The 230686-nt window shown below is 41.0% G+C and carries 216 protein-coding genes, 3 tRNA genes, 1 pseudogene and 1 riboswitch (1 of these 221 cut by a window edge); of the genes and pseudogenes, 106 read left to right on the forward strand and 114 right to left on the reverse strand.

Annotated elements, in window-relative coordinates:
- The 3 genes in view from KA713_19625 to KA713_19635 are tightly spaced (at most 52 nt apart) and all read left to right on the forward strand, a layout consistent with a single transcriptional unit that may run on beyond the window.
- Positions 1–560: the 3' portion of a DUF4097 family beta strand repeat protein gene (locus tag KA713_19625; protein ID UXE66621.1), read on the forward strand. Its footprint begins 205 nt before the window's first position; only the last 560 of its 765 coding nucleotides appear in the window; its start codon lies off the left edge, out of view; its stop codon occupies positions 558–560.
- Positions 557–883, forward strand: coding sequence for a hypothetical protein (locus KA713_19630; GenBank protein ID UXE66622.1), 327 nt, complete (start codon positions 557–559; stop codon positions 881–883). The genes KA713_19625 and KA713_19630 overlap by 4 nt, the downstream gene beginning before the upstream one ends.
- Positions 884–935: 52 nt before the next feature.
- Positions 936–1286: a hypothetical protein gene (locus KA713_19635; GenBank protein UXE66623.1), complete on the forward strand. Its 351-nt coding sequence runs from the start codon at positions 936–938 to the stop codon at positions 1284–1286.
- A gap of 76 nt (positions 1287–1362) precedes the next feature.
- On the opposite strand, the gene KA713_19640 is transcribed toward KA713_19635, so the two are convergent.
- On the reverse strand, positions 1363–2499 hold the full coding sequence (locus KA713_19640) for an ABC transporter substrate-binding protein (GenBank protein UXE66624.1): 1137 nt from the start codon (positions 2497–2499) through the stop codon (positions 1363–1365).
- Between the two features lie 53 nt (positions 2500–2552).
- Positions 2553–2760: riboswitch (cobalamin riboswitch) on the forward strand.
- 128 nt (positions 2761–2888) lie between these two features.
- Between KA713_19640 and KA713_19645 the strand changes: the two genes are divergently transcribed.
- Genes KA713_19645 through KA713_19655 form a run of 3 tightly spaced genes read left to right on the forward strand, consistent with a single transcriptional unit; the run spans position 2889 to position 5407 of the window.
- Positions 2889–5024, forward strand: a complete 2136-nt coding sequence (locus KA713_19645; GenBank protein ID UXE66625.1) for a TonB-dependent receptor — start codon at positions 2889–2891, stop codon at positions 5022–5024.
- 10 nt (positions 5025–5034) lie between these two features.
- Positions 5035–5274: a hypothetical protein gene (locus tag KA713_19650; GenBank protein ID UXE66626.1), complete on the forward strand. Its 240-nt coding sequence runs from the start codon at positions 5035–5037 to the stop codon at positions 5272–5274.
- Positions 5234–5407: a hypothetical protein gene (locus tag KA713_19655; protein UXE66627.1), complete on the forward strand. Its 174-nt coding sequence runs from the start codon at positions 5234–5236 to the stop codon at positions 5405–5407. Before KA713_19650 ends, KA713_19655 begins: the two co-directional genes overlap by 41 nt.
- Before the next feature lie 22 nt (positions 5408–5429).
- Here the strand turns inward: KA713_19655 and meaB are convergent, their stop codons facing one another.
- Entirely contained in the window at positions 5430–6410 is a 981-nt protein-coding gene (gene meaB, locus KA713_19660; protein ID UXE69201.1) for a methylmalonyl Co-A mutase-associated GTPase MeaB, read from the reverse strand.
- Positions 6411–6612: 202 nt separating this feature from the next.
- Here meaB and KA713_19665 point away from each other — a divergent pair, with 202 nt between their 5' ends.
- A complete protein-coding gene (locus tag KA713_19665; protein ID UXE66628.1) occupies positions 6613–7803 on the forward strand; it encodes a CHASE2 domain-containing protein in 1191 nt (396 codons plus the stop codon).
- Positions 7804–7860: 57 nt separating this feature from the next.
- Positions 7861–8769: a hypothetical protein gene (locus tag KA713_19670; GenBank protein ID UXE66629.1), complete on the forward strand. Its 909-nt coding sequence runs from the start codon at positions 7861–7863 to the stop codon at positions 8767–8769.
- A gap of 73 nt (positions 8770–8842) precedes the next feature.
- Here the strand turns inward: KA713_19670 and KA713_19675 are convergent, their stop codons facing one another.
- The 7 genes from KA713_19675 to KA713_19705 form a co-directional block, all read right to left on the reverse strand.
- On the reverse strand, positions 8843–11389 hold the full coding sequence (locus KA713_19675; GenBank protein ID UXE69202.1) for an ATP-dependent Clp protease ATP-binding subunit: 2547 nt from the start codon (positions 11387–11389) through the stop codon (positions 8843–8845).
- 120 nt (positions 11390–11509) lie between these two features.
- Entirely contained in the window at positions 11510–12145 is a 636-nt protein-coding gene (locus KA713_19680) for a WbqC family protein (GenBank protein ID UXE66630.1), read from the reverse strand.
- 38 nt (positions 12146–12183) lie between these two features.
- A complete protein-coding gene (locus KA713_19685) occupies positions 12184–13023 on the reverse strand; it encodes an acetyl-CoA carboxylase carboxyltransferase subunit beta (GenBank protein ID UXE66631.1) in 840 nt (279 codons plus the stop codon).
- A gap of 72 nt (positions 13024–13095) precedes the next feature.
- Entirely contained in the window at positions 13096–14169 is a 1074-nt protein-coding gene (locus KA713_19690; GenBank protein UXE66632.1) for a class I fructose-bisphosphate aldolase, read from the reverse strand.
- A 122-nt stretch (positions 14170–14291) separates the two neighbouring features.
- Positions 14292–14660, reverse strand: a complete 369-nt coding sequence (gene rplS, locus KA713_19695; GenBank protein ID UXE66633.1) for a 50S ribosomal protein L19 — start codon at positions 14658–14660, stop codon at positions 14292–14294.
- Between the two features lie 88 nt (positions 14661–14748).
- Complete coding sequence (trmD, locus tag KA713_19700) at positions 14749–15423, reverse strand: tRNA (guanosine(37)-N1)-methyltransferase TrmD (GenBank protein ID UXE66634.1); 675 nt, start codon at positions 15421–15423, stop codon at positions 14749–14751.
- Between the two features lie 7 nt (positions 15424–15430).
- Entirely contained in the window at positions 15431–16573 is a 1143-nt protein-coding gene (locus tag KA713_19705; GenBank protein UXE69203.1) for a DUF1016 family protein, read from the reverse strand.
- Between the two features lie 31 nt (positions 16574–16604).
- Here KA713_19705 and KA713_19710 point away from each other — a divergent pair, with 31 nt between their 5' ends.
- From KA713_19710 to KA713_19725, 4 genes are all read left to right on the forward strand, one after another.
- Complete coding sequence (locus tag KA713_19710) at positions 16605–16742, forward strand: hypothetical protein (protein UXE66635.1); 138 nt, start codon at positions 16605–16607, stop codon at positions 16740–16742.
- 78 nt (positions 16743–16820) lie between these two features.
- Positions 16821–18320 (forward strand): C10 family peptidase, encoded by a 1500-nt coding sequence (locus KA713_19715; GenBank protein UXE66636.1) that lies wholly within the window; start codon positions 16821–16823, stop codon positions 18318–18320.
- A 10-nt stretch (positions 18321–18330) separates the two neighbouring features.
- Positions 18331–18774: a hypothetical protein gene (locus tag KA713_19720; GenBank protein ID UXE66637.1), complete on the forward strand. Its 444-nt coding sequence runs from the start codon at positions 18331–18333 to the stop codon at positions 18772–18774.
- Between the two features lie 16 nt (positions 18775–18790).
- Entirely contained in the window at positions 18791–19966 is a 1176-nt protein-coding gene (locus KA713_19725) for a hypothetical protein (protein ID UXE66638.1), read from the forward strand.
- 12 nt (positions 19967–19978) lie between these two features.
- On the opposite strand, the gene rimM is transcribed toward KA713_19725, so the two are convergent.
- On the reverse strand, positions 19979–20488 hold the full coding sequence (gene rimM / locus KA713_19730) for a 16S rRNA processing protein RimM (protein ID UXE66639.1): 510 nt from the start codon (positions 20486–20488) through the stop codon (positions 19979–19981).
- Positions 20489–20554: 66 nt separating this feature from the next.
- Positions 20555–21082: a 30S ribosomal protein S16 gene (locus KA713_19735; GenBank protein ID UXE66640.1), complete on the reverse strand. Its 528-nt coding sequence runs from the start codon at positions 21080–21082 to the stop codon at positions 20555–20557.
- Positions 21083–21470: 388 nt separating this feature from the next.
- On the opposite strand from KA713_19735, the gene KA713_19740 reads away from it, so the two are divergent.
- From KA713_19740 to KA713_19765, 6 genes are read left to right on the forward strand one after another with little or no spacing between them, the layout of a single operon-like run.
- Positions 21471–24191, forward strand: coding sequence for a 2-oxoglutarate dehydrogenase E1 component (locus tag KA713_19740; GenBank protein UXE66641.1), 2721 nt, complete (start codon positions 21471–21473; stop codon positions 24189–24191).
- Positions 24192–24202: 11 nt separating this feature from the next.
- Positions 24203–25735 (forward strand): 2-oxoglutarate dehydrogenase complex dihydrolipoyllysine-residue succinyltransferase, encoded by a 1533-nt coding sequence (gene odhB / locus KA713_19745; GenBank protein ID UXE66642.1) that lies wholly within the window; start codon positions 24203–24205, stop codon positions 25733–25735.
- 8 nt (positions 25736–25743) lie between these two features.
- Positions 25744–26715: an AAA family ATPase gene (locus tag KA713_19750; protein UXE66643.1), complete on the forward strand. Its 972-nt coding sequence runs from the start codon at positions 25744–25746 to the stop codon at positions 26713–26715.
- Positions 26712–27176 carry a hypothetical protein gene (locus KA713_19755; GenBank protein UXE66644.1) on the forward strand — a complete coding sequence of 155 codons (465 nt, stop codon included), beginning with the start codon at positions 26712–26714 and terminating at the stop codon, positions 27174–27176. Before KA713_19750 ends, KA713_19755 begins: the two co-directional genes overlap by 4 nt.
- Before the next feature lie 2 nt (positions 27177–27178).
- Positions 27179–28579, forward strand: a complete 1401-nt coding sequence (lpdA, locus tag KA713_19760; GenBank protein UXE66645.1) for a dihydrolipoyl dehydrogenase — start codon at positions 27179–27181, stop codon at positions 28577–28579.
- A 23-nt stretch (positions 28580–28602) separates the two neighbouring features.
- Positions 28603–29001 carry a GxxExxY protein gene (locus KA713_19765; GenBank protein UXE66646.1) on the forward strand — a complete coding sequence of 133 codons (399 nt, stop codon included), beginning with the start codon at positions 28603–28605 and terminating at the stop codon, positions 28999–29001.
- A gap of 30 nt (positions 29002–29031) precedes the next feature.
- On the opposite strand, the gene KA713_19770 is transcribed toward KA713_19765, so the two are convergent.
- Entirely contained in the window at positions 29032–30204 is a 1173-nt protein-coding gene (locus KA713_19770; protein ID UXE66647.1) for a DUF4105 domain-containing protein, read from the reverse strand.
- An 84-nt stretch (positions 30205–30288) separates the two neighbouring features.
- On the opposite strand from KA713_19770, the gene KA713_19775 reads away from it, so the two are divergent.
- The gene (locus KA713_19775; protein ID UXE66648.1) at positions 30289–31311 is read left to right on the forward strand and encodes an SPASM domain-containing protein; all 1023 of its coding nucleotides are present in this window, start codon (positions 30289–30291) and stop codon (positions 31309–31311) included.
- 1 nt (position 31312) lies between these two features.
- On the opposite strand, the gene KA713_19780 is transcribed toward KA713_19775, so the two are convergent.
- Entirely contained in the window at positions 31313–31471 is a 159-nt protein-coding gene (locus tag KA713_19780) for a FeoB-associated Cys-rich membrane protein (GenBank protein UXE66649.1), read from the reverse strand.
- Positions 31472–31673: 202 nt separating this feature from the next.
- Positions 31674–32996 carry an IS1380 family transposase gene (locus KA713_19785; protein ID UXE66650.1) on the reverse strand — a complete coding sequence of 441 codons (1323 nt, stop codon included), beginning with the start codon at positions 32994–32996 and terminating at the stop codon, positions 31674–31676.
- Between the two features lie 94 nt (positions 32997–33090).
- Here KA713_19785 and KA713_19790 point away from each other — a divergent pair, with 94 nt between their 5' ends.
- A complete protein-coding gene (locus KA713_19790; protein UXE66651.1) occupies positions 33091–35505 on the forward strand; it encodes an ABC transporter permease in 2415 nt (804 codons plus the stop codon).
- Between the two features lie 126 nt (positions 35506–35631).
- On the opposite strand, the gene KA713_19795 is transcribed toward KA713_19790, so the two are convergent.
- The 5 genes from KA713_19795 to KA713_19815 all read right to left on the reverse strand — a co-directional run bounded on the left by KA713_19795 (position 35632) and on the right by KA713_19815 (position 40588).
- Positions 35632–36387: an ABC transporter ATP-binding protein gene (locus KA713_19795; protein ID UXE66652.1), complete on the reverse strand. Its 756-nt coding sequence runs from the start codon at positions 36385–36387 to the stop codon at positions 35632–35634.
- 13 nt (positions 36388–36400) lie between these two features.
- On the reverse strand, positions 36401–37639 hold the full coding sequence (locus KA713_19800; protein UXE66653.1) for an ABC transporter permease: 1239 nt from the start codon (positions 37637–37639) through the stop codon (positions 36401–36403).
- An 11-nt stretch (positions 37640–37650) separates the two neighbouring features.
- Complete coding sequence (locus tag KA713_19805; protein ID UXE66654.1) at positions 37651–38796, reverse strand: HlyD family efflux transporter periplasmic adaptor subunit; 1146 nt, start codon at positions 38794–38796, stop codon at positions 37651–37653.
- 7 nt (positions 38797–38803) lie between these two features.
- Positions 38804–40120, reverse strand: a complete 1317-nt coding sequence (locus KA713_19810; GenBank protein ID UXE66655.1) for a TolC family protein — start codon at positions 40118–40120, stop codon at positions 38804–38806.
- An 81-nt stretch (positions 40121–40201) separates the two neighbouring features.
- On the reverse strand, positions 40202–40588 hold the full coding sequence (locus KA713_19815) for a hypothetical protein (protein UXE66656.1): 387 nt from the start codon (positions 40586–40588) through the stop codon (positions 40202–40204).
- A gap of 8 nt (positions 40589–40596) precedes the next feature.
- On the opposite strand from KA713_19815, the gene KA713_19820 reads away from it, so the two are divergent.
- The 3 genes from KA713_19820 to KA713_19830 all read left to right on the forward strand — a co-directional run bounded on the left by KA713_19820 (position 40597) and on the right by KA713_19830 (position 42687).
- Positions 40597–40749: a hypothetical protein gene (locus tag KA713_19820; GenBank protein UXE66657.1), complete on the forward strand. Its 153-nt coding sequence runs from the start codon at positions 40597–40599 to the stop codon at positions 40747–40749.
- A 97-nt stretch (positions 40750–40846) separates the two neighbouring features.
- The gene (locus KA713_19825) at positions 40847–41767 is read left to right on the forward strand and encodes an EcoRV family type II restriction endonuclease (protein ID UXE66658.1); all 921 of its coding nucleotides are present in this window, start codon (positions 40847–40849) and stop codon (positions 41765–41767) included.
- Positions 41764–42687 (forward strand): Dam family site-specific DNA-(adenine-N6)-methyltransferase, encoded by a 924-nt coding sequence (locus tag KA713_19830; GenBank protein UXE66659.1) that lies wholly within the window; start codon positions 41764–41766, stop codon positions 42685–42687. Before KA713_19825 ends, KA713_19830 begins: the two co-directional genes overlap by 4 nt.
- 20 nt (positions 42688–42707) lie before the next feature.
- Here KA713_19830 and KA713_19835 read toward each other — a convergent pair whose 3' ends face one another.
- From KA713_19835 to KA713_19860, 6 genes are read right to left on the reverse strand one after another with little or no spacing between them, the layout of a single operon-like run.
- Positions 42708–43469: a response regulator transcription factor gene (locus KA713_19835; protein ID UXE66660.1), complete on the reverse strand. Its 762-nt coding sequence runs from the start codon at positions 43467–43469 to the stop codon at positions 42708–42710.
- Entirely contained in the window at positions 43466–44443 is a 978-nt protein-coding gene (locus tag KA713_19840) for a histidine kinase (protein UXE66661.1), read from the reverse strand. The genes KA713_19835 and KA713_19840 overlap by 4 nt, the downstream gene beginning before the upstream one ends.
- 33 nt (positions 44444–44476) lie before the next feature.
- Entirely contained in the window at positions 44477–45265 is a 789-nt protein-coding gene (locus KA713_19845; GenBank protein ID UXE66662.1) for an inositol monophosphatase, read from the reverse strand.
- Complete coding sequence (locus KA713_19850; GenBank protein ID UXE66663.1) at positions 45262–46032, reverse strand: hypothetical protein; 771 nt, start codon at positions 46030–46032, stop codon at positions 45262–45264. The genes KA713_19845 and KA713_19850 overlap by 4 nt, the downstream gene beginning before the upstream one ends.
- Entirely contained in the window at positions 46016–46705 is a 690-nt protein-coding gene (gene rsmI / locus KA713_19855) for a 16S rRNA (cytidine(1402)-2'-O)-methyltransferase (protein UXE69204.1), read from the reverse strand. The genes KA713_19850 and rsmI overlap by 17 nt, the downstream gene beginning before the upstream one ends.
- 57 nt (positions 46706–46762) lie before the next feature.
- Positions 46763–46996 carry a 4a-hydroxytetrahydrobiopterin dehydratase gene (locus KA713_19860; protein ID UXE66664.1) on the reverse strand — a complete coding sequence of 78 codons (234 nt, stop codon included), beginning with the start codon at positions 46994–46996 and terminating at the stop codon, positions 46763–46765.
- A gap of 106 nt (positions 46997–47102) precedes the next feature.
- On the opposite strand from KA713_19860, the gene KA713_19865 reads away from it, so the two are divergent.
- The gene (locus KA713_19865; GenBank protein ID UXE66665.1) at positions 47103–47297 is read left to right on the forward strand and encodes a hypothetical protein; all 195 of its coding nucleotides are present in this window, start codon (positions 47103–47105) and stop codon (positions 47295–47297) included.
- A gap of 48 nt (positions 47298–47345) precedes the next feature.
- Positions 47346–47552 (forward strand): type II toxin-antitoxin system RelE/ParE family toxin, encoded by a 207-nt coding sequence (locus KA713_19870; protein UXE66666.1) that lies wholly within the window; start codon positions 47346–47348, stop codon positions 47550–47552.
- A 7-nt stretch (positions 47553–47559) separates the two neighbouring features.
- Here KA713_19870 and KA713_19875 read toward each other — a convergent pair whose 3' ends face one another.
- The 8 genes from KA713_19875 to KA713_19910 form a co-directional block, all read right to left on the reverse strand.
- Complete coding sequence (locus KA713_19875) at positions 47560–47823, reverse strand: DUF493 family protein (protein ID UXE66667.1); 264 nt, start codon at positions 47821–47823, stop codon at positions 47560–47562.
- A gap of 67 nt (positions 47824–47890) precedes the next feature.
- Positions 47891–50029: a peptidylprolyl isomerase gene (locus KA713_19880; GenBank protein UXE66668.1), complete on the reverse strand. Its 2139-nt coding sequence runs from the start codon at positions 50027–50029 to the stop codon at positions 47891–47893.
- Positions 50030–50194: 165 nt separating this feature from the next.
- Positions 50195–51472, reverse strand: a complete 1278-nt coding sequence (locus KA713_19885) for an HlyC/CorC family transporter (protein ID UXE66669.1) — start codon at positions 51470–51472, stop codon at positions 50195–50197.
- Between the two features lie 2 nt (positions 51473–51474).
- Positions 51475–51633, reverse strand: coding sequence for a hypothetical protein (locus tag KA713_19890; GenBank protein UXE66670.1), 159 nt, complete (start codon positions 51631–51633; stop codon positions 51475–51477).
- Between the two features lie 83 nt (positions 51634–51716).
- Entirely contained in the window at positions 51717–52244 is a 528-nt protein-coding gene (lptC, locus tag KA713_19895) for an LPS export ABC transporter periplasmic protein LptC (GenBank protein ID UXE66671.1), read from the reverse strand.
- A 133-nt stretch (positions 52245–52377) separates the two neighbouring features.
- A complete protein-coding gene (locus KA713_19900; GenBank protein UXE66672.1) occupies positions 52378–53724 on the reverse strand; it encodes a hypothetical protein in 1347 nt (448 codons plus the stop codon).
- Between the two features lie 13 nt (positions 53725–53737).
- Positions 53738–55006, reverse strand: coding sequence for a hypothetical protein (locus tag KA713_19905; GenBank protein ID UXE66673.1), 1269 nt, complete (start codon positions 55004–55006; stop codon positions 53738–53740).
- Complete coding sequence (locus tag KA713_19910) at positions 54996–55712, reverse strand: type III pantothenate kinase (GenBank protein UXE66674.1); 717 nt, start codon at positions 55710–55712, stop codon at positions 54996–54998. Before KA713_19910 ends, KA713_19905 begins: the two co-directional genes overlap by 11 nt.
- Positions 55713–55858: 146 nt before the next feature.
- On the opposite strand from KA713_19910, the gene KA713_19915 reads away from it, so the two are divergent.
- The 7 genes from KA713_19915 to KA713_19945 all read left to right on the forward strand — a co-directional run bounded on the left by KA713_19915 (position 55859) and on the right by KA713_19945 (position 61814).
- The gene (locus KA713_19915; protein ID UXE66675.1) at positions 55859–57121 is read left to right on the forward strand and encodes an amino acid dehydrogenase; all 1263 of its coding nucleotides are present in this window, start codon (positions 55859–55861) and stop codon (positions 57119–57121) included.
- Positions 57122–57278: 157 nt separating this feature from the next.
- Positions 57279–57995: a DUF4197 domain-containing protein gene (locus tag KA713_19920; protein UXE66676.1), complete on the forward strand. Its 717-nt coding sequence runs from the start codon at positions 57279–57281 to the stop codon at positions 57993–57995.
- Positions 57996–58008: 13 nt separating this feature from the next.
- Entirely contained in the window at positions 58009–58242 is a 234-nt protein-coding gene (locus tag KA713_19925; protein UXE66677.1) for a hypothetical protein, read from the forward strand.
- The gene (locus KA713_19930; protein ID UXE66678.1) at positions 58239–58649 is read left to right on the forward strand and encodes a type II toxin-antitoxin system VapC family toxin; all 411 of its coding nucleotides are present in this window, start codon (positions 58239–58241) and stop codon (positions 58647–58649) included. Before KA713_19925 ends, KA713_19930 begins: the two co-directional genes overlap by 4 nt.
- On the forward strand, positions 58642–60312 hold the full coding sequence (gene paaN, locus KA713_19935) for a phenylacetic acid degradation protein PaaN (GenBank protein ID UXE66679.1): 1671 nt from the start codon (positions 58642–58644) through the stop codon (positions 60310–60312). Before KA713_19930 ends, paaN begins: the two co-directional genes overlap by 8 nt.
- A 230-nt stretch (positions 60313–60542) precedes the next feature.
- Positions 60543–61406, forward strand: a complete 864-nt coding sequence (locus KA713_19940) for a sigma-70 family RNA polymerase sigma factor (protein UXE66680.1) — start codon at positions 60543–60545, stop codon at positions 61404–61406.
- A gap of 216 nt (positions 61407–61622) precedes the next feature.
- Entirely contained in the window at positions 61623–61814 is a 192-nt protein-coding gene (locus KA713_19945) for a cold shock domain-containing protein (GenBank protein UXE66681.1), read from the forward strand.
- A gap of 88 nt (positions 61815–61902) precedes the next feature.
- Here the strand turns inward: KA713_19945 and KA713_19950 are convergent, their stop codons facing one another.
- The 4 genes from KA713_19950 to msrB all read right to left on the reverse strand — a co-directional run bounded on the left by KA713_19950 (position 61903) and on the right by msrB (position 65464).
- Positions 61903–62943, reverse strand: coding sequence for a hypothetical protein (locus KA713_19950; GenBank protein UXE66682.1), 1041 nt, complete (start codon positions 62941–62943; stop codon positions 61903–61905).
- Positions 62944–62961: 18 nt separating this feature from the next.
- Positions 62962–63411, reverse strand: coding sequence for a DUF2147 domain-containing protein (locus tag KA713_19955; GenBank protein UXE66683.1), 450 nt, complete (start codon positions 63409–63411; stop codon positions 62962–62964).
- A gap of 135 nt (positions 63412–63546) precedes the next feature.
- Positions 63547–65013 (reverse strand): glycoside hydrolase family 32 protein, encoded by a 1467-nt coding sequence (locus KA713_19960; GenBank protein ID UXE66684.1) that lies wholly within the window; start codon positions 65011–65013, stop codon positions 63547–63549.
- A gap of 1 nt (position 65014) precedes the next feature.
- The gene (msrB, locus tag KA713_19965; protein ID UXE66685.1) at positions 65015–65464 is read right to left on the reverse strand and encodes a peptide-methionine (R)-S-oxide reductase MsrB; all 450 of its coding nucleotides are present in this window, start codon (positions 65462–65464) and stop codon (positions 65015–65017) included.
- Between the two features lie 84 nt (positions 65465–65548).
- Between msrB and KA713_19970 the strand changes: the two genes are divergently transcribed.
- Positions 65549–66907, forward strand: coding sequence for a hypothetical protein (locus tag KA713_19970; protein ID UXE66686.1), 1359 nt, complete (start codon positions 65549–65551; stop codon positions 66905–66907).
- Here KA713_19970 and KA713_19975 read toward each other — a convergent pair.
- The 9 genes from KA713_19975 to KA713_20015 form a co-directional block, all read right to left on the reverse strand.
- Positions 66904–67110, reverse strand: coding sequence for a hypothetical protein (locus tag KA713_19975; protein ID UXE66687.1), 207 nt, complete (start codon positions 67108–67110; stop codon positions 66904–66906). The two genes, KA713_19970 and KA713_19975, sit on opposite strands and share 4 nt — an antisense overlap.
- A gap of 3 nt (positions 67111–67113) precedes the next feature.
- The gene (locus KA713_19980; protein UXE66688.1) at positions 67114–67269 is read right to left on the reverse strand and encodes a hypothetical protein; all 156 of its coding nucleotides are present in this window, start codon (positions 67267–67269) and stop codon (positions 67114–67116) included.
- A gap of 69 nt (positions 67270–67338) precedes the next feature.
- The gene (locus tag KA713_19985) at positions 67339–68142 is read right to left on the reverse strand and encodes an SDR family oxidoreductase (GenBank protein UXE66689.1); all 804 of its coding nucleotides are present in this window, start codon (positions 68140–68142) and stop codon (positions 67339–67341) included.
- Between the two features lies 1 nt (position 68143).
- Positions 68144–68524 carry a hypothetical protein gene (locus KA713_19990; protein ID UXE66690.1) on the reverse strand — a complete coding sequence of 127 codons (381 nt, stop codon included), beginning with the start codon at positions 68522–68524 and terminating at the stop codon, positions 68144–68146.
- Between the two features lie 12 nt (positions 68525–68536).
- Positions 68537–69040: a dihydrofolate reductase gene (locus KA713_19995; GenBank protein ID UXE66691.1), complete on the reverse strand. Its 504-nt coding sequence runs from the start codon at positions 69038–69040 to the stop codon at positions 68537–68539.
- A gap of 137 nt (positions 69041–69177) precedes the next feature.
- The gene (gene fmt, locus KA713_20000; protein UXE66692.1) at positions 69178–70116 is read right to left on the reverse strand and encodes a methionyl-tRNA formyltransferase; all 939 of its coding nucleotides are present in this window, start codon (positions 70114–70116) and stop codon (positions 69178–69180) included.
- A 27-nt stretch (positions 70117–70143) separates the two neighbouring features.
- Positions 70144–70779, reverse strand: coding sequence for an endonuclease III (gene nth / locus KA713_20005; protein UXE66693.1), 636 nt, complete (start codon positions 70777–70779; stop codon positions 70144–70146).
- An 88-nt stretch (positions 70780–70867) separates the two neighbouring features.
- Positions 70868–72934, reverse strand: coding sequence for a cellulase family glycosylhydrolase (locus KA713_20010; protein UXE66694.1), 2067 nt, complete (start codon positions 72932–72934; stop codon positions 70868–70870).
- Between the two features lie 113 nt (positions 72935–73047).
- A complete protein-coding gene (locus KA713_20015; protein ID UXE66695.1) occupies positions 73048–74301 on the reverse strand; it encodes a DUF1343 domain-containing protein in 1254 nt (417 codons plus the stop codon).
- A gap of 11 nt (positions 74302–74312) precedes the next feature.
- Here KA713_20015 and KA713_20020 point away from each other — a divergent pair, with 11 nt between their 5' ends.
- On the forward strand, positions 74313–75698 hold the full coding sequence (locus tag KA713_20020) for an ABC transporter permease (GenBank protein UXE66696.1): 1386 nt from the start codon (positions 74313–74315) through the stop codon (positions 75696–75698).
- Between the two features lie 40 nt (positions 75699–75738).
- Here the strand turns inward: KA713_20020 and KA713_20025 are convergent.
- Positions 75739–75811, reverse strand: a tRNA-Lys gene (locus tag KA713_20025).
- A gap of 72 nt (positions 75812–75883) precedes the next feature.
- Here KA713_20025 and KA713_20030 point away from each other — a divergent pair.
- Complete coding sequence (locus tag KA713_20030; protein UXE66697.1) at positions 75884–76603, forward strand: hypothetical protein; 720 nt, start codon at positions 75884–75886, stop codon at positions 76601–76603.
- Positions 76604–76606: 3 nt separating this feature from the next.
- On the opposite strand, the gene KA713_20035 is transcribed toward KA713_20030, so the two are convergent.
- Positions 76607–79336 carry a gliding motility-associated C-terminal domain-containing protein gene (locus KA713_20035; protein ID UXE66698.1) on the reverse strand — a complete coding sequence of 910 codons (2730 nt, stop codon included), beginning with the start codon at positions 79334–79336 and terminating at the stop codon, positions 76607–76609.
- A 71-nt stretch (positions 79337–79407) separates the two neighbouring features.
- Here KA713_20035 and rlmD point away from each other — a divergent pair, with 71 nt between their 5' ends.
- The 10 genes from rlmD to ilvA all read left to right on the forward strand — a co-directional run bounded on the left by rlmD (position 79408) and on the right by ilvA (position 92192).
- Complete coding sequence (rlmD, locus tag KA713_20040) at positions 79408–80829, forward strand: 23S rRNA (uracil(1939)-C(5))-methyltransferase RlmD (GenBank protein ID UXE66699.1); 1422 nt, start codon at positions 79408–79410, stop codon at positions 80827–80829.
- Between the two features lie 129 nt (positions 80830–80958).
- Positions 80959–82260, forward strand: a complete 1302-nt coding sequence (locus KA713_20045) for a pyridoxal phosphate-dependent aminotransferase (protein UXE66700.1) — start codon at positions 80959–80961, stop codon at positions 82258–82260.
- Positions 82261–82325: 65 nt separating this feature from the next.
- Positions 82326–83504 carry an ATP-binding protein gene (locus tag KA713_20050; protein ID UXE66701.1) on the forward strand — a complete coding sequence of 393 codons (1179 nt, stop codon included), beginning with the start codon at positions 82326–82328 and terminating at the stop codon, positions 83502–83504.
- Positions 83505–83801: 297 nt separating this feature from the next.
- Positions 83802–84695, forward strand: a complete 894-nt coding sequence (ilvE, locus tag KA713_20055) for a branched-chain-amino-acid transaminase (protein ID UXE66702.1) — start codon at positions 83802–83804, stop codon at positions 84693–84695.
- Between the two features lie 80 nt (positions 84696–84775).
- A complete protein-coding gene (ilvD, locus tag KA713_20060) occupies positions 84776–86455 on the forward strand; it encodes a dihydroxy-acid dehydratase (GenBank protein ID UXE66703.1) in 1680 nt (559 codons plus the stop codon).
- Between the two features lie 236 nt (positions 86456–86691).
- Complete coding sequence (gene ilvB, locus KA713_20065; GenBank protein ID UXE66704.1) at positions 86692–88443, forward strand: biosynthetic-type acetolactate synthase large subunit; 1752 nt, start codon at positions 86692–86694, stop codon at positions 88441–88443.
- Between the two features lie 115 nt (positions 88444–88558).
- Entirely contained in the window at positions 88559–88849 is a 291-nt protein-coding gene (locus KA713_20070; GenBank protein UXE66705.1) for a hypothetical protein, read from the forward strand.
- A 299-nt stretch (positions 88850–89148) separates the two neighbouring features.
- Positions 89149–90219, forward strand: coding sequence for a ketol-acid reductoisomerase (gene ilvC, locus KA713_20075; GenBank protein ID UXE66706.1), 1071 nt, complete (start codon positions 89149–89151; stop codon positions 90217–90219).
- Between the two features lie 69 nt (positions 90220–90288).
- Entirely contained in the window at positions 90289–90867 is a 579-nt protein-coding gene (locus KA713_20080; GenBank protein UXE66707.1) for a class I SAM-dependent methyltransferase, read from the forward strand.
- Positions 90868–90941: 74 nt separating this feature from the next.
- Entirely contained in the window at positions 90942–92192 is a 1251-nt protein-coding gene (ilvA, locus tag KA713_20085; protein ID UXE66708.1) for a threonine ammonia-lyase IlvA, read from the forward strand.
- A 234-nt stretch (positions 92193–92426) separates the two neighbouring features.
- Here ilvA and KA713_20090 read toward each other — a convergent pair whose 3' ends face one another.
- The 6 genes from KA713_20090 to KA713_20115 form a co-directional block, all read right to left on the reverse strand.
- Positions 92427–93638 (reverse strand): GIY-YIG nuclease family protein, encoded by a 1212-nt coding sequence (locus KA713_20090; GenBank protein UXE66709.1) that lies wholly within the window; start codon positions 93636–93638, stop codon positions 92427–92429.
- Complete coding sequence (locus tag KA713_20095; protein ID UXE66710.1) at positions 93625–95592, reverse strand: DEAD/DEAH box helicase; 1968 nt, start codon at positions 95590–95592, stop codon at positions 93625–93627. Before KA713_20095 ends, KA713_20090 begins: the two co-directional genes overlap by 14 nt.
- 3 nt (positions 95593–95595) lie before the next feature.
- Entirely contained in the window at positions 95596–98313 is a 2718-nt protein-coding gene (locus KA713_20100) for a class I SAM-dependent DNA methyltransferase (protein UXE66711.1), read from the reverse strand.
- Between the two features lie 166 nt (positions 98314–98479).
- Entirely contained in the window at positions 98480–98653 is a 174-nt protein-coding gene (locus KA713_20105; protein UXE66712.1) for a KilA-N domain-containing protein, read from the reverse strand.
- Between the two features lie 229 nt (positions 98654–98882).
- Positions 98883–100043: an ATP-binding protein gene (locus KA713_20110; protein ID UXE66713.1), complete on the reverse strand. Its 1161-nt coding sequence runs from the start codon at positions 100041–100043 to the stop codon at positions 98883–98885.
- 115 nt (positions 100044–100158) lie between these two features.
- Positions 100159–100350, reverse strand: coding sequence for a hypothetical protein (locus KA713_20115; protein UXE66714.1), 192 nt, complete (start codon positions 100348–100350; stop codon positions 100159–100161).
- An 85-nt stretch (positions 100351–100435) separates the two neighbouring features.
- On the opposite strand from KA713_20115, the gene KA713_20120 reads away from it, so the two are divergent.
- The 3 genes from KA713_20120 to KA713_20130 all read left to right on the forward strand — a co-directional run bounded on the left by KA713_20120 (position 100436) and on the right by KA713_20130 (position 102019).
- Positions 100436–101209: an HAD-IIA family hydrolase gene (locus KA713_20120; GenBank protein UXE66715.1), complete on the forward strand. Its 774-nt coding sequence runs from the start codon at positions 100436–100438 to the stop codon at positions 101207–101209.
- A 53-nt stretch (positions 101210–101262) separates the two neighbouring features.
- Positions 101263–101499, forward strand: coding sequence for a hypothetical protein (locus KA713_20125; protein UXE66716.1), 237 nt, complete (start codon positions 101263–101265; stop codon positions 101497–101499).
- A 109-nt stretch (positions 101500–101608) separates the two neighbouring features.
- The gene (locus KA713_20130) at positions 101609–102019 is read left to right on the forward strand and encodes an OsmC family protein (GenBank protein UXE66717.1); all 411 of its coding nucleotides are present in this window, start codon (positions 101609–101611) and stop codon (positions 102017–102019) included.
- Positions 102020–102050: 31 nt separating this feature from the next.
- On the opposite strand, the gene KA713_20135 is transcribed toward KA713_20130, so the two are convergent.
- On the reverse strand, positions 102051–103007 hold the full coding sequence (locus KA713_20135; GenBank protein ID UXE66718.1) for a YafY family transcriptional regulator: 957 nt from the start codon (positions 103005–103007) through the stop codon (positions 102051–102053).
- A gap of 161 nt (positions 103008–103168) precedes the next feature.
- Between KA713_20135 and KA713_20140 the strand changes: the two genes are divergently transcribed.
- The 4 genes from KA713_20140 to KA713_20155 all read left to right on the forward strand — a co-directional run bounded on the left by KA713_20140 (position 103169) and on the right by KA713_20155 (position 105327).
- Positions 103169–103981: an AraC family transcriptional regulator gene (locus KA713_20140; GenBank protein ID UXE69205.1), complete on the forward strand. Its 813-nt coding sequence runs from the start codon at positions 103169–103171 to the stop codon at positions 103979–103981.
- 86 nt (positions 103982–104067) lie between these two features.
- Positions 104068–104442 carry a VOC family protein gene (locus KA713_20145; protein UXE66719.1) on the forward strand — a complete coding sequence of 125 codons (375 nt, stop codon included), beginning with the start codon at positions 104068–104070 and terminating at the stop codon, positions 104440–104442.
- A gap of 63 nt (positions 104443–104505) precedes the next feature.
- Positions 104506–104964 carry a VOC family protein gene (locus KA713_20150; protein ID UXE66720.1) on the forward strand — a complete coding sequence of 153 codons (459 nt, stop codon included), beginning with the start codon at positions 104506–104508 and terminating at the stop codon, positions 104962–104964.
- A gap of 9 nt (positions 104965–104973) precedes the next feature.
- The gene (locus tag KA713_20155; GenBank protein ID UXE66721.1) at positions 104974–105327 is read left to right on the forward strand and encodes a TfoX/Sxy family protein; all 354 of its coding nucleotides are present in this window, start codon (positions 104974–104976) and stop codon (positions 105325–105327) included.
- 154 nt (positions 105328–105481) lie between these two features.
- On the opposite strand, the gene KA713_20160 is transcribed toward KA713_20155, so the two are convergent.
- From KA713_20160 to KA713_20210, 11 genes are all read right to left on the reverse strand, one after another.
- Complete coding sequence (locus KA713_20160; GenBank protein ID UXE66722.1) at positions 105482–106480, reverse strand: ketoacyl-ACP synthase III; 999 nt, start codon at positions 106478–106480, stop codon at positions 105482–105484.
- Positions 106481–106617: 137 nt separating this feature from the next.
- Positions 106618–110199, reverse strand: coding sequence for an aminopeptidase (locus KA713_20165; protein ID UXE66723.1), 3582 nt, complete (start codon positions 110197–110199; stop codon positions 106618–106620).
- A 53-nt stretch (positions 110200–110252) separates the two neighbouring features.
- Entirely contained in the window at positions 110253–111143 is an 891-nt protein-coding gene (locus tag KA713_20170) for an ABC transporter ATP-binding protein (GenBank protein UXE66724.1), read from the reverse strand.
- Between the two features lie 109 nt (positions 111144–111252).
- Positions 111253–113697 (reverse strand): carboxypeptidase-like regulatory domain-containing protein, encoded by a 2445-nt coding sequence (locus KA713_20175; GenBank protein UXE66725.1) that lies wholly within the window; start codon positions 113695–113697, stop codon positions 111253–111255.
- 114 nt (positions 113698–113811) lie between these two features.
- The gene (locus tag KA713_20180) at positions 113812–114570 is read right to left on the reverse strand and encodes a response regulator transcription factor (GenBank protein UXE66726.1); all 759 of its coding nucleotides are present in this window, start codon (positions 114568–114570) and stop codon (positions 113812–113814) included.
- A gap of 14 nt (positions 114571–114584) precedes the next feature.
- On the reverse strand, positions 114585–115595 hold the full coding sequence (locus KA713_20185) for a histidine kinase (GenBank protein ID UXE66727.1): 1011 nt from the start codon (positions 115593–115595) through the stop codon (positions 114585–114587).
- Between the two features lie 88 nt (positions 115596–115683).
- Positions 115684–116319, reverse strand: coding sequence for a hypothetical protein (locus tag KA713_20190; protein UXE66728.1), 636 nt, complete (start codon positions 116317–116319; stop codon positions 115684–115686).
- A 66-nt stretch (positions 116320–116385) separates the two neighbouring features.
- The gene (locus KA713_20195; GenBank protein UXE66729.1) at positions 116386–118539 is read right to left on the reverse strand and encodes a TonB-dependent receptor; all 2154 of its coding nucleotides are present in this window, start codon (positions 118537–118539) and stop codon (positions 116386–116388) included.
- A gap of 119 nt (positions 118540–118658) precedes the next feature.
- Positions 118659–121631, reverse strand: a complete 2973-nt coding sequence (locus KA713_20200; protein UXE66730.1) for a choice-of-anchor J domain-containing protein — start codon at positions 121629–121631, stop codon at positions 118659–118661.
- A 124-nt stretch (positions 121632–121755) separates the two neighbouring features.
- Positions 121756–122022, reverse strand: a complete 267-nt coding sequence (locus KA713_20205; GenBank protein ID UXE66731.1) for a NifU family protein — start codon at positions 122020–122022, stop codon at positions 121756–121758.
- On the reverse strand, positions 122019–123113 hold the full coding sequence (locus tag KA713_20210) for an Mrp/NBP35 family ATP-binding protein (protein ID UXE66732.1): 1095 nt from the start codon (positions 123111–123113) through the stop codon (positions 122019–122021). Before KA713_20210 ends, KA713_20205 begins: the two co-directional genes overlap by 4 nt.
- A gap of 533 nt (positions 123114–123646) precedes the next feature.
- On the opposite strand from KA713_20210, the gene dnaG reads away from it, so the two are divergent.
- The 5 genes from dnaG to surE all read left to right on the forward strand — a co-directional run bounded on the left by dnaG (position 123647) and on the right by surE (position 129095).
- Complete coding sequence (dnaG, locus tag KA713_20215; protein ID UXE66733.1) at positions 123647–125617, forward strand: DNA primase; 1971 nt, start codon at positions 123647–123649, stop codon at positions 125615–125617.
- Positions 125618–125792: 175 nt separating this feature from the next.
- The gene (gene tnpA / locus KA713_20220) at positions 125793–126218 is read left to right on the forward strand and encodes an IS200/IS605 family transposase (protein ID UXE66734.1); all 426 of its coding nucleotides are present in this window, start codon (positions 125793–125795) and stop codon (positions 126216–126218) included.
- Positions 126219–126430: 212 nt separating this feature from the next.
- Positions 126431–127651: a bifunctional 3,4-dihydroxy-2-butanone-4-phosphate synthase/GTP cyclohydrolase II gene (locus tag KA713_20225; protein UXE69206.1), complete on the forward strand. Its 1221-nt coding sequence runs from the start codon at positions 126431–126433 to the stop codon at positions 127649–127651.
- Entirely contained in the window at positions 127648–128259 is a 612-nt protein-coding gene (locus KA713_20230; GenBank protein UXE66735.1) for a hypothetical protein, read from the forward strand. Before KA713_20225 ends, KA713_20230 begins: the two co-directional genes overlap by 4 nt.
- 59 nt (positions 128260–128318) lie before the next feature.
- Positions 128319–129095 (forward strand): 5'/3'-nucleotidase SurE, encoded by a 777-nt coding sequence (gene surE / locus KA713_20235; GenBank protein UXE66736.1) that lies wholly within the window; start codon positions 128319–128321, stop codon positions 129093–129095.
- On the opposite strand, the gene KA713_20240 is transcribed toward surE, so the two are convergent.
- From KA713_20240 to KA713_20250, 3 genes are all read right to left on the reverse strand, one after another.
- Positions 129096–130616: a HAMP domain-containing histidine kinase gene (locus tag KA713_20240; protein UXE66737.1), complete on the reverse strand. Its 1521-nt coding sequence runs from the start codon at positions 130614–130616 to the stop codon at positions 129096–129098. It lies immediately after the preceding gene.
- Positions 130617–130670: 54 nt separating this feature from the next.
- Entirely contained in the window at positions 130671–133178 is a 2508-nt protein-coding gene (gene priA, locus KA713_20245; GenBank protein UXE66738.1) for a primosomal protein N', read from the reverse strand.
- Positions 133179–133262: 84 nt separating this feature from the next.
- A complete protein-coding gene (locus KA713_20250; protein UXE66739.1) occupies positions 133263–135269 on the reverse strand; it encodes a thioredoxin domain-containing protein in 2007 nt (668 codons plus the stop codon).
- Here KA713_20250 and KA713_20255 point away from each other — a divergent pair.
- Complete coding sequence (locus KA713_20255) at positions 135224–135409, forward strand: hypothetical protein (GenBank protein UXE69226.1); 186 nt, start codon at positions 135224–135226, stop codon at positions 135407–135409. The genes KA713_20250 and KA713_20255 overlap by 46 nt on opposite strands.
- A 27-nt stretch (positions 135410–135436) precedes the next feature.
- On the opposite strand, the gene KA713_20260 is transcribed toward KA713_20255, so the two are convergent.
- Together KA713_20260 and KA713_20265 are read right to left on the reverse strand one after the other, a co-directional pair.
- Entirely contained in the window at positions 135437–136441 is a 1005-nt protein-coding gene (locus KA713_20260; protein ID UXE66740.1) for an alpha/beta hydrolase, read from the reverse strand.
- 156 nt (positions 136442–136597) lie between these two features.
- Positions 136598–136975 carry a DinB family protein gene (locus tag KA713_20265; GenBank protein ID UXE66741.1) on the reverse strand — a complete coding sequence of 126 codons (378 nt, stop codon included), beginning with the start codon at positions 136973–136975 and terminating at the stop codon, positions 136598–136600.
- A gap of 112 nt (positions 136976–137087) precedes the next feature.
- Here KA713_20265 and KA713_20270 point away from each other — a divergent pair, with 112 nt between their 5' ends.
- Positions 137088–138260 carry an IS4 family transposase gene (locus KA713_20270; protein UXE66742.1) on the forward strand — a complete coding sequence of 391 codons (1173 nt, stop codon included), beginning with the start codon at positions 137088–137090 and terminating at the stop codon, positions 138258–138260.
- 416 nt (positions 138261–138676) lie between these two features.
- Here KA713_20270 and KA713_20275 read toward each other — a convergent pair whose 3' ends face one another.
- The 13 genes from KA713_20275 to KA713_20335 form a co-directional block, all read right to left on the reverse strand.
- Complete coding sequence (locus KA713_20275) at positions 138677–138757, reverse strand: hypothetical protein (protein UXE69207.1); 81 nt, start codon at positions 138755–138757, stop codon at positions 138677–138679.
- Positions 138758–138781: 24 nt separating this feature from the next.
- Positions 138782–138952, reverse strand: a complete 171-nt coding sequence (locus tag KA713_20280; GenBank protein UXE66743.1) for a DUF4411 family protein — start codon at positions 138950–138952, stop codon at positions 138782–138784.
- Positions 138936–139178, reverse strand: a complete 243-nt coding sequence (locus tag KA713_20285; GenBank protein ID UXE66744.1) for a DUF4411 family protein — start codon at positions 139176–139178, stop codon at positions 138936–138938. Before KA713_20285 ends, KA713_20280 begins: the two co-directional genes overlap by 17 nt.
- Complete coding sequence (locus tag KA713_20290) at positions 139156–140316, reverse strand: ImmA/IrrE family metallo-endopeptidase (protein UXE66745.1); 1161 nt, start codon at positions 140314–140316, stop codon at positions 139156–139158. The genes KA713_20285 and KA713_20290 overlap by 23 nt, the downstream gene beginning before the upstream one ends.
- Positions 140317–140653: 337 nt before the next feature.
- Positions 140654–141928, reverse strand: a complete 1275-nt coding sequence (locus tag KA713_20295; protein UXE66746.1) for a peptidase — start codon at positions 141926–141928, stop codon at positions 140654–140656.
- Between the two features lie 150 nt (positions 141929–142078).
- On the reverse strand, positions 142079–143119 hold the full coding sequence (locus KA713_20300) for an IS5 family transposase (GenBank protein ID UXE66747.1): 1041 nt from the start codon (positions 143117–143119) through the stop codon (positions 142079–142081).
- Between the two features lie 608 nt (positions 143120–143727).
- Positions 143728–144021: an SDR family NAD(P)-dependent oxidoreductase gene (locus KA713_20305; protein ID UXE66748.1), complete on the reverse strand. Its 294-nt coding sequence runs from the start codon at positions 144019–144021 to the stop codon at positions 143728–143730.
- 228 nt (positions 144022–144249) lie between these two features.
- The gene (locus tag KA713_20310) at positions 144250–144906 is read right to left on the reverse strand and encodes a hypothetical protein (GenBank protein UXE66749.1); all 657 of its coding nucleotides are present in this window, start codon (positions 144904–144906) and stop codon (positions 144250–144252) included.
- Positions 144907–145304: 398 nt separating this feature from the next.
- Positions 145305–146180 carry an RNA polymerase sigma factor gene (locus tag KA713_20315; protein UXE66750.1) on the reverse strand — a complete coding sequence of 292 codons (876 nt, stop codon included), beginning with the start codon at positions 146178–146180 and terminating at the stop codon, positions 145305–145307.
- Positions 146180–146731, reverse strand: a complete 552-nt coding sequence (locus KA713_20320; protein UXE66751.1) for a DNA-3-methyladenine glycosylase I — start codon at positions 146729–146731, stop codon at positions 146180–146182. The genes KA713_20315 and KA713_20320 overlap by 1 nt, the downstream gene beginning before the upstream one ends.
- On the reverse strand, positions 146731–147345 hold the full coding sequence (locus KA713_20325) for a hypothetical protein (GenBank protein ID UXE66752.1): 615 nt from the start codon (positions 147343–147345) through the stop codon (positions 146731–146733). Before KA713_20325 ends, KA713_20320 begins: the two co-directional genes overlap by 1 nt.
- 258 nt (positions 147346–147603) lie before the next feature.
- Positions 147604–147837 carry a hypothetical protein gene (locus tag KA713_20330; GenBank protein ID UXE66753.1) on the reverse strand — a complete coding sequence of 78 codons (234 nt, stop codon included), beginning with the start codon at positions 147835–147837 and terminating at the stop codon, positions 147604–147606.
- Between the two features lie 665 nt (positions 147838–148502).
- Positions 148503–148790, reverse strand: a complete 288-nt coding sequence (locus KA713_20335; protein ID UXE66754.1) for an HNH endonuclease — start codon at positions 148788–148790, stop codon at positions 148503–148505.
- A 286-nt stretch (positions 148791–149076) separates the two neighbouring features.
- Between KA713_20335 and KA713_20340 the strand changes: the two genes are divergently transcribed.
- Positions 149077–149682, forward strand: coding sequence for a superoxide dismutase (locus KA713_20340; GenBank protein ID UXE66755.1), 606 nt, complete (start codon positions 149077–149079; stop codon positions 149680–149682).
- Positions 149683–149763: 81 nt separating this feature from the next.
- Here KA713_20340 and KA713_20345 read toward each other — a convergent pair whose 3' ends face one another.
- The 22 genes from KA713_20345 to KA713_20450 all read right to left on the reverse strand — a co-directional run bounded on the left by KA713_20345 (position 149764) and on the right by KA713_20450 (position 174812).
- Entirely contained in the window at positions 149764–151026 is a 1263-nt protein-coding gene (locus KA713_20345) for an OmpA family protein (protein UXE66756.1), read from the reverse strand.
- A 99-nt stretch (positions 151027–151125) separates the two neighbouring features.
- On the reverse strand, positions 151126–152091 hold the full coding sequence (locus KA713_20350; protein ID UXE66757.1) for a glycosyltransferase: 966 nt from the start codon (positions 152089–152091) through the stop codon (positions 151126–151128).
- 16 nt (positions 152092–152107) lie between these two features.
- Positions 152108–154012, reverse strand: a complete 1905-nt coding sequence (locus tag KA713_20355; GenBank protein ID UXE66758.1) for a RecQ family ATP-dependent DNA helicase — start codon at positions 154010–154012, stop codon at positions 152108–152110.
- Between the two features lie 40 nt (positions 154013–154052).
- A complete protein-coding gene (locus tag KA713_20360; protein ID UXE66759.1) occupies positions 154053–155258 on the reverse strand; it encodes a GTP-binding protein in 1206 nt (401 codons plus the stop codon).
- 78 nt (positions 155259–155336) lie between these two features.
- Positions 155337–155762, reverse strand: a complete 426-nt coding sequence (locus KA713_20365; GenBank protein ID UXE66760.1) for a hypothetical protein — start codon at positions 155760–155762, stop codon at positions 155337–155339.
- A gap of 123 nt (positions 155763–155885) precedes the next feature.
- Complete coding sequence (locus KA713_20370) at positions 155886–158093, reverse strand: carbohydrate binding family 9 domain-containing protein (GenBank protein UXE66761.1); 2208 nt, start codon at positions 158091–158093, stop codon at positions 155886–155888.
- Between the two features lie 71 nt (positions 158094–158164).
- The gene (locus tag KA713_20375; GenBank protein ID UXE66762.1) at positions 158165–159256 is read right to left on the reverse strand and encodes a succinylglutamate desuccinylase/aspartoacylase family protein; all 1092 of its coding nucleotides are present in this window, start codon (positions 159254–159256) and stop codon (positions 158165–158167) included.
- A gap of 12 nt (positions 159257–159268) precedes the next feature.
- Positions 159269–159904, reverse strand: a complete 636-nt coding sequence (locus tag KA713_20380; protein UXE66763.1) for a DUF1826 domain-containing protein — start codon at positions 159902–159904, stop codon at positions 159269–159271.
- Positions 159905–159930: 26 nt separating this feature from the next.
- The gene (locus tag KA713_20385; protein UXE66764.1) at positions 159931–161370 is read right to left on the reverse strand and encodes a DUF3526 domain-containing protein; all 1440 of its coding nucleotides are present in this window, start codon (positions 161368–161370) and stop codon (positions 159931–159933) included.
- A gap of 35 nt (positions 161371–161405) precedes the next feature.
- Complete coding sequence (locus KA713_20390) at positions 161406–162821, reverse strand: DUF3526 domain-containing protein (GenBank protein ID UXE66765.1); 1416 nt, start codon at positions 162819–162821, stop codon at positions 161406–161408.
- 13 nt (positions 162822–162834) lie between these two features.
- The gene (locus KA713_20395) at positions 162835–163533 is read right to left on the reverse strand and encodes an ABC transporter ATP-binding protein (protein UXE66766.1); all 699 of its coding nucleotides are present in this window, start codon (positions 163531–163533) and stop codon (positions 162835–162837) included.
- Between the two features lie 30 nt (positions 163534–163563).
- Positions 163564–164910, reverse strand: a complete 1347-nt coding sequence (locus KA713_20400; protein ID UXE66767.1) for a DUF3526 domain-containing protein — start codon at positions 164908–164910, stop codon at positions 163564–163566.
- A gap of 2 nt (positions 164911–164912) precedes the next feature.
- Positions 164913–166358, reverse strand: a complete 1446-nt coding sequence (locus tag KA713_20405) for a DUF3526 domain-containing protein (protein UXE66768.1) — start codon at positions 166356–166358, stop codon at positions 164913–164915.
- A gap of 5 nt (positions 166359–166363) precedes the next feature.
- The gene (locus tag KA713_20410) at positions 166364–168865 is read right to left on the reverse strand and encodes a TonB-dependent receptor (GenBank protein UXE66769.1); all 2502 of its coding nucleotides are present in this window, start codon (positions 168863–168865) and stop codon (positions 166364–166366) included.
- A gap of 13 nt (positions 168866–168878) precedes the next feature.
- A complete protein-coding gene (locus KA713_20415; GenBank protein UXE66770.1) occupies positions 168879–169574 on the reverse strand; it encodes an ATP-binding cassette domain-containing protein in 696 nt (231 codons plus the stop codon).
- A gap of 103 nt (positions 169575–169677) precedes the next feature.
- The gene (locus tag KA713_20420) at positions 169678–169995 is read right to left on the reverse strand and encodes a hypothetical protein (GenBank protein ID UXE66771.1); all 318 of its coding nucleotides are present in this window, start codon (positions 169993–169995) and stop codon (positions 169678–169680) included.
- 85 nt (positions 169996–170080) lie between these two features.
- Positions 170081–170230, reverse strand: coding sequence for a hypothetical protein (locus KA713_20425; GenBank protein ID UXE66772.1), 150 nt, complete (start codon positions 170228–170230; stop codon positions 170081–170083).
- A 74-nt stretch (positions 170231–170304) separates the two neighbouring features.
- Complete coding sequence (locus tag KA713_20430; protein ID UXE66773.1) at positions 170305–171078, reverse strand: enoyl-CoA hydratase/isomerase family protein; 774 nt, start codon at positions 171076–171078, stop codon at positions 170305–170307.
- Positions 171079–171105: 27 nt separating this feature from the next.
- On the reverse strand, positions 171106–173178 hold the full coding sequence (locus tag KA713_20435) for a ComEC family competence protein (protein UXE66774.1): 2073 nt from the start codon (positions 173176–173178) through the stop codon (positions 171106–171108).
- Positions 173179–173189: 11 nt separating this feature from the next.
- Positions 173190–173576, reverse strand: a complete 387-nt coding sequence (locus tag KA713_20440) for a type II toxin-antitoxin system VapC family toxin (GenBank protein ID UXE66775.1) — start codon at positions 173574–173576, stop codon at positions 173190–173192.
- Positions 173576–173779, reverse strand: a complete 204-nt coding sequence (locus tag KA713_20445; GenBank protein ID UXE66776.1) for a DUF2281 domain-containing protein — start codon at positions 173777–173779, stop codon at positions 173576–173578. Before KA713_20445 ends, KA713_20440 begins: the two co-directional genes overlap by 1 nt.
- 25 nt (positions 173780–173804) lie before the next feature.
- Positions 173805–174812, reverse strand: coding sequence for a glycosyltransferase family 9 protein (locus KA713_20450; protein UXE66777.1), 1008 nt, complete (start codon positions 174810–174812; stop codon positions 173805–173807).
- Between the two features lie 152 nt (positions 174813–174964).
- Here KA713_20450 and KA713_20455 point away from each other — a divergent pair, with 152 nt between their 5' ends.
- From KA713_20455 to KA713_20475, 5 genes are read left to right on the forward strand one after another with little or no spacing between them, the layout of a single operon-like run.
- A complete protein-coding gene (locus tag KA713_20455; GenBank protein ID UXE66778.1) occupies positions 174965–175366 on the forward strand; it encodes an EVE domain-containing protein in 402 nt (133 codons plus the stop codon).
- Positions 175367–175371: 5 nt separating this feature from the next.
- Positions 175372–176931, forward strand: a complete 1560-nt coding sequence (locus tag KA713_20460) for a hypothetical protein (GenBank protein UXE66779.1) — start codon at positions 175372–175374, stop codon at positions 176929–176931.
- Positions 176924–178447: a hypothetical protein gene (locus tag KA713_20465; protein UXE66780.1), complete on the forward strand. Its 1524-nt coding sequence runs from the start codon at positions 176924–176926 to the stop codon at positions 178445–178447. Before KA713_20460 ends, KA713_20465 begins: the two co-directional genes overlap by 8 nt.
- 37 nt (positions 178448–178484) lie before the next feature.
- Positions 178485–179027, forward strand: coding sequence for a bifunctional pyr operon transcriptional regulator/uracil phosphoribosyltransferase PyrR (pyrR, locus tag KA713_20470; protein ID UXE66781.1), 543 nt, complete (start codon positions 178485–178487; stop codon positions 179025–179027).
- A gap of 4 nt (positions 179028–179031) precedes the next feature.
- On the forward strand, positions 179032–179958 hold the full coding sequence (locus KA713_20475; protein UXE66782.1) for an aspartate carbamoyltransferase catalytic subunit: 927 nt from the start codon (positions 179032–179034) through the stop codon (positions 179956–179958).
- Positions 179959–180086: 128 nt separating this feature from the next.
- On the opposite strand, the gene KA713_20480 is transcribed toward KA713_20475, so the two are convergent.
- The 5 genes from KA713_20480 to KA713_20500 all read right to left on the reverse strand — a co-directional run bounded on the left by KA713_20480 (position 180087) and on the right by KA713_20500 (position 182393).
- Positions 180087–180332 (reverse strand): GIY-YIG nuclease family protein, encoded by a 246-nt coding sequence (locus KA713_20480; GenBank protein UXE66783.1) that lies wholly within the window; start codon positions 180330–180332, stop codon positions 180087–180089.
- Between the two features lie 10 nt (positions 180333–180342).
- Positions 180343–180437: transfer RNA gene (locus KA713_20485), tRNA-OTHER, on the reverse strand.
- Positions 180416–180661 (reverse strand): GIY-YIG nuclease family protein, encoded by a 246-nt coding sequence (locus KA713_20490; GenBank protein UXE66784.1) that lies wholly within the window; start codon positions 180659–180661, stop codon positions 180416–180418. The genes KA713_20485 and KA713_20490 overlap by 22 nt, the downstream gene beginning before the upstream one ends.
- A 10-nt stretch (positions 180662–180671) precedes the next feature.
- A tRNA-Arg gene (locus KA713_20495) sits at positions 180672–180746 on the reverse strand.
- Between the two features lie 60 nt (positions 180747–180806).
- A complete protein-coding gene (locus tag KA713_20500; protein ID UXE66785.1) occupies positions 180807–182393 on the reverse strand; it encodes an amidohydrolase family protein in 1587 nt (528 codons plus the stop codon).
- Between the two features lie 123 nt (positions 182394–182516).
- On the opposite strand from KA713_20500, the gene KA713_20505 reads away from it, so the two are divergent.
- Positions 182517–183941 carry an amidohydrolase gene (locus tag KA713_20505; protein UXE66786.1) on the forward strand — a complete coding sequence of 475 codons (1425 nt, stop codon included), beginning with the start codon at positions 182517–182519 and terminating at the stop codon, positions 183939–183941.
- Positions 183892–184308 carry a hypothetical protein gene (locus tag KA713_20510; GenBank protein UXE66787.1) on the forward strand — a complete coding sequence of 139 codons (417 nt, stop codon included), beginning with the start codon at positions 183892–183894 and terminating at the stop codon, positions 184306–184308. Before KA713_20505 ends, KA713_20510 begins: the two co-directional genes overlap by 50 nt.
- Positions 184309–184428: 120 nt before the next feature.
- Here the strand turns inward: KA713_20510 and KA713_20515 are convergent, their stop codons facing one another.
- Together KA713_20515 and KA713_20520 are read right to left on the reverse strand one after the other, a co-directional pair.
- Positions 184429–184755 carry a hypothetical protein gene (locus KA713_20515; GenBank protein ID UXE66788.1) on the reverse strand — a complete coding sequence of 109 codons (327 nt, stop codon included), beginning with the start codon at positions 184753–184755 and terminating at the stop codon, positions 184429–184431.
- Positions 184752–187187, reverse strand: a complete 2436-nt coding sequence (locus KA713_20520) for a penicillin acylase family protein (GenBank protein ID UXE66789.1) — start codon at positions 187185–187187, stop codon at positions 184752–184754. Before KA713_20520 ends, KA713_20515 begins: the two co-directional genes overlap by 4 nt.
- Before the next feature lie 55 nt (positions 187188–187242).
- Here KA713_20520 and KA713_20525 point away from each other — a divergent pair, with 55 nt between their 5' ends.
- From KA713_20525 to KA713_20715, 39 genes and pseudogenes are all read left to right on the forward strand, one after another.
- Positions 187243–187767, forward strand: coding sequence for a UpxY family transcription antiterminator (locus tag KA713_20525; protein UXE66790.1), 525 nt, complete (start codon positions 187243–187245; stop codon positions 187765–187767).
- Between the two features lie 75 nt (positions 187768–187842).
- Positions 187843–188349: an ArsR family transcriptional regulator gene (locus tag KA713_20530; protein ID UXE66791.1), complete on the forward strand. Its 507-nt coding sequence runs from the start codon at positions 187843–187845 to the stop codon at positions 188347–188349.
- A 186-nt stretch (positions 188350–188535) separates the two neighbouring features.
- A complete protein-coding gene (locus tag KA713_20535) occupies positions 188536–189318 on the forward strand; it encodes a polysaccharide export protein (GenBank protein UXE66792.1) in 783 nt (260 codons plus the stop codon).
- 7 nt (positions 189319–189325) lie between these two features.
- Positions 189326–191677, forward strand: a complete 2352-nt coding sequence (locus tag KA713_20540) for a polysaccharide biosynthesis tyrosine autokinase (protein UXE66793.1) — start codon at positions 189326–189328, stop codon at positions 191675–191677.
- Between the two features lie 145 nt (positions 191678–191822).
- Positions 191823–193217, forward strand: a complete 1395-nt coding sequence (locus KA713_20545; protein UXE66794.1) for a hypothetical protein — start codon at positions 191823–191825, stop codon at positions 193215–193217.
- 5 nt (positions 193218–193222) lie between these two features.
- Positions 193223–194185 (forward strand): glycosyltransferase, encoded by a 963-nt coding sequence (locus KA713_20550; GenBank protein ID UXE66795.1) that lies wholly within the window; start codon positions 193223–193225, stop codon positions 194183–194185.
- A 626-nt stretch (positions 194186–194811) separates the two neighbouring features.
- Positions 194812–195906 carry a DegT/DnrJ/EryC1/StrS family aminotransferase gene (locus KA713_20555; GenBank protein UXE66796.1) on the forward strand — a complete coding sequence of 365 codons (1095 nt, stop codon included), beginning with the start codon at positions 194812–194814 and terminating at the stop codon, positions 195904–195906.
- A gap of 2 nt (positions 195907–195908) precedes the next feature.
- Positions 195909–196979, forward strand: coding sequence for an aminotransferase class V-fold PLP-dependent enzyme (locus KA713_20560; GenBank protein UXE66797.1), 1071 nt, complete (start codon positions 195909–195911; stop codon positions 196977–196979).
- Between the two features lie 15 nt (positions 196980–196994).
- On the forward strand, positions 196995–197669 hold the full coding sequence (locus tag KA713_20565; GenBank protein UXE66798.1) for a hypothetical protein: 675 nt from the start codon (positions 196995–196997) through the stop codon (positions 197667–197669).
- Positions 197662–198354 carry a hypothetical protein gene (locus KA713_20570; GenBank protein UXE66799.1) on the forward strand — a complete coding sequence of 231 codons (693 nt, stop codon included), beginning with the start codon at positions 197662–197664 and terminating at the stop codon, positions 198352–198354. Before KA713_20565 ends, KA713_20570 begins: the two co-directional genes overlap by 8 nt.
- Positions 198355–200089: 1735 nt before the next feature.
- A complete protein-coding gene (locus KA713_20575; GenBank protein ID UXE69208.1) occupies positions 200090–200245 on the forward strand; it encodes a Trm112 family protein in 156 nt (51 codons plus the stop codon).
- Between the two features lie 86 nt (positions 200246–200331).
- Complete coding sequence (locus KA713_20580) at positions 200332–200526, forward strand: acyltransferase (GenBank protein ID UXE66800.1); 195 nt, start codon at positions 200332–200334, stop codon at positions 200524–200526.
- 1 nt (position 200527) lies between these two features.
- Positions 200528–201400, forward strand: coding sequence for an acyltransferase (locus tag KA713_20585; protein ID UXE66801.1), 873 nt, complete (start codon positions 200528–200530; stop codon positions 201398–201400).
- Positions 201401–201560: 160 nt separating this feature from the next.
- Positions 201561–203342, forward strand: coding sequence for an asparagine synthase (glutamine-hydrolyzing) (gene asnB / locus KA713_20590; protein UXE66802.1), 1782 nt, complete (start codon positions 201561–201563; stop codon positions 203340–203342).
- On the forward strand, positions 203342–204685 hold the full coding sequence (locus KA713_20595) for a hypothetical protein (protein ID UXE66803.1): 1344 nt from the start codon (positions 203342–203344) through the stop codon (positions 204683–204685). Before asnB ends, KA713_20595 begins: the two co-directional genes overlap by 1 nt.
- Positions 204657–205907 (forward strand): glycosyltransferase, encoded by a 1251-nt coding sequence (locus KA713_20600; GenBank protein ID UXE66804.1) that lies wholly within the window; start codon positions 204657–204659, stop codon positions 205905–205907. The genes KA713_20595 and KA713_20600 overlap by 29 nt, the downstream gene beginning before the upstream one ends.
- Before the next feature lie 51 nt (positions 205908–205958).
- Positions 205959–207053 carry a glycosyltransferase gene (locus KA713_20605; GenBank protein ID UXE66805.1) on the forward strand — a complete coding sequence of 365 codons (1095 nt, stop codon included), beginning with the start codon at positions 205959–205961 and terminating at the stop codon, positions 207051–207053.
- A gap of 291 nt (positions 207054–207344) precedes the next feature.
- Positions 207345–208415, forward strand: coding sequence for a glycosyltransferase (locus KA713_20610; GenBank protein ID UXE66806.1), 1071 nt, complete (start codon positions 207345–207347; stop codon positions 208413–208415).
- 28 nt (positions 208416–208443) lie between these two features.
- On the forward strand, positions 208444–209148 hold the full coding sequence (locus tag KA713_20615; GenBank protein ID UXE66807.1) for a methyltransferase domain-containing protein: 705 nt from the start codon (positions 208444–208446) through the stop codon (positions 209146–209148).
- A 287-nt stretch (positions 209149–209435) separates the two neighbouring features.
- On the forward strand, positions 209436–210320 hold the full coding sequence (locus tag KA713_20620) for a polysaccharide deacetylase family protein (protein ID UXE66808.1): 885 nt from the start codon (positions 209436–209438) through the stop codon (positions 210318–210320).
- 222 nt (positions 210321–210542) lie between these two features.
- The gene (locus tag KA713_20625; GenBank protein UXE66809.1) at positions 210543–211301 is read left to right on the forward strand and encodes an FkbM family methyltransferase; all 759 of its coding nucleotides are present in this window, start codon (positions 210543–210545) and stop codon (positions 211299–211301) included.
- A 58-nt stretch (positions 211302–211359) separates the two neighbouring features.
- The gene (locus tag KA713_20630; protein ID UXE66810.1) at positions 211360–212511 is read left to right on the forward strand and encodes a glycosyltransferase; all 1152 of its coding nucleotides are present in this window, start codon (positions 211360–211362) and stop codon (positions 212509–212511) included.
- A 43-nt stretch (positions 212512–212554) separates the two neighbouring features.
- Entirely contained in the window at positions 212555–213556 is a 1002-nt protein-coding gene (locus tag KA713_20635) for a polysaccharide biosynthesis protein (GenBank protein ID UXE66811.1), read from the forward strand.
- Positions 213549–214682 (forward strand): NAD-dependent epimerase/dehydratase family protein, encoded by a 1134-nt coding sequence (locus tag KA713_20640; GenBank protein ID UXE66812.1) that lies wholly within the window; start codon positions 213549–213551, stop codon positions 214680–214682. Before KA713_20635 ends, KA713_20640 begins: the two co-directional genes overlap by 8 nt.
- A 2-nt stretch (positions 214683–214684) precedes the next feature.
- Positions 214685–215812: a UDP-N-acetylglucosamine 2-epimerase (non-hydrolyzing) gene (wecB, locus tag KA713_20645; protein ID UXE66813.1), complete on the forward strand. Its 1128-nt coding sequence runs from the start codon at positions 214685–214687 to the stop codon at positions 215810–215812.
- 1 nt (position 215813) lies between these two features.
- Positions 215814–217040, forward strand: coding sequence for a glycosyltransferase family 4 protein (locus tag KA713_20650; protein UXE66814.1), 1227 nt, complete (start codon positions 215814–215816; stop codon positions 217038–217040).
- Between the two features lie 3 nt (positions 217041–217043).
- Positions 217044–217664, forward strand: a complete 621-nt coding sequence (locus KA713_20655; GenBank protein ID UXE66815.1) for a sugar transferase — start codon at positions 217044–217046, stop codon at positions 217662–217664.
- Positions 217661–218698, forward strand: a complete 1038-nt coding sequence (locus KA713_20660) for an ATP-grasp domain-containing protein (GenBank protein ID UXE66816.1) — start codon at positions 217661–217663, stop codon at positions 218696–218698. Before KA713_20655 ends, KA713_20660 begins: the two co-directional genes overlap by 4 nt.
- A complete protein-coding gene (locus tag KA713_20665) occupies positions 218695–219600 on the forward strand; it encodes an NAD-dependent epimerase/dehydratase family protein (protein ID UXE66817.1) in 906 nt (301 codons plus the stop codon). The genes KA713_20660 and KA713_20665 overlap by 4 nt, the downstream gene beginning before the upstream one ends.
- On the forward strand, positions 219581–220216 hold the full coding sequence (locus tag KA713_20670) for a metallophosphoesterase (GenBank protein ID UXE66818.1): 636 nt from the start codon (positions 219581–219583) through the stop codon (positions 220214–220216). The genes KA713_20665 and KA713_20670 overlap by 20 nt, the downstream gene beginning before the upstream one ends.
- Positions 220217–220293: 77 nt before the next feature.
- Positions 220294–221448 carry an aminotransferase class I/II-fold pyridoxal phosphate-dependent enzyme gene (locus KA713_20675; protein ID UXE66819.1) on the forward strand — a complete coding sequence of 385 codons (1155 nt, stop codon included), beginning with the start codon at positions 220294–220296 and terminating at the stop codon, positions 221446–221448.
- Positions 221449–221643: 195 nt separating this feature from the next.
- Positions 221644–222264 (forward strand): acetyltransferase, encoded by a 621-nt coding sequence (locus KA713_20680; GenBank protein ID UXE66820.1) that lies wholly within the window; start codon positions 221644–221646, stop codon positions 222262–222264.
- Positions 222265–222315: 51 nt separating this feature from the next.
- Positions 222316–222834, forward strand: coding sequence for an exosortase family protein XrtF (gene xrtF / locus KA713_20685; GenBank protein UXE66821.1), 519 nt, complete (start codon positions 222316–222318; stop codon positions 222832–222834).
- Positions 222806–223258, forward strand: a complete 453-nt coding sequence (locus KA713_20690; GenBank protein UXE66822.1) for a hypothetical protein — start codon at positions 222806–222808, stop codon at positions 223256–223258. Before xrtF ends, KA713_20690 begins: the two co-directional genes overlap by 29 nt.
- Positions 223252–223836: pseudogene (locus KA713_20695) on the forward strand (DegT/DnrJ/EryC1/StrS family aminotransferase). The gene KA713_20690 and the pseudogene KA713_20695 overlap by 7 nt, the downstream one beginning before the upstream one ends.
- Before the next feature lie 34 nt (positions 223837–223870).
- On the forward strand, positions 223871–225193 hold the full coding sequence (locus tag KA713_20700) for an IS1380 family transposase (GenBank protein ID UXE66823.1): 1323 nt from the start codon (positions 223871–223873) through the stop codon (positions 225191–225193).
- Positions 225194–225384: 191 nt separating this feature from the next.
- A complete protein-coding gene (locus KA713_20705) occupies positions 225385–227232 on the forward strand; it encodes a T9SS type A sorting domain-containing protein (GenBank protein ID UXE66824.1) in 1848 nt (615 codons plus the stop codon).
- A 9-nt stretch (positions 227233–227241) separates the two neighbouring features.
- On the forward strand, positions 227242–227430 hold the full coding sequence (locus KA713_20710) for a hypothetical protein (protein UXE66825.1): 189 nt from the start codon (positions 227242–227244) through the stop codon (positions 227428–227430).
- A complete protein-coding gene (locus tag KA713_20715; GenBank protein UXE66826.1) occupies positions 227424–229331 on the forward strand; it encodes a polysaccharide biosynthesis protein in 1908 nt (635 codons plus the stop codon). The genes KA713_20710 and KA713_20715 overlap by 7 nt, the downstream gene beginning before the upstream one ends.
- A gap of 456 nt (positions 229332–229787) precedes the next feature.
- On the opposite strand, the gene KA713_20720 is transcribed toward KA713_20715, so the two are convergent.
- Complete coding sequence (locus tag KA713_20720) at positions 229788–230669, reverse strand: outer membrane beta-barrel protein (GenBank protein UXE66827.1); 882 nt, start codon at positions 230667–230669, stop codon at positions 229788–229790.
- Between the last annotated feature and the right edge of the window lie 17 nt (positions 230670–230686).

The following is a 230686-nucleotide window of genomic DNA, read 5'->3' on the forward strand; positions in this document are numbered from 1 at the left end:
GCGCCATTAATAGTCTCGGCCTAGAAGACAACACAGGGCTGGGCATCAACGTGGCCGACAAAGGAAATGTGGTGGAAGTGTATCAATTGAAAAAGATGAACTCACCTGAAATCAAAATATTGGTACCCAAAGGTGTGATTATTTCTTACGAACATTCTTCTCAATATGGAAGCGAGGCAACCTTCAGGAATTTAGAAAATGAGATTGAAATATCGACTCACTATAACAGCGTGGAGCTAGAAAATGTTACTGGCCCAGTGACAGCAAAAGTAATATATGGGCATATTGATGCGAATTTTAGTCAAAATGTGAAAGGCCCCTTGTCGCTCATTTCCATCTACAGCCATGTCGATGTGACGTTGCCTTTGGCCACAAAAGCAAATTTGAAGCTTTCAACTTCATACGGGGAAATATTTGTGGCGCCCGAGTTCAAGATTGACATTGATAAGGATGGTGAAATGGTTCGCTATAGCGATAAAGTGAATGGCAAGATCAATGGAGGTGGAATGAGTATTGACATCCGCTCTGATTATAGCAAAGTTTATCTGCGCAAAAAATGAGAACGATTGTAATTTTATCACTGATTACTTGCTGTGATTTTGCACAAGCACAGAATGTAAGTAAGACTATCCCCGTTCAGCCCAATCAAAAGATATTCATGCACTTCGATTTTCCTGAGTTGATTAAAGTAAGCACGTGGGACAAAAATGCGATAAGCATTGAAGGCACAGTAGATATTAACGATGGCGAAAACAACGATGCGTTTGTGCTGGATTCAAAGGCAAATGGCAATACGGTAGAGATAAAAGGTTTTATTAAAAACATGGACGAGCTTCCTAAGCGGATGATGGTTATTCGCGATAACAAAAAAAATTACTTTTAAATCGAAGGAGGAGTACAGAAAGTACGTTCGAGAGCATGGTAAAGATATCAACGTGTATAGCCATGGCAGCGACATTAATATTACGCTTGAGATAAAAGTACCGAAGAACATGAACACGCGCGTAGTCTCCGTTTATGGAATGGTGGAGATAAAGAATTTTAATGCACCATTGGCAGTGGAAGCGACCTATGGCGGAGTGGATGTATCGGTTGCAGAAAAAAGTGTGGGCGAGCTATTAGCGGAAACTGATTATGGGCAGATTTATACCAACTTAGATTCAAAACCTATCGCTAGAGAAGAGGGTGATTTTCATAGAGAGATTTTGATGAAGCCGGGTGTGGGCTCGCGCTACAGTTTCGAATCAAAGTACGGGAACGTGTATTTGAGGAAGATAAGTCAGTGAGCAGTAAATGGTGATTGGTAAGTGGTTGTTGAAATAAAACCTGACCACTTACCCTTTACTTTTTACCTCCTACCACTTACTCTAGTTTCTTATGAAAGTATAGTTTGTAACTAGGCATCAGCTCTGGATGCGTAATCTTCACTAAATCTTTCAAAACCAAATCAGGACGGAGATAGCCCAACTCTAAAAATTCACTGCCGCCCTTTGCACCGTGGCGAGCATCGTACGAGTAAACTTGTTTTTGTTGAAAGGGTTTGAACAGCGAATAACGTTGCTCGGAATTCTGTAATTCTGTTAAACTTTTAAACGAAGCAACGCCAATCCAGAGGTCAGCAGATTTGGCTTTGGTGAACACCGTTTCAAAACTCAATTGTAGAAAGCCATTGGTTGAATCTGACGACCATAAGTAATCACAACCCGCATCGTGCAATATTTTAGCGGCATAGTTTTGGCCGCCTGGCAAAAACCAAGCATCCCCATACAAGACCCCGCTCAACACCGTTGACTTTTCGTCAAGTGATTTTGCAAGCGATGTAGTGGCGAGATATTCTTTTTCGATTTCCGTGAAGACGGAGTCAGCCTCTTTTTCTTTTCTAAAAAACAGTGCCATGAACTTGATCCATTCTGCTCTGCCCAGTGGATGTTTCTCCAGATACTCTGCATTGATGACTACGGGTATTTTTAATTCTTGAATTTTTTTAAGCTGGCCTAAGTCGCTACCCATCGTGTAGCCCATCACCAACGATGGCTTTAGTTTAAACAATACTTCAATATCCATTCCTTTATCGATGCCCAGTTCCTTTACAAAACCCGCATCGATGCGTTGACGCATTTTTTCTGAGCTGATGTAATCGGTGGTCGGGAAGCCAATGAGTTTAGCGGTCTCACCAATGTAATCGAGCAACGGAATGTGTGTGGTAGACGTACACACGATGCTTTCGAGTGGTGTAAAAATTACTTGTGTAGCATCATCGTGCGGTGGAACTTTCTCGCCTTTGGGCACTAATAAATATTGATAACCACTCTTTGCATTTTGATAGGGTTGCTTGACCTCTACCAGTTTTGAATTGCCAACAGAAGTAACAGTAAAGCCCACTGCATATTTGGTGATTGCGTTGCTTTCAGTTTGCGTATTTTTTTCCTTTTGGTTGCAAGACAGAAGGACGAAAACTGAAAAGGTTAAAATTCTTGCTACAAGAATCTCACATCTCACATCTAAAATCTTAAATCTTGTTAAATGCATGTGCAAGTTTACAGAATTATTTATGTTTGCACCCGTATTGCGGTTTTTCTTGTTGAGTTACATCATCAAGAAGATTAAAAGGGAATTCCGTGAAATACGGAAGCTGTTCCCGCAACTGTAATCCATTAAATGAACTAACAATCTGTGCCACTGTGCTGACCGATACTCAGCATGGGAAGGCGTTAGTGAATGTGGAGAGCCAGGAGACCTGCCGAGATACAACAACAATCAGTGCTTCGGGTAAAAAGCGTCTGTGATTCATTTGATGCGTGTGCTTTGAGATGCCTAAATTCTCATTACAACATCATCGTTTCATCTTCAGCCTTTTACTCTTTTTCAAACCATTAAACTTTTTCAAAATGGAAAAAAAGAGAAAAGTCTGGGCAATCACTCTAATTGTCCTTTGGTGGCTGGCGCCAAGTAAAACAACCGCCCAGCAAGATTCTACTAAATTCACTTTACAAGAAGTGATTGTGTCTGCTTCACGCCAAGATACCAAGCTTGAAGATACGCCTAGAAGCGTAAGTGTCATTGGCGGTAATCAGATTGTTGGTGGTTCGTACAATTCAGTGGCAGATTTACTGGCTCAGCAGGCAGGTGTTTATTTGATCGGGGCAAATCAGGTTCCTGGTTCAAATCAAAGTTTGTTCTTACGTGGCGCTAACTCCAATCAAGTAGTTGTAATGATTGATGGGGTACGCATCACCGATCCATCTACACCCAATAATGTAATCGACCTATCTGAGCTCTCGCTCACAAATGTTGATCGTATTGAAATTGTGTCTGGAGCACACAGTACTATGTATGGAGGATCTTCTGTTGGCGGTGTGGTGAATATCATCACTAAGAATCGTTTACAAGAAGGCGTACATGGAACCATAAGTGCTCAGGGGGGTACTTTTGGAAAAAGCACGAGTAATTATTTGCAACAAGTTGATTTTAGTTATGCCTCTAAGTCAGGTTTTTATGCAAACTATTCGCAAGTCGACCAAAGGGTCAATGGATTTTCGGCTGCCTCGGACACCGCCAAAAATAGCAAACAAAAATTCGAACCTGACAATTTTCAAAAGCAAGACCGCACAGTTAAACTAGGTTATCAGTTTGGTCAGTTGAATGCGCAAGTAAGTTACAAGCGTACAGATCAAGTGGCAGATATCGATAATGGTGCGTTTACCGACAAAACAAACAACAAATTATTTTTCGATCGGGATTTTTATTCCTACTCACTCAATTATCGTTTGAGTAGCCAATTGCAGATTAAAGCAATTGGTTCTTGGAGCAGTTCTCAAAGGGTGAATCAAAATGATTCTTCTCAACTGCCATCTGGCAGGTTTGACGGCAATTATTTTAAAGGTAATTATCGTGGTGAAATTCAAACCCACGAAATTCAAGCAACACATCAAAATAACTTACTTAAAAGCGTGATTGGTGTTGGCATTTATGATGAAGAAATGTCGTTCAATACATTTTTCTACAGCAGCGCATTTGGCGGATTTTCTTCACGGGTCAATTATGATTCGGTAAATAAAAAAAGTTTGACCAAGTATGTTTTTGGGCAGACTACTTTCAAATCTGGAAGCAGCCCCTTTGGATTTACACTAGGAGGGCGCATTAGTAATCATTCATTGTTTGGCACGGTGGGTACTTACGAGCTAAATCCCTTTGTTGCGTTTAAAAATTCAATCCTTTTTGCTTCCATTTCTTCGGCTTTTAATGCACCATCACTTTATCAACTTTTTGATCCAACGGTTCAGCTAGGCTACACATTCACCCGGGGAACAGGAGACTTGCAAGCCGAAAACTCAATTTCAATTGAACTAGGTTGGAAAAAATCATTCGACAAGGGCAATGTTACCCTTTCTGCTTTTAACAATATTATCAACAACTCGATTGAGTACTTTTATCTATGGAACAAGAACAAGCCTATCCCTAACCTTAATTTTTCAGATTATCGCGGTGACAAATACTTGAATGTAGCAAAGCAAATTGTTACGGGTATTGAATTGACAGGCCAGTATCAAATAACCCCAAAAATATTTACTAAGGGAAATTTTACATGGTTAAACGGAAGCTTGCAGTTTAAACCTTCTGATATTACTTCAACACAAAACTTGGTACAGACTCAGGTTTACAGCACGGGCTCTTTTGTAACAGAATCCGAAACAATCAATTCCTTGTTGAGAAGGCCAAACTTTACTGGCTTTATGTCTATTACGTTTCAAGTGCTTCCTAAATTGTCGGTATCAACAAATGCTCGGCTGGCGGCAAGCCGTTTCGATTCAGTCTATGACCCCAAACTCGGGCCCTTCGGTGCGTTGGGCAGAACCAATGTGCAGAATTATCAGTTGTTTGATTTTTTTTTCAATTGGAACATAAATCAAAATGTTACACTTGTTACTAGGATTGAAAACATCTTTGATTCCAAATATGAAGAAATCTCTGGGTTTACAACACGCGGAAGAAGTTTGTACTTAAAATGTATTGTTCGTTGGTAAGCCAATCGGCATGAAAAATTTTCTAACAAGTTGGAGTGGGGGCAAAGACAGTTGCTATGCACTGATGAAGGCACAAGAACAAGGCTTTGCGCCCACCGTGTTGCTCAACATGCTGAATGAAAATGGCGTGATAATTCGCAGCCATGCGATACCCAGACCAATTTTGGAAAAAACAGAATTAGAAACTATAATGAAAATAATTTTTTCAAATGAGAAACAAGAAAAAAGAAATAGATGCCGTTCAACCTGATTACTATTTAGAAAATGGATTAATGGTTTTTACAGAGACCTACCATTTAAAAAGAGGCTTTTGTTGCAAGAATAAATGTAGGCACTGCCCGTATGGATTGGCAAGCAAAGACAATCAACCAAATTTAAAATAGGATGAGAATTTGTTATGCCTCGTTAAATCGTTTTGGTAAATAAAATCTGAGCCGCTTGCAATGGACTTAGCTCTTTCTGATTTATTTTTTTAACTAATTCTTTTTTGGCAGACTGGATGTTTTTATTGGCTTGAAAGTTTTGTTGCCAAAGTTGCTGAAAGTAACTTTCAAACCATTCTAAATCTTGTCGGTCTCGCTGCGATTGTAAGAAACCATTGAAAGTTGTTTTTTCTTTAAATACAATTATCGACTCCCAAATTTCGCTGATACCTTTTTTAAAAAGAGCAGAGCAGGTCATAACAGTGGGCGCAACACCCGATTCGGGTTGTGAGAATAGATGTAGGGCATATTGAAAATCGGCTTGCGCTTGGTTGGCTTTTCTTTCATTCTCACCATCCGCTTTCGTAATCACCAACCCATCGGCCATTTCCATAATTCCTTTTTTGATCCCCTGCAGTTCATCCCCGGCTCCGGCCAGCATCAGCAGCAAAAAATAATCCACCATGCTGCGAACCGAAGTTTCCGATTGCCCCACCCCTACGGTTTCAACAATAATAATTTCGTAACCAGCCGCCTCGCATAACAGAATTGCTTCGCGCGTTCGGTTGGCAACACCCCCCAAGGTGTTTCCAGTAGCAGATGGGCGAATGAAAGCACGCGGGTCTTTTGCCAACTCTTCCATGCGCGTTTTGTCGCCCAAAATGCTGCCCTTGGTTTTTCCACTGCTAGGGTCAATGGCCAATACGGCTACTTTTTTGTTTTGGGCAGTTAAGTGCTTTCCAAAGATTTCAATGAAAGTACTTTTACCCACCCCTGGCACACCTGTTATTCCAATTCGTAGCGAATGCCCCGTGTGAGGCAAAAGGAGTGTTATTAACTCTTGTGCCAACAGTTGGTCTTCTTCCCGTTGACTTTCCACCAGCGTAATAGCCTGGCCCAGCACTGCGGTATTGCCTGCCAGTGTTCCCGCCTCAAGACCGGCTAATGAAAGCCTTTTTCGGATGATGTTTTTCAAAGCTCTTTACAAAAGTCCTGTAAATTCCTAAATTTAGGAATCAAGACCTCATAGTATGAAGAAATTTTGGATCCAGTGTACTGCCATTACTTTTTTTGTATTTGGCATGATGTGGGCGGTGAGTATTGTTTCGGACCTCAAGTTATTTAACAAATTTGATACTATTTCTCTTGCTTTTGCTGATTTTGAATTGACAGACTATGCTTTCAACCAATTGCGCGAGGATCCTAAAGTAGATGAGCGGATTGTTTTGGTGAACTTTGGCAAACTTTCAAGGAGACAGGTTGCTGGAATGGTTCAGAAGATCAATCAGCATAAACCAAAAGTTATTGCTCTCGATGCACGCTATATTTGCGAAGGTGGCCTGCGTGATTCAATAAATTGTCCCCAGTTGCGCGATACAATTGGAAATCTCTTGCTGAGTAATGCAATCATGGAAGCTGAAAATGTTGTGATGGGAGAGAAGCTAATGCAAACTGATTCCCTATCAAGGTTTGATAGCAATGTTTCAGATTCAATTGAAATTTCCGATGATATCTTTAGTGATTATTCATACGAGGGTTTTGTAAATTTTCCAACGAACGCTGCTTGGCAAGAGGACGTAAAACAGGTCCGTACATTTTGGCCATATTTTATCGTGAATGGCAAACGCGAGTTGGCATTCTCAACTCAAATTGCCAATCTATATGACTCAGCGAAAGTGAAAAAATTTCTTGCTCGTAATAAGGAAGAGGAAATTATTAATTTTTACGGCAATATCGATGTTGTTCAGTTGAAGGTAAAAACTTCAAAGGTGAATGATACCAATAGTACAAATTTTGGGACAGGTTTTTATGTAATTGATTATTTAGACGTTTATCAAGGAAATTTTGTGCCCGAATTATTCAAGGATAAAATTGTTATCGTTGGCTATTTGGGAGACCAATTGGGAGACACTGCTTGGGAAGACAAATTCTTTACACCGCTAAACAAGAAAATTGGGGGGCGGGCAAATCCAGATATGTTTGGACCTGTTGTACACGCTAATGCAGTTGCAATGATTTTAAACGAGAATTATATAGATGAAATTCCTCAATGGTTTCAATATATGATTGCGTTCATTTTCTGCTGGTTGACGGTTGCTTTGTTCGCATGGATGGATGCAAACCTACCGATCTGGTATGATGCGCTTTCTGTGATTATTCAGATTATTCAAATTTTCTTGATTATGATCGTAATCGTTCTTGCCTTTGCCTACTGGAATCTAAAGCTTGACCTTTCAATAACCCTTTTAGCTACCGCATTAGTTGGGCCATGTTACGATATCTTTAAATCTGTGCAAAATGAAATCCAAAACCGACTTACCAAGAGGAGAGAACTCGTATCTAAAACGGCAGTCTGAGTTGGCATAATTTTTTATTACATTTACTTTTAAGACGAAAAAACGAGCACCAAACACATGAAAAAATGTAGAATTTTAGTTTTAGTAGGCATTTTTGCCCTGATTTCAGGGATTAAGGCTCAAGATTATGCCTTTAAAGTCATGGCTAATAAGGGATCAAATGAAGTAAAATCAGGCAGTGTCTGGCAGGCGTTGAAGACTGGTGACAAACTCAATAAACAAGATGAGCTGAAAGTAGCCGAAAATTCATATGTGGCGCTTGTTCATTCCTCTGGAAAGCCAATTGAGTTAAAGGAGTCAAAAACTTACAGTATTGCCGATTTGGCAGCAAAAGTTAGCCCGGGTGCCAGTGTTGTGAGCAAATACACAGATTTTATCCTTTCCAGTAATTCTGCAGAAGCCAAGAAAAATAGGTTAAGTGCTACAGGATCTGTAGTGAGGGCATTGGACGGAGATATCAATGTTCTTTTGCCCCCAAGCCAATTTGGTGATACTTTTAATCCACTTGTTTATATAAAATGGGAGACTAAGGTGGCAGGACCATATGAAGTAGTTGCAAAGAATATGTTTGGTGATGAATTAATGAAAATTGAAACGCCAGAGAATGCTATTCAAATTAATAGAAATGATCCTAAGTTTATGAATGAGGATATTTTGATTGAGGTAAGATCAAAAGGTGACAAGAAAAAGACAGATAAATCTTATTTGTTAAGAAGGCTTTCGTCCGAAAGACAGAACCTAATTAAAAAATTGATTGCCGAAATGGGTGAAGATATTCAACAGGAAACAGCATTAAATAAATTTATTATGGCTGGCTTTTATGAAGAAAATAAATTATTCGTTGATGCGATTGGAGCTTACGAAGAAGCAATTAAATTGGCTCCAGATGTTCCAACGTATAAAGAAGCTTATGAAGAATACTTATTGAGAAACAAACTAAAAAAACCTGTTGAGCCATCTAAGTAAAAGCCAATAGGTTAAATAAAAATCCCCGCTGACTCAGTTAGCGGGGATTTTTATTTGGATGAAATTCTATAAACTATTCTGGCTTCTTTTCCTTTGAAGAGGCCTTTGCTTTTTTAACCTTGATGGTTAGCGTTTCACCAGTCCCTTCGTAGTCAGCCATAATAATACCGCCCTCCGAAATTTCACCCTTTAGGATCTCCTCCGCCACTGCGTCTTCTAAATATTTTTGGATTGCCCTGTTCAACGGACGAGCCCCAAATTGTTGATCGTAACCTTTTTCTGCCAAAAAGTCTTTCGCTTTTTCGGTAAGCTCAACGTTGTAACCCAAGGCAGCGATCCGGGTGAAGAGCTTGCCAAGAGTCAGGTCAATGATCTTATGGATATCCTCCCGTTTCAATGAGTTGAAAACGATCACATCATCCAAGCGATTTAAAAACTCAGGGCTGAAGGCTCGTTTCAATGCACTTTGAATCGTTGATTTCATCAACTCTTCTTCGTTATCGCGCTTAGCATTTGTGGCAAAACCTATACCAGCACCAAAGTCCTTTAAGTCCCGAACCCCAATGTTGGAAGTCATGATGATGATGGTATTTCTAAAATCTACCCTTCTACCCAACCCATCTGTTAAAATACCATCGTCCAAAACTTGAAGCAGAATATTGAATACATCGGGGTGCGCTTTTTCAATCTCATCTAATAATACCACCGAGTAAGGTTTGCGTCTTACCTTTTCTGTAAGCTGACCGCCTTCTTCATACCCAACATAACCGGGAGGTGCTCCCACTAATCGCGAAACAGAAAATTTCTCCATGTACTCACTCATGTCCATGCGCACGAGTGTATCGTCTTTGTCAAACAAGTAGGTGGCCAATACTTTGGCAAGCTCGGTTTTGCCCACACCTGTTGGTCCAAGGAAAATAAAAGAACCAATGGGTTTCTTTGGATCTTTCAAACCCACGCGCGTGCGTTGGATGGCTTTCACCAGTTTTTTAATGGCTTCTTCTTGACCGATTACTTTACCACTCAATTGCTCTGCCATGCCAAGCAACTTGTTGCTTTCTTTCTGGGCAATTCGGTTGGCAGGTATACCAGTCATCATCCCGATTACATCCGCCACGTTATCTTCCGTAACGGTATATTTTTCGGTACGGGTTTTTTCTTCCCAGCGGGTTTTGGCCAAATCCAATTGCTCAATCAATTTTTTCTCTTTGTCGCGCAATTGTGCCGCCTCTTCGTATTTCTGACTCTTTACTACTCGGTTCTTTTCTTTCTTTACGTCTTCAATTGCGGCCTCAAACTTCACAATCTCTTCGGGAACATGAATATTATTAATGTGCACTCTAGCCCCGGCTTCATCCAGCACATCAATGGCTTTGTCAGGTAAAAACCGATCACTTATATAACGATCAGAAAGTTTTACACAAGCCTCAATAGCTTCTTTGGTATAACTAACATGATGATGGTCTTCGTATTTTTCTTTGATGTTATCCAAAATCTGAATGGTCTCGTCCACGGTAGTAGAATCTACCATTACCATTTGAAATCTTCGCGCTAACGCTCCATCTTTTTCAATGTATTGACGGTACTCATCTAAAGTGGTGGCGCCAATGCATTGTATTTCTCCACGTGCCAAGGCAGGCTTGAACATATTCGATGCATCCAGCGAACCCGAAGCACCACCCGCGCCAACGATGGTATGCAATTCATCAATGAAGAGAATGACATCGGCCGATTTTTCCAATTCATTCATCACGGCCTTCATACGCTCTTCAAATTGGCCACGGTATTTTGTACCAGCCACCAACGATGCCAAATCAAGCGTCACTACGCGCTTACCAAAAAGTACGCGTGCGACTTTCTTCTGAATGATTCGCAATGCAAGGCCTTCTGCTATAGCGGTTTTACCAACGCCAGGTTCACCAATCAAAATAGGGTTGTTCTTCTTTCTACGGCTTAGGATTTGGGCTACACGTTCAATTTCTTTTTCGCGCCCCACGATTGGGTCGAGTTTATTGTCCTCTGCCAACTTCGTTAAATCTCTCCCGAAGTTGTCTAGAACAGGTGTCCGCGATTTTTCCGCACCCTTTTTTTCCTTGCCAGCACCAGCGCCTGAGGCTCCGCTGCTAAACATTTTTGATGAGTCGTCATCAGGATCGTCCGTATCGGATGAAGCAGTGGCCTGATCGTGCTGGTACTCCAGCATCTCTTTTACTACATCGTAGGCGACATCAAACTTGTTTAAGATTTGTGTGGCCAAGTTATCGGGATCTCTCAAAATAGAAAGTAATAAGTGTTCGGTTCCAATAAGTTGTGCTTTAAAAACCTTTGCTTCGAGGTAGGTAATTTTAAGAGTTTTCTCGGAAGCGCGTGTGAGCGGAATGTTTGCCAAGTTTTTGATTTCGTGTGTGGCCGTTCCTTTTGATATTTTTTCTATTTCTCCTCGTAGTTGATCAAGCGGCACTCCTAATTTTTTCAGCACGCTTACGGCCACTCCTTCGCCTTCGCGAATCATTCCTAAAATCAGATGCTCGGTGCCTATGTAATCGTGGCCCAAGCGCAAGGCCTCTTCCCGGCTCAACGAAATCACTTCTTTGACCCGGTTAGAAAATTTGGCTTCCATATGTGGCATAGTGTATTGAGATATGTAAATGTAAAGTTTTAGTAGGTAAGATTCAAAATTTGCTTTTTATGCTATTGATAACAAAATCTCTAGCTATGTAAGCCAAACGCTTTTTGGATTTTATTTGTTCAATAAGCTTGCTGAACTTCTAATCAAACGGAGGGAATTGGGACCTTCGCAAAACAACAAATCGAGCAGGCTCAAATTCTCTACAAATGAATTGCCAAATACCTGCGTATAGGGGACGGCTCGGTAGAGTTTTCTGGTTAAGTGCGATTTTTTAACTTCTACGGCATTTCTTAAATCAGCAATGTCACCATTTGGACTTTTCTCAAACGACAGACTTGCCGACAGTTTCACTTTCAATCCGATAGATCGCAGACAGAATGACAGCAAACCTTGATTAAGTTCAAAAAGTGTAGAGTGCGGTTGATAGAGAATTTTGTTTAAGTCAGCTGAGTAAAATTCATAGTAAGGTGCTTTGCGATAAGCAGCTTCAATCGTTCGCCAATGATTATTTCTCCATTTGATGCTCGGGTCAATCAGCACATCCTTCATTACCACTTTGCCATGATTTTCTAAAGTTGGCACCACCAAGCGAAAAGGACCCTGTGAAGTGTTGATGTAACACCTGCTTCGATAGCTTTGCTTCACAAAATGCTCGTGCTGTTCCAGGATGAGTTCATCAAACCCATGAAGGCAGCAGAAATATTCCAATGAAGGCAAATAATGAAGATCGATAAGCGCCTTCGGCATAAGGCTGGGGTAAAAAGCGAAAAAGTAGCAGCAAGCAGCTATTGCAGCATCTTCAATAAAGTGCTGAGTCGTTGCTTCAGACTTCTTCTATCGATAATGAAATCTAAGAAGCCATGCTCTAACACGAATTCAGCACTTTGAAATCCTGGAGGCAAATCTTTTCCGATGGTCTCTTTGATTACGCGTGGGCCAGCAAAGCCAATCAATGCCCCGGGTTCGGCTATGTTAAAATCACCCAGCATCGCATATGAAGCGGTTACGCCTCCAGTAGTAGGGTCAGTCAACAACGAGATGTACGGAATCTTTGCTTCGTCTAGCAATGCTAACTTGGCAGAGGTTTTGGCCATCTGCATGAGCGACAATCCGGCTTCCATCATGCGTGCACCGCCCGAGCGGGAAATCATTAAAAAAGGCGCTTTGGTTTTTAAACTTTGGTCGGCAGCACGTGCAATTTTTTCTCCCACCACGCTACCCATCGATCCACCAATGAAAGTAAAATCCATACAGGCAATCACCAGATCCAAGCCATTCAATTTGCCATAGGCTGTGCGAACAGCATCCTTCAATTTGGTTTTGGCCTGCGATTCTTTGATTCTTTTCGGATAGGCTTTGGTATCTACAAATTTCAACGGATCGCCCGATTCCATATTGGCATCGAGCTCGGTAAACTCGTTGTTATCAAACAAGATTTCGAAATACTCTTCTGATCCAATTTTTACATGCAGGTCTTCTTCGGGCACTACATACGCATTGTTTTTCAACTCACGTGTGTGCACAATTTTACCCCCAGGAGATTTAAACCAAAGGCCATCGGGCACTTCGCGTTTTGATTCAGTGGGGGTAAGAATTCCTTTATCAGTACGTTTAAACCAAGGCATAACAATTAATCAATTTGAAAATTTACCTAAGCTTTGTCAATGATTATGTTGTCAATTATCAACTTTTTTTGACTAGGCAATATCAATCGTTTTATCTAAGTACACATCTTGAATCGCCTGCAGGATTTCAACACCTTCTTTCAAGGGGCGCTGAAATGCTTTTCTTCCAGAGATCAAGCCCATGCCACCAGCGCGTTTGTTGATCACTGCTGTACGTACTGCATCGGCCATATCGCTTGAGCCTTTGCTATCGCCACCGGAGTTGATCAAACCTGCGCGGCCCATGTAGCAATTTGCTACTTGGTAGCGGCACAAATCAATAGGGTGATCAGTTGTTAACTCAGTATAGATTCTTTCATCCAATTTTCCATATGAGCTTCCACCCGTATTCAAGGCTTTGTAGCCACCATTGTTGGTTGCCAATTTTTGTTTGATGATATCGGCTTGAATGGTTACACCTAAATGATTTGCCTGGCCAGTTAAATCGGCAGATGTATGGTAATCAACACCATCTTTCTTGAAGGCATCGTTTCGAGTATAGCACCAAAGGATAGTGGCCATGCCGAGTTCATGAGCACGCTCAAAGGCTGCCGACACTTCTTGAATTTGGCGGGTAGCATTATCAGAACCAAAATAAATCGTTGCACCTACTGCCATGGCACCCAAGTTCCATGCGTCTTCAACTGATCCATACATGATTTGATCAGCCTTGTTAGGATAGGTAAGTAGTTCGTTGTGGTTGATCTTTACAATGAAGGGAATTTTGTGAGCATATTTTCTTGACATCATGGCCAAGCCACCAAAGGTGGTAGCCACGGCATTGCAGCCTCCTTCTATAGCAAGTTTTATAATGTTTTCTGGGTCGAAGTAAATCGGGTTTTTGGCAAATGATGCACCCGCGCTGTGTTCAATTCCTTGATCGATCGGAAGGATGGAAACATAACCGGTTCCACCCAAGCGACCTCTGTCAAACATGGCCTGTAAGCTGCGCAATGTTTGGGTGTTGCGATTGGAGATGGTAAAAATCCGATCTACAAAATCTGCTCCGGGCAAATGCAGTTGATCCTTTAAGATGGTTTTGCTTTTGTGGGTCAATAGCGATTCGGCATCTTTTCCCAATAATTCTGTTACAGTTTGTTTAGCCATAGATTTTTTAGTGAGGTGACAAATATAGTGTGATGTGCCTTAGTTAAAAAGTTAATTAAAAAGCAAAAAACCCACTTCAATCACTTGAAATGGGTTTTTTTGTATTTAAAACGGTTGCAAGATTATGCTTCTTGTGCGCTTAATTTTTCTTTGATCCGTGCAGACTTGCCTTGACGGCCTTTTAGGTAGTACAATTTGGCTCTGCGAACCTTGCCTATTTTCATTACCTCAATTTTATCAATGCTTGGGCTCAAAATCGGGAAAATACGCTCTACGCCCACACCGTTTGATACTTTTCTTACCGAAAAACTTTCACCATTGGTAGAAGTACCTCTGCGATAAATAACCGTACCTTGAAATTGTTGAATACGCTCTTTGTTTCCTTCGCTGATTTTAACATGCACGTTGATCGTATCGCCAGCCTTGAAACTAGGCAAATCAGCTCTCTTTGAGGCTAATTCCTGTTCAGCTATTTTCATTAAATCGGCCATAAACCTTATTTTTTAAAATGGACTGCAAATATAGCAGGAGAAGTGACATTTATGAATAAGCAAAAAGGAATTTTATTGGATTTATGCCTCATTTGACAAGTCCAGGCCTTCTTTTTTGAGTCCTTTTCAAAGACTCTTCGTGCTTCCAGTCGCTGATTTTGGCTTCGTGGCCCGACAATAACACTTCCGGTACTTTCCAGCCTTTGTAATCGGCTGGTCGAGTAAAAACGGGAGGCGCAATCAAGCCATCTTGAAAGGAGTCGCTTAGCGCGGAAGTTTCGTCATTAAGAACCCCCGGTAGCAGGCGAATAACCGAATCAGCCAGCACAGCTGCAGCCAATTCCCCACCCGAAAGCACATAGTCGCCAATGCTGATTTCGCGCGTGATGAGATGCTGGCGCACCCGCTCGTCAACACCCTTGTAGTGCCCACAGAGCAATATTAAATTTTGTTTTAAGCTCAATTGATTGGCGATGGATTGCGATAGCAATTCGCCATCGGGGCTCATGTAGATTATTTCGTCATAAGCTCGTTCGTCTTTTAAAAATTGGATGCAGCGGTCGATTGGCTCAATCATCATCACCATGCCGGCCCCGCCACCAAATGCATAATCGTCTGTTGTGCGGTGTTTAGTTGTAGAGTATTCGCGCAAGTCGTGCAGCTTTACCGTAACCAGATTTTTTTCTTGTGCACGTTTCAAAATAGAATCACCAAAAGGACTTTCCAGTAATTTAGGTAAGCAGGTGATGATGTCGATGCGCATTTGAATACTATTGATTGTTTAATTCTTTTCTGATGAATTCTTCAAGTTGCTTGGTAGAGGGTAAAGCCAGCACATACTTGCTTACAAATAAATGTTGGTCGGCATCGGCCATAGCATATTCTACAAGGGGTTTGTTGTTTTCCGTTACCAACAATAGACCAACGGGTGGGTTGTCGCCTGCTTGCACAATGTTCTTTTTGTAATAGTTGACGTAGGTTTTTAATTGCCCAATGTTTTCATGGTCAACTTCTTTCATTTTTAAATCGACCAAAACATGGCATTTTAAAATGCGGTGATAAAATACTAAGTCTATGAAGTAGTATTTTTCGCCAATCGTAATGCGTTTTTGTTTTGCCTCAAAGCAAAAGCCGTGACCTAGCTCTAAAAGAAATTCTTCTAAGTGGTCTATCAATGCTTGTTCCAAATCTGATTCGTAAACAACATCTTTGGCTTTTAAACCCAAGAATTCAAAGGTGAAAGGCGACTTGATTATATCGGTTGGGAATAAGGCCTCAGATTTGTCTTGCACCAAACGGCTAAGTTTTTCCGGATTGTCGCTCATGCCGCTGCGTTCGAAATATAAGGTCGTGATTTGTCTGCGCAATTCTTCGTGACTCCAATTGCCTTTCATGCACTCGATTTCATAGAATGTTCGCTTTAGCGAGTCAGCGATAGGGAGTAATAGTGTAAAATGTGAAAAAGATAAACGGCTGATGAGTTTATCTGGTGGCACTTGTATGCCACCTCTTGTTGATTTTTGTAATTGTGCAGATGGTGTCTGTAAAGTTGTAAGTAATTGATTTTCATTGTTTTGAAATTCGTCAGACAGCGTCTGACGAATTGTAAATCCCATTTTTTTCAATTCGTCAGTCAGCACCTGACGAATCTGGGGATAGATTTGAAAGAACTGCCGATTTAGCTTTAAAGATGTTTCCGAAAGCCCTCTTATGTTAATAGACTTTGCCAATTCGGGCAGTAGTTTATCACCATACTTCGCTCTATCCTCGCCATTTTGCTCAAACTCTACAATATAAAAACCCACCAACCAATTGCGAATGGTGAGGTGTTTGTTCACAGACTTTAGCGCGCTTTGTTGAAGTGTGCTGTGCGCCTGATGGATGGTTTTTACCAATAATGAAAAGTTCATAATTTATTCACAATGCAAGAGCTAGAGCTACGAAATGAACGAAATTTTGGCGAAAGGTAAAGGATTTGGCAACAAGCTAAACACCGGGATTGTTGGAAAGATCGGTGAAGCACCATTGTTTTATTCCCGATTTTTTTATATTTACATGACCAATAAAAGCGAAACAAAATGAAAACCAAAAATCTTCTCCCCCCCCCCCCCCCCCCGAGTTTTAGGTCTGGCAGCAATTGTTATTTTATTTTCTGTTTTTTTGCTTCGATGTAATGATGAGGGCTTACAACCAGAAGCAAAACTTAATCAACCAAATCTCACTGCTGAAGAGATAAAGCGGCTCGTATTACTAGACTCTACCTTTGTTTATACCATAGCCGAGGCTAGAAAGGATGCTCAACAGATAGCTACTGAACTTGACGTTGAAGATGCCCGAAAGGGGAAAAAGATTAGGCGCACAATTGTTGAAGAAATAACTGCGCCTGTACAAGATACCATCATGTACCCTAAAACCGACCGATTGAAGAGCAACGACCCTGGTTTTCATGTTTTCAATTTTTCTGATAATAATGGGTTTGCCATTATCTCTGGCGATAAAAGAGCTTTTGGCCGTTTGGGTTGGTCAGGCAAGGGGAGGTTGGAGAAGGAATCTCAAATTACTATGTTTTTGACAAGAGCCGCATACTATATCCAAGACAAAAGAAAGGAAGTGGAAGCCATGCGAGGGGATAGTGCTCATATTAGCTTGCTTGAAAAGCTATCTGGATACAGGATAAAAGAAAAAAGTAAGAATAGTGCCAACGGTAGGGAATCCATTGAATGCCAGATAGCGAGAAAGAGTGGCAGGGTTGCGATATGTGGTAACTGTGATTTGTATACCTATTCTTATTTGGTATCAACAGTCAATTTTACAAACACTATAGTACAGCCAATCCTCCAAACAGAGTGGGACCAAAGTGCTCCTTACAATAACAATTATGGCAGTAGTGCTTGTGGGTATAGGTGGGATTACTGCAGGATTAATCAAAATAACAATTACTATGCGGGGTGCGTACCTGTTGCTGCTTCTCAGGTGATTGCCCACTACTGGGGTAGAAATCCTTCAAGGGCTAGGTTCGGCACAGATTGGCCAACCATAGCAAATACGGCTCAGGCGTGTACCTTGACACAAAATCAGGTGAGCGATGTTGCCAACTTGGTAAGAAGTACCTATGGGAGCTACGGTTTAGGATTCAAAAATTGTAGTGGAATAGGAGACGATGGTACCTTCACCCTGCCTTATCCCGAAAATGGCATTTGCTCCAGTTATGGATTTGTACAGGGTGAATGGAGAAGTTATAACAAAGGTGATCTAGTAGCCTCCTTGAGAAATAGGAGTCCGGTTCCTGTTTACGGAACTAAACATCTTTGGTGTGTATGCTTAATTTGGCTTCCTTTTATAGGATGTGTTTGGGAGCCTTGCATTGGCGACCCAACTAACTACCATGAGTGGGTGATGGATGGCCTTCTTACGGTGGGCATTCAGTCTACCTACAGAATATTCCCTGTTGACTATTCTGAATGCACTAGCTTGCCTGGCTACGATGCTGTGTACACAACCATTACAAACACCTATGTGCACAACAACTGGGGTTGGGGCGGTAATAGCAATGGTTGGTACATTGAAGGTGCTTTTGGCGGCTTGAATTCAAGCGGGTCAAATCCTGTTTACTCCTATAATCACGATGATAACATAATCGCTTACGTAACTCCACTTTAATGAAATTGGTATGAGAAGAAATATGTCAATTGCCTTGATGTTGTTGGCTGGGTTAGCTATGACAGCATGCCCAGGGCCTTACCAAGGTCCGGGTATTACCTACAGAATCTTTATTTATTACAAAAACGGAAAAGGTGAAAATTTATTTGACCCCGCCACAAGTGGGCGCTTTGAGAGAAGCAAAGTAAAGTTGAATGGTGATGATTCTGGGTTTACAATAGATAGCGTCAGGTATAACAGTAAAATGCCCAAAGGTTTTGCGCTTTCGTTTATTCCCTCTAGAGGTGCAAATGGCAAAAGCGCATTGGATATTATTTCAATCAATGATGCAATCGAAGATACCCTCTCCAGTAAGTATTCTGGAGAAACACTAATCTCTTGCACCTACAGTGGAATGAATGTGCTTCCATCTCCTATGACCTCCCCTCTTTTTCCGGTAGTGATAGTAAAGTGAATAAATCGTTTGATGATTGCGGTGGATTAAATTTTTATTGGTTGTTTGGCTTACTGTCTTTTTCAATTTTGGATTTGCACAGCAATCTGGTAAGTTCAGGTTTACCATAGGGATGGGCACTTCTGAATCGAATAAGTTTTCGGTTTATCATATTGAGCCATCTAGGCGCATCCAAAAAAATGTAATATTAGGTGCGAGGTTTGAGTTGCACAATGTGCCAAACGTTGAGGAACTCTTTTCATACACGTTTGCGAGCCATTATTATTTTCCCAACGCACACATCATGAATATGTCAGTACGCTTTTTTGCGGGCTTAGGTTTAGGGTGCTATTCGGCTGCAAACAGAGCGACCGTAATAAGCTACTCGGCAAGTGGCCCTTTGCACACGTATGTCGAGGGTGTAGATGGAGTACGGGGCGGGTTCTATCCTCGCTTCGGCCTAGAATTCAATCGATTTGCCTTTTCGTTTGAATACAATTTTATTTATCGTAGAGAGGTTCGCACCACCTATTTTTTATACTCTTCCACTGGTTTGCAGACATGGTCGACCCCTTATGTTTTTAATACAGCTAACTATGCTTCTTTTAAGCTGAGTTATTATTTGGGCGCAAGAACGAATGATGATTTCAAAAAGGTGGAGTATGACGGGCAGAATTTTCGTAAGCTACGATTGGGGTTCGGGCTCGGGTATGCTGATCTTCACGCCAGCGATGGTCAGTCCACCAAAGGTGCTATTGTATTGTATGCAGAACCATCTTACCGAATCAGAAATGAAATAGCCATTGGCATTAGGCTTGAGTTGGTAGGCAGTTCATCCTACAAAATAAGTTCTCAGGGCATCGCGGGGCAGTATTACTTTTCAAATAGAAACTTCCGCCCTTTTGCGGGTGCGGGGATAAGCCTGTTCAAATCAAGATTCAATGATTCCAATTATGTTACTTACTTGAAATACTATTCGTCAAATGAACAAATGGCCATTGGCGTCTATCCGCGCATAGGCTTTGATGCAGGTCATTTTTCTTGCACCATTGATTGGAATTTTGTTTCCCCTACTCGGGCTACTATTAATAGCTTTGATATCCTTAATGGTATAAACAATCAATCATATGAAGGAAATATTAACAGCAGCTACCTCTCGATAAAAGGCGGTATGTTTATAGGCGGAGGCAGAAAAAAATTACGCTATAATTGAGTGATTAACAATTCAGATATCCAAAAATCCCTCTGGCAAATCTACCTTAATTAATTTCTTCGTCTTGTTGGTGCTGGTGATAAAGGGCCCGTTTACAGGAATTAAAACTTCTTTTGTATTGTAATTTAGGGTAAGCAAGCGGTTGGGGCCGGTGGGCGAAACTTCTGTAATGGTGCCGAGTAAGCCCAATGTTTTGTCTTCTACCTGAAAGCCCAACACTTCGTCATCATAAAATTCTCCCCGCTTAAGTTTGGGGCGAATCGTTTTGGGCAGGTAGAGGCTACAGCCTTTCAATTCGTTTGCGTTTTCAGTAGTGTCGATGTCTTCGAATTTGAAAAACGTTTTATCACCTCTATCGGAAAATGACTCGATAAAATGAGGAACCAAATCATTCCGCACTTCTATAAAAAGTGATTTGATTTCTTCCAAATCGATAGAATCGCTAAGAATAGCCGTTACCTCGCCTTTTAGGCCGTGGGTGCGTGCAACATATCCTATTTTGTAGCAAAGATTTTTGTCCATATCAATGTTAGAAACAAAAATGCCCCCGCGAATGGCGGGGGCATTTGATTATCAAGTTCTGAATTTTTATGCTTGTGTCTCTGCGGTAGGTGTTTCACCTTCGGTAGCTGCAGCCTCTGCAACTGGAGCGGCTTCTTTTACTTCAGCCTTCTTGCGGATGGCTTCTGCGCGCGCTTCTTTCACTTTTGTTTCGGCTTCTTTGCGTGCTTTGGCAGCGTCTAACTTAGCCTTGCCAACATTCGCAGTTTTGGCTTCGACTTTATCATTTTTTACTTTCAACCATTCTGCTAGTTTAGCATCAGCTGTCTCTTGTGAAAGAGCACCTTTGTTTACACCAATTTGAAGGTGACGCTTATACATAATGCCTTTGTATGAAAGCATAGCACGAACGGTATCTGATGGCTGAGCACCTACCATTAACCAATGGAATGCTCTTTCTTCTGCCAATTCGATTGTGGCAGGTACCGTGCCAGGATTATAAGTACCAATTTTTTCAATGAATTTACCATCGCGTGGTGCGCGGGCATCTGTCACTACTACATCAAACAAAGACAACTTTTTGCGGCCTCTGCGGGCTAATCTAATTTTTACCATTTTTTGTTACGTTTTTAATGTTGGAACACGTCCATTTTTAAAAGGATGGCAAAGGTAAAATTAATTTGTGATTAGACAATATGCTGATTGGAAAATGTGACAATTTGAAGAAAGAGGTATCTCTGCTAAGCTGGTTAGAAACAGTTCGGCAATAGCATAGCAACAGAAAGCCACAGCGATAGAGTGGCCATTGGTGGGGTAGGCCGAGGACCTGCAGTAGCCCGGTGGAGCTATGACCTGCATGGAGTGTTGGTGCGAAATGCCGCAAAGAATGCGAGAGACTAAAGGCTTTACTATCAAAATACAAAATCATAATATTTGTATAAGCGATTATTAGGTTTTTTTAATTTAAGGCCACTTTATACATTTACCTACTTTTAAATCAAGTATGGACAAGTACAGTTATATCTCCAATGCAGATACTGGTTATATTGACCAGCTCTACCAAACCTACAAACAAGAACCTGCTTCAGTAGATAGTTCGTGGCAAAAGTTTTTTGAAGGCTACGACCTTTCTTCACAAAGGTATGGTGAAAATGGCCATTCGGTGGGTGCTGTTGATGGCATTAATATCAAAGAGACGTATGTGCGCACCTTAATTTTTGCTTACCGTTCGTTTGGGCACTTAAAATCGAACACCAACCCGGTGCGCGAGCGCAGGGACCATGGGGTGCAACTGGACCACACCAAATTTGGTTTGACCGATGCGGATTTGGATACGGAGTTTAATGTGGCCGCTGAAATTGGTATGCCGAAGTCATCGCTTCGAAAGATTATTGAGCGATTGAAGTTTTTGTATTTGGGCACGATTGGTTTTGAATACAACTTTATTCGCAACGATGAAGTTAGAAGTTGGTTCTTTAATAAAATTGAAAAAGAGTTTTTTAGCTACAACCCTAATCAAGAAGAAAAGAAACGGATACTTGGTAAACTAAATGAGGCGGTTGTTTTCGAAAACTTTTTGCACACCAAGTTTTTAGGCCAAAAAAGATTTTCGCTGGAAGGTGGTGAAAATACTATCCCGGCTTTGCAGACCATTATTAATAAAGCAGCCGAGTTGGGAGTGAAGGAGGCGGTGATTGGCATGGCTCACAGAGGTCGGTTAAATGTGCTGACCAATATTCTTGGAAAAATTTACGAGCAGATTTTTACGGAATTTGAAGGAAACATCAATCCTGACTTGACCATGGGCGATGGTGATGTGAAGTATCACTTGGGTTACTCAAGTCATATCGATACACCATCGGGAAACAAAATTTACTTGAAGTTGACGCCCAATCCATCGCACTTAGAGGCGGTGAACCCGTTGGTGGTGGGTTACACTCGTGGACAAATCGATGATGAGTACGAGGGCGATTTGAACAAAGCAATGTCGATTTTGATCCATGGCGATGCTGCGATCGCAGGGCAAGGAATTGGGTACGAAGTGATTCAGATGTCGGGCTTGCCGGGTTATACCACCGGTGGTACCATTCACTTTGTAATTAACAATCAGGTTGGATTTACTACCGATTATGATGATGCGCGCACCAGTATTTATTGCACTGATATATCAAAGATTGTAGATGCGCCTATTCTTCATGTAAATGGTGACGATGCGGAGGCAGTAACTTTCTGTGCAAACTTGGCCGTGGAGTATCGCCAGAAATTTGGCAAAGATATTTTTATCGACATGTTGTGTTACCGCAGGCATGGGCATAACGAAAGCGATGAACCAAAATTTACGCAGCCAAAGCTTTATAATTTGATTGCGAAGCACCCCAATCCACGCGAAGTGTATGTTAAAAAACTAATTGAGCGTGGTGATGTTGATGCGTCTTTAGCAGATGAAATGGACAAGAGTTTCCGTAATCAACTGCAAGACCGTTTGAATGAAGTGAAACAGAAGCCACTTCCGTACAAGCCACAAAAAATTGAAAATGAGTGGGAGAAGTTGCGCAAATCAGCCCCTTCAGATTTTGACCAATCGCCTGACACGAGCATCAAACAAGCGGTGATTGATAAAGTGGCCAAAGCATTGACCTCCATTCCGGAGGGATTTAAGCCGCTGAAGCAAATTGAAAAATTATTGAAAGATAGAAGTGCCGCTTTTTTTGAAACAAAAATGCTGGGCTGGGCAGAGGCAGAACTCTTGGCGTATGGTTCGTTATTGGCCCAAGGCACACCTGTGCGTATGAGCGGGCAAGATGTGAAACGCGGAACCTTCAGTCACCGCCATGCTTACTTTTTTGATGCGAATACAAATGCGCCCTATTGTGGACTGGATAATATTGAGAAGGGACAATTGAAGTTCAACATTTACAATTCGTTGCTTTCTGAGTTTGGCGTGCTGGGTTTTGAATATGGATACGCGATGGCCACACCTCATGCGTTGGTAATTTGGGAAGCGCAGTTTGGAGATTTTGCCAATGGAGCACAAGTGATGATTGACCAATTTATTTCAAGTGCCGAATCGAAATGGCAGCGCATGAACGGATTGGTGATGTTGTTGCCACATGGCTACGAAGGCCAAGGGCCAGAGCACTCAAACGCACGCCCTGAGCGGTTTTTACAACTATCGGCTGAGTACAACATGATTGTTTGTAACCCTACCACGCCAGCAAATATTTTCCATTTGCTTCGTAGGCAAGTGGCGTGGGAGTTTAGAAAACCATGTATTGTGTTTTCACCCAAGTCGCTGTTACGACACCCTTTGGTGGTATCGCCCATCAAAGATTTTACAAACGGCTCTTTCCAGGAAGTGATTGATGATGGAATTGTGAACGCGAAAGAAGTGAAGAAGGTAGTCCTTTGCACGGGCAAGGTTTATTATGATCTGTTAGAAGCGCAAGCAAAAAAGAAAACCAAAGATGTAGCACTGGTGCGCGTGGAGCAATTGCATCCATTCCCCGAAAAGCAATTGAATGCTGTATTGAAAAAGTACAAAGGAGCAAAGCTCGTATGGACACAAGAAGAGCCTGCGAACATGGGCTATTGGTCATTTATACTAAGGTATATGACTGGTTTGGAATTGATTTCGCGAAAAGCAAGTGCTTCGCCTGCTACTGGCTATAGCAAAGTGCATAAAGCCGAGCAAGAGAAAATAGTTTCACAAGCGTTGGAAGTTTAATTTAGCCAGACATGCCACAACAAGTAAAAGTCCCCACAATAGGCGAGTCCATCACCGAAGTAACCATTGCCAATTGGCTAAAGAAAGATGGCGATGTGGTGAAGATGGATGAAGTAATTGCCGAACTAGAATCAGACAAAGCTACATTTGAATTGACGGCACCTCAACCGGGTGTTCTTAAAATCTCAAAACAAAAAGGCGAAGTAGTACCCATCGGAACGATTATCTGCGAGATAGCGGATGGCCAAGGAACAACGGCTACTTCTTCAACCTCATCAAAATCAACTTCTCTACCTGCATCAACTACAACCCCTCCTTCACAAACTATGAAAGCAACCGGAGCCATCAAAGAAATGAAAGTGCCCGCTGTGGGCGAATCTATCACCGAAGTAACCATTTCCACTTGGTTAAAGAAAGATGGTGACTTTGTAAAATTAGATGAGGTAATTGCAGAAGTAGAATCGGACAAAGCTACGTTTGAGTTACCAGCCGAAGCAAACGGTATTTTGCGGATTGTGGCTAACGAAAAAACAACATTGCCCATTGGTGGATTGATTTGTAAAATTGAGGTGACGGAAGGCGGAGAGGTAACTACTCCAACACCTCAAACTACTACTCCAACACCAACTCCAACCGTTACCACTTCATCTTATGCGGCAGGCACACCTTCACCTGCAGCCGCAAAAATTTTGGATGAGAAAGGTATCGCTACCAGTCAAGTTGCAGGAAGTGGAGTAGGTGGTAGAATTACCAAAGAAGATGCAGTGAAAGCGCAGGTATCATCACCAAAAGAAACGAAAACTGCACCAGTACTTGCACCTCCCGTTATTACGTCTGGAGGAAGCAGAAACGAGCGCAGAGAAAAGATGACTTCATTGCGCAAGACGATTGCCAAGCGATTGGTGGCTGTGAAAAATGAAACGGCCATGCTCACTACTTTCAATGAAGTAGATATGAAGCCTGTGATGGATTTGCGTGCGAAGTACAAAGAACAATTCAAAGAAAAATATGGTGTGGGATTGGGCTTCATGTCGTTTTTTACCAAAGCGGTATGTGCTGCATTGAAAGAATTTCCGGCCGTGAACGCGAGCATAGATAAAGATGAAATTGTATATCATGATTATTGCGATGTATCGGTTGCGGTCTCCACTCCACGAGGATTGGTGGTGCCTGTTATCCGAAATGCGGAGTCGTTGAGCATGAACCAAATTGAAAGTGAGATTGTGCGATTGGCTGGAAAAGCGCGCGATGGAAAACTGTCGATTGAAGAAATGACGGGTGGAACATTTACGATTACCAATGGTGGTGTTTTTGGTTCAATGTTATCAACACCCATAATCAACGCACCTCAATCAGCTATTTTGGGGATGCACAATATTGTGGAGCGGCCTATTGCATTAAAGGGTGAAGTAGTAATACGACCTATCATGTATTTGGCACTTTCGTACGACCACCGAATTGTGGACGGAAGAGAATCCGTTAGTTTTTTGGTACGCGTGAAGGAGATGTTAGAAGACCCAGGACGATTGATTTTGGGGGTTTGACCCATTTTATGATAAAGAAGCTATCCATTCAAAATTTCAAATCTATAAAAGACCTTCAGCTAGATTGCAGAAGGGTTAACCTGTTTATTGGCGAACCTAATGTTGGTAAGTCAAATATTCTTGAAGCCATATCAGTCCAAGCAATTCAGCAAACACTGAGCACAGAAGGACTAATAAGATTATTTGATTTTAGCAATTTGTTTTATGAAAATGACCCATCAAACAAAATAGTTGTCAAGACAGATGAAATGTGGACAGAGATTTCATATGATAAGGGCGTAATTGATTTTTCATTTTTTAAAGATGAGAATTTTAAACGCCAATGGAAGTCAAATTTTCCTCTTACGTCATTTGGAGCACAAGGCGTTCCATGGGACTTTGGAATACATCCTTACTATTTTAAAGTACTTAAGAGTCACCCATTACTAAATTTTGAATTTCTTTCATCCCCTCATGGAGATAATTTGTTCCTTATGCTTCAGACCAACAAAGTCCTTCGTCAGTTGGTTGGAGAATTTGTTCAAGAAAGGGGTTTTAAATTAAACTTGAAGCAGGCAAACTACGCGATTGAAATTTCGAAAGAAAATGGTGGATTCTTAACCACCTATCCTTATGAATTGATTTCAGATACGCTCCAGAGAATCATATTTTATATGGCAGCGCTAGAGACAAATAAGGATGGTTCTACCCTTTTGTTTGAAGAGCCAGAGTCAAGTGTCTTTCCTTATTATACTAAATATTTGGCGGAGAGAATAGCTTATGGAAATGGCCAACAGTTTTTTATGACCACTCATAACCCTTATTTTTTGCAATCACTTATTCAAAAAACTCCTATTGACGATTTGCAAATCAATGTGGTTTTAATGAATGAAGCTCTTCAAACAATAGTAAAGCCAATTAATGGAATTGAAAAAATTGAACAAATGATTGACCTCGATTCGAGTGTTTTTCTAAATCTTGATAAGCTCATTGACGAATGATTTATTTGGAATGTTATGCAGACGAGGCATTAGTTAAGTCGTTTGGTGTCACATCCAAAATGATAAAACATGCTTTCAACAAGGGTGAGGTTTGTAATCTTTTAAGTAAATCATCTAATAATATTGGTATAGTTGATGAAGACCCTAGCAGTGGGAAGCCTAAGTATGAGAGGCAAATGTTAACGAAAATAGTCTTTGAGAATCAGTTATTAAAAGTATGCGAGGATAAATCCACTAATAACAAACTTATTGTTTTAAGGCCTCGCTTAGAAGATTTTATCATTCGTATTGCCAGGGAAAGCAACTTGTTGAACGAAAGGATTCCTATGGAAGCGAGCAAGTTGTATGAATTTCTGACCCACAGAAGAAGCGTACAAAAGTTTGAGTTGTTCAAAGATTTTATTCAGCAATTATCGAAGGAAAACGACACAATGATTAAGTTTATCAATTTTATCAAATAGTTATGCAATACAACGTCATCGTCATTGGTTCTGGCCCAGGTGGATATGTAGCCGCCATTCGCTGTGCACAGCTTGGAATGAAAACTGCTATCATTGAAAAGTACAGCACTCTAGGAGGTACTTGTTTAAATGTAGGATGCATTCCCTCTAAAGCTTTGCTTGATTCTTCAGAACATTTTCACAATGCAGCGCACACTTTCAAAGAGCACGGCATCGATATTTCTGAGCCCAAAGCGAACATCAAACAGATGATAACACGCAAAGCAGGCGTGGTGAAAGCAAATGTAGATGGCATCGCTTTTTTGATGAAGAAAAATAAAATCGATGTGCATACTGGGGTTGGCTCTTTTGTAGACAAAAACACCATTGAAGTTACTGCTGCCGATGGCAAGAAGACTTCGCTCACTACCGACAACGTGATTATTGCCACGGGTTCAAAGCCAACGCCTCTTCCATTTGCGCCATTCGATAAAAAGAGAATTATCTCAAGCACCGAAGCATTGGAGCTTCAAGAAATTCCGAAGCACTTGATTATCGTTGGTGGAGGCGTAATAGGAATGGAATTAGGTTCGGTATATGCGCGTATCGGTTCAAAAGTTTCGGTAGTTGAATTTTTGGATAGCCTTATTCCTACCATGGACGGAACGATGGGCAAAGAATTGCAAAAGTCCACCAAGAAATTAGGAATGGATTTTTACCTCGGCCATAAAGTGACTGCGGTTGAAAACAAAGGCAAGGAAGTGGTGCTCAAAGCAGAGCCAAAAAATGGAGGAGCAGCCATTGAGCTGAATGGCGATTATTGTCTGGTGAGCGTTGGCCGCAGACCCTACACAGAGGGCCTTGGTTTAGAGAAAGTGGGCATTGAATTGGACAGAGGAAAAATTGTGGTGGACGACCATTTGAAAACGAAAGCGGATAACATTTTTGCCATTGGCGATGTCATTCGCGGAGCGATGCTCGCACACAAGGCTGAAGAAGAAGGTGTGTATGTTGCGGAGCGATTGGCCGGACAGAAGCCACATATCAATTATTTGTTGATACCTGGAGTAGTGTACACGTGGCCGGAAGTGGCCAGCGTTGGGTTTACCGAAGAGCAATTGAAAGAGCAAGGCCGTGCATACAAAGTAGGAAGTTTCCCTTACAAAGCGTTGGGTCGTGCACGCGCCAGCATGGATTTGGATGGTCTTGTAAAAATTTTGGCCGATAAAAATACCGATGAAATTTTAGGTGCTCACATTATTGGTGCGCGCGCTGCGGATATGATTGCGGCAGGCGTAGTGGCCATGGAGTACCGTGCTTCTGCCGAAGATGTTTCGCGCATGAGTCACGCCCACCCAACGTACATGGAAGCATTCAAAGAAGCCTGTTTGGCGGCTACAGCAAATAGGCCAATACATTTGTAGATTGGCTGCCACAGATTTCACAGATGGACACAGATGATAACAGCCTAGATAGCTATCCTCTCAAAGAAGAAACGTACGAGATAATCGGAATTTGCATGGCGGTTCACAATGAATTAGGTCATGGATTTCTTGAAATAGTTTATAAGGATGCAATTGAGATTGAACTTGATAAGAAAGGCATCAATTATCAACGAGAAAAGGAATACCCCATTAATTACAAAGGCGTAGTTTTAAATCATAGTTTCTTTGCTGATTTTGTAGTTTATGGCAATGTAATCCTCGAAGTGAAGGCAGTGGAAGGCGGAATTTCAAGTGATAGTATTGCACAAACAATTAATTACTTGCGAGCTTCTGATTGTAAAATTGGTTTGTTAGTAAATTTTGGTCGAAGAAAACTTGAATACAAAAGATTGATTTATTGAATCATCTGTGAAAATCTGTGTTATCTGTGGCTAGTTTTTCAAATTTCTGCAAATCACAATTGCCCTCACCAAAATTGAAAAAGCTAGTGGCAGCAAAAAAGGATTTAGCTGTTGTGGCCAAATGGCCCAAAGGCCAATCAATATTCCCGTCAACACCACCGCAAACGTGAAGTATTGGATGGTGCGGTTGCCAGGAGATTTTTGGAGTAACATAATCACACCAATGAAATGCAACGGAAATGCCCACAGCAAATTGAAATTCTTTGCAGCATCGTGATGGTCGGTGAAAGCCCAGAGGAACAACAGAAGAATGCCAATCAATCCAGTTACTCCAAAAAGAATAACATCCAACCATTTGCTGATTTTCTTTTTTCGCCAATCAAATACTGTTATAGCAACCACTATCAAAAACAATACCCCAAAGGCAATCCACGGATGAACAAAATTTACAGACGAAGTGGAAGGGGCTGGTTCAAAGACTATTTTCTTTTCGGCAACCAAGGATGTTACCATTGAGTCGGAGTGAATGGTACCATGTTGCACAAACGACTCAATGTAATCTGGCAGAAACATGTACTCATACGCACTCATTTTCCGATCGATTGGCAGTCCCAAACAAATATCGATGCCTAAATCGCCCCACGGTAAAGGGCTTAAATAATCATTTGTCTTTTCTCTAAAGGAATGGTGTGGTTTTAAGAATGAACTATCCCATTTCAAGTCGGCACCTAATTGTTGCGTTAATACATCTCTAATTTTTGTTGCGCAATTGTTGTGATAGTAATCGTACCGATAAGTTTGATTTTCGGGCAAAGCATTCCACTCTAAAAACGCAAAGATTTTTTGTTTTTGTTGAGAGGTCAATTGCAGTGTTTGCTCATGGATAAACCGGTTGTAATAGATGTACGCATTCTTAAAATCTTGATAGGAATACACGCCTAACTTATAATAGAGAAACCCTCTTGTGAAATTCAAATAGAAGTTGGGCTGGTCGAAATCAAAGACACCATAGTTATAAGCATAGTCGATTCCTTGTAAGGAATCGTAGACGCGGATGGCACTGTGCCCAAATGCGGCATACAGCTCGTTTGTGTCGGGGCCTAATGTGATAATGGAAATCTTGCTCGAGGGAGACAACACTATCTTTTGTGAAAAAGAAAGTGTGGTCATAAAAAAGCCAATGACAAATAATACTTTACTCATATTCCGATAAATTGACCTGAACTCTCGCTATTTTTACCTCCGAAAGATAGGCATTTACTTGCGATAGATTTTACTTTCAATAACATGAACCGAAACATCAACGATGGTCTGAATTTGCTTACCAAGCTCTCGCCCATTCGTGTTTGGAATGCTGGTCAGTTAATAGGTAGTTACATTACTTCTCGTGTTACGGGCAAACCGCAACATGCGGGCATGCCGATGAGTATTTCCATCGAACCTACAACTTCGTGCAACCTGCGTTGCCCCGAATGCCCCAGTGGCTTGCGTTCGTTCACCAGGCCAACGGGTATGCTGAAGCCCGAGTTGTTTGAGTCAACCATTAACCAACTTGCCTCACGACTTTCCTATTTGATTTTTTATTTTCAAGGCGAGCCGTATTTGCATCCGCAGTTTTTAGATTTGGTTGCCTATGCTTCCCTAAAAGGAATTTACACTGCAACCTCCACCAACGCACATTACCTCACTGATAAAAATGCAAAAGCCACCGTTAAATCAGGTTTGGACAGATTGATTATTTCCATTGATGGCACCACGCAAGAGACCTACGAGTCATACCGAATAGGAGGCAGTTTAGAAAAGGTGATCGAAGGAACAAAAAATATTGTGCGCTGGAAGCGCGAATTGAAATCAAGTACTCCACATGTGATTTTTCAGTTTTTGGTAGTGAAACCGAACGAACATCAGATTGATGAAGTGAACAAACTTGGGAAGGAATTGGGCGTTGATGAAGTGGCTTTTAAAACAGCTCAAATTTATGATTATCAACAGGGCTCCGATTTAATACCGACAATCGACCGTTACTCGCGCTACAAAAAAAGCAATGACGGCACCTATCACATCAAAAACGAATTGTTGAATCATTGCTGGAAAATGTGGCACAGTTGTGTGATTACATGGGACGGAAAAGTGGTGCCTTGTTGTTTTGATAAAGATGCACATTATGTGCTGGGTGATTTAAACCACCAATCCTTTGAAGAAATCTGGCGAGGGCAGAAGTACAATGATTTCAGGGCTTCTCTTTTGCGATCACGCAGCGAAATAGAAATGTGTAAAAATTGTACTGAGGGAACGAAGGTGTGGGCGTAAGTTAGCCCAAAGATTTTTTAACTTTCTCTAAATCAGCAGCACCACATTTGGCACAGCCACTACTGCACTCGTTTTTTGATTGAAAAGAACGAAAAACCATTCTGCCTAAATAAATGGCAGCGCCAAGAAATGTCAGGAAGATTAGAATTGTTTGGAACATAGATCAAAGATAGCTGTTCTTTTTTATTTTCTAGAATCTATTACACGTCCGATTGCGGACGGATGCGCTCAAATATGAACGTCTAAAGTATCTAAGTTTGCTCAAATTGAAGTTTTTTGCGCGATTTCACCTCTGGCACTCATATTGGCAAGCCTAACTTCAAAAGCAAGAAAAAACTTTTAACCCAGATTTTGCAGTAGAACTATCCAGTCAGACTTAGTGGCAGGTTTATTTTTTGGACATTTGAGAATAATCCATCATACCATTGCCTTCTTTTGAGTGGGACGGACATTTTCAGTACCCATTTTTGGGCTTCCTGCTCCACCCAACTTCCAACTGCAAAGCAGTTGAACCTTAATGTGGAAAGCTTGGGCTGTGGCTGTTTTTGATGGGTTATTTGGCGGAACAGGCTCATCAAATTATAGGCTACCATCACAAAGCGCATAGCTGTTTCAGTAGCACAAAAACTATCCATGCAAAAGCCTTCTGTACCGAAATCTTCTTTCAACTCCTTGATCCTGTTTTCGGCATCACCCCTGCGCTTATATTGTTCCCATATTTCTGTTGCCGGCAGGGCTTGGTTAGTGACAAAGGCATGGTACCTTTTGCGGTACACTTTTTCGTCCGCTATGCCCACGCTGCTGAATAATGTCTTGAGCTTCTTACCCGTTGCCCTGGCCCTGATTTCTTCACTTTGTTTGATGACCACAATCCTACGGGCTTTGCCCCAGCCGCCTTGCTGGTAGTTTATTTCCGATACCCATAAGCCTTCGCCTATCGCATTCCATTGGGTGATACCATAAATGCTGGCTTGTAAATTGGCATACAGCTTACAGGCAATGACGTAGGGGATATTTCTCTGCTCAATGAAATCCAAGACTGTACCGGTACAAAACCCACTATCGGCCCTGAACAACCCTACTGTTTTGTTTTTGAGGATGGCAAAGGTCTCTTCTAAAAAATGGATGCAGTTGCTGTTGCTCCCTGTATTGCCGCTGCGGTTCCAGCAATTGGCCACCATGCGTATGTCATTGACAAAAGCAAACAAGGGATGATGGCTGCCACGGCCAGGCTTCTTGGGGTTGTACCCTTTTTTGCTGCCCTCCTGTTCCCCGTAACGGGTGATCACACTGCTGTCCATATCCAACGTGTAATTGTCGAATTGGATCTGCTCAAAAAACCACGTGTACAGTTCAATGAAAATTTGGTGGTTCATTGAGGGCGTAAACTTTTTAAAGAACCGCCCGAAGGTGGTCCCCGAAGCAACCCGCTTCCATCCAAATATCTGGCGCAACACTTCATCAACCCGCACCACCGCTGTGTGACTAAAACGAAAGCAACCAATCCAGATGCCCACCCAAAAACTCTCTATTATACCCACGGCATCTATCCGGTTGTTACTCTTGCTCTCAGGCAAACCAAGCTCGGCCAACTTCTTGCTGATCCCAGTTTGGTCAATCAATATTTTCATCTCTTTCATCCCGCCCCACGCTGTTACTAATTTATCGGTATAGTGGTGTTCCATATTCAAATATAAGACACCTTGTCACTATTTCATTCTACTGCAAAATCTGGGTTTAATAGAGGTTACTCATCTAAAGACTCACAACCGATTTTATATGCTAAAAAATTATTTTACTACTGCTTTGCGAAATCTTTGGAGATCCAAAGGAAGTACCATTATCAATATCTCGGGCTTAACACTAGGCGTGGCCACCAGTTTGATTTTGTTCTTACTGGTACGAAACCAAACAAGTTTTGATAAGTATCATTCTAAGCTAGACAGAATTTATAGAGTGGTGTTGCAATCGGATGGCAACAATGGCAAAAACTATTCCGCAGGTGTGCAACCAGTGTTATGGGAAGCGTTTAAGAACGATTTTCCTGAAGCTGAGGAAGTGGTTTTTACTTCTTATCATGGAAGTGGAAGTTTAGTGACCATTCCACAACCGCAGGGTGAGCCGAAGAAATTTGGTGATGATAACAATTTAGTATTCACCCAACCCGAATTCTTTAAGATATTCGACAGAAAAATTCTAATTGGTGATGTGAATAAAGTATTGAAAGATCCAAACGAAGCGGTTATTTCTAAGAAAGCAGCCATCAACTATTTTGGAAAAGAAGATGCCATTGGTGAAGTGCTCAGTTTTGAAGATAAGGAGTATAAGGTCACTGCTATCATGGAAGATTATCCTGATAACACCGACTTTCCTTTTAACGTAATGCTCTCGTACGTCACCATTAAAAAGGCAAAAGACGAAGTAGGCTGGACGGGTATTTGGAGCGATGAGCATTGTTACTTTCTATTGAAGGAAGGTAGCTCAATTGCCGAAATAGAAAGACGCCTGCCTGATTTTTATAAAAAGCATTTGGGTGAAAAGAATGATGACCATGCTGAGTATCACACGCAGACGCTGGCCAGTATACACCACGATGAGCGATACGGTAATTATACCTACAATACTACCAGCTATGAGAAGATAGCTGCGATGAGCGTGATTGGTATTTTTCTGATTATCACGGCTTGTATCAATTTTATCAATCTGGTAACGGCAGAAGCTATTAAGCGCTCAAAAGAGGTAGGCATTCGCAAAACACTAGGAAGTTCTCGCGGTCAGTTGATTGCCCAGTTTCTAGGTGAGTCTACTCTTGTTACAATTTTTTCTGTGATATTGGCAATAGGGCTAGCGCAGATTGCATTGCCTGGGTTAAATGCTTTTTTGCATGCCAGTTTAAAGATCGACTTTTTGACTGATGGAACGTTTTGGTTATTTCTACCGTGCATAACATTGGTGGTTTCTATTTTATCTGGAATGTATCCCTCGTTCGTAGTTTCTGGTTTTAAGCCTGTGTTTGCCATCAAAAATCAAATTGGAAATAGAAATTCTTCTGGTTTCAATCTTAGACGTGGATTGGTGGTGCTGCAATTCATCATCTCGCAGTTTTTGATTATCGCTACTATTGTAATGGTAACGCAAATGGATTTTTTTAGTAATAAAGATTTAGGCTTTGTTAAAGAAGCGGTTGTTAACATTCCAATTCCAGAAACCGCAAGAGGTGGTTTTGAAGATGGCACGAGTAAAATGAAAACGCTACGCGAAGAGTTGGTTAAACTGCTGGGAATTGAAGATGCAACACTTTGCAATTTTCCACCATCATCGGGAGCCGTGATGTCCACCAATTTTTGGTTGGAAGGGAAAACCGATGACTTCGATGCACAGATGAAGTCGGTCGATGTAAATTACATTCAATTGTACGGAATGAAATTAGTGGCTGGCAAAAATATTGGAGATTCCGATACTGTACAAGGATTTGTAATCAATGAAAAATTGGCGAACATGTTTGGCTACGCTAACCCTACAGATGCTATTGGCCAACGCATGAGGCAGGGTAGTAGAAAGGTTTACTATCCCATTGTGGGCGTGGTTCAAAACTTTCACACAATGTCATTGCACGAGCCTATCGAGCCAACGGTATTGTTAAGTAATGCCAGAAATTTTTCCACGCTATCGATGAAAGTTGATGTTAGAAACTTTAAAGAAACCGTAAAGCAAATTCAACAGAAGTGGGAAGCTACTTATCCCAACCAAATTTTCTCTTATCAATTTTTAGATGAAGAGATAAAAGAGTTCTATGAAAGCGACACAAAGATGTCCACGATGATAACAGTATTCACATCCATTGCTATTTTTATCGGCTGCTTAGGCTTGTTTGGCTTGGCTACTTTTATGGCGAATCAAAAGACAAAGGAAGTGGGCGTGCGCAAAGTATTGGGCGCATCGGTGGAGAGTATCGTACTTCTTTTCTCAAAAGAATATTTAAAACTTATTTTGATTGGTTTTTTATTTGCCGCTCCGCTTGCTTGGTATATAATGAAAAGCTGGCTGGATAACTTTACATATAAAATCGAACTCGGCCCCAGCATATTCTTCATTGGCTTCGGGGTGGCTTTTGTGATTGCGATTTTAACGGTGGGTTACCGTTCGCTGCGCGCTGCGACTGCCAATCCGGTGAAATCTCTCCGGTCTGAATAAATATTGGGGATCAACTATAGAAAACCTTTGGCCTGTTATGCCGAAAGGTTTTCTTCTCTTATCAAATACCTTTCGTGTTTTCAGCCTATCACCAAATAACAGGTCAATCATCCAAATATGCATTTCTCAATCAAAATTCTTCTTGTCGTAGTTTGTAATTTTTCCATCCGCTAACTCAATTGTTCGGTCACTGGCTTTCGCAAAATCATTATCGTGAGTTACGGCTATGATGGTTTGGCCATGATCGTGTGAGATTTGCTTAAAGATGTCAAATGCGATTTGAGTGTTCTTGCTATCTAGGTTTCCAGTGGGTTCATCACACATAATTATTTGCGGATTGTTGATGAGCGACCTGGCAATAGACACGCGCTGTTGTTGACCTCCGCTTAATTTTGATGTCGGTTTTAGTGCTTGATCTTTCAATCCCAGCATTTCCAATTTGTGATAGGCTTGTTCCTCTACTTCTTCATAGGAATGTTTCCCCAGTTTTAAAGCTGGTAGCATTACGTTTTTTAGGCAAGTAAACTCGGGCAGCAAATAATGGAATTGAAATATGAATCCGATACTCTTGTTTCGTAAGGCAGCTAGTTCATCCGTCTTCTTACCCGTGATTTTTTCGTTCTCGATAAACAACTCACCTTCGTAAGTGGTATCCATCGTGCTGAGGCAATACAGCAAAGTAGATTTTCCACTACCGCTTTTTCCTACCAATGTTAGAAACTCTCCTTTGTATGCTTCAAAGCTGATATTATCCAATACTTTGAATTTGACAGGTTCATAAAAATATTTACCTATTCCTTTTGTGCGCAACACTACGTCACGATTTATTGAACCAGCTGTTTTTTCTTGCTCGGTTATATTCAAATTTTCAAATTGATTCATTTTCAAATTGGGTTTATTTTCTAAAAATTTCTACTGGATCTACTTTCGATGCCTTGCGGGCTGGAATGTATCCTGCACCCAATGTTGCCAATATGCCCAGCAGAAAGCTGCTCATAAAAAATTGGGGACTGAAGTAGATAGGGAAGTAGCCAACCGGTGGCCCCATCCAAACGTTTTGCATAATGGCTATCAAAATACCGCCCACTACTAGCCCCATCAAGCAACCCAAAAAGCCCATCACTAATGCCTCTGTTACAAATATTTTGATTACGTCTCCGCCAGAGAAACCGGTCGCTTTTAGAATGGCAATGTCATTTATCTTTTGCATCACAGTCATGTTTAGAATGTTGTAGATTCCAAAAGCAGCTACTACTAGAATAGACAATGATATAGCACCCATCATAGTATTTCGAACCAAGTCGCCAGAAAGGACATCAGCATTAGTTACTTGCCACGGATCTACTTTGTATTCTGTTAGCTGCTGCAAAACTTTTGCGTAATCAGGAGCCGCATCTGGATTAAGTGTATTTGCATAAATAGTGGTTACGTAGGAAGGACCTTCTTTCACAAACTGTTGAGCAGTACTGATGTTGATGTACGATTTTGATTGGTCGGATAGTGCACTGCCTGTACTGAAGATACCTTTTACTTTCAGCGTCTTTGTAATTCCATACGATGATGAGACGGTGATGTTATCATTGAGGCGTACGTTCAGTTTTTCCGCAATGCCCTTGCCAATTACAATGCCGCCAAGATTACCTTGTAGATCTTTGAGGCTGCCACCTACCATATAACTGCTGATGTTAAACATGGCATCTGCTTCTAAAACATTAACTCCATTGGCGGTTCCTTTTAATTGGGATTTTCCATTGTTGTAAAACACATCCACGTTTACTTGAGCGATAGCATGTGTTAAGAAGCCCTGCTTTTTCAGTTTATCAAGTAGACCTTGTGGATTTACAAGCGTTTTGGAGAGTGTGGTAATCTGAGGATTTACGATCGCCACTAACTCATTTTCATTGGAAGACTCCATGAACGGTTTGCTAATCTTGTCCTCCTTATAAATTTTTATGTGGGCTGAGTTCTTAAATATTTCTCCACGAGAATAAACACTAAATCCACCCGACAATGAGTTCATAAAGAGATACACCGCAACACCTAATGTAACGCCTAAGCAGGCCACTAGCGTTTGTTTCTTGCGTGTGAATATGTGCGTGAAAGCTATATCGATGTTTACACTTTTCTTTCTCATAGTTGTATAGTTTATGGTCGCATGCTTGCGCCTACTTCAGACGTATCAAGCTTGTTAGTGGAAATATTTTCTGTAACCAGTACCGTAGCTTCGGTGATGCCGCTCAGAATTTGTACCCAGTAAGTACTCACAAAATTGGTTACCACTTTGGTTGGTTGCTTTTCTCCTTTTATTTGCACTGTGCCATCAAAATTTAGATAGTTTCGAGGGATAAGCAGGGCGTTCTTTTGAAAGCCAACAATGATGTTTGATTGTAACTGCGTTCCGGAAATTTTAAAGTCGAGCGAATCAGTGAATACCAATTTGCAGTAAAAAGATTGCGAAGCCTCGTCAAAGGCAGGATAAACTTCTCCAACTATCGCTTTATACATTTTTTCTTTATCGGTGTTCAATTGAATCAATGCTTCTTGGCCCGTTTTGATTTTGCCAATATTGCTTTCATCTACATTTATTTTAGCGTAGAGGTTGTTCGCATTTCCAATTACTGCTATCACATCACCTTTCCTTACAAAATCGCCTTTCTGCTTCCTTTTTTCATAAACTCGTCCGCTCACCACAGCCCGTATTTCATTGTTTCCAAAAACCACACGGTTCACTTCTTTCAGAGTCTTGTTGTTGATGAGTGATTGCTCGGCCTGTTGCTTTTGTAGCTTGTAATTCTCTTTAGAGCTTTCATAGCTGGCTAGGGAGGTTTGGTATTTCAGTTGTGCGTTTTCAAAATCTACTGGCGCAACACTTTTCGTTTCCAATAGTTTTTTATATCGGTGCCATTGTAGTGAGTCTTGCTGTAGATTGCGCTTAGCTACCACCATCGTGTTTTTTGCTTGCATCAATGCTGGTGCATTGGGCGATAAATTGCTTTGCGCAATGTTGTAGAGTGCGGTACTACTTTCCGTGTTGTATTTATTTTCTTTATTGTCAACAACAGCCAACACACTTCCTTCTTTTACTATATCTCCTTCCTTAAAGTTGATTTGTAACAAGTAGCCATCGGTTTGTGCAGTCAAGTTATACGTGCCTTCAGCCTCCAGCACTCCCGATGCAAATACAGTTTCGGTCACATCCTTGCGAATGGGTTTGGTCTCTTCGCTCCTTTTTCCACAAGCTGCCAATAGCAAGGTGCAGGTGATGATAGTTGTCAATTGTTTCATTTTCATTTTGGCGTTATTTAATAGTGTTGTTGATTTCAATTTTAGCGTCCGCTAGTAAAAGGCTGATCGCAGAAGTAATGAGACTATAGTGACTGTTAACCATCGCATTGAAACTATCCAATGTTCTGTCAGTACTCAGAAGACCTTGTTCATATAAATTTCTGTTTTTGTGGTAGCTGTCGTTTTTTAGTTTATAAATCTCTTTGTTTGTTACAAACTGCGACCACGCTTTATTGTAGTCTGTACTCAACTGTCTATTGTCTAGTTCTGCTTTGACCCGCGCATGTTCAGTATTTTTTTGTGCCAGAAGGTGGTTGTATTTTGCCTCTGCGTTAGCGGATATTCTAGCTGCGCTGAAAGGCAAGGGCATTGCAATTTTAAACCCAATGGCAGTTGCATCATACCATTGCCAATTACTATCAAACAGGCCTGCACTTGTGTTATACTGTGTTAGAGAGTTTGAAAGAAAAAGAGAGAGAGTTGGATGTTTTGAAGACTTGTTTTTTCTAAAGTTGGTAAAAGCTACATTTTCTTTCGCAATCGTGCTGGCCAAATTAAGGTTGTTGAAAACTATTTCTGGAGCTGTTGCGGAGGGCTCAGTTGACACGAGATGACGTATGACAATGGAGTCTTTGTCGGAAATGTCTGCCAGTGCCTTGAGCGTTAAATATTGCTGTTCGATAATAAAAGTAATTTGTTTGGCGTTTTCTTGTGAGTTTAAATAGCTTACTTTGGTTTCATTTACATCTTGCTGTTTTAGAAGGCCTTGGTTGAATTTATTTAACGCTATTTGAAATAGCGTATCACTTACTTTTATGTTTTCCTTTGCGGATTCCAGCTGCTCTTGCAATTGCACAATATTGAAATATGTACTTGCGATGTTATCGTATAGTGTTTTTAGTGTCAGTTTGTTGTCGAAAGCAGTAGCATCAAGGTTTTGTTTGGAAGCCTTTAAATTATGCCAACCTTCCAAATTGAATAGTTTGATCTCCGCATAGTTACTCAACGTTGAATTGTATCGTACGCCTAGCCGTTGCGCTCTAAACTCATTTGCCGGAGCGTTTGGATCACTGAAATTGGCCGGGAAAAGTGTCACAGGTAACGTTAAATTATCAGTATAGCTGAATGATGCGCTTCCATTAGGATCAGGTATACTGGCGATTGCGGCAATCTTTGCTTTTTTTGCTTGATCCATTTTTATCTGACCTGACTGCAATGAAGTGCTTTTGCTATTGGCATATTTGAGAAACGAGTCGAGGTCGTTGAAAACCTGCTGGGCGCTACTGTCTATAAAATTGAGACAGAGCAGTAGAAAGAGTAGTTTTTTCATATTGAAGAATTGATTTGGAGAATTTGAAAATGGGCTAATTTGAAAATGAGAGTAAGACTAAACAGTTTGGCATTTTTAAAGTCATTTTATCCGCACCAGTTGAAGGGTTTTTGTCATCACAAATTTTTTGGCAACAATCTTTAACTTGTCTTGACCACTAAAGCTGATGGTGACGTTTAGCTCCAGTTTTGCATCGGGTGGAGACATCAGGCCTTTGAAGGTTTTGGTAGCCTCATCGAACTTTAATTTTTTCACCAATACCTTTCCGTTAATGGACTCTTTACTTTTGTCGTTGACAGCCTTGGCATAGTAGAGTCCATCTTTGTCTAGGTAAAATTCCATTTGGCGGTCGGGTTGCTCTATATCTTTCCACTGACCAATAATGGAAGACTCGGTTTGTGGAAAGGCCGCAAGCGTGATGAGCGCCAAGGCACAGGTTAGAAGGGTTCGTTTTACATTTTGTGTCATAATTCGTTTTGATTACGGCACAAAAATTCTACAAAGCCATCAGCTACAGAATGAGTTTTTGGGTGAAGTGGACAAAAGGAGAGGTGAAATGGACGGGAGGCGTGTTGCCAGTTGGCTTAAAGCCAGCTATTTTTGAATGGTTTGCGCAAGTTTCGTTGTGAGTTGTTTTGTGTATTTGGTAGTTATACCATATGGTATAAAGGCCCCAACGACCCAAAATTGACTGAGGAAAAAGGACGATTTTTTAGTTACATTTGAATGATGAATTTGAATGCGAGAAAGAAATACAAAGCTGATTTCAAAAAAGAGCTAGACAAGTTTGCTGACAAACTCGAAAAGTACGTTTCGTCTGACGATGGAGACTGGACTATAAAGGGATTTATAGATGTTTATAAGAATGTTTACACGATTTCCTCAGACACCAAAATAGTTTCAAAAATCATTGAAATTCACATCTTTCCCCAAATCCTACAGTTTGCTGACCGAATTGGTTATAAAATTATTCTAGCTGAAAAACAAAATTGGTATCCAGACCTGACATTTGTAAACAAGAAAAAAGAGGAAATAAAGTTTGCTCTCGACATCAAAACAACTTTCAGGCGAAATGATAAAACTGCTGGTTTTACATTGGGGAGTCATGGAGGCTATTTCAAAGAAAGAGATAAAGACAAAAATATCCAGTTCCCTTACAATCAATATACTGGACACTATTGCTTAGGCGTAATATACACACGAACGGATCTTTTGGACGACCTCGCTGAGACTGAAATTTTTCAAGTTGAAGAGCTTCAAGAAGAGTATGATACTCCAAACAGAAAAGTTGGAGAACGTTCGGTAACAACTGTAAAGAATTTAAAATCTATAACATCGGTTATAAAGGACTTTGACGTTTTCGCATCGGAAAAATGGAAAATTGCAAGTGATAAACAAGGTTCAGGAAATACAGCCAATATTGGTTCTGTTGTTGATATTGCTGACTTAAAAAACGGTAGCGGAATTTTTAGTCAATTAGGTGAAGAATGGTTTGACGAGTATTGGATAAATTATGGCTCAGCTACGATGGTAAAGGACGGCAAGCCAATAAAAATCACAACGCTAAAGGATTTCTTGGAGTTTAAAGGTAGAACTGACCTATGGAATAAAATCGTTTCTAAAATTTCTAACAAGAAAAGGAAATGAGAGTAGTTGTTCCACCAATAAAAAGTCAAGGCATAAAAACCAAGTTAGTACCTTGGATTATGGAACTTGCTCCAAAGGTTAAGGGTAAATGGATTGAGCCATTTCTTGGAACAGGTGTAGTTGCCTTCAATTCAGGATACAAAAAAGCAATCTTAAATGACACGAATCCACACATCATAAACTTCTATAAAGGCATACAGCAAAGGACAATTACTGCACCTTTAATGAAACATTATCTTGAGAGGGAAGGTGAGCTTTTAAGCAAAGCTGATAACAATGGGTACGAACATTATTTGAAAGTGAGAGCCCGTTTTAATAGTGGAGAATTTTCACCTTACGATTTTATCTTTCTTTCCCGTTCTGGCTTTAATGGAATGATGCGATTTGGTAGTAAAGGGAATTGGAATATCCCATTTTGTAAAAAGCCCGATAGGTTTGCGCAAGCATACACAACTAAAATAACAAATCAAGTTTCAATAGTTTCAAAAATCATACAATCTGAACCAAGCTGGACGTTTCACAATAGACAGTTCTCAGAGATTATCCCGTTGGCGACAGAGAACGATATAATTTATTGTGACCCTCCATATTTCGGTAGACATGTTGACTATTATAATGGTTGGACAGAGAAGGACGAAGAGCTTTTATTTAATTTGCTTTCTGAAACAAAAGCAAAATTTATTCTTTCAACATGGCATCACAACGACTGGAGAGAGAACGAAATGATTAAACGATTTTGGGGTAAATTCAACATTGTGACCAAAGACCATTTTTATCATAACGGAGGTAACATCGAAAACAGACGGACAGTTGTTGAAGCCCTTGTTTGTAATTTCGACACCGACAACTTTAAGTTGCATAATCACGGTGCGACTGAGAAAGTTAAAGTACAGCAATTAGAACTTCAGCTTGTAAGTTGAGAAAGCACTGGAACTAGCCGTTAGTTTTCCGCCAACCACTCCAAAAATTCTGTCACTTTTAATTTGCCTATTTGTATTTCTTCCTTGAACGGAACGATAAGGTTGACTGTAATCTTCCGATTGAAAGAATGAGCTGCGTCTTTCACCGCTTTACGATTGATCAAAAACTGACGATTGGCGCGAAAGAAATTTTGTGAAAAGGTTGATTCCAATTTATCCATTTTTTCGTTGACCAAAAACTTTTTTTGTTCGAAGGTGAAAGCATAGGTGTTCTCGTTTTCAATAAAGAACAAGGCAACGCTCGCGCCATCCAATGGAATAATCTTATCGCCTTGATAAATAACAACGGAGGGACTTTTTTTATAAATGCTTTTCTCTAATTCCTTTAGCAGGTTTGAAAAATCAGGAGAAGGTTTCGCCAACGTGGTTTTTAACTTTTGATATTTTTCCAACGCCTTTGTCACCGTGGCTTTGCTAAATGGCTTTAGCAGATAATCAATGCCGGCAGTTTTAAATGCTTCCAGCGCGTACTCGTTAAAAGCTGTACAAAAAATAATAGGTGCGTGATTGTTTACAGATTCATAAATTTTAAAACTTAGCCCATCGCCCAACTGAATGTCCGAGAAAATTAAGTCAATGGGCGGATTGGATTGAAAGTACTCAATTCCATCCTCCACCGAGTGAATCATTTTCACAATTTCCGCATCAGGCTCAATTGCCTGAATGGTCTTTGCTAAATCTTTAGCGGTAGGTTTTTCGTCTTCAACAATTACAATCTTCATGCAATCAAAGAGAGGGTGACGGAAAATGAATCTTCGGTTTCAGTAATTTGGATTTCTTTGCCAGTAATAAGTTTGTGCCGTTGGTTTAAATTGGCTAATCCTAAACCGCTTCGTTCGGTTACTTTGATGGATACCTTGTTGTTTTGTATTTTCAATTGGTTGTTGAAGTAATCAATGCGAATGTTCAATGGTTTTTTTTCTGTAAAGTAATTGTGTTTAAAAGCATTTTCAACTAATGTTTGAATGGAGTACACAGGTACTTTACAATTCAATGCCTCACTTGGAATAGAAGTGGAGAATGTAAAAGTATTTTCAAATCTTACTTTTTGTAATTCAATATAACCCGTTGTAAATTCTAATTCTTCACTCAAACTCACCAGCGTTTGTGCAGATGCTCTTGCCGAATACCTTAGAAAGTCTGAGAGTTTTATAGAATAATCTTCAGCTGTATCGGGCCTTTCTTTAATGAGTGATTTCAAAACACTTAATGCATTAAATAAAAAATGGGGGTGCAATTGGCGGAGCAATAGTTGTTTTTGTGCTTCGCTGTTCTGAAATTTCAGTTCCCGGTTTTCAATTTCTGCCACATTTTTCTTGAAGGCATTCTCTACTGAATTGCAGAGAAGGATGATGACGGCATTAAAGCTAATGGATATAAGTATGGGATAGCTAAGGTATTTTTCTGCAAGATCTTGCTTAATGGTGATGAAATCACTAATGAAGAATAAGGCAAGCTGAAATAACAATTGGAATAGATAGCTGAGAGAGTATCGCTTCCATTTTTCGAGATGCTGCAGTTGCAGCGTAATAAGAATATTGATAGACCATACAATGGAAATATTTACAAACATTCCGAGGATGAGGGTGGGCAGTTCTGGCCTAGGTGTCACTTCGAAAATTAGTACGGGTGACAATGCATAGATTGCCAGAATAGGTGTAGACAAGATTGCGTATCGCAGTAGACCCCTTTTCATTTGTGAGGATTTTTCTAAATTCTTATAAAGCACTCACCACTTGTCCTTAATCACCTTTAACATCTCTTCATGGACACCTCCTGCTGCACACAACTCTCCCCCAAACAAAAAATTATTTCCCCCAGAAAAATCAGTCACTTTTCCTCCGGCTTGCTGAAGAATGAATGCGCCACCGGCTACATCCCATGGCTTTAAATTGTACTCAAAGAAACCTTCCATTCTTCCACAAGCAACGTAAGCCAAGTCAATCGCAGCGCTGCCCAATCTGCGAATGCCGTGGGTTTGTTCCAAAAATAGTTTAATGATTTCTAAGTAATTATCTTTTTTCTCAGTATGATAGTACGGAAAACCAGTAGCCAATAAACTTTCTTGTAAAGTTTTTATAGGCGAGATGGAAATTTCTTTTTTGTTGCAATAGGCCTTCCCGCCTTCAATGGCATGGAAACATTCTTGATGGCTTACCTCATATACAATACCGAGGACGATTTCCTTTTTTCGCAACAGCCCAATGCTGATGGCATAGATGGGCAAGCCGTGTAAGTAATTGGTGGTGCCATCCAATGGGTCGATAATCCATTGATACTCATTTGTGCCTTGGGTATCGGTTCCCTCTTCGCCTAAAAAACCTGAACCGGGCAGAATAGCACTTAGTCCCTTCACCAATCTACTTTCACATTCCTTATCTACATAGGAAACCAAGTTGCTGAAACTTCCCTTTTGCTCAATTTTGGAGCGGTCAAAATTTTCACTTTCCGTTCGCATAAAATGAGCTACCTCTTCACATAGTTCAATAGTCTGTTTTTCAATGTGAGCTAAGTTCATTTTTTCTTTGTTTGGGTTTTTACAAACGACAATAATAAAATCACAACCGAAATCCACGCGCCCGTGCGGCTCACCAGTTCGCCATGCTTTGCGTAGGTACCAGTCACTTCGGCATGACTATACAACGCAATCATTTGCTCATGGTTGATGCCATCTGCCTTTAAATAATAATAGGAGTATACCACTGGGGCAATTAACGTAATAAGAGTTGCCACCAGCCAATAGATATTAAAGCCAGCGCGAAAGAAAGAAAAGTAGGCTAGCAGGTTCACAATTAAAATCCATAGCGTGATTCCAAGAAAGCCCGTATGCAACGTCCACCGAGTGTAATTGGAATGCGAACTCATTACTTCAGAAAGAAAGATGCTGTTACCTCTCCAAGGAAGTTTAAGCAGTAGGTATTCCAATCCAGCCCAAAAAAACAGAATAGTGAATTTTCCCAATCGCTCACCAAGTTGTTGATGGGCGAATGTGTATCCCAAAAAAGCCATTGCAAAAATAATGGCCTGCACGATTGATTTTATAATGGAATGGCCTTCGAATCCATTCGCTGCAAAGAATGATACGAACAAAGCCAATAATATGAATTCAATGTTTGTCCAGTAAGAGTGTTCTTGCTTTGTTTGGTCAACAATGGCAAACAGGGGAGCAAACCCAAAAAAAATCAATAATGGAAAAGGCTTCATCAACCATCCTCCACTGAGCATCGCGGCACTGATGAGGAATAAAACCCACGGTGCGATTGCTGCATTATTCTTTTTTACCATCGATGACGATTACAATTTCTCCTTTTGCTTCCTTTGACTTAAAATGTTCTAGCACTTCTTGTACCGTTCCTGTTTTCGTTTCTTCATAGAGCTTGGTCAACTCGCGCGAAACAGAGACCATTCGTTCACCACCAAAAAATTCTACGATTTGTTCCAATGCTTTTACCAACCGATGGGGCGACTCATATAAAATAATCGTGCGGTCTTCCTCTGCTAATTTTTTTAATAGTGTTTGTCTGCCTTTTTTGTGAGGAAGAAATCCCTCAAATACAAAGCGGTCGGTGGGAAAACCTGAGTTGACCAAAGCAGGTATCAATGCCGTGGCACCCGGTAAACTCTCTACCTTCAACCCCGACTTCAAACATTCGCGCACCAAAAGAAATCCTGGGTCGGAAATGCCGGGCGTGCCTGCATCGGTTATCAGTGCCATGGTTTCACTATCCTGCATTCTTTTGATTAGGCCGCCTAATGTTTTGTGTTCATTAAAAATATGAAAACTCTGTAACGGTTTAGCGATTTCGTAGTGTTTAAGTAGTGTGCCTGAAGTGCGGGTGTCCTCAGCTAAAATCACATTCACCGATTTCAAAACTTCCAACCCGCGCAGCGTGATGTCACCCAAATTGCCGATGGGGGTAGGAACGAGATAGAGAGAAGTTTTTGACACCGAATTAATTTGAAAATTAATTAATTTGAAAATTTGAAGATGTGATAATTTGAAAATAGTAACGCCTTACATTTTAACTTCATCGATGGCTTTGGCCAATGCATGGTCTTTGTCTGTAACAATATCTCCTGCATCATGAGTGTTTAGTTCAATGGTAACCGTATTGTAAACATTCGTCCAAAATGGGTGGTGATTTTGTTTCTCGGCTAGCAGGGCAACTTTCGTCATAAAGCCAAAGGCTTCTACAAAATTGCTGAACTTGAAAGTTTTGATGAGACGGTTGTTTTCTTCTTTCCACATATAAATCCTTGAATTTAATTTCGAAGGTAAGTAAAATTCAATTTATCGATTGTTCTTAATAATACCTTTCACAAAAAAGCTGTAAATTGAAAATTAATTGTACTTTATGAAAGGGGTTAATTATATAACAGATCAAAACCATAAGCGAAAAGCTGTTGTCATCGACTTGAAAACAATTCAAGAGGATGAAGAATCGATCCATGAACTTATCGATACATTATCGGTAGAATCCAGAAAGAACGATGAATTGATTGATTGGGAATTGGCCAAAAAGCAACTAAAAAAAGCTGGTAGATTGTGAGCTACCAACTTAAAATTCGAAAGCAGGATTTGAAGGAACTTTGTTGAGTTGCCCAAGCAAGCGAGTATAAAATTAACGCAGGCCATCGATTCATTGGCAAATAACCCAAGGCCTATTGGGTGTAAAAAATTGAAAGGAGAGAAGGAGTATTTATGGAGAATCAGAGTGGGAGATTATAGGGTGATCTATCAAATTGAAGATGTTGTGAAGATTGTGGAGATTCGTAAAATCGGAAACAGGAAAGATATCTACTAGAGACCAGCTATAATGCAATTATCCCCTCAATCTTAGCTGCCGCTATATACACATCAAGCACGGCATCGGTGGAGGGCATCATCATCTGCACGGTAATGCTGGTGTAATTTCCGTTTTTAGAAGCACGTTGTGTATGATCATGATTAGGAAACAAGTCAATGACTTCATGCTCTTTTCCTTTCGGTACAATAAACTTAAACGTGTACAATTCAGGCCACGCGTGGTGCTGGTCTAATTTTTCCCTCAACGATTTTGTCCACTCAGGATACATACCGGTTAGAAATAGAAAAGTCTTGCTAACGTGATTGTCAACAAGACTTTTATTGGAGTTTTATTGACTAAAAAAACTTATAACGCTGGTCTTCGATTTTAGCTGCCTCTTTGATGGCTTGCGCAATACCGAAGCTAGATTTTCCATTCAAGCCTTGGAGCAATTGATTTTTGAACATGGTATAATCGCCAATTTCAGGTGCAATGGTTTTATTTTGTGTCTCTACAATCAATACACCGTTCTCACCTGCAAATGGTTTGCTACGCTTTCCGCTTTCTAAAGAGAAGGCAACGCCCACCGCTTTTGGCTCGATGCCCACCGAAGCCAATGAATTTGAATTCAACTTGATATCGCTGGCAGAATTTACAGAAGCATCTTTACCGTAGGCAGCGGCTATCTCTTCCAATGTTCCTTTTTGGGCAGTTAACTTTTCAATAATTTTTTCGCCTTTTACCTGGTTCTTTACTATAGGCGTAATTTCTTCTTTCACTTTTTCGAATGGCTTAAAACCCTCGTCCATTTTTCCTGTCATGATGGCCACCACATACGTATCATCCAAATCAAATACATCCGATATTTTGTCCACTTTGCCATCGCGATAAAGCCATGTGATCATTTGACGAGCATCTCCCAAATTGCCGATCCTGCGCTCAGATGAACTCAGGTCGTTGGCCTCTTGCACAAACAAGTTTTCTTTTTTGGCTTTTTCTTTGAACTCGTTTACGTTGGCAATCTGTGCCAGAAAATTTTGGGCTTTCAAATAGGCTGCATTTTGCGTGTCATCGCTTGGCGTAATTTGCAACTCAATGGTGGCCACCGAGTAGGTAGCATTTTCTTTTACGCTGGTTACTTCAATGATATGATAACCATATTGTGTTTCGACTAAATCACCTATCAGGCCAGTTTTCTTTGCATCGAATACAGCTTTTTCAAAAGGCTTTACCATTTGTCCTTTTGGAAACCAAGGCAGTTCTCCGCCACGATTGGAATTAGACTTATCAGCACTAAACTCACGCGCCTTATCAGAAAAGCTAGCACCGCCTTTAAGGTCAGCCAATACCTTCCTTGCTTTCTCTTTTGCTGCTTTCTTTCCGGCATCTGTTTCATCATCCCATTTAACTAAGATATGATTTGCCTTGGCGAAATAAGTGGTATCGCTACCAATCTTTACAATCTTCACTACTTTGTATGCTCCGTTGTCTAAGTATGGGCCCATTACATTTCCAACCACAAGCTTTGAAGGCTCATTAAGACCAGCAGGTAATGTAGAAGCATTAAACTTTGTGAAGGCCTCTTTGCTGTCGCTATTGGAAATCGCAAAGGTTGAATCATCGGTAACGGTTTTGAACTCATTCGCAAAACGTTGTGCCTCGGTCAATAAGTTAGCAGAATCGGCAGACGATGCTACTACTGGAAATCCAACATAGCTCAAGCTTCGAGTTTCAGATGTCTTGAAGCGCTCTTTGTTTTTAGAATAGTAATCGCGCAACTGGCTATCGGTTGGCGTTACAACCGTATCGCTGATAGCATAGAAGGGCACGTACAAATATTTGGCTTCGGCTACATCGTTTTGCAAATGATAATCTCTTTCAGCCTCCGCGTTGGTAACGTAATTGGTTTTGATCAACAGATTTTCATACTTAATCCGCTCGCGGCCTGAGAACAAACTTTTTTTGAATGACTCCCATTGATATTTTCTATTATTGAACATGGCGTTCATTCTTGGTTCTATTGGAGCTGGTCCATCTAATTCCGTAATAAATCTACTAAGGCCTTGTCGGTCAAAATTTCCAGCTGAATCCAAGAAAGACTGCTTTACATTTTCATCGATATTTTTTCCGAAAATCATATCCGATTTCTCAGAGCCAGAAACTTCCACACCCAGTTTTTCGAATTCAGGCTTAATACCGTGTTTAAGAACTAAGAGCTCCCAAGCTTGCATTTGTAACGTAGGCCTTTCTTTCTCTCCAGGCTGGCGTCCGGTGCTTAGCTGATAGTTATTTTCTTGTTCTTGCACCAAGTTCTGATACTCTTCACGAGATATGCTAGTACCACCAATTTCGCCAACGGAGTCATCTTTTGTATTAAAAATGGAACGTGGACCGTTTCCAAAAAGATCGTTTAAGATAAATGAAAGAATGGCGATGGCCACAAAGCCCACAACCCATTTGGTCATCTTTTCGCGTAAAGTTCCAATCAATGCCATAATTAAAAATGCTTATAAGATTTGCTAACAGTTAATTTAGTTGGTAAGGCCAACTTGCCCATTTTAAAGAACGGCAAATTTAGTTTGTTATATCAATTCGCCAAAGGCGTACTGGTAAATAATGGTATTGATTATCAGGGTTTTAGATGAGCCAATGACCCCGCTTTAGGCTTCTGGGCTTGCAACCGCCAATTTCACGGTATCGATGCGTTTGTTTTCTGTTTTTTCGATCGTAAACGAATGCCCTTCAATCATAATGGTGTCGCCTTGCTTGGGAAAATCTTCGGTGTAGGCCAAAATCAGTCCAGCCAGCGTTTCATACTCCCCAGTGGGCAAATTGATTTTGAATTTTTCGTTTAGATAATCGACTTCCAATCGCGCGCTGAAGCGATAGAGATTATCTTCTATTTTGATCTCTACCAAATCATCGTTGTCGTGTTCGTCTTCAATCTCACCAAAAATTTCTTCAATCACATCTTCCATGCTCACAATGCCCGAAGTGCCACCAAACTCATCCACCACCAACGCCACGCTTTTTCGTTCTTTTATCAATTGAACCATCAAGTCGTTGGCCAACATGGTTTCTTGCACCAGTGGGATGGGAGTTAAAATATCTTCAATACGTTGCGGCTTTTTAAACAGTGCAGCCGAATGGCAGTAGCCGATTACATCTTCAATGGATTCTTTGTAGATCAAAATTTTGGAGTGGCCACTTTGGATAAATGTTTCTTTTAATTTTTCAATCCCATCTTCTACACTGATGGCTGTTACTTCCGTGCGCGGGATCATGCAATCGCGTATGCGCACCGTTTTAAATTCCATGGCGTTGGTCAATATCTTTTTATCCAACTCAATTTCTTCGTCTTCGTGCCGCACCTTCATCATGTTTTTGAGGTAATGATTCAAATCCGTGAGCCCGAAAATCGGTTTCTCTTCGGAGTATTCAATGCGCAACACATGAATGATGGTTTGTTTCGAAAGATAAACGATGGAGAAAGTAAGTGGTGCCAATAAAACGTAGATGATGCGAAACGGAATCGCCAAGGCTGCCAGCATGGCGTTGGGGTTGATGAGGAATAAACTTTTGGGCAAAAACTCTGCAGTGAACAGAATAAATAAGGTGGAGATCAACGTTTGAAAAACGAGAACAAAAATTTCATCGTTTATGCCGGATGGTAAGTTAGCGGTTAGCCACGGCTCAATGAGCTGCGCCATATAAATGCCGAAAAGCACCAGTGCCAGGGTGTTGCCAATAAGCGTTGTGCCAATAAAGGTGGAAGGGTTTTTCATGAACTTTGACATGATGGTGCCCCACAGCACACCTTGTTTGGCTTGCAACTCAATCTGCAGTTTATTGGCTGATAGAAACGCGATCTCGATCCCCGAGAAGAAAAAGGAAAAGACCAGCGTGGTAAAAATCATGAGATAGGCTCCGGAGTCCATGCTTATTTTTTCTTTTTGCGATAGTTGTAGAAGAAAAACAATCCGAGCGAAAGCATGACTGCCCAATAGGCCTCTCCAAATCCAAACTTCATTGCTTCATAAATGGCGATGATGGCGAAACCTGCTGCCAACGATAACAGCACTATATCAATTAATTTCATTCGCGACAAAGATACGAAATTGCAAGTTAGTAGCGGGTTGTTGGTAGTTGGTTTCCCAATCCCCAATGCCCAATACCGAATAATTACTGCTCCTTCACTTCCATCTGCCCTTTGGGGTTTTTCAAGGTGTAGGTAGACATATCTTGAGCTGCTTCTAGTCCAGTGCCGTAGGCCACATCGTTGTCATCTTTGATGGTCACAAATTTATCGGTGAAGATGCGCTGTGTGTCGGGCTTCCAAAACAATTCTTCAGTGTTTAGCTGTTGATTTTTTTGCATGTTTTTAACCACCACATCGCCACGGCCGCGCCATTTGTTTTCAACTTTAAAGTAAAAAGCTGAGTTTGCCCGCAAAGTAGAAGAAACGATGCCTACCGAATCAAAAAATTCAATGTACACACCTTCTGGAAATTCGCGATCGCCATTTTGAAATTCCAAAACTTTCTTGGCTTTTAGGAAGGCTTTTACTTTATCTTTTTCGGTGGTGTAAGTAGTAAAATCATACGCCTGCCGCAAGGGACCTTCATACACTTGGGGAAGCTGTTTTTCTTTTTTGCCACAGGCGGCAAAAAGAAAAAGGCAAACGGCTAGTTTAAAAAACACTTCCCGCATAATGGTAACTGGTTTTCTTTTTTTTTTGATTGGAGAGTACATCAAAGATAAGGCCTATCCAAGTAGTTTTAAAATGACTCTAAAAAAAAGAAGGCTGACTTTTCAGCCAGCCTTCGTAGAGAAATTACTTTAATTATTCTTTTCCGCGGGTGCGAAGCGTTACCGTTTCGCCTACCCAGCAACTGATGGTTTTTTTCTCGCCTTCTTTCCAGTTCAATTCAAACAACTCGGTAACGGAAGGGAACTGAGCACGAGCGGATGCCATTTTTTGTTGATTGCCAGCACGTGCATACATATCGTAAGCAGCTATGTAAATCAAACGGTCTTCTGCTTTGCTCACGCGCTTGCAGCACTCATCGCACGCATTCATGTACAAGTCACCAATTTTTTCAAAAGAGTCTTTGTTGGCAGGGTTAGCTGCTCCGGCCTGTCTAAACAACTCGCGCGCTCCTCTTGAATTATTCTTTTTGGCTTCTACAGCACCTAATAAAATCAAGATATCTGCTTTATCGTCTGGTAATGTACACAAGGTTTGCGCTTCTTTGAAGAAACCTTCTGCTTTTGCTAAATCGGTAGCGATAAAACGTTTACCCAAGTTCTTTGCCAAACCGCAATCTTTTTCTGTTTCGTGTATTACTAAGGCAGCGTCTAACCAAAGTGGGTCATCGGCACAATTACCTTCCAGCATAAACTTGAAAATTTTCTTTGCTAAGGCTAAATCTTTTGGATTGGCTCTGAATTTTGGCTCTAAGTTTTTCTTTACAAAATTACAATCCACTTTCACCATTTTGATCAGCTTATCATCGATGTTGGCTTTGATTTTTTTGTATTTGTCAACATCCGCTGTTTTGCCTTCTTGCTGCACTTTTGCAATTTTGGCATCAATGACAGCCATCAATTTATCGTAGCGAGTTAAGATTTGCTCGTCAGTTAATGAACCTTTGAAAGCGATGAAGTTGACATAGATAACAGAAATGTAAGCTTCCAATAAATTATCGTTCACATTGTTGCCACTGATTTCATACACGCGGTCGAACATCGCTAACAATTCTTGCGCTTTTTCTTTGTTGTTGATGTTGTGTTTTACATTGGCACCGGCCTTACGGTTCAAAACGTTCACTTCATCTCCACAATTTTGCAGACGCAAATCGTAAATGATCATCAGCGAATCGATGAATATCTTCTTTTTTGCAGGATCTTTTTCGGCTGTGGCCAAGCCATCATAGATGGTAGCAGCATCCACATAAAGTTTGGTATTCCACTTCGGTGCATTGATCAACATCCACCGAACAGCGCCTGTTACGTTATTATTGAATGATGCTGGGCCTTGTTTTACTGCATCACTGAATACAGCTACTTTTTCTTCAGCAGTTTTTTTATCCTCAGGCCATGTTTGTTGTTTACATTGTGCAAAAGCCGCAGAAATGGTGAGCGCTAGAGCAAAGCCTAGCAGAGTTACTTGTTTCAAATTCATGTTCATTTTCATAGATAGGTTAATCAAACTTCCTTTTTATAAACCAACGATCATTAAAAGTCATGCCAAAGTATAACTTATAATAATCTTCTTCAATGGTATTGGTCGAAATGCTTCCCCGCTTGCCAAATTTCAGGCCGAAATCAAGCGTAGAAAGCCCCAATGGCATTGAAACACCAAAAGTAATACCTAAATCCTTTACTTGGTTACCGTTTACCAAATAAGGATACACTTCGTAACTACCACCCGTTCGGTAGGTCATGCGCTTCAAATAATTGCCTATGCCAGTAGGGTCGGGGGTGATTTCGAAACCTAAACCTGCGCGGTAGCCTGTAGTAGATTGGGTGGCTCTGGAAAAACCAGAAAATTGTGTATAATCCAACACCATTAAATCGGCCGCGGCCATCCAGCGGGTTGGCCTACCAAACGATATACCCATTCCATACGATTGGGGAAGTACGGCAGCCCCTGAAAAGTTTGCAACGGTAGTGGAATCAATGATCGATTTATTTACTCTAGATTTTCTATCTAGCCGCTGGGTTGTTTGTGTAGTTAGATCAGAGCGAAAGTCATACACAAAACCAATAGACAATTTATAATCTTTTTTGAACAGGGAATCTTTTAGAAGGGTAACACCACCACCAAAGGTTAAATCCTTTACATATGATCGTTCATACAAACTGGTAAAAAAAGGTACCACGCTATTGATGGACAACACTTCGTTGCTCTCCTTTATAATCGATCCAAACAAATAATTGATTCTAGATCCGATGGCTACGTATTTATTTATCCTCACACCATTTGACCAATAGAATTGATTCACACCACCTGACCCGATTTCTTCTTGCAAAACCGTGCTGTTGCTGCCGATCACATCCGTGGGTGCAATCAACCTATAATTGACAGACGAGTAAGGCATCAAACCAACCGAAGTAGTCCATTTGCCCGGTTTTACGGGGAAGGCCCCCACTAAGTAATTCAAATTGCCACTGCCATTTTTTAAAGAAGTGAAACCATCGTTCACCGTTCGGTTTTCCAGTTGCATACCTGCTTGGAATGAAACCACATAGTTATTTACCAATAGCGCAGGGTTTAGATTATTGATGTACCACGAACTGCCATTGCTGATGCCTACTCCGCCCATTCCCTGGTTTTGAGATAAGCCCCGGTTGTAAATATCACCAAAGCCAAAAGCGGAGAAGTTGCTTTTGGCCACCTGACCAAAAAGGACAGAAGCGCCTAAAGCGACCAGCAAAAATGTGAGGGAAACCCTTTTTTTAATCTGCATTGTGTAGCAAAATCCTGTTCAATCCGCCTAAAACCAAATCGGGGGCTGCAAATATGGTGTGTTTCAGCCTGTTTTCAAAAAGAGAAGCGTTGCCACCGCACACCAATACCTGTATTTCCGGATATTTTATTTTGTATCTGTCGATAACGCCCTCTATTTCTGCCAATACCCCATACCATGCACCACTTTGCATGCCATGTTCGGTGCTGTCGCCTACCAAATCAACTTCCGTATTTGTATTGACTAACGGCAAGCGGGCAGTAAACGTATGCATCGCTTTTAATCTCATGTCCAATCCAGGTGAGATAGACCCGCCATAATAGTTTGCTTCCTTGTCCAACCACTCATAGGTGATGCACGTGCCCGCATCAATCACCAAGCAATCGCGCTGCGGAAATAAATCGAGCGCCCCACACACCGCTGCAATGCGATCGACACCCAAAGTATGGGGAGTAGCGTATTTTATTTTGATGGGCAATGGCAAGATGTGTGAGAGCGTGAGGCACAATCCTTTTGCATTGGCACTTTCTGCAATTGCGGTGGCCGAAATTCCAACCGAGCTAATGAGCACATTATCGAATGTATTTTCTGAAAGAAATTTTTTCAATTCTTCTAGGGAACTGAACGTACATTTTTCTTGCAGATCTTTTCCTAAAAAGACTCCCGCCTTTGCCCGTGTGTTTCCTGCGTCAATAACTGCGTTCATTTATTATTTCTAAGTGTAATTCCACGCAAAGTCGCCAAGACCGCAAAGAAATGCTAGTTTTTCAAACTTGGCGTTCTTAGCGACTTTGCTTACAATGTGCCAATCTCCAAGCTTATTCGTAATCTTGCACCGCTAATTTCAATACGATGCAAAACTTGTTACAAAAGTTTGAAAACAAACGCCCCGAAGTTGTTTTTGAGTGGAAAGACAGTGAAACCGAAGCAGAAGGATGGGTGGTGATTAACTCGCTTCGTGGTGGCGCAGCCGGAGGAGGCACACGGATGCGCGTGGGTTTGGATAAGCGCGAGGTGGAATCGCTAGCCAAAACCATGGAGGTAAAATTTACCGTGAGCGGCCCGCCCATCGGTGGGGCAAAATCGGGCATTAATTTTGATCCCAACGATCCGCGCAAAGCAGGTGTTTTGCATCGATGGTATTCGGCAGTAATGCCATTGCTCAAATATTATTATGGCACTGGTGGAGATTTAAACGTAGATGAAATTCATGAAGTGATTCCGCACACCGAAGATGTTGGCATTTGGCATCCACAAGAGGGCGTATTCACGGGTCATTACAAGCCAACCGAGCCACAAAAAGTCAACCGCATTGGTCAATTGAGGCAAGGCGTGGTGAAGGTGATTGAAGATTCAACATTTACGCCTGATCTGAACAAAAAATATACAGTAGCCGATATGTGCACCGGTTACGGAGTGGCCGAGGCGGTGAAACATTATTATGAACTTTGGGGAGGGCAATTAAAAGGCAAGCCCTCCTCCGCCAAGGCTATGGAGGGCAGGCGTGTGGTAGTGCAAGGTTGGGGTAATGTGGGCGCTGCCGCGGGATTCTATTTATCGCAGGCCGGGGCAAAGATTGTAGGAATACTTACACGCGAAGGTGGACTTATTAACCAAGCAGGATTTAGTCACGAAGAGATTTGCAAACTAGTGGTGGATAGAGATGGAAATCGGTTGGTCACTCCGGATTTGCTTTCGTTCGATACGGTGAATAACAAAATTTGGGATTTGGAATTTGAAGTGTTCATTCCCGCTGCGGCATCGCGGTTAGTGAACAAAGAGCAAGTGGATAAAATGATGGCCTCCAAGGTGGAGGTATTCTCATGCGGTGCCAATGTGCCCTTTGCAGACCCTCAGATTTTCTTTGGCCCCACGGGTTTGTATGCCGATGAAAAGATTTCAGTCATCCCCGATTTTATTGCCAACTGTGGAATGGCGCGGGTGTTTGCTTATTTTATGGAAAGCGAAGTAGCCATGGATGACGCCAGTATTTTTGGTGACATCTCTAAAACTATAAAAACAGCCTTGGAAAAAACCAAAAAGGCGAATCCTGGAAAAATAAAAATTGCCCAAGCTTCTTTTGAGATTGCGTTGAGGCAATTGGTGAAATCTTAGGATTAGGCATTGAGGATTTGGGTATTGGGAATTAGGTGTTGGGGCTTGGGGATTAGTGGTTGGGTAATGGTAAGAGGTAATTGGTAAGTGGTGGTTGGCTTTAGGTATTCTAACTTCTGACTTCTATTTCAAACTTCTATCTTTACAAAAAAAGAAAATGAAGAAATTTGTCTTATTGGCAACCCTCTTTCTGGGTGCTTGCACGTCCGCGCAAATCAATCAAGCCATTGGCGATGCCAATAAAATATTGAATACGGAGAAACCCCTTACTTCAGCAGAAGTAGGAGATGGGCTTAAAGAAGCGTTGATCAATGGAATTAGCAAAGGAGCCGACATCACTTCTCAACTAGATGGCTATTTCAAAAATCCCGAAATCAAAATCCCATTTCCTCCTGATGTGAAAAAAGTAGAAGATAAACTGAGGCAAATTGGATTGGGTGTGGAGGTGGATAAGTTTGTGATGACCTTGAATCGCGGAGCGGAAGATGCAGCCAAAGAATCCAAACCGATTTTTATTTCTGCCATCAAACAAATGACCATTGAAGATGCATGGGGAATATTGAAAGGTGAGCCCGATGCGGCCACCAATTTTTTGAAGCGAACCACTACTGCGCAATTGAAAGAAAAGTTTAAGCCAGTAGTTCAGAACTCGTTGAATAAAGTAAATGCCACAAAATATTATGGTGATATTGTTAATAACTACAATAAGATTCCGTTTGTTGATAAAGTAAATCCAGATTTGAATGACTATGCAACAGACATGGCCATTCAAGGCTTGTTTACCATGATTGCCAAGGAAGAATTGAACATCCGCAAAGACCCAGTGGCACGCACAACTGAGTTGCTAAAAAGGGTTTTTGGTTCACAGAAATGATTAAATTTGGGGTATGGTAAAAACTGATACTATCCGAAAAAAAATAATCAAGAGAGTGGAAAAAGCCTCGAGTTCGGAGCTTGACAGAATTAGCGATTACTTAGATAATCTTAAAGAAAGAGAAAAGAGGAGGAAAGAATTGCTCGCGTATTCCGGGCAATGGAAAGATTTGCCCAAAGAATTTTTTGAAGAATTGACTACTAGTCTTCATAAAAAGAGGAACAGCAGACGCAATATTCTTTCATGAAAGAGGCTCTCATTGATACGGACATCTTATCTTATTACTTTAGAGGCTATGCAACTGTAACCAATCGCTTAGCTACTTATCTTGATTACTTTGACAGACTTAATATTTCCATTATTACTTATTTTGAAATATTAAGTGGGCTGCTCATTAACGACTCTCGTAATCAGCTAAGAAAATTTGAAGAATTTTGTAGAACCAATACAATAGTCAACACAACGATAAGTTCTGTTGCCATTTCTTCTCAAATCGTTGCTCACCTTCAAAAGAAAGGCATGCTGATTGACAATCAAGATATATTGATTGCAGGAATTGCACTTGAGAATAATTTGGTATTGGTAACAAATAATGAGAAGCACTTTGCCAGAATCCCAAATTTGATAATTGAAAATTGGAAAAAATATGAATAAACTTTTCGAGAAACATCAACCCATTCTTACTAAAGCTATTGAAGCTTTGCATGCGCGTACTTTCTATGCTGCCTATCCAGAAAATCCATCTCCGGCTACTTATGGTGAAACGGCAGATGCGGATGGCCAAGCAAAGTTCAAAGCGTCACTTGGTAAAAAATTTGAAGAACTAAAACAAACCAATGCCGATGGCTGGGCAGGACAAGAAGAATCGCCTTACCTGCAAGAGCCACTGAAAATTTCTTATCCTACTTTTTCAACTGCTTCCTTGATTTCAAAATCGAAACTGGCTTTCCATCAATGGAGGAAAGTGAGCGCACAAGATCGTGCAGGAATTTTGATTGAATCGTTGGAACGAGTAAAGGCGCGTTTTTTTGAAATAGCCTATGCCACCATGCACACCACCGGGCAAGGCTACATGATGTCATTTCAGGCATCGGGGCCACACGCAGCCGACCGCGCGTTGGAAGCCATTGCCGCTGGCTTCGAAGAGTTACAGCGCTTTCCAGCTAAAGCACTTTGGGATAAACCCATGGGTAAGTTTACCATTCAACTGAACAAAGAGTGGAGAGCGGTGCCAAAGGGAATTTCCGTAGTGATTGGTTGCTCCACTTTTCCTACTTGGAATTCCGTTACTGGAATTTATGGTAGTTTGATGACGGGCAATTCAGTCCTAGTGAAACCTCACCCTGGGGCGATTTTGCCCATCGCCATTTTTGTGGCTGAAATTCAAAAGGTATTGGAGGAAAATAAGTTGGATGTAAACATCTGTCAGTTGGCAGCCGACACATTCGATAAAATGATTACGAAAGAACTGGCTGAACATCGGGATGTGAAGTTGATTGACTTTACAGGTAATTCTGTGTTCGGTTCCTATCTCGAAGCATTGCCCGGTAAAACAGTTTTCACTGAAAAGACAGGCGTGAATTCAGTGATTATCGATTCGGCTGAAGACGTGGACAAGGTAGCAGCAAATTTAGCGTTCTCGGTTAATCTTTATAGCGGACAAATGTGTACCGCTCCGCAAAATTTTTATATCCCCGCCAAGGGAATTGAAACCCCGAATGGCGTTGTTTCATTCGATCAGTTTGCAGAAAAGTTTGTGGCCAACATCAACGGATTGATTGATAATCCGAAAGCAGGACCATTCGTGTTGGGCGCGGTGCAAAATAGAAAAACAAACGAGCGCGTGTTGGAAGCGGAGAAACTGCCCGGCAAGGTTTGGTTGAAGAGCCGCGTGTTTGAAAACCCACTATTTAAAAATGCGCGCGTTGCTACTCCAGTGGTCGTTGAGATGGAGGCATCTAAAAAAGAAATTTTTAGCAAAGAACTATTTGGACCAATTGCGCTGCTCATCAAAACAAAAGACACAGACGAATCAATTGCATTGGCACAAGAGATGGCGATGCGGCATGGAGCCATTTCATGTGGTGCCTACACTACCAATACAATTGTGAAAGAAAAAATTGCCGATGAGATGGCACTGGCCGCTACTCCTGTTTCGTTTAACCTAACAGGTGGAATTTACATGAATCAAAATGCTGCGTTCTCTGATTTTCATGTTACAGGTGGTAATCCTTCGGGCAATGCATCGTTCACCAATCCAGAGTATGTGACCAAGCGGTTTACGTGGGTGGGCCATCGAGAGCCGGTGAAAGCTTAGTTTTGATTCAACATATAGGTTGTTCCTTCAGAAGGAACAACCTTTTTTTTTGTTTTCGGTGTTCATATAAAAATAAAACTTCACCAACTTAAATCGCTACCTTTGCGAAAATAATAGATGCCTTAGCCGCTCACTTGCTATTCGCTATTAGCGGTAATCCCTATCTTATATTTCTTTAAATGTTGGTTAGGGCAAATTTTCTACTTGGTAATTCATTAAAACAAAAATAAATGAGACAACTAAAGATCAGTAAGCAAATCACCAACCGCGAGAGCCAATCACTTGATAAGTACTTGCAAGAGATTGGAAAGGTAGATTTGATTACTTCTGAAGTGGAAGTAGAATTGGCCAAGCGCATCCGCGAAGGCGACCAAGTGGCACTTGAAAAACTAACGAAAGCGAACCTTCGCTTTGTGGTCTCGGTGGCGAAACAATACCAGAACAGTGGCCTTACGCTGGGCGATTTAATCAATGAAGGTAATCTTGGCTTGATCAAGGCAGCCAAGCGATTTGATGAAACACGCGGCTTTAAATTTATATCGTATGCTGTGTGGTGGATTCGCCAATCGATTATGCAGGCTTTGGCAGAGCAATCGCGTATTGTACGGTTGCCTTTAAATCGGGTGGGTTCACTCACCAAAATTTCAAAAACATTCTCTGACCTCGAACAGAAATTTCAGCGCGAACCATCTACGGAAGAGGTAGCAGAAGTAATTGGTGTCACCAATGAAGAAGTGCTTGCCAATATGAAAGTATCTGGCCGCCATGTTTCCATGGATGCGCCTTTTGTAAATGGTGAAGAAAACAGTTTGTTGGATGTTTTGTCGGATGCCAATGCCTCCACACCTGATTCTGAACTAATGAGCGACTCGCTGACACGAGAAGTACAGCGCGCCTTGGCAACGCTAACGGAACGAGAAGCGCAAGTATTGAGCTTGTATTTTGGATTGAACAGAATCGAAGCGATGACGTTGGAGGAAATTGGTGAAGAATTTAATTTGACACGTGAGCGTGTTCGGCAGATAAAAGAAAAAGCAACGCGCAGATTGCGTCATACCTCTCGCAGCAAAGGGCTTAAATCTTACTTAGGATAGGTCTCCGAAATTAAAAATAGGATACCGACTAAACTAGTGGTATCTTTGACGCGCATTTAAGTAAAAGTGTCTTTTCAACAAGCTTTCCTGCTTTTGTTTGCCTCCTTACTTTAAAACTTTCTGATTGCTTTAGTGCGTTGATTAGTTTTTGCGACCGAATAGATTAAAATCTATTCTTGAGAATGAGTTTTTTTAATTTTTAACAATTTATACACAATGCAAGGAACAGTAAAGTTTTTTAATGAGACCAAAGGTTTTGGATTCATTACACCCTCTAATTCAGGCGAAGACATCTTCGTACATGCTTCAGGTTTGGTTGACCAAATTCGCGAAAACGATAAGGTTGAATACGAAGAAGAAAGAGGCAAGAAAGGAATGAATGCCGTTAATGTTACCCTAGTGAACTAAGCGATTTCTTCTATAACATTAAAAAAAGAAAACCGTTGCGAGACGGTTTTTTTTTGCATTAGAAATAAGACAGAAGTAGAGATTCTTGTTAGGGACTAACCAAGTTTACAGAGAAATTTATAAAAAGTGAATTGCTCAACGAATTCTCAAACAAGTAAGGCTGGTCGCCAAAACCCCGGAAAAATTCATGCTGATCGACATGAAAGCGCGTGTTGTAACGCAGCCCCGCTTGCAACGAAAACCAGATGAAATCTTTGATAGATCGCTCGAACGTAAACCGAATACGCAATTCACTTCTACGCAATTCTAAGTTATCGAAGCCGGGCGTAAACTCGTTGCCACGGTTGCGGATTAAATAACTATTGCCTTCCAGTTCATACCCAAAAAAAGCGAGTGTTCTTGAATTGAATGTCCTGCGCAAATTTGCCCGAGCAGGAAACAAAGCCTCCACGCCCCACTTGCGACTGGGGAATGTGTAGTTGTATAGGAACACCGGCAGATAATTCAGTTCACCAATTCGGTACGTGCGCGCCAAACCAAAACCGTATTGAAGTCGGTCGTGTTTTTTCCAACCGTAAATTGCCGTGGCCGAAATTTTTGCAGTGCTCATCGATTGGAAATTTTCAAACGAATAATTTCCGTTCAAATCGGCCGAACCATTCACAATTAAAAAATTAATTTCATTGAATGGCTTGAAGAGCGTGAAATTGATACCCATGGTACGCAAGCCATACGCCTGAAGCGAACGTGCAAGCGGATGTGTGGCAGCACTGCCGAAACTGTAAAAGTTCTCCCAATAGGTGGCACCAACATTTAGCAATAAATTCGTTTTTGAAATAATGGGAGCATTGACTGCTATGCGTAAGCCATTGTTGTTTTGGTTTTGGATGGACTGAGGCGAAATGCTAGCCACTCCACCTAAATCAGCTTGATAACTGCCTTGAAAGTCGTAGCCAATCGAAATCAATTTATTCGGGCTGATGTCAAAAACTTTAGAGGTGCAAAAACGCTTGGCACCACCCGCCAATTCTGCTTCCCCATACATACTGTAATCTTCAACAGTATCTGCCTCTTGTGCCGACAAACCATAAGCTACAGACAGAGCAGTTACAAGTAACAACCACTTCATAAAAATATTTTTTAAGAATTATTTCTTCTTTAGTTGTATGCGTTTCCACACATCGGTGCGACCAAAGAGCGAAACTCCAATAAAGCCTCTCACATCAAGGGTATTTTCATCGGTCATTTTTATGGTGCAACTGTAAGTACTTCCGTTTTCGGGGTCGTAAATCGTGCCATCCTCCCAAGCTTTTTCACCTTTGAAAGAAAAATCTTTTATCAATTTGTATCCCAGCAATGGCACGGTACGAAGTTTTTCATCGGGATTATTTTTATCAACCTTGGGTTTCCCTTCTTCGTTTAGCGGCTCGCGTAGCCACACTACTTTTCCGAAAAATTTGTCCCCCACTTTGTCAATTTTTACCCGAGCTTTTCCACTGCCTGTTTCCCAAACGCCCAAAATAGCGTCTCCTTCAGACTGGGCAAAACAAATTACAGTTAGTAAGCAAAGAGTGTTTAAAAGAATAAGCTTTTTCATATCAATAGTATTAACAGTATCAGAAGATAACAGTAATACTATCAAATTGTTTAACCCAGGCCTTGGGTTAGAAAAAATATTGCTATTTCAAAATGACGAATCCTGACTGTAATCGTCAGGCTTGTCAGGGTAAACCTATTTCCAAATAGACTTCAAAAGCCACGAATTTTTAATGGTGGCTTTACCGAACGATTTGATATTGAATGACTTGGATTTAAAAAAGAATTGTTCACCAAAAGTAATTTCACCCCCGTTGGCAAATACTTCTACAATGGATTGATCAATAAAAATCTGAAGTGTGATGGTATTTTCAGAAGTCACCATAGCCTTTTCAAGGGAGCCAAAATCTTCCTGAAAATCAATGCGGCCCGCTTTGCTTCGGTCTATAAAAAGTTGATGCGAGGTAGCATCGTACCCAATCATCAACTCGTCTCCATCGGTTGATTGCAACTTGATACCTGCATCCGATTTTTGAAGTTCAACTTCCAACTCAATTGGTTCGGTAATATTTTCCAATGTTTTCAATTCCTCTTTTCTGAGTTCGGTAATGGATTCAAGGGGTTGCTGAATCAAAACAAATTTTCCATTACTCTTTTTTAGTGAGATTTCTCTTGGTAAGGAAAACGCCCCGCGCCAAGGCGAAGTGGGGATTTGATTTCCATATGTCCAGTTATTTAGCCAGCCCAACATTATTTTTTTATCGAGGTTGTTGAAGACGATGCCCGCATAAAAATCTTTTCCATAATCAACATAGTGAGCGGTGGTGTCATCTGCTTGGAAGGTGGTACCATCAAAATCGCCCACAAAATATTGCATGCCCACAAACTTTGGCCCTGCTGGATGGCTTCCTGAAAGGGATAACACCCATTTTGTTTTGTTTTCGTTTTCGATCGGCAGCTCGTACAGATCCGGGCATTCCCAAATTCTATTCCTGTCACCTGCATCACCAAACTCGCTTATTAATTTCCATTCTTTTAAATTAGTGGATGAATAGAATTGAACCTTGTATAAATCAGGCACCACCAACACCAGCACCCACTTTTGTTGTGGCTCGTACCAAAAAATTTTTGGGTCGCGAAAATCTTTCCGCTGAATGTCGAGTATAGGATTTTTATCGTAGCGTTTCCAACTTCTTCCTTTATCAGTGCTGTAGGCCAAGCTTTGGTGTTGCGTCACGGCTTGATTGTTTTTATGAACATGCGAAGTATAAATGGCGACCATCGCATTTGCACCAAATCCTGCCGTGTTGTTTTTATCAATGACAGCAGTGCCCGAAAAAATCATGGTGCTATCGCCCGTGGCGGGGTCTTGATATTCCTCTATTGCAATCGGCAAGTGTTTCCAATGCAACAAATCGTTGCTGACCGCGTGTCCCCAACTCATGTGGCCCCAGGTATCACCATACGGATTGTATTGGAAGAACAAATGATACTCGCCATCGAAATACACCAAGCCATTCGGGTCGTTCATCCAATTTTTTTCAGGGGAGAAATGAAGTTGGGGGCGGTATGTTTCTAAGTAAGTTGATTCCATTTTCTTTGAAGGAGAAGTGCAGGCTGTCACTACAGCCAATAAAAGAATGAAATGAATGAATCTATACATATTATGCCTTGTCTTTTAGTACCAAACTTGCAGAGTTAATACAATACCGTAGTCCACTTGGTGCGGGACCATCTGGGAAAACGTGGCCGAGATGTGCATCGCACACATTGCACAACACTTCTACACGTACCATGCCGTAACTTTTATCGCTGTGATAGGCGATGGCATTTTCTTCTACGGGCTGTGTAAAACTTGGCCAACCTGTGCCCGATTCAAATTTTACGCGCGAATCAAACAATGGAGTGCCACAGCACAAACAACCATACAAACCCGGCTCGTGCGCTTCACAGTATTCTCCTGTAAAGGCTCGCTCGGTTCCTTTGAGTCGTGTGATTTGAAATTGTTCCGCGGTCAGTTGTTTTTTCCACTCCTCATTTGTTTTTTCAACGCGATGGGTAGGTTTTGGATTTCCTTTTGCGCTAAATTGAAGTACTTCTTTCCAGGTGAGCATAGTAATTGGTTAGAGAAATTATATTACAGGGAAAGATACAGAAAAGTTTCGTTTGGCGTTTTAGAATACCAAACCTAATTATCTATGCCAAACCCCATAAGGCTAGTCTCCATTTCCCTTGCTATCCTTGTTATTAGCAAAGCATATCCTCAAAAAGGTGGTGAGCAAATCAAATCTTTTCAACTCTCCATTGCCCCTGCGCTCGGCACCAACGGCCTTCAGCCAGGCAGTTTCACCAATCATATTTCAATCAATCTTACCTCTGGATATTCTGCTAAGAATTTAGCTTTCGAATTAGCTACTTTTTCTAACCTAAATACAAATGGCACGCGCGGACTTCAGTTTGCAGGACTAGCAAACATAACTGGAGGAAATGCATTTGCTTCGCTTTCTAAAAAGGAAGTAGACCAAAAACTAAAAAGTGGTTTCAATTCACATTTGGCAGGAGCGCAATTTTCTGGCTTGACCAACATTGTGGTAGATGAAATTTTTGGGATGCAATTGACGGGCGGAATAAATTTGGGCAAAAACGCATTGTTTGGAGTTCAGGTAGCTGGCGTATCCAATATTGTTTATAAATATTCATTTGGTGTGCAACTCGCTGGGGTATCTAATGTTTCGGTCTCGTCCATGGATGGAGTGCAAGTGGCAGCACTTGCCAATCGCACCGAAGGGGGATTGTTTGGTTTTCAACTTGGGGCTTTTAATCATGCTGGCTATACGGAAGGAATCAACTCGTTTGAAAGTAAAAACCCTTGGGGTGTACAGATTGGACTTTTCAATTTTGCAGAGCGCATGAATGGGTTTCAAATTGGGTTAATCAATCGCGCCAAGCAATCGCAAGGAACGCAAATTGGGTTAATCAATTTTTATAGACGTGGCAAAGTAGTTGGAACCAAAGATGGAACTGCGATTGGTTTGCTGAATTTTGGAGAGGTGAATTATGGGGCTGTCTATTCCACTGATTTATTTGCTTTCAATTATGAAATAGCAACGGGTAACAGAAAAAATGGTCGCATCAAGCTTGATTCAAAAAATGTGTATTGGGTAAACTCATTGGTGTATTCTAGAAATGCGTTAAATCATGGAGCATGGGCGATGGGTTTCGGAATAAAGAAAATGTTTTTTAGTCGCTCAGATTTGCCGGGTATGATGGAATTTCGATTTTTAAGTTATGGAATGGATTTTCAACACGTGAGTTTTAGGGCAGGCCAAATTACAAAAAACTTGAGCCTACTTTCACGATTGAAAATGGAGATTGGAACCAGGCTTGCACCTAAACTATATGGCGTTTACCTATTTGGTGGACTCACCTACAATTGTTATTGGACAGACAGCGACAATACGCTTGCTCCTGCTTTTCTAAAACAGCAAACCCAACACAACAACCAAACTTTTGAATTTTGGCCAGGATTTATTCTTGGTGTAACGATACACGGCTAGCCATTTCTTTTTAACTCAATGATTAAATCTTCTGCGTTTAAAGAAAAGTTAACCGGTTGTGGATTGTAGCCATCCGTGGGGTAAAAGCTTTTGTTGTAGTTGCTGCACATCACGTTTTTGAAGGTGACGGTTTTTATCAAGTAGTTTTCCTCTGCATGAAAAACTTTCACTTTTAGATCTTTTCTGTCGGATGCGCCTCTCAAACATCAATCCAATAAAGATTGATCTACTTTGTTGCTTTTAATTCCCAAGCTAATGCTAACGCTGGCAATAATGTTTTCAGGTGTAGAGGGGACAAAAGAATAGTTCACATTGTCGAGCGGATATTCTTTTCCGTCTATTTCAATTTTAATTCTTATCATGAAAAGCAGTTTATAGGTAGCAAAAAGGAATGAAGTAAAAATGGTAAGAAAAATTTTATGGAATTGTTTTTATCTCACTTTTATTTTCCTCACCAATTTCGAAAATAACTTGGGAAAAAATCGTTTGGTATAAACGCCAAAAACCTCTTTCGCACCGCCAATGTATACTTCTTCTTTTTTGTGTTGGATGGCTTTGATGATTTGAGAGGCACAATAATCTGGTGTCAAACCTTTGTCGGTAGTTTTGTCCATCTCGTTCAGTTTGGAGCCATCGCCTGTAACTGCATTGAGGGTGATGTTGGTACGAATCCAACCCGGGCAAATTAACGTAACGAAAATGTTTTCTTTCCACACTTCCGCACGAAGTGAATCAAAGAATCCGTGCAGGGCATGTTTTGCAGCGGCATAACCGGAGCGATAGGGTGTTCCAATGATGCCCATTACGCTGCTAATGGTTACATAGTGCCCCGATTTTCTACTTAAAAAATGAGGCAACAAATATTTTGTAAGCGCTAGCGTGCCGAAATAATCAACTTCCATCACATACCGGTCTACTTCTATCAATGTATCTTTTGCCAAACTGCGCTGACTGATTCCGCCATTGTTGATAAGGATATCAACGTGGCCAAAAAATTGAATGGCCGCTTGGGTACTGAACTCTAATGTTTCTGATTTCGATAAGTCTAACGGCAATATGCGTATATCCGGTTGCACAGCCGTGGGGCAATTGCCTTTTACCCTTTCGAGCTCTTCTTTTCTGCGGGCCGAGAGAATGAGTTTGCAATTTTGTTTTGCTAGCGAATACACCAATGCCTCACCAATTCCAGAGGATGCGCCTGTAACCCAAACTACTTTTGATGTTAGTGATGACATGTTATGCCGTTTTTTCTGAAACACTTTTTTTATCCTCGGCATACACCCAAATAGTATAGATGCCAATGGCGGTGCCGATGGGGAAGGAGAACAGTTTGAAGCAACCTAAAATCAGCACGAGCGTGAGTGCCCAACTTTTACCTTGCAGCAAGGCTCCACCCCCAATAATGGATGGGATGGAGAAAAGCACAATAATAATAGCAACAATGATATTGATGAACGGAACAATCCATTCAAAAACCCATCGAGTATTCTCTTCTGCGCTGTCTGCGATAAATGGAATGAGCGATGAAATGAGCACACTCAACAAGAGCATTCCGATGAATTGCAGAATACCCGTAACAATGTAAAGGATACCGACTACTCGTTTGTGACTTTCCATACTGTTTAGAAGTTAGTTTATTTTATCGTACACGACAAAGTCAAAGGCATAGTGATGACGCTCATCAATGGGATGATGTTTCCGTGAAGTTTCTTTCCAGTCCTTTGACGAAAAGGACGGAAAAAAAGTATCGCCTGCAAGTTCTGTCTGAATCTCAGTTAAATACATGCACTGGGTGAGCGGGAATGCGAGTTGGTAGATTTCTGCTCCGCCAATGATAAAAAGTTCCGGTTCATTATTTTGTTTGGCGATGTTGATAGCTTCTTGCAAAGAATTTACTGTTAAACATCTTTCGGCCTTCCAGTTTGGTTGACGTGTAACAACAATATTGGTTCGGTTCGGCAGTGGCCTAAATTTTTCAGGTATCGAATCATAATTTTTTCTGCCCATCACCACATGATGCCCTTTTGTGGTTTGCATGAAATACTTCAGATCATCGGGCAAGTGCCAGGGCAAGTCGTTGTTCTTACCAATGACATGGTTTTTTGTGAGCGCTGCGATGAGGGAGATTATCATTTTTTGAATACAGGAGTTAGGATCTAGGAGTTAGGGATTGGGGATTAGGCATTGGGCATACAATCACTCACCACCTTTTACCACTTACTTCTTTATTACTAGTTACTGAATACCGAATACTGTTTACCGAACACCATCTACCACTTACCAACCACCAACTGATTTCCTCTAAAAAACTCATCTACCTTCATCCGTTTCTTTCCTTCGGGTTGGAATTCCTCAACTGAAATATAGCCATCCAGTGTTTTGATGTAAAGATACGTTTTGTTATCGGTTTCAAAATGGCCGACTGCCGACTGCCGACTGCCGATTGCCTCCTTCAAACTACACTTAAAGATTTTATATTGCTTTCCGTCAACAATCGTCCACGCGGCAGGATAGGGACTTAAGCCTCTTACGAAATCATAAACCTGCTCGCTGGTTTGGTTCCAATTTATGGCACACGTCTCTTTAAAAATTTTGGGAGCGTGTTTTAGTTCTCCAGATTCTCTTTGAGGTTCGTTTGGATAGAAACCTTTTTCGATTGCTTGTACAGTTTTCAAAACCAGGTTAGCGCCTTTTTTCATCAATCGTTCGTACAGCATACCCACATCATCCAAAGGATGGATGGTTTCTTTTTCTTGAAAGACAATGCTGCCCGTATCGATTTCATGTTTGAGAAAAAAAGTAGTAACACCCGTTTCTTTTTCACCATTGATAATAGCCCAATTGATTGGGGCGGCACCGCGATATTGTGGAAGCAACGATGCGTGCAAATTAAAAGTGCCAAAGGCAGGCATTGCCCACACCGCCTCTGGCAACATGCGAAAAGCTACCACCACTTGCAAGTTTGCTTGATAACTTTTTAGCTCAGTTATAAATTCTGGCGACTTTAAATTGGTGGGCTGCAAAACGGGGATGTTGTGTTGCAGGGCAAACTCCTTGACGGGCGAAGCACCTAATTTTTGCCCGCGCCCTTGCGGTTTGTCGGGTGCGGTAATCACGGCCGCTACATTAAATTGATGTTGAACGAGTATTGCCAAACTGGGTACAGCAAACTCAGGTGTGCCCATGAAGATGATGCGGAGGTTGTTCATAGGTGCAAAAGTACTTTTTGAATTCAATTATTCCCTTAACCCTTTCCGCATATACTTTTTGCATATTGGGCAGGCTTGCCAATCATGCCCGCGGGCGGGGCAATATTCACGACCGAAATAGATAATTTGAAGGTGCACTTTGTTCCATTTTTCTTCTGGAATGAGCCGCTTTAAATCATGCTCGGTCTGCTCTACATTTTTACCATTGGTCAACCCCCACCGATAGGCCAGCCGATGAATGTGAGTATCCACCGGAAAGGCAGGTTTGCCAAACCACTGCGTCATTACCACCGAAGCAGTCTTGTGACCAACCGCTGGAAGTTCTTCCAATTCTTCAAAAGTATTCGGCACTTGTCCGTTGTGTTTTTCGATGATGATTTTGGAAAGCCCATAAATGCCTTTCGATTTCATGGGAGAAAGCCCACAGGGTTTAATAATTTCCCTGATTTCTTCCACCGATAACTTTACCATATCATACGGATTATCCGCTAGCTTAAATAGGGAGGGAGTAGTCTTATTTACACGTTCGTCCGTGCATTGAGCAGACAGCAGAACCGAAATTAATAAGGTGTAAGCGTCTTTGTGATGAAGCGGAGTATTTACGGTTGGATAGTACTTGTCAAGTATGTTTAGTATGTCGGTTACTTTTTGGAATTTAGTCATTTTTAAATGAATATAGGAGTTAGTAGTTAGGAGATAGGGGGATGAAGATTGAAACAGTGAATACCTCTTACCAAATACCAACCACCACTCACCCCTTACCACTTACCAGCACCTGTTGTTCGCCCTCTGCATCCGGATAAAAAAGAAGCAGGCTGTTTTTCTTATCGAATAGAAGTTTTCCGTTCGTGTGCTTTACTTCAAACCCTTTTCCAAAATGAAAGTCAGGGAGAAAAATTTCTGTCGGTGCATTGATTGATTTCTCCGCATTGAACTTTAAATAAAATTCTTTCGAGTCTTTGTTAAAGAAATATTCAAGTGGCTCGCCCGCCACTTTGTAAGGGTACGGACGTATTGCAGCCGCCAACGCTCTTCCACCTGCATACACCCCCGATTTATTTTTTTGTTGCGACAAACTGAAAATCGAAAGGTCTTCGCCATTCCAATTGTCACCATACTCGTTGTTGTTATCTGCCGTGTAGTTCCATAAAGTGTAGTTCAATCGATTTGATTCCATCGCTTGAAAAGACCTGTCCAGACAATCTTCTTGGGCATTAAAATCATTGTTTTTGTACGACTGTTTTTCATTCAAATCAAATGGTATTCCAAATTCACCAATCAGCGTAGGTTGTTTTCCTATGTTTTGTGCAGTAGATTCCTTAGCCCCTTTCATGTTTTCATGAAAAGTTTCACGTATTGATTTTTTTCCAAAAACCGGTTTTGCTTTTCGCACATCAATGCCAAACCAAGATGAATATTGTTTTGTAAGCAAGGTTGCCGCATCGTACCAATGCTCAGCGTTCACCATTTGCTTGCTTTCTGCTTCCGAGAATTTTGGCAACTCTTGGAGCAATGCTGGTTCGGCAAAAATTGTCCAAGAACTATCGATGGAATGAATGGCTGCTGCATACTTCAATACAAATGATTTAAAATAGTCTTCTGAGAAATCAACCTCGTACCCATTTCTAATTTTGAAGTAATCGTTTTTCAAAATGACCGGTTTATGTTCTGCATCATAACCCCACACCCCCGCTTGTTGCCAAATGTCAAGCGCAGGGTTTTTCCAAACAGAAAGTTTGTTGGGGTTCAGTTTTATTTTTTCTACTTCTTTCGGTCCTGTTAATTCAAATTTATAACGACTCACTTCAATGGTGTTTCCTGCACCCGCCACCATACCTTCAAAATAGGTTGGCATTATTCCATTCTTTAAAAACCCGACTGTGTCGAGTCGAGATAGGCTGATGTAGCCTGTGGTGGGTTCATTAAATGTATCGAAGCCGATCACGTTCGGTAATCCTTTTAATTTTAATGCTACTTGCTTGATGGCATTGATGTAATGTGTTTGCAAGTAGTCTTGTGCCGACACACTGTCAACTTTTGCCTTCGGAGCAAAATCATTTCCGCCAAAGAAAAGCGTAAACATAGTGGCCGTGGCTAGCTTGGAATAGTTGGTTGGCCAAATCATTTTTGGGAACGGGTCGCCCTCAACATTGTGAATAACGGCTGCACCCGTTTCAGAAAATTTTAGTGGGTCAAAACCGACTTTCTCCAATGTCCAATAAGGAGCACCATCGCCACCTGTAAATCGACTCCATACATCTTGATGAGGATCGATAAACACATTGATGTTATGCTCACCAGCTTTTTTTACAATAGATTGAATGTAGTTCAGATACTCTTCATCGTACTTTCCGGGGCCGGCATGTTCAATGGCTTCCCAGGTGACCAGCAATCGAAGAAAGCGATAACCCCATTGGTGTAACCGTTGAAAATGTTGGTCAGCTTCCGCCAAGGGAAACGGCCTACCTATAAACGAAACGGTTTGAACTGTTTCATAAAAATCTTCTTTTTGATGGGTCGGGATTTTTGGGTCGAAAGGGATTTTGCTGCTACCACCTAAGTTGATGCCATGCAAAATCATGGTTCGCCCAGATGGGTCTTTGAACCAACCATCATGGGTAACGATATTTTTTTGGATGCTATCACCAATTGCAAACTGAGCTTCACCTGCGGCAATGTCTTTGCTTTGGGTAGCCATCAACCCATCCGTTTCAATATTGGGAAAAGGACTGTCGGTAAACAAGTACAAGTAAATCAACGGAATAGCAATGGCCATTACGATGACGATGACTTTCAATATTTTCTTTAGGGTCTTCATTTTTTTAGAGAAATCAGAAGGTTATGATATAGGAGTTAGTAGATATTCTATAATATTTCAAATCACAATCTGCTATTTTTGAACCATACCTTGCCTACTGCAAACTGCCTACTTTAATCATATAACAGATACTTCAACCGCATCTTTTTATACTCCTCCAGCTCCTTTTTCCAAGTTGCTTTTATCTGAGTCTCAGTCATGCCTTTTTTAATTTGTTCACGTACATTTTTGTTTCCTATCAGTTTGTCAAAAAATGGAATAAAGAATTTTTCTTTGTCCGGAAACCGTTGGTAAAGTTGGAGGAGGTGCTTCAACGAGATTTCTTTTTTAACTTTTTCATTTTCCAAATTGATGCCGTAGCAGATTTTATTTTCGTGAGGTGGATTTTTAGCCATGCCTTCAATACTAACAGGCGTAAACTGAAAAGGTTGATTTTTTAAATCGGGGTGACCAATCCATTCGAAGGGGTGTTTGGTGCCTCGACCCACGCTTAGCGATGTGCCTTCAAACAAACACGTGGATGGATAGAGTGCCACCGTTTGGTTGTTGGGGATATTGGGCGAAGGCTTGATGGGCAAGGGGTACTTCATTGAATGATGGTAGTTTTTCATTTTAATGACTTCAATTTCGCATTTCGCTTTTCCCTCTAGCCATCCTTGGCCGTTTATCATTTGCGCATATTCGCCCACCGTCATGCCGTGCGTGATGGGCACAGGGTGCATGCCTACAAAAGATTTCAGCGACATATCGAGCACAGGGCCGTCAACATAGCTACCGTTGGGGTTTGGTCGATCGAGGATAATAACTTTTTTCTTTTGTTCGGCACAGGCCTCCATCAAATAATGCATCGAGCCGATGTAGGTATAAAATCGTGCGCCTACATCTTGAATGTCAAAAATCACTACATCTACATCTGCCAATTGTTCTGGGGTTGGTTTTTTATGGCTGCCATACAAAGACACCAATGGTAGTTGTGTTTTCGAATCTATTCCGTCTTTCACGGTTTCGCCTGCATCGGCTGTGCCGCGGAAACCATGCTCAGGCGAAAATATTTTTTGAATGGTGATGCCCTCACTTAGCAATGTGTCGACCAAATGTGTTTTGCCGATAGTGGACGTATGGTTCACTAGCAATGCAATCCGCTGCGAATTTAGTTTTGGCAGCAACAAATCTAACTGCGCGGCACCCGTAAGGATGGTTTTGGGTTGGGCATGTAACTGAAAAAAATATAAGAATAAAATCAAGCATAAGACGAATCTTTTTGTGCCCTTGTGGCTTTGTGGCGATGATTTTTGCCATGAAGGCACGAAGGCACGAAGGCTATAACTCAGCGCTTTGCCTACAATTTTTTTAAAAGAGCCAATCATTTTTCTTTACTTTGTCTGTACCAAAATTAGCTTATTCTTTGAACCTTTCTTATTTCATTTCCAAAAGAATACGGAATGCCGAGCGCGGAAGTTTTTCGAGCATCATTCATAAAATTGCCATTGGCAGCATTGCTGTGGGGTTGGCCGCTTCCATTGTTTCGTTTTTGGTGATGTTGGGTTTTCAGCAAGCGGTGAAGGACAAAATCTACCGCTTCAGCAATCATTTATTGATTACCAAATTTACGATGAACAATGCGGTAGAAGAGCAGCCGTTTGATTATCGGATTGCGCTGTACCAGCAACCTGAAAAATTTCCGTTTGTAACGCACGTGCAAGAGTACAGCCACAAGGCAGGGTTGATAAAAACCGATGACGAAGTGTTGGGCATTGTGTTTAAAGGTGTGGGGAAGAGTTTTAGCGTGACGCGATTTGAAGAGGCGATGGTGGAGGGCAGGTTTATTCAATTCAACGACACTACCTATTCGCGTGAAGTAATTATTAGCCGTGTAATCGCCAACAAAGTAAGAGCTAGAGTGGGCGATGATTTGGTGTTGCATTTTTTTCAAAACCCTCCGCGTGTTCGCAAGCTGAAAGTGGTAGGAATTTATGAGACCAACTTGTCGGATTATTTTGATGGCAAGGTGCTGATGGGCGACATACGGATGGTGCAGCAATTGAATGGGTGGGAGCAGCATGAAGCAGGCGGACTGGAGGTGGCCATCGACCTAAACTATTTCCGTTCGTTTGATTTGTTGAAGAATGAAATGCGAAGCAATTCGTATTCACTTACCAAAGAAGAAGCGGGTGTAGACAGTGTGATGGTGGAGCCTGGAAATACCTCGGCTGTATTTGGCTTTGAGAAAGACAAAGCGGCCTTGGATGAAGCCTTGGTGCGCATCGGTGAATCCATCGATTATGATTTGAACATTGAAACTGTGCGCGACAAATTTGTGAATGTATTTGAGTGGCTGGATTTGATCAAGCGGCAAGTAAAAATTTTGTTGGTGGTGATATTGATTGTGATTTCGGTAAACATGATTTCGGTCATTTTGATTTTGGTGATGGAACGTATACCGATGGTAGGGATTTTAAAATCGATGGGCGGCTCGAATAAACTTGTGCGCACTATTTTTATGTACAGTGGCGGCAGCTTGGTGGCAAAGGGTTTATTGTTGGGCAATGCCATTGGCTTGGGTTTGTGCTGGCTGCAGTACCATTTCAAGTTGTTTAAATTAAATCCACACGACTACTACGTAAGCCATGTGCCGATTGAGTGGGACTGGGCCACGGTGTTGATCGTGAATGTGCTTGTTTTTGTTACCGTAGTGCTTGTGCTGTGGCTGCCCACAAGATTTATTACCAAGATAAGCCCGGTGCAAGCGATACGGTTTGACTAGGATAAAAACAAAAAACCACTCAGTTTAGAGTGGTTTTTTGTGATCCCGCTGGGATTCGAACCCAGGACCCTTACATTAAAAGTGTAATGCTCTACCGACTGAGCTACGAGATCTTTACCACGGATTTGCCACATTAAAAAGCATTTCCGTAATTGAGGTCGCAAAGGTAATGGAATCAAAAGATTATGCAAATCCGTTTTTTAAAAATTCTTGTCATTTTGTTAGCCCCTTCACTATGTGCGGCCCAATCCATAAATACCAAAATTTCACGTGCCGATTCGCTCTTTCGCGCTAAGCAATACACGCAGTCGTTTGCACTTTATAAATCAGTGTTAGAAACCAAGCAGTATTCTTCCGCTATGTTGTTGAAAATGGCCTACATACAAGAAGGGCTCGGCCATATTGGCCAATGTTTATTTTACTTAAATCTGTATCAAATCGCTTCTGGCGATGAGCAGACCATCACTAAAATGGAGGAGTTGGCTGAAAAAGGTAATTTGGAGGGTTACAAAACGGAAGAAAACAGTCCATTAGTGGAATGGCTCTCAAAGCATCGGTTTATACTTTCCTTCGGCATTTCTTTAATGGCTGTAGGAATGATTGGTTTGGCGGTTTTCCAAAAAAGAAAATCAATGAGTGTGCTGCCTCCGTTGATTGGGGCGTTTGTCTTTATGGCGTTACTTCTCGTCATCAATAACTTTTGGTATTCTCCCACACGGGTAATCATAGACGGCCCTCGTTCCTATTTGGTGGATGCACCCTCGGCTGGAGGTACGGTGGTAGATGTGGTAAGCAGTGGGCATCGCTTGGAGGTAACGGGCAAAAAAGACGTTTGGCTGAAGGTAAAATGGCGCGAGCGAGAGGCATACATCAAATCAAACCAAGTCCGCATCGTTGAACTTTAGAATCTAACGGATAACGGATAACGAACTTTTGTATTCGCGATTATTATATTTCACTACATAATAATACACACCAGCAGATTCTTGTGAGGCATACCATCTAAACTTTCGATCAGTACTTTCAAAAACCAAATCACCCCATCGATTAAAAATTTTCACCGATTGAAATTGTTGAACACAATTGTCTTTCGGCAGATTCACCTCGGCATCTAAGTTTGTTCCTTTTGGGGAAGTATCAATTCCGTCCAAAGCAAAATAATCATTGTATTGATCGTTGTTGGGCGTAAAGACGTTTGGCAGTTTAAACTTTTCATCGTTACCATTCACATCACTGATTTTCATATCAATGGTTATGGTATCACCTTTTGCATTCAGGCATCGATTGTCCAGGATATTAAATTTGAAAGAATAATTGTTGGTGTACACACTGTTTTTGAAAATAGAACAATCAGGTACCCAACTGAAAAGCGATTGCAAGCCGCTTATTCCTTTAACATTTTTGAAAGTATACCCTTCGGGTTTTAAATCGCCAGTGGCAGAAATCAAATTTAGCTGCAAGGAGTCTTTGGTGGGAATGACATCTGCATCCGAGCCCAGTAAATTGATTTCAATGGATTCTCCCAAAACAAAATTTAGATTTCCGTTTGAAACATTCTGCAACCCAGTTGTCAAAGCAGTTACTATCGGTTTGGCATTATCGGGCTTGCTGATTTTCACTTCCACATCTACGGTGTCAGCTTTATAAAATTTGCATTTGTTTAAGTTATCGACCACAATAAACTGAAATGTGTATTTATCTTTTTTGGCCAAATCGAGTTTATCACATTTAATATTCCAATTAAAATTGTTTGCTACGTTGCCGTTGCCCGTTGCGGTTGAAAAAGTGATGCCGTAGTCATTCATGTTGAAGCCTTGACCCTTTCCACTCAAAACCAAAAAATCATTGTCCACATCTTTGCCGGTAACTGTAAAATTTAATGGTTCGAAAATTTTTCGCTGCACAGAAATTTTTCGTGCTGTTGGCGATGCGCCCAAACCTGAAGTTGAAATGGTGGGAGGGGAGTTTTTTGGAAACTCTTGAAAAGTTAAGTCGAACAATAAGGTATCGGGTGGATTTAGTTTGCAGGGCAAATCATTGTCATCCAATAGAAAGCGAAGCCTAAAGTTACTTTGCTTGAAGAATGGATAGACATCGCATTTTGGATCCCACGTGAGTTGTGTTTTTATCGAACCGGGTTGTGGGGTGTAGGGTGATAAGCTAAAACCATAATCTTCTAGTTTAAATGCGTTGGTGGTATAGAGCAGGCTAAGGTCGTCTCTATCCACATCTACTCCTTCAATATCCCACGATCTAAAATCCCCTTCGCGAACAACTTCCGTTATTTTTTTTGATGTTGGTTTTACAAAGCGAGCACGATCATTGGTGGGCGGCTGTACGTTTACAACTACTTTCAGCGTATCCGATAGTGGTAATGTGCACGCATCATCAAAAGCAATAATACCTACTTGATAAGGGCCGTTAATGTAAGGGCATTGTGGAAAGCAAATTTGAAAATCGGCAGTACTGCCGATTTTCAACACCGCAGTAGTTTCGGCCGGTAAAATTTGATTTAAATTTGGTGATTTAAAATTTAGACCTACTACTCGAATGCCAATATTCTCAGTAAAATTTTGATCTGGTTTGGTTGAATCTAAATCGGAAACCCGCACTTGAATGCATCGACTGCCATCAGGCACCGAATTAGCAAACGCTACGTTCATGTTTCTTGTATAACCAAATTCAATTTCGCTTAACTTCTTTCCAGCAATAACTGGAGGCGATGCCACGGGGCATTTGTCGACTACAAAAAGTTGAAAATCGCGTCTGCTTTCACCAATTTTTTCTCCCTTTCTAAACTCTTCTACTTTTATGGCAAAAACAAAAAGGCCTTGGATGGCGGCCGGAGTACAAGTGAGCAACCCATCTTTGCTGATTTTTAAATCACGAATGCCATTGATAATATTATTGAGTGAAAAAGGGGGACGCCACAATACTTCTGGATAAGGCTTTGAAAGAGAAGGAGGCCCTGCTTGACTTGTTTTTGTAGATAAGGGTGTTACCATGGAATACACCAACGAATCACCATCGTTATCAATTCCGCCAAAATCTACATAGTAAGGTTTATACGGACATGCATAATCACTAAGGGGGGGAAATAATCTAGGAGTTGAATCGATGAAAGGTTTCCCGTCTTTTACTACTGCCGGAAACTCAAGGTAAAATGTTTGACCAGCATATTTGGTTGGATCAGAGGTAAGTGTAGGGGGAGGGGGCGGTTCTGGGCTATAAATATTCAAGATGGAATAATTGCGACAGCAACGCTCCCACGAAACGTAATAACCGGTCGGATCGGTATAAAGAGATGGTGATAAAAAAATATCTAATGAGTAAACGATTTTGGTCGTTTGTATGCTTCCATCCGAGCAGGCTGGTTGGGCATATTGTACCTCGGTTTCGCTCACCAAGGGCAGGGTGTAGGTGGCCATTCGGAAGTTGTCACTTTTTCGATAGATGCCCACAGTTGCATTGGGATCTTTGGCACCAGGGTCGCCATTCTTTTTATCAAAATACAAAATCATGTTGAGCTTATAACTATTGCCACTGATGTGTACCAGTTCAAACTCACCCCCGACAATGTGGGTGGCCAATACAGGAAAAGCGATTAATAAGAATAGAGTTAAAAATATTTTTTTCATTGCAAATTGAACTTAAATATACCCAATTTTTATTCACACCTAAAACCCAACTTTATGGTATTTTCGCCCCTATGAAAAAAGGCGACAAACTGGATAATATTGCCATCGAAACGATGGCGGCAGAGGGCAAATGCATTGCCAAACACAATGGATTGGTCATTTTTATTCAAGGCGGGGCGCCTGGAGACATCGTAGAAATTGAGCTCACCAAAATAAAAAGTAGTTTTTTAGAAGGGCGGGTAACGGAAATCCGTAGGCTTTCTTCTCATCGGGCGCAGCCATTCTGCACTCATTTTGGCTTGTGCGGTGGCTGCTCATGGCAACACATCAACTATAGCACACAACTGCAATACAAGCAGCAACAAGTTATTGATAATCTGGAACGGCTTGGTGGGCTACAACTTCCTGCCATCAGCCCCATCATTGCATCCGCAAAAACAGATCACTACCGCAATAAATTGGATTATACGTTCACGGCAAATCGCTGGCTAACCAAAGAAGAATTGGCGAAAGCCATGGAAGAAAGTAGGTATGAGGTTGGCTTGGGCTACCATTTGCCAGGGGCATTTGATCGCGTATTTGATGTAGCCGAATGTCATTTGCAATCCGACCCATCCGATGCACTTCGGTTGTTGGTAAAAAAGGTTTCGGTCGAAAACAATATTCCTTTTTTTGATCTGCGCAGGCAAACTGGATTTTTGAGAACCCTCACTATTCGCTCCAGCAATACCGATGAAGTGATGGTAATTTTGCAGGTAACGTCCGATAAAATGGAATGGACGGAGTTAATCTTAAAATCCATAGCAGATCATTTTCCCGGGGTAACATCGCTCAACTACATAATCAATAATAAACGCAACGACACATTTGCTGATTTGGATGTTATTTGCTGGAAAGGCAATCCGTACATCACCGAAAAGATGCCCTCTTCTGATGGATCAAAGACACTTCAATTCCGCGTGGGGCCAAAATCTTTTTATCAAACCAATTCCGATCAGGCATATGAACTTTACAAAGTGGCTGCGCAACTGGCCGACCTAAAAGGAGATGAGCTGGTCTATGATCTATATACTGGCACAGGTACCATCGCCAATTTTGTTGCCAGTCAATCCAAAAAAGTAATTGGGTTAGAATACGTAGCTGCAGCTATCGAAGACGCAAAAGCAAATTCCAAACTCAACAATATTAACAACACTGAATTTTTTGCGGGAGACATGAAAGATTTGCTCACCGAAGCATTTCTATCACAACACGGCCGCCCGGATGTCGTGATCACCGACCCACCTCGGGCAGGCATGCATGAAGATGTGTGCAAAATGTTGCTCAAGGCATTGCCCAAACGAATTGTGTACGTGAGTTGCAACCCTGCCACGCAAGCACGCGACCTAAAAATCCTTTCTGAAAAATATACTATCAATGCAGTGCAGCCAGTAGATATGTTTCCACATACAGTGCATGTGGAAAATGTGGTAAGGTTGGATTTAGTCTTGTAGTTTTAATGAATTCATAATCAAATTGCTCCCTTTTGGTAACCGCCCAACTAAACTTTACTTTTGATTTTAGTGGAGCATGCTTTCGACTAAACAATCGACTATCGACAGCGGACTATTGACTAATCTACTATGCGTCAACATCTATTAAGTGAAGGAGCCAACGAACTCAGTTACGAAATTCGGGAGATCGTAAAGAAGGCAGAGCAAATCAAAAACCTGGGCAAAGAAATTCAGTGGGAGAATATTGGCGATCCCATTCAGAAGAATCATTTGATTCCGGATTGGATGAAGCAAATTATCGCTGATCTCTCCATGCAGAATGATACCTACAGTTATTGTCCTTCTAAAGGTATTTTAGAAACACGGCAGTTTCTAGCTGAACTAACGAATCTCCGCAAGGGAACACAGATTACGCCAGATGATATTTGTTTTTTCAATGGCTTAGGCGATGCTATTGCTAAAGTCTATCAATACATCACACCCACTTCACGAATTATTGGACCCTCACCTGCTTACTCCACACACTCCAGTGCAGAAGCGGCTCATGCCAGTCACGAGCCATTGACGTATACGCTCGATCCCAATAACAAATGGTATCCTGATTTAGATGATCTGTATAACAAGGTGAAGTACAATCCGAATGTGGTGGGTATCCTTATCATCAATCCGGATAATCCGACTGGCATGGTGTATCCGTTGGAAACATTAAAACGAATTGTAGCCATAGCGAAGGAGTTCAACCTCTTTTTGATATGTGACGAAATCTATATCAACATTACCTATAACGGTGCAAGAGCGTATGCCTTGTCAGAAGTAATTGAAGATGTGCCTGGCATTGCCATGAAGGGAATATCAAAGGAGTTGCCATGGCCTGGCGCACGTTGTGGTTGGATGGAATATTATAACCGCGGCAAAGATGCTGACTTCAACAGACTTTGTCAGGCAATCGACAATGCCAAGATGATAGAAGTCTGCTCTACTAAGTTACCACAGTTGGCGATTCCTAAAATTCTGGGAGACTCGCGCTTCAAAGCATATCGGGAAGAAACGAATCGGAAGATTGGAAAGCGTAGCAAAATCATTTCTGATATTTTTAAGACAGTGCCAGAACTCACGTTCAACGAAACCTTTGGCGCGTTTTACAACACCATCATCTTTAGAGAAGGCACGTTGCAATCAAATCAAAAAATTGATATTCAAGATTCAAAAATACGAGCGTTGGTAGAGGCATGGACCGCTCACGAAATGCCAAACGATAAACGCTTTGTCTATTATTTGCTTGGCGCGAAGGGAATTTGCGTAGTGCCCATTTCTTCCTTTTGTTCAGAGCTGCAAGGATTTCGGGTTACACTGCTGGAAGAAAATGAGGAGTCATTGGTCAAAACTTTTACAGCGATACGGGATGGGATTGTGGAGTATTTGGGTTCGTAGCCGATTAAAGTGCACAAAATAAATGCTTATAGTATAACTTTATGCACTATATTTGTGCATAAAGTATGTTTGAAAGAACTCTCTATAAAGCCCTGAAAAGCCATCTTGCCGAAAAGCCGGCTACCGTTATTACCGGTATGAGGCGGGTAGGCAAGTCCACTTTATTGAAACAGCTTTTGGATAAAGTGCCAGGCAAGAATAAAATCTACCTCGATTTGGAGAGGATAGAAAATCGGCTGATTTTTAAGCAATCCACCAATAGGGAAATGGAACTCTTCCTAGAGACTATGGGTGTAGATGTCACCAAAAAATGCACCATCGCGTTGGATGAAATTCAATTGCTGCCTGAAATTGTAAGTGTGATGAAGTATTGGTACGACACCTATCGCACTAAATTTATTGTCACTGGCTCAAGTTCGTTTTATCTCAAAAACAGATTTTCGGAAAGTTTGGCTGGGCGGAAACAGATCTTTGAGCTAACTCCGCTATCTTTTGATGAGTTCCTACGGTTTAAAGGGATAGAGGTAGACAAAAAATTTTCGTTTTATTCCTACCTAGAAGGTTTTTACAACCTGTACAAGTCACACTACAATGAGTTTATTCGCTTTGGTGGCTTTCCAGAGGTAACGTTGATTGGAAAAACTGCTTCCAAAAAAGCAATGCTGCAAGACATCCTCAATGCATATATTGATATGGATGTAAAAATTCTGTCCGATTATTCACTGAATGATGAATTGTATAGGCTTATTCGTTTGCTCAGCGCAAGAGTAGGTAGTAAGATGGATGCGAGTAAACTGGCTTCAGTAGCGGGCATCAATCGGAATAAAATTGCCAACTACCTCAATCTATTTGAGCAGACTTATTTCTTGACAAAGCTTACGCCTTTCAGCAATAATACCGATAAGGAAATCAGTCAGCAGCCAAAGTACTATTTTTCAGATTCTGGATTGCTGAACTTAATGGAAGAACAAGAGACTGGGAAGATTTTTGAGAACACCGTGATTAACCAATTTATGCGGCTGAACAAATCAGTTAATTACTATCAAAAAAAATCAGGGCAAGAGATAGATTTGATTTGGAAAGAAAACTGTGCCGTAGAAATTAAAACGACTGTCACTCAGAGCGATGCCGCTTTATTGTCCAGCAGGTCGAAATCAATGGGTTTGAAGAAACAAATCTTAGTAGGCCTAAATCCCGCAGGCAATAACTTTAAGAATTTTGTCTGGGGTGGGAACGTATTCTAAACTCTTGTTCCATCTACCTAACACTCGTTTTTGAATTTTCAAAACTTTTTCTTGCACTTTCATTGATTACCACAAGAAAATTTTGCCATCTTGCACTACGGCACAACAAAATAAATGAACAGAACGGCTACATATCGACTCAACAATTTGATCAATACTAGCCTTGTGCTCATTAACGTCATTATTCTCCGAAAACCGGGGCAGTGACGATTTTGCAAAAGAAATTTTCAACCGCCCCGACAAAATCGGGGCGGTTTTATTTTATGGCAACTACAACAAACTAACGATTGTTCTATCATGATAGAGTACTACAACGATGAAACCATTCTTTTTATAGATGGAAAATTTGTTAAGGCGAGCGAAGCCAAAATGGATCTATTTGGCCAGACATTGCACTATGGCTACGGTGTATTTGAAGGCATCCGCTCGTATGAGACCGTAAATGGAATAAAAGTATTTAAACCGCGGGCTCACTTCGAGCGCTTACAGCGCAGTTGCGACTTAATGGGAATTCCTTTTACCTACAGCGTGGAAGAACTTATTCAACTCACCTATCAGGTACTGGAAAAGAATAATCTTTCGAACGCATACATCCGTCCACTGGTTTTCTGTGGACCCAATATGGAACTCACCGCACCTTCCGAAGTCTCGTTGATGATCACAGCCTGGGCATGCGAACAACATCCTAACTTGAAGCAGAAGCGAATTTGTATCTCCTCTTTTCAACGACCCAATCCCAAAGCTGTTACCGTAGAAGCTAAAGTTTGTGGATTGTATGTGAACTCAATTTTAGCCACTACCGAAGCAAGAAGACGTGGTTTCGATGATGGTTTGTTATTAGATCTGAATGGTTTTGTGGCCGAAGGCCCGGGAGCTAATTTCTTTTACGAGAAAGACGGGGTGATCTACACACCGCCTGCCAAAAGTATTCTTCCAGGAATCACTCGTAAAACAGTCATTGATATTTGTAAAGAGTTGGATTTGCCGGTAGAAGAAAAATACTTTAAGCCGGAAGATTTATTTGAAGCCGATAGTGCATTTTTCTGCAGTACGATGAACGAAATTGTTGCCATTGAATCTGTAGAAGGACAACCCGTAGCCAAACTGTGGAAAGATTCCATGGGCGCTTTGATTCAGGAGACCTACCGCAATATTGTGTTGGATAAGAGTTATAGTTATGTAATTGTGTAATCGTTGGTCGTTGCTGGTTGGTCGTTATTCGAAGCAACCAACCACGAACAACCAACAACGAGCAACCAACAACGAAATAAATGGAATTAAACAAATACAGCCGCACCATCACCCAAGACCCCACGCTTCCTGCCTCGCAGGCGATGTTGTATGGAATTGGTTTGACGGAGCAAGATCTAAAAAAAGGACAAGTAGGTATTGTAAGTACAGGCTACGATGGCAACACCTGCAATATGCATTTGAATGCACTGGCGCAAGAAGTAAAAACTGCCGTATGGGCTCAGGATCTGGTGGGCTTAATCTTTCATACCATTGGAGTGAGTGACGGAATTGCCAACGGCACGGAAGGCATGCGTTATTCGTTGGTTAGCCGGGAAGTAATCGCAGATTCAATTGAGACCGTTTGTGGTGCACAACATTACGATGGAGTCATTGCTGTTGTGGGTTGCGATAAAAATATGCCGGGCTCAGTCATGGCCATGGGTAGATTAAATCGCCCGTCTATAATGGTGTACGGTGGTACGATTGCTGGTGGCCATTACAAAGGCAAGGAATTAAATATCATTTCTTCATTTGAAGCCCTTGGCGAAAAAATGCAAGGCAAACTCTCGGAGGAAGATTACAAAGGTATTATCCAAAATTCTTGTCCCGGTGCAGGAGCATGTGGTGGTATGTATACAGCCAATACCATGGCCTCGGCTATTGAAGCACTGGGTATGGCACTGCCGTATTCATCTTCGAATCCTGCATTGAGCAAAGAAAAGTCCGCAGAATGCATAGAGGCCGGCAAGGCCATTCGAATTCTTCTTGAAAAAGATTTGAAGCCACGCGACATTATGACGTTTAAAGCATTTGAAAATGCGATCACCATAGTAATGGCGTTAGGTGGATCAACCAATGCTGTCTTGCATTTAATAGCGATGGCAAAATGTGTCGGCATTAAAATCACACAAGAAGATTTTCAACGTATTTCTAACAAAACTCCGCTGATTGCAGATTTAAAACCGAGTGGAAAATATTTAATGGAAGCATTGCACAAAATAGGTGGTGTGCCTTCGGTGATAAAATATTTGATTCAAAAAGGAATCATGCATGGTGACTGCATCACGGTAACTGGAAAGACCCTTGCTGAAAATGTTGCTAACGCCAATGATCTCGATTTCGAAAAACAAGATGTAATTGTTCCATTGGAAAAACCGTTAAAAGCAACCGGTCACATCCAAATTTTGTATGGCAATCTTGCTGAAAAAGGATCTGTTGCAAAAATCACTGGCAAGGAGGGAGAAAGATTTAAAGGAACTGCACGTGTATTTAATGGTGAGTTTGATGTGGTGGATGGAGTGAGAACAGGTAAAATAAAAGAAGGCGATGTTGTGGTCATTCGCAATGTGGGGCCGAAAGGAGCACCGGGCATGCCTGAGATGTTGAAACCAACAAGTCTGATCATGGGTTCTGGTTTGGGTAAATCCGTTGCCTTGATTACTGATGGAAGATTTTCAGGTGGGTCTCATGGTTTTGTCATTGGGCACATTACTCCGGAGTCTTTTGATGGAGGCCTGATTGGTTTAGTGGAAGATGGAGATTGGATTGAAATAGATATCAAAAAGCATCAGATCAATTTGTTGGTTGATGAAAAAACGTTGGCGATTAGGCGCTCGCAATACAAAGCACCGAAGTTGCGCGTAAGCAGTGGCGTGTTGTATAAGTATGCTAAGTTGGTTAAGACCGCGGCTGATGGATGTGTAACAGATGAGGATTAGGGAATAGTCCTCCTTCGCTAAAGCTACGGAGGATAAATAGGCAGTTGGCAGTAAGTAAATAAAAGTAGGCAGTCGGCAGTAAGCAGTTGGCAGGGTGAGAGGTGACAACAGGAAAATAAAAGTAAGCAGAGTTTAAAGAAGCGATTGAAAAGCAGACAACTATAGACAACGCTGAGCGGCTTGCAGCTTGAGGCTTGTAGCTTAAATTAGAAGAGCTAGAAATAAATGAAAAGGAAATGGTAGCAACAGAGATTGAAAAACGGGAAGAAGTGACTGCGAAGGCAGCCTTGAAGATCACGGGCTCTGAAGTGTTGCTGCGTTGCTTGGTGGAAGAAAAAGTGCAACACATTTTCGGCTACCCCGGTGGGGCGATTATGCCGGTGTACGATGCGCTCTACCACTATGCCGATAAGCTTACGCATTTGTTGGTGCGCCACGAGCAAGGCGCCATTCATGCGGCACAAGGTTACGCAAGAGTTTCGGGCAAGGCGGGGGTGGTGTTTGCTACTTCGGGGCCAGGTGCTACTAATCTAGTAACAGGTCTTGCCGATGCGTTGATTGACTCTACTCCCGTGGTGTGCATCACAGGTCAGGTGTTTGCGCATTTGTTGGGCACTGATGCCTTTCAAGAAATTGATGTGGTGAACACAACTATTCCAGTTACGAAATGGAACGTGCAAGTAACGGAAGCGAAAGACATTGCACCCGCCATCGCGAAAGCATTTTACATTGCCGCGAGCGGAAGGCCGGGGCCTGTGTTGGTGGACATCACCAAAAATGCGCAGAACGAGTTGATTGAAGAATTAGAATACGAACCTTGTCGCGCGGTGCGCACCTACAAACCGAAACCTGTTTTACAAGTATCACAAGTAGAAGCGGCAGCGGCTCTCATTAATAATGCGAAGCGCCCCTACATTTTAGCGGGACAAGGAATTTTATTGTCGGGGGCGACTGATGAGTTGATTAAATTCTCTGAAAAGACAGGCATACCCGTGGCGAGTACGTTGCTGGGCTTGGGCGGATTTCCCACCAATCATCCCAACTACGTTGGCTACCTCGGCATGCATGGAAACTATGGCCCGAACGTAAATACGAATCAATGCGATGTGCTGATTGCCGTGGGCATGCGCTTTGACGACCGCGTGACGGGCAATGTGAGCAAGTATGCGAAGCAGGCGAAAGTGGTTCATATTGAAATCGACAAAGCGGAGATTAATAAGATCATCAAAGCTGATGTAGCTGTGAATGCCGATGCAAAAGAAGCGTTGTCGGAGTTAATCAAGCATTGCAAACCAAATTCACATTCAGGATGGATTGACAGCTTTAAAGCATTGAACAAAGAAGAGTTTGAAAAAGTGGTGGAGAAGGAAATCAAAAACACCAACAGCCTGAAGATGACCGAAGTGGTGCACATGCTTTCCGAACTTTCCAACGGTGAAGCGGTGGTAGTGACCGATGTAGGTCAGCACCAAATGGTGACGTCACGTTATTACAAATACAAAAACCCGCGCACTAACATTACCTCGGGTGGAGCGGGCACGATGGGTTTTGCTTTGCCGGCTGCGATGGGCGCAAAGGTGGCCGCACCGCATCAGCAGGTGATTGCCATTATTGGCGATGGTGGTTATCAGATGACCATTCAAGAGTTGGGCACGATTATGCAATACAAAATCCCTGTAAAGATTTTGGTGTTGAACAATAACTTTTTGGGAATGGTGCGGCAGTGGCAACAGCTTTTCCATGGCAAGCGCTATTCGTTTACCGAAATGGACAACCCGGATTTTGTAAAAATTGCAGAAGCCTATCGCATCACAGCCGATAAAGTGACGGAGCAAAAAGATTTGGAAACCGCGCTGAAGAAAATGTTGGCAGCCGATACTTCTTATTTTTTGGAAGTGGTGGTGGAGAAAGAAGACAACGTATTCCCGATGGTGCCCGCTGGCGCGGGAGTGGCGGAGGTGATTTTGGAGATACCGAGTGGGAAGTAGTAGGCAGTCGGCAGTAAGCAGTTGGCAGGATGGTAAGAGCAAGTAGGCAATAAGCAAATGCAGTAGGCAAAGTCTCTGCGAAACTCTGCGGACTTTGCGGTTAAAAGATAAAGAGATGAAACAAGATTTCACATTGGAGGTGGCGGCAGACAATAATTTTTCTGTGTTGAACAGGATTATTAATGTACTTAACCGCAGGCGCGTGCGTATCAAAAAACTGATGGCGCATGAAAATGAAAATGATTTTCGCAGGGGCGGTGTGATTATGTTGCTATTCACTACGCCTGACATGATCGAAAAAGTATCTGCCCAATTAGAAAAACTGATTGAAGTGGATATGGTGCGGTCGCATGAGGGAAGTCATTTGTATTATGAATTGAGTGAAAGGATTGTGGACGTTGATTGAGAAGTAGGCAGTCGGCAGTAAGAAGTAGGCAGGGATGAATGAGAAGGTTGAGAAACAATATGTAAGTACAGTGCGGCAGGGATAGGAGCGGAAAGCCCGAAGCGTGATGATGAGTGGATGGACGGACTTGTAGCGGATAGCCCGGCTGCCGCCCAAAATAAAATAAGTAGTGAATGATGAACAAAATGGCAATGAAAAGTAGGCAGTCGGCAGTAAGCAGTAGGCAACTACTAACTACTATCTCCTGACTTCTAAATTCTAACTTCTGAATTCTTTTTTAAACATAAACAACAAATAAAATGGCTAAAATTAATTTCGGTGGAACAATAGAAGAAGTGGTAACACGCGAGGAATTTCCGATGGAAAAAGCACTTGACGTGCTGCGCGATGAAGCGATTGCAATTATCGGTTACGGTGTGCAGGGTCCTGCGCAGTCGCTGAACTTGCGCGACAATGGTTTCAATGTGATTGTAGGACAGCGCAAAGGCAGCAAGACGTGGGACAAAGCGGTGGCGCATGGCTGGATTCCGGGCGAAACACTTTTTGATATTGAAGAAGCGGTGAAACGCGGAACGATTATTCAGTTTCTGCTTTCGGACGCAGGGCAAATTGCACTGTGGCCTACTATCAAACCGTACATGACTAAAGGCAAGACGTTGTATTTCTCGCACGGGTTTGGCATTACGTTCAAAGAACAAACGGGCATTGTGCCTTCTGCCGATGTAGATGTGATTTTGGCCGCGCCAAAAGGTTCGGGCACCTCGGTGCGCAGATTATTTTTGCAAGGCAAAGGCATCAACGCTAGCTATGCTGTGTTTCAAGACGCAACGGGAAAAGCAAAGACAAAAGCGATTGCATTGGGCATTGGCGTAGGCGCTGGTTATTTGTTTGAAACAGATTTCAAAAAAGAAGTTTACTCGGATTTGACAGGTGAGCGCGGCACGTTGATGGGCGCCATTGCCGGAATTTTTGAAGCGCAATATGAAGTGCTTCGCTCCAAAGGACATTCGCCTTCGGAAGCATTCAACGAAACAGTGGAAGAACTCACACAAAGCTTGATGCCACTCGTGGCCGAAAACGGAATGGATTGGATGTATGCAAATTGCTCAACCACGGCACAGCGCGGTGCGTTAGATTGGAAAAAGAAATTCAAAGCAGCTACACTGCCGGTGTTCAAAGAATTGTATGAAAGCGTAGCAAGCGGTGCAGAGGCGAAGCGTACCATTGAAACCTGTAGCAAACCTGACTATCGCGAGAAGTTGGCAGAAGAATTGAAAGAAGTTCGTGAGAGCGAGCTGTGGCAGGCTGGCGCAGCGGTGCGTGCGTTGAGACCGGAGAAGGCAAGTGTGGAGGCGAGCATGATAAACTAGTAGGCAGTCGGCAGTAAGCAGTCGGCAGGTTTTTGCTTCGACTGCCTACTGCTGACTTTCTAAAGTAATATGGTTCAAACAGTCAACCAACAATTTCCTACTGCATACAAAAGTATCGATGATGCTACAAAGCTCTCGGGCTTTACGATGGCCTCGGATGTGCTGACAGGTTCTTTGTTGAGGACACTGGCGGGTTCAAAACCAAGAGGTAAATTTTTGGAGCTGGGCACGGGAACAGGATTGTCTACCTCGTGGATATTAGATGGGATGGATGAAGAATCAACGCTCACTTCTGTTGACAATGATCCTAAATTTCTAGAGATAGCTCAATCTTTTTTGGGAGATGATAAGCGATTGAAATTGATTTGCGTGGATGGAGGAGAATGGATAGAGAAGAATAGAAATGAAAAATACGATTACATCTTTGCGGATACATGGCACGGAAAATACCTTCTTTTGGAAGATGCTCTTTCGATGCTAAACAAAGGTGGATTTTACATTGTTGATGACATGCTTCCGCAACCCAATTGGCCAGAAGGTCATCAGGAAAAAGCAAGCAGACTCATTGATTGTTTGGAGCACCGAAAGGATTTAATGGTAACAAAACAAGTTTGGTCAACTGGAATAATTATAGCAGTTAAAAAATAGTAGGCAGTAAGCAGTCGGCAGGTTTTTGTTTCGACTGCCTACTACATCCTGCCTACTGCCGACTTTTCAAGAAAATGGTAACAACACTCCCTCAGCAGATCGACATTCACAAAGCGCACCTTGTTCTAAAAAACATTGTATTGAAGACGCCTTTGCAGTTTCACCGAAAGTTGTCGGAGAAGTTTGGCTGCGAAGTGTATTTGAAGCGCGAAGATTTGCAGGTGGTGCGGTCGTACAAAATTAGGGGGGCGTATAATTTGATTCAGAGCCTGAGTGAAGAGCAACGCCAGCGTGGGGTAGTGTGCGCGAGTGCGGGTAACCATGCACAAGGCGTGGCGCTTTCGTGCAAGCTACTCGATATAAAAGGTGTGATTTACATGCCGGCCATTACACCCAAACAAAAAATCAATCAAGTGAAGATGTTTGGTAGTGGGTTGGTGGAAATTGTGCTGATTGGTGATACGTTTGATGAATGTCAGATGCACGCGCTGAAGTTCACAGACGAAAGCGACAAAACATTCATTCCACCCTTCGACCATATCAAAACCATTGAAGGACAAGGCACCGTGGCAAAAGAAGTGCTGGACGAACAATCGGATATTGATTATTTGTTTGTGCCCGTGGGCGGTGGTGGTTTGTGTGCAGGCATGTCGCACTATTTTAGAACGTATTCGCCTAACACCAAAATCATTGGCGTGGAGCCAACGGGTGCGCCTTCGATGAAAGAAGCACTGAAGGCAGGCAAGCCAGTGGTGTTGGAAAAAATACAACGCTTTGTAGATGGTGCGTCCGTAAAAAAAGTAGGCGACCTGACGTTTGACATTTGCAAGGACACCCTCAGCGACATGCTATTGGTGCCCGAGGGAAAAGTGAGTTCCACCATTCTGCAACTTTATAATGAAGACGCCATTGTAGCCGAGCCGGCAGGCGCACTGACCATTGCCGCCCTCGACCAATATGCAGCACACATCAAAGGCAAACGTGTGGTGTGCGTATTGAGCGGTGGCAACAACGACATCGACCGGATGCAGGAGATTAAAGAACGCTCGTTGCTGTACGAAGGGTTGAAACATTATTTCATTGTTCGCTTTGCGCAGCGGCCGGGTGCGTTGAAAGAGTTTGTCAATCACATCCTCGGCCCCACCGATGACATTGTGCGCTTCGAGTTCATCCAAAAACACAACAAAGAAACCGGCCCGGCTTTGATTGGCATTGAACTAAAATCAAAGGAAGATTACGTATCCCTCATTGCCCGCATGGGCGAATACAAACTCAACTACACCGAGATCAACCAGAACGAGAATTTGTTTGAGTATTTGGTGTAGGTGACAAGAAAAACGTCAGGCGAGGTTATAAACCTGGCTTGACGCGATGCCGTTGTGACGTGCCCCTTCGCTGCGTTAGCCCAGTTTGCCACGGCATTTGGTAATCGAAAGATAAAGTTTTTTTATAAACACACCGAAATAAACCAGAACGAGAATTTGTTTGAGTATTTGGTGTAGGGGTTGAGCTTGAGTTTTGACTTGTGCCTTGCAAATGTGTTTGCACCAGTGAGACCGTTATTTAACTACAATTTTCTTAAGGTCCTTATCATACCGATAGTTAACTATTTGCTCATTCAAAATCAATTCAATAGCTTTTTCTATTTCATCAAACGGAACTACAAACCATTCTCTCGGTGTGATTCGTTTTCCTTTAATGATTTCAATGTCAACATTAAGGCAAGTTTCTGCAAAAAATCTATGAAGAAGTTGCTCTAGTTTCTCTGCGTTCCTGTTGTAGCACGCGTAACTTGCGACTTTAATTACCTCCGCATACAAATAAGTCGCTTCATTTTTTGCGTTTTTAATCCTTTGTTCAAGCGGAGAAGTTGAAAACCCTATTTTGTATAGGTCTTTGATTTTTGAAATTTCAGGATGAAGTGATTTTGATTTAAGTACATATATCCACCCGGTTTGAATATCTTCCTCTTTAACCATCCCTGAATTCACATAGAGTTCAGCATTTATTTCTTCGTAAGTATTCGTAATCAGTTTACCATTCTTTTGAATTTGCTTTCCTAGGGAACGAAAAAGCATATTACTATATGTTCCGTTTTCAAAGATTGTGAAAGTCCGACCTTCAATCCGTTCACGGCCTCCTGATGTCTCCCAAAAGGTCTTCTCAAGATTAGCTTCCTTTAAGTAAAGCATTACTCCGTCAATCAAGTAAAAATCGCCTACGTGTAAATTCTTTTCGGTATTTCTGAAAGGAAGAACCTTACGTTTCCCCTCCTTTATTTCCCGATGTACTTTTTGAAACATAGCTTCGTAGGGCTTAAACTCTGACTCTTTCAATGGCTTTCTTTGTGCAACAAAATCTGCTTCAGCTCTTTCATCTTCCTTCGAAATATGCTTGTATTTAAAAATTGACAAGTCACTATCAGTTTCTAGTAAGCCAAAGTCGTCATCACTTAAAATATCATCAATATTTGTTTTGAGAATTTCCACTTCTCCTAAAAGATTATGACGGTCAAATGGCTTTAAAATGACTTTCTGTTGTTCGTTTTGCCTAATGTTTTTAAGTCGAGCTAAAAGCCCATATTCAGACATGCTTGATGTATTCGGTTCTCTTCCGTTTTTATCAACAAAGCCATTAATTTCTTCAAACGAATCAACTAAGCGGTCATCTTCACTTTTCACGTTTGATGTTTTTGCCGTTGACTCCAGCAAGCCAAAATCATCATCCTGGAAGATGTCGTCTAATGATATTTTTTTCTTATTGCTGCTCATTCAATGCTCTTTGTCTTTTTAATTCACGTAAAAATATGACCGCCTCTGCCATTCGCTTTTCTTTTGGGTCATACGATTGAAGATTTGGCGCTTCCCCTGTTCGACCAATCCACTCTTTTATTTTAGGCCAAAGCATAATAGCTTCCTCTTCTGTCATTTCGATTTTGATGGATTGAATATGCTCATCAATCAATTTCAATATGTGAGTGGTTACTGATTTTGATAAAATCTCAAATGCCTTTTGAAATGGGTTTACCTGGTCAATCAAGTCAATATGAATGTCATCTATATTCACAAAGCTATTTGCCATGCGCACAAATTTCTTTCCGCCCTGTTCTTCAATAACACTGTTTTTAATTACTGAATCTACAACTACATGCTGGCGAACGGCTTCTACATCAGCCTCACTCAAATCAGGGTACACTTCCCGAATGATTTTTGGAATTAAAACTGTATTGATTACTTCGGGCTCAACATTGCCGGGCATTGCTTTCAACATTTGGTCGTCTTGCAAAATCCGGGCTTTCAAATCGTTTAAGTCACTTTCAATAATATCTTTTGCACGTTGAGATGTAGGCAACTTAAAACCTCTGATTCTTATCGTGCTTTCATCGTCATTTTTTTCGCCTTCAGGATTGTCGTCATCCTTCAATTTGAATTTGAAATTAGGCGCAAGTACTTGTTCCATTAATAGAGAGGCGGTAATGGCTTTCAACATATTATTTACCGCCACTTTCACCTCATCCGTTTCAGCTTCCGGTTGTGCAATTAGGTTCGTGAATTGTGCGTGCGTTTTGTTGTTGCTGTCTCGTGTTGCGCGGCCAATAATTTGGATTATTTCTGTTAATGAACCTCTGTAACCTATGGTTAATGCATGTTCACAAAATGGCCAGTCAAAGCCTTCCTTCGCCATGCCAAGGGCAATGATGATATCAATATCTTCCGGTGAATTTACTTTACGCAGATAAGCTGAAATCTTATCTCGCTCGTTTGGATTGTCATTTACCAAATCGGCAATTTTAAGCAGCTTTCCAGAGCGTTTGCTTTTGACAAATAGCACGCCTGTTTTTTCATCCTGATATTCCAAATCGCCTAAGGCATCCATAATGTGGCCTACCTCTTCATATTTTTCTCTTGATGATTCGGCAGAGTTCACACTCGGAATATGAATGATGGTTTTTTTCTTTTCATCTAAGATTTCTTCCAATGCCGACATTTGTTTGTCGGGCTGCTTTTTGAAATAACGACCTGTGTAAAAGTGGTAGCCAATTCCCAACGATTTTAAAAATTCATAGCCGTTTAACTGTTCATAATAGGTGTAGGTAACTTTTGTGAACTTGGCCTCAATTTCAGGAAGTAATACGGGCACATTGTCGCCTCGAAAATATGAGCCCGTCATGGCGACAATGTGAGCGTTTGATTTTGACATTATGCCCTTCATTACTTCGCCCAACCGATTATCACCATCAGATGAAACGTGGTGAAACTCATCAATGGCAATCAAGGTATCATTCAATTTCTTTTCGTCCAGCCCTTCAAAAGCAAAACGCAACGTGGCATGTGTACAAATCAAAATACTATCGCTGCTTTCTAAGAATTGCAGAAACGTTTTTACTTTGCTTTTGTCTGTGCCTGCCGTGCATAAATTGTATTTGGGGCTTACTGTCCAATCTTCATAAAAGCCAAACTTCTTTAGCTCGGTTGAACTAAATGAAGCACCAATTGATTTTTCAGGAACAGCAATGATGGCTTTTTTAATTCCCTGATTGTTGAGTTTGTCTAAGGCGATAAACATTAACGCTCTTGATTTGCCCGATGCTGGCGGTGCTTTTATCAACAGGTATTGGGCGGTGCGTGCACCATAAGCACGCTCCTGCATTTCACGCATGCCTAGTGCGTTCGTCTTTTTACTCTTACCAGTTTGGCCGTATTCTACTTTTATTAAATCGGGCATATCTTATTTTTTTGACTTCGTCACTGCCTTTTTCTGTTTCTTCTGTTTTTCAAACAACGTCCCTCTTTTGGTCATCTCCTCATACATTTTAAACAAATACTCAAGCCTTTCCGTATCTGATGTAAAGGGCTGAAGGCGGTAACATTGCTCTACGGCTCTGTCAAGTTCTTCATGCGCTTGTTTTAAGCCTTTGGGCATTTTATCTGGGTCGTAAAGTTGAGCCATTGTTTTTTCTGGATGTTTGGCCCGCTCATCCAATATGGCAAACACATACAAATTCAGATTTTCCTTTTGCTTGAGGGTAATGTCAGGAAATGGAAAAGTATTGTAACACAACTTGGCGGAATATCTGTAATCTGTTTTTAGTTTTCCACCAACTGCATCCACCCAAACCATGTGCATATTGGAATGGATAACTCCGAACAGCCAAGGTTGAGCTTCATAGATTGCAAGAGCAGAATCACCCATTATGGTTTCATCATTTAGAAATCCCAAAGGAATATATGTTCTGTTCTCCGAAGAATGTCTTGGAATCAAGATATAATCACCTTCTTGATGTTTATCTTCATCAAAAAAATGTGGTGTTTGAGCTTTTTTCCTAGTTGCTTCTTTGGTGCTTTTTAATCTAAATGTTTTAATTTTTTCAAAACGCTTTGCAAATTGCGGGATTTCATAAGCTTCTTTAACTGTTTTATGGGTTATATGGATACAAAATCTAAGGTGGCCATTTAAGAACTCATGAGCACCAATAAAATTTCTAATAAATTTTTGTGTAATACTGTTATGTAAAATGAGTTCTTGTTTCTCTTTTTCATCTAATAATAAATTCCCATCATCACTAATCTTACTTCCGCTGGTCATTTCAGGCAATCCAGAAATAGAATAACTTCTTCCTACAATGATGGCATCAGTAGAATCGAGAAGATATGCATTGATATTTTTAGCTTCTCTTCTGGAGTTGTTGTTAAATAGATATTTTGGTTTTGCACTTTTGTTTCGCAATCCTACAATAGTAACTGTAACGCCAGCATTACCTTTGGCATTATTTATCCACTTGAAGGATTGGTAGGCAAAATCAATTTCAATCCTTGAACTTAATAATTTCGTCCACAACAATGCAACTTGTTCACCTTGACAAATTGAGTTTGTTGAAACAAAGGCGAGTTTCACGTTTTGACTCTCAATGTATTTTACTCCTTTGTAAAACCAGATAGAGATATAGTCAAGATTTTTGTATCCCTCGAAAGAAGAAAAAACCAAATCCATATCATTTTTCTGCTCTTCTGCCTGTAGACTTTTTCCCAAATAAGGCGGGTTCCCAATAACATAAACTTCATCATCCTTTTCAATCGGGCATACAATTTTCCAATCAACACGTGCAGAGTTTCCCTGCACAATTTTTCCCGCTTGCTTTAAAGGCAAAATAGGTTTGCTCTTTCCGAAGTCAAACAGCATTTCTTCAAATACTTTATTCATTTGATGCTCGGCCAACCAAAGTGAAAGTATGGCCATTTCGTGGGCAAAGTCTTTTATTTCTATGCCATAAAACTGTGTTAGTTGTATTTGTGTGAATTCTAAACCTGGTGAAGGACTGAGGTCAATTATGCGCTGCAGGATTTTTATTTCTAACAAACGAATTTCTTTGTACGCGATAATCAAAAAATTCCCGCTACCGCAGGCAGGGTCAAAAAATTTGATTTTAGAAATCCGGTTAACAAGTTTTCGCAGTTGCGGAATGGTTTTGCTGTTTTCAAATTCTTCGTAAAGTTCGTCTAAAAACAGAGGCTTGATGAGTTTTAGAATGTTTGGAACGCTTGTATAGTGCATTCCCAAATCGCTGCGTTCTTCAGGATCGGATACCGCCTGAATCATTGAACCAAAAATGTCGGGATTGATGTCGCGCCAGTTGAGTTCTCCCAGTTCAACTAGAATTTTTCGTGCCTTAGCGGTAAATACTGGGGAGGCAAATTTCTTACCTCCAAATAAACCGCCATTTACATAAGGGAAAGGGGCAAAGTGCGCAGGAAAACCTTTTGCAGTTTCCGAGTTTAATCGCTCGAAAAGTCTATCAAGAAATACGTTCGTGTCGCTACCGTTTTCGTTGGTGTGTTGGTGGAGTGTGTTAGTAAAGATGCTGTCGCCCTCAAAAATGTCAGTGTCTTCAGCAAAGAAGCAAAACAACAAGCGCGATAAGAATATGTTCAAGTTGTGAACACTTTCTTTTGAGTTGTAAACGTTCGGATTTTGTGTAATGAGCAAATCATAGAGTTGTGCCATTTTGTAGGCTGCATTGCGGTCTGCTTCGTTGTCGTTGGTTGAATGATAGACTTCGCTACCAGCAAGCGGTAAAAAGAAAGCATAATGGCTCGGCAAATCTTTAAGCGGAATGTCTAAGTTCTTGCCAAGCTTTAAATCTTTTGCCACCAAGTTTGTGAAGTCGGTTACTATTGCGAACCGTGGTTGATGCTTTGAGATTCGTTCATCTTTTGCAACAGTCTCAATTGAACTTAAAAGCTTGTCGGCTTTTTCTTGTTTGAAGAACACCTTCTTTTTGTACAATATTTCTCCGTCCGTTTTAGATAGGTTAAAATCTCCATTTTTCAAACGGGTAATAGAAGTCTTAGAAATGCCATATGCCAAAAGCAAGTCAAACAGAAACTCGTCCTTCGAAAACCGCTCGAATATCTGCTTTACGTTATGTTCTATTTCGTGACTGCTCATTCTGTGAAGTTCATTGAATAATCCGTTAATATCGTGAATTTTTCAATTGAGGAATGAGGGTAGGAAACTGATGTTCTAAAGAAAGCAGTTTGGCTGGTTTGTGGCAAGGGCAGGCTGGATATTTTTTTGCGGTGCGGTACTTTCACTTTTGAAATCTCTTTAGGTATTAGATTTTCTTTGATGGCATCTCAATGGTACTTTTCAGGCTCAGCCATTTTATAATAATGGCTTCCTGCATTTGACTTTTCGACATATCCGTCAGAGAGATGAAGTCTTCGTCTTTATTCTTTAGAATAGTGATTTCAGCACCATCAACAATTATTTTTTTATTCTTTGCCATAACAGTCATGTAAGTCAGGTAAATTATCCAAATTTAAACCCATCGAATTCGAGGGGTTTAGTTTGAGATAACAAGCCAATTTACCAAATCAAAATTTCCGCAGTGAGTGTTTCTTCCAGTTTCTTTTGGTCAGTCGAAAATAGTTGGTCGAACACTTGGGCGTCAAATTCGAGTTTTTGCCTCCGCCCACACGCCCAAATCCGGAATCTGAATCCAGATTTGTCCAGTATCAGTTTTTGATTTTAGCTATATTCTTCCAGTTCAGAATCTTCGTTTTTTCAACTTGCCCATCTTTTCCATTGAAGACCAAGTAAGATGACTTCAATTTGGGATTCAATTTTTGCCAATAGCGGATGCCTTTTAGAAAATCCAAGTGAAACGTGGTAGATGACTTGATTTCAATAGGCACAACAGCATCCGACTGGTCGAGCAGCAAATCAATTTCGTTACCAGTTCGGTCGCGCCAGTAAAACAAGTTGCTTCGCAAGCCGCGGTTCAACCTACTTTTCAACAGCTCAATTATCATCAAGTTCTCCATCAAGGCTCCGCGCAGTGGATGGTTCGCCATCTGCTTTTCATTTTCTATTTCAAGCAACGAACTGCAAAGCCCGGTATCATAAAAGTAAAGCTTGGGCATTTGCAAAAGTCGCTTACCAAGATTGTTGTAATACGGTTGCAGTCGAAAGGCAATAAAACTCGCTTCGAGTATGCCCAGCCAGTTGAGTACCGTCTTTTGGTCGATGCCGCAGTCGTTGGCGATGGCGGAGTAATTCAGTTGCTGCCCGGTGCGTGTAGCGCAGATTTTCAAAAACCGCTGAAACAAGGCAAGATTGCTGATGTTTTTTATTTGCCGAACATCACGTTCAACATACGTCAATAAATAATTGGGATAGTAGTCAGTAGGTGCAATGCGTTGCTGGTACAAGCGCGGGTAGCCACCACGGAACAAAAAACCATCAAGCGTTTGTTTGCCGAAGTTTGTATCACGAAGTTCAGTCAAGCTAAACGGCAGTAATTGAATGAAGGCAATGCGGCCCGCCAGCGTTTGCGTAATGGTTTCGAGCAATAATAAATTTTGCGAACCCGTAATCACGAAAAGTCCTGCTTTCTTTTTGTGAGCATCTACCAATTCTTGCAGGTACGATAGCAGTTGAGGTGCACGCTGAATTTCGTCAAAGACAGCGCCATTTTTGTAGGCTGATAGAAATGCGCGAGGGTCGCGGATTGCCAGTAACACCGTATCTTGGTTTTCAAAGCTGACGTACGGCTTTTTTGGAAAGAGTTCTTTCGCTAGGGTGGTCTTTCCAGATTGACGTGGACCGAGCAACCCGACCACGGGAAACTTAGTGGCCAATTGTTTTAGTTTTTGCGAAGCGGCTCTTACTACCATTTTGCAAAGATAATGAATTTGACAAATCCGGAATCAGATTCCGAATTTGTCAAGTACGAATATGCCTTTTTAACCTAAAAACGGCTATTTGTACAGATTTTTAAAAAAATCTACTTCAAGGTTCTTGCAAAAAATATTTATCCCAGATAGCCAGCGCTGGCTTTGGTTGAAACGGAGTATCGACCATTCCAATCGTGGTAAACAAGAAAATATTAGATGGCGCAGCCGGTTCTTCTTTTTTACTACAAGCAAATAGAATAAGAAGACTTAATGGGAAAGTACTTTTTAACATGGTGGTAATAGCCATCGAAATCGGTTACGTTAAAATCAGATGGTTTGTTCAGTACTAGTCAACAAAATGATTAACTTGTCTCATAAAATTAAAAAGAAAAATGGCACAAGGTTTATTGATTGACATGGATGGTGTGATTTATGGTGGTGATACGATGATTGCAGGCGCAGATACATTCATCAATCGGTTGCTAAAAGATAACATTCCCTTCATGTTCATGACCAACAACAGTCAGCGCACGCGCATTGATGCCGTGCGCAAGTTGGCCAAGATGGGTATAAAAGTAAGCGAAGAGCACGTGTACACCAGCGCCATGGCAACAGGCAAATTTTTGGCCAGTCAAATTCCTGGCGGCACTGCGTTTGTGTTGGGCGAAGGTGGTTTGATTTCCAGTTTGCACGAAAATGGAATTTCGTTGGTGAATTCAGATCCTGATTTTGTGGTGTTGGGCGAAGGAAGAAATTTTACATTGGAGATGGTACAAAAATCGGTGGACATGATTTTGGCAGGTGCCAAATTTGTGATCACCAACCGCGACCCATCTCCTAAGAAAATGGGCTGGGATAATTTGGGCATAGCTGCCACCAGCGCCATGATTGAGGAAGCCACCGGCATCAAGGCATTTGTGGTGGGCAAGCCAAGCCCTGTGATGATGCGATCGGCACGCAAAGCATTGGCTTTGGAAACAGCCGAGACCACCATTATTGGCGATACGATGGACACCGACATCCGCGGAGGCGTGCAGATGGGCTACAAAACGATTTTGGTGTTGAGCGGTGTGACGAAAAGAGAAAATTTATCGCGCTTTGCTTTCAAACCTGATTTGGTGGTGGATTCTGTTAGCGATATTAAGTTGCCATTGATTTGGTGGTAGTTTTTTGTCTTAGTTAAATGCATTATTTTTAAGATTAAGATGTTAAAATGATTATGAAAGAAGCCATAGCCCTACGAAGAGAAACAAAAAAGTACATCGACCAAGCGGATGTTAAAACCATCAAAATGATTCATGCACTTTTAGAAGCTGAAAAGGAGAGTGATTGGTATGACGATCTTAGTGAAGGTGCGCGTACTTCTATTGAAAGAGGTTTAAAGGATGAAAAGGCGGGAAGGACAACACCTCATGAAGTTGTTATGAAACGTTATCAAAAATGGAGATTAAAATAATCTGGTCTGATAAGTCAATAAAGAAATTTTATGACAATTGTTCTCCTTTCATTTTGGAATGTGAAGCAGGATACATTAAAAATTAAATATCAATAAAACTTAAACACTTATGAAAAGAACAGCATCCGCGCACTGGGAAGGAGATTTGAAAACCGGAAAAGGACACATCACTTCGCAAAGCACTGTCCTCAACAACACACAGTTTTCATTTAAAACACGATTTGAAGACGGCATCGGCACTAATCCTGAAGAGTTATTGGCTGCCGCTCACGCTGGCTGCTTTACCATGGCAGTAGGTGCGGCACTTACACAAGTCGGCACTCCTGCTACTTCGCTCGATACCATGGCAACTCTCAATTTGGAAGGATTAGATATTACTGGTATACATCTTTCCATTAAAGGAAAAGTGCCGGGTATTACCGCTGCTCAATTTGAAGAAGTGACCAAAGGCGCAGAGAAAAATTGCATCATTTCAAAAGCATTGAAAGTGGCGATCAGCTCGGATGCTGAATTGTTGTAGCGATTTCTAGATTGATAAGAACTTCACGGACTCAGGCAATCACTTTGTAATGTTCGTGAAGTTCTTCTACCAAATGAAGAACGTGTTCTTTTAACTCTTCGGGGCTTTCTATTTCTACCGCTCGGCCGTACGATAGCAACCAGCGCGCCATCATGTTCAAGTCGGCCGTCAAAAATTTCATGCGCACACGGCCTTCTGCTTTTTCTTCTGACACATACCCAAAATAGTGACGTGAGTTTTGCACGAATTGTGCGGCTTCCATCTCAAAGCTAACCTCAGCCGATTTCATTTCTGTGTTCGTTTGTTGCAAGCTGTTGAGGTACTCTTGCAAGGTGGAGATACTGCGAGGTGCAAAAACCGTTTCCGTTGTTTTTAAGTGGCTGATGCGGTCGGTGCGGAAATCGCGAAAACCATTGCGCAGCCGGCACCACGCAATCAAATGCCACGCGGCACTGTAATAAAATAAACCGATGGGCTCCACCTCGCGTGTGGTGTGCTCGCTTTGGTTGTTGAGGTATTGAAATTGCACCACCTTCTTTTGTGCAACGACCTTTTGCAAGTCAGACAAATGGTTGCCGGCCTGGGCGGGCAACTGCATGTGCGGTTTTAGTACTTCGATGTGCGCTTGCAAATTTTCCAAGTGATCTTTTTGTGCTTCGTTGAGCACGGCCTTCACTTTCATCAACGCATTTTCAAATGCCGTGCGCACCGAGTGATCCGTCATGCGCTCGACCAACTTTCCAGCCATCATCATGGCGCTGGCTTCATCTTGCGTGAACATGACGGGCGGCAAATGAAAACCATCTACAATAAAATAACCCGTGCCTGCCTCCGAGCCAATGGGCACACCTGCTTCCATCAGTGCCTTCACATCGCGGTACACGGTGCGCAAACTGATTTCGAACCGATGGGCAATCTCCTCTGCTTTTACAATGCGCTTGGTTTGCAGTTGAATGAGAATGGCAGTAAGGCGATCGATGCGGTTCATGTGTGAAAGTTAACAAGAAGACGGGAGGTGGGCAAAGACCGGATACAAAAAAGCACAATTGCCTTCATGTTAAGAATGGGAATTTGTAGGTTTGAGGGCTACGTAAATGCAATAGTTGGCCGTCATTGTAAAAAGACACCGTACAAAAATTGACAATGGAGTTGAATCCGAAAACATATGAGCCGACTACCAAATTGAAAGAATTTGTCAAACGGTATTGGACATTAGACGGTGAGAAAGAAAATATACCTCTCAAAAACACCATCATACCAGACGGCACGATGAAATTGATTTTTCATTATGGAGAAACCTACAAACATCATTCACAAAATGGCGAGATAACAATTTTACCAAAATGCTTTCTAATTGGACAATTGACAAAGCCCTATGTGATTGAGCCCATAGGAGTAACAGGTAGTTTTGTTGTGCAATTCAAACCAAATGGATTTTTACCGTTTACATCAATCCCAATCAAAGAAATGGAAAACACTGCGGTGCCATTGACCATCTTGTATGGAGCAGAAGGCGTAAATCTTAGCAATCAAATCTTAAACGCAAACTCTACATCTGAAAGAATTAATCTTATCGAGACCTTTCTTTTAAAAAAATTAGCTGATAAACGCATAATCGACAAAATCGTAACATCAACAATTGAAACCATCTTCAGCACAAATGGACAGTTCTCGGTGAATGAATTTTCAAAGAGCAATAACATAAACCGAAGACAATTAGCTCGGAAATTTTCTTCAGCCATTGGGTTAAGTCCAAAACAATTAGCAAAAACAATTAGAATTCAGGCAACATTGAAAGTATTACTGAATGAACAGATTACAAGCCTAACTGACTTGGCTTATGAAAACGAATATTTTGACCAAGCACATTTTATTAAAGAATTTAAGGAATTTACAGGATTGACACCGAAGGAGTTTTTCGGAGACGACCTAAAAATGTCTTTGATTTTTGACAAAAAATAAGATTGTCCCATTTTTACAATTTTGCCGTTTGGATTGATTCTTCCTTTGCATCGCAACAGTGCAAAAAACTTAAAAATCACATTAAAATGGCAAATGTAAATCCAGTTGGTTGGTTTGACCTACATGTAGCAAACTTAGACCGAGCAAAAAAATTCTACGAAACAGTTTTCAATGTAAAACTTACTGACCTTCCTATTGAGTGGGGCAAGCAATCGCTTTTCCCTTTTAACCACGAAAGCCCAAACATTTCAGGTGCATTGGTTGAAAAAGTAGATTTTGTACCAGCTAGCAACAATACGGTTATTTATTTTGAAACCGAAGACAACATAACAGAGGAACAAAGAGTTGAAAAAGCTGGTGGAAAAGTTGTGCAACCTAAAATGAATATTGGTGAATTCGGTTTCATCTCCATTTTTATTGATACAGAAGGCAATACGGTAGGACTTCATTCTCGCAAGTAGTCTTCAGACCTGGCTAACATTTTTGACATTCTGAGTAAAAAAAAACCAATTAAGAATAAAAATATGAGCAATAAATTCTTTCATATAATCCTGCTTTTGTCCTTCACTTTTTTTCAAGCTAAATCGCAAGAAAAGGCAATATCAAAAAATGCAAGTGGCAACCCGGTAGGTTGGTTTGATGTTAACGTAGGAAACTTAGACCGAGCAAAGAGATTCTACGAAACAGTTTTCAATGTAAAACTAACTGACGCTCCCATGGAATGGGGGAAGCAATCATTTTTCCCTTTCAATCCCCAAAGCCCCAACATTTCAGGTGCTTTGGTAGAGAAAAAAGAATATCAGCCAAGTAGCAATAATACAGTTATCTATTTTGAAACCGAAGATATCATTGCAGAAGAACAAAGAATTGAAAAGGCTGGCGGAAAAGTTGTGCAATCTAAAATGAATATTGGTGAGTTTGGCTTTATCTCTATATTCATTGACACAGAAGGCAATACAGTAGGGCTTCACTCGCGTAAATAATTTTCATTTATGACCTACGACACAAACCTTGCTGATAGAGTTAGAGAATATCTTGCTGAAATACCTGGCATAGACATTGATGAAAAAGAAATGTTCAATGTTTTAAACTTTATGGTAAATGGAAAGACTTGTGTTTGTGTAAGTGGTGAAAATTTAATGTTGCGTTTTGACCCAAGCCGACAAGAAGAACTTTCGGAAAAAGATGGTTATGAGACAATGTTGATGAAAGGTAAAGAATACAAAGGTTATTGCTATATAAACCCAGACGGGTTTAAAGACAGAAAAGACTTTGAATTTTTCTTAAACTTATGCCTTGACTATAACAAAGTCGCCAAGTCATCAAAGGAACGAAAGACGAAATAAAACAAAGAACGGCTAAAAGCGGTTTTCCGTCAGGCGGGGTTCAGTGCTTCGTCTGATGCTTCTTGGTGTATTTGAGCTTTGTTACTTCGTATCAAGTGGGTACCAAAAATCTCGCCCGCACGCAAGGCCGCAAAACTTTACTGATCCCCTATCTCTACCACCTAATCAATGCTGAGGCCCACGTAAAGCCACTGCCAAAGGCAGCTAAGCAAACGATGTTGCCTTCTTGAAGTTTTCCTTCGGCCCAGGCTTCGCTTAAAGCAATGGGAATGGAACCTGCCGTGGTGTTTCCGTAGCGCATAATGTTGTTGTACACTTGGTCATCGCGCAACGCAAGTTTTTCTTGTATGTATTGGCTGATGCGCAAGTTGGCTTGGTGTGGCACGAGCAAATCAATTTGTTCTTTGGTCATGTTGTTTTTGGTGAGTGCCTCGTTGATCACTTCCATAAAACGCACCACCGCATGTTTAAAAACTTGGTTGCCATTCATCACCACTTTAAATCCCGTAGTATCTAAAAATTGTTCGGCCTGCCGCTCAGCATGTGGGCGGCTGCTGCCGGGGTCTTTTACATAAAGTTCTTCAGCAAAACGCCCATCGGCATGTAAATGCGTAGATAAGATGCCCGGCTTATCGCTCGCCTGTAAAATGGCCGCGCCTGCGCCATCACCAAAAATCACTGCCGTGTTTCTTCCACGGGTGGTAATGTCAAGTGCCGTAGATTGGATTTCGCCACCCACTACCAATATGGTTTTGTACATACCCGTTTTTATAAATTGATCGGCCACCGATAGTGCATAGATAAAACCCGAGCACGCATTTTTAATTTCAATGGCACCGATGCCTTCCAAGCCTAGTTCGCGTTGCATCAGCACGCCCGAACCAGGGAAGTAATAATCGCTGGTGATGCTGGCGAACACAATAAACTCCACATCTTTTTCGGTGAGGTTGGCGCGCTGCAAGGCCATGCGCGCGGCCTTTGCGCCCATGTTGCCAACGGTATCTACGGCAGGGTCAATCCATCTGCGCTCTTTAATGCCGGTGCGTTCCACAATCCACGCATCGTTGGTCTCCATTAAGGTAGAAAGATATTCGTTGGTGATTACAGTATCAGGCACATGGTGGCCAAGGCCAACAATTTTGGAATGGGGCATAGCAGCTTTTTTTGTGGCTGCTAAATTAAGGAATTGTTACCTAATGAGTGTTAGTTTACGAGTCCAAAAGTTTAAAGCTCTTGGGTTAGATTGGCTAGGCCATAAACCAAGAACTTTAAACCCTGAACTTCAAACCTTTAGCGCTTCACCAGCCCCTTCGAATTATCATTTGAGTGACGGTCAATCAGTTTGTGCAGTGGGTCGATGCCTGCCTTACGTGGTTTTGATTTCACCAAAATCTTGAACTCATTTTCTTTCTTGGTGATTTTGTGTTTTTTCAAATACAACAGACTGTCTTGGCCCGCTTTGTTTTTTCCATATATGCCAACGTCAATCCAATCGTTGATGGCCAGTGGTGTTTCAAGGCCCGTGCTATCGGCACGTAATTTTTCGGCCGAGGTGTAAAGAGTAACTTCAAATTCATCTTTACCTTTTTCTTTGTAGAAGGCTGAGTCGGTTTTGTTCTCAAATAGCGTTATAGTCTCAAACATATCTTTGATGATATACTTCATACTATCAGGCGTGACTTTTCTAATCTCTTTGAGTAAATCAGCCGAAGTGGGGTAAGGCGCATCTTTAAATCGCCATGTTTCATTAAATCTTCTGAAGGCAGCATTCACACTGTCTTCGCCAATGTAATCTTGCAATGCATAGAAGGCAAGCGAAGCTTTGTTATAATGTATGTAGCCTTGGCCTTCTACTAACTCTAACGGTTGCTCTTTTTTACTTTCACCGGCACGGCCTGATAGGTAACGATCCAATTCATATTTTAAGTACCGTTCTAAAATTTCAGGAGTAAACTTATGTTTCAATACCATTAGCGCAGAATATTGTGACATACTTTCGCTAAGCATCGCATTGCCCTTTACACCTGCCTCCATTACTTGGTGACCCCACCACTGATGAGCAACTTCGTGGGCGGTTACATAGTACACATAATCAATGTCCTTATCGGGATCGTCAATTTTGGCAATGAAGCCGATGCCCTCACTAAAAGGAATGGTATTGGCAAACGACTGGGCAAAGGAGGAATAGCGAGGAAACTCCATGATGCGTACCTGACGATATTGGTAAGGGCTGAAATTTTTTGAGTAATATGCGAGAGCATCTTTCATACCTTCCATCATTTTGTCAATGTTATACTCATGGCCTTTGTGATGGTAAACTTCCAAGTTGATGTCATTCCATTTATCGCGCTTTACTTCATACCGAGCCGAAATAATGGAGAAAAAGTTGCACATGGGTGCATCCATTTTGTATTGGAAATATTTACGGTTGCCCTCGTCCCAACTCTTTTGAAGGTAGCCCGGTGCAATCGCGATTTGGTCTTTGTCGGTGCTGAGTACAATTTCAAAAGTCACGTGGTCGGCATCATCCCCAAACAAACTTTGCGATAGTCCGCGTGGGTCGTTGCGCTCCATCATCCGTTCCTTGGCGGGAAGTTTCTTTTCTTTGCGGTCGTTGTCATCGCTCATTTCATAGTCTTCATTATAACCCAGTGTGGGGAAGTATAAATTATTGAAGAAGGTGCCGTTGTAAATCACGTCTGTGTTAGATGAATTGGTATCCGTAAATCCATTGGTTTTGAAAACGGTTTTAAAATCCATACGAACGCTATCGCCAGGTTGTAGTGGTTCACTCAATTGGTAAATCGTGTACTTGAACTTATCAAACTTTTCCTTTACACCGTTTTTTTTATTGAACTCCAACTTTTCCAATTTAATTAAGCTAGAGGCATTTTGTTGAATATGAATATCCGAAATAGGTGCGTTTGTTTTATTCTTAAGAATGAAATAGCCTTCTGCTGTGAAATCGCGCGAAACAGGAAAGACATCTACTTTTAAATTGATTTCTGTAATGCGCGGTTGGGGAACAAACTCAAACTTTTTTAGTGTCTTTTCATAATCCACTTGCAAGCCTTCACGCTCGTCTTTGTTGGTATATTCGTTTAGTACATTCGTGTTGTAAAAAATATAGAACCCTGTAGAAACAAAAGCGGCCACCGCACAGATAATCATGGCCACCAATGATCGAGACAAACGAAGCTTACCTGCTTTCCAACGCATGTTAATCACATCTTCCGAACCGCGCGAAGAAAAAATAACGGCTATCGCGAAAAGAAACACAACGAAAGCAAACCAATAAATCTGAAACCAACTGAAGGGTGTTACAAAGTGTCCGTATACATTCATATCAGAATAAGTACCCAAGCTACCATTACCAAATTGAAAAAGTGGATGCTCTAACCCTAACTGGCTAAAGAAAGAAGTCAAGATGAAAAAAACAATGGTTACGGCAAATCCTAAAAACTTATTATTAACCATGACTTGAATAAACATGGATAGCAGTGTGAATAATACCAACAAAGCTAATGTCTCAGTATACATTGTACTTAGGTAAAGCCCAATCTCAAAGTTGTAATACCCATATGCAGCTTGTATAAAAATCCCGGTAACAATCAATACAGCGATTAAAACAATATATACAAGTAAGAGCCCTAAGAACTTTGAAATTAAACCTATAAAATCTGGAATGGGCATGGCATCTAAGATGAGATTTAGATTAACGGATCTTTCTTTCCACACCAACTCACCTGAATAAAGAACTGCTATAATGATGAAGAATAATGTAAAGCTGGATAGCAAACCTAATATTGTATACGTGGTAGGGTACGAACTCGTGCCAAATAATTGATTGAGATTAAACGAATTGGCAATCAAGAGCAGCATCCCTGCTATTACTATCCCAATAAATGGAACCTCCTTAAAGACCATTTTAAAATAGAACAGAGTAAGTTTTACTAACTGCCCAAAGTGAGTGGAGAAATTGCTGAATTGATGAGCCAAAGGAATTTTTGTTTCCTCGGGCTTAATTCTTGCCATGTTATCTTTAGCTAATTTAGTTTTGAAAATAGAGCTGCGAACTACGTTGAAACTAAATGCAAAATGATTGATTGCTAGAATCAAAATCCCTGCCCCAATCCAAAGCAGTCGATTATAGAGGATGTATCCCTCTAAGGGGATTTGTAATGTGTTTCGCTCGCCAGGTGTCCAGTACTGGGTATGATAACTAAATGCACGTATTCCGAATGGGTCAAGTAAAGAAGCAATTTCTTTATGCTCCAGATCACTTAATAATGAACTAGTTCCGCTATAAAGAACAATCAATAAAATCCCTTGCATGTAAATGACAATGGATTTCCTCGATAGCGCACCGCTCGTGAAGAAAATAGCCCCTGTAAAAAACATATTCGGAACTACAAAAATTAGGAACGGCTGCCAGTAAGAAATTAAGTTAAAGGGAAGCATTCGTTCAGCTTCGCGGGTCGGCCAAAGATCGCCAATCATAAAACCTAAAGGCAAACTAGCAGCAACTAGTAGAAGAACAACAAATGAACCCCAATAGCGGCCCATTAGATAATGAAACTTTTTAATAGGAGTACTAAAAAGTATGGCCTCGGTATTGTGTTCAAAATCGCGAAGTACGGCTACTCCCATGATGGCAGACGAAATCAATGTCATGATGTAACTCATAATCACAATCATTTGTCCTATTACAAAGGGTGCATTCTCTTTTACCTGACCTGCTCCACCACCTATCTGTACGATGTCGGTTGTAACAGCAAGAAGGCACATGAGAAACATGAGGGCGAAGTAAATGTAGTTAGCCGCACGGGCTTTGCGATACTTTAACTCAAAGAGAAATATATTTTTAAACATATTGCAGTATTCTAGTTATTGGGAATTGGATACTTACGTGCCTGATAGTAGGATTAAGCAATTACTTCTTTTTTTGCGTTTCCGAAAATATGGGTGAAGTACACATCTTCTAAATCTGCTGGCACACGCTCAAAACTTTCATCGGGCTGCTCATCATTCAGTACCGAAATTACCGGACGTCCACCAATTAACCGTTCCGAAATAATATTGAACTTACCGCGATACGAATCTAATTCTGCTTTTACAATGCTCTTTTTCCAAACCTTGCCTTCTACTTCGGCAATGGCATCCATTGGGCTGCCTTTGTAAAGTACTTGGCCTTTGTTAATAATAGCCATATCGGTGCAAAGTTCTTTTACATCTTCAACAATATGGGTAGAAAGAATCACGATAGTATTTTCTCCAATCTCAGAAAGCAGATTCAAAAACCGATTTCGTTCAGCAGGATCTAACCCTGCAGTAGGTTCATCAACGATAATCAATTTCGGATTGGCTATCAATGCTTGTGCGATACCAAAGCGTTGCTTCATACCACCAGAGTATCCTCCCAAGTTTTTGTTTCGGGCTTGCCATAGATTTGTTTTTTGCAGAAGTGCTTCTACCAACCCTTTTCGTTCTCCTTTATTGCTGATACCTTTGAGTACTGCGAGATGGTCCAATAATGTAACCGCATCAATTTTTGGATATACTCCAAACTCTTGCGGCAAGTAACCAAGTATTTTCCTTACCTCTTCTTTTTGCGTGAGTACATTGAGATTGCCCAATTGAATCGAGCCACTATCTGCCTCTTGCAGTGTGGCAATCGTACGCATGAGCGATGACTTGCCCGCACCGTTAGGGCCGAGGAGCCCAAACATGCCTTGGTTGATGGTGAGCGATACATCTTTCAATGCTTGCACTCCGTTGGAGTACGTTTTGCTGAGGTTTTGAATGATCAGTTGCATAGTAATAGAGTGGGGGTTGATTTTAATTTGTGTTAGACGGGTTTGTTACCAGATTGTTTTTATTGGCCTCAAATTCAGTGATGTGTTTTGTAAAGAGGAGTTTAAAAGTTTAGAAAGTTAAACTGAAGGTAGTTCTAAAAAAAAGATTGTTACTAGTTTTTTCAAATTGATATGCCCCATGCCGATAGAAGACCGCGGCACCCAACCCAAAATAGGCAATGTTGACGTACTTAAATCGAAGTAAGTTATTGAAACCTGTGCCCGATTCGAAATACCCTTTGTCGTATGTCTGTAAAGAAAGTGACGTGCTTTGGTGTGCGCTCGCATTCTCTAATTTTCCAATGCCTGCGTTGTGATAAATCACCCATTCTGGTTTGCTGTAGCGGTTAGCGTAAAATACATTTCCAAAATTGTGGTTGAAGAAAATACTGCTATACTGAGAGGCGGTAAACTCATACAAACCCATGGTTTGAAAATATTCATCAATGAAAAGCCCTTCCACTTGTTTTGCGCCACGGCCGGTAAACAATTTTCCATAAGGGGCAACTCCCTCTACCCAGCCGGCATGAATAGACAAACGTGTTTTGCCTTTTGGCCGATGTTTGATCTGAAAGCGCGAAGAAAGCTCAAAGCGTTGGTAAGTGAAATTTTGTGCTTCAAAGAGATTGACACTGCGTGCATAGTTGATTGCAATCATCGGCCACTCTCTGCCCAACAACACTTTTTTACCTGCCAGTTGCATGTAGTTTTCACTGCCTGCGTAGCGAAGCGTGCCGCCTACTTCTGCAATTGAAAATTGATTAAGTGATTCACCCTTCAGCAGAAGGGTGTAATCATACGTGGGTTGAATAGTATTCTTTGAGATAAAACCCATTGCATGTAGTTGCGGAAAAAGTCGATAGCTAACCTCTGCACGATAGGCTTCGATGCGATCGTATTGCGAACTCGCCAATCTACGCAAGCCTTCGTTTGGGTTGGTGAAGTCGCGCTGCAGATTAGCGGTTGAGTAGCCCGTTTCATAAATATCGTTGAAGTACTGCAATGAAATTGCGAAGTCTTTGTTCGGATTGATGTTGAACCGCATTTCGCCACCGTACTTCCATTGCTGATCTTTAAATCCATAAGCAGCATAGCCACCTAATCGTAGCCATTTCGAAAATCGATTGTTTGTGTAAAGCCCTCCACCCAAACGAAACCCTTCGTATTGATTGATGCGCATCAAGCGGGTCAGGTCAAATTCAAATGCACCCAGGGGGATAGCATTGGTGGCCAAGGCTTCTATACCTTTGTCAAACCAAGCAAATTTTTTCATCACTGAATCAATCGTTACATAGGTTTTGCTTTCCTTGTTATCCAATGGTGTGATTCTATATTTTTCTAAATTGGCTTGATTGATGGCCGCAGCGGGGGGCGATAAATCTACTTTAATATCTCCAAATTCAGATTTGTTAAGGGGCAAATTGATTTGAATGTCTCTTAAAAAGCTTCGGTGTTGCGCTACTACATGACTTCCGAACGCACCAAAATTGTAGAAATCGATATCGGTGTTCAGTTGCACCGGAAACCATTTGCCATCCACTCGCTCGTAGTTTTGTTGTATGCGAATTCCCGTTAAGGCGAGTGAATCGGAGGATGCTGCGATGATATTTTTGATTGCGTACCCGTTGGTGCTGATGGAAACCATTCCTTTCAAGCCAGTGATCAATTTTCCTTTGCGCGGTTCGTATTGAATTACGTAGACGGTATCGTTTTCGAAAAACGTAGTATCGGTCAAATAAAAATCGTAGCGGTCTTCTGAGTGTTTGCTGATGGGATTCAGGAAGTCTTTTCCCAACAAAGAAATTTTATCATTGTAAAACGAAAACGGTTGATAGTCGGTGGCCACATTGGCGAACAGCGGGCTTTTAAATCCAGATGCCTTGAAGCCAATCAGTGTTTCTTTTTGTCGATTGGGGTTCATCACTTTTTTTTCGGTGACAGATTCTGTCATAAAAAAATGCAATCGACTGCTCAGGCTGTCCCACTCTAACAAATCTTTTTCGCTTTTTGTCTTCGTCCCCGATATGCTTCTCAAACTGTCTGACTTCCGTTTGTATTTTCCGCTCAATTCCGTAGGCTTGATGATAAATTTATTGTAGGAGAAATAGTGGTAGCTATTCAAATTCTCCGGATCGTTTTGCTTTTTGTTTTTTACAGCTTGGCGAATAATGCGAAAGGCCGGATTTTCCCCTGCCTTGATGACCACTTCGCCCAGCACCAAGTTGCTGGCCTTCAACCGAATGATTTTAGTGGTTTTAAAATAAGAGATGGGTAGCTTTATTTTCTGATAGCTTACGTGCGAGATGGTAATAAATTGGGAATAGCCTGCGGGCACGGGTAATTTGAAATTTCCTTCAATGTCGGTGGTTGTTCCGTGCATGCCATCGGCCAAAATCACATTGGCAAAGGCAATGGGTTCTAGTTTTAGGCTGTCAATAATTCTACCGGAAATGGTTTGTGAAAACGAGGAAAATGAAACGAACAAGCTTAAGATAAAAGACAGCTTTTTGAACATAGAAGACAGTTTGATGATGAGTTGCGTTGGCTGTAAATAAATTACAGGTTCAGACGATAAACTCACTATAAGGTTACAAAAGTAGTAACGCTTTTCGGCTTGTTTACCTTTTTGCTACCGATCTAACCAATCCTTAAACTCTTGCACCCGTTCGCGGGCCACAATTACATCACTATCGTCTGTGGTTTTAAGGATCAGTTTTAACCGCGAGTTGGTGTAAGTGATCATATCTTGAATGGACGATACCCCGACCAAATATTTTCGATTGATGCGAAAGTAATGTTGCGGATCTACGAGACTGTCGAGTTGTTCTAAGGTGAAATCTAAAATGTGTTTGCGCCCGTCTTTCGTGTGCGCAAAAGTTGTTTTTTCCAAGCTGTAAAAGAATAAGACATCGGTGGTCTCAATCGATTTTAAATGCTCACCTACTTTTACGACAAAACGTTCCTTGTATTTTTTGGTGAGCATTTGCATGGCGTACTGAATGCTTTCCATCATTTTAGCTTGAGGGGCAGGCGTTGTCAAGTGTTTAAGTTTATCTAACGCAGCTTTCAAATCGACCTCATCTACCGGTTTTAAAATATAATCGATGCTGTTGACTTTAAAAGCTTTGAGGGCGTACTCGTTGTAGGCAGTGGTAAAAATAATGGGAGACTTTACTTCTGTATAATCAAAAATTTCAAAGCTCAAGCCATCGGCTAGCTGAATGTCCATAAACACCAAATCAGGCTGCGGGTTATTTTGAAACCATGGCACAGAGCGCTTAACGGAATCAATAACTCCTACGATGAAGGAATCTGGTTGTAATTGCTTCACTAATTTGCTTAATCGCTCAGCGGCTAAGGGTTCGTCTTCTATAATGAGGATGTTCATCAATGGTGATAGGTTTAGGTAGCCAAAATGATTGGCAGCTCAACTTTAAACATCGAATCAAGTTCAGCGATGGTTACTTCCTTGTCCGTCAAAAACGCATATCGTTTTTTTATATTCTCTAAACCCAGTCCCGATGATTCCTCGGTGATAATTGTTTTCCGTTGTAGATTGTTCTCTACTACGATATAGTTATTTTGGAAATAGACCCGAATCGTTAAGGGCTGCTCTTCAGCAATCACATTATGCTTGATAGCGTTCTCAATCAACATTTGGAGGGCCAAGGGTGCTACTTGGCCTTGCTTATTTTCTAACTGAATATCCAACCTTAATTTAGCACCGAACCGAATCTGCTGAAGGAACAAATAGGAATCTAAAAATTTAACTTCTTCTTCTAATGGAACCAGTTCTTTTTCGTGCGTATCCAATACATATCGGTATACTTCAGAAAGTTGTTTGATAAACTTTGCAGCTTTGTCGGGGTCTTCATATACCAAATTGGTTAAGGCATTTAAGCTATTAAATAGAAAATGCGGGTTTACTTGATTCTTTAAACTGTCGTATTGTGCCTTTACACTTTCTTTTTGCAATCGTTCGGTATCTACTGCGGCTGCTCGCCAGGCAATTAAAAATCCTCGACCATGTAGGAAGAGCGAAATAAAAAAAGTGATGATGAGTGAAGAGGATACGATTTCAAGATAACTATCAAAACGGAAATTAAACGAGACCTCCCAACTTTTGGAAATCAGAAGGACGATACCCACCGTGTAAGCAACGGTGGCAATCACTCCTACAATCAATCGCTTAACCGGAAACTTTACCCATGATATTTTTTTACTGATCTGTTCTGTCAACTCCCCGTTACCAATCCATAAAAAAACCCACAGCAGCGTAGAAAAAAAAGTGACCCACGCGTATTTAGGTAGATTGGAGTGGCACCCCGTGCAGGTAAAGTAGGTGGTTGAAGCCGACCCTACCAAAGAGATGACAACTACAATGAGGTAGCCTTTTATTTTAGAGAAACTCATGATGTAAATATAGCATTAGGGCGTGGGAATTAGGTAGGGCGTTAGGACTTAGGTGGTAGAACTTATTTACCCAAGTCCTAATGCCTAATTACTGACATTGTTTCAGCAATCCCTCTGTCATTCCTTTGCCCCAACGCGGTGCCAGCAAATTTTCAGATTTGAAGGCGCTAAATTTTTCCAATGATTTTTTTGCGGTCTCGCAAGCCTCTGATGTAGAAGAGCCCAGAAATCGTGCAGTGCCCATCTGCATCTGTGCCATGAAAGCAAGTGCACGAGGATTTTCAGGATTCATGCCCACGGCCTTGCCAAATAGCTGAAAAGCCATCCCCGAGTATTGTTGTCCGCGCGTGGCAGGATCAACCGTTACCCGGATCATGTGCACAAAACCTTCAAGAGCCACCAATTCCGATTCGTTGCCATTGATTTTCTTTCCACTTTCAATGGCGGACAAGGCTTTATCTAAATAGCCATCTTTTTTGACTGACTCCTTTTCTTTGTTGGCCAGCATCACCCAACCAAAAGCGCTGTAGTAATACGGTTCCCATTTTGTTTTTTCTGCAGATGCGATTCGTTCAAAAGCATTCACTGCCTCTTGATATTGTTCTGGCGTTTCGGCATTATATACCGCCTCAATGTGTTTGCTCATCTGCTCGATGTATTTGTTATCGGTAGCGAATGTGCTTGTTGAAAAAAGTAGGGCAAAAAGGAAGATGATTGTTTTCATGGTTTTAATTGTTTAAGTGAAAGGGGATTATTGATACTGGATTTTTGACTCTGACTTCTATTTTCCTTATAAATTTGGCAACTGCCCGATGGATTTATTCTTTGAAATTGTAATGAATACTCCGACAAATAAAAACTGATCGGCTGCCTGCCTTGTAGCGCGACTGGCATACACACCATTTGCATCAGGGGTGCTGGCATATTGGTATCCGAAAATGTTATCGTGGCCTAATAGATTGGTGCAGGAAAAGTAGAAGATCAAATTGGGTTTAGGTAAGTACGCAATGTTCAAACTCAAATCTTGGTAAGAAGGCGTTCGGTCGCTGTTGAATTTATCGTTGTTTGGATTGTAGTAAGGTCTACCACTGGTGAAACTATATGTCATGCCTGCTTGCATCTTCAAAGCAGAAATAAAATGTTTGTACACCACCGATAAATTATGTTGCGAACCAAAACTAGGGGTAGCGGCCAATGGAAAATTCAGGTAATCGCGCTCCGTATCTAAGAAAGAATAAGATACCCAATAATCTACGTCTTTAAATGTTTGATTGTCGCGCCAAAACAACTCAATGCCTCGCGCATAACCATTGCCGGCATTGTTTAATTGGTTTGCATCGAAATTGATATATTTCACCAAATCAAAATAGCGTTTGTAATATGCTTCCACCCGAAATGTTTTTCGGTCGGTAATTACTTGATAGTTTAAAATAAAATGTTCTGCTTTTTCGGGATTGAGTTGTGTGTTGGTGCGCATGTACTGATTTTTGGCTGCCTGCCGAAACAGACCATACGCGAATGAAAACTGACCCTTGCTTCCCGGCTTGTAGGCCATAGAGAATCGCGGATCAATACTCCACTGATTGATTAAATTGTTTTGTTCGGTACGCGCTCCTGCTTTCAACACGATGTGTTTGTTGAAGATATATTCTGCTTCTACAAAGCTGGCAGCCAATCGCTCGCGGAAACCAATTTGTTCAGATAAACCCGAGGTGTTATTGATACGAAATGCATCGTACAAACGATCGTAGTATTCGGCCCCCATGCGCACATCCAGTTTTTCATTGGGAGAGTTTTCAAAAACCACTTTCGCGTGAATGCCTTTTTCGGTTTCCCCCACAGGCACTCCTTCTACTGTTAAATTGTTTTGATTGAAGGTGTAAGATGTACCTCCACGCATACTCCATGTTTTACCAAGCGCGTGCGAGTAGGCTACGTTTCCATAGTTGTAGTTATTGGTTAAATCCAATCGTTGTTTGATACTAGCATCTACAATATCATGATTGAACAGTGCGAAGGAAGAGCGATTAAAATTTCCAAACACTTTCAGCATACCGTCTTTGCCTACTTGCTGGCGAAATGCTGCGCTTCCTTCCATGGACACCGGTGCTTCAATCCAATCAATGCGTTGGCTGATTAAGCCCATGTACGGCTGTAAATTTGTATACCCAATTTTTCCTGAAGCCGAGCCACGATTCCAAACTTGCGTATGTGCCACATCGGCACCAACTGATAAAATGCCAATATCGGTTTGGTTCATCTCCGCTTTATCGCGGGAGTTTAAAACCAAAGCAGATGACAACGCTTGGCCATACTCGGCAGAATAACCGCCTGTGCTAAAACTGGTGCCTTTGAACATGAAGGGAAGAAACCGTCCACGAGAAGGGGTGTTGGGTGCAGCCGGACCATAGGCATCCAGCACGACTAAGCCATCGACAAACGTGCGTGTTTCATTGCCATCACCACCACGCACAAACAACCGACCGCTCTCGCCTACTTTTTGTGTGCCGGGCAATGTATTAAGTGCACCGGCAATATCTGCCGTGGCACCAGCGGTGGTGGCAATATCAAGCGGTTTTAAAATCGTTCTTCGTTTTTCTTCGCCAGCAGTAAAAGAGCCAGCCGAAATGGTTACGCCATCTAATTGGTTAACGGATTCTTGCAGTACGATTTCAACGAAAATATTTTTTCCGGTTAAGTCAACGGTTTGGTTAAATGTCTGATAGCCAACAAACGAAGCCAATATTTTTTTACCCCCAGTTTCAGTGGAGGTAAATGCAAATGTGCCGTCTAAGGATGTACTGGCACCATCATAACTTCCTTCAATCATTATGTTGGCTCCTGGCACGGGTTGGCCTGCTTCGTCTTTTACGGAGCCTGAGATTTTTGTTTGTGCCCAAGCAGAGGCGGAAATAAACACAAAGAAGAAAATCAATAGTCTCATAGCTTTTTTTCGCATTACACGACAAAGCTGTGCGGTGGAGATTAACTTTTTAAAAAGGAGTTACTCAGTTGTCGAGTGGTCCTACTGAAATGTTCTGGGCAATTGATGGGAAGGTTTTGCTAATCCCTGAAAAACACGCGTTGGGCGCTGAATTGACTCCCCACTTGTACGCGGGCAATATAAATTCCTGCAGAGCGCTCGGCAATATCTAACGGAAAGGTTTGGTTCAACGCATTGGGGTATTCAAATTCGCTTACTAATTGACCAACCGTATTGTAAAGCCAAACTTTGGCATTCGTCCGATCTTCTAAATTAAAACTAATTTTTACGCCCGTTGAAATGCCTCCATAAATGGAATAGGGAGTCTCGGGTACAACCGGGTTTAAATTATCATCGGAATAAAAGACAATGTTGTCCAAATAAAGATTGTTTCCATTGCCATTGTTTACCACAAAGGCAAGTCGAACATCCGTCTTGCCAACGTAATCATTTAAGACAATAAACTGTTTCTTCCAATCATTGGAGGTTAGTGGCTTCCACGATGAATTGCTAGTGGTGTTGCTCAATTCATTTCCAGATTGATTAAACAGCACATCTGAAAACGTTACCCCACAATCGGTAGAAGCAAGTACACGAAGTGTTTCGCTGCCTTTAATGGCTTTGGCATAGCTTGTTGCAAAAAAAATAGTGGCCTTTACTAGTTGACTAAAATCAATCACCGGGCTGACAAACCACGATTCTTCTCCTAAATTGGTATTGACGAAACCATTGTACACGAGCGAGTTTGAAAAATTAGTGCTGGCAAGTTGCCAATTGGCTTGCTGAGCTTGACTGACACTTACCCAATTGTTAGTAGCAGTGGATTCAAAACGTTGGCGCAACGGAACGATATCGCGTGCATCATTTACCACCAAAGTAAACGAACTTGAATTATTAAGTGGCGCTTGATCCGTTGCACCATTGGGCTGTGTTAAATGGATGGTTACATTGTTTGATCCAGCACTTAGATTGAGTGCATTAAGTGATATACTTTTTTCTTCGTTTACAGCTAAACTCAAATTTATTGTTTGGTTTGTACTTGCTTGGCCATTAACGGTAACCGAAGAAACAAAATTAGTGATGGGCACATTACCTAAGTTCTTTATGGTTACTAGTGTTGGTGGATTGGATAGGCAATTTACCGGAGAAGGACTTTCTAATTTCAAGAAAGATAAATCCAGAAAATTAGTGTTTACGATACGAACATTATCGATGTACAGATTATTTCCATTCGCATTCGTCCCTTCAAAAGCAATTTGAATGGTTTGCCCAACGAAGGCATCCAGTGGAATCACTTCGGTTACCCATTGGGTTTTTCCTATCGGTGCAAACGAGCTAGTGCTTTCGGGTGCGGTGCTTAGGTCATTATCCGATTTGGAGAAGACAACGGATGGTGATTGAAAATTGCAATTGCTGATAACCAGTACTCGAAGACGTTCACCCGAAACCCCTGGGTAAGTTGAATACGCCCGATCAAAAATCAAGGTGGCCTTTGATGAGCTCGTCAAATCAAATGTTGGGCTGCTCACGACATCAGAAGATCCGATTTCTGTATAATCATAAAAATTTAAAAATGCAGACGTTCTTCCATCGGGCGAGGTAGTGCCTTGCCAAGCCGTTAGTCCATCGGGGTTGAGCACATTCCAACTTCCCGGAAAGGAATTAAAGTCTTCCGTAAAAGGTAGCGTGGGGGCATTGGCAGGCACAACGGTTGTAACTGACTTGAAATCGTTGCTCGCGTTTCCATCAGTACCACCGTTGGTTTGCAAAATTTGAAATGTAAATTGATTGGTACTGCTTGCATTTAGTATTAGGGGAGAGAACGTTAGGTTTGTTTCCTGTGCAATCAATAAATTAAGAAGGAATGTTTTTGTTTCAACAACCACCCCATTTCTCAACAATTGAATTTGGGTGGACGTAATTAAATTGATTCCATAATTGCGAATGGTAAGGGACGGTGTAACCACACCACTGCACGTAAAAGTAAGGGGGTTTAGGATGGCCCTGATGCCAGTATCGTTGGGAGCGGTGCTGGGAGCGAGACTTCCGGGTGATACGAGCAGACTGGCTCTTCTCGGGCTGCTTTGGATAACGGTATTCATCCGGCTCACTTGCCCTTGCGTGAATAAGTTCATGCAGACATCGTTGGAGTAATCTAAATAATTTTGAAACATCTTAGGCGAACCGCAATCTTGCTGCGGATGGGTGGGGCAGCCCGTAGTGGATCTACTTTGCGTGGGGGTGTCGGCCACGTAATCGGTGCTGGTGCAATTTGTTCCGTCACCCCACACATGGCGAAGCCCAAAAAAATGCCCCATCTCGTGAGTGAGAGTTCTTCCTTTGTTGTAACGGGAATCCAAATCAAACGAACCATCGTCAATGCTTCCAAACTCGCGGTAGTTAACAACAATTCCATCCGTCAAACGTTCGTCTGATGAACCTTCTAATCCGGGCAAGTTAGAAACCGGGAACTGTGTGTAACCCAAAAATTCCGTATGGTTGCAAACCCACACATTCAAATAATCCTCTGTTGGCCAGTAGCTTTGTGATTTCAACAAAAAATTATCACTAAGGCTCCAGGCCGATTTTGAGCCTTGCACACGTCTGATTCCGTTGGTGGCCAATCCATTTGGATCTTGCTTCGCCAATACAAATTGAACATCAAAACTTCCGGCTACAGGCTGAAATAGGGCGGGTGTGTTTGTTTGGTCTTCGTTCTGGCGATTGAAGTCATTGTTCAAAACTTTTAGCTGCGAAAGTATTTGTGCATCTGAAATGTTCACGCCTGTGCCGATGGGTTCGCCATTGTGAATCACGTGCACCACTACGGGAATGGTGTAGGTTGCTTGTGTTTGCTGTTTTACTTGTGCGCCTTTTGCTTTTTGTTGGGGTTGCATTTTCTGCTGCAACCAATTTTCAAATTGCTCCTTCGTGCCGCGCTTAGGATTGCGCTGGTTCATCATTTTTTCGTATTGCACGGTTCCGCATCGCTCTTGTGCAAAAGCAGAACCAATGAATAAGGCAAATAATAAAGAAATTGCTACACGCACCATTTAACGGCAAGATACTACTTCAACAATAATTGCTATAAACATTTTGAACGCTACAAAACTGATTGGAGTATGTGGACTCGGAATCGTTTTACGGTTTGATGGAAAGAAGGAAAGTAGTGTAACCTTAATTAGCCGAAAGATTGATGACTTCAATGCTTTTAATTTCTGGAACGGCTTTTTTGATAGCTTCTTCTACGCCTGCTTTAAACGTCATGGTAGACATGGGGCAGCTCCCGCAGTTGCCTACAAATTCCAACTTTAAAATATACTCGCTATTCAAGTCCAAGATTTTTACATCGCCACCATCGGCTTGCAAGTAGGGGCGAATGGAATCCAGGGAGGCTTCAACTCGCACGGTCATCTCTTCGCGCTGGGTTTTAGTGGTGGTCATGCTATTACTTCTACTTTTTTCGTTCCAGCAAAGGTAGCATTTCTGATCGCAACTTGGCGTGCCATATTTTCACTCAGTTCCATAAAGGCATTCGCCATCACACCGCCCTTCATCACGGCAGGCAAACCACTGTCACCGCTTTCGCGGATGGCTTGCACCAGCGGTATCTGTCCCAAGAAAGGCACCTCGTATTTTTCGGCTAAGCTCTTGCCTCCATCTTTCCCGAAAATAAAGTATTTATTGTCGGGCAATTCTTCAGGTGTGAAGTAGGCCATGTTTTCTACAATACCAAGAATGGGCACATTGATGGCGGGCTGCTTAAACATCGCTACTGCTTTCATCGCATCGGCCAACGCTACTTTTTGTGGCGTGGTTACAATCACGGCACCTGTTACGGGCACGGTTTGAACCAAGGTGAGATGAATATCGCTGGTGCCGGGGGGCAAGTCAATCAACAGATAATCCAACTCGCCCCAATCAGCATCGCTTATGAATTGTTTAAGTGCCGAGCTGGCCATGGGGCCGCGCCACACCACTGCGCTATCGGGTGGGGTGAGAAAACCGATCGAAATCAATTTCACTCCGTACTGCATCAAGGGTTGGATAACGTTTTTTCCGTTCACCAACTTCACTTCGGGTTGTTCGCGCTCGCAGTTGAACATGGTGGGGATGGAAGGGCCATAAATATCGGCATCAATCAACCCCACTTTTGCACCCGATTGTGCTAAGGCCACTGCCAAGTTAGTGGTAACAGTCGATTTGCCCACACCGCCTTTGCCTGAGCCCACAGCAATTATATTTTTTACTCCGTGCAAGAGCGGAGCATTGTCGCGCTGGGTGGTAACACTTGAAGTCATGAAAATATCAATCACCACCGATTTGCCCACTACTTTTTCAACGGCTTCTAGGCAATCTTTTTTTATTTTTTCTTTTAGCGGGCAAGCCGGTGTGGTGAGCACCACGGTAAAATTTACCTTTTGCTCACTCACGGCCACGTCTTTAATCATGCCCAGCGATACCAAGTCGCGCTTGAGGTCGGGGTCGTTTACAGTGCCAAGGGCTTGGAGGATGTCTTCTTTGGTAAAACGCATATCAACTACTACAAAACTATTTTAGTGAGAAATGGTTCGCGAAAGTAGTCAAAATAAGGATTTGAGATTGGAGAAGGAAGATTTTAGATTTTTCGAGTGATGTCTCACTTTTTGATAGTAGTCAGAATAGATTTCCCAATTATGTCAAAGTACTGAAAGAACATCATCCGTGAAGTATTTTGTGTCGCAATTTGTTGATTGATGGTGTGATTTGGTGACTAAGGTTTTATCTTTGCAAGTGTTAATTGTTTCAGATTGACCAGAGATTTATTTCATCCGCTTTTTCCGCCAAATTCAAAGCTTTTTCTTTGTTGTGTGATTTTGGAATTTTATAAATAATGTCATTGTAGTAAAGGCTGAATAAATAGGTTATCAAAGTCCTAACCTCCCCTGAATTTCGCCATTGCATGGGTAGGCGAAAGGTGGCCGCCATAATCACCAATGAAGCTATTAAATCGCGTTAAATCTTAAATCAAACATCGTCAATCTTAAATCTCATTTCTGGTTATCTTTGCCCCCCAAACTGTACTGAATTGATTAGCCGCGAGACCATTGATGAAGTAAAGAACCGTGTCGACATTGTAGACGTGGTGAGTGACTTTGTTTCGCTCAAAAAATCGGGGCAAAACTACAAGGCGCTAAGCCCGTTTGCCAACGAAAAAACCCCTTCGTTTTTTGTGGTGCCCAGCAAGGGCATTTTCAAAGATTTTAGCAGTGGAAAAGGGGGCGATGCCTTCACGTTTGTGATGGAGCATGAGAAGCTGAGCTATGCCGAAACGATTCGCTACCTCGCCAAAAAATATGGCGTTGAAATAAAGGAAGATAAACTAAGCGATGAAAATCGCGCAGAGCAGAGTGAACGCGAAGGGCTTTACATCCTCATGAACTTTGCGAAGGATTTTTACAAAAACATTTTGCTCACCCACGAAGAAGGCCGCAGCATTGGCCTCAGTTATTTTCGTGAGCGCGGCTTCAACGACCGCACCATCGAAAAATTTGAGTTGGGCTACGCGCTGGAAGGCTGGGAGAACTTTAGCAAAGAGGCCGTGAGCAAGGGCTACAACAAAGAGTTGTTGGAGAAGACAGGCTTGGTTGTAAAAAAGGAGGATGGAAGCAGTTACGACCGCTTTCGCGGAAGAGTGATTTTTCCGGTACACAATATTTCGGGCAAGGTGCTGGCGTTTGGGGCGCGGATGATGGGCAAAGATAAAAATCAGCCCAAGTACATCAACTCGCCCGAGACCGAAATCTATCACAAGAGCGATGTGCTCTATGGTTTGTACCAAGGCAAGAATGCGATTCGCAACAAAGAGAATTGTTATTTGGTGGAAGGCTACACGGATGTCATCAGCATGCACCAAGCCGATGTGGAAAATGTGGTGGCGAGTTCAGGCACCGCCCTCACCGAAGGGCAAATACGATTGATTCATCGCTTCACTGAAAATGTAACGGTGCTTTTCGATGGGGACTCAGCTGGAATCAAAGCTGCGCTGCGCGGCATCGATATGATTTTGAAAGGCGGCTTGAATGTGCGGGTGGTGTTGTTCCCGGATGGCGAAGACCCCGATAGCTACTCGCGCAAGGTGGGCACTACAGAGTTTCAGAAATTTTTGAAGGAAAAGTCGCAAGATTTTGTTTCGTTCAAAACCAACTTATATGCTGCCGAGGCGGCTGGCGACCCTATTCGTAAAGCAGAATCGATAAAAGAAATTATCTCAAGCATTTCGTTGATACCCGACCCCGTGAAGCGGTCGGTGTACATACAAGAGACCAGCAATTTGTTAAAGATTGCGGAGCAGGTTTTGTTGACGGAGCTTAACAAAATTTTGATTCAAGAGAGGCGCAAGAATGAAAAAGAGAAACTACGCGACCTGCCAGCCGGTAGGCAGGACCAAGAAGAACCAGCGATTGCAGTAGACCCAGTTCAAGATGTAACCGATACCAACCTGCCTACCGGACAGGCAGGGATTGATACACAAAGCATGGTGTATTACCAAGAGCGCGAAACAATTCGGTTATTGCTCAATTATGCGAATCAGTCGATTGATGAACAAAAACTATCAAGTTTTTTGTTAAACGAGTTAGAAGATGTGGAGTTTGCCAATCCTGTGTTCAAGCAGATTTTTGAAGATTATAAAAATGGGTTGGCAACAGGAACTGTGCCGGACAATCAGTTTTTTTTGCATCAAGCCAGTGAGCCTGTGAAGCGTGCGGTGACAGATTTGATAACCAATCGTTATGAGACGAGCACCCACTGGGGCGATAAGTACAAAATATTTTTTCCGAAAGAGAACGATATTTTGAACCAGATGGCGTTAACAAATGTATTACGTTTGAAGTTTAGAGTAGTGCAAAAGATGATGGACGATAATTTGGCAAAGGTGAAAGTAGCCGAACAAAAAAGTGATTGGGATGAGTTGGACAAAGCCTTGGAAACACAGGCAGGTTTAAAAAAGGCAGAGAGTGAGTTGGCGGGGTTGTTGGGGATTGTGGTGGCGAAGTGAGTGGTGATTGCTGGTTAGTAATTTGTAAGAGGTAGTAGGTGTTCTGTAATTGGTAGGCTGAGAAAATAGTTGCCCTGCCCTTTAGGGCGGGGAAAGCAAAAAGATAAGGGATAAGATTAGGGCTTTAGCCCTTCATTAAAAAAAATTAAGAGTAAGATTAAAAGTTTTTTGGCATATGCCTTTTACTAAAATACTGATTCATGCGGTCTGGGCTACGAAAGATAGAAAGCCATTGATGAACAAAGAAAACAAAGACGCATTGTGTCAGCATATTCGTGAATATGCAAAATCAAAAAGCATTTATTTGCTAAATGTAAATGGATGGCTTGACCATTTACATTGTTTGATTTCGATGTCGTCTGACCAGAATATTGCAACAGTAATGGGACTTATAAAAGGAGAGTCTTCTTTTTGGGCAAGTAAGAATCTCAATTTTACTGAAAAGTTTGGATGGCAAGATGACTATTTTGCAGTTTCTATTGGAGAATCACGATTGCAGATTTTGAATAATTACATTGATAATCAGGAGGAGCACCACAAGAAGAAAACTTTTCAGCAGGAGTATGAGGAGTTTATTAAGAAGTATGATTTTAAAGATTGATTTATAGTGGGGATTTGATTTGGGTTAAAAGGGCTGAAGCCCTTCCCAATGAATAAGGAATAAATTTTAATCCCCGCCCTGAAGGGCGGGGCAACTGAACTGAAATTAACAAGTGATTATAAAGGAAACTGTGTGACAATGACAAGTGAGTTAGGGTATAGAACAACCTCCTAACTACTACGTCCTAAATTCTATATTCTTTTAATAAAATGATGAACGACCAGCTAAAAATAGACACAATCGAAGAAGCCATTGAGGAAATCAAAAATGGCAAAGTAATAATTGTGGTAGACGATGAAGACCGTGAGAACGAGGGCGATTTTATCTGTGCCGCAGAATGTATCACACCTGAAATCGTAAACTTTATGGCCACACATGGTCGTGGATTGATTTGCGCACCTTTAAGTGAAGACCGTTGTAATGAGTTAGGGTTAGAATTGATGGTCGGGAAAAATACGGCTGTTTACGAAACTCCTTTTACTGTGTCAGTCGATTTGATTGGACATGGTTGCACCACGGGCATCTCGGCACACGACCGTTTCAAAACCATCAAGGCATTGGTCGACCCTGAAACCAATCCAGAGGAGTTGGGAAAGCCAGGGCATATTTTTCCGTTGCGCGCCAAGAAGGAAGGTGTGTTGAGAAGATCCGGCCACACCGAAGCAGCCATTGATTTTGCAAAGTTAGCAGGCTTCCGTCCGGCAGGGGTGCTGGTAGAAATTTGTAATGAGGACGGCAGCATGGCACGCTTGCCCGATTTGGTAAAAGTGGCAGAGCGATTTAATTTAAAATTGGTAACCATCAAAGACTTGATCGCGTATCGTATGCGGACAGAGTCGCAGGTGAGGCGACAAGTAGATGTGAAAATGCCGACCATGTGGGGCGATTTTAAATTGATTGCTTACGAGCAGTTGAATACGAATGAAATCCACATGGCGTTGATAAAGGGAACGTGGGAAAAAGATGAGCCTGTGCTGGTACGTGTACACTCATCGTGTGTGACAGGCGACATTTTTGGCTCGTGCCGATGCGATTGCGGGCCGCAGTTGCACCATGCGATGAAGATGGTAGAGAAGGAAGGCAAGGGCGTGGTGTTGTACATGAAGCAAGAGGGGAGGGGCATTGGGTTACTGAATAAATTGAAAGCCTATAAATTGCAAGAAGAGGGACTGGATACAGTGGAGGCAAATTTGCAGTTGGGCTTTGATATGGACGGCCGCGATTATGGAATTGGTGCCCAGATTTTACATGATTTGGGTATTTGCAAAATACGATTGATCACCAATAATCCTAAAAAGCGGGTGGGCTTAATGGGCTATGGCTTGGAAATTGTGGAGAACATTCCAATTGAGATAACGCCCAATGAACACAACGAAAAATATTTGCTGACAAAGCGCGATAAGTTGGGACATACCATTTTAAAACCTGAATGAAACGTTATTGGATACTTATTTTTCTTTTTTCGATTGCCGGTATTTGCTCCGCGCAACAATTTCCGTTTGAGTTTTGGCACGAGGGCAAAATTGTGCTGGAGAGCAGCGATACCTTAAAAGGTTTGATAAAATACGATTTGCAAAATGATTTGCTTCAGTTGAAGAGAGCCAATCAATTGGAAAGCTATTCGGCACGTAAAGTTTTGTTTTTTGAAATTTTTGATCAGAGCGCTAAGCGTTATCGTGCCTTTTATTCTTTACCGTATTCGCAAAACAATACGTACAATACGCCTACATTTTTTGAGCTTTTGGCGGAAGGTAAACTCACGGTGTTGACACGCGAAAAACTAGAGTACCGCACGGTTCCTTCGTCCTTTTATTATTATGGCACCTACACGCGATTGGTGTTGGTGCATACTTATTTTTTACTAAAACCCAACGGCAAAATAGAAGAGCTTGCCAATCCGAAAAGAAATAATTGGCTTGAATTAATGGAAAATAAAGTAGACGAAGTGAAAGCCTTTGCAAAAGAGAATCGGTTGGACTTTGAAGATAAATATGAACTCATCCGAATCATTGAATACTACAACTCGCTTTTTCAGAAATGATTTTGATATTCAAGCCCTAACCCTTAAGTCCTTATCCCCAAAATTCAATTATTGTCTAGATGAAACCCTTGATACTTGTAACCAACGATGACGGCATTACCGCTCGTGGTATTTTGAATTTAGTTACCGTTATGAAGGAATTAGGCGAAGTGCTGGTAGTGGCACCCGATGGCCCACAATCCGGCATGGGTCATGCCATTACTGTTGGTGATACGTTGCGTTTGAAAGAGTCTTTTATTTTTGAAGGCGTGAAAGCATTCGAGTGCAGCGGAACACCAGCCGATTGCGTTAAGATGGCGCGCCATTTTGTATTAAAAAACAATCGCCAACCCGATGTGGTGGTGAGTGGCATCAATCACGGCAGCAATACCTCCATCAGTGTATTGTATTCAGGCACCATGTCGGCTGCGATTGAAGGTGCCATAGAAGGCACGCCTTCCATTGGTTTTTCGTTGTGCGATTACGGTCAGAAGGCTGACTTCTCACACACGCATGAGTTTGTTCGCAAGATTACTGATCAAGTGTTGAGGAAAAGTTTGCCAAAAGGGGTGGCGTTAAATGTAAACATTCCCGCCAAGCGACACGAAGCCATTCAAGGCATTCGAGTATGCCGACAGGCCAATGCCAAATGGGTAGAGGAATTTGATCAACGCTTCGATCCATATGGCCGCGATTATTTTTGGATGACGGGCAACTTCATCAATTTCGACAAAGCAGAAGACAACGATGAGTGGGCCATTGCCAACAATTATGTTTCGGTAGTGCCGTGTCAATTTGATTTAACCGCCCACCAAGCTATTTCGGTGCTGAACGAAGAGTGGGATATTTTGCAGTAACTAACTTGGTCTAACAAACACGCGAAAGGTAGTGCCCACATTTACTTCACTTTCAACTTCTATTTTTCCTCCAAGGGATTCTACTTGTGTCTTTACCATGTATAACCCTAACCCTTTGCCGTCTACATGATCGTGAAACCGACTGTACAGCGTAAATAATTTCTTACTCGAGGTAGATAGATCAATGCCAAGCCCATTGTCTTTTATGGTAAAGCATACAAAATTATTTTGCTGTGCAACGCTAACATGAATAAGCGGTTTTGTATCCACCTTGCGATATTTAATTGCGTTGCTAATCAAATTCATGATGATGCTATCAAAGTAGGGCTTTACAGTCCTCAGTTTGGGCATGTGCTCAACCTCAATTTGAATGGCGGCATTTGTTTCTAAAATATCTTTTTCAAGGTTAAGCAATATTAAATCAATTTCTTCTTTTATATCTATTTCGGTAATGATTGTATTAGAACGCTTGCGCACATCCAGAATAGAAGTTAAGTCTTTCACTACTCTATCCAGCTCGCGTGCCGAGTGAATTAAGTTTTTTTGAATAGTTAGTTCGTCTTCCTTGGTATGTTGCAGTTCGAGTAAATTACCCAGCCCTAAAATTCGTGCGATAGGGGACCGCAGGTTATGGGAGGAGATAAACGCAAACTGCTCCAATTGGTGATTGTAATCGACCAGTTCTTTGGTTCTACTCTGTATCTCTTGCTCTAGCCCTTCATTTTTTTTAATTAATGTTTGATGTTGGATTTCAATAATCTGCCGGGCTTGTTCTAAGTTCTCATTTTGTTGCGCCACCAAGTCTCGCTGAGAAGAAATCTCTTCTTGACTTTGAGTCAATTCTTCATTTTGTGTGGCTATTTCATTTTGTGTATACTTTAGATGGTCATTTTGAGATTCGATTTTTTTGATCAGCGTGTTTTGTTGCAAATCAAAAAAGTGTGTCAGTGTCAAAATCAAAAACAGTAGTCCAATATGAAGAGATGCTGTTAATAGGTTATTGTTTACCATAAGAAGATGAGGAGGAATGAAATCGCGTGGTTCAATGAAGACACAAGCCACCACGGTTACTGAGACTATTGCACTCCAAATCCATGCTACGCGCGCATTTACGAGCACTAATCCGAGAATAGGAATAAGCGATACCCAAGGTAAAACGAACGAATGTATTCCATCGGATGAGATGGATAAAAGAACGATAAGCAGCCAGCAGATAACAATGAAAATGTGCGATGAGGTTCGCAACGAAATCCATCCCAATTTATGGGCGAATAGCTGTATGATGAATAACACGATTGCAAGAATCATGACGTAGCGTGCCATCAAAAAACCGGTGAGGAATGAATTGGCAAAATAACCCACTGAAAACAAGATGGATATAAAGATAAATTTAATCTGTACCGTTTCAGTTCGAGTGGGAAGCTCAATTTCTGAGAGGGGTTTTTGCTGAGATGAAAAATATTTTAGAATACGCATAAAGCCAATCTCAAAAATAGGATAGTTTACTCCTTGAATTGACATAAAAATCAGCTTTGAAGAGCGATGTAAGAAAATTGATTGGAATAAAGAATTTGACTAGGCCGGATCGACATCAAAAACAATTTTTCCATTGCGGTATTCTTTTTTTTCTTTGAGTTGCTCCGCCAACTCCCGTAAGTAAAATTTGATTTCGCCCAGCTTGCCTTGATCGCGTGGGATTTTTATAACGATTGATTGCAGGTATTCATTTCTGATTTTGGAAATCATGGGCTCGCCAGGCCCGAGTAGACGAATTGTTTTCAGCCGTTGTTTAAATTGATCGGCCAGCAGGGTAGCCATTTCATAGGCTATCTTTTTATCGGTGTGTTTGAGCGTAACATCAATCAAGCGAGAATAAGGAGGATAAAAATGTTCTTGCCTATCTTCCAATTGTTTTTCCATAAAACCAATCACATCGTTGCTGAGCACGAGTTGAAAAAGCGGATGTTGTGGATTGGAAGTTTGAATGATCACTTTTCCTTTTTTGTTTCTTCGCCCCGCCCGGCCACTTACTTGCGTGATTAGTTGAAACGCTCTTTCGTACGAACGAAAATCCGGAAAGTGCATCATCCGATCGGCATCAAACACACCTACCAAGCTCACCTTATCAAAATCCAATCCTTTGGTCACCATTTGAGTGCCTACCAAGATATTAGTGCGGCCTGTTTCAAAACCTTCAATGATATTTTCATAACCTGATTTAGACCGAGTGGTATCTAAATCCATGCGCATGATTTGCGCTTCTGCAAATTGTAATTTCAATTCTTCCTCTAGTTTTTCCGTTCCATAGCCAAGTGTTTGAATCCTTTTGGATGAACAAATGGGGCACTGATTGGGCAATTCTTCTTTGTAGCCACAGTAATGGCACACCATGGCATGGCGATATTGATGATAGGTGAGACTCACCGAGCAATTGATGCACTTGGGCACCCAGCCGCAGTCTTCGCACTGAATCATGGGCGAATAACCACGCCTGTTTTGAAATAAAATCACTTGCTCTTTTTTGGCAATGGCATCTCCCATTTCAGTTAAAAGCAGCCGCGTAAAATCACCTTTCAGCGTTTTGTTTTTTCGTTCTTGACTGATGTTGGCAAAAACGATTTCAGGCAATTGAGCTTCACCAAACCGTTCAACCAAGCTCACCAGTTTGTACTTGCCTATTTTAGTTTGGTAATAGGATTCGAGTGAAGGTGTTGCACTGCCCAGTACCACCTTGGCATGATGAAGTTGCGCCATTACCAACGCTACATCGCGCGCGTGGTAGCGCGGGGCGGGTTCGTGTTGTTTGTATGAGGGATCATGTTCTTCATCCACAATGATGATCCCTAGGTTATCAAAGGGTAAAAAAATGGAGGAACGCACACCAATCACAAATCTAAATTTTCCAGAAAGCACACCGTTCCAAACCTCCACGCGCTCGTTATCCGAAAATTTAGAATGATATACGCCCATGGTGCTTCCAAAAACTTTTTTCAATCGCTGCACTACTTGAGTAGTGATGGCAATTTCAGGAAGCAGGTACAGCACTTGATTTCCCCCTTCCAAGGCACGCTTAATTAAGTCGATGTAAATTTCTGTTTTACCGCTACCGGTTACTCCATGCAGCAATGCAGTTCCCTTGGTTTCAAAGGCAGTTAAGATTTCATTGCGCGCTTTTTCTTGCGCCTCACTCAATAACAAAGGCGTGGCATGAATTGGGTCATCAAAACCAAACCGCGGAACAATTACCTCAAACTCTTCGAATACATTGTTTTTGATGAGTGTTGCCAACGATGAATCGGAAATCGTTTCGTCTAGTAATCTAGCTTTGGCAATCCCCGGTTGATTGAGATCTGGATCTGAAAAGACTGGAACGAGTTGCAAGTACTTCAACATCACGGCTTCTTGCTTTGGTTTAACAGCAAGCGAGTCAAATAACTTTTCCAGTGCTTTTTTTTCAACAAATGCTGGCTGCAACCGAATGTGTTTTTCGGTTTTTGGGCGATATTTTTCTTTTACCTGTTCAAACAATAAAATGGCCGACTTGCTGCTCAGTGATTTTAAAATGCTGTAGATACTTTTGGCTCCTAGTAGTTTTGATACTTGTGTGTAACTAAGTGTTTCATTTTTTAAATGATTGATGATCATCCTTTCCTTTTCTGAAAAATCGAAAGGAGAATCTTCTTCCTTGAACTGTGGATGAAGCTGCACCATCGATTCGCTCGATAATTTTAGCCCTGATGGAAGCGCGGCCGCCAACACTTCGCCCAACGTGCACAAATAATAATCGGCCATCCATTGATACAACTTAAACTGTTGTTCATAGATGATTTCGGTTTCGTCCAGTAATTCTAAAATATATTTGGCTTCGTACTCTTTGGGCGGCTGATCGTGAACGGCAACAATAATGCCGGTGAGAATTTTTTTCTGGCCAAACGGAACGATTACGCGTTGCCCCGGAAGCACTTTTTCGGTAAGCGGCTGCGGCACGCGGTAGGTAAAAAATTTTGGGATGGGTACGGGCAACAGAATTTCTGCAAACCGAGTTTGAGAACTATCTTCAAATAATGGTGCGGCACTTGTCATTCCAAATCACAATATCCGAGAAAACGGTTGGTTATCCAATTCGATGGGTTTGTTTTGGAAAGGTGAAGTAACAGGCAGGTGTTTCTATCTGTTTATGTGGTTAATTTGAGACAATGCTTCGCCAACCGAATGAACGGGCAACTGACAGGTTTGATTGTAGCAAACATAAATCGTGTCAACGGTTGATTCTCGTCCTTTGATCAAGGGCAAATCACTACTAGTGGATGTTCCCAAGGTGATTGAAAACGGAAGATATTGCTGATGCAACTCTTTTCGCAAAGTCTTGGCATTTTTGCCTACCACCACTATTTCAGCCAATTCATTTATCATTTCTAATGCCAACACGCCCCAATGCGACATGTACACCGGTTCGGATTCAATGATGTGGGCCAATTTGCCAGCCATACTTTCCGCCATTGTTCTCCATTCTTTGTTTGGTAACAAAACGCTTAATTGATAAAGATTGCGCGCCATAACTGAATTGGACGATGGGATTACGTTATCAAATATTTCTTTCTTGCGGGCAATCAGCGACTCTGATGAGCTGCCGGTATAAAAGAAGAAACCCTCCTTCGCATCATAAAATTCCTGCAAAGTAAAATCACACCAATGTTTTGCTTTGTCAACATATCCTTCATCAAATGTTACTTGATATAAATGTGAATAGGCTTGAATCAAATAGGCATGGTCATCTAAAAATCCTGTGGTGGTCGAATGCTTGCCTTTAAAAGACCGATAAAGTTTTTTGTTTTGGATAAGATGTTCTTCTAAAAAACGCATCGCATTTTTTGCCAGCCTAAGAAATACATCATCACCGAATGCTTTGTAACAATCCACCAGACCACTAATGGTCAGGGCATTCCAACTGGTAACGATTTTGTCGTCCAATCCAGGCCTTTCTTTTTTCTCGCGATATGCGATTAGTTTTTTATTGATGCCAAGAATTCGTTCGGCCATGTCGGCATCCATAAATTGATCATCAGCACGAATCAAAATGTTCCGTCCATGTTCCCAGTTTCCTGTATCTTCAATTTGATAAAATTCAGCCGCTACTTTAATATCATCCTTTAGCGCCTCTTGTAGTTCAGCCCAGGTCCAAGTATAAAATTTTCCTTCTTCACCCTCGCTGTCTGCATCCAGTGCTGAAAAGAATCCGCCTTGTGGGTGCATCATTTCGCGTTGCAGCCATTCTACCGTTTGATCAATTACCTTTTTATAAGCCGCATCTTTGGTTAGTTGATAGGCTTCTGCATACAAAGTCAGCAATTGTCCGTTATCGTAAAGCATTTTTTCAAAATGAGGGGCAAACCATTCGCCATCCACCGAATAGCGTGCAAAGCCACCGCCTATCTGATCATAAATGCCACCTTGCGCAATTTTTTTTAGCGTGAGGTTGATCATCTCCAATGCCTTGCTGTTGCGTGTCATCGTATGGTAGCGAAGTAAGAGCAACCAAGTAGCGGGCATGATAAATTTCGGTGCTTTATCGATGCCTCCCCAAACAAAATCGAATCTTGATTCAAGTGTTGCGAACATTTTATCAGCCATTGATTTTTGCAATGCACCAGCTTGTTTTTGCTGAAAGCGTTGCAGGTCGCTAATCGTTAAGTGCGCTCCCAGTTCGTTGGCTGACGTTTCAATTTCAATTCGCTTGTCCTTAAATGCCTTGCTGATTTGAATGAGCAATTGCGCCCAATTTTTTGGTGGAAAATAGGTGCCGCCAAAAAATGGTTTTTGGGTGGGCGTTAAAAAAACATTGAGCGGCCAGCCCCCATTTTGCCCCATGGCCTGAACGGCTTCCATGTAAATGTGATCGATATCGGGCCGCTCTTCACGATCAAGTTTGATGCAAATGAAATGTTCGTTCATTAAACCGGCAATGTCGGCATCTTCAAAACTTTGGTGCGCCATCACATGGCACCAATGGCAGCTAGAGTAGCCAATACTTAATAAAATGGGTTTGTCTTCTTTCTGGGCTTTTGTTAGTGCTTCTTCGCCCCACTCAAACCAATCGACTGGATTGTGTGCATGTTGCAACAGGTAAGGTGAGGTGGAATGGAGGAGGCGGTTTTTGGAAAAGGAGGACGACATGGTTAACCAATCAGTGGCTTTCAAAAATAGCAAATATTAATGAACAGCTTCCCAAGCAAATCGCGTGGCTGAGTTTTAGCTGGGGTGGTGCACTCAGCGAACAAGATGTGATCGTTGCCGCTGGCTGCATGATGGATTAGACGTCAACCCCGCTTGGCGTAAATATATTATTGGCGGCAGTTATTTTGCTCGTTTAAAAACTTTTGTATTTCTATTTTCATCGTAGTCAGACCAGGTTCTTCATACGGAGCATGTCCACAGTTTTCAAGTATAACTAGTTTCTTCTCACTTTTAATTTTGTCAAAAAACGGTTTACTGGTTTCAAGTGTTGTCCATGTGTCCTTTTCAGGTTGAAGGAACAAAACGCTGCAATCGTCAAACTGTTCAGGTTCTTTGGCGGGTTTGAAAGTCATATAAGTTCTTAAAAAGCGAAGTCTTACTTTGCTTCCACCTGCAAATCGGTCTTGTGAAAAAACCTTTGAGAAATCTTTATCGTTTGTAATTCTGTCCATCTTACTTAACCATTTAATTGGCAGACTTAAATGGTCAGAAATTGGTTTTGTAAAACTTCCAATAGGTAGCCCAATTCGACTCAAAAACTTATTCTTTGACAAGTCGTCTCTTACTTTTTGTTCTCTTGGGTCTGCCAATGTTGTTACAATTATTCCTTTAATTCTTGAATTTTTACTTGCAACTTGATAAGCCAACATTCCACCAACGCTTAACCCAAATAAAACGATTGGCTTTTTGTCCTTCCGATATTCTTCATCAACAAGGTCGGAAACACAATTTACCCATTCGTCATACTTAATATTTATTTTGTTTGGGTTTTTTGTAAGTCCATAGCCGATTAAATCGGGTGCTAAATACTCGTATCCAAGTTTATTCAGGTAATTACCAAAAAAGCCAATTACTCTGCCATTTCCGCCCGCACCATGTAGAATAATCACTTTCACAGGTGAGTCGTCTGCGTTCATTTTGTCTATGTGAATACTGAAATTTTTCCACTTCCAATATGTTTCAACCGGCAGGTTCGTGTCCTTATATTGTAAATCTTTAGGTAAATAGTCATTGTACTTTTTCCAGTATTCTGTTTGAGTATAAAGTTCTGGTCGTTTCATTGTTGAGCAAGAATATAAAAACATTGTCAAAAGTAAAATTTTTCCCTGCATACGGTTCGCTGTAATTGCCACCCATGTTTGTGTTTCTTCAGTGGTGCGCTTTCGAAGCCGCGTCCTTGCTCTGGCACCAAACGTGAAACGAAGACAAACCTTTAGACCAATTCGTCACGGCATCATTGCAGAAAGCATTTGGTTGTGGGTTCGTTTTTACTTTATTCTTAATTCGGTCGATAATGCTCGTCCTCTTGATAAAGTCAAAGAAATTTGTCCTGCGTGATGAGAGTTATGGAAAAGAATATGTGAGAAAAGTCGCATTCTGGAAACTGTTCCAAAAAATGGTGTGTCAGTCGTCAAAGACCAATCCTCATCTTTGGAAGTGTCTATTAAATTTTCAAGCATTTTATATCCTATATCAATATATAATTTACTTGTTTCAATTTCATAGTCCTGCCCTATGTCTTGCTGTCCCATCGTAGTATTTTGAATATTGGGCGGAACACCAAGAAAGTAGCCAAACAAATTCATAGTTTCTCCAATATGCCTATAAATAAATCCGATAGAGGCAGTTTCAGTATTTAACTTCATTAGTGGCCATTAAAAGCATTTAAAATGTTCTTTGAAATCTTGATTTACAAGGGTTTAGGCTCTTAAAATGACGGTGACGACTTGAGCCGTAGATTCGAGAAAAATCGAATTTATGTACTCTGGCAAATATGTTTTCTCTCAGATAAGTCTCTATTTGCCCTCGCGGATATTTGACCGTTGCGTGGACCGTTACAAAGGAAACCGATATGTAAAACATTTCACGTGTTGGAACCAGCTGATGTGTATGATGTTCGGTCAACTCTGTGGACGGGATAGCCTTCGGGATCTGCTCGTCAGCATAATCCCGCACAAGGCAAAGTTCTACCATTTGGGTTTTGGAAAAAGTGTGACCAGGTCAAACCTGCAACTTGCAAACGAGCAAAGGGACTACAGGATCTTTGAGGAATTTGCTTACGCGATGATCGATCGGGCAAGATCATGTCCGTTGCCCGATGCTGATTTCACTTTGGAAATCGCTGGACCTGTTTACGCCTTTGATTCAACGCTCATCGATTTATGCCTTAGCGTTTTCTGGTGGGCTGAATTCCGCACAACAAAAGCGGCTGTTAAAATCCATACCCTCATTGATGTAAAAACTTCCATCCCATGCTTTGTCCATATCACTGATGGTGCAACCCATGATGTCCATGGCCTGGATGTCCTAAAATACGAAACAGGCGGTTTTTACGTACTGGATCGAGGATATGTAGATTTTAAAAGGTTATTTAAGATCAATCAATGCGGGGCATACTTTGTAACGCGTGCCAAGGAGAACTTGGATTTTGTTCGCGTTAGTTCACGTAAAGTGAAAAAGAAAAAAGGTGTTCTCTGTGACCAGACCATCAATCTCAAAGGCTTCCATTCTTCAGAGAAATATCCAGTGCCTCTTCGCAGGATAAGGTTTATCGACAAGGAAACAGAAAAACGGTTCGTTTTCATTACCAACAATTTTACGCTTGCCCCAGAAGACATCGCGTTGCTTTACAAGTATCGATGGAAGATCGAACTTTTCTTCAAATGGATAAAGCAACACCTGAAAGTGAAATCCTTTTGGGGAACTTCACCTAATGCAGTAAAGGTTCAAATCTATACCGCCATCATCACCTATTGTTCAATAGTGATCGTGAAAAGCAAACTCAAATCAACTCGTTCGAATTACGAAATATTGCAAATTCTCAGCGTTGCCTTGCTCGACAAAATCCCTTTGAAGGAACTCCTGTCAAACCCAAATTATCAAGATGTCAAAGAACAAAACTATATTCAATTAAATTTCGACCTGTTTTAACTGGCCACTAATGATTTAACTTTTATCCTTTGTTCTCATTAGTGACTCTGTCCAAAGCATATGAGTTAGTAGTCATATTTTGAAATAACATTTGTCGAAGTAATTCCTTTTGACTATTCATATAGATATTTTAATGTCTACCAAAATGACGCACAACAATTGCATAGATGCAACTCCGTTGCACATGCACACCAAATATAAGGAATGCACGCAACATCTCTATTTCAAAATTAGGTGCAACCGGGTAAAGTGTAACGCCACTCGCAGTTTGCATTTCGGTAACAAAACCGCATCTTGGTCAGGTTTTTCCAGAGTTGTTTTTCTAAAGGTTCTTCTGTTATCGCTTTTTTTTGGCCATTTGCTTAAAATCAGTTTTCAAGTTAATTGCGGCAAGGCAATGTGTGCATTTGCCTTTTCTAAAAGCGTTCTCCGAGTTGTCTCAACATCTCAATAGTATCTACAAAATTGATGTTAAATGGAGCACAAGCTTCAGGGATTTTAACTTTGTTCTTTCGGTCGGGTTAACTTTTTTCGTGAGTCACAATTATTCTATTACCTCTATCTGCATGAGCATATGCGACCAACCAGGCATCAGCTTCATCGGCATCAAGAAATTCAGCTATAGCTGTCGGGAAATAATGACCACTTCTGGAATTTGCCCACGTTACGATTTGGCTATAATTCGTAACCACCCCCCGTAGTGTCTTTGAAAAAACCAACGGGTAAATTATTCTCACACCATGTTTTCAAATCGTCCTGATGGCGGTAGATTTCCTTTTTTACCTTGTCAATGCTTATTATTTTTTGTTTTTCAGCTAGTTGTCTCACTTTGTCCCAAAAGCTTGTAGCAACGTCCAATGGATAGTTAGCCCGATGCGCCTGAATAAAAAAGTTACTATCGACAAGGTAGACGCTCATCTACTAAAAAATGTTTATCGAAAAACCTTTTATAAGTATCTCCTTTCAAACTTGTGAGTTTATAAGCATCACGATATAATAATTGATTTGTTTTGACTGCTTGATTTATCCGAGCTGCAAATGAGAGACTCAATCTTTTCTTTGTAGTTGCATAGAAGTCTCCACCACCTACTTGACTTTCTTTTTTGTATTGCAGTTGATTGACGTAATTATTGTAAAAATTGAAGAAAGAAGTCTTATTAATCTTTCCCAAATCCAAAGCCCTACGCGCAATTACAATTTGACTTACTTTGAAATATTTTGCAACATATGCAATGTCAGCACGTTCACTCCAAATGCGACTGAAAGAAACCTCAGGAACCAAAAATTCTGCTGCTACTTTGTCACAAAGTATTTCTGTTGGATCATTTGCTGGAAGTAACTGTCTGAAGTCAAAACCAGCACTATGCCCAGTCCAGATGTGAGCAAGTTCATGAACCATCGTAAACAATTGAGCCGCTTTTCCGTCAGCATTATTTACAAACATAAAAGGGGCAGTTTTATCGACAAGCACAAAACCTCGACATTCATCTACTTTTATTGGGCGACTTGTGTTATTTTCCACTACTCCATTAAAGACAACAATTATTCCTGCATCTTCAATTTTTTGCGTTAAATGGTCAATTGCAGTTTCTAGTTTTTGGAAAGAACTTGCCCATTCATTTTCAAGTCCAAGCACTCTTCTAATGTCGGCAACGATTTCAGCAACATTCTGATTATTGGAATATTTGCCAACAAAAGGAAGGCTTTCATTGTCGTTATCTTCTAGATAGTCCCGAAGCCAACCTTGTCTTTGTTGCATTAGCATAATTGTGTCGTACACGTTTACACTAACATTTTCAGTAGGTCTGCCTTTTTGATTGGTCCTGAAGAACGGGATTGGGAGTCTTTCTATTGGTGGTTCGGCTAGAAAAAGGTAGCCAAAAGGTAAATGAACTTTGTGAGAGAACCTCTCCAATTGCTTCACAGTCGGTTGTTTTCGGTCTTCTAGCCAGTCAGTAACAGTCGGAAATTTTGCGATAAAGTCCTGCAATTCGTAACCAGCACGCTGGATAGCCCACGTAATGATGTCCGGTCTAATGTTTACCCCTGTGTTCATGAATGCTTAAAAATAGGAATTTTTAGAACCTTTTGACCATTTTTTTGCAAGTCCACAAGTCGCTCCTTTCTACACTGTAGTAAACACTGGGTTTGGCGGGAAGGTTTGGCTCTTGCCATTGCTGTGGTATCGGGGTGGGTTTGTTCGGCTATGGCATGTGCCAAGTACGCGGGCAAGTTGAAGCAAAAATCTTGCCCGAGCCATGTTGGTAACGGTTTGGGTAGTGCCAAAGGTGGCGATTTTTAGCACTGAACTTTAATAGAATATCAATGCTCAAACATAGCAGAGTGTTCAATAGAATTCCTTTAGCCTTGCTTTTGGCAATACCTTGTTAAAATCAGTTTTTATTTTTTCTTATTAAATCCAATGTAAAATTTATTTGTGTGTCAGTATTATTTAAGAAGTCGTCAAATGTTTGAATGACTTCATAGTCTGGAATAATTCCTCTGTCGTATTTTTGGTTTTCTTTTTTAGGAACATCTTGTTCTAAATTTACAACTGAAAATGTAATAAGAAGTCTTGATTTTGGTAGTTTATAACTCAAAGGCGTATGTCCGTTATGACCATAATATCCTCCCATTGTTTCTTCTCCAATTGTTATGGTGTTTTCATTTCCAGCAAGCATTGCAGCAAAAAGACTACCTGCCGATGCTATTCTCGGACTGGTTAATAAGTAAACATTTCCATTGAAGGCATTTTGATTTGGTTTTCTAATTTTATGGTCGTCCGAATTTTCATCTTGATAAAATTTATTGTTTTGCTCCTTTGGGAAAATAGTTTTAAATTCCTTATTAAATTTTCCAACAAATAATGGTCTAATTAATCTTGGGGCATTGTGGTCAATATATTTTAACATTGGGATTTTCTTGAAACTAATCCACGCTTCCTTGTTCTCTTGGAAATTTCTGTTAGTCAAGTAAGAGTATGTAATCAAATCATTGGGGTCAGTTCCGCCTCCATTGTTGCGGACATCAACGATTAAATTTTTAATGCCTTTTGTTTTAATTTCAACAAATGTGCTATCTAAAAATCTTTGATATAGGCTATGTTCGATTGTCGTTTCGTTTCCTAAATTAAAAGTATGAACAGTGAGAATTCCTGTAAGTGAATCCACTTGCTTGTATTTATACTTTTGATTTTCTTTCAGATCAGCAAAATAAAATTTGTCTAATGGTATTGAATGTATACTCCAAAAATTTTCATAGTATTTTTTGTAGCCAACGCTTTCAATATTTTTAGTTTCTATCTGTTTTGAATTTGGTTTAAAATAGCTTACCGTGAAATTTTGAGATAATCCAAAATTAAGTCGATAATACTTTGGGAAATTTTTCATTAAACCGACTCTTTTACCTGTTGAATTTTTTCCGTCAGTCGTGTAGTATTTGTAAAGTTCAGGGATGATTTTATAAACATCTATGTCGTTAATAGCCAAAATTTCTGAACCCAAAGGAATTTCTTTGCCATCAATATTTATAAGCCATTTTTCATCAATCCATTTTATCGGAAATGGAAAATATCCAAATTTTTCTTCTCGTAAGTAATCAGTATATTTTTTGGGTAAAGAAACTTCGTTGTGAAGACTTCCTTCAAAGTCTGAAATAGTACATATCAAATTATGGGCATCTCTAAAAACCCGTTTTAAATTTTTTCACTTCCTAGTTTATCGAATTTGTTCTTTGCAATCTTAAAAAATAGTGATTAAGGGCTCTTTTGACTTTTTCTTTTCACCCTTGGCAGGATGATGATTGACCATTTGGTCAAACTATCGGCCATTCAAGTTCACTTTTATCTGCGTTAGCCTGAACAAATTGTAGGTGAGGTTCATTAAACCAATCGTTGCTTTGGCCCTCACAAAGTTTCGGCATCGGATATACATTCGGTTCATCGAGTTGGTCATGAACCCAAAAATGTGCTCCACTCTTGCCCTTGTCTTTGATTTCTTCTTGTTGCGCTTTTGCTGCGCATTGGTAAGGGGTTTATTGCGGTATCCTTTTTCATGGATCATGGAGGTCATATTTTTTCCGTTCAACTCTTTTTCAATTTTCTCACTCCGATAAGCACTATCAGCATATACTTTTTGTCCGCGATCCCTTTTGTCAATCAATGGTCCAATCATTTCACTATCGTGAACATTGGCAGGGGTTACCTTATAACCCGTAATGAGTTTGGTGCGCGCATCGGCTTTCACATGGTCTTTATACCCATAGTAACTTTTTCCATTGTGCGTAACCCATTTGGCATCAATATCTTTCTGGCGTAGCTTGTTTTCTTTATCTTTCCAATCTGGGGGAATAATCCCCTCATTGAGTTGTTGGTTCTCATCGCGGCTGTTTCGTTGAATAGGGACTTCCACAATGGAGGCATCTATCATTCGGCCTTTGTTAAGAATTACACCCCGTTGGCTCAAGGTTTTATCCAGCAAGGAAAACAATTTCTCCACCATCTTGCCTTTGGCAAGTTCATTTTTAAAGTTCCAGATTGTTTTGGCATCGGGCACCGTATCAGATATGGTCAACCCTAAAAAACGCATGAACGATAAACGATCTAAAATCGCATATTCCGTGCCGTCATCGCTTAAATTATAATAGCGCTGCAAAATCAATATTTTGAACATCATCAGATAATCAAAGGAAGGGCGACCGCCTTGGCTTCTGTCTTTTCCCGATTCAAAATGTGCCTCCAAGGGTTTGCGGAAAATCCCAAAGTCAATGTGGGCTTGCAATTTTAACAATGGGTCGTTTTGCTTACCGATTTTATCCAACCGAAACTGCTCATCAAATAATCCTCTCGATTTATTTTTCATCTATTTTCTCCTTTTTCTCAAGAAACAAAATTTACAGATAATTTCGTAGGGTTTTTAGAGATACCCTTATAAAACTCTCTGTAAGATTTAATTTTTTCAATTTGAAGATTGCCCCAATTATAAATACTGTCAATCGATTGTGGGGTTCGGTATTTATAAAGTCCAGAATTGGCTTCCTTTGATATTTGTTTAAAAATTTCAAAATCTTGTCTTATCTTCTTGTGCGAAATAGGTTCATCAATTGATTGTCCATTTGCAAGAAATGAAATTAAAAGTATAAGAATTATTGAGATTATTTTATGCATCGTTCGGTTTTCCAAAATTGGTGCTAGCGATTTGTGCCCATGTCAATAGCGGGATTTTGAAACTGTGTCTTTGTCACACGTGCTGAAACGAAATGTAAAAACTAAACTTCAACTTAACGTGTATCCGCAGCTGGCATAGGACACATTGTTGCCAACAGTTGGACTTCACAATTGTCCACCGTAACTATTTCTTTGTTGAAACTGTCCAACTAATGAACTCTTGAAAAATTCCGTCCCAATTGTCTTGTGTCTTACCATATCATTTGGGCACTATAAAAAAAATTGCTTTTTGTTATGCCTGGCTCAATTATTTTTAACGCCAATACCAAGATGTTTAAGTTCATAGTTTAGACTCTCTGAAAATCCTTCAACAGCCCACTTTGTACTGTGAAATATACTGTATAAAGGATATGTCATTAGTCCTCCAATGGTAGAAACATTGATAATTAGGCCAGAATTATTTGATCGAAAATAAGGAAGGATTTCCTGAATAACATTCATCAGTCCAAAAATATTTACATCGAACATGCTTTGTCTTTGTGTGATTGTTGAGAGTTCAAATGCTCCGTAGCCCCCAAAACCAGCATTGTTTACCACACATCAATATTTTGGGTCATTGACAATACCAATGCAATACCATTTTCTATACTTTGATTATCGCTTCCATCAAGTGTTACTGGTATGATGTTTTCCGGGTGCTCATTTATGAGTCCTTTTATATTTCGCATAGTAGCAAATACTTTCCAGTTGTTTTTGGCAAAGTGGTTTACAGTTGCATTGCCTATGCCCGATTATGTACCTGTAATCAGAATACTTTTTGTCGTTTTATTTTTTTGCATTATTTAGCATTACAGGAATTTTAAACCAATCAAAATTATTTATTTTGTAAGATTTTATGAATGATTTTGCTTTAATTTTTGATTCAAAAAAAAGTATCAAACCACTTTTTTCTGATGTTTCAAGAAGCCAATATGCTCTAAAAAAAGTAGTTTGATGTGCATACAAATTGGAGGCTTGATTTTGCGTTAATCCATGTATAAAAACAGCTATACTTTTGGTGTTAAAATTAGTATAAGTTGTAGTTATAGGAAGTGACGAAAATTCAGATTTTACACTAAAATATTCGACAGTTGGCGTAACGCCTCTTTTTTTCTTCACGTCCTCAAACCATTGTGGGGTGAACCTTTTTTTTGCTTTGGCCTCTTCTCCCCATAGATAAATTCCGCCAAAGTTTTTTCCTTCTGTATTTCTATTGATTGAATAAGCTTTAAACTCTAGTCCATTTACTTTCTCATAGATTGGATTAACCTCTCTGAATTTTTTAGGTAATAAATAGTCGAAAGCATACCATGGTGCTTTTGATTTTACAATTGTTACAGTTTTTACACTCATGATGTCGTTTTTTAAATTGTTTTGAGCAAACATTGTTGTAGTGGATGATAAAAAGATTATAAACCCTAGACTGATTGATTTTTCTGTCATATTCTATTGTTTTTTAAAATTTATAGCGATTAGACAGAATTATTAAAATGTGTTACAAAACTGTCAGAAAGTAGCACTATGATGAGGTGTGTCCGACAAATTTAAAATACGGTTTATAAGAGTTGACTTTTCGTACTCCTTTTCTGTCCCTTTTGTTGTCGTGCCTTGGGTCGTCCTACGCTTGCCTGTAGTGGATACGTATTTGCGATGGTGGGGAATTAGAATTTCGTCAACCTGAAACCCAAGCCCAATATTGTTAAAAGTTGAAATTAAGAACTAAAAGCTAAATAGCGTTAGTCAAGCTGTATCGAAAGCAAAAAGGAAGTACAAATGTTGATTGCACCTCCGTCTGCCACACTTTTGCCAAACCGTATTATGCGTTCCCCTTTCTTAGTTATCTAATTGAGGTTAAATATGTCCTTTACTTTGTTGTCAGAAAGTATTGAATTAAGCAAATTGTCTGTATGGTTTTTTTCTTGAAATGGCTGATTGCGAAAAAGGTCTGCATATTTTGTTTCCAATTCGTTGTCAAGGTCTGCCGATTTTTCTTTTGCTAGTTCGTTGATTTTTGAAATGTATGAGGTGTTGAACTTTAATTTTTCTGAGTCAACCCAGCCAGCTTTAATAAAGCCTTTTGTTTTCCTGTCGCATCTGCATGGATTTACTTGATTAATTAATCCACATTTGCTATTCATAAAATTGTAAAGGTCACGCCTTGCCCTTGAAAGAATTTGGCGAAAGTTATCCTTACTTATTTCTAACAAACTTGAACCTAAATTATGGTCAGCACCGAATATTTCTCCAAGCACATAAACGAGCCTTTGCTCTCTATTTAAGCAAAGTAGCATCCCGTTCATACAGCCCAACTTTGCATCTTCAATAAATTCTTTTAGTTCAGCTTTTTCTAATGTTGTTAAGTCTTCATCCTTTATATTGTCCAATTGCTCTGCGTAATTGTCAAATGTGGTAATATTGTCTTCCAACCAGTATTTTTTCATTTGAAGAAAATGATTGAACGTAATGCGATACAGCCACGTTCTAAAATCACTTTCTCCTTTAAATTGAGAAAGTTTTGTAATTACTTTAATCAGCACCTCTTGGGTAATATCTTCCGCATCAAAAGGACTTAGAACCATTTTCTTTGCAACATTGTAAATATAATGTTGATGCCTTTTTATAAGTGCTTCCAATGCAGCTTTTGAGCCTAGTAAAGAAGCATCAATTAGCTCTTTATCTGATTTGTTAGGATAATTTAAAGAAAAGGGATTTTCCATTATTTACTCCAAGCTGGTTTAGTTGTTAATACTTTTTTTTGAATAGGACAGTTTGTGATATGTGCACCTTCTAAATAACCTGTGCTAACTAAAAACTCATTTACAATTTCTCCGCCTGTAAATTTAAATGTTTTTTTAAACAACTTCATCCACTCCTCTTTTGGTTTTGGGTGGTTTTGGTCGAGCCAATTTTTAAAAGAGCCAAAGTCATTTTGCAGTTGTAAAATTACGTTAGCATTATGTATAGTTGCATCAATTTTTAAACGATTTCGAATGATACCAGTATCGTTCAAAAGTCTTTGTCTATCTAATTCTTTATAGTTGGCTACTTTCCTAATATTGAAATGGTGGAAGGCATTTTTAAAATTAATCTGCTTATTTAAAATGGTTGTCCAACTAAGCCCTGCTTGATTTATTTCCAATACCAAACGTTCAAAAAGTTCATTGTCGTCTTCAATTGTAAATCCGTACGCAGTGTCGTGGTAAATACGGTGGACATTGGTTTTATCCAAATGTCCAACCGCTTCACAATATGATTTTGGTTTATCCATTATTCAAATTCAATGAAGTGTTTCATTACAATCACCTTTTCGACAATTGAAAACGCAGCCCCAAGTATTGGATTTTTTTGCATAGCCAATTCATTTTCTTTGGCTTCCGAAATACTGTCCCAAAACACTCTTTCTGCCCATACATTTTTATTTTTAGCTGATTGTAAAAGGACACGGTTATTATATCCTTTTGCATTTTTAATTTCAGAGTTATAGGTAGAAAAAAAATCTCCTATTTGATTGTTATTTTCTTCTTTCAGTTGGTAAATAACCAACTCTACTGTTTTGGTCTCTTTGTCTGCTATACTGTGCTGGTTACTAAAACTAAAATGCTCGAATAATTCAGTTTTTTCAATCAATTGAATGAAATCTCCCAATTCAGGGATTTTGCTCATATTTTTTGCCGCATTGATAGCATTTTCCAGAGTATCCCAAGCTACAAAGTCAAAAAGTAAGTTTGGGTCTTCAGTGGATTGATACACTTTCCTGTAAATGAATCCGTCTAGTTTTACAAGTCCTGCATTGGTTTTGTTAATGACAATTTGCTTGTTGTCAGTAGGGTTGCTTTTTACTCTGTAAACAACCAGTTCGATGATGTGATTTTTACTTTCCATTTTTTAAATATTAAATTGTTATACCGGTTAGATAACAATTTAATGAGGGTGTGACAGTTGTCTTGAATAAACTTTTTTTTGCGGTCTCATTGTCTTAGGGTGACGCATAACGGTGGCGGTAGGGCCAGCAAGAGAGCGTGGGAGATTGTCCTATCAAGGTTCACGAAAAGTTGAAGCGGACTACAAAGCTTCGAATACCCCTGAAACCCTTGTTGGCAATAGCGTGTGTTAGCGGCTTGGAATTTTTGTCATTGGTTGTCAAAGCCCAAATATTTGATGTTGTAAAATATAGATTAGAGCACCAGCAAAGTATCCGAGTAACGCAAGTAAACTGATTTTTTTAAGATACCAAAAGAAACTTATCTTCTCCATGCCCATTGCTGCCACACCTGCTGCTGAACCAATGATTAATGCACTTCCTCCTGTCCCAGTACAATATGCAAGGAACTCCCAAAAATAATGGTCTGTTGGATATTGGTTTAAATCATACATACCTTGTGCTGCTGCTACTAACGGAACATTATCAATGATTGAAGATAATTAACCGATTGAGATTACAATAATGTTGTCGTTTTGCAATGTTGCAGTCAGCCATTGAGCAAGATTTGTAAGTATACCTATTGATTGCAATGAAGCTATACTGACTAAGTACCAAGAAAAAAAGTATACTTGGTGTATCAATTTTACGCAAGGCATGAACAACTGATAAATTGTGTTTATCTTCTTCATCTTTTTTCCCATGTATGCTATGTATCCTAAAACAAAAATTGTAATTATAAGTGTTATCATAATGCTAAGAGCGTTTTTTTTGCGTGGCCGCTAACGTTTGTGTTTGCGCAGTGGCTTTCGAAGCCGCCACTGTCCACGTGGGCAAACGTTGATCGAAGATAACACTTTGAACTTACACCTCACCCACCATTGCGCAAACATTTTGTGGGTAGTTGTATGGCTCTTCTCCGAACTTTATTCGTAGCTCAATTTTTTGTCCCTGTTAATTGATACAAGTCAGTCGTGCTGTGGGGCATTTTTCATTTCTACTTAGTCCACTTAAGCAAAACTGAGCGCACTAATTGGCTGGCTTTGGATGTGGGTTGCATGTGTGGCCAGACAATGGGTGAGCGGCTTTAGTTGGGTCTAATAGTATTTTACCTTCCAGTCTAAAAGTCACGATTTACAAAGGTTGGAATCTCAATTTGTTTCGAAAGTTTTGCGTAATTATTTTTAGCTGATGCTGCTTCTGAAAGTATGAGTTCTCCTGATGGTAAAATCCTTAAACTATTGCTGTCAAACAATTGGTGAATGTCTGACCGTAAACAAAGTCCATTATGGTGTGTATCGTCCCCCCTGTACTCAACTGGTTTTATGTGAGTAGCCTCTAGCACATTTTCAATAGAAACGCCAGTCACAATGCAAGACGAACCAAAAGCATTCGTAGATATACGCACGTTTTAAAAATCAAAATGATCACTCGGTTTTACTAACTTATTCATAATCAACAAGAATAAAGAATACGCTATCATAGCGTATATTGTTTTTTTTCTATGCTTATGCACGCGCAAAATATCCCACATCGTTGTTTGACCTTCCAATTTTCAATCCACTTAATCCCTCCATTTTTCTTTCCCAAACTTTGTTCACTTTCAAACGGGCCATTTCCCCCGTTTGTTTTTGTTTGGTATATTTGATGGTTGAAAAAAATAATCATTCTAAAATCATAAATCGCAATTCATTATGGCCTTTACACTTCCTGCTTTACCCTATGCATTCAATGCATTGGAACCACACATCGATGCGCGCACCATGGAGATTCACCATGGCAAGCACCACAATGCCTACGTTACCAACTTAAACAATGCGCTCGCTGGCAAGCCAGAAGAGAATTTGAGCATTGAAGAAATTTGCACCAATATTTCCAAGCACCCCATGCCTGTGCGCAACAATGGAGGCGGCCACTATAACCACAGCTTGTTCTGGACCATTATGGCGCCTAACGCTGGCGGTGCGCCTACGGGTGCAGTGGCGGATGCCATCAACGCTGCCTTTGGAAATTTTGATGAGTTCAAAACTAAATTCAATACCGCGGCTACTACGCGCTTTGGTTCGGGTTGGGCTTGGTTAATTAAAGGAGCCGATGGAAAATTGGCCATAACCTCAACACCTAATCAAGACAACCCGCTGATGGATGTTGCCGAAGTAAAAGGTACTCCGCTGCTTGGATTGGATGTGTGGGAGCATGCCTATTACTTAAATTATCAAAACCGCAGGCCTGATTATTGTGCCGCTTTTTGGAATGTAGTGAATTGGAATGAAGTAGCGAGACGCTTTTCTGCCAAGTAAGTTGTTTTAGCAACAGCAAAAAAGGGAAGTCATCAATTGGTGGCTTCCCTTTTTTTACAGAAAAATATTTTAGTCACTACTTTATTCTTCATTTACTTCCACTTCCACCCGCACATTTCTGCGGGCATTCTGACTATTTTTATCGTGCAGCATGCGCGAGCCGCCCCATGCTTTTACTTCAATCCGATCGGTAGCTACACCTTGCGAAACCAACCAATCTTTGATTACCTGGGCACGTGCACCCGACAATTCTTTTGCAGATGCATTTTCAGAAACAATGTCATCGGCCGTTAGATTGAAAAAGTCTTTGCTTGCACCTACCCGAATGATTTTTCCTCTTCCGTTACCGTTGGTGTGGCCGTGCAGAATGATTTTATAAGTTGGGTTTTCTTTCATCATGGCAAGAAGTTTGTTCAACTCATATTTTGATTCGGGCAGCATGATGGCCGCATCGTTGTAGAAATAAACATTGTATAGCACGGCAATATCGCCTTTGTGCAGGCGTGTCATTTCAAAACGCACCATGTAATAATTGCCAATCAAAGAGATGTCGGGCTGCAGTGTATCTTTTTCTGTATAGTAATAGTTTATTTCATGTTGAATTTTCCGGTAGCCAAATGAATTGCCAATCAAAATCAATTTGCCTGATTTGTTTTTAGGATCGGGCAACACCAAGTACTCATTCGCTTTCGCTTTTAAGATCAAGCTACTTCTTTCGCCATCAATTACTTCAACTTCACCATCAATTATTTGGTTAGTGGTTGCATTGTATAGGCTTAGAAATGCTTGTGTATTTTTTAATGTTTGTGGAATATAAACAGGCTCTGCTTTTGGGTTCGGTACTACTTCCGTAGGGGTGGGTGCCTCTTGCTGGGTTGGTTCTTGAACGGGTTCTACTTTAGGGCTTTGAACTACCTTTTCGTCTTTTTGCAATGCTTCTTTCTTACTTTCTTCTTTCTTCAGTTCTTCTCTCTTACTTTCTTCTTTCTTAACCTCTTCTTTGGGTTCTTCTTTCTGAGCCAATGGCTCGCCACCTTCTTTTATAATCCGTACCCATGCTTCACTAAAACCAGCTTGCTTACGCACGTCCAGCATTTTAGCGATCGATTCATCAAAGTTGGTGTAGTAATCTACATATACATAGTGAAACTGCCGAGTTGCATCAAACCCATACTGTGTATGATGCCCCGCCTGATTCAATTCGCTGGAATATCTTTGGGCAAAACTTTCTTGATTTGAAAGATAAGCGGCAACCACAATATAATAGCCTTTTGGAAGAGGATCAGCAATCACAGATTGACTTACTGACGCCATAAAAATAACAACGGTACAGAGTTTTCTCATGTAAGGTTTGACTTTTAGATACTGCAATATTATTAAAATCTTATCCTTTTTCAAGGAAAATCAATAATAGTGAGTAACAGTGCTCTGGATGGGCTTTTTTCAACGTAAGAATTTTGTCATTTCATCAAAAAAACCAGCTCCATATCCTACCAATTGAACGATTGCGGCTGGTATTGAAAGAAAAGCAACTACTGCAGATTTGGTGGAGAAGAGGGCTGCCAAACCAATCAGGAGCAGATAGAAAATGTAACCTGCTAGCAGAAAAAACCCAAGCTTACCATTGATCAACAAAAGCACAGGTATCAAAATCAATCCTAGTAAAAACGAAAATGGAAACCAATGTACCCACTTTACCTCACCGCCATGTTGCTTGCCCACCAATACTCGCCCACGCCCAAAATTGTACACTTGCCTGAAGAATTGAGAAAGGGTAGCTCTTCTTTTATGAAAGACAAAAGCCTGTGGAATGAGCGCCACACGCAGCCCTAATTTTTTCATGCGAATGCTCAACTCAATGTCTTCGGCAAATCGATCGAAATGAAAGCCCTTTGTTTTTTCATAGGCTTGCCGCGAGAAGCCCATGTTGTAACTGCGTGGTTGAAAGTTGCCAATTCCTTTTTTGCTTCCACGAATGCCGCCTGTGGTAAAAAACGAAGACATGGTATAGGCCATGGCTTGCTGAAGGGGTGTAAATTTTTCGTGGCCCTGATCGGGGCCGCCCCAGGCATCCACTAGCTGTTGCTGTAAAAAATTATCTACTGATTCGAAATAGGTGGTGGGCAAAATGCAATCACTATCAAAAATCACAAAGTAGTCTCCTTTTGCTTTTTCAAAACCGAAATTGCGACTTGGCCCAGGGCCCGTGTTTGGTTTGGTGAAATAAGAAATGGTCAACTGGTCTGAAAATTCATTCGCCACTTCCTCACTCGATAAGGTCGAGCCATCTTCTACCACAATCACTTCAAAATTACGCAGGGTTTGCTCGGCAAGGCTTTGCAATAGTTCGCCCAATTCTTCGGGGCGATTATACACGGGAACGATGATGCTGTACTTCGGATTGGACATAGCTGCAAAATACCGATTACAAGGTTAAATGCAAGAGCCACTGTTCGTCATACATTAGTTCTCCGTTCTCCAACATTTCCTGAATTACTTCCATCAACAATTCCTTGTCGCTGGCGGCCACTTGGGTTTCCAGTTCTTCCACCGAAAGCGCGGTGGGCCCTAGTAGGTACTTGATTTGCTGTTGATAATCGCCATACAATGTTGAACTTTCTTTTTTCTTTTTGCGAATGCACACATCGCACACACCGCAAGTGGTGTAGGTTACTTCGTCAAAATATTCTTGAATCACTTGCATGCGGCATTTGGTTGATTGCTCTACGTAACCAATCATGGCTGCTGCTTTTTTTAAATGAAGCTGTCTTCGACTTTCTAGCAGGGGGACATCAATCGGTAAACGATCGGCATCTTGGCGGGGCAACACTAAAGTGATTTGAGGTGCGTCTTTGGTAGGTTGGTACACGAGTAATTGCAGCTCGTGCAATTGGTGCAATTGGATTTCTATCTCGCCTACCGATTGCCGAAGTGCAACCGCCAGTTGGTTTTCTGAAATCGGAATAAAGTCGGTATAAATTTCGCCACCGTATAAGCGCAAAATCATTTTTAACAGTGGGTCAAACCGTGCATGGGCTACTTGAAACTCATAAATCTTTTTTTTGTCGATCGAAAAATGAAGCTGGGAAGGGCGATAAAAACTTTCGTTGAATTGGATCAGACCTACCTCTTCTAATTTTTTCAAAGCGGGGTATACAGCAGTTGATTTAAAGGAAAATTGTTGGCAAAACTTTTCCAAATCAAAATCATAGCTTTCGCCTTGGCCACTGCCAATGGCCAACTGAAAGAAATTTGCCAATGCTTGATAAATCTTTTTTAAATATTCTAGTTTGGGTTGTGCCTGTTCTGTTTTGTGTTGGAGCGATTGGGCATCTGCCTCATGAAAAATGACCGTAGCAAAAGAGCGCTTTCCATCGCGGCCGGCACGGCCCGCTTCTTGGTAATACGATTCTAAACTTTCGGGTAAATCCAAATGAATGACCGTGCGCACGTTGGCCTTGTTGATGCCCATGCCAAAAGCATTGGTGGCCACCATTACACGGCATCGATCTTTCAGCCATTCCTCTTGGTGTTGCTGCCGTTGGGCATGGGGCAAGCCCGCATGGTAAAAAGTGGAAGCGATGTTGTTTTTCTTTAACAGCTTATCGATTGACACCGTGGCTTTGCGCGAACGCACATAGACAATGCTGGCCCCCGGCACTTTGGTTAAAATCTCCAATAATTTTTTTTCTTTCGTCTCGGTTTTCCGAATCACTAAAGAAAGATTGCTGCGGGCAAAACTGATTTGAAAAACAGATGGCTCGCGAAGTTCTAATCGTTGAATGATATCTTCTTTTACCAATCGCGTGGCCGAGGCGGTGAGTGCCGCAATGGGAACGTTCGGTTTTATCTTTCGAAGATCTGCAATCTTTAAATAAGGAGGACGAAAGTCGTAGCCCCATTGCGAAATACAATGAGCCTCATCTACGGCAATAAGGTTTACGTTCATCTTGGCAAAGCGGACTTGAAATAATTCGGTTTGTAAGCGCTCGGGCGACACGTACAGAAATTTTTGGTTTCCATATACGCAATTGTCGAGCAGGATGTCAATCTCTCGATGGCCTAACCCAGAGTGGATCGCGATGGCTGGAATTTCTTTTTGTTTGAGCTGTGCCACTTGGTCTTGCATCAGCGCAATCAATGGCGTGACCACCACACACAACCCTTCGCGGAGTAAGGTAGGCACTTGAAAGCAAACGGATTTCCCCGCTCCGGTGGGCAAAATCCCCACCACGTCTTTATTGTGTAGGATGGATTCAATCAACTCGCGCTGTGGTGTGCGAAATGAAGAATAGCCCCAGTAATGTTGTAAGACTTGTTCGGGTGTCACTCCTCAAAAATAATAGAAAAGACATCACCAAACAGGTATTTTACAGAGGCCACTCGTCTTTAAATTCTCTCTTCTGATGGAACGCCTCGATTTCAGCCGAGTCGAGTAAACATTTTTTCAAGGCGGCTGTAATGTTTTCTTTGTTCAAGTCTTGGCCGATAATAACAACCTCGTTCAGTCGATCGCCCCATTGCTTGTCCCATTTTTTTTGGATGTGTTCTTGGTCTTGTAAGTAAGCTGGGTTTTGCGCTCGTTGTTTAAAAGGCACACTTGCCCACCATCGGCCATAGATTTCAGCCTTTGATGAACCGCCTGCCTGGCTCCATAAAATAGCATTGTCAGGGCGCGAGGCCAGCCAGAAAATCCCTTTGCTACGAATCACATTTGATGGCCATTGGGTTTGAATAAAACTCCAAAACCGCTGAGGGTGGAAGGGGATAGGACTGCGAAACACAAAAGAAGAAATTCCAAACTCTTCCGTTTCGGGTGTATGTTCGTTGTTCAGTTCTTTAATCCAACCTGCAGCTTGTTGCGCCTTTTCATAATCGAAGAGTTTAGTGTTTAGAATTTCCTTGGGATTTATTTTCCCATTCGTAGCTTCAATCAGTTTTGCATCCGGGTTAAGTTTCATCAGCAAGCCCTTGAGCAGGTTCAATTGTTCGGTATTAATCAAATCTAATTTGTTGAGTACAATCACATTGGCAAACTCAATTTGATCTGTAAGTAAATTGACGATGCTGCGGTTATCTTCTCGGTCATCGGTCATTTTTCTGTCGAGAATGGTATCGGCACTGCCAAAGTCTTTGAAAAAATTAAACGCATCGACCACTGTTACCATGGTATCTAGCTGAGTGATTTTCGATAAATCGGTGAGCTCTTCACCCGTATCGAATGTAAAGGTTTGTGCCACTGGTATCGGCTCCGAAATCCCGGTGCTCTCAATCAACAAGTAATCGAATTTTTTTTGTTTGGCCAGCAATGCTACCTCTTTGATCAAGTCTTCGCGTAAGGTGCAACAAATACATCCATTACTCATCTCCACCAGTTTCTCTTCGGTGCGCGAAAGCTTGATTTCGTTTTTTACAAGCATCGAGTCGATATTCAATTCGCTCATATCATTGACGATAATCGCTACTTTTAAACCATCGCGATTGTGGAGCACATGATTAAGCAGGGTAGTCTTACCCACACCTAGAAATCCGCTCAGTACTGTTACCGGTAACTTTCTTTGTTTAAATAATTTCATTTTACGTTCGTTTTTTTTTGTCACTCGAATTTTGAACATAACAAATGCACAATAGTGCAAGACAGATTAAATGCTTCATCACTTATTATTCGTTATCAATTCGGCTTGGTCTAAAATGAAAGTCATGTGCTCTACGTCTTTATCGTTCAATCGAAGTTTCCCTTTTACAGTAATCACTTGATCGGGCTTGAGTTTTGGCGGCTTTTTTTTAAAATTAATCTCCGCTACTGTTTCGGGCCCCGCCCCTCCACAAAAAAAACAGGATGAGTAGGGATTTTTAGACAACACAATACTGCTGGCTGGAAGATCAAGGGGTATGTAATGACCTTGCAAGTCAATTTCTGTTCCTTGCAATTGCTTTAGCTTGGCGTCAAATTGTGGTACTAAAAAATACTCGTTGTATTGTTTGATGTAAGTTGAAACAAACTTCGTACGCGCAAAAAGTTGCCAACCCTCCGTTGATGGAGGAGCATTCAATAAGATAAGCAATAGAATGTTTTTCATGTGTTTATTTTTTTTAGTGGTCACATGCCTTCATGCCGTAGAGGCATTTCGGCACGCAGGCATGGAATGGCCACAATTATCATTCCGTTGGGTGTAAAACTTCTCAATGGCCATTTCATATCATCAAAACTGCTTCAAGTACGTAATCTTAAGAACGCCCTTTTGGTTCACCAACCGGCTGTTAATTTGTGTGTCTGGATTAGTAAAGTCCTGTCGGTTATCATTGAGCACAAGAAAAATGAATGACAACGGTTTGTATTCCCATTGCAACCGAGTGTTGAACGTGTTTCTGTTGATGGCTGAATTATATTGATAAAAACTAATCCATTGCACACGTGGATTTAAAGCCAGACGTATTTCTGCTGTGGCCAAATCTGTTGTTACGTTGGAAGATGAAATGCCTAAATTTCTTATTTCATTGTGCCGATAACTCAACGTTAGCGCCACATGTGGATCAGGGGCAATTCGTGTGCTAGCAGAAATAGATTGTAGCCTACCATTAAAATATCCTCCGTTGTTATACTCCGCTGAAAAGAAAAGCTTACGTGAGTTATCTGTTTGGAAATTTAAGGAGTGATTATTGTAAGCATAAACACCTGCCGCAATTTCAATGTCTAGTGGGCTAAACGACTCAATCAGGTTTTGCCAGTTGGTGACGAAACTGTACGACAATCTGCCACCGTTTTGAAAATTCAAACTAAATGGTCGGTAGGAAATAAACCCCTCGCGAAAACTGAGATCATTGTAATAGTGATAGAAATAGGCAGTTACACCCGGTGTATATTGGCGAATTATTTTTTTAGGCAACCAGCTGGGTCGCAGCTTTAAACTCACAGCCGGGCTGGTCAGTGCATAATTGGTTGCATCCACAAACCCGGAGCGTGGATCGTATTTATCTGAAACCACCGCTTGCACATGGCCTGCATAAATGTCGTTCGTATCATAGTACGCCCACATGGAGCCTGACCAACCCTTGTTGTTTATGAGTCCTGAATTATTAGATCCCGAAAGCATCCAAAATGCATTCAGTTTTTGATTGGGGCGATACAATCCATCTATGGTGATGGTGGAGTTCGCATTTGTTCGACCAGCCGTATCTGCTTCATCGTATCGGAAAGTTGCTAATCCTCCTATACGTGTACCTTGATCCGTGAGATTGTGTGAGTAACGCGCTACGGCAAAATTAGATGCCGGATCTACTCCCTGCACTCGCTGGCGAATGGCCAATGCACCGATATTTCGCTTGAGGCTTCGGTTGGTGAAACGAACTCCAGCTTCAATGGGTATTGGATTTCCGTTGTCATCTAATCCAATTCGTCTACTGAAAAAAGGTTGAAGCGCACCGAGCGCTTGCATGGTGTAAATTTCATTTCCTTCCAGAAAAAATTGCCTGCGCTCAGGAAACAAAACAGAAAAACGTGCGAGGTTTACTACTTGCCGATCTACATCCACCTGAGCAAAGTCGGTGTTATACGTAACATCTAAAACTGAATTGGTATTGAGCGCCCACTTGGCTTCGCCACCTACTTTCAAATCGCTGTTTTGTTTCGTTACCCTTTCTTTGGTTTCTCTGTCTGCGCTTACCAGCATATAAGGATTTAACTGAACGTTTACTCCGTTATCGGGCGGAAGCTCAAGTCCTGTAAGTATTGCTTCGTAGGGCATTTGATAAGGAGTAAAGACACGAGGAATTGCTGGGAAAGTCACATTTTGATTGAGCCTGCGCATGCACCGAAGCAAAATGATACCCATCCGATCACTTCCTGCTTTGTAACGAATCGATTTCCAGGGAATAGCAAACTCTGCCGTCCAACCCCAATCATGTATTTTGGTTTTTACACTCCACAACGAAATCCACTCGCGATTAAAATTGCTTCCATCGCTGATTAACAATTCCCGTTGCGCCCCGTATGGATTAGTTTGAAAGGCCGCAGCATTTCGCTTGTCAAGCAACCCATCAATAGCAATACCAAACAAATCATTTTCATCAAAGGAAAAATCGCGTTGCATATTGGGTACGCGAATACCTTTTCGGCCTGCCGAATCGAAACAAATTGCGCTTACATATAAATTTTTTTCATCGAATAAAATCCGTACTTCTGTTTTCAAGGAAGCGGCCTCCCCTTGGCGTGGTTCGTATTGTACCAAATCGGCAACCGGTTTAAGGTTTTGCCATGAAGGTTCATCCAGCACACCATCGATAGTGATGGAACCCCCAACTTTCTGACTCCGAATTTCAAGGGGTGTTTCAGGTGGCTGAAAGGTAGCTTGCGCGAAGGCAACGCTAGCAGAAATCAACACACAACCCACTAAAAATAGTCCAGATTTCACAAGTTTATGCTGGCTCTGATGTGCTTCTGTAAGCATGTTCTTCATTCAATTCATGTGCCCCGCTTCAGTTATTAGTCTAACTCAGAAATACTGAGCAACGTTTCTCCTTTGTTTATTGGAGGTGTGAAGCTCACATAAATGATGAATCCATCGAATGGCGCCCATATTTCTTGTATGACATTGCCAAAGAGATCTGTAACAAAACCCAGCTTTGCACCCTTCTTGAATAATGTGCCACTTCTGTAGTCGGTATAGAAGATTCCGGTTTGTTCACTTTTAATTGACGATCTCTTACCAATTTCAAAAGGCGTGTTGACGGCAACTGGTTTGCCTGACAGTATTCCCAAACTTCGCATCATATTCCTAAGCCGTTTATTGATGAAGTCCGCTTCTTCCGGCCGCACTTGTCCGAGTTTCCCATATTCTATTCCTACTACTGGTATATCTTTGGAGACGGCCTCTGCCGTGCAGTAGATCGTTGGTTGACCCTGCTTCGGTGCATTTTCGCTTGTTATTAGCCAAGGGAAATCAAGGGCCAACGCCATTTGTTTTGCTTTGGCTGTCTGTGTTCCATATTGATAGATAGCAATGTAGGGGTGCAAATCTTCACTGGCATCTCCGGCATGAATATCAACTACATATTGGCAGCGTAAAATAATTTTTTGTGAGATTGTATAAGCAAGTACCTCTGTAATTGTCCCGCTTTTGCTTCCAGGAAATTGCCTGTTCAGGTTTTTACCATCTTTGGGATGATAAAATACACTTCTTCCGAAAAAAGCATCCACATTGGCCAGGCGGACAATCAGAATCGTTCCGTGAACATCCTTCGGATCAATTTCCCCAGAAAGTTTTTGCATTGCAAGGATAGGAGGATATTCATAGCCATGGATGCCAGCAATTAGTCCTAACACTGGGCCTTTCGATAATCCGTTGATAATTGTTATTGGAATGTAGGTACTATCTTGTTTTTCTGTGACAACGGGAAGGATGAGAGATTTCACTTCCCCGGGTTGGATGACGTGCCCTTCAAAGTGAAAGCTAGTGTTTTGAGCTAAGAGGTGGTGCTCACAAAGAAACACAATGATTAACGCTAAAGCTGTCGCTAAAAATAACTTGGCCTTCCATAAGGATATTTGCCAGTAATGAACTAAGGTTTTTTTCATGCTAATTCTCATTTAGATATCAATCCTTAAAACCAATCTACGTGCGCCTGTCAGTTCGATCGCTGGCGACCGATGCACAACACCTTTGCCCGTTCTTTGATGCGGAAGTTCACCCTTTAATATTGCTACATCGTAGGAGTTGAGTTGATTGATGTAGCTCCAGTCTTTTATGATTTGCTCATTCTCCCCTAAACCTAAGTGCTTTCGGTTCACGTTGTCATTGTAGGTCCACTCCGTGCCAGGACCGGCATAAGAGCAAAGCAATCGTAAGTCATAGCCATCAATGTGAAACTTCCGGCAGGCATCTTTCGCAACTGTTTTTAAATGAACTCTTACGTACTCCGCATTGCAAATGGCTGCAAACTGATAAATCAATAGTTGCATGTCTTCTATCAAGGCACTTAACTCGTTAATAGGGTGAACGCTTTTCGATACAAACATTTTTTCAATCTGCGCACCTACTTCTGTATTAACTTTCACGGTTGACTCAAATCCGGTGAACGAGCTGTTTACAAAACTGTCCACCGACTGTTTTAGGCCAGTGCTGGGCATCCGCTGATGGATGGCAATATTGATATGTGGCTGCCGAATACCATCAAGCGATGAAAGAGTAGAAGCATTGTGAAAATGCTCTTTTTCTTTTGTCAAATTAAATAGTGATGTGAACGTCATCGTTATAGGGCTACCATTCTTTCAAAACGATTTCTTCGATACACCCACGCGCTTCCTGAAACCGTCAGTGTTAAAAAGAAAAGAAGGCCCATCAAATCTGCATTGTAGTGTGAAGGCACTTGAGCCGAAGAATAGCTGTGCGTTGGCAAAGAACTAAAGTCTTCTGCGCGCATCTTTTCATTGTTAAACATCCGTGGAATAAAATAGTGGCGCCACGTATCGGCAAATGCAATCACTTGATTCCGAAAGTCGGTGTAATGCGCTGGTGAAGTTCCGGCCAGATCATTCAACCCGTCTTGCAACAAAATAGCGGGCGACAAAAAACGAAGTCGATTGACCCAGCTTTGTTGTTTATTCAGCGCTTCATTATAATCATCCAACACAGGTTGTACCGACTGGTTGATTACATCGCTAGCAGCAAAGTTTCCCAGCCACCAACTATACTGGTTTTGCTCAGTCGTATCTTTCGGGGCATATTCCGGATGCTCCCGATAATACATTTTCAGTATTTCATCCGCCTTTTTCTCCGCCAATGCTTTTGCCTCCCGATACTCATGAATCATAATGGTGCGCGATGGCACTGGATAAAAGGAGTTTGTCGTTTGCGAAATAATGGACGGGATCAAAAGCACAAACACAACCCACACAGCTATTAATGTCACCGCATTGCTGCCGGATGAGTTCCCCAACAGGTTTATTAAAAACGAAATCAAGAACCAAAAAAAGATATACACGGTGACGAGCAGAATTAATTTCGTTGCTGCTCCCATATTACCCAACCAGTCAATATCAAAAATGGTCAATGAAATAAGAATAGAGACAACAACAATACTGGTGAGAATAAAAAAGCGGAGTAATAGCTTCCCAAATAGCCATTGGTACAAGGATATGGGCTGTGCCAACGTCAAGCGCAACACACCCGATTCTTTCTCGGACGAAAGCACGTTGTAACTAAACCCCAACACCAGCAACGGAAGCAAGTAGATGCAAACGAAAGCCAGATCAAAACTGCCAAACAAAAGTTGAACGGGATTTGAGAGTTCCGAGAAGCCGAGTGTGTATGCCTCGCCATAAATTTTTGGTTTTGCATAATGTGTAAACAAGTCGCTTTGGCCGGTAGAAACAACTGCCAGTGGCTGTGCATCCATGGCGACAACACGTGGAGCACTCCACCCAATGTTATCCAATGCACGTGGGTCTTTCCATGCCTCGGGTGCCGGTTTTAGATTTTTGTTAAGCGAGTCTATATCGGCCGCCATCTTCCGATCCAGCTTCACCATTTTTTCCTTTTCTTTGGTAATGCTAGCCATACGATCCCCCACTTTTTCCTTTCCATTGCGCACAGCAAACACGGTGATGCCCAAAAATAAAATCAGCAGAATCATCACCCATCTGTCGCGTAGCAAGTTGAGCCATTCGTATTTGATTGTATGGTTTAACATAATTTTTCGATTTACGATTTGAAGGTTTCTTGATGCTAGATTGTTTTCATTTTAGTAACCGCTCCGTACAATGCGGCAAAGGAGAGCAACAGCCATGCTAACAAGGTGATGAGATTACTCGTGTTCTGACGGATCACAGTGGTGTACGCAGCCGGCTCATATTGAAAGTCAGGCACCGAAGACCACAGTTTGTCATCGGCCAGATAATCCCAATCTCCGTATTTTGAATTGGCCGCCATATCGCCATTCATTTTTCCCACCAATTCAATGCGGTAGTTTTCAGCTGCGTTGGCGAAATCCCAATGCGAGGTGTAGTCTGTGCGGCAAATGGCCATCGACAAAAAGCGGGTAGGCAAAAATGGTGAGAGCGCAGCCGTGCTGCGATAAACGTTGGTTTGATTCACATACGTGTCTTTCAACAATTGATAATGCTTGAAATAAATATCAGCAGTATGCTTCTCGCCTTCCTGCATCAAAAAGCCATCCCAGTTGAAGGGCAATTGCTGCACACTGTCAACTCCATATTTTTTTAACGTTTCTTCTTCCAGCATCTTGGCTTCAGTGTTCCACGGATTGTGTCCATCCAATCCTTTCTTTTTGTCAACCGCAATCTGTTCTTCAAATTCCACTTGCGTGGGATACGGGTACAGTTTATCCGCAATGGCGGTTGAAATCTTGGGCATCGCTAAACACGATACCATCCAAATTCCCAGCAATGTCACGAACGCTACGTTTGATTTTTTAAAAAGAGAGGAAACAAACAGGGTGATGTTGATGAACACTGCATAATAGATCAGGTAAACGCCAAACAGGAGGGTGAGCGCCCAAAAACTAAACTGCCCGTAATCTTTGATGTTGGCTAAAAACAAAGCGGCCAACACATATACAGGAATAGCGATGAACAAAACTGGGAGAAATAGGCCCAACCATTTTCCCATTGTTAATTTCCACGTGCTCACGCCCTGACTTTTCAATAATCGTAACGTGCCACTTTCGCGCTCGCGCGTGAAGGCATTGAACCCGATCAGAATAATAAAAAGTGGAACGATGAAGATCAGCACGAAATCAGGTGTGAGATCACCAAAGCGCGACAGGGCGGTTTGATCTTGTGCGGCCGCATATTGTGCTTCGTTGCGTTTATGTGCTTCCAGATAAATGCTTACACCCGTGTATTTATCTACGCCATTATCGATCAACGAAAGCGGATACTTTGGTTTGAATGCATAGGTGCCGTAGTGCGCTGCCGAGTGCGGATTTTTTTGTCCCTGTTCCATCCACTCGCTGCGTGCATTTTTTTTGGCTTCGCTGTGCTGGGCATTGACCGATGTGTAGTAGCTTTTGCTGACAAACAAGGCGGCCAGCAACAAAGCAAAAAGGGTGATGGCCGTAATCCGAAAGCGTCCCTCCCGACCGATTTCTGTGAGCTCTTTGCGTGCGATTTTAAAAATCATAGTCAGTTACCTTTTAATTCATGTGTTTCAAATACAGTTTTTCTAAGTCCGTATGGTTGATTTGATCGGTGGTAAGTTGTTCTACTAAACTTCCTTCGCGCATCATGCCAATGTGCGTGCCCGTTTCTTTGGCTCGGAAAAGATCATGCGTGGCCATCAGCGTAGCCACTCCTTTCTTGCTTAGTTTGGTCAGCAATTCCGAAAACTCGTTGCTTGCTTTCGGGTCTAATCCGGAAGTAGGTTCGTCCAACAGCAGCACTTGCGCGTCTTTCGCCAGCGCCAATGCAATACCAACTTTCTGGCGCATCCCTTTGGAGTAGGTAGAAATTCTCTTGTCGTGTGCATCGGCTTGCAAGCCGGCTTCCGTTAAGAATTTCAGAAATTCCTCTTTCGGATATTTTTTGTTGGCAAGCCCGCTGAAATATTCGAGGTTCTCTAATCCCGACAAATTCGGATAGAGCATCAGATTCTCCGGAATGTAGGTCAGTAGTTTTTTAGTCTCAATCGGTTCTTTCACCACATCTTTTTCTCCAATCAATGCCTGACCTCCGGATGGTTGAATGAAATTGAGAAAGAGGTTGATCGTAGTGGTTTTACCTGCGCCATTCGCGCCAAGCAGGCAATAGATATCTCCTTTATTTACAGTAAAGCTGGTTGGCTTCAGTGCTTCTTTGCCTTGATACGTTTTGCTAAGTTGTTTTGCTTCTAGCATATCTTTATTTTTTTTGATTTATTTTCGATGTCATGCATCATTCGTTTTTCTAAAATTGAAAACACCCCAACTCGCTAATCCAAAGGTTAGCAAGAATAAGGGCAGCAGAGCGAACGTAATGTTTATATTGTTTTCTGCTCGTGTGTATTCGGGCTTGAACTTCTTCCAGTCTTCACTTTTCACGGGAGCATTTTCAAAGATTTTTGGGTAGAAATAAAGCCTCAGCCGTTCGTGAAATTCTGTAATTTGGTCAAGTAGTTGAAGGTGACTGCTCAAACTTGTGCGTGCAATGTCATTGAAAAGCAATTGGGTGTGCATGGTTGGTATGACAGTGGCCAACCACCTGCTGGCGTTTTCGCGCTGCTTGATTTTCGCCCGCATCGCAATACGCTCTTTCAACGATTCATCATCTCCCATTTGTTGCATGGCATAGTACCACGTCCAGTTAAAAGTTTCTTGTGGCACTCCGTATTTTTTAAACTGTGGGTAATGTGTATAAAACTTATCCATGGTTATCTTCTTATCCATGTCCCACTTTTCATGATACCCCTCACGCTGCTTCACCATCGCTGCGAGCGATTCGGGCACCGGATAAAGATTAGCTACATAATTGTTCACCGAGGCAGGCAATAGAACAGCGAGTATTAACCATGCTGAAAGCAAGGTGAGTGCATTGAAACTGGAATTCCGTTGAAAAGAAACAACCCAGAAGCAAAAGGCAAACCAAAATGCCGTGTAGAATATGGCTACCAAAATAAATGCGATCAGTTGCCTGTTGACCGGTAGCGACAAAATAAGATATGCGAGGAGTAGAATACCTCCTAGCATGCAATAGGTCAGCAACATCCTTACAGATAGTTTCATCCATAAAAACCGAAGGGTCGAATTGCTTTGAACGGCAATCAAACGCCAGGTTCCTGCTTCTTTCTCTTCGGAAAGCAAATTGAACACGAACGCAATGACGACCAATGGGAACAGATAAATGATTACAAACCCAAGATCCAAATTTCCTGATTGTAAGTTTGAAGGGTTGTTTAAATCCGTGTCATGTAATTGTGCCTCCAGCGTGCGAATAGTTACACTTTGTAAACTTGGGTTCACATCCCGTTGTCCAATCGACAAGCCGGCAATTCTATCAGGTTGGTCAATTAATGTAAACCGAAGATAGTAGAGCAACAAGCCCATCTCCGTATGCAGTTCAACGTTGCGCGCGATGTGCGCTTGTTGATGCTGTGTTACATTCGCCAATGTGCGTTCTTGTTTTTGTAAAAATTGTTTTCCAATCAATACACTCATAATGCCTAACGCCAATAGCAAGAGCAGAGATAGCTGCACTACTTTTGAACGAATGAATTGTTTTGCGATCAATACATACATACCTACAACGTTTTTACTTTTTTTGAAACGTAGACAATTAACATGAATGAAAATGCAGACCACATCAATAGAGCTGTTATTGTGAGGTATTCATTTCGGAGTGCGGATGAAGTGGTGACAAATCGATAGTTGAAGTCTGGGAACTCTTTCCAGTGTTCGTGACTAATAGTATAAGGTTTGTCGGTGGGACTTAATTTCACATTGCTGATATAGCGCATTTGTAGTTCATTCATTTTTTGCGCCAGTTGATAGCGGTATGCTTCGGCCTGTTTTTGAAAGTGGATATAAGATTCAAAATCCGTTCCCGACAAGGCCATTGATAGGTAATGAATAGCTGCGTAGGGATCGACAAAGCCCATGAAGCGGGAAAAGCTGTTTTGCATTTCATATACCTTCAATAAGTTTGAAAATTCTCGCGTGTAAATGGCTGAACTGATTCGTTCGCCCTCACGCATCACAAAACCACTGTAGTTGAAAGGTAGTTTATGAACAGAATCCACTCCGTGTGCGCGCAATACGGAGTCTTTTAAAGCAACATAGTGTGGGTCGTCTGGGTTATGGCTGTCACCTTCTTTTACCAACTGTTTCTCTATGGTCGTTTCAAATTCTATTTTAGAAGGTGACCGGTAAACATAACCTCCTATAGCTTGCGTGGTTTTGGGCAGGACGATGAAAAATACAAGCCATATTGCCAACAGCTTCATGAGTGCGTGGTTAGAGGTGTGGCTAGTAGCCGATACCAATACCGTGAACACACATAGAATTTGAAAGAACACCAAGTAGCTTGCCATCAAGACCAAGTAGCGTAGCCATGTATCGGTGGTCAAGGCAATTTCGGCACTTACTAGCAAAACAAGTGTTACTATGCCTAAGGGTATAAAAAAGAGCAATGCCAAACTCATCAGTCCCAGCGATTTCCCCACCAGCAACTCGCCCCAACTTACACCTTGCATCAACAGTACTTTCAGTGTTCCATTTTCTCTTTCTACAGCTACAGCAGCAAATCCTAAAAAGAAAACAACAAGGGGAACAATAATTTGCAAGATCATCGCTAGGCTGATCTCGCCAAAGCGCAATAACCCTGTAGAAAAACTTGCTTCCGAAAAGTTGACCGTATTTTGTTTGTGAGCTTCCAGAAAAACGGCATTGCCTGCATAGCTCTCCATCCCCACATCAAACATGCTGAGTGGATGCTTAAGGCGAAATGCAAAAGCGCCATAGTGCGCCATGCGATGCGGATGTTTATCTGGATTGTTCTCCCATCCTTGCCTTGCTTGTTGTTGATAATGAAGACGGATAGTGTTTTGAATTCGGTAGGTTTGCCAACCACTATAGGCAGCATAACCAGTTATTGTTGCCATAGCCAATAGCAACACATAAAAGGCTGTTGACTGAAAGCCATTTTTCCAAAACTGAATTGCCAGCAAGGATACTTTTTGACCCCTCATAGTAGTTAAAATTTATAAGTAGCGGTGAGCATAAAATTTCGAGGTGCGCCAGGAAACAAGCGCAAATAATTTTGGGCGCCAATCCAATACGTAGTATCTAACACATTATTGATGTTAAGGGCCAATTGCATGTTTGCTTTTACGGGTGTATAATAAATCGCCATATCCATAATTGTATATGCGGGCACTTCAAATGCGCGAGTAAACCAAGGTACTTTGCTACTGCTGTATTGTACCCCTAGCCCGATACCTAAATCTCGCAAAATGGTTTTTCGCGAAAAATTGTATCGAGTCCATAGATTGGCGCTGTTCGAAGGTGTATTTTCTTTGCGCTGATCGACCAGTGCTACATTGGCGTCATTAAGAATACGTGCATCAATGTAACTATACGAAGCGTTGACTTGCCAATTAGGTAATATGTACCCTGCCATCTCCCATTCAAACCCGCGGCTTCTATCCGCTCCGCGCTGCACCAACGAATCTGGAAAAGCAGGTACGTTGGCATTTATAAGAATATTTTTTTGGTTGATTTCGTATGCTGATACCGTCATGGTAATGCGGTCGTTGAAAAATGTCCCCTTGCCACCAACTTCTTTCAAATCACTGATAAGCGGCTTGAACCTAGATGCGGAGGTAGGAGTCCAAAAGAATGCGCTCGTGTTAGGCATGAGTGTAACTGTATTGCTTTGAGGCTGGTAGCCTTCCAAGTAGGTAGCATACACGTTTACCTGTTTAGTTACTTCATAGGTAAGACCAATTCGAGGAATTAAAGCCGTGTTGGTAAAAGACCTCTCATTCGGTGCTTTGTAATTGGTAATGTCTTCAAACCATTCGTTTCTTAAACTTACTAGTGCTGAAAATTTGCCCAACTTAAATTGTTCTTGAATATAGAGAGCACTGGTGGTCGTTAATGCTGAAGGTATTGCTGTTCTGGATCCAATTACATAGTCATTTACATTTCGGATAGTGTACGAAGGATTGCTGAGATTGAAATGGTTGACGTTGGGCCTTGGCATCGTGACACCGTCAATCACCACGGTTTGATAATTTGCAGCATTCGCCAAGACAAACGAATTGGCAACCGTGCCATTGTTTAGCAAAAATCCGCGTGCATCATTTTGACCACCTCCCTTCGTCTTATTCCAACTGCTGTAATCAAAGCCAACTAACAATTTATTGGATGCTTTGCCTGTATTGAAGTCAAAATTGAGATATGCATTCAGGTTATTGACATCCCAAAATTGCTGCCGTTGAATAAATCGCATAGCGGCCAGGTTATTGACGGGTTGATTGTTAATATCTACAGCAAAGGCATTCGTAGTACGGTGTTCTTGAAGATTTTCTGTCCAGGTTTGTTTCATGTAAGAAGCGTTGAAACTAATGCGGTCAGTAAACTTGTGCGCAAGGCTTGTCATAATAATAAGTTCTGTTGATTTGAAAAAATCATTAGAAGCACCTAAATTCAAACTAATCGGTGTGCTGTTTAAATTCGTAACACCAGCAGTAGCTCCGAAAATTGGTTGCCCCCTATCCAGTGTGCCATTGCTATTACTATAAATCATTTCTGCATTAATGGCAGTTTTGTTGTCAGGGATGTAACTGATGGAAGGCGAAATAAGAAAAGCATTGTTTTTCACTAAGTCCCGATACGATCGTGCCTCTTGCAGTCCTCCATTTATTCGGTAGAGCAATGTTTTGGAATCATTCAAAGAGCCGGTGAAGTCCAGCGTTGACCGAATTGTGCTGAAACTCCCCACACTCATACTTATTTCTTTGCGGTCGGTGGCAAGCGGTTTCTTTGTGACCATATTGATACTTCCACCTGGATCAACACTTGAGAATGTAACCGAAGCCGGCCCTTTTAAAACCTCCACACGTTCGATATTGGACGTGATAGGTTGCAGAAAATAGTATTGTCTTGTTCGCATTCCATTAATGATTTGGCCTTCTTCGTTTTGGCTGATGCCCCGTATATTGTATTGGTTGTAAAAACTGGAAGGAGCGACACCACTTACAATCTTCACGGCATCCGCCAATTGAAATGCCTGCCGATCGGCAATTAATTCTTTTGTAATTGTTGATAAGGATTGTGGTAAGTCCTTATTCTTGATGGCGGTTTTGGTTGCTGAAAAGGAATAATCGCTTGTGTAGTCACGATCCAGACGGCCGGAAACCTCTACTGTCTGCAACTCTTGTGTATACTCCGTCAGCGTTATAATCCCTAAATCATACACTTTGGCTGCTGAAAAAGAAAAGGACTTGATGTAAGGATCATACCCGATAAAGCGCACTTCCACATCATAAACCCCACCCTGTGGTATCTCTAACTTAAATATGCCTTCCGAATCAGTAGTAGTTCCTAGTGTATTGGTTCCGTCAGTTATCGATAGGTTCGCACCAACAATAGCATTTTGAGATTGGTCAATCACTTTGCCTGTGATACTTATTTGAGATAGCCCCCAGTGGCTATAAATAACAAAAAGAAAAAACAGTAATTTTTGTTTCATTGATATATAAGTTTTAAATGGTTTCTAAATAAAGTTGTTGTAGTTGGTTCGCGTTGATATCGCGCGTGGCTAGTGTGTGTACGAGCGATCCTTCTCTCATTATGCCAATGTGTGTACCTACATTGACTGCGTTGAATAGGTCATGAGTTGCCATGAAGATTGACTTACCTTCTGAAGCCAGTTCCTTGCAGATTGTAGTAAACTCAGCAGTTGCTTTTGGGTCAAGCCCGGAAGTGGGTTCATCCATAAAAATCACGTCTGCTTTTTTTGCCAAGGCAATGGCAATACCTACTTTTTGTCGCATACCTTTGGAGTAAGTAGATAGGCGACTGTTATGAGCAGATTGTGGCAGCCCCGCCTTCTTCAAAAAATGAGTCAACGCATCGGTTGAATATGCGAATCCAGCCAACCTGCTGAAAAAGTCTAAGTTTTCGATGCCCGAAAAATTTCCATAGAGCTGCACCACCTCTGGAATGTAAGCGGTCATTTTTCGCGTAGCAGAGCCATTCATCTTCACTTCTATGTTGTTAATCAAAGCTTGGCCTCCGCTGGCTTCTATGAAACCCAGAAACAAATTGATCGTAGTGGTTTTACCTGCGCCATTTGCGCCAAGCAGACAGTAAATGCTTCCGCGAGCTATTTTAAAGTTAATGCTATTTAGAGCTGTACGCCCATCATAGATTTTAGACAGATTGATTGCTTCTAACATAGAGTAAATTTTAGAAAATGAAATAAGGACAAAGTCAAATGTCTCAGAACAGCTGCTACATTGAGATTACTGCGCCCTTTAGTGGGCGATGAAGTAAAGGTGACTAGAGAACAGGAAGAGGTGGAGCCCTAGAACTTGAGAGTGTTAGGTCAATTTCGCTGAAGGAAGAAGCAAAACTGATGACAGCATTACTGGAATGGGCAGCAAAAAAGAAAGTTTGATTTTCTTGAAAAACTAGGCCATGTAAAAAATCAACTAAACAAACATCGCAATGTTCTCCGTGTGGAGAAAGAGTATCTTGATCCGAAGGTATCTGATTTAGGAGAGAATGTTCGCGATGATCGGTGTGAAAAAAATTCACCGCCACCTGACCGAAAAGCAGGGTTAATAAAAGAAATGCGGTTTGTAATTTTTGCTTCACTTAAAATTGAACGTAGGCAAATGTAACAAAGCTTCTTTAAAAACGAAAACCTACAATATGGACGATAAGAATGAAGATAGTAGTGTCACTTGTTAGCACACTGCAACAACTTCACGCCAATCTCACCCAAATGTTTTTTTAATATGCCTTTGTATTGCGAAGAGTTGGTATAGTCTCCATTTACTTTAAAAAACTCATCCAATAATCCCGTAAGCTGGCCGCCTTCTTTATACACGAATCCAAACGTTTCAACATAAGCAACCTATCACTAAGGTAAGACATATATTTACTTTCTTCTATCGGCTGAGATTACCACTTCAATTCTTCCTTATTCAAAAAAGCTGCAATCCCATTTTTACAGTCTTCAGATCCGCGTGAAAGTGCATTTAGTTCTGCAGCATATGCGAGCGCTTCAGCTAGTGGCATGGATTGTACATCAGCAATCATCCTTTTGGTCAATGCCATGGATTGCCCCGAATTATTTTTGATAAGGCGCTTGGCGAAGGAAGATACTTTGCTTTCGAGTTCATCTTTTGAAACTAAATAGTTAGCAAGACCATACCGGATTAGGTCCTCCCCAAGTAGTAAGTCCCCACTCAACAATAGATACTTGGCTTTTTGTTCCCCAATTTTCTTCAACAAAAAAACCGATACCAAAGCGGGGATGAAACCAATTTTCACTTCGGTGTAACCGAATTTTGCTTCCGGTACGGCAAACACAAAATCGCAAATAGTTGCCAAACCACACCCACCCGCCAACGCGTGGCCATGCACTTGGGCTATCACCACTTTTTTTAATTGATAAATTTGTACGAATAACTCTTTGAGGTGATTTGAATCCGCCAAGTTTTGTTCAAACGAAAAATTTTGTAGCTGTTGCAGATAAGCCAAATCTGCTCCCGCGCAAAACGCCTCCCCATTTGCTTTTAACACAATCACTTTGGCATCCTTATCATTTTCTGCTTGTAAGAATTTTTCTTTTAACTCGCTCACCATTTCATGACTGAGCGCATTTCTTTTTTCGGGCCGATTGAGCGTGATGTAACCGATGCGGTCTTGCGTGTGGTAGATGACTAAACTCATATTTCTAAATTCAATTTATTTCTTCCTTTAAAATTTTAGAACAAAAGCCCCTGACTCAGCTGTGGAATAAAACGGGATATGGTAGCGGGAAGCAAACATGCGCAACTGATTTAAATAATAAGTGGAGTTACTGCCATCGGCCACGAGTTGTTTTATTTTCCAGTGGCTGGCATCTGCTTTAGGAATGAATAGCGATTGATGACTGATTACCAAACAGTCGGCTTCCAATCGAGTAGGTAATACCCCAGTGGCCTGCAAATGTACAATGGTTTGTCCGTGCCAAACAGTGGCAGTTCCGTTTCCTATTGATTGTTGAAAGGGGATTGAATCATGAAGCGCAGCCACTCCGTGCATCAAACGATTGGGGCGAATGTGGAAGCGAATGCGTTCGTTGTCGTTACGCAGCGCGGTGTCACATCTAAAATACGATTGTCCGCGATCGATAAACTCACAAGCCATGCGTTGATTGATTTGGTAAACCGCGAATTGGCGTTGATTAACTTCTTTCATAAAATGTACCCATTGCAAAACGGTAAACCAAATGGCGCAAGCCGCGGAAAAATAAAGCCACTGAATATTCCGGAATTGAAAAAGAAATACAATGCCTGTTAAGATGCCCATCAATACCCAACATTGAAGCGTGGTAAAATAAATGTTATTGATGATGCTAAGAGGTAAATCTTCTACGACAAAAACAATTTTGTTAAGTGCCCAAATCAAGCCCCAGGTAATTTTACCGATGACAGAAGCGAGGAAGGTTAGCCCACTTACTGCCAGCAAGACAATTCCTGAAATCAATACAACGGTTGATAATGGAATTACAAAAAGATTCGAAATCAAAAAATACACGGGGAATTGATGAAAGTATAATAACCCCAGAGCAAACGTGGTAAGTTGTGCGGCAACAGAAACACAGGTGATTTGCCACACCCAGTCGCCTACTCGATTTTCGATTTCCCACAAGTGATACAGCGGACGCTGAATATAGACAATGCCCAACACGGCCAAGTAGGAAAGTTGAAACCCAACCGACATGATCAAATAGGGATTGTAAAGCAATAATACAAAAGCGGAGGCGGCCAATGTGTTGTAGATATTGGTGCGAACACCAAATGGTCGGGCGGCAGCCACAAACGAAAACATGGTAACCGCTCTTAGTACCGATGGAGATAGTCCTGTTACAAACGCAAATGTCCACAAGCAAAGCAAACTAACGATGGCTACTAGCCACCGGCTCCACGAAAATCTTTTCAACGGCTTTAATAAAAAAAGCAAGAGTGCGTAGATGATGCCTACATGCAAACCGGAAACTGAAAGCACGTGCAGCGCGCCACTGGCCGAGTAGGCACTTAATAAATCATTGTCGATGCCATCGGTAACACCTAATACCAGCGCTTGCGCGATGGCTTGTTGTTGGGCTCCATGAATATATTGGTTAAGCGTTTGAGCCGCCCATTTTCTGGCTTGCTGAGAATAATATACAAATCCTTTTTTTTCGGTGGAAGCGAGGAAAGCTACCTCGCCCTCTTTAATAAAATGTTGGTGGTAAATGTTTTTGAAACTTAAAAACCGCTTGAAGTTAAACTCACCGGGGTTGGCAGGAGATTTTAATTCTTGCGGAGATCCTTTTATCAAAATTTGATCACCGTAATTCCAATGTGGCTCTCCAACCTTTTTGCTGACGTATAACAACAATTTGCCGCGAGTCGGTTGCCAACCATTAGTCCTGACGGAAATAATTTCCGCTTCCACTTTCCAAGAGTTTACTTTTTCTTCTGGCACACTTCGGATGACGGCTACGTAAGCATTTACACTTTTTTTAAAATTTACAAAGGAGTCCGCTTGTCGAAAATCATTTCTTAACAAGACGTGCGCGTACCCAAAAAACAAAACAACTGTTAAGCCGAGCACTCCACTAGTGGTGGAAAGCGTTTTGCCGCCCCAAAAAAAGTAGCCTAAAAAGTAAGTAAGCGTAAAAATCAAACCCACCACCATGCTGTGCTGCTGTGAAAAAAAGGTTGGTTGATAAACACCCAGCAGAATGCCTGCTACAAAAAATAGCGTGATGCGAACAAGGGCATAGGGTATCCAGCGGAACATCGGTTATCTAGCTAAGCCCAACGTTGTTTGACCTTATATTTTTTTATGGCTTTATCTCGGCTAAGCAAGACTAATCCTTCGACTAAAGTTTGAGATAGTATTAGCCGATCAAAAGGATCATTGTGTAGCAACTCTAAATCAAGGAGTGTGATAAGATGCTCTTCTTTCACCGGTATAATTTCGATTTGATTCCGTTCGGCAAAACGGTACAACTCATCTAGACTGATTTCAATGGTTAGCTTTCCAATCTGCTTCTTAATGGCAATCTCCCAAAAACTAGCAACACTTATAAAACAGGGTTTAGTAATATCTTTTATTATTTGTTTTAGTGAAGTAGGAAGTTTTTTGTCACCGGCAACAAACCAAAGGAAAGTATGAGTATCCAAGAGATACGCCATCACATATAGTCTTTGAAAATTTCTAAAGGCTCGTCAAAGTCTTTGGCTAATTGAATCTTACCTTTTGCGAATCCAAATTCGCGTGATTTCAATTTTCTTGTTTTTTTGCTTTTACTTTTGAGGAATCCAACAAAGTCGGCCACCTCCTGTTTTAAATTAGCAGGAAGTGAATCTATTTCAACTAGTAAATCTGAAGTTGCCATCCTATAAAATTAGTGAATAGTTGCACTATGGCAAATAAAAATCAAACACCATTTCCTTCATACACTTAAAATGTCCTTTTGGGCACTTATCGAAGCCAATTTTAGAACATGGCCGGCAATCTAATTTTGAATTTTCAAAAATCGTAAACTTGGTGCGATAGGGGTACATGCCAAAGGCGGGGATGGTGCTGCCCCAAATGCTAAACACTTCCTTCTTCAACGCTGCGGCAATGTGCATCAGGCCGGTATCATGAGCAAACACATAACGAGCGCTTTTGAGTAAGCTGGCCGATTGGTTTAGGTTGTATAATCCGCAGGCATTGTAGATCATGGTTTTTTTGCCAAGCTCTTCCAATCCCTTTTCAAAATTTTTCGAGCCTTCATTGCGCTCAAAAAAAGATTTTATTTTTTCGCCATTTTCTTGGTCTTCTTTTCCGCCAAGCAAAACAATCGGTTTGTTGATTTTATCGCAAAGCTCAATCATCCGCTGTAGCGGAAGTTTTTTAGTTTCATGTTGCGCGCCAATCGCATACGCCACGTATCCGCTTCGGTGGGTTGCGGGAAGCCATTCCATTGGCACTTCATCTTTTTCGGGAATGAAATAATCCAGGCCCAATGCATCGTTTTTAATTCCCAGGGGCTTGGCCGTTTCTAAATATCGATCTACAATATGAACATTGGGCACCTTGTTGATTTTTAAATTGACCAACAACCATTTTTCAATATTCAACTTTTTAAAACTATAGGCTTTTACACCTAGTTTAATTTTTACAATCCGTGTCCGCAGGTTATTATGCAAGTCGATGATGCAGTCAAATTTTTCTTTTTTGAGCTCGTCTATCAATTTGTTCAAATCATTTTCCAACACATGCACCTTGTCCACATACGGATTGTCGGCCACAATGGCGTGGTATTGCTTTTTAATTGCGTAATGCACTTGCGCATTGTCTAGCTGCGTTTTTAATACCCTGACCACAGGACTGGTAAGCACAATATCACCAATGGAAGAAAAGCGAATAACAAGAATTTTCATCAGATGCAAATTGCAAAAAATTAAAATGAAAGTGGCCTCTGGCACATTATTTTGAATGGGAATACCGTACCTTATTTTTTTGAAAAATATCTACGTGAATTCATATTTCCGTGGCATTAAATTTCTTACTTTAGGAAGTTAAATTAAGCCGTATGAATTATTGGTTGGTTAAGAGTGAACCCGATGTTTATAGTTGGGACGATTTGGTAAAGGACAAAAAGACCACATGGGATGGTGTGCGCAACTTTCAGGCGCGTAACAATCTAAAAGCCATGAAGAAAGGTGACTTGGCTTTCTTTTACTACAGCAACGAGGGCAAAGCCATTGTGGCCGTCACTGAAGTTAGCAAGGAAGCTTTTCCAGATCCTAAAGATGCGAACTGGGTAGCCGTAGAGTTGAAACCGAAGGCAAAACTCAAAAAGCCGATTGACCTGGCGACCATTAAAGCTGATAAAAGGCTGGCCAACATGGTGCTGGTGAATAACTCGCGCTTATCCGTTCAGCCTGTAAAACCAGAGGAGTTTGATTGGATCCTTGCTTTATCGGAGAAATAGTATTTATGCCTAAGTTCTTTTTCGTTTTTGCCCTTTTCATTTTTACGAAAACCTATTCTCAGATTTCGCAACCTGCCCGGTGGGAACGTGAGCAAAAGAATAGTTCCCACAATTACACCGTTATCACCATGGGCAAGCAGGGTGTTGCCTTGGTGCACGATAAGCAAAAGTATGAAGCAGGAAAGCGGTTTTGGGAAATTATTGCCTTGGATACTCTTTTAAACGAAAAGTGGACGCAGGATATTTCTGTAGATAATCGATATAATTTTATTGGGCATGAATACCGCGATGGTGTTTTGTATTTTTTATTTCGATTTGGTGAAGTTGATATGGGTGATTTAAAAATAATGAAAATGAGTTTGGCCGATCGATCGGTAGAAACGCACACCTACGAACCGCAACTCGGTATCAAACTCACTCATTTTACAGTGGTAGAAAACAAAGCCATTTTGGCGGGCTACATCAGTTCCGAGCCAGCAATTTTACTTTTCGACATTAGTACCGACCAAGGTAAAATCGTGCCCGGTCTTTTTGTTAAGAACACCACACTTTTGGACGTGCGGGTGAACACCAACAACACCTTCAACGTTTTGTTATCTGAAAGCCCAAGCAAACTAAAGAAGAAATTGGTGCTTAAAGCCTTTGATCACTTCGGTACTCTATTGTTGGATGATGCCATTGAAGTGGAGAGCTCTAAATCGATTTTGAGTGGTGTTACAAGTACATTGGTGCGCGATGAATTGATGATTGCTGGGACTTGGAGCGAAGGCATTGGTCAGCAGGCGGCTGGTTTCTTTTCTGTAATGGTTGACCCCTACACCGAACAGAAAATAAACTACTACGATTTTCCGCAGCTCAATCATTTTTTAGATCATCTGTCGCCCAAGCGTGCAGCAAAGACAAAAGCGAAAGCTGACCATAAACGCACGCAAGGCAAAGTGCCCGACTTCCGAGCGATGGCTAATGCGTTGCGCATCGATGAAGCAAAGGAGGGCTTTTTGTTTTTTGTAGAAGCACATTCTAACTCAACATCGTTGAACAATAATTACCGAAACAGCTATCCGTATTACGGCAATCCTTATCCGTATGGTTATGGATTTGGCTCACCCTACCGATTGTACAACTCTCCTTATTATTCGCCTTACCCCATGTTTGGCAATTCGAATACAACGGTTGAAATAAAATTTCTGCAGGCAAGCGTTATCATGATGGATGCCAAGGGGATTCTTCAATCAGATCATGGACTCAAATTAGAAGAAATCAAAACGGTATCAACCGAGCAGGTCTCTGATTTTGTTTGGAGCAATGGTAAGCTCGCGCTCGTTTCAGCCAATGGGAAAGAAATCATTTTTCAACTCAGCCAATCCGATGGCGTTCCCCTAATCAATGAAAAGAAACCCATCGATATTAAATCTTCAGTTGAATCCATTCGTTCGGACGAGGAAAATATAACCGTGCGAAACTGGTACGAAAAAAATTTGTTCATGTATGGGTATCAAACAATAAAGAACCCAGAGAAAGGAAATCGCGATGTATTTTTTATAAATAAAGTAACCGTTGAGTAAATCATTTGCTTTGTTGATCGGCTTGATTCCATTAGCAGTCATGGCTCAAGTGGAGCAAACAGCTCGGTGGGAAATTAACACCGATCAAGAAGCGGAGGTTTATAAAGTGGCACCGGCAGATAGCTTAGGTGTGGTGGTATACAGCAAAGGGCAGGGCAAAGATGTAGATCAAATTGAATTAATTCGGCTTGATACTACCCTGAAAGAAATTTGGAAAGGCTATATACCCGTTCAAAAATCTCTGGTAATTGCCTTCGCTCACGTATTCAAAAGAAAAATGTATCTATTGCTCAACCATCAAACCAATCCATTGGTAGGGTTTGTGATGGTGGAACTAAGTGTAGATAAAGGCCAATACATTTCTCATTTCATAAAAAATATTATTCCCTTTAGGCCTACCGAATTTATTAGTTCACAAGGGGCTGTGATGATTGGTGGCTATTATAATTATCGGCCGTTAGTGTTGCATTATTCTCTGGTCACAAAAAAATCAAAAATTTTGCCTGGCTTTTTCAACGAACTTGGTGAATTGAATCAGATAAAAGTAAATAATGACTATTCGATTGACATCATTGTTAGTGCCCGCAATCAGCAAAAGAGAAAAAGTCTATGGCTGCGTAACTATAACCAAGAGGGAGATTTATTAAAAACAACTGTGTTGGAACCCCAAGAGAAGCGGAGCCTTATTTTTGGAAGAAGTGCCAAAACGCCAGACAATCAAATGCTGGTAGCGGGTGTTTACGGTCGATATACCGAATACTCACGCGGTATTTTCATTTCTTCTGTTTCTCCCTTTGGTGAGTACACCACACGTTACTATAATTTTGCTGACCTCCAGAATTTTTTTCGATTTATGCGCGTGAACCAAGAGAAGCGCGTGAAGAAGAGAATCGAGCGGAGAAAAATAAAAGGAAAGAAGATTAAGTTTAACTACCGTTTTTTGGTGCAAGAGATTATTCCTTATCAAGATCAGTTTATTATGCTGGGAGAAGCTTTTTACCCACGCTATGTGTATCGAACCCGAAACGCCACGGGCGGTGGTTTTTATGGATACAATAACCCGCTAGCTTACCAGAACTACACACCTTACCGGAATGATCAAATTTTTGATGGCTTCCAATATACGCATGCCATTGTGATTGGGTTTGATAAAGAAGGGAAAGTAAAGTGGGACAATAGTTTTGAGATCAACGATGCGAAATCTTTTCAACTAGAGCAATTTGTAAAAATCGCCCCCAGCGGAAGCCGTATTGACTTACTTTATTTTTATCAAAATCTGATCCGCACCAAAATCATACAAGGCAACGATGTGCTGGAGGGCAAGACGGCCGATGAAATAAAGATGCTAAGCCCTACCGACTTTGTAAATAAAAACGATGTGCAACCTAATCGGTTGCATTACTGGTACGGAAAGCATTTAATAGCCAGCGGCTTTCAAAATATTCGCACCTCCAAAGATCGGCTAGCCGAGGTGGAGCGAAGGGTGTTTTTTATAAATAAGATTGACTATCAATAATGGATTCGGGGTTTTTAGCTACCTTCGCGCTCGCGGTATGAAGAAAAAACTTGTTTTAGATTCTCACCTTCTCGATATCACCCTCAATCGCCTTTGCCATCAACTTATTGAAAACCACGGCTCGTTTGCAGACACCGTTATTCTAGGTCTTCAGCCCAGGGGCATTCATTTATCGGAACTGATTCATGACAAGCTTCAAAAGCTTACCAAAAAGCAGATCCCTTTAGGTTACCTAGACACTACCTTTCACCGAGATGATTTCAGAAGGCGTGAAATTCCTGCCAAGGCAAGTGAAACCAAGGTGCCATTTATCATTGAAGAAAAGAAAGTGATTTTGATAGACGATGTATTGTTTACGGGGCGAACTGTGCGGGCGGCTTTAGATGCCATGATGGCCTTTGGCCGACCTTCAAAGGTAGAATTACTCGTTTTAGTGGATAGAAAGTTTACACGTGATTTGCCCATTGCTGCTGATTACGTGGGTAAGTATGTGGATACACTCGATACACAACGGGTGTTGGTGGAGTTGGAAGCGCAAGGTCATAAACAAAATAAAATCTGGTTGATCAATACTATTTGAAGTCATGTCAAAATTAAGTCAACGCCACCTGCTTGGAATCAAAAACCTTACCCGCGAAGACCTTGAACTTATTTTTGAAACAGCAGAAAACTTTAAAGACGTTATCAATCGACCCATCAAAAAAGTGCCTTCGTTGCGCGATGTCACCATTGCCAATATCTTTTTCGAAAACTCTACGCGCACACGTCTTTCGTTTGAACTTGCCGAAAAGCGGCTATCGGCTGATGTGGTTAATTTTTCTGCTTCAACAAGTTCCGTAAAGAAAGGAGAAACGCTGCTAGACACCGTTCATAACATACTCGCCATGAAAGTGGACATGGTGGTGATGCGGCACGCCAGTGTGGGGGCGCCTCATTTTTTATCGCGACATATCAAGGCCAACATCATCAACGCAGGTGATGGCACACACGAACATCCTACGCAAGCATTGCTCGATGCTTTCTCCATTCGTGAGAAGTTGGGCGGTGTTTCAGGTAAGAAGGTTGCCATCATTGGCGATATCCTTCATTCACGTGTGGCCCTCTCCAATATCTTTGCACTTAAAAAACTAGGGGCTGAAGTGATGGTCTGTGCCCCGCCCACATTGCTTCCGAAATACATTGCCTCTCTTGGTGTGAAAGTGGAATTGGAAGTAAAAAAAGCGTTGGAGTGGTGCGATGTGGCCAACGTACTTCGCATTCAACTTGAGCGCCAACAGATCAAATACTTTCCTTCGCTGAGAGAATACACGTTGTACTACGGCATTACCAAACAAATGTTGGATGAGTTGAAGAAAGATATCGTACTGATGCACCCAGGCCCCATCAACCGCGGAGTAGAGTTAAGCAGCGATGCCGCAGATTCACACCATTCGATCATTTTAGATCAAGTAGAGAATGGGGTTGCCATACGGATGGCAGTATTGTATTTGTTGGCTGGTGCTGCGAACTAACTCAAGAAATATATAATCCAAAGAAAATCGTAGATCCACCCAGAATTGAACTGGGATCAAAAGTTTAGTCCCGATGCGAGGGGATCAAAAGTTTAGGAAACTTCCCTGCCTGCCGGCAGGCAGGTATTCTATCCGTTGAACTGTGAGACCGATTTAAGAAATTCTTTGCCTACTCCGCTTTTTAAATACTTCTCCCTCTTTCTTGCGTCAATTCTATTTTGACATTCTTCAAAATAAACAATTTTCCAAGGCCTGAACCCTTTGGTGGATTTTGTTTTGCCGCTGTTGTGTTGGCCAAGCCGGATGAAAATATCCTTACACATCCCAACATAAATTCGACCATCAACTTCACTTCGTATAGCGTAAACAAACATAGGGTTCTGTTGGTAGTCTCACCCAGAATCGAACTGGGATCAAAAGTTTAGGAAACTTCCCTGCCTGCCGGCAGGCAGGTATTCTATCCGTTGAACTGTGAGACCGATTTAAGAAATTCTTTGCCTACTCCGCTTTTTAAATACTTCTCCCTCTTTCTTGCGTCAATTCTATTTTGACATTCTTCAAAATAAACAATTTTCCAAGGCCTGAACCCTTTGGTGGATTTTGTTTTGCCGCTGTTGTGTTGGCCAAGCCGGATGAAAATATCCTTACACATCCCAACATAAATTCGACCATCAACTTCACTTCGTATAGCGTAAACAAACATAGGGTTCTGTTGGTAGTCTCACCCAGAATCGAACTGGGATCAAAAGTTTAGGAAACTTCTATTCTATCCGTTGAACTATGAGACCAAAAGCCCTCCTTGTTATTCTGGCCAAGAAGGTTGCAAAAATAGAAAAAAATTTCAGCTTTTAGTTCAACCCAGGCTGCTTCAATACAAAGCCTGCTTTGGCTTTTTCGTCATCTACAATCTTCTTTACATCGGCCAATAGTTTTTTGGCATCGTACACAATTCCGTCTTTTACCGTGTACTTTACTCCGCCCACCCGGGTTACTTTGTTGTCATCGGTGAGTTTTACCGCACCCATCCCATTCAGGGCTTGTAAATTTTCGAGTGGGTTAACTTCAGTGATTACAAAATCAGCCAGCTTTCCAATCTCTATAGATCCAATTTCTTTATCCATGCCCAAGGCTTGTGCTCCATACAAAGTGCCAGAGCGAATGATTTCCAGTGGGTGAAACCCAGCCTCTCGTAGCAGCTCCATCTCGCGCACAAAAGAAAATCCGTAGAGTTGAAAAATAAAACCTGAATCGGTACCGATGGTCACTCGGCCACCTCTGTTTTTGTATTCATTCACAAACGTCATCCACAATCGATAATTTTCTTTCCAGGCCACTTCTTGTTCCGTTCCCCAACTAAACCAAAACGAACCATGTGCTACTCTATTTGGTTGATAAAATGCCCACAGTTGGGGAAGGGTATACACTTCGTGCCACTCTTGTCGTCTTGCCTTGTGTAAATCGCGTGTGGCTTCATAAATATTAAAAGTAGGGTCGAGCGTAAAGCCCAACGCAAGCAATGAGTCCATCACCGCATTCCATTTAGGAGTAAAAGGTGCAGCGGCTTGTTTCCACAAGCGCCCGGCTTCTTCAAACCGATGTTGTTCGTTGGAGTAATTATAAGAGAGTGGATAATTTTGCAAAGTAGAATTTGCCAACAGCGCTTCGGGCAACCCATACCAATGTTCCATGGTGGTCAATCCGGCTTTCGCAGAATTCATTACATTCCATCGGGCGACACCTAGTTGAGCATGATGGCAAGCCGAACGCAATCCTAGTCTTTTGTTTTCCCGCAAGGCAGCCTCCATTACTTCAGGGGCAGCTCCAAAAAATTTAATACCATCGGCACCTTTCAGTTTGTTTTCGTTCACCCAAGCACGCGCTTGGGCAGCATTAGTAATCGGCTCTTTGCTACCTTGGCCAAAAGCGGTGTAGGCTTTGATGCGCGGGGCAGTGATCATGTTTTTTTCACTCAGGTTTTTTTGATCCAATACCCAATCCAATCCGTTTCCACACGATGGATCCCGAACGGTGGTAATGCCGTGGCTCATCCATAATTTAAAAACATATTCTGCGTTGGGGGCTTGACCGCCACCAATGTGGCCGTGCATATCTACAAAGCCAGGCATCAAGTACATGCCTTCACAATTCAATTCTTTGCCACCTGGTTCTAACTTGGGCCGGTTGCTATCACTGCTCATGCCGGGTGTGGGCAAACCAATACTTACAATGTTGACGATGCGGTTTTGTTTTACCACAATGTCAATTGGGCCAACAGGTGGTGCGCCCGTTCCGTCAATCAACATAATTCCGCGAATGATCAATTGGGTGTAGGGTCCGTCACCTTCTTTCACCACAGGTGCTTTTTTGATTTCGCGTTGGGCGGTTAGAGAAAATGAAAGAATGGCTGAGCAAAATACTAGTAATACTTTTTTCATATGAAATGGATTGATAAAAATAAAGCTAAGAAAATATTTGATAAACCGCTGATAAGATTTGATAAATGGTATGGTCTTTTATGCATGAATGGTTTATCTTTATCTAACCTAAACTCGTTACTAATGAAATCTATTCTGGCTTCTGTTCTGTTGGCAACAACAATTTTTGCTCACTCCCAAACTACCAAGCAAGCAGCAATCAAATCGATTGATGAAAAAAGTGAACTCTATGCTACCACGGCCAAAAAGATTTGGGGCTTTGCCGAAGTAGGCTATCAAGAAGAAAAAAGTTCTGCGTTGTTGCAGCAGACATTAAAAGATGCGGGCTTTTCCATTGAGGCCGGCACTGCGGGCGAGCCCACCGCTTTCATTGCGACCGCAGGATCGGGTAAACCCGTCATTGCCGTGCTGGGTGAGTTTGATGCGTTGCCAGGTGTTTCGCAAGAGGCCGTTCCAGAACTAAAACCAATTGCTGGTCAAAAGGCCGGACATGCATGTGGGCATCATTTATTTGGTACAGCATCTGCCGCTGCTGCCATTGCTGTAAAAAATTGGTTAGTGGCTACTAAAAAATCAGGGACAATTAAATTTTACGGCTGTCCTGCGGAAGAAGGAGGATCGGGCAAAGTATATATGGTGCGCGATGGTTTTTTTAAAGATGTGGATTTGGTTTTTCATTGGCATCCGGCTGCAACCAATTCAGCCAACTTTGGTAGCGCGCTGGCAAACAAATCAGGAAAGTTTCGTTTCTATGGTGTGGCCAGTCATGCTGCCGGCTCGCCTGAGCGTGGACGTTCTGCTCTTGATGCAGTAGAAGCGATGGATGGCATGGTGAACATGCTGCGCGAACACGTGAGCGAAAAAACACGGATTCACTATGTGATCACCCGTGGGGGAGAAGCGCCCAATGTGGTGCCGGCCTTTGCTGAAGTTTATTATTACGTCCGTCATCCCAATCGTGATGAAGTAAAATCCGTTTGGGAACGTGTATCGCAGGCCGCGCAAGGAGCAGCCATTGGCACGGGTACGCGCTACGAAGTTGAATTAACAGGTGGTACCTACGACTTATTATACAACGAGGTTTTGGCGAAAGTAGTCAATACCAATTTACAGTTGGTAGGAGGGTACACGCTAACGGAATCAGAGAAAGAATTTGCCACCAAAATACAGCAAACATTCTCTGCGCCACCTGCCATCACCTCCACAGCCGAGATTGAAAAATTCGGTTTGAAAGAAGAAAAATCAAGTGGTAGCACCGATGTGGGCGATGTGAGCTGGGTGGTGCCCACTGCGGGTTTATCTACCGCCACGTGGGTGCCGGGCACGGCCGCACATAGTTGGCAGGCCGTAGCTGCTGGAGGCACAAGCATTGGCAGTAAAGGAATGGTGATGGCAGCCAAAACATTGGCAGCCTCTATGATCGATGCCTTCTCCGATCCTAAAATAACAGAGGAGGCGTGGGCTGAATTTAAGAGGCGAGTAGGAGATAAGTTTGTGTATGAGCCTTTACTGGGAGATCGAAAGCCTGCGTTGGATTATAGAAAGTAGCTCCTTACGTATTAAATTTCAGAAGTCTTTATTAAACCGCCTTTTAGAACCAAGGCTACTTTTAGTCATTGTAGCCGGTGTTTTTATTTTCTGTGTTGGTTTAATTGCTTTTCTTTATGTAAGATTTGATTCTGAAAAGGCAGGACAAGTCGTTGACAGTTTTGGCATTTTAACTTCCTTCTTTTCAGGGATAACGGTTATTGGATTATTGATAACTATTTACCTTCAACGAAGGGATTTAGAGATTGCAAGAAGAAGTTTGAGAAACCAAATTCAGGAGTTGAAACAAACACGAAATCAAATAAAAATCTCAAATACTGAATTAGCGTTATCAAGAAAAGAATTCAAAAACAAAACCAGACATTAAAAAAACAACGATTTGAAAATACTTTTTTCAATATGCTTTCGATTCACATTGGAATGAGCAAAGATATTCAAACTAGACCTAACATACCTCTAGAACTGCAATTTTGAGTTGAATCTCTCCTTATCTCGATTTTACCAGCGCACCACTCAATGCACTCAGTCCACCCACCAGTCCGCCAACCAAGGTTGTCAAAAGAAAAGCATTGAGCGGGAGAAGCTTATTGATTTTTTCGGTGAGGATCGAATGTGTGCTGTAATCGATATACATGGCCATCGCCAGCCATAGGGTTCCTACCCCGATCAATCCTGCCAAAAAAGAATAGAAACTTTTGTTTCCAACAAAGTATGCTACCACAAAGGCGCCAATGCCCATGGTCCACCAGGGCAAAAATGATTGAAGCATAAAACATACAACACTCGTTGCAATAACTTGAATTATAAATTTCATTTTGATTCTGAGTTAAGAGTGATGATTGACAATTCTTTTCCTTTCATTTTTTCTGCGGCTTGCTCAAACGAAAAGGCAACGTATTTTCCTTCCGTCCACAGACCCAATAAACTATTGTAATAAGGGCTTCCCGGGTTGCCTGATTGTCCGCCAGGATACATGCCCCATGCACGCACGCCTTCCTTCTCTAAGCTTACTACCATGCGCCAACTTGGCCCGTGTGTTTTAGAATGAGCGTTTACCGCACTACTATTTCCACCGTGCCGAATATGATAACTGAATGCTTCCATCTTATTGAGCAAGTGACCCACCACACCATCTTTATAATCGGCCCAGGCAGGGTTTGATTTTTTTTCCGTTTTCCATTTTTCCATAGCGGCCACTCCTTCGCTAAACGATTTTCGGATAACTTCCTTGGCGGTTTCTTTTTCAGGCGTGGCTTGTATGTCGAAAAATTTCCAATTCGGTCTTTCTTTGATTAATCGAATCGTCATGTAAGTAGATGGCCGCGCCAAAGCAACTTTAGATTCCGTTATCTCATCCCACACCATGGGTAACAGGGCGCGCAACCACGCTTCATAATAAGAAGCTCCTTCCGATTCGATGGTGTTGAAATAATCCCACGACTTCAATTTATTGTAAGCCTCCAATTCTGCACCTTTTAAACTCATAGAATCCAAATGACTTAAAAATAGCGGAAGACTTTCTGCCGCCTTTAAGTTGTAGCTGTCCAATTGCAGCTTCATCATGTCTTGCGGAGTGATGTTTTTAGAATCTGATAAAACTTGGTTAATTCTTCTGTTCCGATAAGCTTCCCAATTGCTGGCGGTAATAAAATAGGGATAAGTCAAATCAGTTGGGTATTGGTTGGCAGAACTCACAAAACCGCGCTCCGGGTTTTTGTACATCACATTTTGCTCTACTGGAATAAACGCTCGCCATTCGGTGGCCGTACGTGTACCATCTAAAACAAACTTGCCCTCATTTTTTCTCCTTACAGGAAACTTGCCTTGAATGCGCATGGCCACATCGCCACCTACGCTAGCAAACACAAAATTTTGTGCTGGGGCGGTGTAATGATTTAAGGCCTCCACGTAATCGGCATGATTTTTTGCGCGATTCATTTTGTAAAAAGTAACAGCTTCTTCCGATGCATCGTGCGCAATCCATCGATAGGCGTAATGATTTTTTTCACTTTCTCCATGAAAACTTTCGTCAAAAGTGACCGGCCCATGATGGGTATAGGTAACGGTATCGTAAAAATCTTTTTTGCCCTTGATTTTGAACACTTCTATTTTTTTTCGGGTCGTCTTCCATTCGCCATCACTTTCGTATTCATTTTTGGTCTTGTCCTTAAATCGAACTTTGTACCAGTCAACTAAATCACGTTGTGCATTGGTAACGCCCCATGCAATCGAATCATTAAACCCACTGATCACATTGGGCGAACCTGGCAATGATGCGCCCATGGAGTTGATGCCGGGCGCATTAAGATGAACGATATACCAAATCGATGGAAGGCTTAGCTCAAGGTGCGGATCATTGCATAAGATAGGAGAGCCCGTGGCCGTTTTAGATCCACTCACTGCCCAGTTGTTGCTGCCCACGTCAAAGGAAGATTTTTCAATAGGAGAGAGTGCCACTAATTCTGCGGGAAGGGCAGGGGCCACACTATCAATTGTAACAGGTTTAAAATTCCATTTGCCAGCATTGTCGACTATTGGATCCCCAACCCCTTCGCTATCAGGGTAAAGTAAATCGAGGGTGTCTTTACCAAACAACTTGAGCGCGTTGGTCATCTCCAAATCTTTCTCTCCTGTGCAAAGGGTTTTGGCCATATACTTTAATAATAGTCCGGTCTTCAAAGCTGTCCATGGTTCAGGTCGGTAGCCAAGCAGTTTGTATTCAATCGGTAAATTTTCATTACTTAATGTAGCGATGTAGGCATTGATACCGCGCGTGTAGCTATCAACCATCGATTTTGCGATAAGATTGGTTTGCATAGCTTCCACCGAATTTTCGGCTGCAAAGATCATCCCAAGTCTGCGTTGGGTGCGGTCGAAGTCAAGGGCTTTCTCGCCAATGATTTCGCTAATGCGCCCCGCAGCCGCGTGGGTTTGAAACTCCATTTGCCAGAGTCGCTCTTTGGCTGTTACATAGCCTTGAGCGGTAAACAAATCTTCGTCATTGCCAGCATAGATGTGCGGTATAAGTGCACTATCATATACAATGGTAACTTTATCTTTCAACCCAGGTATTGAAACCTGCCCGGATTCAATTTTGTTGGTAGTAGCATTTTGCCAGAAGCCATGAAAAGGATCGAGAAAACTACCGAGTGGTGGGACTGGGCTACCGAAATTCCAGGCATTGTTTAAAGCATAAAGCAAAGAAGCCGTTACCAAAAAAGAAAAAGCGAACTTAATAATTTTCATGTGCACCAAATTAATTCCCTAATTTTCGCCATTTATTCTCAAAAAGCAATTTTTAATGAGTAAGGAATCTAGTAAAACTGAATGGTTTGTGTTTTATACTAAGAGCAGACAGGAGAAAAAAGTAAACGAACTTTTGTTGAAAAACGGGTTTGAATCATTCTTACCTACCCAAAAAGTAATGAGGCAGTGGAGTGACAGGAAAAAGAGGATAGAAGTACCCCTTTTTAACTCCTATATCTTTGTGAGGATAGAAGAATATCGGTTGGTAGAAGTTTTGAAAATCCCGGGAGTTTCGTGGACAATAACCCACAATGGAAAACCAGCTTTTTTACGACAGCAGGAATATGAGTTAATATGCCGCTACCTTCAAACAGGTCTTTTTATAGAATCCGTCATAAACCCGCAAAATTTTGAAATTGGCGAGAAAGTAAAGGTAATCGATGGCCCCTTAAAAGGCTTTTCGGGAGTGTTAACAAAAAAGAATTCAGACACTATTTTCAGCGTTTTCATTGATACCATGAACTATACGCTTTCCATTCAGTTGGATAATTCACTTTTGCAAAGGATTTACCTTACATGAGTAGTTTTTCTACTCTAAATGTGTAATTTTGCGCCAGTGCTGGAGCAATTAATTACCTCTAAAACCCGAATTAAAATGCTGTTGAAGTTCTTTTCAAACAGCAATTCAACGTCTTATTTAAGGGAAATGGCAGAGGAATTTGGGGAATCTACCAATTCCATCCGACTCGAGTTAAACAAATTGACAAAAGCAGGCTATTTGTTGGTAAGCTCTAAAGGAAGAACACTAGAGTACCGAGCCAATACCAATCACCTCTTGTTTCCTGAATTGAACCGTTTAGTGCGAAAGTATCTGGGGATCGATACGATTGTTGAGCATATTGTGAACAACGTTGTTTTGCGATTAGGCAATCTTAACAGTTGTTTTATTATTGGCGATTATGCCGCTGGGATTGATAGTGGAATGATAGACGTTGTGTTGGTTGGCGAAGTAGATAAAGAATACCTGAGGCTATGTGTTGAGCGCGCGGAGCAACTTATACATAGAAAAATCCATACACGGGTGCTGTTACCTATTGAATTTGAAGAGAATAAGGAGGCTTTGAATCCTTCCAAAGCCATCTGGCTTTGGGGTTCGAATTAGATAGGAATAGAATTCCGTGAATGAAATTCATCATTACCAGAATGGCTTCTGGGAGTGAAAGGGCGAAGCTATGTTCTCGATCGGATTTAAATTCAGTATTGCCTACCGAAAAAGTTAGCAAACGATTGAGATGTTTACTTTTGTGTTCGTACTACCTAATTAGTGATTAAATGAAAATGTGTTCAAATGAAAATATTTAAACTGTTAATTCTTTTCGGCTTATTTTGTTTTAGTTGTGTCTCCAACAGGCAATATCAAATTTTACAAAAGAACGATGTAAATAAACGGAGGATACACTCAGATTCCGTTTTCAGAAGTTACTCACTCTCCAATTTCGAGTATAAGATTCAGCCCAACGATATTCTTTCCATAACGTTTGAAAGCCTTACCGAAAAAGATTTTGATTTTTTATCCACTAAGGCACCCGTAAACTTCAATGCGGTAAATGTTGGTGGCGCTCTGCTTATCGGTGATGTGGTGGACAATAAGGGTGAAATACCCTTTCCAGTTTTAGGGAAGGTAAAGGTGGCAGGACAAACAATTTTTGAAATACAAGACAATCTGCAACAGATCGGTAGCAAGTACCTGGAAAGCCCTACGGTAAAGGTTAGGCTAGTAAATTACAGAGCCAACTTATTGGGGCAGGTTAACAAGGAAGGCGCAATTGTCTTCAATAATAATAGAGTAACCATTTTAGAGGCAATTGGGTTGGCCGGTGGATTTACGGAGTTAGCAGATAAGTCTAGTGTAAAATTGCTAAGGCAAAACGGAGACAAAGTGGACGTAATATATTTAAATTTATTGGACGAGGATTTTGTTAACTCACCTTATTACTACGTGTATCAAAATGATGTGGTTATAGTGCCCGCCTTACGCCAGAGATCATACCAAAAATATTTTTATCAAAATCTCTCCGTTTTGCTCTCTACAATTTCCATTGTGTTATTAGTATTAAATTATACCAAATAAGTTATTAGTGAAGAAGCCTATTCAAAAATTTTATTCCGAAGAAGACGCATTTTTTGTTAAGCGGGATCAGCTTGATTTGAAAAGAGTAATGGCCAAACTATTGGATATTTGGCCCTTCGTAACCATTTCCGTGGTGCTTGCCCTGTCAATTGCTTTTTTAATCAACAGATATAGTAAAAGCACCTATTCCATAGAAGCCTCAATAATTATCCGTACAAAAGAAGAGATCGGATCTGGAGCTGAATTAGTCTATGAAAATGTACTTGTGAGCAGGTACAGAAATTACATGAACGAGCCCTACAAAATCAGAGCATTTCCATTGGTAAAAAAAACGTTAGAAGATTTATGTTTTAACTCTGCCTTTTTTGTGGAGGGCAGGGTGGTAACAACCGAATCGTACAACAAACTGCCATTTAAGGTTACTTTTTTACAGTATTCCGAAAAGAGTTTAAACCGTTATTACCTTCAAGTTGTAGACGAAAACCATTTTAGGTTACGCTTTACAGAAAATGAAAATAGCGACTCTTCAGTTTTTAGGTTTGGCGAAATGGTGGATTTTGATTTCAGCAAATTCAAAATTGATTTAAGAAAGGATTCTCTACCAACTCAAAATGCAAACGATACTTATCTATTGGAGTTCAGTTCGTCTGATAACCTCGCCCAAGATTATATTTCAAGAATGGAATTTAAATGGGCCGAAAAAGGATCTACCTACATGAATATCTACATGACCGGAAACTCTCCGGAAAAGGACAAGGAATTTTTGCTAAGACTATTAAAAAACTACGAAAGAGAAGATTTAAGTCAGAAAAATCAAGTAGCCACCAAAACAGTCGAATTTGTAAGATCACAACTGCATGCCATTTCCGACAGTTTGAGACTGTATGAGGTGCAGTTGGAGCGATTTAAAAATTCAAATAACACATTAGGTGAGCTGGAATTTGAAAACGAACGAATACTAGTGAAGTTAGACGAATCCGAAAAGGAGAGAATGGAACTAGTAATAAGAAAAGAGTATTTCAAGTATCTGGAAAAATACTTGAAAGAAGATAGGGATTTAGATCAAGTCATCATGCCTTCTGTTTTTGGGATAGACGATCCTAACTTGAATTCAATACTTACAAAAATGATTGAATTACAACAGGAAATACGGCTTTTTATGTCCACTGAAAAAACGGCAGGTAATCCATTGCTTACGAATAAATTAACGCGATTGAAAGGCATCAAGAGCGATGTATCCGAGGCGGTGAGAACGTTGCAGGCTTCTGATGCGCTTAAATCCAAAGTAATAGATGACAAGACTAAGAAAATATTGTCGGAAATTCGCGCCATGCCTTCGGTTCAAAGCCAGTATGTTTCTATCCAACGAAACTTTCGTTTAATGGAACAACTGTTTATTTTTTTAATGAATAAAAAGTCTGAAGCGGAGATTTCTAAAGCAGCCAATATTTCTGATTTGATCATTGTTAACCCTCCCACATCCGGATCGATACCGATCTCCCCAAACAAGAAGAGAAATTATATGTTAGCTCTTGTTATTGGGCTTATGATTCCCGTAGCTTGGGTTGTTGTAGCGCAATCATTGGGTACCTTAGTTCAAAACAGGCAAGATATTGAAAGATTAACAGATGTTCCGATAATTGGTGGCATAGGACACGTGAGGAAACCATTAAAACTTGAAATATTGAATAACCCTCAATCCGTTGTTTCTGAGTCTTTTAGATCCTTGAGAGCCAACATCAGTTTTTTTGTGGGAAACACAACACCCGTTGTAGTAGTGGTTACTAGTTCCTTACCCGGTGAAGGTAAATCTTTTACTTCGATTAATTTAGCTTCAATCTTATCCTTATCTGGAAAACGGACGCTTATAATTGGCGCGGATTTGAGAAAGCCAACTCTACATCTTGAATTTGGCTTGCACAACAAAGTTGGATTGAGTTCTTACCTTGCTGGCCTATGTGAGCTTCCGGACATTGTCCAGCCATCAGGTTACGAGAATTTAGATTTTGTGCCCACGGGTGTAATTCCACCCAATCCATCTGAGCTTATTTTGAATGAGCGAATGGAGGAACTTATAAAAAAAGCCAAAGAAATGTATGATTTTATTGTAATAGATACACCTCCGCTAGGATTGATTAGCGATGCATACCAACTTTCTAAGTTCGCAAATCATATTGTATTTATCGTACGGCAAAATTATACCCCTAGGCAGATGGTAACGATGGTACAGGAGTACTACAGCTCAAAAAAGTTAAGAAATCTCAGCATACTCCTCAATGACATTGAAGTAGGAGCAGGATACATTTTTGGTGATCAATACTCTTATTCTTACCGGCATATTTCAAAATATTATCAGTAAGGAGTTATTCGAAATTGTATTTTTTTGTGAAGCAGGCTTTACTAGTAACCAAATAGTCGTTTGAGTCTTACAATTGCATCGTAAAAGCATCCTCAATAACCTTTTTTTTTCCTATGGAAACTTGCTCATCACTTTGCTAAGCGGTGTGGCGCTAGTTCCCTTTTACTTAAGTTATATAACGATTGGCGACTATGGTGCATGGCTATCGAGCCTAAGTTTAATTAACATCTTGTTTGTTGTGGGCGGAGGGCTTGACATAACGTTGACAAACTTACTTTCCTATCATGTAGCCGAGGGAGACAAACACTCATTTTCAACTAAGTTTACTTCCTTTTCTATGATCGGTATTGCTTCAGGTGTAATAATACTAGTAGTTGGCTTTTGTTTATCTTTTTATTTGAATCCAATATTAAACGAAAAACAATTGGCGAACGGATTCAGACTATCGTTTTGTTTATACCTCGGTGGTTTTATTTTGAATCAACTGTTTACGATTGTTAAGTGTATCCCGATTTCCTTGCATCATAATTTCCAAATTGGACTGCTTGAATTTAGCATAAAGCTAGTAAGTATCGGTATTTTAGTTTTTGGATTAATGCATGGTTGGGGACTAATAGCATTTGGAATACAGCAGCTTTTTTCTGGGTTAACTCAGTTGCTTGGTGGTTCAATAATCGCTTTCAATGTTTGCAAAAAAACAGGATATGGAATAAGCAACTTTGAATTAAAAGATGTTGCTGCGCAGACTAAATTGGTTTTGCCCATTTTTGCTGGCAGATCTGGCAGCGTGTTAATCCAAAATATGTCGCTACCATTGATATCGAATTTAATGACTACCGAACTTGCAGGTAAGTTTTCAATAACAAACCGCCTGTATGATGCAATGGTGATGTTTCTTAATCCCGTTGGTCGGTCGTTTTTTCCATCTTTTTCAAATTTCTTTGCTACTGGCAAAAGTGCCATCGAAAACAAATTCAATTTGGTATCAAAGCTGTTTTTATGTTTAACCATCATGTCTTTTTTTGTAATCTGCCTGGCAAACAAGTTGTTCGTTACCTTATGGGTTGGCGAAAGCAACTACGCTGGGGAACTCCTAAACTTTGCTTTTGCTGTTTGTGGTGTGATACAAGTGTTAAATGATTACTCAGGTTTGGGTTTGATCGCAATAGGCCAGCAGATGAAAACGGTTTGGTATGGTTTCATTGATTTGGGATTGAGAATTGTTTTATTATACCTTTTTTTTACTCTTGGGTTTGGCGCGGTGTCTGTCCCATTATCTCAGCTACTTTCAATTGGTTTTCTTACTTTTTATCTTTTCAAAAGACTCTATATAAGTTCAGATGTCGATTTGATTTTTAATGATTCTTTTCCGCTACAAAAGGTAGTACAATTCTGTTTTTTTTGTGGCATTCTACTGGTGTTTGATTTTTATCAATTTTCATGGTTGGTTAAACTTATATTTTCTATCCCGATATTATTATATATCATATTCAGTTTTAACTTAATAAGTCTAATCAAAGCACTAAACATAAAAGTTTAATATTCGTGAAACAGCCACTGGTTTATATAGTTATCGTTAGTTACAATGGCCGCCATAATTTGGAATATTGTTTACCAACGTTGGTATCGCAAGACTATCCAAACTTTAAAATTTTTATAGCCGACAACAATTCTACCGACAATACTCAGGAGTGGTTGAAACATAATCATCCTGAGGTTTATCTGATTAAACAAGATAAAAACATAGGCATGGCGGCTATGAATGAAGTGTTGACATGGCCTGCTGAAAACGGCCTTCCCGAAATACCGGACTATATTTTTGTGGCCGGGTGGGACTTAAAATTTGACAGGCGTTGTATTTCTCATGCAGTAGAATTGATGAACGAAAAAAAGGACATAGGTTTATTGGGGTTTGAAGTAATTGGATTGTTTGATTGGGCCGACCCGAGTGAGTTGGATTCCCGATCAGCCAATTGGAGAAAAACTGAATTTTTTGAAACCGATTGGGTTCCCGGAGCCTGTAGTTTTTATCGAGCGGATTTATTGCGCGCGGTTGGTTTCTTAGATCCGGCTTATTTTGCTTATGCCGAGGAGGATGACATGCAGTTTCGAGTAAAAGAAAGCAATTTCAAAAGAGTTATCATCAACACACCTTGTTGGCAAAATGTGCGCGAAAGCGCCATACCCTTAGCGGTGGCCTCATATCTTAGTATGCGGAATACGATAAGATTTCAAATTAAAAACAGAAGTCTTATGCAGGGGTTGCGCACCGCTCTATTAATTTTAAATAATGCGTGCAACCCTTTTGTTGCGCTAGATTTAAGTAAACGAGTCAACCAACGCATGAGGCCTTTTAGCTTATGGAGTAACTTTATGATTTGGGCAAAAGCATTTCTATGGAACTTGGTTAATTTAAAAGATACCTTGAATGCCTCGAGAGAGGTAGTTAACAGTATTAATAGAGGTAAACAACTTTTTGACAGATTGAATTCCGGAAATAACAAATAACACAAATTTTGTAACCTGTGCGGCTCATGCCATAATAGCATTACGCAAAAATTGCTAACCTAGTAAAAACCGGAAAGAGATAGAATTTTCAGATACGAAAAGAGCTTACGACATAAAAGTCACTATTTAAATTACAAGAATCTTAAATATAAAGTTGGTGACATAGAGATTCAGCAATGAACAATGAAGTAGTGCCGAAACAAGTTCCACCAATTGAGTACTCTGGTCTTGAAGCTGTTAAAGCCAACAGGCTAGTCGTTGAAAATGTAATTTGCTCGGCACTGAACTATCAAATTGAAACGTATGTTTAGGCTAAAGATAGAGCGGTTAAGCTACTTAATTAAATGTAATGAGGATGGCGAGGATTATAAAAAAGCGTTTGGTACTTAGCGTATTTATCTCGTAATAGTAAAGGCGCTCTGGCAACCGTAGTTCGATGAGATAGCGATGTGATCAAGAGAATGAGTAACACCTTTTTTCCAAACAGTGCCTTTGTTAGATAGGAATTTATCAATAACCAAAGAAGCAATGACGCGACTTTTGTTGACATTGATTCAAGCAAATGACCAACTGACGTCTACAACCAAACATGCTGAAAAGGTAGAGTTTGTCAAAGATATAGTTATATGAATATGATACCCCTGATTAAGCCTTTTGTTGCACCACCCGAAGAACTCATGCCCGCTCTGCAAGATGTTCTTTACAGCGGGTATATTGCAGAGGGTGAAAAGGTAAAGCAGTTCGAAGAACTTTTTGGTTCCTACATAGGTAACCCCTATTGCTTAGCCCTTAATTCCGGCACGGCAGCTTTGCATATCGCCTTAATTTTGGCAGGAGTAAAGCCAGAGGACGAGGTGATTTCTACTGCTATGACGGCAGAGCCAACTAATGTGGCCATTATGCAAGCGGGCGCTAAGGTTGTTTGGGCCGATGTCGATCCTGCAACAGGCCTTATCTCTCCTCAATCGATTAGAAGCAAAATATCAAAAAAAACCAAGGCTATAATGATTGTGCATTATGCCGGAATGGTGGCTCAGCTCGATGAGATTCAAAAGATTGCAAACCAATTTAATTTGCCAATTATTGAAGATGCAGCCCACGCATTAGGTGCCGTTTATCAGGGCAATAGGGTTGGTTCAATTTCAGATTATACCATTTTTTCTTTACAGGCAATAAAGCACATTACTACCGTAGACGGTGGCATGCTATGTGTGAAAACAAAGGAGAACTGGGACAAGGGTCGTTTAATTCGGTGGTTTGGACTCGACAAAACCAAATCGAGATTAGAAAACAACATAAAACTGATTGGCTACAAATACCACATGAACAATGTTAACGCCACCATTGGAATTGTTCAAATGAAGTTTGTTAAACGAGTGATTGATGCGTACATACAGAACGGTAAGTTTTTTGATGAGCAACTACAAGGAATAAGTGGCGTAAGTCTGATAAACTACTACCCTCACACGCAACCTTCCTATTGGTTGTATACTTTATTTGTTGAAAGACGTTCAGATTTTTGCAGGTACATGAGTGAAAATGGTGTCATGTCATCCGAACTTCACATGCGCAATGACAATCACATGATTTTTAACTATGCAAAAACAAAGCTAGAAGGCTTAGATTCCTTTTACGAACGATTTGTTCATTTACCCTGCGGCTTTTGGCTCACCGAAGAGGACAAGAGTAAAATCGTTAGGCTAATTAAAAACGGTTGGTAACCATGAAGCCTCTCTATAAAGTATTTATTCCAACCGACATCGCTCAGGACATTTCGCTAGTGCTGTCCTCTGGGCAGATTTCATCTGGAAAGTTGGCCAAAGAATTTGAAAAGGCAGTAGCTTCGTATATTGGATGCAACTATTTTTTATCCACAAACAACTATAACACTGCATCGCAATTAGTGTGGGAAACGATTGGAATTAATCCGGGTGACGAAATCATTGCCTCGCCTATGAGTTGTCTGGCTTCAAACCAGCCATTGGCGATGAAAAGGGCTAAACTGGTTTGGGCAGATATAGATCCTCAGGTAGGTTCACTCGACCCAAGTTCTGTAAAGAAGAAAATTACATCAAAAACAAAGGCCATTCTCCACTATCATTGGTGTGGATATCCCGGACATATTGACGAAGTGCTCCAAATTGCCAGCGACTATGGCTTACCAGTTGTCGAAGATGCCATTGAATCGTTTGGAACCTTATACAAGGGTAAATTAATGGGGAATACGGGTGCCGATTTTACGCTGTTCTCCTTCCAACCAACAAGGTTACCTTGTTCCGTTGATGGTGGAGGTGTAGTATTTAAAAGCAAAGAGAACTTTGAAAAGGCCACACTGATCAGGGACTTTGGAATTGATAGAAAAAGATTTAGAAACCATTTGAGCGAGATTGAAGAAAGTTGCGACATTTCACTTCCAGGATTTTCTGGTGGATTGAATGAGTTAAGCGCTGCCATAGGGCTGAAGAGCCTCCTGCAAGTACCATCGTTGTTGGGCCAACAGCGAACCAATGCCATCTCGAACAAGCAATATTTAAGCGATGAGTTTGGAATCAGCAATTATGTGGATAATCGAAACGGTGATCCGAACTATTGGGTGTTCTCGTTTTTATCGGACGATTCTTCTCAGTTACTGGTTGAACTAAGAAAGAGAGGAGTTTATGCCTCTCGAGTTCATTTACGGAATGATCGATATTCCGTTTTTGGAACTTTTGATCCGAAACTAGTGGGGGTCAACGATTTTGAAAAAAGACAGTTATCAATACCATCTGGATGGTGGCTTCCTGAATCCAATTAAACAATTTTAAATCCTATGAAAGTTATATTTTTAGCGTACCGTCAATGGTCACTTGATGTTTATCCTAGCGTTGCAAAACACCCTAAGATATCTGAAATCGTTTTATGTAAATCTCAAGAAGAGCTCATTAAACTTGATTTATCCAAATTTGATTTAATAATCTCATGTGGCTGGAGTGAAGAATTAGGCTCAGACATTGTGAGTAAGATTGAAGTGATTGGGGTGCACTGCGCTGAACTGGATCGATACTCATATGGAACCCCCATACAATTACAAATTATTGACGGAATTACAAAGTCTAAGCACAGAGTGTTTTCTTTTACTTATGATGAAAACTCCACAAGAGCTCATACCCATAATCGCCTTTATTCGCACGAAGTAGATTTGGATCTTACAGGTAATATGAAAGACATTCTTGAACAAATGACTGTAACTAGTAAAGCCTTATTCAATATGTTCTTGAATGACCACCCTAATATAGTATGGCTTGAATGGGCTTCAGAGACTATCATTCGGAAAAAAAGAAGTCCTGATGATAGTAAACTAAGCAAAGAAAACTTAATCAAAATGAATACTGAAGAATTGTATAACTTTTTCAGGTGCCTTGAATATCCTTATCCCAATGGATATATTGAGGATGAAATTGGAAGACTTTATATTGAATCTGTAAGATACAAAAAACATGATTAAAGTGATCTTATGCGGCTATCGCGATTGGGCATTCGAGACTTTCAATACTATTTCGAAACATCCCAGAATAAAAATTGTAGAGAAGATATCGTCAAAAGAAGAATTTGACAAAAAAATATCTCAATTAGACCCAAAAGAAGTTGACTTCATTCTCTTTGTTGGATGGAGTTGGATTATAAATAAAGAGGTAACGGATAGATATATTTGTTTAGGCATACATCCCTCAGATTTACCCAACTTTAGAGGAGGCTCACCAATACAACACCAAATCCTACAAGGCGTTAAAAAGAGTAAGGTTTCTTTAATGACTCTGTCTTCGGAAAAACTCGATGGTGGTGATATTTGGCTTAAAACTGACTTGCTTCTTTCTGGAGATTCTATGGAAGATATTTTTAGAAATTTGACTGAGAGTTCTATCAATTGTTTAAACAAATTTTTGGATATATATCCAAATATAAGACCGCTTCCTCAGAAAATAAGTGAAGGTTCCTATTTTGTAAGGAGAAAACCGGAAGAAAGCAAAATGAAAATTGAAGACTTTTCTACCAAATCGCTAGAAGAAATTTACGATTTTATTAGAAGCTTAACTGATCCCTACCCAAATGCGTACATCGAAGACGAGCTTGGCAATAGATTAATTTTTAAAAAAGTTAAATATGTCCAAAAAGTTAATCGAATTGAATAAACTGATATTATAATCCGATCAAACTACCAATTAAGGCTTACAACGCCATCTTTTACATAGGACTGAGAGTTACATTTTGGGCATTCCATATTTTTTACCTAAAAAGACATAATCTATACTTAGTTAGCAATACCCCATATTGTTCAAATGGGAAATACACCTTCAGAGTTCAAAGGATTTAATTCGAAAATTCCTTCAAACTCATAAATGTAAACTTGTTTAACCACTGCTTCATGGCTTACAATTTCAAAAGCAAAACTAAAAGCATGTTTAAATTTCAAGGTGAATTATTCTAAATCAACCATTCGTTTGTAGACTTTATTTCCTGAAGAAAAATATGACGGCAAAGAGTGCTGATAGTTATCTCACGGAAACCTTAGAGAATAGAGAATATTACCAGGGTTTTGATGGGTTGCGAGCAAATAGCTGAATTCTCTGTTATGGTATTCAATTCTTTTCCGCTTGGTCTCCTAAAAATTGGATGGATTGGAGTTGCTCTCTTTTTTGTCATCTCGGGTTTGTTGGTCACCAATATATCTTGATTTGAACTTGAGTATAGGTTTCTCGAAATACCTCCAAGACAGTGAGGAAACAATAATGGTCAATAAGAATTCAACGGGAACCAAAAGCACTGCACTGATTATCTAAATGAAATTTAACTATAAAAAAGCTAACGGCTTCAAAAGTTATCCAGTGGTATATATATTAAATACGCATAGGATTTCACGATGAGTAGCCTGTCATATCCTTATATAAATACAAGAATAGCGGACATACAGTGGAATGTGCTGTCGCACTTCAGTCTTCTATTAGTTCTTATTTGTTACCTAAACTTTGAAAACAATACTATATGGCAACTGACCAATTAAAATCGATTATTTACAGAAGAGGTACACCTCCTGAACCAAAAGGCTTTAACTCGAAAATACCTTGGACGGTGCAACATCAAATTGCAGTAACCACCGGCAAGGTATTCAACAGTATCGTTGGTAATATGACGGAGTATCCTACCTATAGCATACCTCTGCCAAAAACAGCAACACCTAAATTAATGCTCGATATTGGAAGCGGATGGGGAAGATGGTTGGTAGCCGGTCATGATCTGGGTTATATACCTGTTGGTTTTGATATACGTTTGGAGTTTTGTGAAACACAACAGCACATATTGAAGGCGACCAATAGAAAAGGATATTCAATTGTTGCTGATTTAGAAGAAATACCATTCATTGACTCTCTTTTTGATTTGGTTTGGTCTTTTATCACGCTGCAGCAAGTACACAAAAACAGGTTAGAGAATTGCCTTAAATGTGTTGATAAGTTGTTAGCCAAGGATGGATTTTCGTATCTCCAGTTTCCCAACAAGATGGGAATTCGGCATAGGTTTTGGAAATCAAATACCGATGGTGATGGCCCAGATGATTTCCTGACCAATCGGATGTACACCCCTGAAGAGTACCGTGAAATTTTTACCAAATACTTAGACAATTTCGAAAACTACAACCATTGTTTTATAGGCATCTCCATGCTCAAGGAAGATTTGAAATACCTGTCATTTCCGCAAAATACCATGTGGCTTTTGTCCTTGTTAGCCACTAACGTAACAAAGCCCTTTCCATTATTCGCTCCACTTGCAGATAGTATTTTCATTAAAAACACAAAAAAATCATCAATAAAAGAAGAAACTTTGTTACGCACGGAGTTTATCAAACTTCACCAGTCGGCTGATTTTGATAACCTGAATATCATCCGCTTAGCAAAATGCCCGATTTCCGGGGAAAGGCTAGAGTTGAGTAACGATCGAACAAAAGTTATTTCCAACGGTGCCGGTGTTTACTTTCCGGTTGTAAACGACATACCCATTTTGATAAGATCGGAAGCTGTGAGTCTGTAATTTTTTTAATCATATTTTCCAGCAACGAATTGACTATCTCAACAAATTCTAATGCATAAATTGGACTTAACTAACTGTTGAAAAAAATGATGAATAAGCGAATTGTTGGAATAGATTTTTTACGGGGGGTAGCCGTTATTCTTGTTATTTTTCGTCATATAACGTGGCCATCTATACCCTTTTTAACTAGGATAGGGTGGGCCGGTGTAGATCTTTTCTTTGTACTGAGCGGTTACCTGGTAACGAGCCTGCTCTTGGTAGAGTATCAAAAAAACAAGTAAGGTGAATATTCAACGATTTTTGATTCGAAGAGCTTTCAAAATTTACCCTGCTCACTATGTGATGATCATTATTACCATCATATCATTTCCAATTATCAATATATTCTTTCCCATTCAAATTGGGTATGGGGCTCACCCATACATCGGGGAGTTTTTTTATTTGCAGAATTACATCGGAGCGCTATGGAATCACACGTGGTCGCTGGCAGTGGAAGAACATTTTTACATTCTACTTTGTATTTTTGTCTACATTGTTATCCGCACAAAGCTAATAGAGAAAGGCACTGTTTTGGTATGGATATTTGCACTACTGCTGCTGCTTGTTTTAATTCTACGAATAACGCATTCGTATGATACTACCTCAATTGCTTTTTTATCACATTTTCGGATGGACAGCCTCATGTTTGGCTCTGTGATCGCATACATTCTTAGTTTCCGTGCTGATCAAAGTACCGCTTTTGTTCGCAAGCATAATAAGTTACTGGTGTTCATTGCGGCATTGCTTCTCATGCCGATACTTTTTTTGCACCCGTGGTCTACCTTTATGCTCACCTACGGGCTAACATTTACCTACATTGGTTTTGGCCTCTTGGTAGTTCTCATCGTGGTTTATGCCGATAGTGCAGGCATGGTAAAGATATCCCAACTGGTTTTAGTGAGGCAAATGGCAAATGTGGGTTTCTATTCTTATTCAATTTACCTGTGGCACATGTTTGTTATCAGGTTTTGCTCCCTGCTGCAAAAAAAATTAACATTCATTCATAATTCCGTCTTTGTAATACTAACGTTTGCTTTAGCAATTGCTGTAGGCATTGTTATGGCCAAATTAGTAGAGTTGCCAGCTTTAAAACTGCGCGACAAAATCACCCGATGACGATCGAAGCAAGTAGTAACTGCAACTTGTTATTGTTGGTTATTTGTGAATGCCAAGCCCTAAGATTTTTTCAGAAAAGTCGATGCAGGAATTGATAGATTAAATCCACGAACTTTCGGCTATAAAAATTCGAGACAAGTTTGTCTTAACGTAATTGAGTATGTGTGGCATAGTAGGTATATATTCTTCAAGAAATTCGGAAATTGAAAATAGACTTGTGGTAGGGCTTAAATCGCAAACCCACCGTGGGCCTGATGACCAAGGTGTTTTATACTTAAAAAACGATGGAGTTGGCTTAGCGCAAAACAGACTTTCGATTATTGATACAAGTTTCACTGGCCACCAACCAATGACCACCACACATCATGGCAACGAGTACGCCATTGTATACAACGGAGAGGTGTACAATTATCAGGAGTTAAAGAACGAATTAATTGCGTTGGGTTATTCATTCTTGTCAACGTCAGATACAGAGGTGATTTTGAAATCTTACATTGAGTGGGGTAAAAATTGCGTGAGTAAATTCCGAGGCATGTTTGCGCTTGCCATTTGGGACGGGAGGAATAAATTTCTCTTTATTGCGAGAGATCGTTTTGGCATCAAACCTTTTCTTTATTCCAATGATGGGGGAGAATTTATTTTTGCCAGTGAGGTTAGAACGCTGCTGAAAATGCGTGATACTGCTGGACCAATAGACTCAGCTGCTATTATCGATTTTCTTTTATTTGGATCAATTCGGCAACCTCGAAGTTTATATAAAAGTATTAAGTGGCTACCGAAGGCGCACTATGGTATTGTTACAACAGAAAGCGTGCAATTGGTTAGATACTGGGATTTATCGGAGGCTGTAGGTAGCAGCAGAAAGCAATTTGCAGGAATTGACTATGAAGAAGCAAAAACCGAACTCAGACAAAATCTGGAGGAGGCTACTCGCCTGCATTTAATTAGTGATGTAAAAGTAGGTGCATTTTTAAGCGGGGGTATCGATTCTACAGCGGTTGTGGCGCTTATGGCTAAATATTACCCTGCTAAACTAAACACCTTTACCCTTGGTTTCGAATCCTCGCTAACCACGTTCCCTGACGAATCGGAAATTGCCAGCAAAACGGCAAAACAATTGAATACCGAACACCACACCCTAACACTTACCAAGAGTTATTTTTTAGATCGTATCCCTGATTTTTTCAACGCTCAAGACCAACCCTCCATTGATGGGTTGAACACCTATTTGATTTCTGAATTTGTTTCTACTGATGTGAAAGTAGTATTGTCGGGGTTAGGTGGAGATGAATTGTTTCTTGGATACGCCTATGTATCGGAATTGATGCATCGTTCAACTAAGGCATACAGTGGAGAGTGGGTAGATTTTGCAGCCCCGCTTTTGGATCGCCTTCCGCGAAGGTGGAGTAGAAAGCTTACGCTACGCTACGGAAACAGCATTCAAAGATTGCTTACTATAAGAAGGTACTTGTTGTTGCCCGATCTGGAAAAAATTGCTTTTCAATGGGGAGTTACCAAAAGAGAGATTGCGCAATATCACGATACCTTGCTTGACGAGCTGGCACTTGAAATCGATAAAGAAGCTGAGCTGATGGATAATGTGAGTCTATTTGAATTAAACAACTACATACCTAACACGCTGCTGAGAGATTCAGACGTGATGGCCATGCGTCACCACAAAGAAATAAGACCCATTTTGTTAGACCACAAACTGGTAGAGTACGCTCTTGCTTTACCTGCAAACTATAAGCTCAACAAAAAAATATTGAAAGACTGCCTGGCTGATCTGATACCTGATTTTGTGTTAAAAGGAAAAAAATTAGGCTTTGAACTCCCCTACGATTTGTGGTTGAGCGATTTAATCAACAACGCTAAATTTTATGGGGGCGGCAGTTTTAAAAGGCATTTTTTTTATTTGCACCAGTTTTTAAATAGCAAGTAGTGCGCAAAAGCCCATTTGAATTTTTATGGAAATATGGACTTGCAGTATTTGCAACCACATTTATTTTTTCACTTGATTGGGAGGTAGGGAATTATCTATTGGCCATTGTGATCATATACCTCATTCAGACTCGTGACGAGGATAATTTTTTCTATGCCTTGATTATTGCGTTATCGTCCGTTAATCACCAAATAAGCATAAATACTGAAAATTTAAATGTTGCTTCCTCTCAGCTAAATTACAACGTAAATCTGGGTTTCCTCAATATTTCACTTCCAGAAGTATTCTACTTAACTGTTGTTCTTTTGTCATTCAGGCTAATGGACAATCGGTTTTTTAATACCTACAAAGCATTTTTAATTTTGTTGCTTGTTGGAGGAATTTATGTGGCCTACCGAACACTTACTTATCCGCTGAGCGTAATAACCGGGTGGAGTGCAGCCTTTAGGGTAACGCTGGTGCCATCTGCTCTTCTTGCTGGACTTTTTGTGAATAAGAATTTCGGTCGTCTTTCGCCTTATAAGTTTTTAAGTGCAGTTATTTTAGTATTTTTAATAAACGCGTTTTTTTTTAATCGATTCGGGCACCTAATTTTTCTTACTGCTGCCTGTATATCGGCCACCATTTTTTTTTCAAAATTGGCTTTTTTTATTTTAACAGCACTTTTTGCCTTTTCGCTATTTAGGGTGGGTGAGTCGACAACATTTACCGTCCTCTTATCATATGCTATTCCGTTGGTGCTGTATGTGAGTAGAGCTGCGAGTGGAAAATTCTACGCAAAGAGTACCTTGATTGGATTGATCATGGCGTTTGTAAGTTTGTTTGCTTATGTTCTTTGGAATTTGGAAGAGATTTATACTTATTTCTTTCAAACAACCGAAGATAAGTCATCCATTTTTGTCGACCCGAAAACCTATTTCATTTTCAAAATGGGAGATCGTGTGGCATTGTGGAAACCGTTTTTAGATGATTTTCTCCTGCGTCCGTATGAGATGGTTTTCAATCGCCCTATATCGGTAGTGAATATTCTTTTTGATGAATCAAAGGAAACGGAATGGAAAACGCATCCGCATAACGTTTTTATTGGACTGTTATTTTATTACGGGCCGGTGATAGGAGGTTTTTTTATTTTTTTGCTGTTGAAAGTACTCAGAGATTCAATTAATACAATCAGTTCACTTTCGCTACCCAAAAGCGTCTTCTTTAATGGCTTGATACTTTCAATGTTTCCTGGTCTCCTGTTTGGTTTTTATCCAGTTGAATTCACTATTGGCTATATCTATTTTCTCATAGCTGGTACCATAGTATTTAGTGATGAGAATATTGCATATCGGCTCAGGTGATTTAGCTTCCGGAGCAGGCAAGGGTCTTTATAACTTGCACCTAGCGCTATTAGAAGCAAACATAGAGAGCAGGGTACTCTGCCAAATACAGCCTAAAGAAAAGCTTGTTAATGTATTTCCTGTTAACACGAAATGGACGGATAAGATTAGGAGATTTTTGTACACGCATATAGAGAAGTTACCATTGCTTTTTTATCCAAAAAGAGATCAGCAAATATTTAGCAATTCACTACTTGGCTTCGATATTTCAAATAGTGAGCACTATGTATGGGCCAATATTATCCATTTTCATTGGGTTAATCAGGGAATGATCGCCATCAGCTCGATGAAGAAGTTGAAGAAACCAATCGTTTGGACATTGCGCGACATGTGGCTATTTACGGGAGGGTGCCATCATTCATTTGCTTGCCAAAATTATCGCCATGGATGTGGTAACTGCCCGTATTTGAAATCAACCAAATTGCGCGACCTGTCGTATTTCAACTACCGAAGAAAACTAAGGTATGTTAAGAACATAAGTGTTACGGCTATTTCACCGTGGCTATCAGATATTGCCAACGAAAGTCTGCTGTTTCAACAGAATATAATTACAAGTACTTTCATTCCCAATATCATCGATACTGATAAATTTAAGCCTAAGGGTCGGGCGATAAACAAATTGTATGAAATTCTACCCGACAATAAGAAAATCATTCTGGTAGGTGCCACCGATATCCGGTCCCCATACAAAGGCTATCAATATTTGGAACCACTCTTTGAAGCAATGGGTGACTCTTACCACTGGATTTTTTTTGGTGGTTCAACTGTAAGCAATCAATTTTTGCTTTCGAATAAAAATTATACCGATTTTGGATATGTGAATAGTGATGAGGAGTTATGCGAAATTTATAGTGTAGCAGATGTTTTCCTCGCGCCATCTGTGGCCGAAGCTTTTGGCAAAACCATTATAGAGGCACAGGCATGCGGCACACCCGTGGTTTGCTTTAATGCAACAGGGCCGCAGGCGCTGGTGGAACATTTGGTAACAGGATACAAAGCAACGCCTTTTGAAAGTGGCGACTTAATGAAGGGTTTACAGTATGTTACTACCAGCAACATAAAAGAGATTAATGCAAAATTGATTAGAGGTTTTGCTGAACGATTTAGTAAAACAACAGTGGTTGGAGATTATGTGGCATTTTATAAGCAAGTGTTGCGCGAGAAAGGCAACCACGAAAACTAACTTTTTTCCAAGCAAATCGAGTGCGAATAATGCACCTGTAATGTTAATGCGATGAGAGAAATTTTTTGGATTGGTCCAATTATAGAGGGTACCGAAGAAAAGGACTTTCCATTCGGCAGCCCGGCTGCAAGTCGGTGGCAGAAAAAGGTTGTCAACCTGATCAGCGATTCGTTTTTCTTTTCAATATTTTCATTTCCCAACGAAGCCATGTTTCCAAGAGGTAGATTCTGGGTTGAAAAACAAAGAAAAAATCCATTTTCAGATATCCGCTTCACCAGCGTTTCGTATATCAATTTATTCATAGTAAGAGACATTTGGTATGCTTTTGCCTTGTTTTTTTCACTTATAAAATGGAAGTGTAACAAAAATGCAATAGTTGTTTCTTATAATGCGGTCGCAAGTATTCGGTGGGCTGTTTGGTTGGCGAAGAGGGCAGGAAAGAAGATAATTTGGCTGAATATTAATGCAGACAGAGCGCCAGAGGGCAGGGCAGACGCATTTATTTTTTTATCTTATTTCAATTTTTTAAATCATGAAAACACCACCAATAGGTTTCATTTAGATGGTATTGTTGAATTACAGTCAACGCGGCCTCATCGACTAAACAAGCCCCGGCAAATTTTGTATTTTGGAAGCTATACACAATACACGGGCATCGATCATTTCATCCATTGCTTCAATGAAATCAATTCGGAAAATCTTGAATTGGTTCTTTGCGGAAGAATACCGCCAACAACGTTGAAACTGATCTCCGGGAATCCTAAAATTAAGCAACTTGGTTTTTTATCTGAAGCAGAACTTAACCAAGTGTGCAATGAAGTGGATGCCTTTATCAACCCCAGGCCCGAGGAGGTGGTGGGAGGCGAAGCTAACTTTCCATCTAAGATATTGGAATTTTTACCCTTCGGGAAAATGATCATCAGTACGATTACACCTGGTCTGGCACCGTATTATAAAGAGGTTCTTTATTTCTATCAATCCAATGAGTTGGATACCTTAAAAAACGCACTGGTGCTGTTAAGCACCATGAGCGAAGCCGAGGCTGAGGTTATAAAAACAAAAACCGATTCTTTTTTGCGCGAATACAAAAACAATGAATTGGTAAAAAAACAATTGGTAGATTGGATTAACGGGTTTGTAAATTGAATGGTAGGTATCACGATCGGGAAGAAATGAGTTGTTTTTCAGTGTGGCTAAACAGGAACGTGGGCGCGCTGCAAGGGTAGGAATTTATTCAGGCAGTTTGGCCGCTTCCTGCTTGATTTAAGGATCTTGATCATGGCTACTTCAACGTTTCTATTTTTGAAACCACGGGCAAAGGGAGGGTGAAAAATACCTTACATTCTAACCCTTATCCCTTTACAGCCGTTTTTTGAAAATTGGTCGGATGCAACTATTTTGCAGAAAAAAGAGATTGTTAACATTAAAGACTGAAAATTGAAAAAAAGAATTCTTTGGGTTACTTGGCACCAAACTCCATATCATGATTTTCTTTTGGATAAAATGGGAAAATGTTTTGAGATGGAAATCATTTACCTTCGTCAGAAGTTGGCATCTCATCCATGGACGTACGCTGATGAAACAAAGATCATTTCATGGGACGACAAAAAAGCAAGACGTGCCATCATCAATAAGATCAAAGCAGATCATTACGACTTGCGGGTTCTAGTTGGCTGGGATCATGCGCTCACTGTTTTTTCTGCTTTTTTTTTTATTTTAACAAATCGCCCTTATTTTATTCTTTGCGACACGCCCAACGTCAACAAGAAAAGATCATTCTTTAGAAGGCTTTACCATTTACTTGTTGTACCCATCATCGTTCGGAATTTAACGGGTGTTTTAGTTACAGGTAAAATAGGAGAGCACAATTTTAAGGCCATACATGGAGAAAATGTGAACACGGTAAATTTTCCGTTTGCAACAGATATCGATTTTTTTAAGCCTTCCACTTACTTCGATGTGGCGCCAGTACCAACTATTATCACCGTTGGAAGACTCGTGAATTCGCATAAAGGATTTGATGTAAGTTTACATGCGATAAAAAAGATCAGAGACCGAAATCCGATGTTGGCATTTAAGTTTTTGATCATCGGTTCGGGGCCAGATGAAGGTGAACTAGTAAAATTGATTGAGAAAAATAATCTGAAAGATTTTGTACAGTTAATTGGCTGGCAAGAGCCTAACCAAATGTTGAGCTATTACCAGCAAGGTTACTTTTACGTACACCCTTCCCATTTCGATCCTTTTCCTAATACTGTGCTGGAAGCGATGGCGTGTGGATTGCCGGTTATTGGCTCTGATGGGGCAGGATCAGTACTGGAACGTGTAAAGGAAGGTGTGAATGGATTTGTATTCCATGATAATGATGTATATCAACTAAGTATGTTAATAGAGAAGTTTCTACAATTACCTCATGAACAAGTGCTTCAGTTTAAAACAGCAGCAAGACAAACAGCGGAAGAATGGACTTATCAGTTCAATATCGATCAACTAAATAAGTTATTTTAGTTTGCCTTTTTATAATTCCAAAAAAAAAATGATTGTAAAACTGACTAAGACGCTTTTTTTCTATTTTCTTAAGTACACAAAACTTTCAAGGCTTCAATGGCATGACTTGCGAGACGTGAAACCCGTTTCAAGGTCATTTGGGATTGAAAGAGGTAAGCCAATCGATCGATTTTACATCGAGAAATTTCTGGGCGCCAATAAGCATCTTATAAAAGGAAAAGTGTTAGAGGTGGGAGAAACAAGATATATAAAGCAGTTTGGTACAGGAGTTGAGTCTGCCGATGTGCTGCATGTGGAGAAACGGATGAACGCTACGCTGGTGGCAGATTTAACAAAACTAGATACCCTTCCGCAAAATAAGTTTGATTGTTTTATCGCAACGCAAGTACTCAACTTTATTTTCGATTTTCAAAAAGCGATTGAGGGTTCATACTATCTGCTTCGTCCAGGAGGTGTAATGCTTGCCACGGTGGCTTGCATTTCGCGAATTTCTCCTTACGATGTTGTTCGCTGGGGTCATTTTTGGGGATTTTATCCACAAGGAATTGAGCGCGCATTTAAGAATGTTTTCGGAGAAGCGAACGTAACCGTTCAAGTGTACGGCAACTCGTTGAGCGCCATTTGTTTCATTAAGGGCATAGCGGTAGAAGAATTGAAAGTGGAGGAATTAGACTATTTAGATGCGGATTACCCGGTATCAATATCAATTATTGCCAGAAAACCGAGCGTATAGTTTAGCGGCACACCTGTTATCAAGTAAATTTCTACGTTTGAATCATTCTCGTTTTTTAAATACTAAAATTTAATTAAGATTGCGTAAAAAACTAAAAAAAAGGTACACCTGTATTTAATTAATTTTTAATTATCAATTAACTAAATCGGCTTTCGCAATTTGATATGTTTTCACCTCTTAGCAGAGAATCCACCTTTCAGACAAGAACGAACTCGGCAGATGACATAGGAATTATAGCGAACGAGGTAGTAGCAGCGCCATAACAACATAAAAACACCCTAAAAGAAGTGACTAAATTAAACTTTATTGAGAATTACAAAGATTCAGGAGGTATTGGAAACTACAGATCAGTGCTTAGAAACTGGACATTAAATTGGTTGTCTGGATGGTACGATTTGAAAGACACAGCATCTATTATGATGAAACCGAGGGTTCAATTTCTTCTATTTCATCACGTGTTTAAAGATGAAGAAGCAAGTTTTCGCAAATTGTTAACTTTTCTTCAAAAACACTTTCAATTCATCAGCTATAGCGATGCGATTCAAAAAATTTTGAATAGTGAAATTGATAAGCCCTATTTAGTGCTGAGTTCAGACGATGGGTTTAAGACCAATTTGGCTGCCGCAACTATTTTGCAAGAATTTGGAGTTTCTGCATGTTTTTTCGTGAATCCCTCCATAATAGGTGAAACGGATAAAAAGAAAATTAGTGAATATTGCGATAAAATACTTCATTTCTCACCCGTTGAATTTTTGACCTGGAATGATGTTGACACGATGTTGAAAATGGGTCATGAAATTGGATCCCATTCGATGGATCACCTTCGCATTGCAAAATCCACAGTTGAGAACGTTAAAGAAGACCTCGGTAAAAGTTTTTCTATCCTTAAGCATCGGTGTGGCGATGTTAAACATTTTGCTTTCCCCTATGGCAAGTTTGCCGATTTCAATGAGATGGGAAGGTCGGTTTGTTTCGAGGCAGGCTTTTATTCTTGTGCCTCGGCCGAACGCGGAAGCCATGTAAACAACTCTACCAAAATAACCAACACCGAACTTTGTATTAGGCGAGACCATATAGTTTTCGATTGGAAGCTCGAACACATCATGTATTTCCTTAAACGGAGTTCAATCAATGCTAAGTCGCCAAATAACCTATTCAACCTGAATGCATGATCAAATTCTTTACTTAGAATTAGTAAAAAAAATCCTTTAATAAGTGCATCTGCGATTTTTCGCCACTAAAAATGCAATTGCATCAATAATGAAAAAGAAGTAAAGTTTGTCGGTTTTTTGTATCATCTAAAAAAGTAACAGGAAAGTGGCAGCATCAGGCACTATCGAAATTATTCAGGTTTTGCAAACGGGTTGCATTACGAAATTTTAGAATGTAAACAAATGTCTTTAAAGTTAGTTGTTGCGAACCTTTTGAATTCGCCTTTATTAGGGTCGATTATTAGCCGTATTTTTCCTAATTATATTTCGTCAATAAGAATACCTAAAATAAAAATCAATAATTCCCCACTAATTTTAAATTCTACTAAGGCTCAATTCTTTTGGGGCTTTTATGAAAGTGCAGAATTGCGTTTTATAAGAAAATATGTGCCGGAAGGTAGTAACATTCTGGAATTGGGAGCAAGTATCGGTGTCGTTGCATCTGTGTGCTTTAAGTTAAAAAATGCTTCTCGGTTGTTACTAGTAGAGTCTAACCCGGAATTAATCCCTTTGATTGAGGGGAATTTGAGTTTAAACGGAGTGAAAAATGCAAAGATCTTGAATAAGGCAGTAACATCAATTGTTACAAATTTTTGGTTTAATCCGGGTAGAGATACGGTATCAGGTAGCATAAGTCCTACCAAGATCAGTGATAAAGCTTCTATTGTTGAAGGTGTGCAGCTATCCGATTTAATACGACAAGAAAAACTGGATGACTTTGTTTTAATTTCAGATATTGAAGGGTCGGAAATTTCATTTATTTTGGGTAGTGCTAAGGTATTGGAAAGATGTAAAATGATTATCATAGAATTGCATCGAGTTGTTTATGAAGGAATTGAATACTCTGTGGATGACATGATAGACCTATTGATTAAAAATCACAGATTTACACAAATTGACAGGTATGGAAGTGTAGTAGCCTTCACGCGAAGCCCTAATTGATATACTTTTGTTGTGAGTAGATGCTTATTTGCGGATGATGAGAATTGACGAATCAGCTATGACTCTTCAAAAGCCAAAAATACTTGCCCTTTTTGAGCACTTTCCACCCTCGATTAAGGCTGGGGGGCCGGTGGTTTCTGCACTTGGATTTGCCGAGAGACTATCAGACACCTTTGAGATTAGCGTCTTAACCTCTGATAGGGATTTCAAAAGTGATGTTCAATATAAATCCGTTTTAATTGACACATGGTCGGAGGTTAATGGATATAAAGTCTTTTATTCGTCACCCAAGTCTAGATTCTATTTTAAAGAGATCGTTAAAACCTTTAAGCCAGATTTCATTTACATAAACAGCCTTTTCTCCGCTTGGTACTCTGTTTTGCCGCTGGTGATCCTCAAAATACTTTTCAGAGACAGGTTTAAAGTAATCCTTGCGCCTCGCGGAGAATTGGCACCAAGTGCCCTCTTAAAGAGTAACTTTAAGAAGGTGGTGTACCTGTATTTTTACAAACTTTTTGTTGAATCAGGAAACATCACCTACCAAGCCAGTTCGTACTTTGAAGAACGCGATATACTCAACACTTTAAAAGGCAGGCGGACACATGTGGCGATGGATTTGCGACCTCTTTCGGATTTGCAAAATGTACGTGAAGTAGAGATTGATAAGAATGCCAATGAATTGCGAATTTGCCTTATTGCTAGAATCAATCAAGTAAAGAACATTCATTGGGCGATTAGATTAATCAAGGAACTCAATAACCAAGCAATAACGTTCCACATCTATGGTTTCCCCGAACAAAAAGAATACCTTGATGAGTGTATGAAGGAGTTGAATGCTATTTCAAAATCTAACATTGAGATAAAAGACGCACTCGACTCCAAAGAAGTAATTCCATGTATTCAGCGATACCACTTGTTTTTCTTTCCAACGTTGGGTGAAAATTTTGGTCATTCTATTTTAGAGTCTTTTATGGCCAGCCGTCCTGTTATCACCTCAGATAAAACTCCTTGGAAGAATCTTGAAAATAGTTTTGCTGGTTTTGATGTAGCGTTAGATCCGGCTGAGGTTAAAAAGAAAATTCTTTTTTTTCTTCAAATGAATAACGAGGATTTCATAAAATGGAAAAAGGGAGCCAGGCAAAGGGCACAGGATTATTTTTACGATGAACAAATGGCTACTGATTACATCTCATTATTTAGCAAATCATAAGTAAATTTGATGCCCATCGAACGAACAGATACTTTACGTACGTATGAAAGATAAAACACTTTTAATCACAGGGGGAACGGGTTCCTTCGGAAACGCGGTATTAGATCGCTTTGTAAACTCCGACATTAAAGAAATTCGGGTTTTTAGCCGAGACGAGAAAAAACAAGACGATCTGCGGAAAAAGATAAATAACGCAAAGGTGAAGTTTTACATAGGAGATGTTCGCGACCATCGTTCTATTTCGAATGCCACCATTGGTGTTGACTACATTTTTCATGCAGCGGCATTGAAGCAAGTACCTTCCTGTGAATTCTTTCCGATGGAGGCCGTTAAAACAAATGTACTTGGCACCGAAAATGTGTTGGAGGCAGCCATCGCAGCTAATGTTGAAAGGGTTGTAGTACTCAGCACCGATAAGGCGGTATATCCTATTAATGCGATGGGCATATCCAAAGCCATGATGGAAAAGGTGATGATTGCAAGATCGAGAAATTCAGCTGTCAGCACACTTTGTGGAATTCGTTATGGTAATGTAATGGCCTCGCGTGGTTCCGTTATTCCGTTATTCTTAGATTTGATTAAACAAGGAAAACCACTTACGATTACAGATCCGGCTATGACGCGTTTTATGATGACGTTAGAGGATGCAGTTGATCTGGTTTTGTTTGCGTTTAATAATGGAGAACCTGGCGATATATTTGTTCAGAAAGCACCGGCTGCCACCATTGAAACATTGGCAAAAGCTATTCAGGAATTGCTTCGGGTGAAAACACCTATCCAGGTGATTGGCACCAGGCACGGAGAAAAATTGTATGAGTCCCTTTTAACAAGGGAGGAGAAGGTTAAAGCAATTGATTTAGGTCACTATTTCAGAATTCCGGCAGACAATAGGGACTTAAATTACAACCAATATTTTTCAGAAGGCGAAAAAGACATGTCCAAAATAGAGGACTACCATTCGCACAATACGCAGCAGCTATCGGTAGAGGAAATGATACTATTGCTGAAGAAATTGCCCATCATTCAAGAATTACTCAATGACTAAGATAAGGGTCGGAATCACTGGGCAGAGTGGATTCGTTGGATCCCACTTATTTAACTACCTCGGGATACAAAGTGAAATAGAGTTGATTCCATTTGATAAAGATTTTTTTTCAAGTGAATCAAAACTTCAGCAATTTGCAGATCAGTGTGAGGTAATAGTTCATTTGGCGGCAGTTAATCGGCATGAAAATCAAGATGAACTGTATCGCATTAATGTCTTACTTGTTCAACAGCTGGTGACAGCCTGTGAAGCCATTAACAGTCGGCCGCATATCATTTTTTCATCTTCCACGCAAGAAATGTTGCAAAACAGCTACGGAGCGTCAAAACTAGAAGGAAACAGACTTTTAACTACGTGGGCAAAAAAAAACAAATCAAAAGTTACGCTGCTAACCATTCCAAATGTTTTCGGCCCCTTTGGAAAGCCATTTTACAATTCGGTGGTAGCTACGTTTTGTCATAAATTGACCCACAAGGAGGAGCCGTCAATTATTGAAGACAAAGAAGTAAGTCTCTTGTATGTCAATGATCTCATCCAAGCCATTCATGAAATAATAAAAAATCCGGTATCAGGTGAATATGAATCAATCGTTTCACATCGAATTCCATGTAATAAGTCGATTCGAGTGTCAGAGGTTTTAAAAATTTTAAAATACTTTCAACTTAATTACCTCGAAAATGGTGTGATTCCTTCGCTGAGTGACAACTTCCACCGCGATCTGTTTAATACGTTCCGATGTTACATACCAAGCAATCATTATCCGGTAAAATTCAAGAAAAATACTGATCAGCGTGGCAGTTTTGTTGAACTCGCCAGAACCCAATCTTCAGGTCAGACGTCTTTCTCCGTAACCCTTCCGGGAATTACCAGAGGAAATCATTTTCATACACGCAAGGCCGAGCGCTTTGCAGTTGTTAAAGGCAAGGCGAAGATTGAACTTAGAAGAATTAATACAGAAGAAGTGATCAGTTACGAATTAGATGGCGAAAATCCTTCTTATGTGGATATGCCTATTTGGTATACCCACAACATAACAAACATAGGCTCGGATGAATTATTTACGATTTTCTGGATCAACGAGCCGTATAACCCAGCTGACCCTGATACTTATTTGTTGACTGTTTAATTATGAGAAAATTCAAAGTTGTTACTGTGGTGGGCACACGGCCCGAGATAATTCGATTGTGTAGGGTTATTCACAAACTCGATCAAACGGAAGCCATTCAACATATCTTGGTTCACACTGGGCAAAACTATGACTACGAGTTGAACGAAATCTTTTTTAAAGACTTACAATTGCGCAAGCCCGACTATTTCTTAGAGGCAGCGGGTGAAAATGCGTCCTCGACAATTGGAAATATTCTTATTAAAATTGATCAGGTATTAGACAAGGAGAAGCCCGATGCTTTTTTGGTTCTTGGAGATACAAATAGTTGTTTGGGTGCATTGCCTGCAAAGAAGCGCAAAATTCCAGTGTTTCATATGGAGGCTGGAAATCGATGTTTTGACCAACGGGTTCCCGAAGAAACGAACAGGAAAATTGTTGACCATATAGCGGACGTAAACCTACCATACAGCGACATCGCACGAGAGTATCTTCTTCGGGAGGGCCTGCCAGCCGACAGGATTGTTAAAACCGGCTCACCAATGTTTGAAGTATTAAGTTTTTTCAGCAAACAGATTGAAGCAGCCAGCGCACTAGAAGAGTTAAACCTTCAACCGAGGGCATACATCGTTGCTTCGGCTCACCGCGAGGAAAATATTAATTCGGATAACTTTGAGCGCTTGGTGGACATCCTAAACATGGTAGCGGAGCAGAATGATTGCCCTGTCATCGTTTCCACTCATCCAAGAACCCGAAAAATGATTGAATACAAAAAGACTGTATTTCATTCCAATGTAAGACTACTCAAACCCATTGGTTTTTTCGATTACGTAAAGTTGCAAAAGTATGCGAAAGTTGTGTTGTCAGACAGTGGAACAATATCGGAAGAATCTTCTATACTAAAATTTGCCGCTTTGAATATTCGAGAAGCTCATGAACGACCAGAAGCGATGGAGGAGAGCGCGGTGATGATGGTTGGTCTCAATAAAGAACGCATAAGTCAGGCACTGCTGCAGTTGGAAAGCGAGGCGAAGGGAGGATTGAACTTTAGATATGTTGCAGACTACAGCATGCCAAACGTTTCTGATAAAGTAGTGAGGATTATTTTGTCGTATACCGATTATGTGAATCGTGTGGTATGGAGTAAATAGCATGGCTGCAAAAATACTTTACATTTCGCAATACTACGATCCAGAACAGCCCTCTGTCCGTTGGCAATCACTAACTGAGGGGCTGGTAAAAAGAGGATATGAGGTACAAGTGCTGACAAGTTTTCCCAGTTATCCGCATGGCCGCGTCTTTCCAGGGTATAAAACAAAATTGTTTCAAAGAGATACCCTTAACGGAGTAGAAATTTTGCGTGTTCCTTCATTCCCAAGTAAGGACAAGAGTATTGTCAAGCGGATGATCACGTATCTTAGTTTCAGCATTAGTGCGTGCCTAATTGGTATTTTTGTAGTTAGACGGCCAGCCGTGATAATGGCATATCACCCACCCGCAACCGTATCGATACCGGTACTATTTTTTAAGACAATTTATCGTATACCAGCAACTTACGACATTCAAGATATGTGGCCCGACACACTATTTCATTCGGGTGTGATGAGTGAAAATTGGGTGTCTCGTGCTATCGGGGGTTATATGAAGGTTGTCTATAAATCTGTGAATCATCTTTCTGTGATCACGGAAGGATTCTTCGCGCAGCTAGTTGAACGAGGAGTTTCCCCTGCGAAGATGTCCGTCATCCACAATTGGGCTATCGACACAGGCGATGGCCTAATTGACGAGTCCGTCACCGATAGATTCAAAGAAAGGACTACAATTCTATTTGCGGGTACCATGGGTAAAGCCCAAAGCTTAAACGCTGTTGTCGATGCATTTGAGAGGTTTCAACAACTTGGCTATCCCAAAGATACCTTGGGATTGTATTTCTTAGGTATGGGCACTGAACGAGATGAGCTAGCCAGTAGATGTGAAAATAAGAACATCGAAAACGTTTATTTCTGGGATCTTGTTCCTCCAAATCAGGTGAAGAGCTACCTATTGGCGGCTGACGTATTGCTGGTACACCTAAAGAACTCGCCTCTGTTTAAAATTACAGTCCCCGGCAAATTCCAAACATATTGCTCAATGGGCAAGCCCATCCTGTCGGGAGTAGGGGGAGAAGTTGAACGAATGGTGAAGAACTCAAATTGTGGATGGACGTTCGAACCAGAAAACGTAGACGAATTGTGCGAGTGTTTTGTAAAAATTGTGGGCTGCCCAGTTGAAGAATTTAGTACGAAAGGAGAGGCTGCAAAGTTACTTTATGCAACAACTTTCGAAAAGGAAGCGGCCATTGATCGCTTCGATGACGCATTAAGGCAATTGATAAAGTAGATTATGTATGCTCGATTTTTTAAGCCAGTGATGGATGTTGCTTTTTGCATTTTGTTATTGATTTTAGCACTTCCATTAATTCTTGGTTTGGTGATGCTGCTGGCCATTTCTAATAACGGTGAGGTATTTTTTGTTCAATCAAGGGTAGGTAAAAATCTACGCGTTTTTAATTTATATAAGTTTAAGACAATGAACGAAAGACGTGACGAGCGTGGTGACCTTCTGTCTGATGAAAAGAGGCTAACAAAACTTGGCAAACTAATCCGAAGATCATCTTTAGATGAACTACCGCAACTTATAAACGTTATCAAGCAAGACATGTCGTTGATTGGTCCGCGTCCACTTTTGCCAGAATATTTACCCTACTACAATGAGATTCAAAAAAACAGACATGCCGTATTGCCCGGAATAACAGGATTAGCCCAGGTAAATGGAAGAAATTTAACAACATGGGAGAGAAGGTTAGAACTTGATGTGGAGTATTGTCGAAAAATATCTTTTGCTGTTGATTTTCAAATTTTAATTCTTACCGTGATTAAAGTTCTAAAATCAGAAGGTGTTAGCCCAGCGGATCAACCGACAATGCCAAAGTTTTCCGATTACATAAAACAAAAGGTTAAATGAATATTTTAGTTACTGGCGCGGGTTCTCTTGTTGGACATGGGATTCTTAGGTCACTGAGAGAGATAAAATCGAGTAATTTTAAAATTATTACGGCCGACCCAGATTACAGAGCTGTGGGGCATTGGCTAGGTGATATGGCTGTTTTGATTCCATTGGCTCTAGATGATAACTACATAAATAGGCTGGCCGAAATAATTGAACGCCATGAGATTAATGTTGTGTTTATTGGGACAGATCCTGAATTGTTAAAAATAAGTCAGGCCAAAACTTTGTTAAATGCGGTTACCGTGGTTTCAGAGCCAGAGGTAATTAAAATTGGTGACGATAAGTGGGATACAGTTGAATTTTTGAAGGTAAATGGGTTTCCTTATCCGGCAACTGCACGGTCGACAGATATTGATGCAGTTGAAGATCTAATTGTGAGTGTAGGTTTTCCACTAATTGCAAAGCCTCGAACAGGAGCCCGCTCTGCTGGAGTAATGAAACTTAAATCTCGTGCGGATTTAGACTTGGTTCTGAAACATAAAAATTACATTATCCAAGAATTTTTAGAAGATGGCGTGGGTGAGTTTACTGCCGGGACTATGACTTATAACAAAGTATGTTACTCGTGCGTGATTTTTAAACGTGATTTGAGGGAAGGGAATACATTCAGGGCGTATTCATATGATAGCAAGGAGCATGAGAGCCTATTAGAAAAAGTTTCAAAAGCACTACCGGGTGTGTATGGTCCAATTAATTTTCAATATCGTATAAAGAATGGAGTGCCCGTTATTTTTGAAATCAATTCACGCTTTAGTGGAACAACCCCCCTGCGAACGGCCATTGGCGTGAATGAAATAGAAATGGCACTTGATTACATTGAAAATCGAACGCTAGTAACGCACAAGGCCTCAAAGAAAGATATAGCAATTTTTAGAACATGGTCTGATGTAATCGTACCCATGGATCAAGTCAGAACATTCAAAGAAAGCAATGTGCTTGCTGAGCCTAATGCATTATACTTTCCATTTAAGAATGAAATCAGAAAGTGAAAGCCAGTTTGTTAATTTTAGGCGGAACTAAATTTTTGGGTGCCGAATTTGTTAAGCGGTTAGATCACAGTGATTTTGATGTAAAAATTGCTTCTCGTAAGCGACCAACATTTAATTCTGACTATTTCTACTTTGATCGTAAAAATGAAAAAGACCTCAATGACCTATTGGCATCAAAAAAATACGATGTGATCGTTGATTTCCTAAGCTATTCTTCACCGGATGCAGATAAGCTTATTAAGGCGATAAATTTGCAACAAAGACATAATCCTTTTTTGGTGGTTATCTCAAGTACATACGTTTATGGAAACCCGCTTGAATTGGAAATAGACGGTATTTACGATGAGTCATCTTTTGATCCCAACTTATACGAAGGAAGCCCTTTCGACAGACCTCAAATTGATTATTTTATTGGTAAGAGAAGTATGGAATCGTCTGTAGCAAAGAACTATGAAAACTATTCATTGATTCGTTTTCCTATCATCCTTGGGGAGAATGATAATACAGGAAGAACAAACTATTTCATTGAATTGATTAGGTCCGGTAAAAAAAATTCGTTTAATGCAAAATCGGGTGTTTCTAATTTTATATTTTCGAAGGAGGCCGCGCTATTTCTTGAGGCTGCTATAAAATTGCGTTGTCAAGGAATTTTTAATTGCTGCATACCGGAGTGTTTCAATGAAATTGAATTGCTTAAAATGTATTGCTCTCTTCTAAATAAATCAGTTGACTCTGTCATCGATGATATGGCACCGACTATTACAAGTCCTTTCTATTATCGAAAGGATTTCAGGATAAATAATAGTAAACAAGAATCAATAAAAAGATTTGACCTGACCTTTCAAGAACTGTTAAGTCGCGAGTTATCGATGATGTTGAAAGATGCGAATAGTAGTATTTAGCGATATACATGGAAACCTCCCAGCATTTGAAAAAATGCTTATGAATGAGCATGATGTGGGCTTGTACATTTCTTTGGGAGATGTTGTAAACTATGGTCCGTGGGGAAATGAATGCGTAGATTTGTTAGAATCATTGCCGAGTGTAAGATTGATGGGAAACCACGAGGAATACTTTTTGACGGGAAAATATCCAGGCTTGAATGAGTTAGTTATCCGGTTCTTTGACACTTGTTTTTCTCAGTTTGATCGGGCGCAACAAATTTCAGGTTACATAGCGCACTATGAATTTAACGGATATCGATTTCAGCATACAATTAATGATTCATATATCTTCCCAGATTCAAAGATTGAGATTTCAGGAAAGTATTTTATTGGTCATTCGCACCATCAATTTGATCGATCTGCCGACAATTACCAAATTATTAATGTAGGAAGTGTAGGCCAGAATCGAAGCGAAATAAATGTAATTAATTATGCCGTGTATGATACAGAGGCTGATACTGTTCAATTTATAAGTTTGGTGTATGATTTGGATTTGCTTATTTCGAAAATGAAAGCGCTTCGTTACCACCAGTCTTGTATTGATTACTATTTGCAAAAAAGGCTTCGTTGTTAATGATTGAAGTCACTTTAACCGAACATTAAATATCGGATGATATCTGCCGTATATTTCTCACGAATTATTTAACAAAAATGGACAAACGCATCTATTTGTCTCCACCACACATGGGCGGAGAAGAACTTGGTTTTATCCAGCAAGCATTTGATGCTAATTGGGTCTCGCCAGCAGGGCCCCACATTGATGCTTTCGAAAAGAGATTAGCCGAATACAATGGTATTGCTCACTGCGCTGCCTTGTCTTCTGGAACCGCTGCAATTCATTTAGCATTAATTATTTTAGGTGTTAAATCTGGTGACGAAGTAATCTGTTCCACCTTCACTTTCTCAGGCTCTTGCAATCCAATTATGTATGTAGGTGCTACTCCTGTTTTTATTGACTCTGAGCCTGAAACTTGGAATATGGATCCAGAATTGTTGGAAGAAGCAATAGTGGATCGCATAAAAAAAGGAAGAAAACCAAAGGCAATTGTTTTAGTGCATCTCTATGGGATGCCTGCTAAAATCAACGAACTCGTGTCCGTATCGCGTAAATATGAAATTCCTATTGTCGAAGACGCTGCCGAAGCGCTGGGTTCAACCTACGAGGGAAAAAAGGCGGGTACGTTTGGTGACATAGGTATATATTCTTTCAATGGAAATAAGATTATCACTACCTCTAGCGGTGGCGCTATGGTTTCAGAAAATGAAAATTGGATAAAAAAAGCGAGATTTCTTGCCACTCAAGCAAGGGATGCTGCTCCGCATTATCAGCATTCTGAAGTTGGGTATAATTATCGGCTTAGTAATATCTCAGCAGGTATCGGTTTGGGGCAACTTAAAGTAATTGACGAACGCGTTCGCCAACGGAGGGCAAACTTTGATTTCTATAAGGCTGCTATCGGTCTTATATCAGGGGTTGCATTTCAACCAGAAGTGCTAAGTGCATTTTCCAATCGCTGGCTAACTACTATAGTTATCGATTCAGCCAAAGTGGGGGGCGTTTCCCGTGAAGATATCCGGCTTGGCCTTGAAAAGGAAAATATAGAAAGTCGTCCGTTATGGAAACCCATGCATCTTCAACCAATTTTCAAGGAATTTCCCGTTTATGGTGGGAGAGTAAGCGAATCGCTGTTCAACGAAGGGTTATGTTTACCGTCAGGATCCTCTCTTGTTGCAGCGGATTTGCAGCGAATCAAAAATCTGTTCGCTGAAATTTTAACGCGTGGTAAAACTGAAACGCTAAATTAAGTGATAACCCGTTCCATTAATTGAAAAAAAAGTTTTAGCTCGACACGCATCATGTAAACCACTGTTCGCTAAAGTTCGACCTTCTTGTTTTTTTAAAAACCCTCTTATACTTCTATCTTTGAAGAAGGACAATTCTCTTCAGGAGGAAAAATTCATTGGCAATTGAAATTAATTTTTAAATAGTTCAAGAATAGTTTGAAAGACATCGCCATTATTGGGGCAGGGGGCTTTGGCCGCGAGACAGCTTGGTTGATTCAACAACTTGGCGGCTGGAACCTGATCGGGTTTTTTGATGACAATACAAACGCCAACACAGGGTTTGCGGATATTAAAATCTTAGGTGATATAGATGCCGTCAAAAAATTAGCTACGACTACCGCGCTCGTCATTGCCATTTCAAACCCGGGTATCCGTCAGCAAATAGCTGAAAAAATTGGAGACGGATTTTATTTTCCCTCATTGATTCATCCTTCATCCTCCGTAGGTCATCCGTCTAATCACATAGGTAATGGTGTTATCGTAACGGCCGGAGTAATTTTAACCACCCACATTTACCTAGGCGATTTTACAATTGTGAATTTAGCCACCAGCATCGGTCACGATTGCCGTTTGTCCAAGTTTACGTCCATTATGCCGCAATGCAGTATTTCTGGAAACGTGACCCTGGGCGAGCGTTGCTTTGTGGGCGCTGGGGCAAGAGTTTTACAAAGTATTTCACTCGGTAGTGATTGCGTAGTGGGTGCAGGTGCCGTGGTTACAAAAAGTTTTGGTGACACGGCAAAACTGGTTGGCGTGCCCGCCACAGAAGTGAGTTAGACAAATGAGAGACTGCAAATGATCCAACAGTTCAAACCAGCCCTTTTGTTTTTGGCCAAGTTTCTTGGAACCTACATCGTGGGTAATCTTGTATATGGGCTGTGGATCAATCACTACTACCCACAGGCCGACCCATTAACTTTTCAAGTCTCCAATCAAGTGGCAAAAATAATTTCTGCCATTGACCAACCCGTGACGATCGAAAGGGTTTCAAAAGCGCGCGTCACGTTGCTAGACGAATCTACCCAGCGAAGTGTGATCAATGTATTTGAGGGCTGCAACGGTGCGAACGTGGTGATTGTTTTTTTGGCATTCATCGTGGCGTACCCGGGCACGTGGAAGAGAACCGTGACTTTTGGTTTACTAGGAGTGGGGGTTATCCATCTAGCCAACCTAGGGCGCCTATGGCTACTGTTTCATCAGGCCAAAACCAACTCCATTTATTTTTATTATTTTCATAAATACATCTTCACGGCTGGTATTTATTTCGTTGTTTTGGTCTTATGGTTTTTATGGGTTTCAAAGATCAATGGAAGGCCTAATGGAAAACAAGCCAATCATTCCAGCTAATTGGTTTTGGCTTCGGCCAGTGGCCATTGTATTTTGCTTATTGTTATTTTTGATCATCTATACCTTTCAGCGGCAATTGTTAATGTTTACACAAGTGAACTTAGCTGGCTATTCTCCTCACTTGCCCTTCATCTTCAATCGCACCGTTCGGTTGATGGTAAACGATGGGCTGTGCTTGCTTTTATTTGTAGCGCTGTTCAACCGAAAAGCAGAATTGAAAGTAGCTACTGCCGTTTTTTTAATAGAGCTACTGGTCTTGCTTCCCATTTACTTGGGGATTAAGTTAGGTTGGGAAGGCGACAGTGAAATATCTTCGCCCTTGTTGTCTTTTGTTCACCGATTGATTGTCAACCCGCTGCTCATGTTTGTGTTGATGGTGGGCTTGGTATTGCAGCGCTATAGCACATCCGGAAAAGTATGGTAAAAATTAAAATCCCATTAGTGTATAACCCCATCGATGGTGAAAGTCTCCAAAAGGTTTTGCAGCGATACGATGGCCTTCCGCACCAAAAATTAGTGGACGATTTTGAGCTCGACCTTGCCAACTACTTGGGCGAAGGCCATCACGTAATCTAACTCCATTCAGGCACTTCTGCGCTACACCTTGCACTGCTTGCAGTGGGGGTGGCCGCTGGCGATTTGGTAGTGGTTCCTACGTTTACTTTTGTGCGATCCGTTAATCCCATTTACTACCTCGGGGCGAGGCCCGTGTTTATCGATGCCGAAGAAGATACCTGGAACATCGATCTGGCGCGAAGAAAGGTATTTGAACAGCACAGACAGCAACTCACGCCATACGGCTTTGGGTTTATCAAAGAGCCAAATGGCCACTTCTCTAGCCACTGGTTATCTACCGTTTTGTTAAAGCAGGGGTTAAAACCATTGGAGGCACTAGCTAAACCGCAGAAAGAGGGTGTTGAAACCCGCCCTTTTTGGAATCCAATGCATGTTCAACCCGCCTTCGTTCAAGAAAAATCGGTTTTAACCCAGATTTTGCAGTAGAATGAAATAGTGACAAGGTGTCTTATATTTGAATATGGAACACCACTATACCGATAAATTAGTAACAGCGTGGGGCGGGATGAAAGAGATGAAAATATTGATTGACCAAACTGGGATCAGCAAGAAGTTGGCCGAGCTTGGTTTGCCTGAGAGCAAGAGTAACAACCGGATAGATGCCGTGGGTATAATAGAGAGTTTTTGGGTGGGCATCTGGATTGGTTGCTTTCGTTTTAGTCACACAGCGGTGGTGCGGGTTGATGAAGTGTTGCGCCAGATATTTGGATGGAAGCGGGTTGCTTCGGGGACCACCTTCGGGCGTTTCTTTAAAAAGTTTACGCCCTCAATGAACCACCAAATTTTCATTGAACTGTACACGTGGTTTTTTGAGCAGATCCAATTCGACAATTACACGTTGGATATGGACAGCAGTGTGATCACCCGTTACGGGGAACAGGAGGGCAGCAAAAAAGGGTACAACCCCAAGAAGCCTGGCCGTGGCAGCCATCATCCCTTGTTTGCTTTTGTCAATGACATACGCATGGTGGCCAATTGCTGGAACCGCAGCGGCAATACAGGGAGCAACAGCAACTGCATCCATTTTTTAGAAGAGACCTTTGCCATCCTCAAAAACAAAACAGTAGGGTTGTTCAGGGCCGATAGTGGGTTTTGTACCGGTACAGTCTTGGATTTCATTGAGCAGAGAAATATCCCCTACGTCATTGCCTGTAAGCTGTATGCCAATTTACAAGCCAGCATTTATGGTATCACCCAATGGAATGCGATAGGCGAAGGCTTATGGGTATCGGAAATAAACTACCAGCAAGGCGGCTGGGGCAAAGCCCGTAGGATTGTGGTCATCAAACAAAGTGAAGAAATCAGGGCCAGGGCAACGGGTAAGAAGCTCAAGACATTATTCAGCAGCGTGGGCATAGCGGACGAAAAAGTGTACCGCAAAAGGTACCATGCCTTTGTCACTAACCAAGCCCTGCCGGCAACAGAAATATGGGAACAATATAAGCGCAGGGGTGATGCCGAAAACAGGATCAAGGAGTTGAAAGAAGATTTCGGTACAGAAGGCTTTTGCATGGATAGTTTTTGTGCTACTGAAACAGCTATGCGCTTTGTGATGGTAGCCTATAATTTGATGAGCCTGTTCCGGCAAATAACCCATCAAAAACAGCCACAGCCCAAGCTTTCCACATTAAGGTTCAACTGCTTTGCAGTTGGAAGTTGGGTGGAGCAGGAAGCCCAAAAATGGGTACTGAAAATGTCCGTCCCACTCAAAAGAAGGCAATGGTATGATGGATTATTCTCAAATGTCCAAAAAATAAACCTGCCACTAAGTCTGACTGGATAGTTCTACTGCAAAATCTGGTTTTAAATGGGGTGGCAATGGGGCTTTTTGAGAGGGATTGTGTTTGCCAACAGGTTACAATTTAATGGCTAAAGAGGCACATCAAGTAATGGAGAGGTTACTAAATTAAAGCCTTTTGGATTTAAAGATTGATATGTTAAATTTGTAAATTAATATTTGTTAAATAAATTGAAATGAGTAAAAATTGCGTTGTTATATTTTTATGTGGACTTCTATTCTTGCCTGTCATTGTCGCTGCTCAAGCCGTTGGTGATTATCGCTCACGTCAAGATGGTAACTGGAGTACAGCAGGCAGTTGGCAACGTTGTACAAGCATTACTCCCGTTACTTGGAATACTGCTAGTGCTGCCCCTACTATTTCCAATGGCGTCATAACCATTAGCAGTACTCATACTATCACTGTAACCACGAATGTAACAGCGGATCAGGTTGTCGTTGCATCGGGAGGAACTTTGTTAGTTAACTCAGGCAACACGTTGACTATTGCTGACGGTGGGGGTGTAGATTTGTCTGTTAGTGGAACTATGGCTGTCTCTGGGTCATTGGATATATCCTCCGGGGCGCAAGTGGACACAAATAATAATATCACAATTGTTTCAAATTCATCTGGTGACGGTCGATTAGGACCAATGCAAGGTACAATTAATGGGAGTATTACTGTAGAGCGTTATGTCAACAACATTGGGGTCCGATCCTATAGGTATTTAGCATCTCCAATTACCAATGGGAACATTGCATCCTGGCAAGCTTCCTTTCCTATAACGGGTTTATTTACAGGTGCTTCCACTTCTGCGGAATGGCTAGCATTTCCCGGGATGGTTTCAACAAGTCCATCATTGTATTTTTATAATCAAGCGACTGAGGCTTATGTTGCTTACCCAACTACTAATAACGCTGCTGCAGTAACCAACGGGGTTGGTTACGCTGCCTATTTTCGTGACACCAACCCAATTACAGTAAGCGTTACAGGTACTGTTCGATCGGGTGATGTTCCTATTAATCTAACTTCAACTGGTGCTGGCTATAATTTGATTGGTAATCCCTATCCTTCGGCCATTAGCTGGGATTTAGTTGACTTAACTACACTGCCTCAAATTAGCACCACCTATGCTGTGCGAGATAATACCGATCAAAGCGGAGTAGGTGCAGGCAACTTTGCTTATTACCAACAGGGCGGAGGTTCTTCTATTCCAGCGGGATTTGATGGTACTATTGCCATGGGGCAGGCTTTTTGGGTTCAAGCTTTTGCCAACTCAACAATAACTTTTCAAGAATCTAATAAGATTTTGGCATCTAGCCCAATTTTTTTCAGAAAAGCCACTTCTGAAACGAAGAATGTCTTAAGAATTAAGGCGGAAGGTTTGTCAAATGCTTTGGTGGACGAAACAATTGTTTGTTTTAATGAGGAAGCGATCGATGCCATGGATAGAAAGGATGCGGTAAAGCGCTTAAATTCAAAGTTGAACCTTTCCTCTTTTGCAAGTGACGGAAAAGAAATGGCAATTAATACGTTTAGCAACCTGCCAATTGATAGAATGGTTATATTGAATTTATCAGGAGCCACCATTGGGGATTATAAATTAAATTTTTCTCAATTGGAGACCTTCTTGGCATTGCCAACGATTGAACTTTTTGATGATTTTACTAAACAAAGTGTAAACATAAACCTTCAAAATTCCACCTATAACTTTTCAGTAACTTCTGATTCCTTGAGCTATGGAGACAAGCGCTTTAGGATTAGTATTAAAAACTTGGTTACTAGTCTAGAAGATGAGAATATTGCAGTGAGTGCGTATCCTAACCCTATTTCCAACCAATATACCATATCCTTGCCGAAAGAGGTTTCGTTCAATGGCTCAATTGGATTTTATAACACCATTGGTCAACAGGTAGAACCTACATTGGTAAATTCCACTAATTCTGAGAAGTCATTTGATTTTTCCAACCTTCAATCTGGCATGTTTATAGTTAAGATTCCAACCACCAATGGAGTTCATCTTTTAAAGGCTATTAAGAAATAATAAGAAATAATGAAAGCTCGATATTTTTTTGCAATAATCATTTTATCAGTTGCATCGATAACGGTAGGTAATGCCCAACCTGTCGACCCAGGTGGTGACCCTGACGTGCCCATTACAGGTATCGAAATACTGATAGGTGCAGGTGGGGCACTTGGCTTAAAGAAGTTATTGAATAAAAGAAAAAAGTCAAATTGTTAACTGATCAGCTCTTTCGCTTTATCAGGAGCATTAAAATCCTGCCTAGATGGGTAATCATTTTTCTAGATTTAGCCATCATTTATTTCTCATGCCTACTTGGCTATATTCTTCGCTTCAGTTTCTCACTTACAGAGCCCAATTATAGCAATTTCATCAAAGGCCCTCTTTTCTACACTGCCTTCGGTGCGCTGGCCATCGCTATCACCAGCAGCTACAAAGGCATTATTCGCTATACAGGCTTGCAAGATGGGGTGCGAATAATTTTAATGGTGTTCGTCAACGCTACATTTGTGGCGATTGGTAACCTTGTTTTCTTTTACAATGGCCAAGGAAACATTGTTCCGTATTCGGTTATCATCATCAGCTTTTTAAGCGCTTCGTTAATCTTGTTCAATTACCGCTTGCTGGTGAAGTATGTTTTCTCCTATTACCGAAATGCCATGTTCAAAAAATTGCGGGTGTTGATCTACGGGGCAGGCCAAACAGGCATCGTTACCCGGCATGTGATTGATTCTTCAGCCAGAACCCAAACCGTAGGATTCTTGGAAAATGATAAGAACAAAATTGGCAAAGTGCTCGATGGCATTAAAATCTACAATGCCAATTTTTCAGAATTGGAAGAACTGTTTAAGGATCTTCAGATCGATGAGGTGGTGATGACGGTGCGCGATTTGGGTTTAGATTCGAAGAATGATCTGGTGAATGTGTGCATCCGCAACCATGTAAAGATAAGGACCATTCCGTCTGTGGATAAGTGGGTGAGGGGTGAATTGAGTATAAACCAGATCAAAGAAGTAAACATTGAAGATCTATTGGGCAGAGAGTCGATAAAACTGGATCGGCACGAAGTGCAAAGCGACTTGCAAGGAAAGCGTGTGTTGATTACTGGCGCAGCAGGATCAATTGGTAGTGAATTGGTTCGACAGGTGATTCAATACAATCCGGAGAGCTTGATTTTAATTGATCAAGCAGAATCTGACTTGTACGAAATTGAGCGCGAAATCAGGAGAAAAGAGAGTTGGTCAAAGATTAGTCTGTATTTGGCCGACATCACCAACAAGGAAAGAATGGAAGCCATTTTTGCTGCGCACAAACCTGAAGTGGTTTTTCACGCAGCGGCCTACAAGCATGTTCCCATGATGGAGAGCAATCCATCAGAAGCGATTGTTTGCAATATCCTAGGTACTAAGTTATTGGCTGATCTGGCAGTGGCGAATCACGTACGGAAATTTGTCATGATCTCAACCGACAAGGCGGTGAACCCGACCAACGTAATGGGTTGCTCCAAGCGAATAGCCGAGATTTATGTTCAGTCGCTCAATAGCCATGCAGCCCTAACAGGAGGTAAAACGTCATTTGTTACCACCCGCTTCGGCAATGTGTTGGGTTCTAATGGATCGGTGATCCCGTTGTTTAAGAAGCAGATTCAGCAAGGTGGGCCCGTTACCGTTACGCACCCCGAAGTAACCCGCTACTTCATGACCATTCCAGAAGCTTGCCAGTTGGTATTAGAGGCCGGCACCATGGGCAAAGGTGGTGAGATCTTTATCTTTGATATGGGGAGCGCAATCAGGATTTCAGATCTTGCCAAGAAGATGATTTACCTATCGGGTTTTGAGCCGGGAAGAGATATCGAGATTGTGTATACCGGCCTACGTGAGGGTGAAAAATTGTACGAAGAACTGCTCAACAACTACGAAGACACCGTACCAACGCACCATAAAAAAATCATGATTGCCAAGGTGAAAGAGCACTCTTACGATGAAATCAATAAATTCGTTGACCTGTTCAACGATTTGGTGTACGATGCCAATGAATTAAAAATGGTGGCCTTGATGAAAGAGTTGGTACCTGAGTATAAAAGCAATTACTCGCGTTACGAAGTACTAGATCAAAGATAGAGCAATGTAGTGATAAATAGCTGGTGACTTGATGAGATAATTTGTTAAAATTAGCGCATCATCCAAGAGGAAGAAAGCTCTGCTGAAGTAACTGATCAGCAATAAGGTAACGCTTGTATGAAAAAAGAGGGCTGGTAAATTGTTTGGTCAGTTCTATTTTTTTTTGGTCAGCCTAATGGCCCCAAAAACTAATTTATCATTGGATAGATAAACATACTCATACCATAGTCATAGTTGGGTATCAATTGACAAGCCACTATCTCGACTCAGTGTTTTTACTAATAGAATTCCCCAACGAATTACAGATAATCTTCAGCAAGCCCAGCATCGCTTTTTTTGTCTTTCCCATAAACAAAAAAAGTTTAGTGAAACCGCTTTCACTAAACTCTTTGTAACTATATCAATATCCCCAAGCTGGGATCACCAACTATTTTTCAGTAAGATTGCTTCTTTAGCTTATTTCCTTAGTCGGCCATTTCTGTTGTAACGATACATCGAGCCGCGCTTCTTCGAGTATGATTTCCTGTTTCCACCACCTCCCAAATCCAGTGGAAGGTAGTATTCAATCTTAACATTAAGAAGCATATAAGCGTCATCACTGGTAGGGTTTCCTCTCACTCCTCCTGGAAGGCCTTGTTGAGCAGGATCAACTCTTTTGTCAGACATTCTCGCAGCCAATGGATCTGAAAAAGCAGCAGTGCCTAAGTAAGAGGGGCCGCTTACATCGTCCAAATAATCCGTAAGTACTTTTCTCCACCCACCTTCAATGGCAACGTTAAGCTGAGGGGTAACTTTTAATCTAACCCCTAAACCAAAAGGAATGGTGGGAGTGACCAAGCTGTATTCTTTTCCTTCCGTTTGAAGAGGTTGTAGAGCTACTAAATTACCAGTAAGTGGATCTTTCGCTTTAGGATTAAAATAAAGAAGCCCCACACCCGCAAAACCATAGAGATTAAATGAAGGCCTTCTATAATACCGATCACCATGCGCATATAAATTAACAATGCCCACGGCACTCAGTTCAAAATTGCTCGATTGAAAGGAAAGATTTCTTTGATCCCTTCCACCTGAGGTAGCTTTTGCGTCATCACCAGCTAGGGTAAACCAGTTAAGTTCAACCCTTCCACCTATTCGGTTGCTAAAATAGTATTGTAATCCAATATTAACATTCGGTTGAGCTCCTATTATATCGCTACTGTTAGCAAGGTCGCCATAGTATGACGATGTTCCCAAACCTCCAGTAAAAATCAATGAGCGCTCTCCTCTAGCTGCATAAAAGCTTTGCGAAAAGCTGCTGACCGCCAAGAGGGACAATAATAAGCAAAGTAAATTCTTCATAAAGCTAGAATTAAAAT

The sequence above is a fragment of the Chryseotalea sp. WA131a genome, assembly GCA_025370075.1.
In the GTDB taxonomy this organism is placed as follows: Bacteria; Bacteroidota; Bacteroidia; order Cytophagales; family Cyclobacteriaceae; genus ELB16-189.

What these genes read in the sequence shown, in the direction of transcription:
- KA713_19775 (UXE66648.1), top strand. Translation starts at nt 30,289, where the DNA reads ATGAACCGAAACATCAACGATGGTCTGAATTTGCTTACCAAGCTCTCG.
- KA713_20650 (UXE66814.1), top strand. Translation starts at nt 215,814, where the DNA reads ATGGCTGCAAAAATACTTTACATTTCGCAATACTACGATCCAGAACAG.
- KA713_20180 (UXE66726.1), bottom strand. Translation starts at nt 114,570, where the DNA reads ATGAACATCCTCATTATAGAAGACGAACCCTTAGCCGCTGAGCGATTA.
- KA713_20330 (UXE66753.1), bottom strand. Translation starts at nt 147,837, where the DNA reads ATGTATGATTTAAACCAATATCCAACAGACCATTATTTTTGGGAGTTC.
- KA713_20670 (UXE66818.1), top strand. Translation starts at nt 219,581, where the DNA reads ATGCGAATAGTAGTATTTAGCGATATACATGGAAACCTCCCAGCATTT.
- KA713_20445 (UXE66776.1), bottom strand. Translation starts at nt 173,779, where the DNA reads ATGGCAACTTCAGATTTACTAGTTGAAATAGATTCACTTCCTGCTAAT.
- KA713_20120 (UXE66715.1), top strand. Translation starts at nt 100,436, where the DNA reads ATGGCACAAGGTTTATTGATTGACATGGATGGTGTGATTTATGGTGGT.
- KA713_19805 (UXE66654.1), bottom strand. Translation starts at nt 38,796, where the DNA reads ATGAAAATGAAACAATTGACAACTATCATCACCTGCACCTTGCTATTG.
- KA713_19960 (UXE66684.1), bottom strand. Translation starts at nt 65,013, where the DNA reads ATGTATAGATTCATTCATTTCATTCTTTTATTGGCTGTAGTGACAGCC.
- paaN (UXE66679.1), top strand. Translation starts at nt 58,642, where the DNA reads ATGAATAAACTTTTCGAGAAACATCAACCCATTCTTACTAAAGCTATT.
- KA713_20490 (UXE66784.1), bottom strand. Translation starts at nt 180,661, where the DNA reads ATGTTTGTTTACGCTATACGAAGTGAAGTTGATGGTCGAATTTATGTT.
- KA713_19880 (UXE66668.1), bottom strand. Translation starts at nt 50,029, where the DNA reads ATGGCATTGATTGGAACTTTACGCGAAAAGATGACCAAATGGGTTGTG.
- KA713_20070 (UXE66705.1), top strand. Translation starts at nt 88,559, where the DNA reads ATGAAACAAGATTTCACATTGGAGGTGGCGGCAGACAATAATTTTTCT.
- lptC (UXE66671.1), bottom strand. Translation starts at nt 52,244, where the DNA reads ATGCGGGAAGTGTTTTTTAAACTAGCCGTTTGCCTTTTTCTTTTTGCC.
- KA713_20655 (UXE66815.1), top strand. Translation starts at nt 217,044, where the DNA reads ATGTATGCTCGATTTTTTAAGCCAGTGATGGATGTTGCTTTTTGCATT.
- KA713_20090 (UXE66709.1), bottom strand. Translation starts at nt 93,638, where the DNA reads ATGAGCAGCAATAAGAAAAAAATATCATTAGACGACATCTTCCAGGAT.
- KA713_20385 (UXE66764.1), bottom strand. Translation starts at nt 161,370, where the DNA reads ATGTTAAACCATACAATCAAATACGAATGGCTCAACTTGCTACGCGAC.
- KA713_20375 (UXE66762.1), bottom strand. Translation starts at nt 159,256, where the DNA reads ATGAAAAAAACCTTAGTTCATTACTGGCAAATATCCTTATGGAAGGCC.
- KA713_20510 (UXE66787.1), top strand. Translation starts at nt 183,892, where the DNA reads ATGAGCCTTTACTGGGAGATCGAAAGCCTGCGTTGGATTATAGAAAGT.
- KA713_19980 (UXE66688.1), bottom strand. Translation starts at nt 67,269, where the DNA reads ATGATAAGAATTAAAATTGAAATAGACGGAAAAGAATATCCGCTCGAC.
- KA713_20635 (UXE66811.1), top strand. Translation starts at nt 212,555, where the DNA reads ATGAAAGATAAAACACTTTTAATCACAGGGGGAACGGGTTCCTTCGGA.
- rlmD (UXE66699.1), top strand. Translation starts at nt 79,408, where the DNA reads ATGAAAAAAGGCGACAAACTGGATAATATTGCCATCGAAACGATGGCG.
- KA713_20700 (UXE66823.1), top strand. Translation starts at nt 223,871, where the DNA reads ATGGAACACCACTATACCGATAAATTAGTAACAGCGTGGGGCGGGATG.
- KA713_20430 (UXE66773.1), bottom strand. Translation starts at nt 171,078, where the DNA reads ATGAGTTTAGTCATCTACCACACGCAAGACCGCATCGGTTACATCACG.
- KA713_20285 (UXE66744.1), bottom strand. Translation starts at nt 139,178, where the DNA reads ATGAGCGTCTACCTTGTCGATAGTAACTTTTTTATTCAGGCGCATCGG.
- KA713_20200 (UXE66730.1), bottom strand. Translation starts at nt 121,631, where the DNA reads ATGGTGCGTGTAGCAATTTCTTTATTATTTGCCTTATTCATTGGTTCT.
- KA713_20300 (UXE66747.1), bottom strand. Translation starts at nt 143,119, where the DNA reads ATGAAAAATAAATCGAGAGGATTATTTGATGAGCAGTTTCGGTTGGAT.
- asnB (UXE66802.1), top strand. Translation starts at nt 201,561, where the DNA reads ATGTGTGGCATAGTAGGTATATATTCTTCAAGAAATTCGGAAATTGAA.
- KA713_20400 (UXE66767.1), bottom strand. Translation starts at nt 164,910, where the DNA reads ATGTATGTATTGATCGCAAAACAATTCATTCGTTCAAAAGTAGTGCAG.
- ilvE (UXE66702.1), top strand. Translation starts at nt 83,802, where the DNA reads ATGATAGAGTACTACAACGATGAAACCATTCTTTTTATAGATGGAAAA.
- KA713_20160 (UXE66722.1), bottom strand. Translation starts at nt 106,480, where the DNA reads ATGCCCCATTCCAAAATTGTTGGCCTTGGCCACCATGTGCCTGATACT.
- KA713_19645 (UXE66625.1), top strand. Translation starts at nt 2,889, where the DNA reads ATGGAAAAAAAGAGAAAAGTCTGGGCAATCACTCTAATTGTCCTTTGG.
- KA713_20010 (UXE66694.1), bottom strand. Translation starts at nt 72,934, where the DNA reads ATGAAGACCCTAAAGAAAATATTGAAAGTCATCGTCATCGTAATGGCC.
- rplS (UXE66633.1), bottom strand. Translation starts at nt 14,660, where the DNA reads ATGGCCGATTTAATGAAAATAGCTGAACAGGAATTAGCCTCAAAGAGA.
- KA713_19850 (UXE66663.1), bottom strand. Translation starts at nt 46,032, where the DNA reads ATGGTAAAAAAGAATAATGCAGCAATCGCACCGTGGGTTTTATTCCTC.
- KA713_20345 (UXE66756.1), bottom strand. Translation starts at nt 151,026, where the DNA reads ATGAGAAAACTCTGTACCGTTGTTATTTTTATGGCGTCAGTAAGTCAA.
- KA713_20315 (UXE66750.1), bottom strand. Translation starts at nt 146,180, where the DNA reads ATGGAAAATCCCTTTTCTTTAAATTATCCTAACAAATCAGATAAAGAG.
- KA713_20165 (UXE66723.1), bottom strand. Translation starts at nt 110,199, where the DNA reads ATGTTTAAAAATATATTTCTCTTTGAGTTAAAGTATCGCAAAGCCCGT.
- surE (UXE66736.1), top strand. Translation starts at nt 128,319, where the DNA reads ATGAAACCCTTGATACTTGTAACCAACGATGACGGCATTACCGCTCGT.
- KA713_19685 (UXE66631.1), bottom strand. Translation starts at nt 13,023, where the DNA reads ATGCCTTGGTTTAAACGTACTGATAAAGGAATTCTTACCCCCACTGAA.
- KA713_19835 (UXE66660.1), bottom strand. Translation starts at nt 43,469, where the DNA reads ATGAAGATTGTAATTGTTGAAGACGAAAAACCTACCGCTAAAGATTTA.
- KA713_20135 (UXE66718.1), bottom strand. Translation starts at nt 103,007, where the DNA reads ATGAACCGCATCGATCGCCTTACTGCCATTCTCATTCAACTGCAAACC.
- KA713_20630 (UXE66810.1), top strand. Translation starts at nt 211,360, where the DNA reads ATGACTCTTCAAAAGCCAAAAATACTTGCCCTTTTTGAGCACTTTCCA.
- KA713_20125 (UXE66716.1), top strand. Translation starts at nt 101,263, where the DNA reads ATGAAAGAAGCCATAGCCCTACGAAGAGAAACAAAAAAGTACATCGAC.
- KA713_20030 (UXE66697.1), top strand. Translation starts at nt 75,884, where the DNA reads ATGCAAATCCGTTTTTTAAAAATTCTTGTCATTTTGTTAGCCCCTTCA.
- KA713_19950 (UXE66682.1), bottom strand. Translation starts at nt 62,943, where the DNA reads ATGAAGTGGTTGTTACTTGTAACTGCTCTGTCTGTAGCTTATGGTTTG.
- KA713_20690 (UXE66822.1), top strand. Translation starts at nt 222,806, where the DNA reads ATGGAAAACAAGCCAATCATTCCAGCTAATTGGTTTTGGCTTCGGCCA.
- KA713_19885 (UXE66669.1), bottom strand. Translation starts at nt 51,472, where the DNA reads ATGGACTCCGGAGCCTATCTCATGATTTTTACCACGCTGGTCTTTTCC.
- KA713_20720 (UXE66827.1), bottom strand. Translation starts at nt 230,669, where the DNA reads ATGAAGAATTTACTTTGCTTATTATTGTCCCTCTTGGCGGTCAGCAGC.
- KA713_20185 (UXE66727.1), bottom strand. Translation starts at nt 115,595, where the DNA reads ATGAGTTTCTCTAAAATAAAAGGCTACCTCATTGTAGTTGTCATCTCT.
- KA713_20710 (UXE66825.1), top strand. Translation starts at nt 227,242, where the DNA reads ATGAAAGCTCGATATTTTTTTGCAATAATCATTTTATCAGTTGCATCG.
- KA713_20525 (UXE66790.1), top strand. Translation starts at nt 187,243, where the DNA reads ATGAGTAAGGAATCTAGTAAAACTGAATGGTTTGTGTTTTATACTAAG.
- KA713_20225 (UXE69206.1), top strand. Translation starts at nt 126,431, where the DNA reads ATGAACGACCAGCTAAAAATAGACACAATCGAAGAAGCCATTGAGGAA.
- KA713_20505 (UXE66786.1), top strand. Translation starts at nt 182,517, where the DNA reads ATGAAATCTATTCTGGCTTCTGTTCTGTTGGCAACAACAATTTTTGCT.
- KA713_20290 (UXE66745.1), bottom strand. Translation starts at nt 140,316, where the DNA reads ATGAACACAGGGGTAAACATTAGACCGGACATCATTACGTGGGCTATC.
- KA713_20535 (UXE66792.1), top strand. Translation starts at nt 188,536, where the DNA reads ATGAAAATATTTAAACTGTTAATTCTTTTCGGCTTATTTTGTTTTAGT.
- KA713_20115 (UXE66714.1), bottom strand. Translation starts at nt 100,350, where the DNA reads ATGGCTATTACCACCATGTTAAAAAGTACTTTCCCATTAAGTCTTCTT.
- KA713_20110 (UXE66713.1), bottom strand. Translation starts at nt 100,043, where the DNA reads ATGGTAGTAAGAGCCGCTTCGCAAAAACTAAAACAATTGGCCACTAAG.
- KA713_19860 (UXE66664.1), bottom strand. Translation starts at nt 46,996, where the DNA reads ATGTGGAAAGAAGAAAACAACCGTCTCATCAAAACTTTCAAGTTCAGC.
- pyrR (UXE66781.1), top strand. Translation starts at nt 178,485, where the DNA reads ATGAAGAAAAAACTTGTTTTAGATTCTCACCTTCTCGATATCACCCTC.
- KA713_19945 (UXE66681.1), top strand. Translation starts at nt 61,623, where the DNA reads ATGCAAGGAACAGTAAAGTTTTTTAATGAGACCAAAGGTTTTGGATTC.
- KA713_20310 (UXE66749.1), bottom strand. Translation starts at nt 144,906, where the DNA reads ATGACAGAAAAATCAATCAGTCTAGGGTTTATAATCTTTTTATCATCC.
- KA713_20205 (UXE66731.1), bottom strand. Translation starts at nt 122,022, where the DNA reads ATGACCACCACTAAAACCCAGCGCGAAGAGATGACCGTGCGAGTTGAA.
- nth (UXE66693.1), bottom strand. Translation starts at nt 70,779, where the DNA reads ATGACTAAATTCCAAAAAGTAACCGACATACTAAACATACTTGACAAG.
- KA713_19825 (UXE66658.1), top strand. Translation starts at nt 40,847, where the DNA reads ATGATGAATTTGAATGCGAGAAAGAAATACAAAGCTGATTTCAAAAAA.
- KA713_20270 (UXE66742.1), top strand. Translation starts at nt 137,088, where the DNA reads ATGTACTCTGGCAAATATGTTTTCTCTCAGATAAGTCTCTATTTGCCC.
- KA713_20570 (UXE66799.1), top strand. Translation starts at nt 197,662, where the DNA reads ATGATTAAAGTGATCTTATGCGGCTATCGCGATTGGGCATTCGAGACT.
- KA713_20230 (UXE66735.1), top strand. Translation starts at nt 127,648, where the DNA reads ATGAAACGTTATTGGATACTTATTTTTCTTTTTTCGATTGCCGGTATT.
- ilvC (UXE66706.1), top strand. Translation starts at nt 89,149, where the DNA reads ATGGCTAAAATTAATTTCGGTGGAACAATAGAAGAAGTGGTAACACGC.
- KA713_19815 (UXE66656.1), bottom strand. Translation starts at nt 40,588, where the DNA reads ATGACACAAAATGTAAAACGAACCCTTCTAACCTGTGCCTTGGCGCTC.
- KA713_20450 (UXE66777.1), bottom strand. Translation starts at nt 174,812, where the DNA reads ATGAAAATTCTTGTTATTCGCTTTTCTTCCATTGGTGATATTGTGCTT.
- KA713_19670 (UXE66629.1), top strand. Translation starts at nt 7,861, where the DNA reads ATGAAAAAATGTAGAATTTTAGTTTTAGTAGGCATTTTTGCCCTGATT.
- KA713_19930 (UXE66678.1), top strand. Translation starts at nt 58,239, where the DNA reads ATGAAAGAGGCTCTCATTGATACGGACATCTTATCTTATTACTTTAGA.
- KA713_19890 (UXE66670.1), bottom strand. Translation starts at nt 51,633, where the DNA reads ATGAAATTAATTGATATAGTGCTGTTATCGTTGGCAGCAGGTTTCGCC.
- KA713_19875 (UXE66667.1), bottom strand. Translation starts at nt 47,823, where the DNA reads ATGTATCCTGAGTGGACAAAATCGTTGAGGGAAAAATTAGACCAGCAC.
- KA713_19865 (UXE66665.1), top strand. Translation starts at nt 47,103, where the DNA reads ATGAAAGGGGTTAATTATATAACAGATCAAAACCATAAGCGAAAAGCT.
- KA713_20145 (UXE66719.1), top strand. Translation starts at nt 104,068, where the DNA reads ATGGCAAATGTAAATCCAGTTGGTTGGTTTGACCTACATGTAGCAAAC.
- KA713_19990 (UXE66690.1), bottom strand. Translation starts at nt 68,524, where the DNA reads ATGGAAAGTCACAAACGAGTAGTCGGTATCCTTTACATTGTTACGGGT.
- KA713_19750 (UXE66643.1), top strand. Translation starts at nt 25,744, where the DNA reads ATGATAAAGAAGCTATCCATTCAAAATTTCAAATCTATAAAAGACCTT.
- KA713_20410 (UXE66769.1), bottom strand. Translation starts at nt 168,865, where the DNA reads ATGAAACAAAAATTACTGTTTTTTCTTTTTGTTATTTATAGCCACTGG.
- KA713_19720 (UXE66637.1), top strand. Translation starts at nt 18,331, where the DNA reads ATGAGAAGAAATATGTCAATTGCCTTGATGTTGTTGGCTGGGTTAGCT.
- rimM (UXE66639.1), bottom strand. Translation starts at nt 20,488, where the DNA reads ATGGACAAAAATCTTTGCTACAAAATAGGATATGTTGCACGCACCCAC.
- KA713_20175 (UXE66725.1), bottom strand. Translation starts at nt 113,697, where the DNA reads ATGTTCAAAAAGCTGTCTTTTATCTTAAGCTTGTTCGTTTCATTTTCC.
- KA713_20455 (UXE66778.1), top strand. Translation starts at nt 174,965, where the DNA reads ATGAATTATTGGTTGGTTAAGAGTGAACCCGATGTTTATAGTTGGGAC.
- KA713_19755 (UXE66644.1), top strand. Translation starts at nt 26,712, where the DNA reads ATGATTTATTTGGAATGTTATGCAGACGAGGCATTAGTTAAGTCGTTT.
- KA713_20240 (UXE66737.1), bottom strand. Translation starts at nt 130,616, where the DNA reads ATGTCAATTCAAGGAGTAAACTATCCTATTTTTGAGATTGGCTTTATG.
- KA713_20340 (UXE66755.1), top strand. Translation starts at nt 149,077, where the DNA reads ATGGCCTTTACACTTCCTGCTTTACCCTATGCATTCAATGCATTGGAA.
- KA713_19955 (UXE66683.1), bottom strand. Translation starts at nt 63,411, where the DNA reads ATGAAAAAGCTTATTCTTTTAAACACTCTTTGCTTACTAACTGTAATT.
- KA713_20195 (UXE66729.1), bottom strand. Translation starts at nt 118,539, where the DNA reads ATGAGACTATTGATTTTCTTCTTTGTGTTTATTTCCGCCTCTGCTTGG.
- KA713_20415 (UXE66770.1), bottom strand. Translation starts at nt 169,574, where the DNA reads ATGTTAGAAGCAATCAATCTGTCTAAAATCTATGATGGGCGTACAGCT.
- KA713_20210 (UXE66732.1), bottom strand. Translation starts at nt 123,113, where the DNA reads ATGCGTTTTACCAAAGAAGACATCCTCCAAGCCCTTGGCACTGTAAAC.
- KA713_19795 (UXE66652.1), bottom strand. Translation starts at nt 36,387, where the DNA reads ATGAATCAATTTGAAAATTTGAATATAACCGAGCAAGAAAAAACAGCT.
- KA713_19985 (UXE66689.1), bottom strand. Translation starts at nt 68,142, where the DNA reads ATGTCATCACTAACATCAAAAGTAGTTTGGGTTACAGGCGCATCCTCT.
- KA713_20565 (UXE66798.1), top strand. Translation starts at nt 196,995, where the DNA reads ATGAAAGTTATATTTTTAGCGTACCGTCAATGGTCACTTGATGTTTAT.
- KA713_20035 (UXE66698.1), bottom strand. Translation starts at nt 79,336, where the DNA reads ATGAAAAAAATATTTTTAACTCTATTCTTATTAATCGCTTTTCCTGTA.
- msrB (UXE66685.1), bottom strand. Translation starts at nt 65,464, where the DNA reads ATGCTCACCTGGAAAGAAGTACTTCAATTTAGCGCAAAAGGAAATCCA.
- KA713_20045 (UXE66700.1), top strand. Translation starts at nt 80,959, where the DNA reads ATGCGTCAACATCTATTAAGTGAAGGAGCCAACGAACTCAGTTACGAA.
- KA713_19905 (UXE66673.1), bottom strand. Translation starts at nt 55,006, where the DNA reads ATGCAGATTAAAAAAAGGGTTTCCCTCACATTTTTGCTGGTCGCTTTA.
- KA713_20675 (UXE66819.1), top strand. Translation starts at nt 220,294, where the DNA reads ATGGACAAACGCATCTATTTGTCTCCACCACACATGGGCGGAGAAGAA.
- KA713_20320 (UXE66751.1), bottom strand. Translation starts at nt 146,731, where the DNA reads ATGGATAAACCAAAATCATATTGTGAAGCGGTTGGACATTTGGATAAA.
- KA713_19785 (UXE66650.1), bottom strand. Translation starts at nt 32,996, where the DNA reads ATGGAACACCACTATACCGATAAATTAGTAACAGCGTGGGGCGGGATG.
- KA713_20250 (UXE66739.1), bottom strand. Translation starts at nt 135,269, where the DNA reads ATGTCGTCCTCCTTTTCCAAAAACCGCCTCCTCCATTCCACCTCACCT.
- KA713_20625 (UXE66809.1), top strand. Translation starts at nt 210,543, where the DNA reads ATGTCTTTAAAGTTAGTTGTTGCGAACCTTTTGAATTCGCCTTTATTA.
- KA713_19830 (UXE66659.1), top strand. Translation starts at nt 41,764, where the DNA reads ATGAGAGTAGTTGTTCCACCAATAAAAAGTCAAGGCATAAAAACCAAG.
- KA713_19765 (UXE66646.1), top strand. Translation starts at nt 28,603, where the DNA reads ATGGACACAGATGATAACAGCCTAGATAGCTATCCTCTCAAAGAAGAA.
- ilvD (UXE66703.1), top strand. Translation starts at nt 84,776, where the DNA reads ATGGAATTAAACAAATACAGCCGCACCATCACCCAAGACCCCACGCTT.
- KA713_20325 (UXE66752.1), bottom strand. Translation starts at nt 147,345, where the DNA reads ATGGAAAGTAAAAATCACATCATCGAACTGGTTGTTTACAGAGTAAAA.
- KA713_20605 (UXE66805.1), top strand. Translation starts at nt 205,959, where the DNA reads ATGAGAGAAATTTTTTGGATTGGTCCAATTATAGAGGGTACCGAAGAA.
- priA (UXE66738.1), bottom strand. Translation starts at nt 133,178, where the DNA reads ATGACAAGTGCCGCACCATTATTTGAAGATAGTTCTCAAACTCGGTTT.
- KA713_20095 (UXE66710.1), bottom strand. Translation starts at nt 95,592, where the DNA reads ATGCCCGATTTAATAAAAGTAGAATACGGCCAAACTGGTAAGAGTAAA.
- KA713_19995 (UXE66691.1), bottom strand. Translation starts at nt 69,040, where the DNA reads ATGATAATCTCCCTCATCGCAGCGCTCACAAAAAACCATGTCATTGGT.
- fmt (UXE66692.1), bottom strand. Translation starts at nt 70,116, where the DNA reads ATGAACAACCTCCGCATCATCTTCATGGGCACACCTGAGTTTGCTGTA.
- KA713_19940 (UXE66680.1), top strand. Translation starts at nt 60,543, where the DNA reads ATGAGACAACTAAAGATCAGTAAGCAAATCACCAACCGCGAGAGCCAA.
- KA713_20435 (UXE66774.1), bottom strand. Translation starts at nt 173,178, where the DNA reads ATGTTCCGCTGGATACCCTATGCCCTTGTTCGCATCACGCTATTTTTT.
- KA713_19735 (UXE66640.1), bottom strand. Translation starts at nt 21,082, where the DNA reads ATGGTAAAAATTAGATTAGCCCGCAGAGGCCGCAAAAAGTTGTCTTTG.
- KA713_20390 (UXE66765.1), bottom strand. Translation starts at nt 162,821, where the DNA reads ATGATTTTTAAAATCGCACGCAAAGAGCTCACAGAAATCGGTCGGGAG.
- KA713_20395 (UXE66766.1), bottom strand. Translation starts at nt 163,533, where the DNA reads ATGCTAGAAGCAAAACAACTTAGCAAAACGTATCAAGGCAAAGAAGCA.
- KA713_19675 (UXE69202.1), bottom strand. Translation starts at nt 11,389, where the DNA reads ATGGAAGCCAAATTTTCTAACCGGGTCAAAGAAGTGATTTCGTTGAGC.
- KA713_20155 (UXE66721.1), top strand. Translation starts at nt 104,974, where the DNA reads ATGACCTACGACACAAACCTTGCTGATAGAGTTAGAGAATATCTTGCT.
- KA713_19810 (UXE66655.1), bottom strand. Translation starts at nt 40,120, where the DNA reads ATGAAAAAACTACTCTTTCTACTGCTCTGTCTCAATTTTATAGACAGT.
- KA713_19845 (UXE66662.1), bottom strand. Translation starts at nt 45,265, where the DNA reads ATGAACTTAGCTCACATTGAAAAACAGACTATTGAACTATGTGAAGAG.
- KA713_20405 (UXE66768.1), bottom strand. Translation starts at nt 166,358, where the DNA reads ATGAGGGGTCAAAAAGTATCCTTGCTGGCAATTCAGTTTTGGAAAAAT.
- KA713_19920 (UXE66676.1), top strand. Translation starts at nt 57,279, where the DNA reads ATGAAGAAATTTGTCTTATTGGCAACCCTCTTTCTGGGTGCTTGCACG.
- KA713_20530 (UXE66791.1), top strand. Translation starts at nt 187,843, where the DNA reads ATGCTGTTGAAGTTCTTTTCAAACAGCAATTCAACGTCTTATTTAAGG.
- KA713_19970 (UXE66686.1), top strand. Translation starts at nt 65,549, where the DNA reads ATGCCAAACCCCATAAGGCTAGTCTCCATTTCCCTTGCTATCCTTGTT.
- KA713_19840 (UXE66661.1), bottom strand. Translation starts at nt 44,443, where the DNA reads ATGAAAAGGGGTCTACTGCGATACGCAATCTTGTCTACACCTATTCTG.
- KA713_19655 (UXE66627.1), top strand. Translation starts at nt 5,234, where the DNA reads ATGAGAAACAAGAAAAAAGAAATAGATGCCGTTCAACCTGATTACTAT.
- ilvA (UXE66708.1), top strand. Translation starts at nt 90,942, where the DNA reads ATGGTAACAACACTCCCTCAGCAGATCGACATTCACAAAGCGCACCTT.
- KA713_19910 (UXE66674.1), bottom strand. Translation starts at nt 55,712, where the DNA reads ATGAACGCAGTTATTGACGCAGGAAACACACGGGCAAAGGCGGGAGTC.
- wecB (UXE66813.1), top strand. Translation starts at nt 214,685, where the DNA reads ATGAGAAAATTCAAAGTTGTTACTGTGGTGGGCACACGGCCCGAGATA.
- KA713_20600 (UXE66804.1), top strand. Translation starts at nt 204,657, where the DNA reads ATGAGAATATTGCATATCGGCTCAGGTGATTTAGCTTCCGGAGCAGGC.
- KA713_19780 (UXE66649.1), bottom strand. Translation starts at nt 31,471, where the DNA reads ATGTTCCAAACAATTCTAATCTTCCTGACATTTCTTGGCGCTGCCATT.
- KA713_20130 (UXE66717.1), top strand. Translation starts at nt 101,609, where the DNA reads ATGAAAAGAACAGCATCCGCGCACTGGGAAGGAGATTTGAAAACCGGA.
- KA713_20580 (UXE66800.1), top strand. Translation starts at nt 200,332, where the DNA reads ATGATGAATAAGCGAATTGTTGGAATAGATTTTTTACGGGGGGTAGCC.
- trmD (UXE66634.1), bottom strand. Translation starts at nt 15,423, where the DNA reads ATGCGCATCGACATCATCACCTGCTTACCTAAATTACTGGAAAGTCCT.
- KA713_20555 (UXE66796.1), top strand. Translation starts at nt 194,812, where the DNA reads ATGAATATGATACCCCTGATTAAGCCTTTTGTTGCACCACCCGAAGAA.
- KA713_19800 (UXE66653.1), bottom strand. Translation starts at nt 37,639, where the DNA reads ATGAGAAAGAAAAGTGTAAACATCGATATAGCTTTCACGCACATATTC.
- KA713_20260 (UXE66740.1), bottom strand. Translation starts at nt 136,441, where the DNA reads ATGCAGGGAAAAATTTTACTTTTGACAATGTTTTTATATTCTTGCTCA.
- tnpA (UXE66734.1), top strand. Translation starts at nt 125,793, where the DNA reads ATGCCTTTTACTAAAATACTGATTCATGCGGTCTGGGCTACGAAAGAT.
- KA713_20265 (UXE66741.1), bottom strand. Translation starts at nt 136,975, where the DNA reads ATGAAGTTAAATACTGAAACTGCCTCTATCGGATTTATTTATAGGCAT.
- lpdA (UXE66645.1), top strand. Translation starts at nt 27,179, where the DNA reads ATGCAATACAACGTCATCGTCATTGGTTCTGGCCCAGGTGGATATGTA.
- KA713_20705 (UXE66824.1), top strand. Translation starts at nt 225,385, where the DNA reads ATGAGTAAAAATTGCGTTGTTATATTTTTATGTGGACTTCTATTCTTG.
- KA713_20475 (UXE66782.1), top strand. Translation starts at nt 179,032, where the DNA reads ATGTCAAAATTAAGTCAACGCCACCTGCTTGGAATCAAAAACCTTACC.
- KA713_20105 (UXE66712.1), bottom strand. Translation starts at nt 98,653, where the DNA reads ATGGCAAAGAATAAAAAAATAATTGTTGATGGTGCTGAAATCACTATT.
- KA713_20080 (UXE66707.1), top strand. Translation starts at nt 90,289, where the DNA reads ATGGTTCAAACAGTCAACCAACAATTTCCTACTGCATACAAAAGTATC.
- KA713_20520 (UXE66789.1), bottom strand. Translation starts at nt 187,187, where the DNA reads ATGAAAATTATTAAGTTCGCTTTTTCTTTTTTGGTAACGGCTTCTTTG.
- KA713_20515 (UXE66788.1), bottom strand. Translation starts at nt 184,755, where the DNA reads ATGAAATTTATAATTCAAGTTATTGCAACGAGTGTTGTATGTTTTATG.
- KA713_20100 (UXE66711.1), bottom strand. Translation starts at nt 98,313, where the DNA reads ATGAGCAGTCACGAAATAGAACATAACGTAAAGCAGATATTCGAGCGG.
- KA713_19690 (UXE66632.1), bottom strand. Translation starts at nt 14,169, where the DNA reads ATGGCTAAACAAACTGTAACAGAATTATTGGGAAAAGATGCCGAATCG.
- KA713_20460 (UXE66779.1), top strand. Translation starts at nt 175,372, where the DNA reads ATGCCTAAGTTCTTTTTCGTTTTTGCCCTTTTCATTTTTACGAAAACC.
- KA713_19770 (UXE66647.1), bottom strand. Translation starts at nt 30,204, where the DNA reads ATGAGTAAAGTATTATTTGTCATTGGCTTTTTTATGACCACACTTTCT.
- KA713_20365 (UXE66760.1), bottom strand. Translation starts at nt 155,762, where the DNA reads ATGAAAAACATTCTATTGCTTATCTTATTGAATGCTCCTCCATCAACG.
- KA713_20050 (UXE66701.1), top strand. Translation starts at nt 82,326, where the DNA reads ATGTTTGAAAGAACTCTCTATAAAGCCCTGAAAAGCCATCTTGCCGAA.
- KA713_20640 (UXE66812.1), top strand. Translation starts at nt 213,549, where the DNA reads ATGACTAAGATAAGGGTCGGAATCACTGGGCAGAGTGGATTCGTTGGA.
- KA713_20150 (UXE66720.1), top strand. Translation starts at nt 104,506, where the DNA reads ATGAGCAATAAATTCTTTCATATAATCCTGCTTTTGTCCTTCACTTTT.
- KA713_20350 (UXE66757.1), bottom strand. Translation starts at nt 152,091, where the DNA reads ATGTCCAATCCGAAGTACAGCATCATCGTTCCCGTGTATAATCGCCCC.
- KA713_19680 (UXE66630.1), bottom strand. Translation starts at nt 12,145, where the DNA reads ATGCCGAAGGCGCTTATCGATCTTCATTATTTGCCTTCATTGGAATAT.
- ilvB (UXE66704.1), top strand. Translation starts at nt 86,692, where the DNA reads ATGGTAGCAACAGAGATTGAAAAACGGGAAGAAGTGACTGCGAAGGCA.
- KA713_19915 (UXE66675.1), top strand. Translation starts at nt 55,859, where the DNA reads ATGCAAAACTTGTTACAAAAGTTTGAAAACAAACGCCCCGAAGTTGTT.
- KA713_20015 (UXE66695.1), bottom strand. Translation starts at nt 74,301, where the DNA reads ATGATTGGCTCTTTTAAAAAAATTGTAGGCAAAGCGCTGAGTTATAGC.
- KA713_19900 (UXE66672.1), bottom strand. Translation starts at nt 53,724, where the DNA reads ATGAACATGAATTTGAAACAAGTAACTCTGCTAGGCTTTGCTCTAGCG.
- KA713_19710 (UXE66635.1), top strand. Translation starts at nt 16,605, where the DNA reads ATGAACGAAATTTTGGCGAAAGGTAAAGGATTTGGCAACAAGCTAAAC.
- KA713_20360 (UXE66759.1), bottom strand. Translation starts at nt 155,258, where the DNA reads ATGAAATTATTTAAACAAAGAAAGTTACCGGTAACAGTACTGAGCGGA.
- KA713_19630 (UXE66622.1), top strand. Translation starts at nt 557, where the DNA reads ATGAGAACGATTGTAATTTTATCACTGATTACTTGCTGTGATTTTGCA.
- KA713_20190 (UXE66728.1), bottom strand. Translation starts at nt 116,319, where the DNA reads ATGAAAACAATCATCTTCCTTTTTGCCCTACTTTTTTCAACAAGCACA.
- KA713_20170 (UXE66724.1), bottom strand. Translation starts at nt 111,143, where the DNA reads ATGCAACTGATCATTCAAAACCTCAGCAAAACGTACTCCAACGGAGTG.
- KA713_20480 (UXE66783.1), bottom strand. Translation starts at nt 180,332, where the DNA reads ATGTTTGTTTACGCTATACGAAGTGAAGTTGATGGTCGAATTTATGTT.
- odhB (UXE66642.1), top strand. Translation starts at nt 24,203, where the DNA reads ATGCCACAACAAGTAAAAGTCCCCACAATAGGCGAGTCCATCACCGAA.
- KA713_20560 (UXE66797.1), top strand. Translation starts at nt 195,909, where the DNA reads ATGAAGCCTCTCTATAAAGTATTTATTCCAACCGACATCGCTCAGGAC.
- KA713_20500 (UXE66785.1), bottom strand. Translation starts at nt 182,393, where the DNA reads ATGAAAAAAGTATTACTAGTATTTTGCTCAGCCATTCTTTCATTTTCT.
- KA713_20615 (UXE66807.1), top strand. Translation starts at nt 208,444, where the DNA reads ATGATTGTAAAACTGACTAAGACGCTTTTTTTCTATTTTCTTAAGTAC.
- KA713_19650 (UXE66626.1), top strand. Translation starts at nt 5,035, where the DNA reads ATGAAAAATTTTCTAACAAGTTGGAGTGGGGGCAAAGACAGTTGCTAT.
- KA713_19740 (UXE66641.1), top strand. Translation starts at nt 21,471, where the DNA reads ATGGACAAGTACAGTTATATCTCCAATGCAGATACTGGTTATATTGAC.
- KA713_20660 (UXE66816.1), top strand. Translation starts at nt 217,661, where the DNA reads ATGAATATTTTAGTTACTGGCGCGGGTTCTCTTGTTGGACATGGGATT.
- KA713_20440 (UXE66775.1), bottom strand. Translation starts at nt 173,576, where the DNA reads ATGGCGTATCTCTTGGATACTCATACTTTCCTTTGGTTTGTTGCCGGT.
- KA713_19925 (UXE66677.1), top strand. Translation starts at nt 58,009, where the DNA reads ATGGTAAAAACTGATACTATCCGAAAAAAAATAATCAAGAGAGTGGAA.
- KA713_19790 (UXE66651.1), top strand. Translation starts at nt 33,091, where the DNA reads ATGCTAAAAAATTATTTTACTACTGCTTTGCGAAATCTTTGGAGATCC.